We start from the raw sequence: 230,686 nt of genomic DNA, 5'->3' as shown, positions 1-230,686 counted from the left end.
CAAATCGCCGACACCCTGGCGGTGCTGGGATTCGGCCAGCCGCGCAAGGTCATCATCGATCAACTGGCGGTGGTATTGAGCCTCGCCCAGGGGCATCGCGCGCCCGATGACGCGATTCTCATGGACGTCGCCGGGGCCTTGCTCTATGTCGAAGCCACCCTGGCCGGCATGGTCGGCACCGTCGAGCCGGAGAGCCAGGAAGACAACTGTCTGCCGACCACCGACCTGACGCAGATCCATCAGATCGTGATCAAGGAAGCACGCATCTGCCTGCAACAGGCCAAGGACATGATCGTCGACTACATCGACGCCGACTGGGACCGTCAGCAATTGCAGGCGCTGCCGGCCTTGCTGACGCAGGTGCGTGGTGCGCTGGCGATGATTCCGTTGAGCCGTGCGGCGGTCCTGGTCGAAACCTGCAACCATTTCATCCGCGAACACTTGATGCTCGATCCTGGCCAGCCCGGCTGGCAGGAACTGGACAGTCTGGCCGACGTTATCGCCAGCCTCGAGTATTACCTGGAACGCCTCAACGACGACCCCGAAGCCCCCGGTGAGCAGTTGCTCGACATCGCGGAAAACAGCCTGGCAGCCCTCGGCTTCTTCCCTAACGAAAAGCCCAGCGAACAACAGGTGCCGGTGCTGGAGGATGTGCTGAGCCCCAGCGAAGCGCAGGCCATGCAGCAACTGCAGGAACTGGATGCCCCGGCCATCGTCCAGACCCTGGCGGATGTGCTGGCCAATCCGCTATCGGCCCTCAATCCGCCTGCGCTGACGACGCCGGGCAGCCTGTTGCCGCCGCCAGCCGGGGAAGAACCGGTGGACGACGAGTTGCGGGAAGTGTTCCTCGAAGAAACCGAAGAGGTGCTGGGCATCCTCCAGGAGTACTTGCCACGCTGGTCGGCAAACCCCGAAAACAAATCGGCCCTGGGTGAGATACGCCGCGCTTTCCACACCCTCAAGGGCAGTGGCCGGATGGTCCGCGCGCTGGTATTGGGTGAGTTGGCCTGGGCGGTGGAAAACCTGCTTAACCGCGTGCTGGAACACAGCATTGTGCCGGGCGCGGCAGTGCAACAGTTGCTGAGTGAGGTCCTGGCGCTGTTACCGGAACTGATCGCCGAATTTGCCGACAATACCCAGCGCCAGCGAAACGATGTCGACCAATTGGCCGCCCGCGCCCATGCTCTGGCCAAGGGCGAAGAGCCGGCATCCGACGAGGACACGCAAGACGTCGCGGCACTCGATCCGCTATTGCTGGAAATCTTCGGCAAAGAAGCGCAAACCCATCTGGGCAGCCTCAACCGCTTCCTCGACCAGGCCGCCGAACACGTGCCGTTGCAGGCCAGCGATGAGTTGCTGCGTGCCTTGCACACCCTCAAGGGCAGTGCGTCGATGGCCGGGGTGCTGCCGATTGTCGAACTGGCGGCGCCGCTGGATCAATTGACCCGGGAATACAAGGCCCACCAGATTGCTCTTGACCTGGACGAAGTCGAGGTGCTGCTGGAAGCCGAAGGCTTGTTCCGCCTTGGCTTGCGCCAGCTCAAGACCGACCCCCTGGCCGAGATACCCGGCGCCCGCGCCTTGATCGAACGGGCCAAGGCGTTGCTGGCCGAGCGTCTGCAAGGTCTCATGAATGCACCGAGCAGCGGCTTGCGGATCAACAACTTCCTGGCTCAGGGCATGGACATCCTGCTGGACGCCGAAAGCCTGTTGCAACGCTGGCAGCAACACCCCGGCGAGCGCCAGGAGCTCAGTGCGCTGCTGGACGAATTGACCACCCTCGGCGAGGGCGCACACCTGGCCGACCTGCATCCGGTGGATGAACTCTGCGAAGCCTTGCTCGACCTTTACGGCGCTGTGGAAGAAAGCAGCCTGGCCGTCAGCGAGGCGTTTTTCCACGAGGCGCAAAGTGCCCATGACGCGCTGATCAACATGCTCGACGAACTGGCCGCCGGCCAGGAAGTCAGCCCGCGCCCGGAACGAATTCGCGCCTTGCATGGCTTGCTTGATCAAAGCCTGGACCCATCGGCCATGGGCCTGATCCGCAGTGACGGCAGCCGCAGCCTGAGCATTCGCGAACTGGGCGATGCCACCGCCGAATTAGCGAGTACGCCGCCCCCTGTGGGAGCGAGCCTGCTCGCGATGGACGTTAACGATGACGCGCTGTCTCTGGATGAACGCGGTGCCGGTGAGTCCATCGCGAGCAGGCTCGCTCCTACAGAAGAGCGGGACCGTGAGCTGGATGAAGAGATCGTCTCGATCTTCCTCGAAGAAGCGGTAGATATCCTCGACAGCGCCAATCAGGCCTTGCAGCGTTGGTTGAACGAGCCGCTGAACGCCGCGCCGCTGTCGTCGCTGCAACGCGACTTGCACACCCTCAAGGGCGGCGCGCGAATGGCCGAGGTCGAGCCGGTCGGCGACCTGGCCCATGAGCTGGAAAGCCTGTACGAAGGTTTGGTGGACCGCCGCTACAACTACAACGAAATGCTGGCGCAATTGCTTCAGTCCAGCCATGACCGGTTGGCACAATTGCTTGAGCAATTGCAGCGCCACGAACCGATGGGCGATCCCGGCGAGTTGGTCGAAGCCATTCGCGCGTTCAGGCAGGGCCATGCGGGCCACGCCGAGGTGATCGAGCCGGCGGCCAGCAATGACGCTACTCATCATGACAGCGAATTACTGGATATCTTCCTTGAGGAAGGTTTCGACATCATCGAAAGCTCCGGCGCGGCGCTGGTACGCTGGCAGGCCGAGCCTACGAACCGCCAGGAAGTGGAAACCCTGCTGCGCGACCTGCACACCCTCAAGGGCGGTGCACGCATGGTGGAAATCACGCCGATCGGCGACCTGGCCCATGAGCTGGAATTTCTCTACGAAGGTTTATCCACCGGCGTCCTGAAACCCACGGCCACGTTGTTTGAGTTGCTGCAACGCAGTCATGACCGACTGGCGCAGATGCTCGACGCGGCCCGCGCCGGGGAACCGTTGCCGCCGGCCGACCGGTTGCTCGATGCGATCAGGAACTTCAGCCACCCGGTGGTTCCCGAGGTCCCGGCTCAGGTTGCGGTGCCTGCCACGGCAAAGCTCGATACGCCACTGCTGCAAGCCGATCCTGGCGCGGACATGGTCAAGGTCTCGGCGGAACTGCTCGACGACCTGGTCAACCTGGCGGGCGAAACTTCGATCTTCCGCGGCCGCATCGAACAGCAGGTCAGCGATGCGCAAGTGGCCTTGAACGAGATGGAAACCACCATCGAACGCATGCGTGATCAGTTGCGCCGCCTCGACACCGAAACCCAGGGGCGGATCCTCAGCCGTCAGCAAGTCGACGCCGAGCGCCTGGGTTACGAAGAGTTCGACCCGTTGGAGATGGACCGCCACTCACAGTTGCAGCAGCTGTCGCGGGCCTTGTTCGAGTCCGCCTCCGACCTGCTCGATCTCAAGGAAACCCTCGACCGGTGCAATCAGGATGCGGAAAACCTGTTGCAGCAGCAGGGGCGTATCAACACCGAATTGCAGGAAGGCCTGATGCGTACGCGCATGGTGCCGTTCGAACGGATGCTGCCGCGCTTGAAGCGCATCGTTCGTCAGGTGTCCGAGGAGCTGGGCAAAGACGTCGAGTTCATCGTCGGCAACGCTGAGGGCGAAATGGATCGCAACGTGCTCGAGCGCATGGCGGCGCCACTGGAGCACATGCTGCGCAATGCCGTGGACCATGGTCTTGAGTCCGCCCAGGCGCGTGTCGCGGCAGGCAAACCGGCGCAGGGGCGGATCACCCTCGACCTGCTGCGCGAAGGCGGCGATATCATTTTCGATATCCGCGACGACGGTGCCGGCGTGCCGCTGGACGCCGTGCGACGCAAGGCAATCAAACGCGGCCTGCTCGATTCGAGCGGCGATATCAGCGACCACGATGTATTGCAGTTCATCCTGCAACCGGGATTTTCCACCGCCGAGAAAATCACCCAAATCTCCGGGCGTGGCGTCGGGATGGACGTGGTCCACGAAGAGGTGCGGCAATTGGGCGGCACCATGAGCATCGACTCTGTACCTGGACAGGGCGTGCATTTTCGCATCCGCCTGCCGTTCACCGTGTCGGTCAACCGTGCGCTGATGGTGCAATGCGGGGAGGACCAGTACGCGATCCCGCTGAACACCATTGACGGCATCGTCCGCGTATTGCCCAACGAACTCGAAGGGCACTTCCGCCTCGATCCGCCGGCCTATGAATACGCCGGGCAACGCTATGAGCTGTGCTATCTGGGCGAATTGCTGAAAACCAGTCCCCGACCAAAACTCCTGGGCCAGAGCCTGCCGCTGCCGGTGCTGCTGGTGCAATGCAACGAGCGCCATATCGCGGTGCAGGTCGATGCCATGACCGGCACCCGCGAGATCGTGGTCAAGAGCCTCGGCCCACAGTTCGCGGCGGTGCAGGGCGTGTCCGGTGCCACCATCCTGGGGGATGGCCGGGTGGTGCTGATTCTCGATTTGCTGGCGCCGATCCGTGCCCTGCAAGCTCATGTGCCGCAGCGCCCGGCAAATCTCGAAGTCGAGGTCGAACCACAACGGCCGTTGCTGGTGATGGTGGTCGACGACTCGGTCACGGTGCGTAAGGTCACCAGCCGCTTGCTCGAACGTCATGGCATGAACGTGCTGACCGCCAAGGACGGTGTCGACGCCATGCTGCTGCTCGAAGAACACATGCCCGACATCATGCTGCTGGACATCGAAATGCCGCGCATGGATGGCTTCGAAGTGGCGAAGCAAGTGCGTGGCGATGAGCGTTTGCAGCATTTGCCGATCATCATGATCACCTCCCGCACCGGCCAGAAACACCGCGACCGGGCCATGGCCATCGGCGTCAACGATTACCTCGGCAAGCCGTACCAGGAATCGGTACTGCTCGAAAGCATTGCCCTATGGAGCAAAACCCATGCTTGAGCAGCGCATCAACCCGCGCAGCATCAGCCTCACCGGCCTGCTGCTGCCCCTGGCCGACCGCAACCTGATCCTGCCCAACGTCGCTGTTGCCGAACTGATCGGCTACCAGCCTGCGGCTTTCGATCTCGATACACCGCCCTGGTACCTCGGCCGGGTCAGCTGGCGCAACCGGCAGATTCCCTTGCTCAGCTTCGAATCAGCCTGCGGCAACAAAATCGTCATCGGCGAACGCGCACGGATCGTCATTCTCAATGCGTTGGGAGGGCGGCCTGAACTGAAATTCATCGCGATGCTGGTTCAGGGTATTCCGCGCTCGTACAAGCTCGACAGCCAGTTGAGCTACGTGGATGTGCCGTTGTGTTCGCTGGAGAAAGCGGCGGTGCAGGTGGCTGACCAAGTGGCCAAAGTGCCGGATTTGATGGCCCTTGAGGAGTTACTTGTCAATGCAGGGTTGACCTGACTGGCCCCTTCGCGAGCAGGCTCGCTCCCACAGGGGAATGCATTTCAAAATGTGGGAGCGAGCCTGCTCGCGAAGGCGGCCTTCAACTCAGCAAGGTCGTGCCTGCTAAACCTTGGCCTCAGCCATCGCCTCATGCTGATCCAGCGCCCGCTCCACCAATAAATGCACCCCATCGGCCATCTTGCTCAGTGCCAAGGCTACAGAGCGCCGCGAGCCATCCACATCGTCCGCCAGATCGGCCGCAATGGCACTGATGGAAAGCAGGTCTTCGGAGGCGTTGGCCAGAAGCGCTTCGGTACCGATATCGGGAGAGACAGTGAAGAGTGGGTACTTTCTGCGCTTGGCCGGTTTTTCGCGAGAAGGCGGGAAGTAATGGGAGAAGGCGCGTTCGGCGGCTTCCTTGAGCTTTTCGGTGTCGAGGGATGCCTGGGAATCGGGATCGGTTTCCGAGGGCATGGGAGTAGCTTTGAACATGGTGAAGCTCCAATTAATGAGTTTTAGCAGCTCCATTTTTCGGGGTTCCAGGCCCGGTCGCTGAATTGGCAGCGACCCACAAACAATAAAGATCACCGCCAAAGCCTGCCAGTCAGCGGGTTCCGGCATTCCTGTAGGTCGTGATGCAGGATTACGTAGCCGCTGACCATTCTTGGCGACAAGCTTTTAAACAAAAAAATCACATATGAAGATTCCCAAATTGGGCCTGATCGGTCCTCTTTTGGGACGTATCGCGTTCCGACTTTCAAACCTGCGGTGGTCGCTCTGACCCCATCGCTGGCAAGCCAGCTCCCACAGTAACTACGTTGGTCACAAATGTTGTGTACGACACAAACCCTGTGGGAGCTGGCTTGCCAGCGAAGCGTCAGTTCAGGCAACCATTAACCTGAGCGTAACAATCCACCCCTTTGCTTGATTGATGCCCCCACCCAACCCTCCTACTGTGACCCCCACGACAGCGAACCCGTGGAGTGGTCATGACAACAACAATATCCCCCGACTCGCGATGGACGCGGCGGCGTAGCGAAAAGCAGCGGCGTCTCGAGTTGGTCAAGGGCCTTGCCGACGGTGTGGTGTTGCCCACCGAGAATATCGTGGCGGCGCTGGAGGCGTTGATTCTGCCCGGCGACCGTGTGGTGCTCGAAGGCAACAACCAGAAACAGGCGGACTTTCTGTCCCGCTCCCTGGTCAAGGCTGATCCGGCCAAGCTCCACGACCTGCACATGATCATGCCCAGCGTCGGTCGCGCCGAGCATCTGGATCTGTTCGAGCGCGGCATCGCCCGCAAGCTCGATTTCTCCTTCGCCGGCACCCAGAGCCTGCGCATCAGCCAGTTGCTCGAAGACGGTCTGCTGGAAATCGGCGCGATCCACACCTACATCGAGCTCTACGCACGGCTGGTGGTCGATCTGATTCCCAACGTCGTGCTCTCGGCCGGTTTCATGGCCGACCGCGCCGGTAACATCTACACCGGACCCAGCACCGAGGACACCCCGGCGTTGATCGAACCGGCGGCCTTCAGCGATGGCATCGTTATCGTCCAGGTCAACCAGTTGGTAGACGACGTCAGCGACCTGCCTCGCGTTGATATCCCCGCGTCCTGGGTCGATTTCGTGGTGGTCGCCGACAAGCCGTTCTACATCGAACCGTTGTTCACCCGCGACCCCCGCCACATCAAGCCTGTGCATGTGCTGATGGCGATGATGGCGATTCGCGGGATCTACGAAAAACATAACGTCCAGTCCCTGAACCACGGCATCGGCTTCAACACCGCGGCCATCGAACTGATCCTGCCCACCTACGGCGAATCCCTGGGTCTCAAAGGCAAGATCTGCCGCAACTGGACGCTCAATCCCCATCCAACCCTGATTCCGGCCATCGAAAGCGGCTGGGTCGAAAGCGTGCACTGCTTCGGCACTGAACTGGGGATGGAAAACTACATCGCGGCGCGGCCGGACGTGTTCTTCACCGGGCGCGACGGCTCACTGCGCTCCAACCGGATGTTCAGCCAGCTCGCCGGGCAATACGCGGTGGACCTGTTCATCGGTGCCACCCTGCAAGTCGATGGCGATGGTCATTCCTCCACCGTGACCCGCGGTCGCCTGGCCGGCTTCGGCGGGGCGCCGAACATGGGCCACGACCCGCGCGGTCGTCGCCACGGCACACCGGCCTGGCTCGACATGCGCCACACCGACGTTGCCGAACCGATGCTCGAGCGCGGCAAGAAGCTCGTGGTGCAAATGGTCGAGACCTTCCAGGAGGGCGGCAAACCGACCTTCGTCGAGACGCTGGATGCCATCGACGTGGCGAAGAAAAGCGGCATGCCGCTGGCACCGATCATGGTTTACGGCGATGACGTCACCCACCTGCTGACCGAAGAAGGCATCGCTTACCTGTACAAGGCCCGTTCGCTGGAAGAACGCCAGGCGATGATCGCCGCTGTCGCCGGGGTGACCGCCATCGGCCTGCGCCATAACCCGAAAGACACCGCGCGCATGCGCCGCGAAGGCCTGATCGCCTTGCCCGAAGACCTCGGGATCCGCCGCACCGACGCCACCCGCGAACTGCTCGCCGCGAAAAGCGTGGCCGATCTGGTGGAGTGGTCCGGTGGTCTCTACAACCCGCCCGCCAAGTTCAGGAGTTGGTAATGCACGCATTCAACCTGCAACCGAAAACCCTGACCCTGGCCGAACGGCTGGCGGACCTGGCGGTGGACGCATTGATCGACGAAGCGGACCTGTCGCCGAAGCCGGCGCTGGTCGACCGTCGCGGTAGTGGCGCTCACACTGATTTGCACCTTGGACTGATGCACGCCTCGGCGCTGGCGCTGTGGCCGGCGTTCAAGGAAATGGCTGAAGCCGCTATCGAGATTGGCGAGATCGGCTTGCCGCTGCGTGAGGCCATTGGCCTGATTGGTCGTGAGGGTGAACAAGCGATGCTTGCCACTACCAATGGCGTAAACACTCATCGCGGCGCAATCTGGGCCCTAGGCTTGCTGGTCGCTGCAGTAGCCCTTGAACCTGAATCCAGCGCTGCCGGGGCCATCGCCTTGCGCGCCGCACGCCTGGCCTTGCTCGATGATCGCTACATGCCGCGTCCGCTCAGTCACGGCGCACAAGTCACCCAACGGTATGGCGTGCGTGGTGCTCGTGAGGAGGCGCAGCTCGGCTTCCCGGCGGTGATCCAGCGTGCGCTGCCGCAACTCAAACGCGGCCGCGCTGCCGGTCACGGTGAGCAGAACGCACGACTCGACGCACTGCTGGCGGTCATGACCGAACTGTCCGACACCTGCGTGCTGTACCGCGCCGGGGAAGAGGGCCTGCACACCATGCAACTCGGTGCCCAAGCGGTACTCGACGCGGGTGGCAGTGCGAGCCTTTCGGGCCGCCGTCGCCTGCATGAGCTGGACCAACAATTAATCGCATTGAATGCCTCGCCCGGTGGCGCTGCCGACCTTCTCGCAGCCTGCCTGTTCATCGACCGTATTGAGTCGGGCGATTGCCTCATCCAGGGAGTGATCTGATGGAAACCCTATCCTTTGAATTTCCCGCCGGGCAACCGCCACGCGGTCGCACGCTGGTGGGCTGCGTCGGCTCGGGCGATCTGGAAGTGTTGATCCAGCCGGGCCAACCCGGCAAGTTGACGATCACCGTACAGACCTCGGTCAACGGCAGCGAGCAACGCTGGCAGCATCTGTTTGCGCGGATGTTCGACGGTCAGATGCCGTCGGCGATGGACATCGATATCCATGATTTCGGCGCCACTCCCGGCGTGGTGCGCCTGCGTCTGGAACAGGGCTTCGAGGAGATCGGCCATGACTGACAGTGCCGCGCTCCTTAACAAGCACAGCTTCATCGAACTCGGCGCCCGGCAACGTGCGAAAGCCTTGCTCGATGCTGGCACCTTTCGCGAATTGCTCGACCCCTTCCAGCGCATCATGTCACCGTGGCTGGCCCGTCAGGGCGTGATGCCGCAAGCCGATGACGGCGTGGTGATCGCCAAGGGCTGCCTCGACGGTTTGCCGGTGGTGATCGCCGCCATCGAAGGTGCGTTCCAGGGTGGCAGCCTCGGTGAAGTCGGCGGGGCGAAGATTGCCGGCGCCCTGGAACTGGCCGCCGAAGATAACCGCAACGGTATTGCGACCCGCGCCGTGCTGCTGCTGGAAACCGGTGGCGTGCGGTTGCAGGAGGCCAACCTTGGCCTGGCCGCGATTGCCGACATCCATGCGGCCATTGTCGAACTGCGCCAATACCAACCGGTGGTGGGCGTGATCGCCGGCAGCGTCGGTTGCTTCGGCGGCATGTCGATTGCCGCCGGGTTGTGCAGCTACTTGCTGGTGACCCAGGAAGCGCGGCTCGGCTTGAACGGTCCACAGGTGATCGAGCAGGAAGCCGGGCTCGAAGAATACGACTCCCGCGACCGGCCCTTCATCTGGAGCCTGACCGGCGGCGAGCAGCGTTTTGCCACCGGACTGGTGGATCGTTACGCCGAAGATGACGTGGCGCAGATCCGCCAGCAGATCGGCGAGTTGCTCCAGCAAGGTTTGCCGGCGCAGCAGCGCAGCGCTCAGGCCGATCTGTACCTGCAGCGGCTGGCGCGCCTGGACGCCGAACCGCAAATCGAGCCGGCGACGGTTCGCGACCTGTATCAAGGAGAGCGCTCATGAGTTCGTATTCCCTCAGGGGCTTGCACTGGTTCAACGCCTTGAGTGGCGATGCCAAACCGGTCGATGGCTTGCCCGCTTCATTGAAAGTGGCCGATGGTTTTTTGGGTGGACAACCGGTGCGGTTTCTCGCCGTGGTGGCCGATCCCGACAACCGTTTCGTCCGTGCTCGTAACGGAGAGGTGGGTCTGCTGGAAGGGTGGGGCCTGGCCAAGGCGGTGGATGAAGTCATTACGGCTGACGAAGGCAAACCGCAAAAACGCGCACTGATCGCCATCGTCGACGTACCGAGCCAGGCCTATGGTCGTCGCGAAGAAGCGCTCGGGATTCATCAGGCATTGGCCGGGGCGGCGGACAGTTACGCTCGTGCTCGTCTGGCCGGGCATGCGGTCATCGGGTTGCTGGTGGGCAAGGCCATGTCCGGGGCGTTTCTGGCCCACGGCTATCAAGCCAACCGTTTGATTGCCCTGCGTGATCCAGGGGTGATGGTGCATGCCATGGGAAAGGCCTCGGCGGCGCGGGTGACGCTGCGTAGCGTCGAAGAACTGGAAACCCTGGCCGCCAGCGTGCCACCGATGGCCTATGACATCGACAGCTATGCCAGCCTGGGTTTGCTTTGGGAAACCTTGTCGGTGGACCGGATCGAGCAGCCAACCGCCACCGATGTGAGCCGTGTAACTGAATGCCTGACCCAGGCCATTGGCGATGTTGTCGAAAAAGGCCGGGATCTGAGCAGTCGCCTGGGCGCGAGCAACCGTGCGGCATCGAGCCATGTTCGCCAACTGTTGAGAGAGCAGTGGTGAACGCGTTAATGGCCCACGACCTGCTCTGGGGCATGGCCCCGGAGCAATTGCCTGTGGATGCGCCGGTGTGGGCGGTCGAATCGATCCGCGCCGGGCAGCCAGTAGTGGTGCGTCGTGCGGTCTCGGCGGCGGGGCAGGTGGCAGTCGGCGTGCGCGGGCGTTTGCGTGAGCAGCGTTATGCGGCGTCAATGGCAATCGAATCGGTGTCGCGCCGTGTGCAGCCGGAACAGCTGTGTCATGTCGAAAGCCAGCGCGAACTGCCGGTGTTGCAGGCGCTCAAGCAGTTGCGCCCGCTGCTCGACCGTTGTGGTTGGACATGGGGTATCAGCGGCAGCGCCGGTTTCGAATTGGCCAGTGGTTTTGAAGCGCTCCACGAAGGCAGCGATCTGGATCTGATTTTGCGTACTCCGCAGCCAATCACTCGTGTTCAGGCGCAGGCGCTGGTGGCACGGCTCGATACAGCGGTGTGCGTGGTAGACATGCAATTGCAAACTCCTTTCGGCGCCGTGGCCTTGCGCGAGTGGGCCGGTTCTTCGCATCGCGTTCTGCTGAAAAACGCCTGTGAAGCCTGTCTGGTACTCGATCCATGGAACGTGCAGGAGCAAGCAGCGTGAGCAGCTTGCTGGTGTTTCCGGGGCAGGGCGCGCAGCAGCCGGGCATGCTCCAGCGCGTGCCGCGCGAAACCCTCAACGAGGCCAGCGATGTGCTGGGCGAGGATGTCTCGCGGCTGGATTCTGCCGAGGCGTTGCAATCGACACGGGCGGTGCAACTTTGCCTGTTGATCGCGGGGGTGGCGGCGGCTCGGCAGTTGGCAATGCCGGCGGATTACGTCGCCGGATTATCCATCGGTGCTTATCCGGCAGCGGTGGTGGCCGGTGCCTTGAGTTTCAGTGATGCGCTGCATCTGGTGAGTCTGCGCGGTGAGTTGATGCAGCAGGCTTATCCACAGGGCTATGGCATGACCGCGATCACGGGGCTCGAACTGGCGACGGTGGAAGCGCTACTGGCGCAGGTTCACAGTGAGGACTCACCGGTTTATCTGGCGAACATCAACGCCGATAACCAGGTGGTGATCGCCGGCAGCGAAGGCGCGATGAAAACGCTGGCCGATCTGGCGAGAAGCCGGGGTGCAGGTCTGGCCAAGCGTCTGGCAGTGAGTGTGCCGTCGCACTGTCCGCTGCTGGAAACACCCGCCAAAACCCTGGCCGAAGCGTTCACCAGCGTTAAGCTGCAAACCCCGAAAATCGGCTACCTGAGCGGCAGTCGCGCACGGCCGATCATCAACACCGAAGCCTTGCGCGACGACCTGGCTTTCAACATGTGCCGCGTAGTGGATTGGCGCGGTACGGTACAAAGCGCCTACGAGCGCGGCGTACGTCTACAGATCGAACTGCCGCCCGGTGCGGTGCTGACCGGGCTGGCGCGCCGGGTGTTCGAGCAGGGCACCGTGATCGCTTTTGACGGTGCCCGCCTCGATACCCTGCAGGCGCTGTTGCGTGAGGAGGGAAGCCGCCAACCCTAGATCAGCGACTCAGGCCTTCGAACAACAAAAACAACATTCGACGATGCACTTTGAGGACGACAACAATGATTATTTACGGTGTGGCGCTGCTGGCGATCTGTACGCTGGCAGGGGTGATCATGGGTGACATGCTCGGCGTGTTGCTGGGCGTCAAATCCAACGTCGGCGGGGTCGGGATCGCGATGATCCTGCTGATCTGCGCGCGCTTGTGGATGCAAAAGCGCGGTGGCATGACCAAAGATTGTGAGATGGGCGTCGGCTTCTGGGGTGCGATGTACATTCCGGTGGTGGTCGCGATGGCGGCGCAGCAGAACGTGGTCACGGCCCTGCACGGTGGACCGGTGGCGGTGCTGGCGGCGATCGGTTCGGTGGTGGTGTGCGGTTGCACCATTGCCTTGATCAGCCGGACGCACAAAGGTGAACCCTTGCCCGATGAACCTGCGGAAACCTCTCCCGTCGGCACACCTGTAGGAGGCCGCTGATATGTGGGAGCTCATGGAAAAAGGCTTGGCCAATAACAGTCTGGTCACCGCATTCGCCTTCGTCGGCGTGATCATGTGGGTGTCGGTCATTCTGTCGAAACGCCTGACCTTCGGGCGGATTCACGGCTCGGCGATTGCCATCGTCATTGGCCTGGTCCTGGCCTGGGTCGGCGGCACGTTGACCGGTGGGCAAAAGGGCTTGGCGGATCTGACGCTGTTCTCCGGCATCGGCCTGATGGGTGGCGCCATGTTGCGCGACTTCGCCATCGTCGCCACGGCATTTGAAGTGCAGGCCACCGAAGCGAAAAAGGCCGGGTTGATCGGCGTGATCGCGCTGCTGCTGGGCACGATACTGCCGTTCATTGTCGGTGCGTGCATGGCCTGGGCGTTCGGTTATCGCGACGCGATCAGCATGACCACCATCGGCGCGGGTGCGGTGACTTACATCGTCGGTCCGGTGACCGGCGCGGCCATTGGCGCCAGTTCCGATGTGGTGGCGCTGTCGATTGCCACCGGCTTGATCAAGGCGATTCTGGTGATGGTCGGCACGCCCATGGCGGCACGCTGGATGGGCCTGGACAATCCGCGTTCGGCGATGGTGTTCGGCGGCCTGGCCGGGACGGTCAGCGGTGTGACGGCGGGGCTGGCGGCGACGGATCGGCGGTTGGTGCCTTATGGGGCGTTGACGGCGACTTTCCATACCGGGCTTGGGTGCTTGTTGGGGCCTTCGCTGTTGTACTTCATTGTTCGCGGGATTGTTGGTTAAGGCGGGTAGTTTCAGCGTCTGAGATGGCCTCATCGCGGGCAAGCCTTGCTCCCACAGGTGATTGGCTCGAAACCTGTGGGAGCAAAACCTGCTCGGGAAAGCCTTGCTCCTGTGGGAGCAAAGCTTGCTCGCGATTGCCGCGACTCGGTTTCAAGCCTGGCGATTGGCATACATCCGGCACTCCGCCAGCAACGCCAGCAGGTTCGGGTCGCGCTCCTTGGCCTTGAGGAACACCACGCCAATGTGCTGCTGCAATCGATACTTTTCCTGCAACGGAATCAGCTTCACCCGGTTCTCATACACCGCGGCAATCCGCCCCGGCAGCAACGCATAACCCACCCCTGAACTGACCATGCTCAGCAGGGTGAAGATGTCGTTGACCTGCATCGCCACCTTCGGCTCGAACCCCGCCTGGCTGAACACCCGATTGCCATCCTGATGCGTGGCGAAGCCCTGGGTCAGGGTGATAAAGGTTTCGTCGCGGACTTCGGCCAGATCGACTTCACTTCTTTGAGCGAACTTCGAGTCGGCCGGTGTGGCCAGGAAGATGTCGTCGGAAAACAGAGGGATGTGTTCCAGGTCCGGGTCGATGATGCTCTCGTCCAGGGACACCAGAATCGCATCGACTTCCATGTTTTTGAGCTTGTACAGCAGATCGAAATTCGAGCCGAGGATCAGGTCGATGTTCAGTTCGCTGCGGCGAATTTTCAGGCCCATGATCAATTGCGGAACGGTCTTCACCGTTAACGAATACAGTGACCCCAGCTTGAAACGCTCAGCGGAGAACCCGGCCGCCTCGCGGGTCAGGCGCACGCTTTCCAGCACGTCCTGAATCAGCTTCTGTGCCCGCTCTTCCAGTACATAGGCGCTTTCCAGCGGTGTCAGGTTGCGGCCTTCGTGCTTGAACAGCGGGCAGCGCAGGGCGCTTTCTAGGGAGTGGATCGCCCGATGCACGCTGACGTTGCTGGTCTGTAGCTCGGCGGCGGCCCGGGCCAGATTGCCGGTGCGCATGAAGGCCAGGAACACCTCGAGTTTTTTCAGGGTCAACTCTTCATCGATCAGCATCGGGCGAACTCTTTTTGGAATGTTCCGATTGTGCACGGTATTCGTAGGCCTTTGTAGGCGCTGGCTCGTCGGACCGCCGCACCGCAGCGAAGGCGGCCTCAAGTTTTGTATCGACAATCAGGACGCCTTCGCCGGCAAGCCGGCTCCTACAGGGGGATTGTGTTCTGAAACATTGCGCTTTTAGGCTTGAGGCCTGAGCCTTGCGATTTCGAGGGGGAGGCAACCGATGTATCACGGGGAAAGATTGAACGCTTGGACGCACTTGGTCGGAGCTGTGGCGGCCTTTGTCGGCGGTATATGGCTGATCGTTGTCGCCAGCCTCGACGGCAGTCCGTGGAAGATTGTCAGCATGGCGATCTATGCCTTTACCTTGCTGGTGCTGTACAGCGCATCGACCGTGTACCACAGCGTGCGCGGGCGCAAGAAAGCGATCATGCAGAAGGTCGATCATTTCTCGATCTACCTGTTGATCGCCGGCAGCTACACGCCGTTCTGCCTGGTGACCCTGCGTGGGCCGTGGGGCTGGACGCTGTTCGGGATTGTCTGGGGGCTGGCGCTGATCGGAATCCTGCAAGAGATCAAGCCGCGTTCGGAAGCGCGGATTCTGTCGATCGTGATTTACGCGGTAATGGGCTGGATCGTGCTGGTGGCGGTCAAGCCATTGCTCGCCGCACTGGGCGCTGCCGGTTTTACCTGGCTGGCATTGGGTGGCGTGTTCTACACCGTGGGCATCATCTTTTTTGCCCTTGATGATCGTCTGCGGCATGCCCACGGGATCTGGCATCTGTTCGTGATTGCCGGGAGTTTGCTGCACTTTGTGGCGATCTGGTTTTATGTCCTTTAGAGCACACTGTGGCTTTACCTGTGGGACTGGATTCAAGAGGGTGTCGGGATCAGATGATCCAGTTGTTCCTGGGCACGGCGGCTGAAGATCTGCAACAGGTCGTTCAAGGTGTGGGGCGGCGGTTCGGTGGCGCGGGTTACTGCGTACAGAGTGATGGGCAGCGGCGGTGCCAGTGGGCGAATTGTGGTCGTGGAGGACGAGGCGCCCAGCGCGGTGAACGGATCGATCACCGCCAGCCCTGCACCGGATTCCACCATTGCCCTGGCCAGTGAGTAGGTCTGCACGGCGATGCGCACCCGGGGCGGTGGCTCGACTGCTTCCAGGTAGCTGTCCAGTCGCGCGGCCAAGGGGTCGGCGCTCGATAATCCAATCAGTGGCGCCCCTGCCAACGCCATCAACGGCAGCGGTTGACCGAGCTCTTCGTCCGGCCAATAACCCTTGGGCGCCAACGCCACCAGCACGCCTGAAGCCAAAGCCTGCGCCTTCAATCCCGGATGATCCGGTCGCTGCAAGGTCAGGGCGACATCCACTTCGCGCATCAACAGGTTCTGCACCAGTTCACGGCTATGGGCGCTGGATAGCTCGCAGGCGATATCCGGGTAACACGCGCTCCACTCGTGAATGGCCGGCGGCAACAATGACAGGGCCAGCGCCGGGGTGGCGCCGATGCGCAGGCTGTGGCCCGGTTCGCGGCGCAGGCTCTGGGCCAGGCGTCGCACGCCTTGCAGGCTCTCGCTGACCTTATCCACTTCACGCTCCAGCTCCAGGGCTTCCGGGGTCGCCTGCAACTTGCCGCGAACCCGCAGGAACAACGGGAACCCCAACTGCTGCTCGGCATGCTGCAGCACCTTGGTTACCGCGGGTTGCGAGACGTGCAGCAATTGCGCGGCCGCGCTGATTGAACCGGTCTGGCGGATAGCCTGGAAAATCTCGATGTGACGAAGACGCATGGCAAGTCCATAACCTTAGCTTATGGGTTTGGCATCTTTATTCATTGTTCGCCGCCTGTCACCTGGCTCTAACCTCGACCTCGTCTTCACAACGGTTTTAAGGACGGACATGGCTCAGCGTGTGTGCATCATCGGCGGCGGCGTGATTGGCCTGGCAACGGCCTATGCGCTGGTGCGCGACGGCTTCGAGGTGACAGTGGTCGAAGCCCGGGATTCGCTGGGCAGCGAAACCAGTTTCGCCAACGGCGGCCAGTTGTCCTATCGCTACGTCGCGCCGCTGGCTGATGCCGGTGTTCCCCTGCAAGCCATCGGCTGGATGCTGCGCGGCGATTCGCCCTTGAAGCTGCGCCCGCGCCTGGACCCGGTGCAGTGGCGCTGGATGGCCGCATTCCTTGCCGCGTGCCGAAGCTCGATCAACCGCGAAAACGCCGCGCATCTGTTGCGTCTGGCGCTGTTCAGCCAAAGCACGCTAAAGGGCTGGCGCGAGGACGATGGACTGACCGGATTCCATTGGCGACGTAACGGCAAACTGGTGACGTTTCGCAATGCTGCAAGCTTCGGGCATGCGCGTAAAAAATTGGCCGATCCGCAACAGCAGCAAGTGTTGTCGGCCGTCGAATATGCAGATCTGGAGCCGGCGTTGGCCGATGCACCCTTTGTCGGCGCGATCTATACCCCGGACGAGGAAGTGGGCGACTGCCACGCTTTCTGCCAGCTACTGGCCGAGCGATTGAATGCGTCTGGCCGTTGCGAGTTCCGCCTCGGTAAGGCGGTGATCGGAATCCGCCACGGCAACGGTGCTGTCAGTGCCATTGAGCTGGGGGATGAAGTGCTGGCCGTCGATCAATTGGTCATCGCCGCCGGCCATCGCAGTCCGCTGCTGGCATTGCCTGGCCTGCATCTGCCGCTGTATCCGCTGAAGGGCTACAGCCTGACGGTGCCCATCGGCACCGGACACCGGGCGCCGGACGTGAGCATCACCGATTACGACCGCAAGATCGTTTACGCCCGTATCGGCGAACAGTTGCGGGTCGCCGCGATGGTCGACATCGTCGGTTTCGACCCGGCGATCGATCCAGAGCGTCTGGCCCTGATCAAGCGCCAGGCCTGCGATACATTCCCCAATGCCGGCGACTATGACTCAGCTGTCGAATGGGCCGGCATGCGCCCGGCCACCCCCAGCGGGGTGCCGTTGTTGGGGGCTACGGCCTATCGCAACCTGTGGCTCAATCTCGGCCATGGCGCGTTGGGTTTTACCCTGGCGTGCGGCAGTGGTCGGTTACTCAGCGAGCTGATCGGCCAGCGCCAGCCGTCCATCGATCTGCGCGGTTTCAATCACTGAACCGTGTCGCGGCCATTCGCGAGCAGGCTCGCTCCCACATTTGAAATGCGTTCCACTGTGGGAGCGAGCCTGCTCGCGAAGAGGCCCTAGAAATCACCCCAAAGTTGTTGGGCTACAGCAAGCGCCACAACCGGCGCGGTCTCTGTGCGCAATACCCGCGGCCCAAGGCGTGCCGCATGAAAACCTGCCCCTTTGGCCTGATCCACTTCTGCATCCGACAGCCCACCCTCCGGCCCAATCAGGAACGCCAGTGTCGAAGGCTTCGCATGGCTGACCAACGGCTCGGCCACCGGATGCAAAACCAGCTTCAATTCAGCCTCGGTCTGCTTCAGCCAGTCGGCCAACAGCACCGGCGGATGAATGACCGGCACCCGTGAACGGCCGCATTGTTCGCAGGCACTGATCGCCACCTGGCGCCAGTGCAGCAGGCGTTTGTCGGCGCGCTCGTCCTTGAGACGGACTTCACAGCGCTCGCTGAAAATCGGGGTGATTTCGCTGACACCCAATTCGGTGGCTTTCTGAATGGCCCAGTCCATGCGCTCGCCACGGGACAGGCCCTGGCCGAGATGGATCTGCAACGGTGACTCGACCTGGCCGGCGAAGCTTTCATCGATTTGCACCACGACGCGTTTCTTGCCGACTTCGACCAGCGTGGCCCGAAATTCGTGACCTGAGCCGTCGAACAGTTGCAACGTATCGCCCTCGGCCATGCGCAGCACTCGACCGATGTAATGGGCCTGGGCCTCGGGCAGTTCGTGCTCGCCGGTGCTCAGGGGGGCGTCGATAAAGAAGCGGGACAGTCTCATACGGGGTCTCTGTAATTCATGTGCAGGTCTTGGCGCCGCCATCGCTGGCAAGCCAGCTCCCACAGGGTTATGCGGTCACTGTGGGAGCTGGCTTGCCAGCGATGGCAGCAGTCCAGACACCACAGGACCTCAGGTGAAATCAATCAGCCCGGATCACGGAAGCCCGGGTGAAAGTCCTTCGGCACCGCCACGCTCACGCTGTCGCGGGTAGCAATGTCGATGCCTTCGCTGGCCACCTCAGCCAGAAAGTCGATCTGGTCGGGGGTAATCACATACGGCGGCAGGAAATACACCACGCTGCCCAATGGGCGCAGCAAAGCACCGCGCTCCAGGGCGTGCTGGAACACCTTCAGGCCGCGACGTTCCTGCCATGGCCAGGCCTCCTTGGTGGCCTTGTCCTTGACCATCTCGATGGCCAGCACCATGCCGGTCTGGCGTACTTCCGAGACATTCGGGTGATCGGCCAGGTGCGCGGTGGAGGAGGCCATGCGTTGCGCCAGGGCCTTGTTGTTCTCGATGACGTTGTCTTCTTCGAAGATATCCAGCGTCGCCAGTGCCGCCGCGCACGCCAGTGGGTTGCCGGTGTAGCTGTGGGAGTGCAGGAAGGCGCGCAGGGTCGGGTAATCGTCGTAGAAGGCGCTATAGACTTCGTCTGTGGTCATGCACGCGGCCAGTGGCAGGTAGCCGCCGGTCAGGGCCTTGGACAGGCAGAGGAAATCCGGGCGGATGCCGGCCTGCTCGCAGGCGAACATCGTCCCGGTACGGCCGAAGCCAACGGCGATTTCGTCGTGGATCAGGTGCACGCCATAGCGATCGCAAGCTTCGCGCAGCAGCTTGAGGTACACCGGGTGGTACATGCGCATACCGCCAGCGCCCTGGATCAGCGGCTCGACGATCACCGCCGCAACCGTGTCGTGGTTCTCGGCCAAGGTCTGCTCCATGGCGGCGAACAGGTTGCGCGAATGTTCTTCCCAGCTCATGCCTTCGGGACGCAGGTAGCAATCCGGGCTCGGCACCTTGATGGTGTCCATCAGCAAGGCTTTGTAGGTTTCAGTGAACAGCGGCACGTCGCCCACCGACATCGCCGCCATGGTTTCGCCGTGGTAGCTGTTGGTCAGGGTGACGAAGCGTTTCTTGTTCGGCTGGCCGCGGTTGAGCCAGTAGTGAAAGCTCATTTTCAGCGCGACTTCGATGCAGGACGAGCCGTTATCGGCGTAGAAGCACCGGGTCAGGCCTTCCGGCGTCATCTTCACCAGACGCTCGGACAGCTCGATCACCGGTTGATGGCTGAAACCGGCGAGGATCACGTGCTCCAGCTGATCGACCTGGTCCTTGATGCGCTGGTTGATCCGCGGGTTGGCGTGGCCGAAGACGTTGACCCACCAGGAGCTGACGGCGTCGAGGTAGCGCTTGCCTTCGAAATCTTCCAGCCAGACGCCTTCACCGCGCTTGATCGGGATCAGCGGCAGTTGCTCGTGGTCCTTCATCTGGGTGCAGGGATGCCACAACACCGCGAGATCGCGTTCCATCCACTGTTTATTCAGGCCCATTCTCACTCTCCTCGAGGCGGTCCGTGCCAGGCGCGGACATACAATCGCGCAAGCCTATGCAATGCATCGCACGGGGACAACCCATTGTGTCGAATGAGCTACTTTGTATAGGGCGAAAGACGCTGCTGGCGGGCGTCTGAAGGCTGACGTATCCTTCGCGGTTCTTGAGCCGACTGGCTCGCAAAACCGCTATTTTTTTCGTGTATTTCCGGAGTTCGCTGAATGTCTGTCGGTTGGCTGCGCGCCTGTGCGCTGGTGATGTTGGGGCTGTTCAGCGTGTCTGCGCTGGCCAAGGATAAAACCGCGATCGTGATCGGTGGCGGGGTCGCTGGCCTCACGGCTGCTTATGAACTGCAAAACAAGGGCTGGCAGGTCACGCTGCTGGAAGCCAAGCCGAGCCTGGGCGGTCGCTCCGGCATGTCCACCAGCGAGTGGATCGGCAACGACAAGACCCAACCGGTCCTGAACAAGTACGTATCGACCTTCAAGCTGAGCACCACGCCGGCGCCTGAATTCGTGCGTACGCCGGGCTACCTGATCGACGGCGAATATTTCAGTGCCGCCGATCTGTCCAGCAAGCAGCCGGCTACCGCCGACGCGCTCAAGCGTTACGAGAAAACCCTCGACGATCTCGCACGTTCGATTGATGACCCGCAGAATCCGGCAGCCACCAGTTCGCTGCACGCCCTGGACCAGATCAACGTGTCCAGCTGGCTTGACAAGCAGAACCTGCCGGCCACCGCGCGCCAGTTGATCAACCAGCAGATTCGTACCCATTACGATGAGCCTTCGCGTCTGTCGCTGCTGTATTACGCTCAGCAGAGCCGCGTTTACCGTGGTGTGGCCGACCGTGATCTGCGCGCTTCGCGTCTGGTCGGTGGCAGCCCGGTGCTGGCCCAGGCCTTCGTCAAGCAACTGAAGACCATCAAGACCAATTCCCCGGTCTCGTCCATCACTCAGGAAAAGGACGGTGTCACCGTCAAGGTCGGCAGCGTCGGCTATCAGGCTGACTATGTGGTCCTGGCCGTGCCGTTACGCGCCCTGAACAAGATCCAGATGATCCCCGCGCTCGACGATCAGCACCTGGCGGCGATCAAGGGCACCAACTACGGTTGGCGCGACCAGATCATGCTGAAGTTCAAGACGCCGGTGTGGGAAAGCAAGGCGCGGATGTCCGGCGAGATCTACAGCAACACCGGCCTGGGCATGTTGTGGGTCGAGCCGGCCCTGAAGGGCGGCGCCAATGTGGTGATCAACCTGTCCGGCGACAACGCCCGGGTGATGCAAGCCTTCGGCGACAAGCAGATGGTCGACCAGGTACTGATTCGCCTGCATGCGTTTTATCCACAGGCGCGCGGTTCCTTTACCGGCTATGAAATCCGTCGCTACAGCACCGACCCATCGATGGGTGGCGCTTACCTGGCCTTCGGCCCGGGCCAGATCAGCAAGTACTGGCGCCTGTGGGAGCGTCCGGTTCAGCGTGTAGCCTTTGCTGGCGAACACACTGACACCTTGTACCCAGGCACCCTGGAAGGCGCATTGCGCACTGGCCAGCGTGCAGCCGGTCAGGTTGAAGACCTGGCGGCCGGCAAGTCGTTTGAGCCGGCCAAAGCGGCTCCAGTGGCGGCGGCAGCGGCGGTAGGCGCTGGCGCGGTGGCTGCGAAGAAGGGCAACTTCTTCAGCAACCTGTTCGGCGGCTCGGATGACGAGAAGAAGCCGGAGCCGGTCAAGGCGCCAGAGCCGGTCGCTCCAGCGCCAGCCCCGGCTCCAACGCCGGCACCAGCACCTGCTCCGGTCGAGGCACCGAAGCCTGCTGCACCGGTAAAAGCCGAGCCTGCCAAAAAGGCATCGGCCAAAGCCCCGGCGAAGAAACCGGCAGCCAAGACCGAGGCGAAAAAAGCCCCGGCCAAGGCTCCGGCGAAAAAGGCTGAACCGGCGAAGAAGCCAGCGGCGACTACTGAGACCAAGGCTCAGTAACGTTCAGGTGTAAAAAAACGCGGCTTAAGAGCCGCGTTTTTTTTGCTCAGTACTTTCGAGTCGCATCACTTCAGGTCTCAAATTCCTACAGGCCTGAGCGATACATCAGATGCTTCCCACAAAATAATCAGAAAGCAACGATATATGACAGCTGACTAAAAACACTATGCTCTCCAAAAAAACTGGAGGGCATATGAAAACACTAGCAGCAATAATTATATTGATATCACTTTCTGGTTGCGTGATTGGCGACTGTAAGAAGCATGAGCTAATGATTCCAAAAAGGGATCCCGACTTAGCACACAGGTGTAGAATGGATCCTTATAAACCTGAGTGCTCAGTCAATTAACGGTCTTAATTGTCGGTCGCCCTTCGATGTGAAATTTATAAAGCATCGTTGTGAAGGGTTCATGAGAAATCCCATGTAAAAAGCGGTTCATGATGCGGTAGCTCTCTGATCCATTTTTGTGTTGGCTTTGGAATACGACCAGGGGCGAATCCAAATCGGGCCCAGCGCAGACTGCCCGTGCGCCTATCGTAAATGATCAAATTCCCATCATCTTGCATAACCATACAAGTATTGTACCAAAGCGATTTATCAAGGCTATGGGTGCTTTCGGCAATCCACATTCGCCTTCTGGCAGGATCGTAGAGTATCCCGTTATTGGCAATCACAAACCGCAGCGGCTCATTCATTTTTTTCTGATATAGGGTCCTGCTATAAGGTTGGTTCTCATCTGCAACCCAGATTACAACTTCACCATCTTTAATAACCAGGTTTCCGTCAGCCTGTAATAGCAAGCTGTATCGCCTGTTCTCGGACAAAAGAAACTGTCCCGGTGACATAGTTTGATTAGGAGGCAGCACCGAAGTACCACTTGCCTGGAATGGGGTAAACGTAGAAGTCATGTTTTCACCTTGATTAATAAACTGTTGAGCGCTTAGTTAATCAAGTTCGAATATGGAGGTGGCGATACATATTTATTGCATGCCTTAAAAACATTTATTGCTTGAAGGGTGCCGGCGAAGGCGGCCTGTTTGGCGATGCAAGACTCGAGGCCGTCTTCGCTGGCAAGCCAGCTCCTACACGGGCGGGGATGACAGAAAAGTCTGTGGCTGACGCAGCATCTGTAGGAGCCGGCTTGCCGGCGAAGGCGTCCTGCCTGGCGATGCAGGAATCGAGGCCGCCTTCGCTGGCGAGCCAGCTCCTACAAAGGCCATTGAAGGCCATGCGGCGGGCAATCGAATAAATTCTTTGCCAAGGTGTTCTTCAATTGGACACACTTTTTTTCACAATCTGGCCTTTAATCTTTCCTTAACTCAGCCATTTCAGACTCTTGATCGCATTTTTCGATATTTCAAAGCGAAATTTTCCGCTTTAATTCGATAGATAACTCGATAGTCTTGGGCCAGCACTCACAGGATCTAGGCAATGCAGCTACGTAACTCTACTTCCCGTTATGGTTTGGTCAGCATAGTCCTGCACTGGGGCGTGGCACTGGCGGTGTTCGGTCTGTTCGCGCTGGGCCTGTGGATGGTCGGTCTCGACTACTACAGCACCTGGCGTAAAGACGCACCGGACTTGCACAAGAGCATCGGCCTGGTGTTGCTGGCTGTAATGGTGCTGCGGGTGCTGTGGCGCTTCGTCAGTCCGCCGCCACCCACTTTGTCCAGCTACAGCCGCATGACACGCCTCGGCGCCCACTTCGGCCATGGCTTTCTGTATCTCACGCTGTTCGCTGTGATGATTGCCGGTTACCTGATTTCCACCGCGGAAGGTGTCGGGATCCCGGTGTTTGGATGGTTTGAAGTGCCTGCGCTGGTGTCCGGACTACCGGACCAGGCAGACACCGCTGGCGCGATTCATCTCTACCTGGCGTGGGTGCTGGTCATTTTTTCCGGCCTCCATGCGTTGGCAGCATTGAAGCACCACTTTATCGATCGCGATGTGACCCTCAAACGAATGCTGGGTCGCAAAGCCTGAAGCTCAACCTCGACTCCAAAGGAAAACAAAGTATGTTGAAAAAGACTCTGGCCGCTCTGGCAATCGGTTCTGCCCTGTTGTCCGCCGGTAACGTTATGGCCGCTGACTACGTGGTCGACAAAGAAGGCCAGCACGCCTTCGTTGACTTCAAGATCAGCCACCTGGGCTACAGCTACATCATCGGCACGTTCAAGGACATCGACGGCAAGTTCAGCTTTGACGCTGCCAAGCCTGAAGCCAGCAAGATCGAGTTCAATGTGAATACCGCCAGCGTGTTCACCAACAACGCCGAGCGCGACAAGCACATTTCCAGCAAAGACTTCCTGAACGGTACCAAGGCGACGTTCGTTTCCACCAGCGTCAAGCCAACCGGTAAAAACGCAGCGGGCAAAGACACCGCTGACGTGGCCGGTGACCTGACCATCCTGGGCGTGACCAAGCCAATCGTGGTCAAGGCTACCTTCCTGGGTGAAGGCAAGGATCCATGGGGCGGCTACCGTGCCGGTTTCGAAGGCACTTTCGGCCTCAAACGTTCCGATTTCGGCACGCAGAAGGACCTGGGCCCATCGTCCGATGCGGTTGAAATGTACGTCTCGTTTGAAGGTGTGAAAGCGAAGTAATTTTCGCGCCTGACAAAACAACGCCCGCTGCTCTCATGAGCGCGGGCGTTTTTTTATTGCCGTATACAAATCCCTGCTGGGATCAAAAAATCCCTGTGGGAGCGAGCCTGCTCGCGAAGGCGGTGGTTCATCCAACTTTGATGGCGACTGACACGCCCCCTTCGCGAGCAGGCTCGCTCCCACAGGTTTTCTCATTCGCCAAAAAAATGCCCCGGATCCTGCGATCCGGGGCATTTTTCATTTCAGCGACAAATCAGCGATTGCGAGTCAGCAATGCCGGTTTTTCGCCGCGAGGACGGCTTGGCAGTTGATCCAGCTGCTCAGGTGTCGGGAAGCGATCGGCCTTGGACTCCTTGTGCATGATCTTCGGTGCCGGACTGCGCGGGTTCTGCACGGCCGGTTCGGAACGGGACTGGTCGTCACGAGCCGGGCGGCGATTGCGCGACTCTTCGCGACGGGCCTGACCGTCACGTGGCGCACCGTTGCGTGGGCCGCTGCGCTTGGCCGGCGGCGTGCCAGTGCTGGCGCCATCGCTGTTGCGCGGACCGTTCTGGCGGCCCTGAGGCTTGCCACCCCGTGGAGCGCCCGAACCGGCGGCCGTGCCTTGTGCCGGAGCACCTGGACGGCGTCCACGGCCCTGGGCCGGTTTCTGTTGTGGCACGTAGTCGACGCGGTTACCGAAGTTATCGATATCGTCATCCAGGAACTCGTCTGGAGCGCGATCAGCGGCGGCACGTGGTGGTTGGCTTGGCTGACGCTGTTCACGTGCCGGGGTGCCTTCGCGAGGCTTCTGCTGACGGGCCGGACGCTCGCCGCGCTCACCTGTCGCAGGCTTCTCCTTGCCCTTGTCCTTGCCCTTGTCTTTACGACCGCCACCGCTGCCGTTCGGACCATCGCCGCGCGGGCCACGTGGATTGCGCGGGTTGCGCATGTCCGGACGTTCGCGGGCTTCCGGTTTTTCAGCTTCCACGGCGCTGGCATCGAAGCCCATCAGGTCGCCGTCGGCGATTTTCTGCTTGGTCATGCGTTCGATGCTTTTCAGCAGTTTTTCTTCGTCCGGGGCCACCAGCGAGATCGCTTCGCCCGAACGACCGGCACGGCCGGTACGGCCGATGCGGTGCACATAGTCTTCATCGACGTTAGGCAGTTCGAAGTTGACCACGTGTGGCAACTGGTCGATATCGAGGCCGCGTGCAGCGATGTCCGTGGCGACCAGGATGCGCACAGTCCCTGCCTTGAAATCGGCCAGGGCTTTGGTGCGGGCGTTCTGGCTCTTGTTGCCGTGGATTGCAACGGCGCTCAGGCCGTGTTTGTCCAGGTACTCGGCCAGGCGGTTGGCGCCGTGCTTGGTGCGGGTGAACACCAGCACCTGTTCCCAGGCGCCAGCGGTGATCAGGTGCGCCAGCAGCGCACGCTTGTGGCTGGCGTGCAGGCGGAACACGCGCTGCTCGATGCGCTCGACCGTGGTGTTCGGTGGCGTGACTTCGATGCGTTCCGGGTTGTGCAGCAGTTTGCCGGCGAGGTCGGTGATGTCCTTGGAGAACGTCGCCGAAAACAGCAGGTTCTGCCGTTTGGCCGGCAGGCGGGCCAGGACTTTCTTCACGTCATGGACGAAGCCCATGTCGAGCATGCGGTCGGCTTCGTCCAGCACGAGGATTTCCACGTGGGACAGGTCGACGCTGCCTTGGCCGGCGAGATCGAGCAGACGGCCAGGGCAGGCCACCAGCACGTCGACGCCACGGGACATGGCCTGAACCTGAGGGTTCATGCCGACGCCGCCGAAGATGCAGGCGCTGACGAATTTCAGGTCACGGGCATAGACCTTGAAGCTTTCATGCACTTGGGCAGCGAGTTCGCGCGTGGGGGTCAGGACCAGTACGCGCGGCTGGCGCGGGCCGTGACGCTGGGATTTGTCCGGGTGACCGTTGGGGAACAACCGCTCCAGGATCGGAAGGGCGAAACCGCCGGTTTTACCAGTACCTGTCTGTGCCGCGACCATCAGGTCGCGACCTTGCAACACGGCGGGAATGGCCCGCTGTTGCACCGGAGTAGGCTCGGTATAGCCCGCTGCCTCAATGGCGCGGACTAAAGCCTCGGAGAGACCGAGGGAAGCAAAGGACATGAGAAATCCTGTTTTAGTTAGGGCTTGGCCCAATGGGAGTCTTGCCTGGCGCGAATGGCGTTTAAGGAGACGCTATCCCGTCCGGTCCTGCTGGGTTTCGAAGGTTCGTCTGGAGTGCTCGCGCGGGCTGAAAAGCTGCGCTGTAGCGGGGTCGAGATGCCTTGAACGATTCCGAGCGTCCGGGCGTGAGCCTGGCGGGAAGGCCGGAGTATAACAGAGCAATCACTGCGCGCCGCTTTCCTGCTGCTCAACGGTTTTTGTACGGGTCGCGGTGGCACTCGCTGCGTTCGCCGCGGTTACCGGGGCAGCGCCGTAGCGGGCGCTGAGCTCCGCGTAGGCCTGTTCGCGCTTGAAGCGTTTGAGCTCGGCACCGAAGCGTTGTACCAACAAATCCATGCCGGCATTGCGACGCACCGCCAGAAACTGGCTCTGTTGGCTGATGACAGTCGGGTTTTCGGTAATCTTGTCACGGATATTCAGCTCGTCGAGCAAATGCTGGCCGACCCGGCGGTCGGTGATCAGCAGGTCGATCCGTCCGCGCACCAGCTTGCCGAAATTGGCTTCGTGGCTCGGTGCCGGTTCGCGGGTGAACAGCGTCGACTCCCTGAAATCCTGGCTGTATAGGTAACCAGGCGAGGTGCCGATGGTCAGCCCGCGCAGTTCGTCGAGGGTGCGAAACGGGTGCGGACGACCATTGGCGTAGAACATCACGAACTGGACTTCCGAGAGCGGTTCGCTGGGGTAGAGCAGGGTCGCGTCGCGCTCATCGCTGTGGAAAATGTCCAGCGCGCCATCGGCCTGACCCGTTTCGAGCATTGACAGGCAGCGCTTCCACGGCAGGAACTGCCATTCCACTTCGATGCCCAGGCGCTTGAACACAATGGCGGTGGTTTCGTAATCGAGCCCAAGGGATTTGCCGTTCTCCTCATAGACATAAGGGGCCCACGGTTCCGTGACAATGCGCAGTTTCTCGCCCCGGGCGGCGAAGCTCAGGCAAGTAAAAAGCACAACGGTAAGCAGCTGGGCAATGGCGGGCATGGCCTGAGGTTAGTACGCTGAACGCCTAATGAGAAGCTCTGGCGTGCATGTTTAGCGTTGTACCTGAGCAGATTGGGTGCGACGTCGCTATTTGCTCGACGTATTGAGCAAGTGTGCGTGGATAGCTGTGCACCGCTCACCAAGAATCATTTTGACCAGGGGCTTGGTGAACCAGTCCTCAAGCAGGTGTTGGCCAACCGGCGTACCAAGGCGTTCCTGCTGGTTCTGCAGTGCCTTTTCCCACCAGACCGGTCCGCAGGCCTGGTCGAACTCGTTGGGGTGTTCATAGCAGCCGTAAAGGACTTCGCGAATGAATTGGCGCAGATGTTGGGGCAGCGCCAGGGTAATGACCTTGTAGAGCATTCGCTGTGATCGTGGTGGCCGTGGAAGATGAGCCGACACGCGGCGGGTGTCATCCAGTGCTGCCGGGCTGGTCGGTTGTGCGGCGTGTTTGATGGCCCAGGCTTTGACCTTGGCCCTGAACAATTGCTTGCGACTCCAGTAGTGGTGAATCAGGTCCGGACACTTTTTGATCTCCAGCGTCCGATAGGCTGCTACCGACAGGCAGAACTCCTCGAGGGTGTACGCGCCCGGCGCAGACGGGAACAATTCGTCGATCAGCGCGATCGAGCGGTCGAGGACTTGAATGTCCTGCCGGTTCAAACCGATGACACCGGAATTGAGCAGCATCATCTGGTCGTCAGCCAGGCCCCTTTCCATGAGCGTTGCCGACAACGCGGTGTAGAGCAGGTTCTCTTTGTTGTTGCCGTAGTGGGTGTAGTAGTCGTTACACAGCAGCGTGCCCGGTTGCACGCGTTCGAACAACTTGAGTGGTGAGCAGTGGAAGAACGTATCGGTGTCGATCAGCAGCGCCGTGTCGAACTCTTCCAGCACCGTGCGCAGGGCGACATGCTTGGCGCGAAAGTGATAGCCGTGGGGTTCGTTCCAGCGTCGGCGTGTTGCTTCGTCGAGAGGGCGTACGTGCACGGGCAGTTTTTCGTAGGGTTGCGGGTTGTCGCTGAAGACCTGGATATCGAGCGCCGCGTCTGGCGTTTCACGCAGCCAGGCCAAGGCACTGGCAATGCTGAACACGGCTTCCTGATGGTAGGTTTCGGAGCCGAATACCAGGTAGACGAGTTGAGGGCGTGAGGTCGAGGGCGCAGTCATCATGGGGCTACAGCTTTCCGTAGGTTCTTCCGAATGTAAAAGGCCCTCCGAAGAGGGCCCCGTATACCAGCGTGGAAACGATCAGCGCGGTAGCTTCAAGTTGTTCCACACAGCCAGACTGGCTTCAGCCTGGTTCAGGGTATAGAAATGCAAGCCTGGCGCACCGCCTTGCAACAAACGCTCACACATTTCGGTAATCACCTGCTCGCCGAAACGCTGAATGCTTTGGGTGTCGTCACCATACGCTTCCAGTTGCTTGCGAATCCAGCGCGGGATTTCCGCACCGCAGGCGTCGGAAAAACGTGCCAGTTTGCTGTAGTTGGTGATCGGCATGATGCCCGGCACGATCGGGATATTCACGCCCAGTGCCCGCACACGTTCGACAAAATAGAAATAGCTGTCGGCGTTGAAGAAGTACTGGGTGATCGCGCTGTCGGCGCCGGCATTGGCCTTGCGCACGAAATTGGCAATATCGTCTTCGAAATTGCGCGCTTGCGGGTGCATTTCCGGATAGGCGGCAACTTCGATGTGGAAATGATCGCCGGTCTGTTCACGAATGAATTCGACCAGGTCATTGGCGTGGCGCAATTCGCCGCTGGCCATGCCCATGCCCGAAGGCAGGTCACCGCGCAGGGCAACGATTCGGGTAATACCGGCGGCCTTGTATTGGCTCAGCAGGCCGCGCAAGTCGTCCTTGCTGTCGCCCACGCAAGACAGGTGCGGCGCGGCAGGGATTTTGACTTCGCTTTCAAGCTGCAACACGGTGTTGAGGGTGCGATCACGCGTCGAACCGCCAGCGCCGTAGGTGCAGGAGAAGAAATCGGGGTTGTACGTGGCCAGCTGACGAGCAGTGGCGAGCAGTTTTTCATGCCCAGCGTCGGTCTTCGTAGGGAAGAACTCGAAGCTGTAGCGACGATCTTGGGACATGGTCATATCCTTGGAAACACAAGAACCAGCGAGGCAACACATGTTCCATGTGGGAGCGAGCCTGCTCGCGAAGAGGGTTCATCATTCAACATTGATGTCGACTGATACAACGCTTTCGCGAGCAGGCTCGCTCCCACAGGAAGAGCGAACTATTGCCGCCTGTTAGTAGCGGTAAGCGTGCGGCTTGAACGGACCTTCGACGGTCACGCCGATGTAGTCGGCCTGGGTCTTGGTCAGTTGAGTCACGACGCCGCCGAAACCGCGGACCATTTCCAGGGCCACTTCTTCGTCGAGTTTCTTCGGCAGTACTTCAACGGTCAGGCGCTCGGCTTTCTGGGCTGGCGACAGGTCGGCGTACTTCTGGCCGAACAGGAAGATCTGCGCCAGAACCTGGTTGGCGAACGAACCGTCCATGATGCGGCTCGGGTGACCAGTGGCGTTGCCCAGGTTCACCAGGCGGCCTTCGGCCAGCAGGATCAGGTAGTCGTCGTTCTGCGGATCGAAGCTGCCTGCACCGGTACGGTGGATCTTGTGAACCTGCGGCTTCACTTCTTCCCATGCCCAGTTCTTGCGCATGAAAGCGGTGTCGATTTCGTTGTCGAAGTGGCCGATGTTGCAGACGACAGCGCGCTTCTTCAGGGCCTTGAGCATGTTCGAATCGCAAACATTGACGTTGCCGGTGGTGGTCACGATCAGGTCGATCTTGCCCAGCAGTGCCTTGTCGATGCTCGCTTCGGTGCCGTTGTTGATGCCGTCTATGAACGGCGAAACCACTTCGAAACCGTCCATGCAGGCTTGCATGGCGCAGATCGGGTCAACTTCGGAGACCTTGACGATCATGCCTTCCTGACGCAGGGACTGGGCGGAACCCTTGCCCACGTCACCGTAGCCGATGACCAGCGCTTGCTTGCCGGACAGCAGGTGGTCGGTACCGCGCTTGATCGCATCGTTCAGGCTGTGACGGCAGCCGTACTTGTTGTCGTTCTTGCTCTTGGTCACCGAGTCGTTGACGTTGATGGCCGGGATTTTCAGCTCGCCCTTGGCCAGCATGTCCAGCAGGCGGTGAACGCCGGTGGTGGTTTCTTCGGTCACGCCGTGGACGCGATCCAGTACCTGTGGGTATTTCTTGTGCAGCAACTCGGTCAGGTCACCGCCGTCGTCGAGGATCATGTTGGCATCCCAAGGCGCGCCATCTTTCAGGATGGTTTGCTCCAGGCACCACTCGTACTCTTCTTCGGTTTCACCTTTCCAGGCGAAAACCGGAATGCCGGCAGCAGCGATGGACGCGGCAGCCTGGTCTTGAGTCGAGAAAATGTTGCAGGACGACCAGCGTACTTCGGCACCCAGGGCAACCAGGGTTTCGATCAGCACGGCAGTCTGGATGGTCATGTGGATGCAGCCGAGGATCTTCGCGCCCTTGAGCGGTTGCTCTTCGGAGTACTTGCGGCGCAGACCCATCAGGGCCGGCATTTCGGATTCGGCGATGATGGTTTCGCGACGGCCCCAGGCAGCCAGGGACATGTCGGCGACTTTGTAATCGTTAAAATCTGCAGGCGTGATAACAGCGCTCATGAAGAGCCTCCATTCGTAAAGTATGCGAATGGGCGCCGTTGTGCGTTTAGTGTCGGGCCGATCAAGGCCTGGCAACGCCCCATCCGAGCCTGACAGGTCTAGCCTGCTGCAGCGCCCCTCGGACAGGTGGCGGGAAAACGGTATCAAGTCATGATGACCGTTTTGAAACGGGGGCGATTATAGCGGGCTATGCTGATCTTCCAAAGGGTTTCTGTCGGTCAATGTTCGAACGGTAATAGTGGCTATAGAAGATGCCGAATAGAGCTCTGGTCCAGGCTCTGCCATGATCCTTGGCATCTATCGGCAAGACGGTCAGGAGTGAGCATGAATTTCCACACCCGCAAATGGGTCAAACCCGAAGACCTCAACCCCAACGGCACGCTGTTCGGCGGCAGCCTTCTGCGCTGGATCGACGAAGAAGCGGCAATTTACGCCATCGTCCAACTGGGCAACCAGCGCGTCGTCACCAAGTACATTTCCGAAATCAACTTCGTCAGCGCTTCGCGCCAGGGCGACATCATCGAACTGGGCATCACCGCCACCGAATTTGGCCGCACCTCGATCACCCTGACGTGTGAAGTGCGCAACAAGATCACCCGCAAAAGCATCCTGACGGTCGAGAAGATGGTCTTCGTCAACCTCGGCGAAGACGGTTTGCCCGCCCCCCACGGCCGGACCGAGATCAAGTACGTCAAAGACCAGTTCAAGGATGATGCCCCCGTCGAATAATGCGGGACCTGTAGGAGCTGGCTTGCCAGCGAAGCTTTTGGCTGCCTTGAGGGCCCCTATGCTGGCAAGCCAGCTCCTACAAGGGAAGGTTTCGTTTGATAGGGCGGTGAACAGCTCCAACCGGCGCGGGTCGTAACTAAATCGCATGCCAGCGGTTCAGGAGCGTTATGGACACTCACAAAGCCGGCAAGACCCCCGACCTCTCGGCCAAAGAGCAGCACGAAGTCGAAAAGAGCCAGCCACCACGGGCGGCGGTGTTGCACGAAATCATCCGTACCCAGGGCGATCAGGAACTTGAACGCAGCGTTGCCGCGCTGTGGTGGTCCGCGCTGGCCGCCGGCCTGAGCATGGGGCTGTCACTGATGGGCATGGGCTTGCTCAACTCCCGACTGCCGGATGGCGAAGGCTTCAAGGTGATTGCCAGTTTCGGCTACTGCGCGGGGTTTCTCGCGGTGATCCTCGCCCGCCAGCAACTGTTCACCGAAAACACCCTGACGGCGGTGCTGCCGATCATGAGCAAACCCACGCTGGGCAACGTCGGTCGATTACTGCGGCTGTGGACGGTGGTGCTGGTCGGCAACCTTTGCGGCACCTTGCTGGTGGCCTACGTGATGCTGGAGCTGCCGATTTTCGACAGCAAGACCGATATCGCCTTTCTCGACATCGGCCGCAAGGTCATGGAAAACCACACCGGCCAGATGTTCGCCAAGGGCATTGTTTCGGGCTGGATGATCGCCACCATGGTCTGGATGATTCCGTCCATGGAGAGCGCCAAGATGTGGATCATCATCCTCATCACCTACTTCATGGCACTGGGGGATTTCACTCATATCGTGGTCGGCTCGCTTGAGGTTTCGTACCTGGTGTTCGCCGGCGAATTGCCGTGGAAGGATTTCTGGCTGGTGTTCGCCGGTCCCACGCTGGCGGGGAATATCATCGGTGGCAGCTTTATTTTCGCGCTGATCAGCCATGCGCAGATTCGCAGTGAAAGCGGGCCGCCGAAAAACGCAGCGGATCAGGGCGAGGAGCCCGACCCGCAGAAGATCGAAAAATAGTCGATATCAGCTTGCTGCATTAACCGCCGCTACGCCGCGGCGTTGCAGATGGATAAAGAACAGCGCGGTCAGCACCGTCAGCCCGCTGACCAGCGCGCCCGTCCACGGCAAGTCCGCCAGGTCCGCGCCGCTGGCCACCACCAGCCCGCCAATCCACGCCCCGGCCGCGTTGCCGAGATTGAATGCGCTCTGGTTCAGGGTCGAGCCGAGGTTGGGGGCTTCGTGGGCCTGATCAATGATCAGCAATTGCAGGATCGGGCACAGGGCGAAGGCGAAGATCCCCCACAGCACCAGCGTGATCGCCGCCGGGATCACTGAGTGGCTGGTCTGACTGAATGCGGCCAGTACCAGCACCACGGCCAGCGCCATGCCGACCAGCGACGGCAGCAAGCGGCTGTCCGCCAGGCGACCACCCAGCATGCTGCCTGCCGTCAAACCCACCCCGAACAACAGCAACATGATCGTCACGCCGTGAGGGCTGACCCCCGTGATGTCCTGCAGGATCGGCGCGATATAGGTAAATACGCTGAACAGGCTGGTTGAAGCCAGCACGCTCATGCCCAGCGCCAACAGCACGTTGACCTTGCCCAGCACCTTGAACTCGCTGGCGAGGTTGGCCTTGTCCATCGCAATGTCTTTCGGCAACCAGAGCCATTGCGCAACGGCGGCGATCACACCAATCACCGACACCGCCCAGAACGTCGAGCGCCAGCCGGCGTATTGCCCAAGCGCAGTGCCCAGCGGCACGCCCAGCACGTTGGCCAGGGTCAGGCCGGTGAACATCATGGCAATCGCCTGGGCCCGTTTGTTCGGTGCCACCAACCCGGCGGCCACCACCGAGCCAATACCGAAAAACGCGCCGTGGCACAGTGCGGTGACGACTCGAGCGGCCATCAGCGTGGCGTAGTTCGGCGCCAGGGCGCAGAGCATGTTGCCGAGGATGAACATCAGCGTCATGCCCAGCAATGTGGCTTTGCGTGGCATGTTGGCGGTGCCGACTGCGAGGATCGGTGCGCCGAACACAACGCCCAGGGCGTAGCCGGTAATCAACAGCCCGGCATTGGGGATGCTCACCGCGAGGTCGCGGGCAACGTCGGGCAGCAGGCCCATGATGACGAATTCAGTGGTGCCGATGCCGAACGCGGCAACAGCGAGGGCAAGCAAAGCGAGTGGCATGCGCAAGGTCTCTGTCGGTAGTCTTGACGCTGTGATCAGGCATACGCATGCCAACGACCGGTCTCGACGAGAGCGGTCAGGGGCAGTTTTTATTGGATTTAGTCTGTGCGCAACTGAGTGCGGCGTGGTCGCTTGCAGTATAAACAGCTACTGACATATCGCGAATCAATTCTCCCCCCGAAACTTTGTGGGAGCACGGCTTGCCGGCGATGGCGATTTCAAGGGCGCCATCGCGGGCAAGCCTTGCTCCCACAGGGGACGGGGTGGACTGCAAAAGGAGTGTGCCGTGCTTGCGACGGCTCTGGTGTTGGTGGCGGCGCTGTTGCATGCGGCGTGGAATACCCTGATCAAATTCAGCGCCGAACGGCTGCTGGTGGTGGCCTGCATGGACAGCGTGGCGATGTTGTTTGTCGTTGTGATGCTGCCTTTCGTGGAACTGCCGCCCCTTGAAATCTGGCCGTGGATTCTGGCCTCGGCCGCGTTCGAATTGCTCTATCGCTATTTGCTGATTCAGGCCTATCGGGTCGGCGACCTCGGGCTGGTCTATCCGCTGATGCGCGGGTTATCGCCGCTGGTGGTGCTGGCGCTGACCCTGATCTTTGCCGGGGAGGCGCTGACCCATCAGCAGATCTTCGGGATCCTGCTGATCCCGCTGGGCATGTTGTGCCTGCTATGGCAGGGCGGAGGCGGTGCGCGCCTGCCCTGGTCGATGTTGCCGGTGGTGGCGCTGATTGGCCTGTGTATTGGTTGCTACACCTACATCGACGGCCAGGCGTTGCGGCGCTGGTCGCAGCCACTGGACTACCTGGTCTGGGTGACGCTGCTCAGTGCCTGGCCGTTCCCGTTGCTGGCCTGGGTGCGCAAGCGACCGGCGTTCAGGTTGTTCTGGCGCGAGCAGTGGCGTTTGGGGCTGGCGGTCGGGTTCTGCGTGCTGTTCAGCTACGCTCTGGTGCTGTGGGCCATGCAGATGGGCTCGATTGCCGAAGCGGCAGCGCTGCGCGAGATCAGCGTGATTCTGGTGGTGCTGTTCGGTATGCGTTATCTGAAAGAGCCTTTTGGCGGGCCCAGGCTCCTGGCCTGCGGCTTAGTGCTGATCGGCATGCTGGTGATGAAATTCTGACGGCTCTGACAATGTGAAGAAGGACTGCTCTATGACGGTTGCTCTGTGGTGCATTTTGATCGCGATTTTCCTGCCCTACCTCTGCACGGGCATCGCCAAGGCCAGCGGCGGCTATGGTTTGAAAGACAACCATGACCCCCGGGACTTTCTGGAATCACTGAATGGTTTTGCCAGGCGTGCCCATGCGGCGCAATTGAACAGCTTCGAAGTGACACCGGCGTTTGCCGCGGCGGTGATCGTGGCGCACCTGGTTGGCAATGCCGAGTTGGTGACGATCAATGTGCTGTCGGTCTTGTTCATTACCAGTCGGCTGCTTTACATCATTTGCTATCTGGCGGACTGGGCGATTGTGCGGTCGTTGGTGTGGTTTGTGGGGATGGGGTTGATAGCTGCATTCTTTGTTGTGTCAGTCTGAATCCTCATTGCCAATAAGGGCCTCATCGCGAGCAGGCTCGCTCCCACAGGTTATGCACAACCCCTGTAGGAGCGAGCCTGCTCGCGATGGCTATCTAACAGCCAACATTTGACTCAGGGTTTGGTCTTCTCCGCATCAGCCACCTGCGGCACTTGCGGCAACGCCGCGCCCTTGGGCCACAGCATCCAGATCTGCCCCTGTTGCTTCATGTCCCCGGCCAGTTGCCCGGCCGCATCGCCCGTGCCCCAGAACAAGTCCGCGCGAACCTCGCCGGCAATCGCGCCGCCGGTGTCCTGCGCCGCTACCGGTCGCACCAGTGCGCTGCCGTCCGGTTTGGTGGTGGATAGCCACAACAGGCTGCCCAACGGAATGACCTTGCGATCCACTGCGGCGCTGTAACCCGCCGTCAATGGCACGTTCAGCGAGCCGCGAGGCCCTTCATTGCTGTCTGGATTACGGGTAAAAAATACATAGCTGGGGTTGCTGCCAAGCAGTTCCGGAATGCGCGACGGATTGGCTTTGGCCCAGTTGCTGATTGCGCCCATGGTCACGTCTTCTTTCTTCAACTCGCCTTGCTCCACCAGCCAGCGTCCGATCGGCCGATACGGGTGGCCATTCTGGTCGGCGTAAGCGATGCGCAACTGACGGCCGCTGTCGAGCTGGATACGACCCGAACCCTGGATTTGCAGAAACTGCAGGTTCATCGGATCGGTCAGCCAGGCCACCACCGGCGCCTTGACCCCTTTGGTTTCAATCGTTGCCGCATCGTCGTATGGCTTGAGCACACGACCCTCGAGCCGGCCACGCAGGCGTTTGCCCTTGAGTTCCGGGTAGAGGCTGTCCAGGGCGACGATGATCATGTCTTCGGGCACGCCATACACCGGAATGTTCGCGGTCGCGGTCTGGGTCAGGCTGCCGGGGTAGACCGGCTCGTAGTAACCGGTGATCAGGCCGTTGGGGTTGTCGTTGGCGGCGCGCAGGCCGTAGACATCGAGGTTCTGCTTGAGAAAGCCGCGAATGTCGCCGGCAGTCTGCGGTACGTTGGCCGCCGCTGCGCAAGTGCCACCCCAGACCGGGTCGGCCTTGAGTCGCGTACAGGCGCTGCGCCATGAGCCGAAGCCGGCGACGAGGTCGTTGTCGGACACTGTCGGCAATGCTTCCCAGGTGGCGCTGGAATAGGTGGCCAGTGCATGGGTTTTCGGTTGCTTGTTGTCGCCACCGGTGCAACCTGCGAGCAGGGCGACCATCGGCAGGGTCCAGGCCAGGCTGCAACGCCACGCCTTGAAACGGCTGTTCATGGAGTAATTCCTTTGCCGGTTGCATGTGTGCTCCATGCGCGCATGCAACCCGTATTGATAATAGGGGTATTGGTGTTTGCCCGGGACGCGAGGATACTGGCCGCCGTCTCCCGTGACCTGAAGCCACCATGACTCTTAAAAGACTTTCCGTTGTATTGCTGGCCTGCCTGACATTGTCCGCTTGCGGCGGTGTCGATCCCAATTCGCCGCTTGGTCAGCGCAAGGCCATTTTCAAGCAAATGCTCAAGACAGGCGAAGACCTGGGCGGCATGTTGCGTGGCCGTATTCCGTTCGACGGCCCGAAATTCGCTGACGGCGCGGCGAAGCTCGACACGCTGTCCCATGAGCCATGGAAGCATTTTCCGCAAGTGCGCGAAGAAGACCACACCAGTGCCAAAAGCGATGTCTGGCAGCAGCAGGAGCGCTTTCAGGCAATGGCTCGCGAACTTGAAAGCGCCACCGGTGAATTGGTGATCGTCAGCCAGGTTCAACCCTACAAGGCCAGCAACCTGGGGCCGGCGGTGCAAAAGGTCGAAGACGCTTGTAGTGCGTGTCATAAAAGGTTTCGGGATCATTGATGGGCGGTGCCCGGTCTGACGCCTTCGCGAGCAGGCTCGCTCCCACAGGGGAGTGCGATTACCTGTGGGAGCAAGCCTGCTCGCGAAGACTGATTTGACAGCACCGAAGACCGCCCTTCGTTACCTGTTCTTATTTATCCAGTTCGTCGACGGCTTCCTGCAATTCTTTGCGGGATTCGGCCAGTTTGTCTTTGCGCTTGTTGATCTTCTCGGGATCGCCTTTTTTCATGGCCTTGTCGAGATCGGCCTGACGCTGGCTGACTTCGTGCTTGGCGGCGAGCACCTTGTTTTCCCGTTCTTTCTTCAGCGAGGCGTCTGTGCAGTTGGCAGTGACTTCGCTGAGGGCTTTCTCCAGGCCGGCTTGTTGATCGGCGTTGCCGTGGGACTTGGCCAGTTCGATCTGATTGATGATGCCTTGCTTCTTGGCGGCACAACCTGCCAGTCCCGGAGCTTCTTCGTCGGCCATCAGCGGGGTGGCCAACACACTGCAAAGGGTCAGCAGGGCGAGCGGTGAAAGAAATTTCATAAAAGCTCCATGTGAAAAGGCAATCGGGTCGATGCGGCGATGGTTGTTCGAGCCCATCGGTACCAGAGGGTTCCCGGACGCCAAGGCATTGCCGGTCGCTAAAAACCGTCTATCCCTGTCGCCCGTAATGTTTCACTCAAGGCCAGAACCTGCGGGTCGCGAAAAAATGCGCTCAATTGCGCTGCGCGTCCCGGGCCTATACCGGCTTCGGCCTGCCATTGCTCGGTGTTTCGTTGCGCCAGTGCCTGCCAAGAGTTCGCCAGGTGTGCCTGGCCTGTCGGCGGCATACCCAGGGCTTTGAGCCAGCGGGCGAAAGGGCGTTGCCGGGCACTGTCGAAACTGCTCGAAAGTCGCGCGGCGCTGCGTTCGCCGAAACCGTCAATGTTAGCAAGCTCTTGAGTATCGAGGGTTAACCAATCCAGCAGACTGTTCAGGCGACCTGCTCGAAGCAGTTTTTCCCAGGTGCCAGGGCCGACATGGGACAAGGCCAGACCCTGTTTGCCACTGAGCCAGGTCAGGCGGGCGAGAAACTGACCCTCGCATCCCGGTGTCGGCTGCCAACAGCTTAGCGAATGAAAGTCCTTTGCCAGCGGCACATTCAGTTCCGGGCGCTCGGTGCTGCGCAACACCACACCGTCCAGCCGGGGGATGGTGAGGCCCGCGAGGCTGATGGCGACCTGGTCGCCGGGTCGAATGTCCAGCGCTTGCCAACGTTGCAGGGAACTCACGCTGACGCGCTTGATTTGCCGGTCATCGAGCACCACCGGCGTCAGTTCCAGCACCGGAGTGATCCGCCCGGTCCGGCCGGTCTTGAAGTGAACCTTGCGCACCTCGGCCAGCGCTTGGGCGAAGGGATACTTCCAGGCAATGCTCCAATAGGACGGTTTGGCTTGCCAGCGCTCGGAGGGCGGCCGTTTATCCTGGCGAAGGACGATGCCATCGCTGGCAAACGGCAAGGGCGAGCGGTACCAGTGATCACGCCAGCGCTGCGCATCGGCCAGCGCGCTGATCGGCTGGCTGTAGGCCGCGGTGCCCGGAAATCCCAGTTCATCCAGCGCCGCCACACGCTCTGGCCAACTCGCCGGACCTTGGGGCCAGTCCCAGACAAACAGACCTATGCCGATTGCCTGCTGCGCACTCAATGTCTTGCGGGCCATCAAACCGGCAACCGTGGAACGGGCATTGAGGCTGCCATCCCGGGCCTGCACGTGCCCGGCCAGGCGCCAGTAAAGTTCACCTTGCACCACCAGATCCAGGGGGTGTGACAGGTGTGGGGGGATGGCCGCAATCTGGCGTGCCGAAGCCGTCCAGTCCTGACCCTGTGAGCCGTCGCCACGACTGATCGCCTGGGTCAGCAGGCCATTGCGGTAAATCAGGGTCACGGCAACGCCGTCGACCTTGGGTTGAACCCAGACATCCGTGCGATCGCGCAGCCAATGCTCGACGGCTTGGTCATCGTGCAGTTTGTCCAGGCCGGTGTGGGCGATGGGGTGGGCAATCGTGCCGCGTGCAGTGCGCAGCGGATCTGTGGGGGCAATCTGATTGAAGCATTGGCGCCATTGGGCAAGGCGCGCGCTGGACTGGTCGTAGAGTTCGTCGGCGACCAGGGATTTTCCCAGGCCGTGATAGCTGTCGTCCCAGAGGTCGATCTGCTTTTGCAGGGCGTTGATTTCGTTGGAGGCGCGTTGGGATGGCCAGTCGGGGCATTGGGTGGCGTTGGCGTTCAGGCAGGAAAAGGTCAGCAGGCAGGTGAGAAACAGGCGCAGGGTGAGGGGCATTTCGAGCGTCCTTGCTCAGTGGGGTGTTTGAAGGCTAGGTCAGTAACGGTTGGCGCAAGAGATGCGTGTTTTGCTGGATATTTTTGCCGGCTGGGCTGACCTCTTCGCGAGCAGGCTCGCTCCCACAATAGATCTTCGTTGCGCTGCAGATCGGTGTGGGAGCGAGCCTGCTCGCGATGCGGGCAACGCGGTCTCAAATACAGGGCAATAAAAAGCCCCGCGCGGCAAACCGTGCGGGGCTTTTGGTACAGCCGGGAAAGTCTTACAGGCCGGCAGCGGAACGCAGGGCGTCGGCGCGGTCGGTTTTTTCCCAGGTGAAGGTGGTGAAGGTATCGTCACCCACGGTCTTGGTCGCCGGGGTACGACCGAAGTGGCCGTATGCCGCGGTTTCCTGGTACATCGGGTGCAGCAGGTCGAGCATCTTGGTGATCGCGTACGGACGCAGGTCGAACACTTCGCGGACCAGTTTGACGATCTTGTCATCGCTGATCTTGCCGGTGCCGAAAGTGTTCAGCGAGATCGAAGTCGGCTGGGCGACGCCGATGGCGTAGGACACCTGAATCTCGCAACGCTCGGCCAGGCCGGCAGCGACGATGTTCTTGGCCACGTAACGACCGGCATAGGCCGCCGAACGGTCAACCTTCGATGGATCCTTGCCGGAGAACGCGCCACCGCCGTGACGGGCCATGCCGCCGTAGCTATCGACGATGATCTTGCGGCCGGTCAGGCCGCAGTCGCCCACCGGGCCACCGATGATGAATTGGCCAGTCGGGTTGATGTGGAACTGGGTGTCCTTGGTCAGCAGTTCGGCAGGCAGCACGTGCTTGACGATCAGCTCCATCACGCCTTCGCGCAGGTCGTTGTACGACACTTCTGGATTGTGCTGGGTCGACAGGACGACCGCGTCGATACCCACGACCTTGCCGTTTTCGTAGCGGCAGGTCACTTGCGACTTGGCGTCCGGACGCAGCCAAGGCAACAGGCCGGATTTACGGGCTTCGGCTTGCCTTTGCACAAGCTGGTGCGAGAACGTGATCGGTGCAGGCATCAGTACGTCGGTTTCGTTGCTGGCATAGCCGAACATCAGGCCCTGGTCGCCGGCACCCTGATCTTCAGGCTTGGCACGGTCGACACCCTGGTTGATGTCGGGGGACTGCTTGCCGATGATGTTCATCACGCCGCAGGTCGCGCCGTCGAAGCCGACGTTGGAGCTGGTGTAGCCGATGTCGGTGATCACGTCACGAACGATCTGCTCCAGGTCAACCCAGGCCGAGGTGGTGACTTCGCCGGCGATGATCGCAACGCCCGTTTTCACCAGAGTCTCGCACGCCACGCGGGCGAACTTGTCTTCAGCAATGATGGCGTCCAGCACCGCATCAGAAATCTGGTCGGCGATTTTGTCCGGATGCCCTTCAGACACGGACTCGGAGGTGAAAAGGGAGTATTCGCTCATCTCGATGTTTTCCTGAAATTACCGATGGTGAGTGTCGCCAGCCGGCCGCTGAAAATGGCGGACCTGGATCTGGAAACCATTACGTAAGCCTACATAGAGGCTTTCCCCGGGAACGAGTCCCGCAGCGGTGGCCCAACGGGCCAGATCGTCCTGTTCAAACCCCAACCAGAGATCACCGCAGGCTTCCCTGGCCCAACTCTGGTTGTGGCTACATAACTCTGTCACTAGCAGGCTACCGCCTGGTTGCAGCAAATTGGCCATGTGCCCAAGGGCATCGGCCGGCGCGGCGAAATGGTGAAGCACCATGTTCAGTACCACGCAATCGGCCTTGAGACTCACACCGTTCAAGGCATCGGCCAATTGCAGGCTGACGTTGCTCAGCATTTGGTGTTCGCACACCTGGCGTGCCAGTTCGAGCATCGCCTGGCTGTTGTCCAGCGCCGTGACCTGGGTGAAGCGGCGCGCCAGTTCCGGTAGAAACGCGCCGTCTCCGGGGCCGACCTCGATGGCTGTGGCGCCTTCGCTGAAACTCAGCTTGTCGAGCAAGGCCACCACGCTATCGCGATATTGTGGCAGGCCGGCGATCAAGTCTTGCTGGGCGCGGAATTTTTCCGCGACCCGTGAGAAAAAGTCCTGACTGGCCGCTGCCCGTTTGCCATGGACCTGAGCGATCCGCGACTGCACATCGGCAGGCAGGGTCAGGTCGTCCACCTCTTCGAGCAAGGCAGCGTGCAGCTTGCCGCCCAGCAGATCGGTGTGGGGCAGGGCGCGACGGTAAAAAATCGCATTGCCTTCACGGCGGGTCGCCACCAGGCCGGCCTGGGCCAATACCTTGAGGTGATGGCTCATGCCTGACTGACCGATACCGAAGATCTGCGCCAGTTCCAGCACGCCAAACGAATCGTTGGCCAGTGCGCGCAATACATTCAAGCGCAGAGGATCGCCGCCGGCCTTGCACAGGGCCGCCAGCTCATCGCAATCGTCATGGCGAATGGAAGGCACGCGTAAATTCATAAGGCCGGCAGTCTAGTCACGCGCCGGAAGCACCGCAAGAGCAATATCAAAAAGTTTTGATATTGCTCGATAGATGGCACTTCTTAACGTTACGTTCAGTCAACAAACGAATGGCGGAAAGGTTTCACCCGCCGAAACCGTCGTTATCCATTGGAAAAACGCCTTCAGATGACTATCTGTCATTGCCCCGAAGCGTCTCGGTGAGGGAAAATGCTCGCCTTTTTTCCGTTTCGTTTATTCACTCTTGTTTCAGAATCCCCAGGAGAACAGCGATGCCTAGCCGTCGTGAGCGTGCCAACGCCATTCGTGCCCTCAGCATGGATGCCGTGCAAAAAGCCAACAGCGGCCATCCCGGTGCCCCTATGGGTATGGCGGATATCGCCGAAGTGCTTTGGCGCGACTACCTCAAGCACAACCCGAGCAATCCATCGTTCGCCGACCGTGACCGCTTCGTGCTGTCCAACGGTCATGGCTCGATGCTCATCTACTCGCTGCTGCACCTGACCGGCTACGACCTGTCGATCGATGATCTGAAGCAGTTCCGCCAACTGCACAGCCGCACGCCAGGTCACCCGGAACTCGGCTACACCCCGGGTGTTGAAACCACCACCGGCCCACTGGGTCAGGGTCTGGCCAACGCCGTGGGTTTTGCCCTGGCTGAAAAAGTCATGGCGGCACAATTCAACCGTCCCGGCCACAATATCGTCGACCACCACACCTACGTGTTCCTGGGTGATGGCTGCATGATGGAAGGCATTTCCCACGAAGTCGCTTCCCTGGCCGGTACCCTGGGCCTGGGCAAGCTGATTGCCTTCTACGATGACAACGGCATCTCCATCGACGGCGAAGTCGAAGGCTGGTTCACCGATGACACGCCGAAGCGTTTCGAATCCTACAACTGGCAAGTGATCCGCAATGTCGACGGTCACGACCCGGAAGAAATCAAGATCGCCATCGAGACTGCGCGCAAAAGTTCGCAGCCAACCCTGATCTGCTGCAAGACCACCATTGGCTTCGGCTCGCCGAACAAGCAAGGCAAGGAAGACTGCCACGGCGCCCCGCTGGGTGACGCGGAAATCGCCCTGACCCGTGAAGCCTTGAAGTGGAATCACGGTCCATTCGAAATCCCGGCCGACATCTATGCCGAGTGGGATGCCAAGGAAGCCGGTCGCGCGGTCGAAGCCGAGTGGGATCAGCGTTTCGCAGCCTACTCCGCTGCCTTCCCTGCCGAAGCCAACGAGCTGGTTCGTCGTCTGAGCGGCGAGCTGCCGGCCGACTTCTCCGAGAAGGCCGACGCCTACATCGCCGAAGTGGCTGCCAAGGGCGAAACCATTGCCAGCCGCAAAGCCAGCCAGAACGCCCTGAACGCGTTTGGCCCGCTGCTGCCGGAGTTCCTCGGCGGTTCGGCCGACCTGGCCGGTTCCAACCTGACCCTGTGGAAAGGCTGCAAAGGCGTCACCGCTGAAGACGCCAGCGGCAACTACATGTACTACGGCGTGCGCGAGTTCGGCATGACCGCCATCATGAACGGCGTTGCCCTGCACGGCGGCCTGGTGCCTTACGGCGCGACCTTCCTGATGTTCATGGAATACGCCCGCAATGCCGTGCGCATGTCGGCCCTGATGAAGCAGCGTGTGATCCACGTCTACACCCACGACTCCATCGGTCTGGGCGAAGACGGCCCGACTCACCAGCCAATCGAGCAACTGGCCAGCCTGCGCTGCACGCCGAACCTCGATACCTGGCGTCCAGCCGATGCCGTTGAATCGGCCGTGTGCTGGAAATACGCGCTGGAGCGCAAGGACGGTCCTTCGGCCCTGATCTTCTCGCGTCAGAACCTGCAGCATCAAACCCGCAATGCCTTGCAGATCGGTGATATCAGCCGTGGCGGCTACGTGTTGAAGGACTGCGCTGGCGAGCCTGAGCTGATCCTGATTGCGACCGGTTCGGAAGTCGGCCTGGCCGTTCAAGCCTTCGACAAACTGACCGAGCAGGGCCGCAAGGTGCGCGTGGTTTCCATGCCTTGCACCAGCGTGTTCGACGCCCAGGATGCCGGCTACAAGCAATCGGTCCTGCCGTTGCAGGTCAGCGCCCGTATCGCCATCGAGGCTTCCCACGCCGACTACTGGTACAAGTACGTCGGCCTGGAAGGTCGCGTGATCGGCATGACCACCTACGGCGAGTCGGCGCCTGCGCCTGCCTTGTTCGAAGAGTTCGGCTTCACCCTGGAAAACATCCTGGGCCAGGCTGAAGAGCTGCTGGAAGACTGATCCAGAAGTTGCGTCGTCCGGACTGCCGCCTTCGCGAGCAGGCTCGCTCCCACAGGGATCTCCATCGACCCTGTGGGAGCGAGCCTGCTCGCGAAAGCGGTGGTTCGGTCAATGTGCAATGACAGATTCACCACGGTAATCGAGAACCCCCATGCCTCAACCGCGTCCCTACAAAGTTGCACTCAACGGCTACGGCCGGATTGGTCGTTGCGTCTTGCGTGCGTTGTTCGAGCGAGGCTCGACGGCAGGGTTTGAGATTCTCGCGATCAACGATCTGGCCGACATGGCCAGCATCGAATACCTGACACGTTTCGACTCCACCCACGGGCGCTTTCCCGGTGAGGTGAAGGTCGATGGCGATTGTCTGCATATTAATGGCAACTGCGTGAAGGTCCTGCGCAGTGCCACCCCCGAAGGCATCGATTGGGCGTCCCTGGGCGTCGATCTGGTGCTGGAATGCTCCGGCGCTTACCACACCCGTGCCGACGGCCAGCGTTTTCTCGAGGCCGGCGCGCCACGCGTGCTGTTTTCCCAGCCGATGGCCAGCGAGTCGGATGTCGACGCCACCATCGTCTACGGCGTGAACCAGGAGTGCCTGACCGGCGACGAGCTGTTGGTATCCAATGCCTCCTGCACCACCAACTGCGGCGTGCCGTTGTTGCGCCTGCTGGATCAAGCGATCGGCCTGGAGTACGTGTCGATCACCACGATTCACTCGGCGATGAACGATCAGCCGGTGATCGACGCCTATCACCACGAAGACCTGCGTCGCACCCGTTCGGCGTTCCAGTCGGTGATCCCGGTGTCCACCGGTCTGGCGCGCGGCATCGAACGCCTGTTGCCGGAACTTGCCGGGAGAATTCAGGCCAAAGCCGTACGTGTGCCGACGGTCAACGTGTCTTGCCTCGATATTACGATGCAGACCGTGAGCGATACCGACGCCACCGAGGTCAACCGGATCCTGCGCGAGGCTGCCACCAGCGGCCCGCTCAAGGGTCTGCTGGCCTATACCGAGCTACCCCATGCAAGTTGTGATTTTAATCACGACCCACATTCGGCGATCGTCGATGCCAGTCAGACCCGCGTTTCCGGCCCACGGCTGGTGAACATCCTGGCCTGGTTCGACAACGAATGGGGTTTTGCCAACCGAATGCTGGATGTTGCAGAGCACTATCTGCAAACAGCGAATCCACCCACTGCTCTCTAAATCAGTAACCCAGGAAATGCGACCCATGACCGTGTTGAAGATGACCGACCTCGATCTGCAAGGTAAGCGCGTACTGATCCGCGAAGACCTCAACGTCCCGGTGAAGGACGGTGTAGTCACCAGCGATGCGCGAATCCTGGCTTCGCTGCCGACCATCAAGCTGGCCCTGGAAAAAGGCGCGGCAGTGATGGTTTGCTCGCACCTTGGCCGTCCGACCGAAGGCGAGTTCTCCGCCGAAAACAGCCTCAAGCCAGTCGCCGACTACCTGAGTCGTGCCCTGGGCCGCGAAGTGCCGCTGGTGGCTGACTACCTGGGCGGCGTCGACGTGAAAGCCGGCGACATCGTGCTGTTCGAAAACGTGCGCTTCAACAAGGGCGAGAAAAAGAACGCCGACGAACTGGCCAAGCAATACGCCGCCCTGTGCGACGTGTTCGTGATGGACGCCTTCGGCACCGCGCACCGTGCCGAGGGTTCGACCCATGGCGTGGCCAAGTTCGCCAAAGTCGCTGCGGCAGGTCCGCTGCTGGCGGCGGAACTCGACGCACTGGGCAAGGCCCTGGGCGCACCGGCCCAGCCGATGGCTGCCATCGTTGCCGGTTCCAAGGTGTCGACCAAACTCGACGTACTGAACAGCCTGAGCCAGATCTGCGATCAGTTGATCGTCGGCGGCGGCATCGCCAACACCTTCCTGGCGGCTGCCGGTCATCCGGTCGGCAAATCCCTGTACGAGCCTGACCTGCTGGACACCGCCCGTGCCATCGCCGCCAAGGTCAGCGTTCCGCTGCCGGTGGACGTGGTGGTTGCCAAGGAATTCGCCGAAAGCGCCACGGCCACCGTGAAGCTGATCGCTGACGTGGCTGCCGACGACATGATCCTGGACATCGGCCCGCAGACCGCAGCGAACTTCGCCGAACTGCTGAAATCGTCGAAAACCATCCTGTGGAACGGTCCGGTCGGCGTGTTCGAATTCGACCAGTTCGGCAACGGTACCAAGGTGCTGGCCCAGGCCATCGCCGACAGCGCGGCGTTCTCCATCGCTGGCGGTGGCGACACCCTGGCCGCCATCGACAAATATGGCGTTGCCGAGCAAATCTCCTACATTTCTACCGGTGGCGGCGCGTTCCTCGAATTCGTCGAAGGCAAAGTGCTGCCAGCCGTTGAAGTCCTGGAAAGCCGGGCAAAGGCCTGAGGCTCGCCCGTTTGGCCAGGCAAGGGAGTGTTCACATGGTCAAGACGTTAGCGCTGTTGATCGTCGCGGGTTCGCTGGCGGCTTGCGGGAGTAACCCCAAAGCCCCCGAAGTACCTGAGACGCCGGCACAGGATAAAGGTTGCTACCAGGCCGACTGGCAGGCGGAGACCAATCCGGTGCTCAACAAGCGTTCCGGGCCTGAAGGCCTGGACAAATACGAGACACAGACACCCGCCAAGGAACATGGTTGCCCGTGACGGGTCTGACTCTTTACTCAGGGCCGGTAGCGTGCGCCGCCGGTCGAGGAACACGGATGAAAGGTTTTATCGCCATTACGGCATTGGTCCTGCTGGCCGGGTGCGCCAACCTGAACCCGTTCCAGTCGTCCGCCCCGGCTGACAACTGGACCACCTGGACCTGTGACAGCCAGGCCAAGGTGCTCTGGCGCTACACCGACGACAGCCGCAGGGAGGTCGACGTGCGACTGGGTGGGGCCGATCAGGTCTACCGCTTGAAACAGGAGCCGGGGGCCTCGGGATCGCTGTACAGCAACGACATGCTGGCGTTTCACGTAAAAGGTGAGGAAGGCCTGGTTTACTGGGTCGCCACCAATGATTTGATTGGCCGTGGCTGTAAAGCCGAATAACAACGCAGCCCTCTGTAGGAGCAAAGCTTGCTCGCGATGAGGCCGGCACATTCAATATAGGTGTTGGCAGTTACACCGCTATCGCGAGCAAGCTTTGCTCCTACAGGTTCTGCATCGATATTCAGATTTGTGCGTAACACCGAATTCGCAGGCCGGGCTGACCCCCGATCTGCAATAACTTGAATAGCCGCCGCCGCTCCGGCAGGCTGGCACGATTAACGACCCTCAACCGGGAGAGACACACACAATGGCACTTATCAGCATGCGCCAGATGCTGGACCACGCAGCCGAGTTCGGCTACGGCGTTCCAGCCTTCAACGTCAACAACCTTGAGCAGATGCGCGCCATCATGGAAGCCGCTGACAAGACTGACTCCCCGGTGATCGTCCAGGCTTCGGCCGGTGCTCGCAAATACGCCGGCGCGCCGTTCCTGCGTCACCTGATCCTGGCGGCCATCGAAGAATTCCCGCACATTCCGGTGTGCATGCACCAGGACCACGGCACCAGCCCTGACGTCTGCCAGCGTTCCATCCAACTGGGCTTCAGCTCGGTCATGATGGACGGTTCCCTGGGCGAAGACGGCAAGACCCCGACCGACTACGACTATAACGTGCGCGTTACCCAACAAACCGTGGCCATGGCTCACGCCTGCGGCGTATCGGTGGAAGGCGAGCTGGGCTGCCTGGGTTCGCTGGAAACCGGCATGGCCGGTGAAGAAGACGGTATCGGCGCCGAAGGCGTTCTGGACCATAGCCAGATGCTGACCGACCCGGAAGAAGCCGCTGACTTCGTAAAACGCACCCAGGTCGATGCCCTGGCCATCGCCATCGGCACCAGCCACGGTGCCTACAAGTTCACCAAGCCGCCTACCGGTGACGTGCTGGCAATCGACCGCATCAAGGAAATCCACAAACGCATTCCGAACACGCACCTGGTGATGCACGGTTCGTCTTCGGTTCCGCAAGAGTGGCTGGCGATCATCAACCAGTACGGCGGCGACATCAAAGAGACCTACGGCGTACCGGTTGAAGAAATCGTCGAAGGTATCAAGCACGGCGTGCGCAAGGTCAACATCGACACCGACCTGCGCCTGGCATCCACCGGCGCCATGCGTCGCCTGATGGCCACCAACCCGAGCGAGTTCGACCCGCGTAAATTCTTCGGCGCCACCGTGACCGCCATGCGCGACGTGTGCATCGCGCGTTACGAAGCCTTCGGCACCGCGGGCAACGCTTCGAAGATCAAGCCGATCTCCCTGGAAGCGATGTTCCAGCGTTACCTCAAAGGTGAGTTGAACGCCAAGGTCAACTAAGCCTCAGCGTTTGAGCCACACAAAAAACCCGCCGAGAGGCGGGTTTTTTTATTGTAGGAGCGAGCCTGCTCGCGAAAGCGTCAGGTCAGCCAACATCAATATTGAATGACATACCGCATTCGCGAGCAGGCTCGCTCCCACATTGATCATCACTTATCGTGATCGATATCCAGCTTGCTGAACGTCACTTTCCCGCCCTCACTGGTGTACCCGGTGTTGTCTTGCACATAGACCCCGGCCTTGAAGTACAGCGGCTTGTCGCGCCATGTCGCGCTGATCTGGGTATCCCACTGGTAGCCTGCGGCGCTGATGCCCAGTGCGCCGCCGGGGCTGAGGTGGATGAGGTAGGAGAACTCCTGATCCAGCTTTACGCCGGTAGCGACAATGATCACGCGGCCTTCATCGTCATCGGGGTGCATGCGCACTTTGGCGACAATGTTGCCGGTCGAGGTTTTGGTTTTGTATTGATACTCGACCTTCACCAGTGGCTTTTGGCTGTTGTAGGCATGAATTTGACCAATGACGAGCTTACCCGAGCTCGGCACCTGGTTGACCGCCAGGGTGGCCCGCAGGGTGTTGTCGGCGTCCGGGTAGTACCAGTTTTTCAGCGTGCCGTTGCTGTAGGTTTCCCGTAGTTCGGTGCGAGGGTAGATGGCGTTTTCGGTTTTGGAACCCGTCACCGGGGACCAGAAAACCACCGAGCCGGTGTCGGAACGGAAGTACTGATCCTTGAAGCCATTGACCAGTTTTGAGGTTTCAACGGTGTACGGCGGGCTGCCGACGGGAACGCTGAGGTTCCAGGTTGCAAGGTCGATCATGGGCAAAGCTTCCAGGTGTTTTTTGCAGTACGGACGTACCAGAAGCTCTAGCACGGGCCTTGAGGGCGCTCTTTATAAGCGTACAAGGTTTTTTTGTTAATGCTGGCCAGACAAAATGGGTGACGTCAAAATCCTGTTAAAAGGCCACCTCTCCCGGTTTCAGCGGCCCTCAGGCGTGACCGTTAGTCGGCAAATGAACACATTGTTGAATGATGGCGTACTGACACCTTCTGCTTTCCGGGATCCAGGTCTAGAGTGAATCATTAGAATTTGTCCGGCTTTCACGAGAAGCCGGCCTGCCGTCCCGAACATAGAGAAGCAGCATGGAATGCGCGCGCCCAACGCCAGCTGAAGGCCGTTCAACGTTATTAATCGTCGATGATTACCCTGAAAACCTGATCAGCATGCGCGCGTTGTTGCAGCGCCAGGACTGGCAGGTCATGACCGCTGCCTCGGGTTTCGAGGCACTCGGTCTGTTGCTTGAACACGAAATCGACCTGGTGCTGCTGGACGTGCAGATGCCGGGCATGGATGGTTTTGAAGTGGCGCGCCTGATGCGCGGCAGCCAGCGAACCCGCCTGACACCGATCATTTTCCTGACAGCCAACGAGCAGTCCCAGGCCGCGGTGATCAAGGGCTACGCCAGTGGCGCCGTGGATTACCTGTTCAAGCCGTTTGACCCGCAGATTCTCAAGCCCAAGGTCCAGGCGCTGCTGGAGCACCAGCGTAATCGCCGGGCCTTGCAGCGCCTGAGTCATGATCTGGAGGTGGCTCGCGCCTTCAATGCCTCGGTGCTGGACAACGCGGCCGAAGGCATTCTGGTGGTCGATGAGGGCGGTCTGATCCGCTTTGCCAACCCGGCGATGTCACGCCTGCTCAATGCCACAGTGCAAGAGCTGCAAGGCCGGGCCTTTTTGGACTTCCTGCAAAAACCGCATGTCCCGAACTGGGCCGATTCCGACCTGCTGGCCGGGTACAGGCGCGGTGAGACGTTGCGCCTGCACGATGCGTTGCTGCGCACTGCGCCTGGCCAGCAGGTGCCGGTGGCGCTGTCCTGTGCGCCTTTGCCTGCCGAGCAACATGCCATGGTAGTGACGGTGCTGGACATGTCGGTGGTGCGCCACCTGCATCAGCAGCTCGAATTTCAGGCCGTCACCGACCCGCTCACCGGGCTGCTCAACCGTCGGGGTTTTTACCAGACTGTGGAAAACCTGCTGCTGCGCGGTGAGCGCACCGACAGTGCCTGGGTCCTCTTGTACCTGGACCTCGACGGGTTCAAGCGGGTCAATGACTCACTCGGCCACGATGCCGGTGATCGGGTGCTGCGCTGGGTTTCCGAACAGTTGAAGGCTTGCCTGCGGCCGTTCGACATTCTGGCGCGCATGGGGGGCGATGAGTTCACCGCATTGCTCGACCTGGAGTTCCCGGAGCAAGCAGCCAAGATCGCCGAGAAACTGATTGAGCGAGTTTCGATCTGTCAGCAGATCGACGGCCTGGATATCGCTCTGGGTGCCAGCATTGGCATTGCCACCTACCCCGATTGCGGAGCCAATCTGGACGGTTTGCTGCGGGCCTCCGACATTGCCATGTACGAGGCCAAGCGCGCCGGTCGTCAGCAATATCGCTTCTACGATCACGAAATGAACGGTCGGGCACGCTCGCGGCTGATGCTCGAAGAAAGCGTGCGCACCGCCATTGAGAACCGTGATTTCAACCTGGTCTATCAACCGCAGGTGGCCATTGCCGACGGGCAGATTCGCGGATTTGAGGCGTTGTTGCGCTGGCAGCATCCGAGCGTCGGTGACGTTCCGCCTGGGCTGTTTCTACCCTTGCTGGAAGAGGCGCGTTTGATCAGTCGCCTGGGCAGCTGGATTTACCAGCGCGGTGCCGGGCAACGCAAGGCGTGGGAAACCCTGTTTGCCGAAGACCTGGTGCTGGGCGTCAGTTTGAGCGGCAGCCAGTTCGCCATGCCCCATCTGGCCACCGAGTTGCGCCAGGTGCTGGAGCGTCATGGCTTGCAGCCTCGTCATCTGGAAGTCGAGGTCACGGAAGAAGCCTTGATGCACAACCCGGAAGAAACCCGTAAACAGCTGCGTTTACTGCGTAGCCTGGGGGTCAGGGTGGCGCTGGATGATTTCGGTTCCGGGCCCTGTTCGCTGGCGCATTTGCGCGACCTGGAACTGGACACGCTCAAGCTCGACCGTCACTTGATCGCGCGGCTGCCGCAGTCTTCGCGGGACGCGGCGTTGGTGCGCAATGTGATCGAATTGTGCAAACACTACGGCATGGTGGTGATTGCCGAAGGGGTGGAAACCGTCGCGCAATATGACTGGCTGCAGGCCAACGGCTGCGGTTATGTGCAAGGCTTTCTGGTGGCGCGGCCGCTGATGGCCGAGGATACGGGGCACTTCGTGCAGCCTTTCGACTGGAGCGCGCTGCCCCGCTGAATTCGCTACACTGGCGATCTTTTCGTCTTTTGTGTTGCCACTGCGATGACCGCGTTGAAATACCTTCAGGCCTATCCCGCTTCATTGCAGGATCAGGTGCGCCAACTGATCGCCGAGGGTCGGCTGGGCGATTACTTGAGCAAGCGCTATCCGGAAAAGAACGCTGTGCAGAGCGACAAGGCGCTGTATACCTACGCGCTGGACCTCAAGCAGGAATACCTGCGTAACGCCCCGGCCATCGACAAGGTGTTGTTCGATAACCGTCTGGACCTGACCCACCGCGCGCTCGGCCTGCACACCACGATCTCGCGGGTGCAGGGCGGTAACCTCAAGGCCAAGAAAGAAATTCGCATCGCCTCGCTGTTCAAGGAAGCGCCCTCCGAGTTTCTGAAAATGATCGTGGTTCACGAGTTGGCGCATTTCAAAGAGTCCGATCACAACAAGGCGTTCTACAAACTGTGCGAACACATGTTGCCGGGGTATCACCAGGTGGAGTTCGATGTGCGGGTGTACTTGACCTGGCGGGATCTGCCGGCGCCCACAGGCGCGTAGGTGCTGCCGCAGGCTGCGGTCTTTTGATCTTCAAAAAAGGAGCAAATGTGACGGAAGTCAGTAAAACCAAGAGCAGCTTCTATCGCCGCTTGTATGTGGCGTACCTGATCGACAGCGGGCTGGCCAGCAGTGTTCCGGCATTGACCGACGTCACCGGGATGCCACGGCGCACGGCCCAGGACACCATTGCTGCGCTGGCGGATCTGGATATCGTTTGTGAGTTCGAGCAGGAAGAGGGCGCCCGCAATCATGCCGGGCGCTACCGGATTCGTGACTGGGGGGCGATTGATCGGGGATGGATCGAGCGCCATCTTCGGCAGATCAAGGCGGTGTTGGAATATCCCTGAAATTTGCATTGCCTGGGCTGGCGCCTTCGCTGGCAAGCCAGCTCCCACAGGTTCCGATGTGGATTGCAAATTTTTGATCCACTCTCGATCACTGTGGGAGCTGGCTTGCCAGCGATGGGGCCCTTACTGACGACGCATCCCTATATGGGGAATGCCATCCTCGACATACACCTCACCCGCCACTTCAAACCCGTACCGCCCGTAATACCCCTGCAGATGCGCCTGGGCCGAGAGATAGATCGGCATGTCGGGCCAGTGTTTTTCCGCCTGCTTCAGCGCCTGGGCCATCAATTCATGCCCAAGCCCCGTGCCTCGTGCCTGGGGGGCGATGATGACCCGTCCGATCACCACGTCGCCACCCTGTAATTCGGGATCGAGAAGGCGCAGGTACGCCACCAGTCGATCCCCGTCCCACGCCATCAAATGGCGGGTGTCACCCTCCAGATCCTGGCCGTCGATATCCTGATAGACGCATTTCTGCTCGACGACGAACACCTCGGCACGCAGCTGCAAAATGGCATACAGCTGCTCCTTGCCCAAGTCGCTGTGGTGTTTGCAGACCCATTCGATTGTCATGTCCTGATTCCCTGTAAACGTACCAGCGATACTAAGCGTCCCGGGGAAAGATGTCTTTATGGCGGAGAAATCTGTGATAAAGACCAAAATGCCATCATTCATTTCTCGCACCGCTGACTTCTTTGTGTAATCTGGAATCAAGCGATGTGCTGTGGCTTCAATGAGCTAACGTTTAGTGCCTGGGTGTGCCGGTACGGGGTCTTGGAGTTTTGGCTGAAAACACGTCGGGCAGCCCGCCCGCTAAGGATTTTCTAGCATGCCGCGATTGCATCGAGCCTTTGCTTTGATTGGATTGCTGTTGCTTGTTCATGACGCGGCAGCGGAAAAGTTGCGTCTGGTGGCTGATGCCTGGCCGCCGTTTACCGATGCCACGCTGGTTAACGGTGGCTTGGCCACGGATATTGTCAGCACCGCCCTGGCGCGGGCCGGCTATGCCAGTGACTTCGAGCAGGTGCCTTGGGCACGGGCCTTGCTGGGTGTGAGCGAAGGCCGATACGACGTGCTGGTCAATGCCTGGTACACCGAAGATCGCACCAAACTCGGTCAGTTTTCCAGCGAGTACCTGATCAACCGTGTGCGCTTTATCAAGCGCAAAGATGCACCGATCGAGTTCAATAACCTGCAGCAACTGCACACCTATCCGGTTGCGGTGGTGCGCGGTTATGCCTACTCGCCGGCGTTCGACGACGACGCATCACTGCAGAAAGTGCCGGTGCACAACTTCGCCATGGCCGTGCGCATGGTCGCCGCCGACCGGGTCAAACTGACCCTGGAAGACGAGTACGTCGCGCGCTACTACCTGGCCCGCGAATCCCCGAAAGTGCGCAATGCCGTGGAGTTCCTGCCCAAGCCGCTGAGCGAGAACAGTCTGCACATCCTGGTCAGCCTGAAAAATCCCGGGCATGAACAGATCGTTGCCGGTTTCGACCGGGAGATTGCCAAGATGAAGGCGGATGGGAGTTATGAGCGGTTGATGAGGCAGCATGGGATGTAGGGTGTGGCCGCTGGCCTAATCGCGGGCAAGCCTTGCTCCCACAGGTTTTATGTTGTGCATGTTTTTGCGAACGACGCGAAACCTGTGGGAGCAAGGCTTGCCCGCGATAAGGGCCGATCAGGCGCTACACATCCTCGCTCGTATCCTTGATCAAATGCGCCGCCAGCGTGCGCAACGGCCCCAACTGCCGACAGATCAGCGCCAGTTGCGTCTGCACCAGGCGCTGGCCTTCGTCGATTTCATCGGGCATTTGCTCAAGCTCGTTGGCCAGCGCTTCTTCCTCATCGCTGTGAATCGCAATGGCGGATTTGCTGGCCAGCCCTTGGGCGATTTCGTCGATGCTGACCGCCAGTTTCACGCCGGCCCCTTCGATCAGATGCTCGCGCCTATCGGACGGAAGCTGGGTTTCCCGGTGCGCGCCCAGGCCTGACAGGTAACTGAGCAGCGTGTGTGACAGCACCAGGAACCGGAAGCCCACATCGGCTTCCTTACGGAAATGCCCTGGCTCCATCAGCATGTTGGCCAGGGTGGTCGACAGCGCCGCATCGGCGTTGTGTGCGTTGCGCCGGGCCAGGCGATACGCCAGGTCGTCGCTTTTGCCGGCGGCGTATTGCTGCATGATCTGGCGCAGGTAAATGCTGTTGCAGGCCAGGGTGTTGGCCAGCACCTTGTTCAGGCGTCGTCCCTGCCAGTCCGGCAGGAACAGGAACACCGCCAGCCCCGCGATCAGGCTGCCGAGCAAGGTATCGAACAGCCTTGGCACGAAGAGTCCGTAACCGTCACCCACCTGATTGAAGCAGAACAGCACCATCAAAGTGATCGCCGCCGTCGCCAGGGTGTAGCGCGTGGTGCGGTTGGTGAAGAACACCACCCCGGCGGCAATGGCGAAACACGACTGGATCAGCGGGTTGGGGAACAGGTCGAACAGTGCCCAGGCCAGGGTCAGGCCGATGGCAGTGCCGATGATCCGCTGCCCGAGTTTGCGGCGGGTGGCGCCGTAATTCGGTTGGCAGACAAAGAGCGTGGTGAGGATGATCCAGTAACCCTGGGACGGGTGAATCAAATGCACCATTGCGTAGCCGATGCTCAAGGCCAGGGGCAGGCGCAGGGCATGGCGGAACAGCAGTGAAGTCGGTGTCAGCTGCGTGCGCAAGCGTACCCAGACGTCCTTGAGGTTGCGCGGCGAACGGTCGAGCAGGCTGCTGTCGGTGGCGTCGGCCAGGGCATCGGGGTTGCTGGCGTCGCTGAGCAAACGGTCGAGGGTGCCAAGGTTCGCCGCCAGGGCCCGCAACGAGCGCAGCAAGCCGCGCCAGGCAGGATTGCTCTGGATACGCAGGTGTTCCAGGGAGGCGTGCAGATCGCTCAGGGCTTCGGCGAAGCTGGCGTCGTAGATGAACGGCTGGCGCATCTGGATCGACTCGGCCAGTGCCCGGCATGCCTTGCCTTGCTGGCGCAGCAGGCGCTGACAGCGGAACAGCACGTCGCTGTGGAAAAACGCCTCGGCCAGGGCGTTGTAGGGGTAGTGCGAGGAACTGGCGCGCTCGTGGATGTCCTGGGCGAGGAAGTACAGTTTCAGGTAACGGCTGACTTTCGAGCCCGGGCGGCCATTGCCGACCCGGTGCAGGATGATTTCCTTGGCAGCGTTGAGGGCGGCGACCACGCGACCGTTCTGTTGGGCCAGTTCCAACCGCCGCGCCTCAACGTCCATCTGCCGGATCGGCTCGAACAGCGACGATTTCAACTTCAGGTAAAACCCCAGCTCCCGAAACAACCGCGCCAGGCTTTGCTGCACCGGCTGATTGGAAAACAGCGCTTGCCACACCACCGAGAGCAGACCGTACCAGGCCGCACCGGCCACCAGCAGCACGGGCTCATGCCAGAAGTCGGTCACCGCGCCACCGCGCTGGTCCACGCCGATCATGGTGTAGACCGACAGAATCAGCGTCGCCGAGGCAATCGCGCCATAGCGTTCGCCCAAGGCGCCGAGCATGGTCAGGCAGAAGGCGGCCAGGGCAAAGGCGATGATGAAAAAGATGGGGTAGGGGAACAGCAGTTCGACCGACAGCGCCGCGACCAGGAAACACACCAGCGTCACGGCCAGTGCATTGAGGCGGCCTTGCCAGCTGTCGTCGGTCTCGGCCAGGGCGCTGGCAATGATTCCCAGGAACAACGGGATCAATAGTCCCATTTCATCCTGATACCAACACAACGCCATGGTGCCGGTCAGGGCGATGAATACCCGCACGCTGTAGCTGAATTTATCCAGCGCCCAAAGGCGACGCAGAGACTGACGGAGCGAAGTCGATGACATGAAATGCGAAGGCCTTCCGAGGCGATGACGCTAAATTGAGCCAGTAATGACGCCGACGCAATGGCGGCGATCACATCTGACAGCAAAATCTGTTCCTTTACCGAACAATGCATAACAACTGTGGGAGCTGGCTTGCCAGCGATGGCGGTCTGACAGTCAACAAAGATGTTGGATGTACTGACCTCATCGCTGGCAAGCCAGCTCCCACAGAGATTTCATTTCACATTAGAGAAATGTGCGGTCAGACGTATTGCGCAGCCGCGTAGCCCGAAGCCCAGGCCCACTGGAAGTTGAAGCCGCCCAGATGCCCGGTCACGTCCAGTACTTCGCCGATGAAGTACAGGCCGGGGCTTTTCAGCGATTCCATGGTCTTGGACGACACCTCATTGGTGTCCACGCCACCCAGGGTCACTTCGGCGGTGCGGTAGCCTTCGGTGCCGGCCGGCACGACTTTCCAGCTCGCCAGTTTTTCGGCGATGTCCGCCAGTTCGGCGTGGGTGTACTGCTTCATCGGTTTGGAGACGAACCAGTTGTCCGCCAACAGGTTGGCCATCTTCTTGGTGAAGATTTCACCGAGCAGGGTTTTGAGTTCGCTGTTGGGGCGTTCGGCCTGTTGCTGTTGCAGCCAGCTCGGCGCGTCGTGGTCGGGTAGCAGGTTGATCTCGACGGTATCGCCCGATTCCCAGAAAGAGGAAATCTGCAGAATCGCCGGGCCACTGAGGCCCCGGTGGGTGAACAGGATGTTCTCGCGAAAACTCTGGTCGTTGCAGCTCACCAGGCAATCCACCGACGTACCGGACAGCTCCGTGCAGAGTTCCTTGAGCTGATCGGTGATGGTGAACGGCACCAGCCCGGCGCGGGTCGGCAGCAGTTCGTGACCGAATTGTCTGGCCACTTGATAGCCGAAACCGGTGGCACCCAAGGTCGGGATCGACAGCCCGCCGGTGGCGATCACCAGGGATTCGCAGGTGATCTGGCCCATGGTGGTGTCCAGCAGATAGCCTTTCTCAAGTTTCTCGATGGTCTGGATCGACGTGTCCAGGTGCAGGCTGACGCCGACCTGATCGCATTCGTTCAAGAGCATTTCGAGGATGTCGCTGGATTTGTTATCGCAGAACAACTGACCGAGTTTTTTCTCGTGGTACGGCACGCCATGCTTGGCGACCATGCCGATAAAATCCCATTGGGTGTAGCGGGCCAGGGCGGATTTGCAGAAATGCGCATTCTGCGAGAGGAAATTGCCCGGTTCGGTGTACATGTTGGTGAAATTGCAGCGGCCACCGCCCGACATCAGGATTTTCTTGCCGGCCTTGTTGGCATGGTCGAGCAACAGCACCTTGCGCCCGCGCCCGGCGGCGGTCAGCGCACACATCAACCCTGCGGCGCCAGCGCCAATGATCACGACTTCGGTAGAGCGCAAAACGGTGTCCTCTCTGTGTTACACCACAAAACAAACTGTGGGAGCGAGCCTGCTCGCGAAAGCGGTGTGTCAGTCAACCATGGGCCAACTGACAGATTGCATTCGCGAGCAGGCTCGCTCCCACAGGGATCCTCTTTGGTTAGAAGATCGTTTACAAAATACGCACGCGCAACGAACGGCCCTTGATCTTGCCGTCGTTCAGGCGTTGCAAGGCCTGCTTGGCAACGCCGCGCTCCACGGCCACATAGGCCTGGAAGTCGAAAATCGCGATCTTGCCGACCTGGGCACCCGGAATGCCGGCATCACCGGTCAGTGCGCCAAGAATGTCGCCCGGACGAACCTTGTCCTTGCGGCCGGCGGCGATGCACAGGGTGCTCATCTGCGGCAGCAGTGGGCCACCGCCCTTGGAGGTGAGGTTGTCCACCTGGTCCCAGGTCAACGGCGTCTTCTGCAATTGCTCGATGGCTTGCGCACGTTGCGCCTCGGACGGCGCAACCAGGCTGATCGCCAGGCCTTTCTCACCAGCGCGACCGGTACGGCCGACGCGGTGAATGTGGATTTCCGAATCACGGGCCAGCTCGACGTTGATCACCATGTCCAGCGAATCAATGTCCAGGCCACGGGCGGCGACATCGGTGGCCACCAGCACGGAGGTGCTGCGGTTGGCGAACATCGCCAGTACCTGGTCGCGGTCACGCTGCTCCAGATCACCGTGCAAGCCGACGGCGGAGATGCCCTTGGCAGTCAGGTGATCGACGGTTTCCTGAACCTGCTGTTTGGTGAAGCAGAACGCCACGGTGGACGCCGGGCGGAAGTGGCCAAGCACCTTGGTCACCGCACTCATGCGTTCTTCCGGGGAGATTTCGTAGAAGCGCTGCTCGATCTGCGTGTCGTCGTGGAACGCCTCGGCCTTCACTTGCTGCGGATTGCGCATGAACTTCGAGGCCAACTGCTTGATGCCCACCGGGTACGTGGCGGAGAACAGCAGGGTCTGGCGACGCTCCGGGGCCTGCATGATGATTTCTTCGATGGAATCGTAGAAACCCATGTCGAGCATGCGGTCGGCTTCGTCGAGGATCAGGGTGTTGAGGCCATGGAGCACCAGCGAACCTTTGCGCAGGTGCTGCTGGATACGTCCCGGCGTGCCGACGATGATGTGCGCGCCGTGCTCCAGCGAAGCGATCTGCGGGCCGAGGGACACGCCGCCACACAGGGTCAGGACCTTGATGTTGTCTTCGGCACGGGCCAGGCGACGGATTTCCTTGGCGACCTGATCGGCCAGTTCGCGGGTCGGGCAGAGGATCAGCGCCTGGCAACCGAAGTAGCGCGGATTGATAGGGTTCAGCAGGCCGATTCCGAAGGCGGCGGTCTTGCCGCTGCCTGTCTTGGCCTGGGCAATCAGGTCCATCCCCTTGAGGATCACCGGCAAGCTTTGCGCCTGGATCGGCGTCATCTGGGCATAACCGAGGGAGTCGAGGTTAGCCAGCATGGCGGCGGACAGCGGCAAAGTATTAAATTCGGTGGCGATGGTGGTCACGGGACTGGCCTGCAAAACAAAATGTCGCGCAGTGTACCAGTCCGATGGCCATTCGCCCTAAGGCTCTATGTGTTCTTCCGGACGTTTGACTCGCCGTCCGTCATTCTTTGACAGTTGCGAGAAGATGGTCGCGGCCAGCATCGCCATGATGCCAACGGTCACGAAGGTGAGTTGAAACGCACCCAATACGGTCTCGACGCCATCGTTTCCGATCTCCGCCGTGAACCCGCCCAGCAGCGCGCCGGCGCAGGCCACGCCAAGGCTCAACGACAATTGCGCCACCACCGACAGCAAACTGTTGCCGCTGCTGGCGCTGGCATCGTCGAGATCGATCAGGGTCACGGTGTTCATCGCGGTGAACTGCAGGGAGTTGATTGCCCCGAGGATCGCCAGCAGACACAACAAGAGCCAGTACGGCGTCTGCTCGCTGACCAGGCCCATGGCCGCCAACATGATCCCCAGCGCCAGGGTGTTGCCGGTCAGCACGATGCGGTAGCCCAGGCGCTCGATTAACGGGCGTGCCACCCACTTGGCAATCATCGCCGCCGCCGCCAGCGGCAGCATGCTCATCCCGGCCTGTGACGGCGAATAGCCCAGCGCCACTTGCAGCAGCAACGGCACCAGAAAGGGCAGGGCGCCGCTGCCGAGGCGGGCGAACAGGTTGCCGAGAATACCGACGGCAAAGGTCCGGGTCTTGAACAGCGACGGCGCGAACAATGGGTTGTCGATATGGCCTGCGCGCAACCAGTAAGCCGCCAGGCAAGCCATGCCGCCGAACAGCAGCAACATCACCCGCAGGTGCGGCAGGTGCAATTCGCCCAGGCCTTCCATGGCGATGGTGATCAGAATCATCGCTGCGCCGAACAGTACAAAGCCGAGGCTATCGAATTTCGTGCGTTCCGAACCGCGAAGGTCGGGAATGAATTTCCACACGGCGTAGCAACCGACCACGCCTACCGGCAGATTGATCAGGAAGATCCAGTGCCAGGTCAGGTATTGCACCATCCAGCCGCCCATGGTCGGCCCGATCAGCGGGCCGAGCAGGCCGGGGATGGTAATGAAACCCATGATCCGCACCAACTCCGAGCGCGGGTAAGCGCGCAGCACCACCAGTCGCCCGACCGGCAGCATCAACGCGCCGCCGAGGCCCTGGATCACCCGGGCACCAATCAGCAGGGTCAGGCTGTTAGACATCGCGCAGAGCAGTGAGCCGAGGCTGAACAGCAAAATGGCGCCGAAGAAGATTTTCCGGGTGCCGAAACGATCGGCGATCCAGCCTGAGGCGGGGATCAGCAACGCGACCGTGAGCATGTAGGCGATGATCACACCCTGCATGCGCAATGGATCTTCCGCCAGGTCCGCGGCCATGGCCGGCAGGGCTGTATTGAGGATGGTCCCGTCGAGGGATTGCATGAAAAAGGCAATGGCGACGACCCACGGCACCCAGCGGGCGGTGACAGGGTCGAGAGGTGGGCGGTTGGGCATGGGACCTCAGGTTTTGAGTCAGAGGAAATCTTGGTGTTTCCACAACCCCTGTGGGAGCTGGCTTGCCAGCGAAGGGGCCGTCAGGTTCAACGAAATTGTCGTCTGGCAGTCCGCCTTCGCTGGCAAGCCAGCTCCCACAGGGGATTTGTGTTTACAGCGTCAATGTGAGTCGGCTGACCAGCGCCCCCGGCAACAACGCCGAAGCCGTCGCGCGCTGGCTGTAGGTACTGGCCGACAACAGCAATTCCCGTTCCCGGGTCAACGCTTCCAGCTGCGAACCCAGCAGGCTGAAGGCGCTGTCATCGAACCGCATGGTGCTGACCGGCGCCTGAATCTCGCCGTTCTCGACCCAGAATGTCGCAAACCGGGTCATGCCGGTCAGGCGTGCCGCCGGTTGATCCGAGAAGTTCAGGTACCACAGGTTGCTGATGTACAAACCCGTGCCCAGTTGCTTGAGGATGTCCGCCTCCGGTAGCGCGCCGGCCTGCATGTTCAAGGCGCTTGGCGATTCCCCTCCGCTGGCGCCGTTGGCGGTCAGGCCGTATTCGGCGGCACTGCGTGAGCCAACCAGTTGCGCACCGGCCTTGCCCCCGACAATCAACCCCAGGTCGCTGCGCGGATAGCCTTCGTCGGAGAACGCCGGGCTCAATGAACCACTGACCTTTTCATCCAGCGACACCAACGGGCTAAAGGATTGATCGCCCCCATAAAGCTTCTGCAACGGACTGCTTTTGCTGGCAATCGACTGCGCCGAAAAGCCGCCCCAGCACAGCATGCCCATGATTTCTTCCAGTGCGGCCGGTGCCAGGTAAGCGCGGTATTGACCCGGCGCCAGGGTGCGCAGCGGCCGCCCCAGATACTCAAGTTGCTCACGGGCCTGCTGGAAGCGCCTGGCAAAACCTTCGCTGTTCCAGTCGTGCCCCGCATAGCTGGCCTTCACGGCCTGGCCGTTTTCGTGGAACAGGCTGAAGTCGAAGTTGAAGCTGTTGGCCTGGTGCCAACCGAACGCCCCGGCGGAACTGGCGAAGCCCCGGCTGATGGGACCGGCCGCGTAGAAACCGACCAGGTCCAGGCCTTCGGCGGCACGGGTGATTTCGGCGACCACTTGCTCGGTATCCGGTAGCGGATGCTCCTGCACATTCTTGCTTTGCCAGCCGTTGTAGTTGAGCAGCAGGTACGGATCCTGTGGCAGCAGCGGCAGGGTTTCGCGCAGTTGTTGCAGGCCTTCGGCCAACCGCTGCTGATCCACCTGCGGATCGCCGGAAAGGGTGATGTCGAGGTCGGCATGACGGCCATCGTTGATCAGTTTCAGGCCGATGCTTGCCTGCTGCACCTGCCCGGCCTGACGTACCTTGGCGTGGTTGAACCGCACGAAGGCCGACGACTCGGCGGCATAGCTGAGGGTGAATTGTTCCGGTTCGCGCAGCGAGTCACGCAAGCCGCTGACCAATGCCTTGAATGACTCGGCCTGAGTTTTCGACGTACTCATCAGGCGTCTCCCCCAAATACATCTACATTGCTGAACACACAGGCCGGCGACGCATGGCCGACGCGGATCACCTGATTCGGTTCGCCCTTGCCACAGTTCGGCGTGCCCAGGACCTTGAAGGTACCGGCATCGCCGACCGCGCTGAGGCTCTTCCAGAACTGCGCGGAAATCGCCCGGTAATTCGGGTTCTTCACCACGCCCTTGAGTTCGCCGTTCTCGATCAACTGGCCCCATTCGCAACCGAACTGGAACTTGTTGCGCGCGTCATCGATGGACCAGGAGCGATTGGTGCTCATCAGGATGCCATGCTCGATGTTGCCGATCAGTTGTTCCAGCGGCTGATCGCCCGGCTCGATGTTCAGGTTGGCCATGCGATCGATCGGCGGCCGGTTCCAGCCGCAGGCGCGGCTGTTGGCGACACCGTCCAGGCCGGCGCGAAATTGCGACAGCGCACCGCCCAACGGACGCAGCAACAGGCCTTCGCGGATCAGGAATTGTTTGCTGGCGGCGGTGCCATCGTCGTCATGACCGTAGCTGGCGAGTTGCTCGGGAATGTCCGGATCGAAGGTCACGTTAAGCAGTTTCGAGCCGTATTGCAGGCGGCCGAAATCTTCGGCTTTGACGAAACTGGTGCCGGCGTAATTGCGCTCGTCACCGAGGATGCGGTCCAGTTCCAGCGGGTGGCCGATGGATTCGTGGATCTGCAGCATCATCTGGTCAGGCATCAGCAGCAGGTCGCGGGCACCTTGCGGGGTGTTCGGCGCCAGCAGCAGTTGCAGCGCCTGATCGGCGATTTTCGGGCCGGCACCGATCAGGCCGCAGCGGCTGATCACATCGAAGCCGCCCTGTTGGCCGAAGTTCTCGCGGCCCAGGGTACGGGTCTGGCTGTCATTGCCGTCGTAGGCGGTGACGTCCAGGCCGGGGTAGACGAAGCGCTGTGCCTGGCGCAGTTCGGCGCCCGCGCTGTTGAGGTAGATCTGTTCGACGTGGGTGATGCCAATGCTCACCTGCCAGTTCACCAGGCGCTCGTCCTTGGGCACGGCGGCGGATTCGGCGCCGAGCAGTTGGTAGCAATCGCTCAGGGACGGGAACGGCTGGTCCAGGTTCGGCGAGAAGTAATCGGCGCGATCACTGGACACGGCTTGTTCGCGCAGGTCCAGCAGGGCATGGGGCTTGAGTCGGCGGGCCTGCTGTTCGGCCCGCTCGAGGGCCGCTTGCAGGCCTTGCTGCGACAGGTCATTGGTGGCGGCATAGGCCTCGACGCCATTGACCCGCACGGTCAGCATCGCGCCTTCGTCACGGCGCAGGCTTGGCGGTTCCGCCACGTTCTTGCGCACCGACAGGTATTGGCCGGACTCGCGCACATAACGCAGGGAAAAGAATTCAGCGCCCGTGCGCAAGGCAGCGAAGCGCAGCTTGAGCTGGGGGTGGAAATCGAACATTCGGGGGACCTCCTTGGTGTGGAGCATCGATGTTGCGAGGGGAGGGTGAAACGTTTGCGTGGCGCTAGAGTAGGCCTGCGAGGGGGAGTGGATCAAGGGAGGGAGTGATGTGTCGTTTGATGGGGCCTCTTCGCGAGCAGGCTCGCTCCCACATTTGATTTTCGGTGTTCACAAAATTTGTGTTCACTGAAGATCCACTGTGGGAGCGAGCCTGCTCGCGAATAGCCGTGACGCGGTGTTATGCCTTACGCGGTCTGAGGCACTTCCCGCACCGGCTTGCCCTTCACTGGCGCACCACCGGCCACGTAGTAGCTGGCCTTGCTGCGCGGCAGTGGCTGGCGGCCACGGATCTTGTCGGCGATTTTCTCGGCCATCATGATCGTCGGCGCGTTCAGGTTGCCGGTGGTGATGATCGGCATGATCGAGGCATCGACCACGCGCAGGCCTTGCATGCCATGCACACGACCTTCGCCATCGACCACGGCCATCTCGTCGGTGCCCATCTTGCACGAGCAGGACGGGTGGAACGCGGTTTCGGCGTGCTCGCGGATGAACTTGTCCAGCTCTTCGTCGGTTTGCACTTCAATGCCCGGGCTGATTTCGCGGCCACGGAAAGCGTCCAGCGCGGGTTGTTGCATGATTTCACGGGTCAGGCGGATGCCGTCGCGGAATTCCTGCCAATCCTGCTCGGTGGCCATGTAGTTGAACAGAATGCTCGGGTGCTGGCGCGGGTCTTTGGACTTGACCTGGATGCGGCCGCGGCTCGGAGAGCGCATGGAACCCATGTGCGCCTGGAAACCGTGCTCTTTCACACCGTTGCTGCCGTTGTAGTTAATCGCCACCGGCAGGAAGTGGTACTGGATGTTCGGCCATTCGAATTCCGGACGGGTACGAATGAAACCGCCGGCTTCGAACTGGTTGCTGGCGCCGATGCCGGTGCCGTTGAACAGCCACTCGGCACCGATGGCCGGCTGGTTGTGCAACAGCAGCGACGGGTACAGCGACACCGGTTGGGTGCAAGCGTATTGCAGGTACAACTCAAGGTGGTCCTGCAGGTTTTCGCCGACGCCCGGCAGGTCGTGAACCACTGGAATGTCGAGGCTTTGCAGCAGTTTCGCCGGGCCCACGCCGGAGCGTTGCAGGATCTGCGGCGAAGCGATGGCGCCGGAGCACACCAGCACTTCCTTGCGTGCCTTGACTTCGACGCGCTCTTCGGCAGCGCCCACGAGGTAACGCACGCCGACCGCACGCTTGCCTTCGAACAGGATCTTGTCCGTCAGGGCGTGGGTGACGATGGTCAGGGTCGAACGCTTCTTGGCCACGTCCAGGTAACCGCGAGCGGTGGAAGCACGACGGCCTTTGGGCGTCACGGTGCGGTCCATCGGGCCGAAACCTTCCTGCTGGTAACCGTTGAGGTCTTCGGTGCGCGGGTAACCGGCCTGCACGCCCGCTTCAACCATGGCGTGGAACAGCGGGTTGTTGCCGGCTTTGGGCGTGGTCACGCTGACCGGACCTTCGCCACCGTGGTAGTCGTTCGGGCCGATGTCGCGGGTTTCCGCCTTGCGGAAATACGGCAGGCAATCGAGGTAGGTCCAGTCTTCCAGGCCCGGCAGTTTCGCCCAGCCGTCGTAGTCCATGGCGTTGCCGCGGATGTAGCACATGCCGTTGATCAGCGAGGAGCCGCCCAGGCCCTTGCCGCGACCGCATTCCATCCGGCGACCGTCCATGTGTGGCTCCGGATCGGTTTCATACGCCCAGTTGTAGCGACGGCCTTGCAGCGGAAACGCCAAAGCGGCCGGCATCTGCGTGCGGAAATCCATGCGGTAGTCCGGGCCGCCCGCTTCGAGCAGCAGGACGGTGACGCCAGCGTCTTCGGTCAGACGGGTCGCCAGGGTGTTACCGGCCGAGCCGGCACCGATGATGATGTAATCGAATTCTTGGGACATTGAATGCACCCTCTTTGAAGTTGATCCAGGTCAGGCCATGGCGAGTGCTGCGCACTCGATTCGCGAGCAGGCTCGCTCCCACAGTGGAACGCGTACTCCTGTGGGAGCGAGCCTGCTCGCGAAGACGGCCTCGCAGGCGAAGCGGATATCGCCTTAGAACACCGAGGCGTAATCGCCCAGCTCGACCTGTACCGATTTGATGCGGGTGAAGTTGTTCAGCGAGCTGATCCCGTTTTCACGACCAACACCCGACTGCTTGTAGCCACCGACCGGCATCTTGGCGTCGGACTCGCCCCAGGCGTTGATCCAGCAGATACCGGCTTCCAGTTGATGAATCACACGGTGGGCGCGGTTCAGGTCCTTGGTAACGATACCGGCGGCCAGGCCGAAGTCGGTGTCGTTGGCGCGACGGATCACTTCTTCTTCGGTTTCGTAGGTGAGGATCGCCATCACCGGGCCAAAGATTTCCTCACGGACGATGGTCATGTCGTCGGTGCAGTCGGTGAACACGGTCGGGGCCACGAAAGCACCTTTGGCGAATTCGCCGTCGGTCAGACGCTCACCGCCGCACAGTACGCGGGCGCCTTCTTCCTTGCCCTTGGCGATGTACCCCAGCACGTTTTCCATGTGGGCGAAGCTGACCAGCGGACCGAAGTTGGTGTTTTCGTCTTCCGGGTTGCCGATGCGGATGCGCGCAACACGCTCGACGATCTTGGCTTCGAACGCCGCTTTCAGGTGTGCCGGTACGAACACGCGGGTGCCGTTGGTGCAGACCTGGCCGGAGCTGTAGAAGTTGGCCATCATCGCGGTATCGGCGGCGCGATCGAGGTCGGCGTCGTCGCAGATGATCAGCGGGGACTTGCCACCCAGTTCCATGGTCACGTCTTTCAGCGAGGAAGCCGAAGCGCTGGCCATGACTTTCTTGCCGGTGTCAGTACCGCCGGTGAAGGAGACTTTCTCGATGCGCGGGTGCTCGGTCAGCCAGGTGCCGACTTCGCGGCCGCTGCCGGTCAGGACGTTGAACACGCCATTTGGCAGGCCGGCTTCGGTGTAGATTTCAGCCAGTTTCAGGGTGGTCAGCGAGGTGACTTCACTTGGCTTGAAGATCATTGCGTTACCGGCGGCCAGGGCCGGTGCGGATTTCCACAGGGCGATCTGGATTGGGTAGTTCCACGCGCCGATGCCGGCCACGACGCCCAGCGGCTCGCGACGGGTGTAGACGAACGAGGTGGTGCGCAGCGGAATCTGCTCGCCTTCGATGGCCGGAACCAGGCCAGCGTAGTACTCCAGCACGTCAGCACCGGTGACGATGTCGACATAGCGGGTTTCGGAGTAGGCCTTGCCGGTGTCCAGGGTTTCCAGGGCAGCCAGTTCGTCGTTGCGCTCACGCAGGATGTCCACGGCGCGACGCAGGATGCGCGAACGCTCCATGGCGGTCATGGCAGCCCAGATTTTCTGGCCCTTTTCGGCGCTGACAACAGCGCGCTCGACGTCATCGAAGGTGGCACGTTGTACTTTTGCGAGGACTTCACCGTTAGCCGGGTTGATGGCTTCGAACGTGGCGTCGCTGCCAGCGTCGGAGTAAGCGCCATCGATGTAGAGTTTTTGCAGTTCGAAACGGGCCATAAAGTCCTCGCAAGTGCATCAGTTGATTGGCTCGAATCAGGGGTTGAGCGTTCTATGTGCTCTAACTCACCTGCTTGGCCAGTTGGAAATCCATGTATTCGTAAGCGATCCGGTGCGCCTGTCCGGTGTCGAAAGCGTCTCCCGACAGCGCGCCGCGCAACCACAAACCGTCAATGAGGGCTGCCAGGCCACGGGCCGCACTGCGCGCATCTTCGAGCGACAGTACGCGGCGGAACTGGCAGCACAGGTTGGAATACAGGCGGTGATCGTTGATCCGCTGCAACCTGTGCAAAGACGGGTGATGCATGCTGGTGGCCCAGAAGGCCAGCCAGGTTTTCATTGCCGGGCCATTGACCTGGCTGGCGTCGAAGTTGCCTTCGATGATCACCTGAAGGTGGGCCCGCGGGCTGTTGTCCTTCAGCGCCTGACGGCGCGCGGTGACGTTCTCGCTGAGGACGCTCATCAGATACTGCGCCGTGGCAGCAATCAGGCCGTTCTTGTCCTGAAAGTAGTGGCTGATGATGCCATTCGAGACACCGGCCAAACGGGCGATCAGCGCAATGCTGGCGTCCCCCATTCCGACCTGATCGACGGCCAGCAAAGTGGCTTCGATCAATTGCTGGCGGCGAATGGGTTGCATACCGACCTTGGGCATCTTGCACATCTCCTTAGGCCTTCCGGCAGACGTCAAACGGCTACCGGCTTGTGGGCCAGTCTATTTTGTTTTGATTGAACGTTCAATCAACAAAGAATAAGATCTGCGACAAATCGTCGCTGCTTACAGATTTTTCCTACTTGTAAATGGCGACAAACCGACATCCGAAACAGCTCGAAGCCTATACGCCACGGCGTCTCAAGGGCTTCGGGCTTTTTTCGGGCTGTCTTTATATCACCCACTGGTCGGCTGCCCACTAACCGATTAGTCGGGTAACCCATTGCCTTGCGTTCTTCTCTCGCACTGCCCGGAGCATCTGTGCCATGAGTTCTGCCTCGCTTATAAAGACCCCACCCGAGAAGGTGACGGTCAACGGTTGGGTGTTCTACACCTCTACCGCGTTGATTTTGTTGTTGACCGCCATTCTGATCATCGCCCCGCAAGAGGCCGGCAGAATGCTGGGTACGGCGCAAGCCTGGTTGTCCCGCAGCTTCGGCTGGTACTACATGGTGGTGATCGCCGCCTACCTGATCTTCGTCGTCGGCCTGGCGTTTTCGTCCTACGGCAAACTGAAACTGGGCAGCAAGGACGACACCCCGGATTTCAGCTATGGCGCCTGGGCGGGGATGCTGTTCTCGTCGGGTATCGGCATCTCGTTGCTGTACTTCGGTGCGTCCGAGCCGCTGGATCACTATTTCAATCCGCCTGAAGGCGTATCCGCCAGCAATCTGGCGGCCCGTCAGGCGGTGCAGCTGACATTCCTGCACTGGGGCCTGCACGGCTGGGCAATCTACGCGCTGGTCGGCCTGGCCGTGGCGTACTTTGCCTACCGTCACAACCAGCCGCTGGCGTTGCGTTCGGCGTTGTATCCGCTGGTGGGCGAGCGTTGGGTCAAAGGGGCGGCCGGTCATGCGGTGGACGGCTTCGGCATGTTCGTGACCCTGCTGGGCCTGGTGACCAACCTGGGAATCGGCTCGCTGCAAGTGTCGTCGGGCCTGGAAAACCTGTTCGGCATGGAACACAGCAACACCAACCTGCTGATCGTGATCATCGTGATGAGTACCGTGGCGACCATCGCTGCGGTGTCGGGTGTGGAAAACGGCATTCGTCGTCTGTCCAACCTGAACATCGTGCTGTTCAGCGGCCTGCTGATTTTCGTGCTGCTGTTCGGTCCGACCCTGCACTTGCTCAACGGCTTTGTGCAGAACATCGGTGACTACCTCAACGGCGTGGTGCTGAAGACCTTCGACCTCTATGTGTACGAAGGCGACACTGAGAAGTCCGACCGCTGGCTGGGCCTGTGGACTCTGTTCTACTGGGCCTGGTGGATTTCCTGGGCGCCATTCGTGGGCATGTTCGTCGCGCGTATTTCCCGTGGTCGCACGGTGCGTGAAATGGTCGCCGGCGTGCTGCTGATTCCGCTGGGTTTCACCCTGGCGTGGCTGTCGATCTTCGGTAACTCGGCCCTGGACCTGGTGATGAACCACGGGGCAGTGGAGCTCGGCAAGACGGCGCTGGAACAGCCGTCCATGGCGATCTACCAGTTGCTTGAGCATTACCCGGCGTCCAAGGTTGTGATCGGTGTATCGATTTTCGTGGGCTTCGTGCTGTTCCTGACGCCGGCGGACTCCGGCGCGGTGATGATGGCCAACCTGTCTTGCAAGGGCGGTAACGTCGACGAAGACGCCCCGCACTGGCTGCGGATTTTCTGGTCGGCGGTGATCACGCTGGTGACCATCGGCCTGCTGTTCGCCGGTAACTTCGAAGCCATGCAAACCATGGTGGTGCTGGCCGGCCTGCCGTTCTCGGTGGTGCTGGTGTTCTTCATGTTCGGCTTGCACAAGGCCATGCGCCAGGACGTGCAGATCGAGCAGGAACAGGCGGAGCTGGCGGCGCGTAGTCGTCGTGGTTTCACTGAGCTGCTGACTGAGCTGGACCTGCAACCGAGCCAGTTGCAAGAGCGTGCCAGCCCAATGGCAGACCGGATTACGAGCTGATAAGGCTTCACCCAGGATCAGATCACCCGTGACGTGCTCGATCAGTTTGAAAGCCATCGGCAGCTCCTTGGCCGGGTGTATAGCTAAGGTTTGAAGTGATGCGGTGTTTCTGTCTGAAGCACCGCGGCGCCTTCATCGCGGGCAAGCCCGCTCCCACAGGTCCAGTGGTGTTCACATTATTTGTGTTCGACATAGATCCTTGTGGGAGCGGGCTTGCCCGCGATGAGGCCATCAGCCGCAAAGCTGTATTACCCGATATCCGTATAAACAAAAACGCCGCGATCTCTCGCGGCGTTTTTGTTTCTGTTGCCTACCCCAGGTTCTTGCCGAGCAGTGCGTGGTACAGCTCGCTGTCGCCGAGGATCCCGACCACATGGTTGTTGTCGTGCAGCACAAGCTTGTTGCCGGTCTGGTAGCGAATCTGCAGCGCGTCGCGCATGCCGATGTTCGAGTCCACCAGTGTCGGCCTGCGTCCCAGGCCTTCTACCGATTGCCCTGGAACCCAGTTCTGCAGGTCCAGTACTGAACCGTTCTGGCGTGCACCCTTGATCGTGTTGCCTTCCGCCAGGTCGAGCCATGAATCGCCGCCCGGATCCAGGCACACCGAACCGTTGATGCGTTTGCAGTTGTCCAGGGTGCGCATCAGGCTGCGACCGCACAGTACGTTCAGCGGATTGGTGTGGGCGACGAAGGTCCGCACATAGTCGTCCGCCGGGTTGAGGACAATTTCTTCAGGCTTGCTGTATTGGATGATCCGGCCGTCTTTCATGATTGCGATACGGCTGCCGAGCTTCAGGGCTTCATCGAGGTCGTGGCTCACGAACACGATGGTTTTGCTCAACTTGCGTTGCAGTTCCAGCAGTTCGTCCTGCAGGCCCTGGCGGATCAGCGGGTCGAGGGCCGAGAACGGTTCGTCCATCAGCAGAATGTCGGCGTCCATCGCCAGCGCACGGGCCAGGCCCACACGCTGTTGCATGCCGCCGGACAGCTCATCGGGTTTCTTGTTGCGCCATTGGGTGAGGCCCACCAGTTCGAGTTTTTCATCGACCAGTTTGCGGCGTTCCTTCTCTGGGCGGCCCTGCATTTCGAGGCCGAAGCTGATGTTCTCGCGCACCGTCAGCCAAGGCATCAGGGCGAACTTCTGGAACACCATCGCGATGCGCTTGGTGCGCATCATTTTCAGTTCGGCGGCCGTGCAGGAGGCAATGTTGATCTGCTTGCCTTCGTGCTCGACGAACAGCTTGCCGCGGCTGACGGTGTTGAGCCCGTTGATGCAACGCAGCAGGCTGGACTTGCCGGAACCGGACAGGCCCATCAGCACGCAGATTTCACCCTTTTCGATGTCCAGGCTGGCCTTTTCGACGCCAACGATCTGCCCGGTCTTTTTCAGGATCTCGCTGCGGGTCAAGCCTTGATCGAGAAGTTTCAGTGCCTCGCGTGGATCTTTGGTGAAGATCACGTCGACGTCTTCGAAGCGAATTATGCTCATGCGTCACCCCCTACTTTGGCTTCGGGTTGTTTGCAGATACGGTCGAGCATGATCGCCAGCAGTACGATCGCCAGGCCCGCTTCGAAGCCCAGGGCGATATCAGCAGTGTTCAGTGCGTTGACCACCGGTTTACCCAGTCCGTCGGCGCCCACCAGTGCCGCGATCACCACCATCGACAGCGACAGCATGATGCACTGGGTGATGCCGGCTGCGATGCTCGGCATGGCGTGGGGCAGTTCGATCCTTGTAAGCAGTTGGCGACGCGAACAGCCGAAGGCTTTGCCGGCGTCCATCAATTCTGCGGGCACATCGCGGATGCCCAGGTAGGTCAGGCGGATTGGCGCGGCAATGGCGAACACGACCGTGGAGATCAGGCCTGGCACCACACCCAGCCCGAAGAGGGTCAGGGTAGGAATGAGGTAAACGAAGGTCGGTACGGTCTGCATCAGATCGAGTACCGGACGCATTAAAGTGTAGAACATTGGCTTGTGCGCCGCGACGATGCCCAACGGCACGCCGATGACCACGCAGACCAGGGTCGCGAATAACACTTGGGCGAGGGTCTCCATGGTTTCCTGCCAGTACCCCAGGTTGAGGATCAGCAGGAAGGAGGCGATGACAAAAACGGTCAGCCCCCATTTGCGCTGGATGAAGTGGGCCAGGAGGGCGATTAGGCCGATCAGTGCCAGCGGGTTGAACCAGGTCAGCGCGAAAGTCACGCCGTGGATCATCGTTTCCAGCGTCACGGCAATGGCGTCGAAGGTGCTGGCGCCGTGTTGCGTCAACCACTCGACAAAGCTCGCGATGTGCTGGCCTAAAGGGATTTTCTGATCAATCAGCATGGTAGTGAACGTCCGCATGCAAGGAAATAAACAGCCCGGACGGCCGGAGCCGTCCGGCATAAGCGATTACTGGTTAAGCTTGGCTTTCACGGCTTCCAGGCCAGGTTTACCGTCAGTGGTGGTCACGCCAGCGAGCCAGGTATCGAGCACCTGTGGATTCTTTTTCAGCCAGGCCTTGGCGGCCGCGTCAGGCTTCATCTTGTCGTCCAGGATGTTGCCCATGAGTTCGCTTTCCATGTCGACGGTGAACTCCAGGTTTTTCAGCAGTTGGCCCACGTTGTTGCATTCCTCGGTGTAACCCTTGCGGGTGTTGGTCGCCACGGTGGCGGCACCGAAATCCGGGCCAAAGAAATCGTCGCCGCCGGTCAGGTATTGAATCTTGAAGCGCTTGTTCATCGGGTGCGGCGCCCAACCGAGGAAGACCACGGCGGTGTCGCGTTTCTGTGCACGGTCGACCTGGGACAGCATGCCCGCTTCGCTGGATTCGACAACCTTGAAACCGGCGTCTTTCAGGCCGAAAGCGTTCTTGTCGATCATGGTCTGGATCAGACGGTTGCCGTCGTTGCCGGGCTCGATCCCGTAGATCTTGCCGTCGAGCTCTTTCTTGAACTTGGCGATGTCGGCGAAGTCATGCAAACCCTTGTCGTACAGGGCTTGAGGAACGGCGAGGGTGTACTTGGCGCCCTTGAGGTTGGTGCGCACGATATCCACGGTGCCGGCGTCGCGGTAGGCCTTGATGTCGTTCTCCATGGTCGGCATCCAGTTGCCGAGGAACACGTCCATGTTCTTGCCGTCGGCCAGGGACTTGTAGGTCACTGGCACGGAAATCATGGTGGTCTTGGTCTTGTAGCCCAGGGCATCGAGCACGACGCTGGTGGTGGCGGTTGTCGCAGTGATGTCGGTCCAGCCGACATCGGAGAAGTTTACGGTTTTGCATTGCGCCGGTTCGGCGGCTTGCGCCAGAAGCGGCAGACTAAGCATGGCGGCCAACAACAACGACGGGGAACCTTTCATGGATGGACTCCTTGGTGTTTTTTTTGGCAGTGTTCCGACTGGACCACCGCACTTATAGGTTGCGGTTGGATGGCGTTCTGGAGACAGCTCTACCGCAGCGCCTTGCAATCGAGTCGATACGATCATGTACCAGTGAAAATCTGACGCCTACAGGGTGCGTCGTAACCAGTACAGGGATGGTCGCTTCCAGTGTCAGTGACGTCGCTTACAGATTTTTTCAGCCCCTTTTTCCCCTCTGCATCGCAAAAAAATGCCGAAAACATGGCGCAAAACGCACGCGGCGTTTGTGGACATGAGTGCGTCGGTTAGAGACGTCGAACGACATGACAAAAGCCTGATGATGCGGTCATCTCGGCGGATTGCAGCTTGAGCGTAGCAGCTCCGCCACCGGGCGCTTTCGCGCCTGGAGTTGGCTCATCCAGGAGTTCGGCAGTAATGGCTATCAGTGTTTTCGACCTGTTCAAAATCGGCATTGGCCCTTCCAGTTCGCACACCGTGGGGCCTATGCGGGCCGCGGCGTTGTTCGTGCAGGATTTGCGCGAGCGGGGGTTGCTGGAACACGTGCGGCGCGTCGAAGTTCAGCTCTTTGGTTCATTGTCGGCCACAGGCATCGGCCACGGCAGCGACAACGCGGTGATCATGGGCCTGATGGGCGAGTGGCCGGATGCGATCGATCCGTCGCAAATCGGCATCCGCATCGCCACCCTGCGTGAAACCCACACGCTGTTGCTGGACGGTCGCTTGTCAGTGCCGTTCATCTGGGCCCGGGACATGCGCCTGATCGACGAAAACCTGCCGTTCCACCCCAATGCCATGACCCTGATTGTCGAAGGCGATGACGGCGAGTTGCATCGCGATACCTACTATTCGGTCGGTGGTGGTTTTGTCGTCGACGAGGCGCAGGCCTCCAGCGGTGTCGTCGATCTCGATCGCACCGTGTTGCCCTACGATTTTTCCAGTGCCGCCGAGCTGTTGGAGCTGTGCAAAAAGCACAACCTGCGCGTGGCTGAATTGATGATGGCCAACGAGAAGGTCTGGCGCAGTGAAGAGGAAATCCGCAGCGGCCTGATGACGCTCTGGCGGGCCATGCAGGATTGCGTGGAGCAAGGCCTCAAGCACGAAGGCATCCTGCCTGGTGGCTTGAATGTGCGCCGGCGTGCGGCCAAGCTGCATCGCAGCTTGCAGGAGTTGAACAAGCCCAACGTGATCGGCTCGACCCTCAGTGCCATGGAGTGGGTCAACCTGTTCGCCCTGGCGGTCAATGAAGAAAACGCCGCCGGCGGGCGCATGGTCACGGCACCGACCAATGGCGCGGCGGGGATCATTCCCGCGGTGCTGCACTACTTCATGAAGTTCAGCGAGGACGTGACTGACGCGAATGTCGTCGACTACTTCCTCAGCGCGGCGGCTGTCGGGATTTTGTGCAAGAAGAACGCTTCGATCTCCGGTGCCGAAGTCGGTTGCCAGGGTGAAGTCGGCTCGGCCTGCGCCATGGCGGCGGCAGGGTTGGCGGAAATCCTCGGCGCCACGCCGGAGCAATTGTGCAACGCGGCGGAAATCGGTCTGGAACATAACCTGGGTCTGACGTGCGACCCGGTGGGTGGTCTGGTGCAGGTGCCCTGCATCGAGCGCAACGCGATTGCGGCGGTAAAGGCGATCAACGCGGCGCAGATGGCGTTGCGCGGCGATGGCCAGCACTTTATCTCGCTGGATCGGGTGATTCGTACCATGCGCGATACCGGTGCCGATATGCATGACAAATATAAGGAGACATCGCGGGGTGGGTTGGCGGTCAGCGCCGTCGAGTGCTGAGACCGCGTCGTCTGCATCGCGGGCAAGCCTTGCTCCCACAGATTGGTGGTATCTGTGGGAGCAAAGCTTGCTCGCGATAGCGTCGGACCAATCAAAACTGCGCGTAAAGTGAACACCCGTAACAAATCACGCCACCTTTTGGCGCGTCGCAAACAGGTAAAACCCTGACGCAAGGGTAGGGCTCCAAAACGCCGCTGACCACTCATCACCCCGTGCCTGCGGTGACACTCTTTCCCGGCTGCTCGCAGCCCTGTTCCCACAAGTGCTACCGAATTGCTCACAGCTTGCGGGCCGGGGCACTTGCCAGCCCTGATGGCCATTTAAATCCCCACTCCCTGCGCGTCATATATAGACACATTCCGACGTCGTTTTTAGGAGTTATTGAACGCACATTCAAATTTAGGCATGGCAATTGCTCTGTCATTACAAAGCCCGTCTCCCACGCGAGAACGATGGCAATAACAAGAGCCTCCGCCTGAGGCCATCACCCGCTTTGTGTGAGGAGATACCGCGATGACGTCGTTCAACTCCGGGGCCCAACCCCAGAACCGTGCGCCTCAATCCATCGGCTTTCTGCTGCTGGACAATTTCACGCTGATTTCCCTGGCTTCCGCAGTCGAACCGCTGCGCATGGCCAACCAGTTGTCCGGCCGCGAGCTGTATCGCTGGACCACACTCACCGTCGATGGCGGTCAAGTCTGGGCAAGTGACGGTTTGCAGATCACGCCCGACGCCTCCATGCACAAAGCGCCCCCAATGGACACCGTCATCGTTTGTGGCGGTATCGGTATCCAGCGCACTGTTACCCGCGAACACGTGTCATGGCTGCAAAGCCAGGCGCGTCAGTCCCGGCGCCTCGGCGCGGTCTGCACCGGCAGCTGGGCCCTGGCCTGCGCCGGCCTGCTGGACGGATTCGATTGCAGCGTGCACTGGGAATGCCTGGCAGCGATGCAGGAAGCCTTCCCGCGGGTGGCGATGAGTACCCGTCTGTTCACCCTCGACCGTAACCGTTTCACCAGTTCCGGCGGCACCGCGCCGCTGGACATGATGCTGCACCTGATCAGCCGCGACCACGGTCGTGAACTGTCGGCGGCCATTTCGGAAATGTTCGTCTACGAGCGCATCCGCAACGAACAGGATCACCAGCGCGTGCCACTCAAGCACATGCTGGGCACCAACCAGCCGAAGTTGCAGGAAATCGTCGCGCTGATGGAAGCCAACCTCGAAGAACCGATCGATCTCGACGAACTGGCGGTGTATGTCGCCGTGTCCCGTCGTCAGCTCGAGCGGTTGTTCCAGAAGTACCTGCATTGCTCGCCGTCGCGTTACTACCTGAAACTGCGCCTGATTCGCGCGCGGCAGTTGCTCAAGCAAACGCCGATGTCGATCATCGAAGTGGCGTCGGTGTGTGGTTTCGTGTCTACGCCGCACTTCTCCAAGTGCTACCGCGAATACTTCGGCATTCCACCACGTGACGAGCGCGTAGGGTCCAACACCACGCAGCAAGTGGCGATGATGCCGCTGCCGCAAGCCCTGGTGCTGTCGCCGCTGTCCGGGCCGTTGTCGGCGCTGAGCCAGGCGCGTAATGAATCTACCTTTGCCAGTGTAAGGCTCTAAAACCGAGTCGCACCCTTCGCGAGCAGGCTCGCTCCCACAGTTGACCGAGTTCCAACAGAGGAATGCGGTCGAATGTGGGAGCGAGCCTGCTCGCGAAGGCGTTTTATCGGGTGGTGTGGCTCTGTTGGTATTCCGCCAATGCTGGCAGCAACTGCTTGTCGATGGCCTGGCGCACGGCCGGCAGGATGGTCGCGCTGCTGGTGTACATCTGCTTGACCATGGTGCGCAGCACGATGGCCCGTTCGTTGTTCAAACCTCGTACCGCACACTCGCATGCCTGCTCGGCGGTGGCGCCGTTCGGCACTTGAAAGCCCAATGCCTTGAGCTGGCCCAACAGGTCTTCCTGGTCAATCAAATCGGCGTGCATCATGACGCAAATCCTTCTTCTGGGAACGGTGTCGTGGTTCGATTCTGGTAGGGGGGCGAAGTGGCGGCAAGGGCGATTTGTCGCAATGGCTGCATTGGCTATGAAAGCGTCGTTTTCGGGCTATTTCCCTGCGAAGGGAGTCGGCACACTGGACTCAGCTCGCTTCACGAAGGTTTGGTCACCCTAGCGCGGCAGCTCCTCAACAGTACCCTCTGCCTCGATCCTGTCACGGCTTGATCGGGGCTTTTTTTTGCCTGTGAATCCTGGATGGTTGTGTAGTTTGTTCGGACGCCATCGCGGGCAAGCCACGCTCCCACAGGATCGAGTGACCCTCTATTTTGTGGGCGACAACAAACCTGTGGGAGCGTGGCTTGCCCGCGATGAACGATAACGCGGTCTAGCGTTGCAACACCAAAATGCGTGACAACAACTCATCCCGGTCCACATAACACCCCTGCAAATGCCGCGCCCCGGTGGCAGGGTCGAAGGCGTTGCGGGCATGCAGGGTGCGGCGGTTGTCGAAGCACCAGAGCTCGCCCGGATTGAGTCTTTGCATCACGCGGAAACGGTCCTCGCGGGTCATCGCGATAAAGCGACGATAGGCTCGGTAAAGCCTCGGCATCTGTTCCACCGACGCGTCGAATGGGCCGCGCAGAAAGTTCGCCATGCGGATCTCCGACACTTGCCCCGAGGCATCCAGGGCGATGATCGGCGCGAGGCAGCGATAGTCGCTGTGGCGGTCCTTGTTGCGAAACTCCACTGGGATCTCGCACAGGCTTTTGAACGACTCGGGATCTTCCCGGCGCAGGGCGTCGGCGATGGCAAAACCGTCGACAAAAATACTCTCGCCACCTTCGGCATCGTTGACCAGGCAATGCAGAAATTGCAGCCCCGGTTGCAGCTCCCGAGTCGGCAAATCGCTGTGCAGCGGCAGGTTGAAAGCGGTGTAGGCGTTGCTGTCGGCATCGGCCTTGGATTGCACGTTGAACAGCACGCCGAAATTGCTCTCGCGGATGAAGGAAATGCGCTGCGCGATCAACTTCAGCGAGCCCGGTTCGGTGGGCACGCCACAGACCTGTGTCAGGCCGATATCCCGTACGGCCAGCAGCCACTGCAACAACGCGTCGTTGTCGTGCATCAATGCCTGATACTCGAACACCGGCAGCTTCAGATCGTTATGCCAGAGCCTGGCTTTCGGCTTGCCGGCCTGGCGCTCGGCGCGGGATTCGTCGTCGTAGGCATGGGCACGCAGCCACCCAGGGTCGAAGCGGCTGCGGTGGCCGTCCTGCCATTGGACGCTCAGACAGCCTTCGACATCGACGCTGGTTTGGGCAGGCAGCAGGTCTTCGGGGACATCGACAATTTCCAGCACTTGTTCACGTGTCACCGTGTAGACGCATTGCGGGCACGGGCAGTTGTCCCGCAGCCATTGATGATGGAAAGGGCTGACGCGGTTGTCGGCCCACTTCACCAGAACACGATCCGCCATGGCCTGCACGCCTGTCAGCGCGCTGATCAACGGATAAGTACGGAAGTCAGCAAAAGCGGCGGCGGTGTTCATGCAATCTCCTTGTTATTTTTTTGGGGGTAATGCGATCACTCGGCCAATGTACTTGGGGGCTGGCAGGTCAGTCTGTTCGGCGACGATGGCTTGCAGTTTGCCGAGGGTCAATTCGCTGAACGGTGTCGCGCTTGGCCCGGCGAGGTCGACGTGCAGCAGCATCTGCTCGTTACCCGCCAGCTCCTTGGCGTCGCCCGCCAAATGCAGGCTGTGATAGAGGTGCAGGCGTTTGCTGTCGTGGGCAATGATCTGGGTGTGCACTTCGACGTCGGCGTCGAGTTTCACTTCGTGCAGGTAGTTGAGGTGCAGCTCCAGGGTGAACAGCGAGTTGCCGCTGGCTTCGCGGTTGTTGCTGTCCATGCCGAGGCGGTCCATCAGTGCGTCGGTGGCATAGCTGAAAATCAGCAGGTAGAACGCGTCGCGCAGGTGGCCGTTGTAGTCGACCCAGTCGGGGATGATGCGGGTTTGGTAGGTGGTCAGTGCGGGCATGATGAGTGATCCAAGAAGTATGGTGACTGGACTGCCGCTATCGCGGGCAGCCTTGCTCCCACAGGTTGGTCACAAGTCCTGTGGGAGCAAGGCTTGCCCGCGATGAGGCCAGACCTGCTGGCCTCAAAGCATAGGGGTTACTCGCTGAAGGCCATCCCATGCTTCTCTTTAGTGGTCTTCACCGCCTCCAGCACCGCCAGCAGGCAGTCATCACGATAGCGCTCCAGCGCAGAAATGCTGTGTTTGCCCAGTTGATCGCTGGTGCCATCCACCACATCGTCGATCAGCTTGTCGGTCAGTTCAGGCGCAGGCAGATACGTCCATGGCAACTGCAACGCCGGGCCGAACTGTGCCATGAAGTGGCGCATGCCGGCATCGCCGCCGGCCAGGGTGTAGGTCAGGAAGGTGCCCATGAACGACCAGCGCAGACCGGCGCCAAAACGGATGGCATCGTCGATTTCGCCGGTAGTCGCCACACCGTCGTTGACCAGGTGCAGCGCCTCGCGCCATAGGGCTTCGAGCAGGCGGTCGGCGATGAAGCCGGGCACTTCCTTGCGCACATGCAGCGGGCGCATGCCCAGGGATTCATAGACTTTCATCGCCGCTTGCACCGCTTCAGGCGCGGTGTTTTTGCCGCCAACCACTTCCACCAATGGCAGCAGATAAACCGGGTTGAACGGGTGGCCGACCACGCAGCGTTCCGGGTGCGTGGCGCTCTCGTAGAACTCGCTTGGCAACAGGCCTGAGGTGCTGGAGCCAATCAAGGCATTGGGCTTGGCGGCGGCGCTGATCTTGCTGTGCAGTTCGAGTTTCAGCTCAAGGCGTTCAGGGGCGCTTTCCTGGATGAAATCGGCGTCGCGAACACATTCCTCGATGGTGGCGACGAAGCGCAGGCGGTCCTGCGAGGCACCGGGTGCCAGGCCTTTTTTCTCCAGCGCACCCCAGGCGTTGGCGACGCGTTTGCGCAGCGCCGCTTCAGCGCCGGGCGCCGGGTCCCAGGCCACTACATCAAGGCCGTGGGCGAGGGCGCGGGCTACCCAGCCGCTGCCGATGACACCGCTGCCCAGGGCGGCGAAGGTTTTGATTTCGGTGATAAAGCTCATGGCAATTTCCTGAATTTGGCTCAAAAAACTGTGGGAGCGAGCCTGCTCGCGATAGCGATGTTCCTGTCGACGCAAATGCATCGAATGTACCGACGTCATCGCGAGCAGGCTCGCTCCCACAGGGGGAAATGGGTGGTGGGATTAACCGCGCTGTTTCAGGCCCATTTTCTTGCGGCCTTCAGCCGGGGTCAGAACCCGGGCGCCAAGGCGGCTGAGGATTTCGCCGGCGCGCTCGACCAGTTGGCCGTTGGTCGCCAGCACGCCCTTGTCCAGCCACAGGTTGTCTTCCAGGCCGACTCGCACGTTGCCGCCGAGCAGTACGGCTTGTGCCGCCATCGGCATCTGCATGCGACCGATCCCGAAGCCGGCCCAGACCGCATCGGCCGGCAGGTTATCGACCATGGCTTTCATGGTGGTGGTGTCCGCCGGGGCGCCCCATGGGATGCCCAGGCACAGCTGGAACAGCGGGTTGTCGAGCAAGCCTTCCTTGATCATCTGCTTGGCGAACCACAGGTGACCGGTGTCGAAGATTTCCAGTTCGGCTTTCACGCCCAGTTCCTGGATGCGCTTGGCGCCGGCACGCAATTGCGCCGGGGTGGAGACGTAAATGGTGTCGCCATCGCCGAAGTTCAGGGTGCCGCAATCGAGTGTGCAGATTTCCGGCAGCAGTTCTTCGACGTGGGCCAGACGGGTCAGCGGGCCGACCAGGTCAGTGTTAGGGCCAAACTCCATCGGGTTCTCGCCCGCGCCGATTTCCAGGTCGCCACCCATGCCGGCAGTGAGGTTGACGATGATGTCGACGTCGGCCTCGCGGATGCGCTCCATCACTTCACGGTACAGCGCCACGTCACGGCTGAACTTGCCGGTTTGTGGGTCGCGAACGTGGCAGTGAACCACAGTGGCACCGGCCTTGGCGGCTTCCACGGCGGCAGCGGCGATTTGTTTCGGGGTGACCGGCACGTGTGGGCTCTTGGCGGTCGTGTCGCCAGCACCGGTGAGTGCGCAGGTGATGATGACGTCGTGGTTCATGGGGCGGTTTCCTTCAGGCTTGATTTTTTGGCGTAGTGATCCCGTTCGCAGCCCGGTCGGGCTGCGAGTCGGTAGTTCTATCGGGTTTATTTACTGGTCAGCTTCAGGTTTTCAGCTGCAGGCTTGCCATCGAAGGTGGTCACGCCTGCGAGCCAGCGCTGCTTGTCTTGCGGGTGATCCTTGAGCCACTGCCTGGCCGATTCGAAGGCGTCCTTGTGTTCCAGCAGCGGCTGCATCATCCGGCTCTCGTCTTCGGCGGTGAAGGTCAGGTTGCTCAGCAGTTTGCCGATGTTCGGGCATTGTTCGGCGTAGGTCGGCGCGGTGACGGTCCAGACCGTGGCCATGCCTTCATTCGGGCCCAGGGCGTCTTCACTGCCGGTGAGGTAGGTCATTTTCACGTTGACGTTCATCGGGTGCGGCGCCCAGCCGAAGAACACCACGGCCTCGTTGCGGCGCACGGCACGGTCCACTGCGGCGAGCATGCCGGCTTCGCTGGATTCGACCAGCTGGAACTTGCCCAGGCCGAATTGGTTCTTGGTGATCATCGCCTTGATCTGGGTGTTGGCGCCCGAGCCTGGCTCGATACCGTAGATCTTGCCGCCCAGCTCTTTTTCGAACTTGGCGATGTCGGCGAAGGTTTTCAGGCCCTTGTCGTAGAGGTAGGTCGGCACGGCGAGGGTGGCGCGAGCGTCCTTCAGGCTTGGGGCTTGCAGCACCTTGACCTGGTTGGCATCGACGAACGGGGTGATGGTCTGGGTCATCAGCGGGTTCCAGTACCCCAGGAACAGGTCCAGGCGCTGATCGCGGATGCCGGCGAAGATGATCTGCTGGGAGGCGCTGGTTTGTTTGGTGTTGTAGCCGAGGCCGTCGAGCAATACCTGGGTCATGGCGCTGGTGGCGATCACGTCGGTCCAGTTCACTACACCCATGCGCACGTTCTGGCACGCGGCGGGTTCGGCGGCCATGACACTGGCGCTCAGCAAAGCGGTACCACTGAGTGCAAGAACACAGCTGCTGATCAGTCGTTTCATCTCAGGTTCCTCGGCAGTTCGTTATTGTGGGTCCGGTCGTCTTTGTGCGCCGGTGATGACAAGTTACGCAGCTAAACGGCCATGAAAGCGCACTGCGGCGACCGACTCTTGCACTGCAGCGACCTGTCCACTTGTATGCCTGTTGCAAGTGGCGTATCAACGTCCTCACGCTCCCCGTCCTCTCGTTACTTGCCTGTCGAGTGCGCTCCATGTCCCAGGATTTCTATTTCTTGTTGATGCCGGGTTTCTCGGCCATTGGATTTATCTCGGCCATCGAGCCGCTGCGGGTCGCCAATCGTTTTCGTGGCGAGCTCTATCGCTGGCATGTATTGAGTGCCGATGGCGGGGCGGTATTGGCCAGTAACGGCATGTCGGTCAACGCCGATGCGGCGCTGGAGCCGCTGAAGAAAGGCGCGACGTTACTGGTGGTCGCCGGCTTCGAGCCGTTGAAATTCGCCACCCCGGCCCTGGAACACTGGCTGCGTCGCCTGGACAACGAAGGCGTGACCCTCGGCGCCATCGACACCGGCAGTTTCATCCTCGCCGAAGCCGGCCTGCTCGACGGCCATCGCCTGACCCTGCACTGGGAAGCCATTGATGCCTTCAAGGAGTCCTATCCGCAGCTCAGCGTCACCCAGGAGCTGTTCGAGATCGACCGTCGGCGCATCACATCCGCCGGTGGCACCGCATCCATCGATTTGATGCTGGATCTGATCGCCCAGGCCCATGGCCCGGAACTGGCGATCCAGGTCAGCGAACAGTTCGTGCTCGGCCGCATCCGCCCGCGCAAAGACCACCAACGCATGGAAGTCGCCACGCGCTACGGCATCAGCAACAAGAAGCTCGTTCACGTTATTGGAGAGATGGAGCAGCACAGCGAGCCGCCCTTGAGCACACTGGAACTGGCGGAATCGATCAAGGTGACGCGCAGGCAACTTGAACGGTTGTTTCGCCTGCACCTGAACGATACGCCGAGTAATTTCTACCTGCGTTTGCGGCTGGAGAAAGCCAGGCAGTTGCTGCGTCAGACCGATATGAGTGTGCTGGAAGTGAGTATTGCGTGCGGGTTTGAATCGCCGTCGTATTTCACCCGCAGTTATCGCGCGAAGTATGAGCGGTGTCCAAGGGAAGATCGGCGTACCGCCAAGGCGTGATGCGCAAGAACCACTGTGGGAGCGAGCCTGCTCGCGAAGGGGTCGGCACATTCAGCATATATGTTGACTGAACGCCGCCTTCGCGAGCAGGCTCGCTCCCACAATGGGCAACTTATTTCTTCAGGAGTGCCGAGCAGGCCGCTTTGTAAGCCTCATGCTGATACTTGTTCAACGTCGCCGGCAGCTCAAAGTTGTGTTTCTTGGCCTGCGCATTGATGGTCTGCGGCGACAGCAACGTCACCTCGCAATTTTCCAGCAACTGGAAAACGCCCTCGATCTTGAATGTGGTCGGCCCACCGGCGAATTCACCCTTCTTGCTGCGCTTCTTGATCGCGATTCGATCTATCGAATTTTCTCGAACAAAGGAAGCAACCTGAGCGGCAAAGACTTTGACGTTGGCGGCTTCGTCGTCATCGTCCAGGGCGATTTTCTTGGTGGTCAGCGCGACATGGCTCAATGTCGAACCCTCAAGGGTGGCCACGGCGATGATCGCTTCGCTGCCTTTTATTTCGATGCCGCAGATTTTCATGGTGAATCCTTTTCGTTGAAGGCGTGCAGCCTACAGCTCAATTGACTGAAGTTTGCATTTACTCCTGCCCAATCGATTCCAAAAACTCCGACCGCTCGTCACTGGTGCGCGCCACGCAATCATTTTGCGCAATGGTGAACGCCTTGCTGCCGGCCGTGGCCGGGAAGGCTTCGACGGCGCAGTCGGCTTCGCGGGTTTTCAGCCATTGTTGTTGTGCTGCCTTGAGCTTGGCGGTGATGTCGGCCAATTGCGTCGGGTTCTTGCCATACAGCGACTGCAGGCGCTCGTTCAGGTTTTTGTAGTTTTCGCTCAACAGGTCTTCGGCCGTGGTCTTGCTGAAGGCGGAGCATTCCAGGGTCTGGACGTCGTTTTCGACTTTGTCGCAGGGGTTGTCGTCGGCTTCTTCCGCTGCGTGTACGCCGGTCGCAATCAGTGCCAGTGCCAGGATGATCGATTTCATGTATGTCGCCGCCCCTTTTCCAATAAAGCGTCCAGTGAAGCATTCTGAGTTGCGGCGAATTCTGGCCCATGCCGGCGCCCTTGAACAGGTCGCCAATCGTGCCTGGCGACGACCCTTTGTCGCAGATTGACGCTTTCGGCAATTCCCCTGTCGTTTTTGCACCCGGTCGCCCCGGCCCTCAGGCATATGCTGGCCCCAAAGCGCCGGCAGACGATTCGGCGCATGAATCGCTAAGAAGGGGACAGCCTGATGAGCCCAGCCGAACTGCACGCCGACAGCATCGTTATCGACGGGCTGATTATTGCCAAGTGGAACCGTGAGCTGTTCGAAGACATGCGCAAGGGCGGTCTGACCGCAGCCAACTGCACCGTGTCGGTGTGGGAGGGCTTCCAGGCCACCGTCAACAACATCGCCGCCAGCCAGAAACTGATCCGCGAAAACAGCGACCTGGTGATTCCGGTGCGCACCACGGCTGACATCCGCAAAGCCAAGGAGCAGGGTAAGACCGGCATCCTCTTCGGCTTCCAGAATGCCCACGCCTATGAAGACCAGATCGGTTACGTCGAGGTGTTCAAGCAGCTCGGCGTCGGTATCGTGCAGATGTGCTACAACACCCAGAACCTGGTGGGCACTGGCTGCTACGAGCGCGATGGCGGCCTGTCGGGCTTCGGTCGTGAGATCGTTGCCGAGATGAACCGTGTTGGCGTGATGTGCGACCTGTCCCACGTCGGCTCCAAGACTTCCGAAGAAGTCATCCTCGAATCGAAGAAACCGGTCTGCTACTCCCACTGCCTGCCGTCGGGTCTCAAAGAGCACCCGCGCAACAAGTCCGATGAAGAGCTGAAATTCATCGCCGATCACGGCGGTTTCGTCGGTGTGACCATGTTCGCACCGTTCCTGGCCAAAGGCATCGATTCGACCATCGACGACTACGCCGAAGCCATCGAATACACCCTGAACATCGTCGGCGAAGACGCCATCGGTATCGGCACCGACTTCACCCAGGGTCACGGCCAGGACTTCTTCGAATACCTGACCCACGACAAGGGCTACGCCCGCCGCCTGACCAGCTTCGGCAAGATCATCAACCCACTGGGCATCCGTACCGTGGGCGAGTTCCCGAACCTGACCGAGACTCTGCTCAAGCGCGGCCACTCCGAACGGGTAGTGCGCAAGATCATGGGCGAGAACTGGGTCAATGTTCTCAAGGATGTCTGGGGCGAGTAAGCCACAGCACTTCTGATTCTTTTCCCCCCGGCCATCCGCGCCGGGGGCAATACCAAAATTCTTCTGGAGTTAAGTTTCCATGGCCAAGATCGCCCCGCAATTGCCTATCGAAGTCGACAGCGAGACCGGTGTCTGGACCTCCGACGCCCTGCCGATGCTGTACGTGCCGCGCCATTTCTTCGTCAACAACCACATGGGTATCGAGGAAGTACTGGGCGCCGAAGCCTATGCCGAAATCCTCTACAAGGCCGGCTACAAGTCCGCCTGGCACTGGTGTGAAAAAGAAGCCGAATGCCATGGCCTGGAAGGTGTCGCAGTGTTCGAGCACTACATGAAGCGCCTGTCGCAGCGCGGCTGGGGCCTGTTCAAGATTCAGGACATCGACCTCGACAAAGGCACCTGCAGCGTCAAGCTCGAACACTCGGCGTTCGTCTATGTGTACGGCAAGGTCGGGCGCAAGGTCGACTACATGTTCACCGGCTGGTTTGCCGGCGCGATGGATCAGATCCTCGCCGCTCGCGGCAGCAAGATCCGCACCGTGGCCGAGCAAGTCTACGGTGGCTCCGAAGAGGGCCACGAAGACGGCTTGTTCATCGTCAAGCCGTTGTAAGTCGAGGATCCCGCCATGGCTTTCGAAGCAATGTTCCAGCCGATCCAGATCGGCAAGCTGACTATCCGCAACCGCGTGCTCAGCACCGCGCACGCCGAGGTCTACGCGACCGACGGCGGCATGACCACCGACCGGTACGTCAAGTATTACGAAGAGAAGGCCAAGGGCGGGATCGGCCTGGCGATCTGCGGCGGTTCGTCCGTGGTCGCCATCGACAGCCCGCAGGAATGGTGGAGTTCGGTGAACCTGTCCACCGACCGCATCATTCCGCACTTCCAGAATCTGGCCGACGCCATGCACAAGCACGGCGCCAAGATCATGATCCAGATTACCCACATGGGCCGTCGTTCCCGTTGGGACGGCTTCAACTGGCCGACGCTGATGTCGCCGTCGGGCATTCGTGAACCGGTGCACCGCGCCACCTGCAAAACCATCGAGCCGGAAGAAATCTGGCGGGTGATCGGCAACTACGCACAAGCGGCACGTCGCGCCAAGGCCGGTGGCCTGGACGGTGTCGAGCTGTCGGCCGTGCACCAGCACATGATCGACCAGTTCTGGAGCCCGCGGGTCAACAAGCGTACCGACGAATGGGGCGGTACCTTCGAAGGCCGCATGAAATTCGGTCTGGAAGTGCTCAAGGCCGTGCGCGCCGAGGTCGGTGACGATTTCTGCGTGGGCATGCGTATCTGCGGTGACGAGTTCCACCCGGATGGTCTGTCCCATGAAGACATGAAGCAGATCGCCAAGTATTACGACGACACCGGCATGCTCGATTTCATCGGCGTCGTGGGGTCGGGTTGCGACACCCACAACACCCTGGCCAACGTGATTCCGAACATGAGTTATCCACCGGAGCCGTTCCTGCACCTGGCCGCCGGCATCAAGGAAGTGGTCAAGGTTCCGGTGCTGCACGCGCAGAACATCAAGGACCCGAACCAGGCGACCCGTATCCTGGAGGGCGGTTACGTCGACATGGTCGGCATGACCCGCGCCCACATTGCCGACCCGCATCTGATCGCCAAGATCAAGATGGGCCAGGTCGACCAGATCAAACAGTGCGTCGGTGCCAACTACTGCATCGACCGTCAGTATCAGGGGCTGGATGTGCTGTGCATCCAGAACGCGGCAACCTCCCGTGAATACATGGGCGTGCCGCACATCATCGAAAAAACCACCGGTAAAAAACGCAAGGTGGTGGTGGTCGGTGCCGGTCCTGCGGGGATGGAAGCCGCCCGTGTGGCCGCCGAGCGTGGCCACGATGTGACCCTGTTCGAGAAAAAGGAATTCATCGGCGGGCAGATCACCACGGCGTCGAAAGCGCCGCAGCGCGACCAGATCGCCGGTATCACCCGCTGGTATCAGCTGGAACTGGCACGCTTGAAAGTCGACCTGCGCCTGGGCACCGCGGCGGATGCGCCGACCATCATGGACCTGCGTCCGGATGTGGTTGTACTGGCGGTCGGCGGTCACCCGTACCTGGAGCAGAACGAACACTGGGGCGCGGCTGAAGGCCTGGTGGTCAGCAGCTGGGACGTGCTCGATGGCAAGGTGGCGCCAGGCAAGAACGTGCTGGTCTACGACACCATTTGCGAATTCACCGGCATGTCCACCGCCGACTTCCTCGCCGACAAGGGCAGCCAGGTCGAGATCGTCACCGACGACATCAAGCCCGGCGTGGCGATTGGCGGTACGTCGTTCCCGACTTACTACCGCAGCATGTACCCGAAAGAAGTGATCATGACCGGGGACATGATGCTGGAGAAGGTCTACCGCGAAGGCGACAAGCTGGTGGCGGTGCTGGAAAACGAATACACCGGCGCCAAAGAGGAGCGGGTGGTGGACCAGGTGGTCGTGGAAAACGGCGTGCGCCCGGACGAAGAAATCTACTACGCGCTGAAGGAAGGCTCACGCAACAAAGGCCAGATCGACGTCGAAGCCTTGTTCGCGATCAAGCCACAGCCATGCCTGGAACAGAACGGCGACGGCTACCTGCTGTTCCGCATCGGCGACTGCGTGGCCCAGCGTAACGTGCACGCGGCGATCTACGACGCGTTGCGGCTGTGTAAGGATTTCTAAGAGCTTGCACATAACCCTGTGGGAGCAAGGCTTGCCCGCGATTTCGTCGGAACATTCGACGAATCTTTGTCGGTAGAAATACCGCCATCGCGAGCAAGCTTTGCTCCCACAGGAAATCGGGCAAGGCATCCAGGTAGTTTGGCCTGCAAGACCCTGCGGTCTTTGGGAGCTCCACCATGTTGAACACCCTTCTTCCAATCCTGTTGTTCGCTGCCCTGGGCCTCGCGGTTCTGGGCGCGTTGCGGCGGGTAGCCATGTGGCGCCGGGGCCGGGCCTCGAAGGTCGACCTGATCGGCGGCCTGTTTGCCATGCCCAAACGCTACATGGTCGACCTGCACCACGTGGTGGCGCGGGACAAATACATCGCCAATACCCACGTGGCCACAGCCGGCGGCGCGGTGGCGTCCATCGTGCTGGCGATTCTGGTGCATGGTTTCGGTTTGCATAACCGCTTGCTCGGTTATGCGCTGCTGTTGATGACGGCGGTAATGTTCGTCGGCGCAATCTTTGTGTACCTGCGTCGGCGCAACCCGCCTTCGCGCCTGTCGAAAGGCCCGTGGATGCGCCTGCCGAAAAGCCTGTTGGCGTTCTCGGCGTCGTTCTTCCTGGTGACCCTGCCGGTGGCAGGCATCCTGCCGGAAAACTTCGGTGGCTGGCTGCTGGCGGTGATTCTCGGCGTCGGTGTGTTGTGGGGCGTGTCGGAACTGTTCTTCGGCATGACCTGGGGCGGGCCGATGAAACACGCCTTCGCTGGTGCGTTGCACCTGGCTTGGCACCGTCGCGCCGAACGTTTTGGGGGAGGGCGTTCCACGGGATTGAAGCCACTGGATCTGGAAGACCCGACTGCACCGCTGGGCGTGGAAAAACCCAAGGATTTCACCTGGAACCAGTTGCTCGGCTTCGATGCCTGCGTGCAGTGCGGTAAATGTGAAGCGGCGTGCCCGGCGTTCGCCGCCGGTCAGCCATTGAACCCGAAAAAGCTGATTCAGGACATGGTCGTGGGCCTGGCGGGCGGCACCGATGCGAAATTCGCCGGCAGTCCGTATCCGGGCAAAGCCATCGGTGAGCACGCGGGCAATCCGCATCAACCGATCGTCAACGGTCTGGTGGATGCCGAAACCCTGTGGTCCTGCACCACTTGCCGCGCTTGCGTCGAGGAATGCCCGATGATGATCGAACACGTCGATGCCATCGTCGACATGCGCCGTCATCTGACCCTGGAAAAAGGCGCAACCCCGAACAAGGGCGCCGAAGTCCTGGAAAACCTGATCGCCACCGACAACCCGGGCGGCTTCGCCCCGGGCGGACGGATGAACTGGGCGGCGGACTTGAACCTCAATCTGCTCAGCGAGAAGAAATCCACCGACGTGCTGTTCTGGGTCGGCGACGGTGCCTTCGACATGCGCAACCAGCGCACCCTGCGCGCCTTCGTCAAAGTGCTGAAAGCGGCAAAAATCGATTTCGCGGTGCTGGGCCTCGAAGAGCGCGACAGCGGTGACGTGGCCCGACGCCTGGGCGACGAAGCCACCTTCCAGTTGCTGGCCAAGCGCAACATCCAGACCCTGGCCAAGTACAGCTTCAACCGCATCGTGACCTGCGATCCGCACAGCTTCCACGTGCTGAAAAACGAGTACGGCGCCTTCGACGGCAATTACCTGGTGCAGCACCACAGCACCTACATGGCTGAAATCATCGGCGCCGGCGCGCTCAATCTCGGCCAGCACAAAGGCAACAGCGTGACCTATCACGATCCGTGCTATCTGGGCCGCTACAACGGCGAGTACGAGGCACCGCGCGAGGTACTGCGTGCCCTCGGCATCGAGATCAAGGAAATGCAACGTTCCGGCTTCCGTTCGCGCTGCTGTGGCGGTGGTGGCGGCGCGCCGATCACCGACATTCCGGGTAAACAACGTATTCCCGACATGCGCATGGAAGACATCCGCGAGACGGGCGCCGAGCTGGTGGCCGTGGGTTGTCCACAGTGCACCGCGATGCTCGAAGGCGTGGTCGAACCCCGGCCGTTGATCAAGGACATCGCCGAACTGGTGGCTGACGCACTGCTGGAAGACGAAGCCCCAAAGTCGGCCACGCCGGCCAAACGTGAACCTGCGGAGGTGCACTGATGAGCGACATTATCCGCCGCGACCCCCGCGCCGAATGGATCGCCCGTAACCGCCTGCACCCGCTGCACGCGGCCATGCAACCGGCGCAACACAGCTGGATGGGGCCCAATGGCATCATCCGCAAGAACCTGCATGGCATGGGCTTTATCGGTCCCAACGGGATCAAACGCATCGACCGCAGCGGCGCGCAACAGGGCGGGTCGGCCAAGCGCTCGGCCGCCGTTGAAGTGCAACTGCCATTGCATCAGGTGCTTGCACCGGCGTTCTACATCAGCGTGGTGCCGGACATGGTCGGTGGCCGCTTGAGCAGTCACGACAAGGATTTGCTGGGCCTGGCCCATCAACTGGCCGGCAAGGACGGCGCGGTACTGGCTGTGGTTTTCGGCGAACACAAGGAAAGCGCCTTTGCCACGGCGGGCGTCGACCGCCTGCTGGTGCTCGAAGGCGACGAATTCAGCGGTTATGCACCGGAGCAACGAGTCCAGGGCCTGCGGGCTGTGGATAACCAGTTCAACCCGCGTCACTGGTTGCTGCCCGACAGTCGCAGCGGTGGCGGCGAATTGGGTCGGCGCTTCGCCGCGGCGTTGGGCGAGCGCCCGGCCACGCGGGTCTGGCAGGTCAAGGATCAGGAGTGCATCGGCCGCGCCGGTGCGGGCTTGCAAGACTTGGCCCGTCCGGTCGCGCGCCTGATTCTGGCTGCCGTCGAATGTGCCGAGCCAGTCAGCGAAACCCGTCACGAAGCCTTGCCGGTGGAGTTATCCACAACCGTCGCGCGCAGTCTCTCGCGCATCGAGGATCTGGGCGCGGTGGCGGTGGACCCGGCAGCGATTCCCATGGCCGAAGCCGAGTTTATTTTCTCCGGCGGCAACGGCGTCAAGGATTGGGACTTGTTCCACCAGACGGCGGCCGCGCTCGGCGCCACCGAAGGGGCATCCCGGGTGGCGGTGGACGATGGTTTCATGGCCCGGGACCGCCAGGTCGGTGCGTCCGGTACCTGGGTCACTGCGCGGGTCTACGTGGCGGTGGGGATTTCCGGGGCGATCCAGCACCTGCAAGGCATCGGTGCCTGCGACAAGGTGGTGGCAATCAACCTCGACCCTGGCTGCGACATGATCAAACGGGCCGACCTGTCGGTGATCGGCGAGAGCGCCGAGATTCTTCGAGCCTTGATCGCGGCGGTAGAGGCTTACCGCAACGACGCCAAGCGCGATGCGGCTTAAGAGAAGGAAAGGGTTATGAGCACGAAAATCATCAGCCTGGTGTCCATCGGCGCCCACCCGACTTCCGGCCGGCCACGTCGCGCGGAACAGGATGCGCGGGCGGTGGAACTGGGTCTGCAATTGGCTGGGGATAACTTGCAGGTGCTGCATGCCGGCGATGTGGCCGAGCCGGCGCTGCGGGCTTATCTGGGCATGGGCCTGGAACAACTGCATGTGCTGGAACAGCCGCAAGGCGCGGACGCGCTGCCAGCGTTGACCAGCTATCTGCGCGATGCCGGGGCCCAGGTGGTGCTGACCGGCAGCCAGGCGGAAACCGGCGAAGGCTCGGGCATGTTGCCGTTCCTGCTGGCCGAAAACCTCGGCTGGCCGCTGGTGGTGGGGCTGGCTCAGGTCGAATCCATCGACGGCGGTTCGGCGTTGGTGCTGCAAGCCTTGCCCCGTGGCCAGCGCCGGCGCTTGAAGGTGCGGCTGCCGTTTCTGGCGACTGTGGATAACGCCGCGCCCAAGCCACGGCAGAGTGCCTACGGCCCGGCTCGGCGCGGGGTGTTACAGGCCGATGAGGTGGAGGTTGTCGATGATGAATTGCTGGCAGTCGCCACCTTGCAACCGGCCAAGCCTCGTCCCAAACGCTTGAAAGTCATCAAGGCCAAGAGCGGTGCCGACCGGATGAAAGCCGCAACGGCGAAAGCCAGTGGCGGAGGCGGACAAGTGCTTAAAGGCGTTACGGCGCAAGCTGGGGCTGAAGCGATCCTCAAACTTCTGATCGAGGAAGGCGTGGTTCGCTGACCCGGTTTCAGCCCGGATCTTCTGTAGGAGCGAGCCTGCTCGCGATGGTGGTCAACGATGACGCGGGCTGCCTGAATGAACCTGGTGTCCTCAAGTTTTTCGCGAGCAGGCTCGCTCCTACAATTTTTGATCTTCGGTGAACGTTAAGCCCTGCGGCTAACACCCATCCCACCGGTTGCCCGCATTACCAGAATTCATGGGGAAACAATGGCAGTTGAATTTCGTTCGGCAGTCCGCGCCGATGCGCGGGAGATTGCGCGCTTGTTCCAGATTTCATCAGAGGGCGCTTCGGATTACATCTGGAGCCAGATCGCAGAGCCCGGCCAGGATCTGCTGGACGTCGGCGCCCTGCGCTACGCCCGTGACGACGTGGATTTTTCCTGGCAAAACTGCCTGATCGCCGAGGCGCAAGGGCAGGTCGTGGGCATGATGCACAGCTATGTGATGCGTCACGATCCATTCGCGGCGCCGGTGACCGATCCTGTGCTGGCACCCTATGCCACGATGGAAATCCCCGACACCCTCTACATTTCCAGCCTGGCGCTGCATGAAGGCTGGCGCAATCAGGGCCTGGGCAAAGTGTTCCTCGCCTACGCCTACGATCGCGCCAATCAGTTGGGGCTCAACGGCCTGAGCCTGATCGACTACGCCGCCAATACCGGCGCCCGGCGATTCTATGAACGTCATGGTTTCCGTATCGTTGATCGATGCCGGATCACGCCGCATCCAATGATTCGGGTGACAGGTGAGGCTTACCTGATGTATCGGCCTTAGCGTCAAATCTTCTGTAGGAGCGAGGCTTGCCCGCGAAGAGGCCATCACATCCAACAAGGATGTCGCCTGACACACCGCTTTCGCCAGCAAGCCGGCTCCTACAGGAAGCCTTTCCCCTTCACGTTGAACTACATTTTACTGTGCGCTGGTAAGGGTGCAGCACGCGGTGACGGAGCTTTCAGAGATTCAGCGCTGATCATAAAACCTGGTTTTTATGAGCGGGTTGGCGATGAAGCCTCTAACGCTGTTTCTGTCTGTATGGGTTGCCATTTTTTCGCCAGGAACGTTGGCCGATACACGGCTGAACAAGCCTGTACCGCTTTATGAGCCCGAGCAGGACTTCAATCAATGGTTGGCGTCTGACCAGGGACAAAAAGCCTCCCTGACGCAAATGCGCGAGCGTTGCGACCGTGTGCTGGATGCGGCGAAGAACCTGGATTGCTCCGTGACGGTGATCGCCCGCATGTTCGAGCTCAAGGCCGCCAATCAACTGGCCGATTACTATCTGGCGATCAAGCGCAAACATGCGCCGGCCATAGAGGCCGATCAAGAGCTGAACATGTTGTTCTCGATGTTCGGGGAGCAGTCTCTGTCGACCCTGGGGACGACTGGCGATTTCACGGTGAAAAAAACATCACAGCGTGAAGTCCTCAGGATTCATCCGTATGCCAGTGACTATTTCATTGCCGGAGAGCAGCTGCCCTTCATCGATGTCGCTGCGGCCAATGGTCATTCGGCCCGTTTCGTCCTCGACACCGGGGCCCCGCAAACCCGGGTCAATGTCGACACCGCCCGGCAGATGGGGATCAAGTTGCTGACCGACTCCCACTACGCCTACAGCACGTTCTACGGCGAGGGCAACCTGTCCGCCCGGCTCGGCATTCTCGACTCGTTGAAGGTGGGCACCAGTGAATTTCGCAACGTGCTGGTGTTTGTCAGCGATCGGGACAACCTGCTGGGACTGGATCTGATCAGCAAGCTGGGGCGGCTGAAGTTGACCCGTAAAACCCTGGAGCTCAACCCCACACTATCCCCGCGCTGCGACTCGCCAATCAACTACTCCCGTAACGACCTCAACCAGCGGCTGGCCATCGCCGCAAACCTGGACAACCGGGCGACACAGGCCATCGTCGATACCGGCAATGTCGACTACCTGACGTCGGCTATGCCGGGTGAGCAGATCAATGTCGTGCAGGCCATGACCCCTGGCAATTCCCCACCCGAAACCTCCGATAGACATCGCTACCAACGCTTCAAAGGCGTGCTGAACCTGCCCGGTCAAAGCCTGCCGATCACTTACAAATACTACCCGGGCTTCACCATTCCGCCGTCGTGGGTGCAGGGGCGGTATGTGCCGTCCGTTTTGCTGGGGTGGCGGGCATTCGATGATTTTGAGTTGAATCTGGATATCGAAGCGGGACGGTCGTGTTTTAACAAGGTTTGATGAGTGCCTGGCTATGTTTACCCACAATCCCTGTTGGCGGTTCTGTGGATAACGTGTTCGCCCCTTGCTAAATCCCTTGTAAACCGTGGCCTGTAGCCCTTCGTTCAAAAAACAACCAGCCTAAGCTGCGGTTTTTCATGGGTTTTTTCAGAGGATAAGTACAGGACTTGCCCCCAATCTCTGTTGGCGCTTCTGTGGATAAGATGTTCGCTGACCGCTACAGGCCATACAAGACGTGGCTTTCGTGCTTCTGGTTAAAAATTGATCAATCCATCGCTTTTAACGGTTCAATCGTGCCGGAAGCCATTAATTTCGCGGCTTACAGCGGTTTTCCACAGCGGTGGAGAAGTTGCCCCCAAAGTCTGTTGGCGCTTCTGTGGATAAGGTGTTCGCTATACGCTGCAAGCCAGGTATTGCAGGGCTTTCAAGGGCTTGATCAAAAATTGATCAGTCGTTGAGGAAAACCCTGATTCTGAATAAGTCACGGATTTTCTTCGGTTTCTGTGGAGAAAGTTTTCAATATGTCCACAGTTGTCCCCATTTGCTGTGGGTGGAGATGTGGATAACTTGTTTGCGGAAGGCTGGGAGCCGCACAGAGCTTAGCGCTGAACGGAATAGATCATATTTCGTACAGTTCTAAACCATTTAAGGTGAATCAGGAGGGATGTGTTGTCAGAGAGGGCGCTTTCGCGAGCAGGCTCGCTCCCACATTTGATCTATGTCGTACATAGAACCACTGTGGGAGCGAGCCTGCTCGCGAAGCTTTTGACTTTAGCCTTGAACCGGGACGCCTTTGAGGTAAGGCGCAGGCTCGGCCCCCAGGTTGCTCAGCAGACGCTCGCTGTACCAGTCCACGAAGTTCACCACACCGAATTCATAGGTCTTGGAGTAAGGCCCTGGCTGGTAGGCTGTGGAGTTGATGCCGCGCTGGTTCTCTTCGGCCAGGCGACGGTCCTGGTCGTTGGTGGCGTCCCAGACCTGGCGCATGCGCTCCACGTCGTAGTCCACGCCTTCGACCGCGTCCTTGTGGACGAGCCACTTGGTGGTGACCATGGTTTCCTGGGCGCTGATTGGCCACACGGTGAACACAATGATGTGGTCGCCCATGCAGTGGTTCCAGGAGTGCGGCAGGTGCAGGATGCGCATCGAGCCCAGGTCAGGGTTCTTGATGCGGCCCATGAGTTTGGCGCAGCCTTGTTTGCCGTCGATGGTCATCGACACGGTGCCCTTGAGCAGCGGCATGCGCACGATGCGGTTGCGCAGGCCGAAACTGGCATGGGCGTAAGGGATCTTCTCGGCTTCCCAAGACGCGGCGGAGGCGGCGACGTGGTCCTTGAACGCCTGGTCGGCGCGCGGGTCGGTGACGTCGTCCCACTCCAGCAGGGTTTTCAGCAGTTCCGGGTGCGACGCGTTGCAGTGGTAGCACTCGCGGTTGTTTTCCAGCACAAGCTTCCAGTTGGCCTTTTCCATCAAGGTGGTGGTGATTGCCACCTTGGTGTTCTCCATGTCGTACGGTTCCATGTAATGGTTGAGCGTCGACAGGAAGTCATCGATGGCCGGCGGGTTTTCCGCGAGGCTGACGAAGATGTAGCCGCCAGCGGTCTTCACGTTCACCGGTTTGAGGCCGTACTGCTTCATGTCGAAGTCGTCGCCCATCTCGGTGCCGGCGAACAGCAGGCGACCGTCTAGTTCGTAGGTCCACTGGTGGTAGTGGCAGACCAGTTTGGCGACCTTGCCCTTGTCGCTGGTGCACAGGCGCGAACCACGGTGGCGGCAGACGTTATGGAACGCGTGCACCACGCCTTCGGCGCCGCGGATCACAATGATCGGGTTCTTGCCGATTTGCAGGGTCAGGTAGTTGCCCTTGGCGGGAATCTCGCAGGTCATGCCGGCGATCAACCACTCTTTCTGGAAAATCTCCTGCATGTCGATATCAAACAGGCGCTCGTCGGAGTAAAACGGCTGCGGCAGCGAGAACGTGCGCTCGCGCTCTTGCAGCATCTGGGCAGTGGCCTTGCGTGCGGGTTCCAGCGGATCGCCCAGGCTCAGGGTAGTAGTGACGTCCATCGTTTAATCCTCAAGGCCATCTGCGTGGCCGGCGAAAGTGGCTAATCAGGTTGGGTCAGGGTTGCTACGCAAGGTGTAAAGATTATGTCTTGGTATGGGGCGAGTGTGGGGCCGACGCTGTCCAGAACCTTATCCATGGGCGACATGGTGCAATCTGTTCCCGACGCGCAAGCCCCGGTCGTTGGGGGCTGGTCGCGATAAGCATGTGAATGTCGCAGATAGGTAAATGGGTGATCTGCGCTATACGCAGAATCGCCAACATGAAGGCCGACAGTCGGCCGTGGAGATCAGCATGTCCAATAACTTCCTGAACCCGGTAACCACCCAGACCTGGGCCAATGGTCGGCACATCGTCCGTTGCGTCAAAGTCATCCAGGAAACCTGGGATGTGCGCACCTTTTGCTTCATGGCCGATCAGCCGATCATGTTCTTCTTCAAGCCGGGGCAGTTCGTCACCCTGGAGCTGGAGATCGAAGGCCAGCCGATCATGCGCTCGTACACCATTTCCAGCTCGCCGTCGGTGCCGTACAGCTTTTCGGTGACCATCAAGCGCGTGCCGGGCGGCAAGGTTTCGAACTGGCTGCATGACACCTTGCATGAAGGCTACGAACTGGCGGTGCACGGGCCGGTCGGGCTGTTCAACGCCATCGACTTCCCGAACCCCAAGGTGCTGTACCTCAGCGGTGGCGTGGGCATCACGCCGTGCATGTCCATGGCGCGCTGGTTCTTCGATACCAACGGCAATGTCGATATGGCGTTTATCCACAGTGCCCGCTCGCCGAAAGACATCATTTATCACCGCGAGCTGGAACACATGGCGGCGCGGATCGAAAACTTCAGCCTGCACCTGATCTGTGAAAAGCATGGTTTCGGTGAACCCTGGGCCGGCTATCGCGGTTATCTGAACCACAAGATGCTCGAACTGATGGTCCCTGACTTCCTTGAGCGCGAAGTGTTCTGCTGCGGTCCGACGCCATACATGAATGCCGTCAAGCGCCTGCTGGAAAACGCTGGCTTCAACATGAAGCGCTACCACGAGGAGTCATTCGGTGCCACGCCGCCAGAGGCCATCGCCGATGCCGTGGAGAATGCCGAACAGGCCGCCGATGCGCCGCAAGTCGATGCGGCGGACCTGCATCAAGTGGAGTTCACCGCGTCCGGCAAGAGCATTCGCGTGGCGCCGGGCGAGACCGTGCATGCGGCGGCGGCCAAGGCCGGTTTGCTGATACCGAAAGCATGCGGCATGGGCATCTGCGGCACCTGCAAGGTATTGAAGCTGGGCGGCGAAGTGGAGATGGAACACAACGGCGGGATCACCGAAGAGGACGAAGCCGAAGGGTACATCCTGTCGTGCTGCAGTGTGCCGAAGGGGGATGTGCGGATCGAGTACTGATCCACACCGATGATCCTATGTGGGAGCGAGCCTGCTCGCGAAGGCGTACTGACATTCAACATTGATGTTGACTGACCCGGTGCTTTCGCGAGCAGGCTCGCTCCCACAGGTTTTTGTGTTTCTTCAATCAATGAACAGATCCGGCATCAGCTTGTCGCTGGTGCCTGGCGCAAACCGATAGTGTTCGAACTCGGTTACGCCGTTTTCCCGCAGTATTTCCTCATCAATCAGCAAGCGCCCCGTCAGGCTGCGGTTTGTGCGGCTCAGAATCACGTGGGCGGCATCCGCCATGATCGCCGGCGTGCGCGCATGCTTGAACGATTCCCGTGACCCCAGCTGAAACTCGATCGCCGCCGTGGCAATCATGGTCTGCGGCCACAGCGAGTTGACGCTGATGCCGTAGTTCCTGAATTCCTCGCTCATGCCCAGCGTCAGCATGCTCATGCCGTATTTGGTCACGGTGTAGGGGCTGTATTGGGCGAACCACTGGGTAGCCAGGTTCAACGGTGGCGACAGGTTGAGGATGTGGCCGGCGGATTTTTTCAGGTAAGGCAACGCCGCCTGACTGCACAGCAGTACGGCGCGGGTGTTGATCTGGTGCATCAGGTCGAAGCGCTTGAGTTCGAGGTGCTGAACTCCGGTCAGCTTGATCGCCCCGGCGTTGTTGACCAGCGCATCGATGCCGCCGAAATGTTCATTGGCCCGGGCCAGGGCTTGATGCACGGCCACTTCATCGCGCACATCCACCTGCAATGCCAGCGCCTTGCCGCCAGCCGCTTCGACTTCCTCGGCCACGCTGTAGATCGTGCCCGGCAGTTTGGGGTGCGGTTCGGCACTTTTGGCGGCGATCACGATGTTGGCACCGTCGCGTGCGGCGCGCAGTGCGATCTCGCGACCGATGCCACGGCTGGCGCCGGTGATGAACAGGGTTTTGCCTTGCAGTGACATGCGTACGCTCCTGATTGTTATTGTCTGTACGGCTCGACAGACAATGTAGACCAAGACTTCAGGTGCGAACGGTCAGGGGAAATTCGGCGGGGGATTTACTTGTGGGAGCGAGCCTGCTCGCGAAAGCGCCGGGTCAGACAACATCAATGTTGAATGTCAGGACGCCTTCGCGAGCAGGCTCGCTCCCACAGGGGTTGCATTAGCTCTGGATGTTTAGTGCGACATGACTTGGCGGATATCGCGGGCCAACTCGCGTACGCGCTCTTCCTCGGTATCCCACGAGCACATGAAGCGTGCGCCACCGTTGCCGATGAAGGTGTAGAAACGCCAGCCCTTGGCCGTCAGCGCGGCGATGGCCGGTTCCGACAGTTGCAGGAACACGCCGTTGGCCTGGACTGGGAACATCAGTTCCACACCCGGTATGTCGCTGACCAGTTCGGCCAGCAGTTGCGCGCAATGGTTGGCGTGGCGGGCGTATTTGAGCCAGGCGCCGTTTTCCAGAATCCCGACCCAGGGCGCAGACAGGAAGCGCATTTTCGACGCCAATTGACCGGCCTGTTTGCAGCGGTAATCGAAGTCTTCAGCCAGTTTGTGGTTGAAGAACAGAATCGCCTCACCCACGGCCATGCCGTTTTTCGTGCCGCCGAAGCACAGCACATCGACACCGGCTTTCCAGGTCAGGTCGGCCGGTGAGCAGCCGAGGAAAGCGCAGGCATTGGAGAAACGCGCGCCGTCCATGTGCAGGTTCAGGCCCAGTTCCTTGCAGGTGGCGCTGATGGCGCGGATTTCGTCCGGGGTGTAGACGCTGCCGACTTCGGTGGCCTGGGTCAGGGTCACCACGCGAGGTTTCGGGTAGTGGATGTCCTGGCGCTTGAGGGCGATTTCGCGGATCGACTCCGGGGTCAGCTTGCCGTTTTCGGTGCGGGCGATCAGCAGTTTGGAACCGTTGGAGAAAAATTCCGGCGCGCCGCATTCGTCGGTTTCGACGTGGGCGGTTTCCGAGCAGATCACGCTGTGGTAACTCTGGCACAGCGACGACAGGGCCAGGGAGTTGGCGGCGGTACCGTTGAAGGCGAAGAACACTTCGCAGTCGGTTTCGAACAGCTTGCGGAAATCGTCGGACGCGCGGGCGGTCCACTCGTCGTCGCCGTAGGCGCGCTGGTGGCCATGGTTGGCCTGTTCCATGGCAGCCCAGGCTTCAGGGCAAATGCCGGAATAGTTGTCGCTGGCGAATTGTTGGCTCTTATCGGTCATGGCCTGCTTCCGTGGTCGAGGCGCCTATGGTGAGGCGCCTCGTGGTCAATGATGGTGCGCACTTTACCGAAGATCGTCCGGGGGGCGCACGGGATGTCACTGTCAGAAATTTACTGGGATGCCGGGCAATTATGCACGTGTCTATTGACTTAAAGCAGCGCGACCGTGCACTGGATTTGCTCAAGTGGCTGGCGCTGCTGAGCATGGTGCTCGATCACCTGCGATATGTCGGTTACTCCGCCGATTGGCTGTATGTGCCGGGGCGTCTGGCGTTCCCGTGGTTCTGCCTGGCGATGGCGGCGAATCTGGCGCGGACCGAGGTGGTCCCGGCCAGCGGGCAGTGGCGATACTTGGGCTGGTTGCTGCTGTTTAGCGCCGTGAGTGAAATTCCCTACCGAATCTACATTCCCGATCCCGACACCTTGAACGTGTTGCCCACCCTTGCCTTGGGCTTGCTGGTGGCGCGGGGCTGGCGAGACCGCACGTTGCAGGCGCGATTGTTGGCTGGCGCAGCGCTGGTTCTGGCGGCGCTGTTTTGGGGGCGACTGATGTTCGGTTTTTTCGGTGTTCTGTTGCCGTTGGCGATGCTGCTGGTGATTCGGCGTCCCTGGTATTTCGCGTTGCTGCCGGGGCTGGTCTGCCTGGCGGCCAATCAGTGGCAGGTGCTGTATTACGCCATTCGATTGGGTAATCACGTGGCGATGGCGGCCATTGCCACTTGTCTGATTGCGCCATGGCTGGGGCTGTTCCTGTTGCGACACGCCCACGCCGTAAAACCACCGCCGATGCGGCGCTGGGCGTATGCCTTGTATCCCGCGCATTTCCTCGTTTTGCTGGCATTGCGACAGGTTCTCGCTTAACCCCTGGAACTGGATGCAAACCCTGTGGGAGCGAGCCTGCTCGCGAAGAGGGAGTGTCAGGCGACATCAACGTTGCTGACCCATCGCCTTCGCGAGCAGGCTCGCTCCCACAGGGGATTTCGGCTGGTTCGCGGACTGTACCCGGCCTGCCATTTCCCGCCATGTCGTAAACGCACCTTTACGTGGCGCCCATAGGCATTTGACCTGTCTGCCTCGGTCATACCATCGCTATCAAAGGGCACTGCCGAAACGCCAGTGCCTTACCGAGACGAATGGCGCACAGATGCCGCTGGGAGAGACGCGATGTTCAGCAAGCAAGACCAGATCCAGGGTTACGACGATGCACTGCTGGCGGCGATGAATGCCGAGGAGCAACGTCAGGAAGATCACATCGAGCTGATCGCGTCCGAGAACTACACCAGCAAGCGCGTGATGGAAGCGCAAGGCAGCGGCCTGACCAACAAATACGCCGAAGGTTATCCGGGCAAGCGCTACTACGGTGGCTGCGAACACGTCGACAAGGTTGAAGCCCTGGCCATCGAACGCGCCAAGCAACTGTTCGGCGCCGATTACGCCAACGTGCAGCCGCACTCCGGTTCCTCGGCCAACAGCGCCGTGTACCTGGCCCTGCTGCAAGCCGGCGACACCATCCTGGGCATGAGCCTGGCCCACGGTGGTCACCTGACCCACGGTGCCAAGGTGTCGTCCTCGGGCAAGCTGTACAACGCCGTTCAATACGGTATCGACACCAAGACCGGCCTGATCGATTACGACGAAGTCGAGCGCCTGGCCGTCGAGCACAAGCCGAAGATGATCGTTGCCGGTTTCTCCGCTTACTCCAAGACCCTGGACTTCCCGCGCTTCCGTCAGATCGCCGACAAGGTGGGCGCGCTGCTGTTCGTCGACATGGCCCACGTGGCCGGTCTGGTCGCTGCCGGCCTGTACCCGAACCCGCTGCCTTACGCCGACGTGGTGACCACCACCACCCACAAGACCCTGCGTGGTCCACGTGGCGGCCTGATCCTGGCCAAGTCCAACGAAGAAATCGAGAAGAAGCTCAACGCGGCGGTATTCCCCGGTGCCCAGGGTGGCCCGCTGATGCACGTGATCGCCGGTAAGGCGGTGTGCTTCAAGGAAGCGCTGGAGCCAGGCTTCAAGGCCTATCAGCAGCAAGTGATCGACAACGCCCAGGCGATGGCCGGCGTGTTTATCAAACGCGGCTACGATGTAGTGTCCGGCGGTACCGATAACCACCTGTTCCTGGTCAGCCTGATCCGTCAGGGCCTCACCGGTAAAGAAGCAGACGCAGCCCTCGGTCGCGCCCACATCACTGTGAACAAGAACGCTGTCCCGAACGATCCGCAGTCGCCGTTCGTGACGTCCGGCCTGCGTATCGGCACCCCGGCGGTGACCACGCGCGGCTTCAAGGTGACCCAGTGCGTCACGCTGGCCGGCTGGATCTGCGACATCCTCGACAACCTCGGCGACGCCGATGTCGAGGCCAATGTCGCCCAGCAGGTTTCGGCCCTGTGCGCGGACTTCCCGGTTTATCGCTGAGTGCGGTTTTGGAGTAAATGACTATGCAACGCTACTCAGGCTTCGGCCTCTTCAAACACTCCCTCAGCCACCACGAAAACTGGCAGCGGATGTGGCGTACACCGACCCCGAAAAAGGTCTACGACGTGGTCATCGTCGGCGGCGGCGGGCATGGTCTGGCGACCGCCTACTACCTGGCCAAGGAACACGGCATCACCAACGTGGCCGTGGTCGAAAAGGGCTGGTTGGGCGGCGGTAACACCGCGCGCAACACCACCATCGTTCGCTCCAACTACCTGTGGGACGAGTCGGCGCACCTGTACGAACATGCGATGAAACTGTGGGAAGGCCTGTCCCAGGACCTGAACTACAACGTGATGTTCTCCCAGCGCGGCGTCTACAACCTGTGCCACACCCTGCAGGACATCCGTGATTCCGAGCGTCGGGTCAGCGCCAACCGCCTCAACGGCGTGGACGGCGAGCTGCTCAACGCAAAACAGGTCGCGGACGAGATTCCGTACCTGGACTGCTCGAAGAACACCCGCTACCCGGTGATGGGCGCCACCGTCCAGCGTCGCGGCGGCGTGGCCCGTCACGATGCCGTGGCCTGGGGCTTTGCCCGTGCCGCCGACGCCCTCGGCGTGGACCTGATCCAGCAGACCGAAGTGATCGGTTTCCGCAAGGAAAACGGCGTGTGCATCGGCGTGGAAACCAACAAGGGCTTCATCGGCGCCAAGCGCGTCGGTGTAGTGACCGCCGGTAACTCCGGGCACATGGCCAAACTGGCCGGTTTCCGCCTGCCGATCGAATCGCACCCGCTGCAAGCGCTGGTGTCCGAGCCGATCAAGCCGATCATCGACAGCGTGATCATGTCCAACGCCGTACACGGTTACATCAGCCAGTCCGACAAGGGCGACCTGGTGATCGGCGCCGGTATCGACGGCTACAACGGCTACGGCCAGCGTGGTTCGTACCCGGTGATCGAGCACACCATCCAGGCCATCGTCGAAATGTTCCCGGTGCTGTCCCGTGTCCGCATGAACCGTCAGTGGGGCGGCATCGTCGATACGACGCCTGATGCCTGCCCGATCATCTCGAAAACCCCGGTACCGAACATGTTCTTCAACTGCGGTTGGGGCACCGGCGGCTTCAAGGCAACACCTGGCTCGGGCAACGTATTTGCCGCGAGCCTGGCCAAGGGTGAAATGCACCCATTGGCCGCACCTTTCTCCATCGACCGTTTCCACAACGGTGCGTTGATCGATGAACACGGCGCTGCTGCGGTTGCCCACTAACAGGAGAAATCCCCATGTTGCATATCTTCTGTCCTCACTGCGGCGAACTGCGCTCCGAAGAGGAATTCCATGCATCCGGCCAGGCGCACATTCCGCGTCCACTGGATCCGAACAGCTGCACCGACGAGGAGTGGGGCGACTATATGTTCTTCCGCGATAACCCTCGCGGCCTGCACCACGAGCTGTGGGATCACGTCGCCGGTTGCCGCCAGTACTTCAACGTCACCCGCGACACCGTGACCTACGAGATTCTCGAAACCTACAAGATCGGCACCAAGCCACAATTCACCGACAAGACCGATAGCCCGAAAGCGGCCAGCACGGCTCTGGGAGAGAAGGTATGAGCCAGATCAATCGCCTGTCCAACGGCGGACGGATCGACCGCAACAAAGTCCTGAGCTTCACCTTCAACGGCCAGAGCTACAAAGGCTTCGAAGGCGACTCCCTGGCCGCTGCACTGCTGGCCAACGGCGTCGACATCATCGGTCGCAGCTTCAAGTACTCCCGTCCGCGCGGCATCTTCGCCGCCGGTGCTGAAGAGCCGAACGCGGTGCTGCAGATCGGCGCCACCGAAGCCACGCAGATTCCGAACGTACGGGCCACGCAACAAGCGCTGTACCAAGGCCTGGTCGCCACCAGCACCAACGGCTGGCCGAGCGTGAACAACGACATGATGGGGATTCTCGGCAAGGTCGGCGGCAAGCTGATGCCGCCGGGCTTCTACTACAAAACCTTCATGTACCCACAATCGTTCTGGATGACCTACGAGAAGTACATTCGTAAGGCTGCCGGTCTTGGTCGTTCGCCGACCGAGAACGATCCGGACACCTACGACTACATGAACCAGCACTGCGACGTACTGATCGTCGGCGCCGGCCCTGCTGGCCTGGCGGCAGCACTGGCGGCTGCACGCAGCGGTGCGCGTGTGATCCTCGCCGATGAGCAGGAAGAGTTCGGCGGCAGCCTGCTCGACTCCCGCGAAAGCCTGGACGGCAAGCCTGCCGTGGAGTGGGTCGCCAGCGTCATCGCCGAGCTGAAGAACACCCCGGACGTGCTGCTGTTGCCGCGCGCCACGGTCAACGGCTACCACGACCATAACTTCCTGACCATTCACGAACGCCTCACCGATCACCTCGGCGACCGCGCACCGATTGGCCAGGTACGTCAGCGCATCCACCGGGTTCGTGCCAAGCGTGTAGTGCTGGCGACCGGCGCCCACGAGCGTCCATTGGTCTACGGCAACAACGACGTGCCGGGCAACATGCTGGCCGGCGCTGTGTCGACTTACGTGCGCCGTTACGGCGTGGCACCGGGCAAAAAACTGGTGCTGTCCACCAACAACGATCACGCCTATCGCGTGGCCCTGGATTGGCTCGATGCCAGCCTGCAAGTGGTGGCCATCGCCGACGCCCGCAGCAACCCACGGGGGGCGCTGGTGGAAGAGGCACGCGCCAAAGGTATTCGCATCCTCACCGGCAGCGCCGTGATCGAGGCCCGTGGCAGCAAGCGCGTCACCGCTGCACGCGTCGCGGCCATCGATGTGAAAGGCCACAAAGTCACCAGCCCTGGCGAGTGGCTCGACTGTGACATCGTCGCCAGCTCCGGCGGCTACAGCCCGGTGGTTCACTTGGCTTCGCACCTGGGCGGCAAGCCGATCTGGCGTGAAGACATCCTCGGTTTCGTACCGGGCGAAGCACCGCAGAAACGCGTGTGCGTGGGTGGCATCAACGGCGTCTATGGCCTTGGCGATTCCCTGGCCGATGGTTTTGAAGGGGGCGTGCGCGCTGCCAGCGAAGCCGGTTTCGGTGCGGTCGAAGCGACGCTGCCGAAGGCTCTGGCCCGCCTGGAAGAGCCAACCCTGGCGCTGTTCCAGGTGCCTCATGAAAAGAACACCGCACGGGCGCCGAAGCAATTCGTCGACCTGCAAAACGACGTCACCGCCGCTGCCATCGAACTGGCGACCCGCGAAGGCTTCGAGTCGGTCGAACACGTCAAGCGCTACACCGCGCTGGGCTTCGGCACCGATCAGGGCAAGCTGGGTAACGTCAATGGTCTGGCCATTGCCGCCCGTTCGCTGAACGTGACCATCCCGCAGATGGGCACCACCATGTTCCGTCCGAACTACACGCCGGTGACTTTCGGCGCCGTGGCCGGCCGTCACTGCGGGCACATCTTCGAGCCAGTGCGCTACACCGCGCTGCATCAATGGCACCTGAAAAACGGCGCCGAGTTTGAAGACGTTGGTCAGTGGAAACGTCCGTGGTACTTCCCGAAATCCGGTGAAGACATGCACGCGGCAGTGAAGCGCGAATGCAAAGCCGTGCGCGACAGCGTCGGCCTGCTGGACGCTTCGACCCTGGGCAAGATCGACATCCAGGGTCCGGATGCCCGCGAGTTCCTCAACCGCGTGTACACCAACGCCTGGACCAAGCTCGACGTGGGCAAGGCCCGTTACGGCCTGATGTGCAAAGAAGACGGCATGGTGTTCGACGACGGCGTGACGGCTTGCCTGGCGGACAACCACTTCGTGATGACCACCACCACCGGTGGCGCTGCACGCGTACTGCAATGGCTGGAGCTGTACCACCAGACCGAATGGCCTGACCTGAAGGTGTACTTCACCTCCGTGACCGATCACTGGGCGACCATGACCCTGTCCGGGCCGAACAGCCGCAAGCTGCTCAGCGAAGTCACCGACATCGACCTGAGCAACGAAGCCTTCCCGTTCATGACCTGGAAAGAAGGTGAGGTGGGCGGTGTGCCGGCGCGGGTGTTCCGGATTTCGTTTACCGGTGAGCTGTCGTACGAAGTCAACGTGCAAGCCGACTACGCCATGGGCGTGCTCGAGAAAATCGTCGACGCCGGCAAGAAGTACAACCTGACGCCGTACGGCACCGAAACCATGCACGTACTGCGGGCCGAGAAGGGCTTCATCATCGTCGGTCAGGACACTGACAGCTCGATGACCCCGGATGACCTGAACATGGGCTGGTGTGTCGGCCGTACCAAACCGTTCTCGTGGATCGGCTGGCGTGGCATGAACCGTGAAGACTGCGTGCGTGACCAGCGCAAACAGCTGGTTGGCCTGAAGCCGATCGATCCGAATGTATGGCTGCCGGAAGGTGCGCAACTGGTGTTCAACACCAAGCAGGCGATCCCGATGACCATGGTCGGTCACGTGACCTCCAGTTACCTGCACAACTCCCTGGGCTATTCGTTTGCCATGGGCGTGGTCAAGGGCGGCCTGAACCGCATGGGTGAGCGCGTGTTCGCGCCATTGGCGGACGGCAGCGTGATCGAGGCGGAAATCGTGTCTTCGGTGTTCTTCGATCCGAAAGGCGAACGCCAGAACGTGTAATGGCCTTGGGTCCTGTGGGGCGGCTGCTGACGCTTTCGCGAGCAGGCTCGCTCCCACAGGAGACCGCGTAACCCTTGTGGGAACGAGCCTGCTCGCGAAGACGGCAGAACAGTCACCACAAGGCCAACAGAATTCAGGAACAGGTGCTTTATGACCGCAGCCAATGTTTACCAACAACGCCCAACCTCCGGGGCCAAGGCCGAGTCGTCGCTGCATCATGCCGACCTCGCCAGCCTGGTGGGCAAGGGTCGCAAGAGCGCCGGCGTGACCGTGCGCGAGAAAAAACTCCTCGGCCACCTGACCATCCGTGGCGATGGCCACGATGCCGCGTTCGCCGCCGGCGTGCACAAGGCGCTCGGCATCGAGTTGCCGGGTGCTCTGACCGTCATCGTCAAAGGCGAAACCAGCCTGCAATGGATGGGGCCGGATGAATGGCTTCTGATCGTGCCAACCGGTGAAGAATTCGCCGCCGAGCAAAAGCTGCGCAAAGCGCTGGGCGACCTGCACATCCAGATCGTCAACGTCAGCGGCGGCCAGCAGATCCTCGAACTGAGCGGCCCGAACGTGCGCCAGGTGCTGATGAAATCCACCAGCTATGACGTGCACCCCAACAACTTCCCGGTGGGCAAGGCTGTGGGCACGGTGTTCGCCAAGTCGCAACTGATGATTCGCCACACTGCCGAAGACACCTGGGAACTGCTGATCCGTCGCAGCTTCTCGGATTACTGGTGGTTGTGGTTGCAGGATGCTTCGGCCGAGTACGGCTTGAGCGTTCAGGCCTGATCACAACCCGCCATGGAGGCGATCACCTGTGGGAGCGAGCCTGCTCGCGAAGGCGGTGTATCAACAACATTGATGTCGTCTGACACGCCCTCTTCGCGAGCAGGCTCGCTCCCACAGGAAGAGGTGTTTTCATCACCGATTTTTCAGGAGTCACCGCACTATGAGCCGCGCCCCAGACACATGGATTCTGACTGCCGACTGCCCCAGCGTGCTCGGCACGGTGGACGCGGTGACCCGCTTTCTGTTCGAGCAGAGCTGCTACGTCACCGAACACCACTCCTTCGATGATCGCCTTTCGGGGCGTTTCTTCATTCGTGTGGAGTTTCGCCAGCCTGACGGCTTCGACGAGCAGTCATTCCGTGCGGGCCTTGCCGAGCGTGGCGAAGCATTCGGCATGATCTTCGAACTGACCCCGCCTCATCACCGCCCGAAAGTGGTGATCATGGTGTCCAAGGCCGATCACTGCCTCAACGATTTGCTCTACCGCCAGCGCATCGGCCAATTGGCGATGGACGTGGCGGCCGTGGTTTCCAACCACCCGGACCTCAAGCCGCTGGCCGACTGGCACCAGATTCCGTACTACCACTTCCCGCTGGACCCCAACGACAAACCGTCCCAGGAGCGTCAGGTGTTGCAGGTGATCGAAGAGTCCGGCGCCGAACTGGTGATCCTTGCCCGCTACATGCAGGTCCTGTCGCCGGAGTTGTGCCGCAAACTCGACGGCAAGGCAATCAACATCCACCACTCCTTGCTGCCGGGTTTCAAGGGCGCCAAGCCTTACCACCAGGCCTACAACAAGGGCGTGAAACTGGTTGGCGCCACGGCGCATTACATCAACAACGACCTCGACGAAGGGCCGATCATCGCCCAGGGCGTCGAAGTGGTGGATCACAGTCATTATCCCGAAGACCTGATCGCCAAGGGGCGGGATATCGAAGGGCTGACCCTGGCGCGGGCTGTGGGTTATCACATTGAGAGAAGGGTGTTTTTGAACGCCAACAGAACCGTCGTTCTTTAGATCGCCATCGCTGGCAAGCCAGCTCCCACAGGTTTTTGTGTCGTTCACAAAGTCTGTGGTTATCCCGGCCCACTGTGGGAGCTGACTTGCCAGCGATGAGGCCCTTAAAGGCAACACAAGAAACAGCATCTGTACCCGAGCACTTAACGCGCTGCCTGCCTGGGCAACGCGGATCCATAAAAACAAAACAGCGAGGTGAAAGCATGTCTGGCAATCGTGGTGTGGTGTATCTCGGCGCTGGCAAGGTCGAAGTACAGAAAATCGACTATCCGAAAATGCAGGACCCGCGCGGCAGGAAGATCGAACACGCCGTCATCCTGCGTGTGGTTTCCACCAACATCTGTGGTTCCGACCAGCACATGGTGCGCGGTCGTACCACCGCTCAAACCGGCTTGGTGCTGGGTCACGAGATCACCGGTGAAGTGATCGAGAAGGGCCGCGACGTCGAAAACCTGCAAATCGGCGACCTGGTGTCCGTACCGTTCAACGTGGCTTGCGGGCGCTGCCGTTCCTGCAAGGAAATGCACACCGGCGTGTGCCTGAGCGTTAACCCGGCGCGTCCGGGCGGTGCTTATGGCTATGTGGACATGGGCGACTGGACCGGTGGTCAGGCGGAATACGCCATGGTGCCGTACGCCGACTTCAACCTGCTGAAACTGCCTGATCGCGATCGCGCGATGGCAAAAATCCGCGACCTGACCTGCCTCTCCGACATCCTGCCAACCGGCTACCACGGTGCCGTGACGGCCGGCGTTGGCCCTGGCAGCACCGTCTACATCGCGGGTGCAGGTCCCGTCGGCCTCGCGGCTGCCGCTTCCGCTCGCCTGCTGGGTGCAGCAGTGGTCATCGTCGGTGACGTCAACACCGTGCGCCTGGCCCACGCCAAGGCCCAGGGTTTCGAAATCGCCGACCTGTCCCTCGACACCCCGCTGCACGAGCAAATCGCCGCGCTGCTGGGCGAACCGGAAGTGGATTGCGCCATCGACGCCGTAGGCTTCGAAGCCCGCGGTCACGGCCACGACGGCGTGAAACACGAAGCTCCGGCTACTGTACTTAACTCGTTGATGGGCGTGGTCCGTGTTGCCGGCAAAATCGGCATCCCTGGCCTCTACGTCACCGAAGATCCGGGTGCCGTGGACGCTGCCGCGAAAATGGGCAGCCTGAGCATCCGCTTCGGCCTCGGCTGGGCCAAATCCCACAGCTTCCACACCGGCCAGACCCCGGTGATGAAGTACAACCGCCAGCTGATGCAGGCGATCATGTGGGATCGCATCAACATTGCCGAAGTGGTGGGTGTGCAGGTGATCAGCCTGGATCAGGCGCCGGAAGGGTATGGCGAGTTTGATGCGGGTGTGCCGAAGAAGTTTGTGATTGATCCGCATAAGTTGTTTAGTGCGGCGTAAGGCTTCACGCAAACTAAAACGGCGACCTTCGGGTCGCCGTTTTTTTTGAGCCTATATTTTCACAACGCCGCTAAAGCCCCTTGATAGAGAACCGGCCCCGTCGGCTGTCCGGTCGGTGAGCCACCCTTGGGTTCAAGGCTGACCGCCAGCGCAATCGGTTTGCCAATCAGTGCTTTCTGCGCGTCGTTCAACTCAACTTTTCCCTTGCCCCCCGCTGGAATCACCCCGAGAGAAATCGGCTTGCCATCTGCCGGAATTGCCCACAACTCCAGACTGTGTTCTGGCTCTACCGCTGCCAGTGTCACCGGTTCGACTTGCAGGAAATTCTCATGAGCCCGAACCCGCAACGCCGGCTGCGCATCGGCGCTGACCAGCGTGGCGCTGTAGCGGGCGTCGTCACGGTTGTAGATCACGCCAAGGGTCACGGCGATCACCAGTGAGCACGCTGCGACTGTTACTCGCAGCCAATTCCAGAACGGACGTTTCTGCGGCACATGCAGTTCTTGTGGTTCGATGCGCGCCGTAATGCCTTGCCAGACCCGCTCCGGCACCGGCTGCTCGGGGAGTGCATCGGTCAAGCTGGCGAGGCTCTCTTGCCATTGCGCCAGTTCCACCCGCAGCGCCGCGTCTTCCAGTAGCAACTGTTCGAAACGTCGGCGCGCGGCGGGGGGCATCAGGCCGATGGCGTAGTCGGCGGCGAGGGCGCGGCGTAGGGTCGGGGTCTGATAGTTCATGATTCAAGGCACCTGCGCAGGCGCTCCATGCCACGGCGGATCCAGGACTTGACCGAGCCGAGTGGGGCCGCCAGGTGTTCGGCCAGTTCGGCGCATGACAGGCCCTGAAAGTACGCAACGGTGATCGATTGGCGCTGCATGCCGTCGAGGCTGTCCAGGCAGCGGTTCAGGGCGCTGGCTTCGCGGGCGCTGTTCAGCTGTTCGTCGACCGAGGGACTTTCATCCACCAGCGTTTGTTCTTCAGCATCGCTCAACGGCCGGTCGCGGTGTTTGCGCAACTGGTCGATGGCTTGATTTCGCGTGATGTTGATCATCCAGGTCAACGGCGCCGACAGATGGGCTTCATAGCGCGAAGCGTTGTTCCAGATGCGCACGAAGCTTTCCTGCAGCACTTCCTCCGCGAGGTCCTGGCGGCCCATGAAGCGCAGGGCCACACCGTGCAGCCGAGGACCGACGCTGCGGTAGAGCGTCTCGAAGGCGCGGCGGTCCCCCAGTGAACACTGGGCCAGGAGCTGCCGGAGCTGATCGGCGTCGGCGATGGGAGTCACAGTTCTCCAGGCACACGGGTTGGGTGGTGTGAGGGCTGAGGTTAGATCACGCCGTGCAGTTGTTCCATTCACGGTCGGACACCTCGGCAAACCCGCCGACCCCGATGCGCGGGGTCGGCGGCAGGGCTCAGCTTTTCGGCATCAGCACTTTGTCGATGACCTGTATCACGCCATTGGACTGGTACACGTCATAGGTGGTGATGTCGGCGACGTCACCTTTTTCATCCTTGATGGTGATGTTGTGCGGGCCGTTCATCATTGCCCACAGCTTGCCGCCAGCAACCGTGGTGAGCTCGGTTTTACCGCCACCGGCCTTGATCTTGTCGGCCAGGGTGGCCATGTCGAGTTTGCCGGCGACCACGTGGTAGGTGAGGATTTTGCTCAGGGTGGCCTTGTTTTCCGGTTTGAGCAGCGTATCGACGGTGCCGGCGGGAAGGGCGGTGAAAGCTGAGTTGACCGGTGCGAACACCGTGAATGGACCTTTGCCTTTCAGGGTATCGACCAGACCGGCGGCTTTCACGGCGGCGACCAGGGTGGTGTGGTCGGCGGAGTTCACCGCGTTATCGACGATGTCTTTGCTCGGCAACATGGCTTGGCCACCGACCGTCACGTTGTCGTGGCTCATGGTTGCCGCTTGCACAGTGTTCAGGGCGAATGCGCCGCCAAGGGCCAGGGTCAGCAGGGTGGCAATGAACGGCGTTTTGATCGAAGTGCGTTTCATGGTGATGATCCTCTGGTGGGGAATCGGCCAGGAATGTCTGTCCGTGCTTGATATACGTGCGACGGGCCAGACTGGATGCAGCGTCGAATGTTTTTTTGTGGGAGCGAGCAAGCCCGCTCCCACAGGAGGCTGGGAACAATGTTGGGGCTTGTCAGTCCAACGCACAGTTTTTCGCCGCCCATTTCCGGGCGGTTTTCATTGAGGGTGTCTGGATGAAGATTTCACGCGGTTTTGCACTGGCATCGCTCATGACACTGGCGGCCAGCCCGGTCTTTGCCCAGTTCAGCCTGAGCGATGCGGCCAATGCCATTTCCGGGATGAATGGCGGCAACGCGGCCACGCAAGCGGCGCCGACTTCAGAGACAGCCGATTTGCTGGGTGCGCTGAGCGAATTGAACGTGACGCCGGAACAAGCCATCGGCGGCGCCGGGGCGATGCTCGGTCTGGCGAAGAATCAGTTGAGTTCGACCGACTACTCGGAACTGGCCAAAAGCGTGCCGGGGATCGACATTCTCTCGGGTGGCGGTGAACTGGGGGCGATAGCCGGCTTGCTCGGTTCGACCGGCAAGGCGGCCGGGCTGGATAACGCCTTGGGCAACGTCAAGAATACTAATGACCTGAACAATGCCTTCACCACGCTGGGCATGGACAGCGGCATGATCGGCCTGTTCACCCCGGTGATCCTGCAATACCTCGGTCAGCAAGGCGTCGCGGGTCCGCTGCTGCAAAGCCTGGGCGGGATCTGGGGCGCCGGAACTGGTAGCTGATCAGCGACTTTCGGCGCGCAACGCGTCGATGCGTTGGTCTTTCTCGGTCCAGAGCTGGTTGACCCAGTTCTGGACCTGTTCACGAAACAGCGGATCGTTTTCGTAATCGCCTTGCCACAGCGCCGGGTCAAGTTCGCGGGTCTTGATGTCGATGATGACCCTCGGCACGTTGCCGCTGATCAAATCCCAGAAGCCCGGAATCTCTTGCTGCGGATACACGACCGTCACGTCGAGGATGGCATCGAGCTGTTCGCCCATTGCCGCCAGGACGAACGCCACGCCGCCCGCCTTGGGTTTGAGCAGGTGGGTGAACGGCGATTGTTGCTGGGTGCTCTTGGCGCTGGTGTAGCGCGTGCCTTCCAGGTAATTGACCACGGTCACGGGCTGGCGCTTGAACAGCTCGCAGGCTTGTTTGGTGATCTCCAGGTCCTTGCCGGCCAGCTCCGGGTTTTTCGCCAGAAACGCCTTGGTGTAGCGCTTCATGAATGGATAATCCAGCGCCCACCATGCCAGGCCCAGGAACGGCACCCAGATCAGCTCTTTCTTGAGGAAGAATTTGAAGAAAGGCGTGCGCCGGTTCAGCGTCTGGATCAGCGCCGGGATGTCGACCCAGGATTGATGGTTGCTGATCACCAGGTACGACGTGTCGCCGCGGAGATCGTCACCGCCACGAATGTCCCATTGGGTAGGGATGCACAGGCGGAAGATCAGCTTGTCGATCTCGGCCCAGGTCTCGGCGATCCACATCACCGCCCATGAGGCGTAATCACGAAAACGGCCGGGCAGGACCAGTTTGAGCAGGGCAAACACCATCAACGGCCCGAACAGGACCAGAGTGTTGAGCAACAGCAGCAGGGTGACGAAACAGCCGGTGAGCAGGCGGCGCATGGGCAACTCTTGGAAACGTTTGGGCGCGCCATGATAAGTGGCTTCGGGCGGCAGGCCAAATCGGCTGATGACGAATGTTTCACTTTAGTGGCGGTAGGCTGGAGTGAAGATGCCATGTCCAGATACTCGGGTGAATGTACAGGCCTCTTCGCGAGCAGGCTCGCTCCCACAATGGAATGCATACCCCTGTGGGAGCGAGCCTGCTCGCGAAGCGATCTGAAGAGCGAACGATTTTCTGGCTGACTGTCTAAAATCCCGCTGCCCATCTCTCAAGGACAACGATCAAGTGAAATCCATCCTCGCCCTGCTGTCCCTCATTGCCCTGCCTGTCCTGGCCGCCGAACCGACACTCTACGGACGCTACGAATACATCGCCTTGCCGGAAATCGGCGGCGAAGTGCTCAAGGCCAAGATGGACACCGGCGCTTTGACTGCATCGCTGTCGGCCAAGGACATCGAAACCTTCACCCGCGATGGCGAGGACTGGGTGCGTTTCCGCCTGGCCACCAAGGATGCGAGCAATAAGGTGTACGAGCACAAGATCGCGCGGATCAGCAAGATCAAGACCCGCTCCGAAGAAGACGAGGATGAAACGGCAGCGCCCACCAAGCGGCCGGTGGTTGATCTGGAATTGTGCCTGGGTAACGTCAAGCGCACGGTTGAGGTGAACCTGACGGACCGCAGCAGCTTCAATTATCCGTTGCTGATTGGGGCCAAGGCGTTGCGTGAGTTTGGAGCGGCGGTGAATCCGGCTCGGCGGTTTACGGCGGATAAGCCGGATTGTTAAAAGCCACTCATTTTCGGCCTCCTGTTCTAATTATTCTTTGTATTTCTGGAGTAGGAGGCGCAACAAATTCTGAGGCCATTGCCGCATATAGCCTTGCATGCGTACTTCTTGGATTCGCAGCAAATTGAGTGGTGAAAAAGCCCCCATCCGGGCCAACCCTCTTTGAAAAATAGAATCCATCCAAGTAGTCGTTGAAGTCCTCTGAGATGTTCCCCAGTGATTTTGTTCGGCGATTCAGCAAACGGTCTCTCGTGATATCGGAAGCAATAAGGTTGCTAGCGCTTTTTTGCTGACTCGTTGAAATGGTCTGTAGTACATGTGTCGTGGGCGTGGGATCTGGCTCGGGGTACAGCATGCTATCTGACAAACTAATGGGATGTAGTTCGGCTCTGGGCTTGTGGGAGGACGACGATGGCCGCGCAGGGACACCCGCTGATCTCGACGCATTGGTGCTGCTACTGACAACATTTTTTGATGCAGCCTTTGGGGGCTTGGCTGCGCCGACCCTGATATTTTCACGAAGAAAAGATCTTAGATTCTTCAATACATGGCCCGTTGGATCTGACCGATTCACCGGATCTCCCCCGCAATACGTATACACATTCCAGCCACCCTCCCCAAACGGACTCCAGCTATCCGGACTGTTAAACCGCATCAACACGGGATTGAACTGCCGATACCCTTTTCCCAAATGATAATGGCCCGTCATCGGGTCCGGCAGTTCACCGTTAAACCCGAGCAGGCCGTTTGCCCGGGGGCGATGACCGTAAGGTGTGTAGACGATGGGTTGAGGTTGATTCGCCTCCAAAGCATTCAACACCGAGTTCTGTAAATCAATTGCCAACAGAATTGTTTTGCTTGTATGCGTAGGCATTAACTGAACTCCAAGCAAGGTCCACGAAGCCGGAGCCTTAGCATCGGAGCTTTTTCAGGCATTGCCTACTATCAGAACTGCTAGTCTTGCGCCCTTGCAGGCTTCAAACCTTCGGCATCGTCGCAATCATCGAAGGCCGCTGACTCACCTCGAAATACCAGGCCGCCAACTGCGGATTCGCCGTGCGCCAGTCCAGATCCGGGTGGCGCAAATCCAGGTACCCCAACGCACAGGCCACGCTGATCGCCGCCACGTCGAAATGGCTGGTCAGCTCGGCAATCGCGTCTTTTTCCAGCAGCGCCAGGGTGCGGCGGATTTTGTCGCGCTGGCCGTCGAGCCAGGCGTCCCAGTGTTTTTCCGGGGCGCGCAGGGCGACTTCGTAGCGCACCAGTACGGCGGCATCCATGATGCCGTCGGCCATTGACGCCAGTGTCATGCGCCGCCAGCGGGCGGAGCCTTCGCGGGGGATCAGCGGGTTGCCGACGTGTTGGTGGTCGAGGTAGTCGAGGATCACCCGGCTGTCGTGGATGACATGGCCGTCGGCCAGGCGCAGGGCGGGAATTTTGCTCAGGGGGTTGTCGTCGATCAGCGCCTTGTCGGGATCGACCGGCGTGAGCACGCAGTTCTGCAGGGCCACGCGGTCCTGTTGACCGGTTTCGTGTAGCAGCACCATGACCTTGCGGACGAAGGGGGAAAGGGAGTTGTGGTACAGGGTCATGCTCGGGGCGGACATGGCAGGGTCTCGATCGGTGGCGGAGTCGAGGCAGCATAGCGTGTTGAGGCGATTGCTCAATATCCCTTGTGGGAGCGAGCCTGCTCGCGAAGAGGCATCATATTCAACATCACTGTTGACTGATGCACCGCATTCGCGAGCAGGCTCGCTCCCACAGGTTTCCACAGATTTATCCGGGTTTAGTGGCGTTGGAGGAGGCCGCGCAGGGCGAGGGCGGCGGGGATGCCCAGGCCGAGCCAGCTCAGGGCGTCCCATATGCCATCGCCGAGCAGAGCGGCAAACAACCCCGCCGTGCTGAACAGGGCGATGACGGTGGGCGTGCCGAAGACCTTCCAGAAATTCGACTGCCGGGGTTTCATGCCACGCTCTCCGTTTTTTCCAGCACGGGCCTGGCGGCCTTGCGCCGCACCACCCACAGGTAAACGCCACTGCCGAGCACGATGATGGTCAGCACATCCAGGGTGGCCCAGAGGATTTTCATCGGCATGCCGCCGTAGTCACCGAAATGCAGTGGCTGCGACATGCCCATGGCGTCCATGTACCACGGGCGCTCGGCCACGGCGGTGACTTGCAGGGTGCTGGCGTCGATCAAGACTGGCGTCAGCAGGTGTGACGTCAGGTGTGTGCTGCCCTTCATGAATACCGCGTAATGGTGCTCACTGGAGAATCGCGTGCCGGGGAAGGCGATGAAGTCGGGTTGCATGTCTGGCGCAACCTCCCTGGCGATGTCGAGCAAACGCGTGGCCGGTGCCAGTTGCGTCAGCGGCGGCACGTCGCGGTAGGGCGCGACCATGGCGCTGAGGCTGTCGTTGCGCCACGCGGCGATCAGCAGGTCGGCGCAGGCACTGATGACGCCGGTCACGCCGACCACCAAGGCCCAGGTCAACGTCACCACGCCGATCAGGTTGTGCAGGTCGAGCCAGCGCAGGCGGCTGGATTTGTCCTGGCGCACGGTGGCGAAATTCAAGCGGCGCATGAACGGCAGGTACAACACGGTGCCGGAGATAATCGCGACGACAAACAGTAAACCCATGAACGCCAACCACAACTTGCCCGGCAGTTCGGCGAACATGTCCACGTGCAAGCGCAACATGACCATCATGAAGCCGCCATTGGCCGAGGGCATCTCCAGCGCTTCGCCGGTACGGGCGTCGAGCATGAAGGTGTGGGACGAGTTCGGCTCCGTACCGGCCGTGGGCGCCATGATCGCGATGGCGCCAGTGGGCTCGTCTTCGTCGAAGCTGAAGTACTGCATGACTTCGCCGGAACGATGCTTTTCAGCCGCCTGCACAAGCTGCTGCAAATTCAGATGCGGAGTGTCCGCCGGCATTGGCTGCAACTCGGCGGCATCGCCCAGCAGGTGATCGATCTCGTGGTGGAAGATCAGCGGCAGACCGGTCACCGCCAGCAGCAGCAGGAACACCGTGCAGATCAGGCTGGTCCAGGTGTGGACGAAGGACCAGCGGCGAATTGTTTTACTTTTCATTTAATAGCCTCCAGAAATACCAAAGCCGTCCTCGAAGGACGGCCTGGGTACCGGGCGTGTCAGATCAAGCCGTTACCACTTGTAAGTGGCACTGGCGACGACACTGCGTTGGTCGCCGTAGTAGCAGTAGAAACTGTCACAAGTCGAGATGTAGTCCTTGTCGAACACGTTGGTCGCGTTCAGCGCCAGCGAGGCGCCTTTGAGGCTGTTGTCCAGGCGACCGAGGTCGTAATGGACCGCCGCATCGAACACGGTGTAGGCATTAGCCTTGCCTAGCTCGGTGTTGGCCTGGTCGCCGTAGGTGTTGCCGGTGTAGCGGGCGCCGGCACCGAGGCCGAAACCGTCCAGCACGCCGTTGTGCCAGGTGTAATCGGCCCACACCGAGGCCAGTTGGTTTGGCATCAGTTGCAAGCGATTGCCTTTGAAGGTGCCATCCTGGACTTCGGACTTGGCCAGGGTGTAAGCCGCGATGAGCTTGAGGTTTTCGTTCACGTCGGACACCGCTTCCAGCTCCAGGCCTTTGACTTTCACTTCACCGGTCTGGCTGGTGATCGAGACGCCGTCGGCGTTGGTGGTGGTGACGGAGACGTTTTTCTGGGTCAGGTCGTACACCGCCGCGGTCAGCAAGGTATTGCTGCCAGGTGGCTGGTACTTGATGCCCAGTTCCCACTGTTTGCCTTCGGTCGGCTTGAACGAGTCGGTCGGCGAGGCCGTGGCATTGCTGGTTGGCTGGAACGACTCGGCGTAGGACAGATAAGGCACGACACCGTTGTCGAACACATAGCTGATGGCGGCGTTACCGCTGAAGTTCTTGTCGCGCTCGGTGTTGGTGGCGTCGGCGTGGTTGAAGAACTTGGTGCCGGTGTGGACCCAGTCCTCGCGGCCACCCAGGGTCAGGCGCCATTGGTCGAGGGCCATCTGGTCCTGGACGTACAGGCCGGTCTGATGGGTTTTCTGATCGTAGTCATAGAACGCCGAAGAGCGTGGCGGACGAACGATCGGCTGCCCGTAGATCGGGTTGAGCACGTTGGTGGTCAGGCCATCACCGAAGATCGACGTGAAGTTGGTGTTGTTGCGCTGGTGATCGAGGCCGATCAACAGGGTGTGCAGGATGTCGCCGGTAGCGAAGTCGCCCTGGAAGTTGTTGTCCACGGCGAACTGGCTGATGTCCTCGTCGACACTGGTGCTCGTGCGGCCAACGTTGCCATTGGCGTCGACCTGGGTGAACGGATAGGCGCCGGGCGTGAGGGCCTGGAAGGACAGGTCCGTTTTGGTGTAACGCAGGTTCTGCCGGAACTGCCAGACATCGTTCAAGCGATGCTCGAAGGCGTAACCCAGGGCGTAGTAAGTGCGGTCGTAGAATTCCCAGTCCGGGTCGCCCAGGTTTTTGTGGTGGGAAATTTCACCCAGTGGCGAATGGATACGGGTGCCCTGGATCGGCAGGAACTGGCTGGTGATGCCGGTATCGTCGCGAGTGAACTGCGTCAGCAGGGTGAACCGGGTGTCTTCGTCGATGTTCCAGGTCAGGCTGGGTGCAATGTTGTAGCGTTTATTGTCGATGTGGTCGATCTGGGTGTCGCTGTCGCGTACCACGCCGCTCACGCCATAGAGGAATTGACCATCCTCGTCGATCTTGCCGGTGCTGGCGAAGTTGATCTGGCGGTAATTGTCGCTGCCGTATTGGAGCTGGATTTCATTGCTCGATTCAGCACTGGGACGGCGGCTGACCATGTCCAGCAGGCCGCCCGGAGGGGTCTGGCCGTAGACCGACGAGGCGGGGCCGCGCAGCAGGGCGAGGCGGTCCAGGTTCCAGGTTTCCTGTTTCGGGTTGGCGTACACGCCTTTTGGCAGTGGCAGGCCATCAAGGAACTGGGTCGGTTCGAAACCGCGTACGCGCAACCAGTCGGCGCGGGTGTCGCTGCCGAAGCTGCTGGCGGTGATGCCGGGCATGTAGCGCACCGCGTCGTCGAGGTTGTGCACACTGCGGTCGTCCATCTGCTCGCGGGTCGCGACCGAAATCGAACGGGGTACTTCGACCAGTGCCGTGTCGGTCTTGGTGCCGGTGGCGGTGCGTTTGGCCACATAACCTTCCACCGGGCCCCAGGCGCTTTCAGTGCTTTCCACGCCGATCACGCTGGTCGCCGGCAGGGCCATCACGCCCTCGGGCACGGCCACCAGGGTGTAGGTGCTGCCGCTCTGTTCCAGCTGCAGACCGGTGCCGCGCAAGGCTTCGCGCAGGGCGCCGGGCGCATCGAACTGGCCTTTAACCGGGGCGGACGTCTTGCCTGCGGCCAGGGAAGGGTTCAGCGACAGCGCCAGGCCGGCCTGGCTGGCGATCTGGTTCAGGGTGCTGGCCAATGGCGCGGCGGGCAGGTTATACGCACGAACGCTGGACGCCTGTTCAGCGGCGATCAGTTGACTGCTGGCCAAAGGGGTGCAAAAGGCAATGGCAACCGCCAGCAAACTGGGGCGCAACAAGGTGTCTAGCGAACGGGACATACAGCGGCTCCTGAAAGGGAATACTTCTCAATTGCCTGTGTGCCGGACGAGAATCAAAAAGTGATAGGGGTGGATGAAAATAATTTCGATTCAGTATTTTTAATAAGGCTGATGGCCCCATCGCGGGCAAGCCTTGCTCCCACAGATTTTGTATTGACCAGTCATTGTGTGCACGACCCAACATCCTGTGGGAGCAAGGCTTGCCCGCGATGGCGTCAGTCCAGACACCATCAAATCAAGGCTTGACCTCGGTCTTCGCCGCCACTGTCACCCACCACGGCGTGTGCTGTTCGATCTGCACCGGCAGGGTCGGCAGCAGGGCATTGAGGGCCAGGTTGGTGTCTTTGAGCGGGAAGCTGCCGGTGATCCGCAGGTCGGCCACTTCCGGTGCAACACCCAGGTGCCCACGGCGATAGCGACCGATTTCGCGGACCAGATCTTCCAGGCGCGCGTTGTCCACCACCAGCATGCCGCGGGTCCAGGCATCGGCGCCCTGGCTGAGCGCCACAATCGGCCCCAGGCCATCGTTGCCGATCAGCACTTGCTGGCCCTCGCGCAGGATCTGTTCGTCAGGGCTCGATTGCGGATGGGCGGCCACCGCCGACTGCAACACGCTCAGGCGCGTGCCTTGTTCTTCGCGCTTGACCAGGAACTGCGTACCCAATGCGCGCATGCTGCCTTCGCGGGTTTCGACGATAAACGGCCGGGCATCGCCATGACCGGTCTCGACGAGGATTTCCCCTTCCTGCAGGACGATCAGTCGCTGCTTCTCATCGAAACGCACGTCCACGGCACTGTGGGTGTTGAGGTTGATCAGCGTGCCGTCGGCCAGGCGAATGGCGCGTTGTTCGCCGGTGGCGGTGCGCTGGTCGGCCAGCCAATAGTCGACCGGCAGGTAACGCTCAGCGGCAAATAGCGCCAGGCCAATCACCGCGACGACACTGGCCAGGCCGCTGCCGAGCTTGCGCACCCGGCGGCGAATGCCTTCACGCGATTGCAGCAGGGCGGTGCGGGCCGGGCCGCTGGCGACACTGAAGCGCTGGTCGAGCATGCCCAACTGGCGCCAGGCCCGCGCGTGTTCTTCGTGGGCGGCGTGCCATCTGGTGAACTCTTCGCGCTCCACCGGGTTACCGGAGTCCAGGGACAATTGCCAGGCAATCGCCGCATCCAGTACTTGCGTTGACACCGGTTTGGAACTGATCGGGTTCATGTCGGCTCACCGTACAGCGCGATATAGCACTGACGGATGCCCTGGGCCAGGTACTGGCGCACGCGCGGCACCGATACGCCGAGGCGTTCGGCGATTTCTGCATGGCCGAGGCCATCGAGCCGGTTGTAGAGAAACGCCGCCCGGGCCTTGCTCGACAGTGTGCCGAGCAGGCGATCGATATTTTTCAGGTCGTCGAGGATCATTTGCTGCTCCTCCACCGACGGTTGCTCGGCTTCGGGAATCAGCATCAGTTCGGTGAGGTAAGCCTGTTCCAGCGCGGCGCGACGGAAATAGTCAAACAGCAGGCCCTTGGCAATCGCCACCAGAAACGCCCGTGGTTCGCGCGGTTCCTTCAGTTCTTCACGGCCCAGCAAACGCACGAAAGTGTCCTGGCTCAGGTCTTCGGCCCGCTGCGGGCAGGCGACATTGCGACGAAGCCAGGCCAGTAGCCAACTGCGATGGTCGCGATACAACGCACCGACGAGCTCACTTTGAGGGCTTGGGATTGACGACACGCAGCATCACCGATTGGGAAATTTTAACTAACGAGAATTGTTCGCGATTGTGGCAGAGGCAGGGGAGGTAAAGCAATTGGCGCTGGTCGGGTGGTTTCGGGGGACTTCAGTTAGTCCGTGTCATCGTTCATCGCGGGCAAGCCTTGCTCCCACAAGGTTTGCGCGATTCCTGTGGGAGCAAGGCTTGCCCGCGATGAGGCCAGAACGGGCGCTGGAGATTCAGAAAGACGGCGATTGCTGCCGCCGCTTCCACTGATTCAACCGCTGCTGCAAATTCAACGGGCTATGCACCTGCTGCTGCCGCGCGCGGCTGAACAGGATCAGTGCCAGTTCGGCGGTGGCCAGGGCGTCGGCACTGGCGTTGTGGCGCTCGAAGACTTCCAGCTTGAACCAGTCAATCCACTCGTCCAGCCCCGCCTCGCGGATATTGGCCTGCGGGCACAGCAACGGTGCGATGTCCGCCACGTCCAGAAAGGCATGCTGCAACTTGTAGCCCAGATGGTCTTTCAGCGCGCGTCCGAGCATGTGCTGGTCGAACGGCGCATGAAAGGCCAGCAGCGGGCTGTCGCCGACGAACTCCATGAACTCGAGCAGTGCCTGCGCCGGATCACTGCCGGCGGCAATCGCGCTGGGCCCCAGGCCGTGAATCAGAACACTGGGGCCGAGTTTGAGTTCGGCACATTGCAGGGTGCGTTCGAACTGCTGACGGAAATCGATCGCACCATCCTCGATCACCACCGCGCCGATGGACAGCACCCGATCCTTGTGCAGGTTCAGCCCGGTGGTTTCCAGATCGAGTACGACCCAGCGTTGTTCACGCAGGCTGCATTCACTCAACGCGGTGGCCGCCGGCAAGCGTTGCAGACGTTCTTGCAGTTCAGCGGACAGACTCGGGGTGGCCGGGCGTAGCCATGAAAACAGGCTCATAGCGGGTAGCTCATAGTTGATACCGCAGGGCCAGGCTGCTTTGCAGGCGCTGTGCCTGGCGCAGGGACTCACGCAGGATTCGCCGGTCCAGATGATTGAGGCTGTCCGGATCGACCCGGTTGGAGTAGGGCAGGTTCTCTCGGGTCTGTAGCTGATGTTGCTGCATGCGGGTTTGCTGGATGAAGTGATACGCCTCTTCGTACGCCGCACCATCCAGCGGCTCGATGACCTCTTTATCCACCAGTTGGCGGAAACGCTCCAGGGTATTGTTGGCCACGATGCCATGGGCCAGGGCCAGCAAGCGGGCGCCATCGACAAAAGGTGTCAGGCCCTGAATCTTCAGGTCCAGGGTGGCTTTTTCGCCATTTTTGCGCGCTAGCACGAACTCGCGGAAGCGTCCTACCGGCGGGCGATTGCGCAACGCGTTCTCGGCCATCATGCGCTGGAACAGGCGATTGTCGCCCACCTGGCCGAGAATCCCGCGGCGCAACTGTTCGCAGCCCTGTTCGCTGCCCCAGACCACGCGCAAATCGAAATAGATACTCGATCCCAGCAGGTTTTCCGGCGTGGCCTCGCGAATGAACGCGGCAAAGCGCCGTGCCCATTCGACCCGGGACAGGCACAGCTCGGGGTTGCCGGCCATGATATTGCCCTTGCATAGCGTGAAACCGCACAGAGCCAGGCTGTGGTTGATCTGGTGGGCGATGGGCAGCAGTTTGCCGCGAATCTCGGCTGCGTGGGCCGCGTCCCGGGCCTCGAACAGAATGCCGTTGTCCTGATCGGTGTGCAGCGTCTGTTCACGGCGACCTTCGCTGCCGAAACACAGCCAACTGAACGGCACGCCGGGGTCGCCTTTCTCGGCCAGGGTCAGTTCGATCACCCGGCACACGGTGTGGTCGTTGAGCAGGGTGATGATATGAGTAATCTGAGTTGAAGACGCACCGTGGGCCAGCATGCGCTCCACCAGTTGGCCGATCTCGCCACGCAGCGCCACCAGGTTTTCCACGCGCTGGGCGCTGCGGATGGTGCGGGCCAAATGCACCAGATCGACCCGTTGCAGGGAAAACAGATCCCGCTCGGACACCACACCGCACAGGCGCTGATCCTTGACCAGGCAGACGTGGGCGATGTGTCGCTCGGTCATGGCGATCGCAGCATCGAAAGCGCTGTGGTCCGGGCTCAGGTAAAACGGCGCCTGGGTCATGTGCCGCTCGATGGCTTCATTGAAATCACCAGTGCCGTTGGCCACCACCTGGCGCAAATCGCGCAGGGTAAAAATCCCCAGCGGCGCTTTATGTTCATCGACCACCACAATGCTGCCGACCTGCTGCTCATGCATCAGGGTCACGGCCTCGCGCAGTGGCGTGGCCGGGTTGCACGTCACCGGATGGCGCATGGCCAATTCACCCAGGCGAGTATTGAGCGAGTACTGGGTGCCGAGGGTCTCCACCGCTTTTTGCTGGACCTGCTGGTTGACCTGATCCAGCAGGCTGCTCACGCCGCGTAGGGCAAAATCACGAAAGGTGTGGGAAATGGCGAATAACTTGATGAACGCCAGCTTATTCAGTTGTAGGCAAAAGGTGTCTTCAGCAGCCAGGTGTTCGGTGCGAGTCGCACGCTCGCCCAGCAGCGCGGCGAGAGGGAAGCATTCGCCGGTGGTGATTTCGAACGTGGTTTCGGTGCCACCCTTGGCCGAATGCGGACGCTCGCCCACCACCCGACCCTGCTTGACGATGTAAAAGTGCTCAACCGGACCATCGGCGGGCTTGATGATGCTCTCGCCGGGGGCATAAAAACGCAGCTGGCATTGCTCGACCAGGTACGCCAGGTGAGCGTGTTCCATCTGGTTGAAGGGCGGGAAGCGCTGAAGGAATTGCAAAGTGCCCTGGATGTTCTGCAACACCGCGGTTTTCCCTGCCTGTGTGAAGGCGTCCGCTTTACTCATAACCATTACCGCAGTCTTTTTTGGAGTTGTTGTTGTCGGATGACTCACCCATGGTCGACCCCTGCGGTCAGGGTGCCCATTGGACGTAAGTCTAGGTAGGCAATCAGTGTGATGGAATGTCGGAAAAACCCTACGCAATTGAGAGAAAAATCGCTCTATCCTGCTATTGGAAAAGTATCCGACGAAGTGCACATTGAAGCTCTGCTTAGCGATGTCTCACCACTGTGCTAGGGAATTGAACTGAACATGTAGAGAGCGCCATGTCCGACCACGATATTTTGAGTGACGCCGAGCGCGAGGCGCTCAGTGCCGTCATGCTGGAACCCGACCTGCCGCCGCAACGGGTGCTGATCGTTGACGACGACAAGGACGCCCGAGAGTTGCTGTCAGAAATTCTGGCGCTGGATGGTATTCATTGCATGACGGCGGCCAGCGGTGAAACCGCACTCAAGATGCTGGAAGAAAGACCCTCGATCGGCCTGGTGATTACCGATCTGCGCATGGGGCATGTCGATGGCCTGGATCTGATTCGTCAGGTGCGCGAATCGGTGCGGGCGGCGATGCCGTTCATCATCGTTTCCGGCGACGCCGACGTAAAAGACGCCATTGCCGCGATGCATTTGAGTGTGGTCGATTTCCTGCTCAAGCCTATCGATAGCGGCAAATTGCTGGGGTTGGTCAAGCATGAGCTTGGCATGGATCCTTAAGGGCGTTGACCTGTAGGAGCCGGCTTGCTGGCGATAGCGGTGTATCAGGCGTCATCAGTGTTGATTGATGCGCCGCCTTCGCCAGCAAGCCGGCTCCTACAGGTCGAGACACGCAAACAAAAAAAGCCCTGATCGAAAGATCAGGGCTTTTTCGTGTCCGACATCAGCGCTTACTTACAGGCCATTGGCAGCCTTGAACTCGCGACGACGACGGTGCAGAACCGGCTCGGTGTAGCCGTTCGGCTGTTTGGTGCCTTCGATCACCAGTTCGACCGCTGCCTGGAAGGCAATGTTGCTGTCGAAGTTCGGTGCCAGCGGGCGATAGAGCGGGTCGTTGGCATTCTGGCGGTCAACCACCGGGGCCATGCGCTTGAGGCTTTCCATCACCTGATCTTCGGTGACGATGCCATGACGCAGCCAGTTGGCGATGTGCTGGCTGGAAATACGCAGCGTGGCACGGTCTTCCATCAGGCCGACGTCGTTGATGTCCGGCACTTTCGAACAGCCGACGCCCTGGTCGATCCAGCGCACTACATAACCCAGGATGCCCTGGGCGTTGTTGTCCAGTTCGTTCTTGATCTGCTCGGCAGTCCACTGCGGGTTCACCGCCAACGGAATGGTCAGGATATCGTCCACCGACGCGTGGGCACGTTTGGCCAGTTCGGCCTGACGGGCGAACACGTCAACCTTGTGGTAGTGCAGCGCGTGCAGCGCCGCGGCGGTTGGCGAAGGGACCCAGGCAGTGTTGGCGCCGGCCATCGGGTGAGCGATTTTCTGTTCCAGCATCGCCGCCATCAGGTCAGGCATGGCCCACATGCCCTTGCCGATCTGCGCACGGCCTTGCAGGCCGGTGCTCAAACCGATATCGACGTTGGAGTTCTCGTAGGCGCCGATCCATTTTTCCGCCTTCATGTCCGCCTTGCGCACCATCGGGCCGGCTTCCATGGAGGTGTGGATTTCATCGCCCGTACGGTCGAGGAAACCGGTGTTGATGAACACTACACGCTCGCTCGCCGCCTTGATGCAGGCCTTGAGGTTGATCGTGGTGCGGCGTTCCTCGTCCATGATCCCGACTTTGAGGGTGTTGCGCGGCAGGCCCAGCACCTCTTCGATGCGCCCGAACAGTTCATTGGTGAACGCGGCTTCTTCAGGGCCGTGCATCTTCGGCTTCACGATGTAGATCGAGCCGGTGCGGGTGTTTTTGCGCGACGTGTTGCCATTGAGGTTGTGCAAGGCCGCCAGGCAAGTCACCAGACCGTCGAGAATGCCTTCCGGTACTTCGTTGCCGTCCTTGTCGAGGATCGCGTCGATGGTCATCAGGTGACCGACGTTGCGCACGAACAGCAACGAGCGGCCGTGCAGGCTCAATTCGCTGCCATCGATGGCGGTGTAGGTGCGGTCGGCGTTCATGGTGCGGGTGAAAGTCTTGCCGCCCTTGGCGACTTCTTCCGACAGGTCGCCCTTCATCAGGCCGAGCCAGTTGCGGTAAATCACCACTTTGTCATCGGCATCGACGGCGGCGACGGAGTCTTCGCAGTCCATGATGGTGGTCAGCGCGGCTTCCATCAGGATGTCTTTGACGCCGGCCGCGTCGGTCTGGCCGACCGGGGTGCTGGCATCGATCTGGATTTCGAAATGCAGGCCGTTGTTTTTCAGCAGGATCGCGGTCGGTGCCGCCACATCGCCCTGGTAGCCGATCAGTTGCGCATCGTTGCGCAGACCGGTGTTGCTGCCACCTTTGAGGGCGACCACCAGTTTGCCGCCGACGATGGAGTAGCGGGTGGAGTCGACGTGGGAGCCGGCTGCCAAAGGCGCCGCTTCGTCGAGGAAGGCACGGGCGAAGGCGATGACCTTGTCACCGCGAACCTTGTTGTAGCCTTTGCCTTTTTCCGCACCATCGGCTTCGCTGATGGCGTCGGTGCCGTACAGCGCGTCATACAGCGAACCCCAGCGGGCGTTCGAAGCATTGAGGGCGAAGCGGGCGTTCATCACCGGTACCACCAATTGTGGACCGGCCATGCGGGCGATTTCTTCATCGACGTTTTGCGTCGTCGCCTGGAAATCGGCCGCTTCTGGCAGCAGATATCCGATGTCTTGCAGGAAGGCTTTATAAGCCACGGCGTCGTGCGCCTGACCGGCGCGTTCCTGGTGCCAGGAATCGATACGAGCCTGGAAATCATCGCGTTTGGCGAGTAGGGCTTTGTTCTTCGGCGCCAGGTCATGAATGACCTTGTCGGCACCGGCCCAGAACTGATCGGCGGTGAGGCCGGTTCCGGGAATGGCTTCGTTGTTCACGAAGTCGAACAGGACTTTGGCGACCTGCAGGCCACCGACTTGAACGTGTTCAGTCATTGCTTGCCTCACTCTGCTCAGCTATTTCGCTTTTCAGCTCTTCAATTTAACAATGAAGCCTCTGGCATTTAAACCACAAACCCTGCGACCAGTGCATGCCATTTCTGACGGCTGGGTTGGGACCAATCAACGGCTTTGAGGCCTTGCTGACGGGGCTTTCAGGGATGCGACTGCGCCGGTGGCAGACATCGATCCAACGTTATGTAGTGCGCGCTGCGGCATACTACATGATGAATTGCGCTTGTGAAAATTAGACTATTAACGTCGTTCTGCGACCCCATGACGCATTGCGGTCACGACGGGGATCGGGATGTTCTCAAAAAAGTATGAGATTGTTCCAGCTAAATATAAGAAGTTGTACACGATTTGTTGTTCGCCCACGGATTGGCGGTGCCTTCATTCGCTGGCAAGCCAGCTCCTACAAGGCCTGCGCAATCCTTGTAGGAACTGATTCACCGCAGAAATTTCCCTTGCCTATACTTGGTTTTCCATAACAAAAGTCATGACCAGAGGGCTGCGCCATGGACCACCTCGTACTCACTGTTTTCGCTCCGGACAAGCCAGGGCAGGTCGAGCGCATTGCCCAATGCATTGCCGAACATGGCGGCAACTGGCTGGAAAGCCGCATGTCGCGCATGGCCGGGCAATTCGCCGGGATTCTTCGGGTGGGTGTACCGGCCGAAGCCTACGATGCGCTGGTCGACGCCTTGAAAGGGTTATCCAGCCAAGGCATTCGAGTGTTGATTGCCGAAAGCAGCATCGAGCAATCCTGCACCTGGAAACCGATTGCCATGGAGTTGGTGGGCAATGACCGGCCGGGGATCGTGCGCGATATCACCCGATTGCTGAGTGAACAGGGGGTCAATCTGGAGCGGTTGGTGACGGAAGTGCGGCCGGCGCCGATGAGCAGCGAGCCGCTGTTTCACGCCGAAGCGATTCTCGCAGTGCCATTGACGCTGTCACTGGAGGTGCTGCAATCACGCCTGGAAACCCTGGCCGACGACCTTATGGTGGAGTTGGTGCTGCGCAGCGAACCCTGATCGGGTTATCCAAGTTAAACGTGCACCTGCCTGTGGATAACCTGTAGAGACAGCCGGCCAGGCCACGTCAACCGTGGCTTGGCGAGTGCTGATCAAAAAAACGCCAACATTCAGTGACTTGCGCACAAACGCCGGGGATCACGCTGTGGATAACCTTGGGAAGGAACTCTGCAGGCCATGTCGGCTGTGGCCTGCAGAGTTTTGTGCGTTTTTTGATCAGCTGCGACGGCGCAGACTTATCCACGCATCGACGCTGTAAACCGCCAGACCGGCCCAGATAAAGATGAACGCCGTCAATGTGCTGGAAGACAAGTGCTCACCAAACAACAGGACGGCTTGCAGCAGTACTAGCGTCGGCGCCAGGTACTGGAGAAATCCCAACGTGGTGTAAGGCAAATGCCGCGCGGCGGCGTTGAAACTGACCAGCGGCACCAGTGTGACCGGCCCGGCAGCCACCAGCCACCAGGCTTCGGACGTGGTCCAGAACTCGGCCTGGGCACTGTGGGCAGTCGGATTGAGTAGCAACCAACCCAGGGCGATCGGCACCAGCATCCAGGTTTCCACCACCAGGCCCGGCAACGCCTTGACCGGTGCCTGCTTGCGAATGAGTCCGTAGAAGCCGAAGGTCAGCGCCAATACCAGCGACACCCACGGCAAACTGCCGACCTGCCACACCTGTTGCGCCACACCGATGGTCGCCAGGCCCACGGCAATCCATTGCATGCGCCGTAGCCGTTCGCCGAGGATCAGCATGCCCAGCAGCACGTTCACCAGCGGGTTGATGTAGTAGCCGAGACTGGCTTCGAGCATGCGCCCGTTATTCACCGACCACACATAAGTCAGCCAGTTGGCTGCGATCAGCGTGCCGCTCAAGGCCAGGATTGCCAACCGCCGCGGATTTTCCCGCAGCTCGCGCCACCAGCCAGGATGCTTCCAGACCATCAGCAACAAGGCACCGAACAGCGCCGACCACAGTACGCGATGGATGATGATCTCCACGGCGGGCACGCTGGCGATGGCTTTGAAATAGAGCGGGAAAAGTCCCCAGATGATGTAGGCGGTCAGGCCCAGAATGTACCCGCGACGCGGGTTGGCGGCTTGCATGCAGAATCCTTGCTTAGGCAGCTAACAAAGAAGGGATTGTAAGGAGATTTGTCTACGAATGTCCTGCCGTAATAGGTTGGCCAATTGTGAACACGGACAACCTGTGGGAGCGAGCCTGCTCGCGAAAGCGGTGTGTCAGCCGCAGATGTGCTGAATGTGCCGCCCCATTCGCGAGCAGGCTCGCTCCCACAGTGGTTTTGTGTGGGTTAGAAGAGTTTGAGGGGCTCTTCATTGAGCGCCGCCAACTGTTCACGCAACGCCAATACCTGATCGCCCCAATATCGTTCGGTGCCGAACCACGGAAAGCTGCGCGGGAACGCCGGGTCGTCCCAGCGGCGGGCGAGCCAGGCGCTGTAGTGCATCAGGCGCAGGGCGCGCAGCGGTTCGATCAACGCCAGTTCCCGTGGGTCGAAGTCGTGGAATTCGTTGTAGCCGTCCATCAGTTCCGACAACTGCCCCAGGCATTCCTGGCGGTCACCGGCCAGCATCATCCAGATGTCCTGCACCGCCGGGCCCATGCGACAGTCGTCGAGGTCGACGATGTGGAACATCTCGTCGCGGCACATCATGTTGCCGGGGTGACAATCGCCGTGCATGCGGATGTTCTGGTGCGGCGTTGCGTCGTAGACCTCTTGGACCCGCTTGAGCAGGTCGCGGGCCACGGACTCGTAGGCCGGCAGCAAACTGCGGGGGATGAAATTGCCTTCGAGCAGGGTCGTCAGCGAGTCATGGCCGAAGTTTTTTACCGCCAGGGCTTCGCGGTGCTCGAACGGTTTGGTTGCACCGACCGCATGCAGGCGACCGAGCAGTTGCCCCAGGCGATACAGCTGATCGAGGTTGCCAGGCTCCGGCGCGCGGCCGCCGCGGCGGGGGAACAGGGTGAAACGGAAGCCGTTGTGTTCGTGCAGGGTTTCACCGTTGTGGATCATCGGCGCAACCACCGGCACCTCGACTTCGGTGAGCTCGAAGGTGAACTGGTGTTCTTCCAGAATCGCTTCGTTGGTCCAGCGCTGCGGGCGGTAAAACTTGGCAATCAGCGGCTCGGAGTCTTCGATGCCGACTTGATAGACACGATTCTCGTAACTGTTGAGCGCCAGGACACGGGCATCGCTCAAGAAGCCGATGCTTTCGACGGCATCGAGCACGAGGTCTGGGGTGAGGGTTTCAAACGGGTGGGCCATGCTGACTCCTGCGCGCAGCAGGCTGCTGCGTCCGGCCAGGCATGGTAGCGCAGACGGGGCTGCTTTAGGGGGTTGAGAGGTGAGGTGTCTGCATTGGCGTCATCGTGAGCAAGCTTTACTCCCACAGGTCAAATACGCTTCCTTGTGGGAGCAATGCTTGCTCGCGATGGGGCCGGATCAGGCGCCGACGATCCCGCCATCTTCCCGGGTAATGACCATCACCGACGACCGTGGCTTGCCATTGGGCAAGTGCTCGGGGAAGGTCGAGCCACCGTTTTCGCCCGGATGCTGAATCCCGACAAACAAGGTCTTCTGATCTGGCGAGAAGCTGATGCCCGTCACTTCGCAGCCGATCGGCCCGACCATGAAGCGGCGAATTTCGCCGGTCATCGGGTCGGCGCAGAGCATTTGGTTGTTGCCCATACCGGCAAAGTCACCGGTATTGCTGACATCGCCGTCGGTGAGAATCCACAAGCGTCCGGCGTTGTCGAAGCCCAGGCCATCGGGGCTGTTGAACATGTTCTGCGGCGTGATGTTCGACGAACCGCCTTTCGGGGTGCCGGTATGCACTTGCGGGTTGCCGGCGACCACGAACAGATCCCAGGCAAAAGTGTTCGAGGCGTGATCGTCGCGGTCGGTGCGCCAGCGCAGGATTTGCCCGTAGACGTTTTTCTCCCGCGGATTCGGCCCGCCCACCGGTTGCCCGTCTTCGCCGCGTTTGGCGTTGTTGGTCAGCGTGCAGTAAACCTGGCCGTCCTTGGGGCTGACCACGATCCATTCCGGGCGGTCCATGCGCGTGGCCTTCACCACGCTGGCCGCCAGGCGCGCGTGAATCAGCACTTCAGCCTGGTCGGCGAAACCGCTGCTGGCATCGATGCCGTTTTTGCCGTGGGTCAGTTCGACCCATTCGCCCTGGCCTTTGGGGTGATCGGCGTTGCCGTCGCCGGCGTCGAAACGCGCCACATACAAGGTGCCGTGGTCCAGCAGGTCGCGATTGGCCTTGGGGTTCTTGTGGTTGATCTTGTCGCGGCTGACGAACTTGTAGATGAACTCGCCGCGCTCATCGTCGCCCATGTACACCACGGCATGACCGTCACCGGTTTCGGCCAGTGCGGCGTTTTCATGTTTGAAACGACCCAGCGCGGTGCGCTTGACCGGGGTGGATTGCGGATCGAAGGGGTCGATCTCCACGATCCAGCCGTGACGGTTGAGTTCGTTGGGATTCTTCGCCAGGTCGAAGCGCGCATCGTGTGGATGCCAGTTGATCTCTTTGCTGGCTGCCACCGCGCCATAGCGTTTCTGTGCGGCGTCGAACTTCTGCTCGGCATTGCTGCTGCCGAAGCAGTCGGTGAAGTTCTCTTCGCAGGTCAGATAGGTGCCCCACGGGGTCTTGCCATTGGCGCAATTCTGGAAGGTGCCCAGGACCGCCTTGCCGTGCGGATCGGCACTGGTTTTCAGTAGCTCGTGACCGGCGGCCGGACCGCTCAGGCTGATCGGCGAATTGCCGTGGATGCGCCGGTTGTAGCGCGAACCCTGGACGAATTGCCAATGACCGTTGTTGCGCTGCACTTCGATGACCGTCACGCCTTCGGCAGCCAGAGCCTTGCGCACCTCTTCGGCCGACTGCGGCATGCCGCCATGGGGGTAGAGGTAGCGGTAATTGGTGTACTCGTTGTTGATCGCCATCAGCGCCCGGTTGGGGTTGTCGGGAAAGGCGAACAGGCTCATGCCGTCGTTGTGGTCGCCGAACTGCACCTCTTGATGCTCGGCGCTGCCATTGCCGCTTGGGTCGAAGGCCGGGCCGTCTTTGTGCAGGGGCTGGCCCCAACTGATCAGCACCGAAGATCGGTAGCCAGGCGGCAGGCTGATGCTGTCGGCGGTGGCGGCGGGAATGCTGTCGAAACCCAGCAACTGGCTGGTGCCGGCGCTGACACTGGCGGCCAGCACGCTGCGGCTCAGCAGATTGCCACCCAGGAACATCGCGGCGCCGCACAGGGCGCCGGCGCTGATGAATCCACGGCGGCTGAGACCGACCATCTGTTCGAGGTCGGTGGGTTGGTTATCTTTCAATAGGCTCACATCAGGCTCCCTGCGGTTTTTGCAGTCACCTTAATGATGGGTGATGAAGGTTTTGTTGCAGTGCGTTTACAGCGGCGTGCCGAGCAGTACGTTGGACGGCGAAAACTGCACGCTCACCGGTTTTCCGACGCTCAATCCCCGGGATCGCAGATGCGCGGGCTCGGCCAGGGCGCAGAGTGTCTGGCCATTGGGCAGGCCGATGCGTACTTCGCTGGGACCGCCTTGCGCGTCGAGTACTTCTTCGACAGTGCCTTTGAGGCAACTGTAACCGGGTGTTGCACTGTCCCCGGCGCCCAACACCTCCAGCCAACCGGCCTTGATCAGGGCCACGACTTCGGTGCCGGGTTGCAGCTCCAGGCGCAGGGTGCTGTCGTGGGTGATTTGCGCATCGATGCTCAAGCCTTCGGCCAGTTCCAGGCGAATCCGGTCATTGTGGCCCTGGGTTTCGATGGCCGCGATCTTGCCGTGCAACTGATTGCGCGCGCTGGTCCGAAGCATCAAGCGGCTGAGCAGGTCGAGGTCGCTGGCCTCCTCGGCGGCTTCCAGCACCTGGGCCTGCAAGGCTTGCAGCTTTTGATAGAGGCGCAACACCCGTTCGCCTTCGCTGGACAGCCTGGCGCCGCCACCGCCCTTGCCGCCGACGCTGCGTTCCACCAGCGGCTTCTGCGCGAGGTTGTTGAGTTCATCGATGGCATCCCAGGCGGCTTTGTAGCTCAGGCCTGCGCTTTTCGCCGCGCGGGTGATCGAGCCCTGTTCGGCAATGTGTTGCAGCAGTGCGATTCGTTGCGGGCGGCGGACAATGTGCTGGGACAACAGCGTAGGCAAGGACATGGCAGGACGCTTCGGGCTGTGACGATGGTGAGGACGTTGGCTGCTGGAGGCCCGGGAGTCAAGTCAAGCCACTGCCCCTTTGTAGGAGCGAGCCTGCTCGCGAAGGCGTCATCTCAGTCGACATCTCTGTTGAATGATAATCCGTCTTCGCGAGCAGGCTCGCTCCTACAGGGGGGTTGTATGTTCAGGTCAAATTGTGTCGCCGGGTTTGGGGGTGCGGGCCAGGCAATACACATCGACCCGAGCGGCGCCCGCATCCATCAACAGGCGGGCCAGTGCTTGCGCCGTGGCACCGGTGGTGAGCACGTCGTCCACCAGTGCCAAGTGGAGTCCTTTGACCGATGCATCGGGTGCCAGCGCGAAAGCATTGCGCAAGTTCTTGCGCCGTTCGTTGGCGTTCAGCGCTTGCTGCGCGTCGGTGTCCTGAATCCGCAGGAGCAACCGTTCATCGCCAAGTATGTTCAACCGGCTGCCGAGCCAGCGCGCCAGCATCGCGGCCTGATTGAAACCCCGCTGGCGCAGTCGCCGGGTGGCCAGCGGCACTGGCAGCATTAAATCGGGGCGCGGCAGATCATTCTCGAAGCGATGTTGCAGGGCCTGAGCGAGCAGTTCGGCAAGCAGGTGGCCAAACGGCCACTTCGCACTGTGTTTGAAGCGGGTGATCAGGCTGTCTATCGGAAAGCTGTAGGTCCACGGCGCGATGACCCGTTCGAAAGCCGGCGGTTGTTTCAGGCATTGGCCGCAGGTCAGGCCCGCCGCAGGTAATGGCAGTGCGCAGGTCTGACAGTGGTCGCCGAGCCAGGGCAACTCGGTTTCGCAGGCCATGCAGAGGGGCGTATCGCCATCGGCGGCTTCATCGCAGAGCAAGCAGGATTGTTTGTTTTTTAACCAGATGTAAACCGGTCCTTTGTATCGTGGTTGACAGTGCATCGCTCTTCCTTAAATATGCCGAACATCCGTGTCGCGGCTGTGGGTATTCCATCCCGCAGTCGTTTGCCCAGCATAAAACCTTGCCCTGGTTAAAATAAAGGTAACGCCCATGAGCGCCAGCACCTCTGCAACCCTGCGTCATGACTGGTCTTTGGCCGAAGTCAAAGCACTCTTCGTTCAACCATTCAATGACCTGCTGTTCCAGGCGCAGACCGTGCACCGCGCGCATTTCGATGCCAACCGCGTCCAGGTGTCGACCCTGTTGTCGATCAAGACCGGCGCCTGCCCGGAAGATTGCAAATATTGTCCGCAGTCCGGTCACTACAACACCGGTCTGGAAAAAGAAAAATTGATGGAAGTGCAGAAGGTCCTCGAAGAGGCCGCTCGCGCCAAAGCCATCGGTTCGACCCGTTTCTGCATGGGTGCGGCGTGGAAGCATCCATCGGCCAAGGACATGCCCTATGTGCTGAAGATGGTCGAAGGCGTGAAGGCTCTGGGCCTGGAAACCTGCATGACCCTCGGTCGCCTCGATCAGGAACAGACCGAAGCGCTGGCCAAGGCCGGTCTTGATTACTACAACCACAACCTCGACACCTCGCCTGAGTTCTACGGCAGCATCATCACCACCCGCACCTACGGCGAGCGCCTGCAAACCCTGGCCTACGTGCGTGACTCGGGGATGAAGATCTGCTCCGGCGGCATCCTCGGCATGGGCGAGTCCCTCGACGATCGCGCCAACCTGCTGATCCAGCTGGCCAATCTGCCGGAACATCCAGAGTCGGTGCCCATCAACATGTTGGTGAAAGTGGCCGGCACGCCACTGGAAAATGCCGACGACGTCGACCCGTTCGATTTCATCCGCATGCTCGCCGTCGCCCGGATCCTGATGCCAAAATCCCACGTGCGCCTGTCCGCCGGCCGCGAGGCCATGAACGAACAGATGCAGGCCCTGGCGTTTTTCGCCGGCGCCAACTCGATTTTCTACGGCGAAAAACTGCTGACCACCGCCAACCCGCAGGCCGACAAGGACATGCAGCTGTTCGGACGCCTTGGCATCCTGCCGGAAGCCCGCGAAGAGCACGCCGATGAAGTGCATCAGGCGGCCATCGAACAGGCGCTGGTGGAGCAGAAGAGCAGCGAGCAGTTCTATAACGCCGCCGTCTAATCGCTTACCACCTGTTCTGATTTGAATGCAAAACCCTGTGGGAGCGAGCCTGCTCGCGAAGGTGGCGTGTCAGACGACATCAATGTTGAATGTCAGTCCGCATTCGCGAGCAGGCTCGCTCCCACAGTGGATTCATGTCACCGGATAGACGAGGCCTGCATGTCTTTCGATCTCGCCGCACGCCTGGCTGCCCGTCGTGCCGAAAATCTTTACCGCCATCGCCCGCTGCTCGAAAGCCCCCAAGGCCCGCAAGTGGTGGTCGATGGCCAGCCGTTGCTGGCGTTCTGTAACAACGACTACCTGGGCCTGGCCAACCATCCGCAAGTGATCGAAGCCTGGCGTGCCGGCGCCGAGCGCTGGGGCGTCGGTGGCGGGGCTTCGCATCTGGTGATTGGCCACAGTGGACCGCATCACGCCCTGGAAGAAGCCCTGGCCGACCTGACCGGTCGCCCGCGCGCCTTGCTGTTTACCACCGGCTACATGGCCAACCTCGGCGCGGTCACAGCGCTGGTGGGGCAGGGCGATACGGTGCTGGAAGACCGGCTCAACCATGCGTCGCTACTGGATGCGGGACTGCTGTCCGGCGCGCGTTTCAATCGCTACCTGCACAACGATGCGGCGAGCCTGGCGACACGCCTTGAGAAAGCCACCGGCAATACGCTGGTGGTCACCGACGGCGTGTTCAGCATGGACGGCGACATCGCCAACCTGCCGGCACTGGCCCGGGAAGCCAAGGCCAAGGGGGCATGGCTGATGGTTGACGATGCTCACGGTTTCGGCCCGCTGGGCGCCAACGGTGGCGGCATCGTCGAGCACTTTGGCCTGAGCATGGAAGACGTGCCGGTATTGGTTGGCACCCTTGGCAAGGCGTTCGGTACGGCCGGGGCTTTTGTCGCCGGCAGCGAAGAGCTGATCGAGAGCCTGATCCAGTTTGCCCGGCCTTATATCTACACCACCAGCCAGCCGCCGGCCCTGGCCTGCGCCACGCTGAAAAGCCTGGAACTGTTGCGCAGCGAGCATTGGCGTCGTGAGCATCTGCAAACGCTGATCCGCCAATTCCGCCAGGGCGCCGAGCAGATTGGCCTGGAGCTGATGGACAGTTTCACGCCGATCCAGCCGATCATGATCGGCGACGCCGCACGCGCCGTGCGCTTGTCGCAGTTGCTGCGCGAACGCGGGTTGATGGTGACCGCGATCCGCCCGCCAACCGTGCCCGCCGGCAGCGCCAGACTGCGCGTGACCCTGACCGCCGCCCACAGCGAAGCGCAGGTACAGCTATTGTTAGAAGGATTGGCCGATTGTTTCGGACAACTGGGAGCGGAGCCAAGCCATGCGTGATCGACTGATTCTGCTGCCCGGTTGGGGCCTCGGAATTTCGCCGCTGGAACCCTTGGCGGCGGCCTTGCAGGGCCTGGACGAACACCTTCGGGTGGAAATCGAACCATTGCCGGAGCTGGAGTCGAGCGATCTTGACGAGTGGCTGGATGAGCTTGATTCGGCGCTCCCCCAGGACGCCTGGCTCGGCGGATGGTCCTTGGGTGGCATGCTCGCGTCGGCATTGGCAGCGCGTCGCGGCGATCGTTGCTGCGGCTTGTTGACCCTGGCGAGCAATCCTTCTTTTGTCAGCCATGAACAGTGGCCGAGCGCGATGCCCGGCGAAACCTTCGATGCGTTTCTGGCGGGCTGTGCAGCTGATCCGCGCATGACCTTGAAACGCTTTTCGTTGCTGTGCGCACAAGGTGCCGAAGACCCGCGCGGATTGTCGCGATTGCTGCTCGGCGGTGCGCCACATACGGCGGCACCGGTATTGATGAGCGGTCTGGAAGTGCTCGCGCAACTGGATACCCGACACGCCTTGCAGACGTTTCGCGGTCCGCAACTGCATCTGTTCGCCGGCCTCGACGGGTTGGTCCCGGCCGAAGCGGCGGGGGACTTGCTGAGGTTGCTGCCGGATGTCGAAATCGGCCTGATTGAACGGGCCAGCCACGCATTTCTTCTGGAAGACCCCCACGGTGTGGCGGGGGCGATCCAGGCCTTTTTGCATGAGTCCGGTGATGACTGATTTATCTCTTGCGCTTCCCTTTCCAAAGCAGCCCGGCGGATTGCCCGACAAACGCCAGGTCGCGGCGTCCTTCTCCCGGGCGGCGGCGAGCTACGACAGCGTGGCCGAGTTGCAACGTGATGTGGGCAGTCAACTGCTGAGCCGTTTGCCGGGTGATTTCATTCCGGGGCGCTGGCTCGACCTGGGCTGCGGCACCGGGCATTTCAGTCGCTCATTGGCTGAGCGGTTTCCCGCCGGCCAGGGTGTGGCGCTGGACATCGCCGAAGGCATGCTCAATCACGCGCGGCCATTGGGTGGCGCCACGCACTTCATTGCCGGCGATGCCGAGCGATTGCCGCTGCGCGACGCGACCTGCGACCTGATCTTCTCCAGCCTGGCGGTGCAGTGGTGTGCGGACTTCGCCTCGGTGCTCAGCGAAGCCCATCGCGTGCTGAAACCGGGCGGAATCTTCGCGTTTGCTAGTCTGTGCGTGGGCACGTTGTTTGAACTGCGTGACAGCTGGCGGCAAGTGGATGGCATGGTGCACGTCAACCGTTTCCGCGAGTTCGCGGTTTATCAGCAGTTATGCGCGGCCAGCGGCTTGCAGGCGCTCAGTCTGCAGACCCGCCCCCACGTGCTGCATTACCCGGATGTGCGCAGTCTGACCCATGAACTCAAGGCACTGGGCGCACACAACATCAACCCAGGTCGGCCGGGCGGATTGACTGGCCGGGCGCGGATTCTGGGGTTGGTCGAGGCTTATGAGCAGTTTCGTCAGGCACAGGGCCTGCCGGCGACTTATCAAGTGGTGTACGCCGTTATGGAGAAACCCTTATGAGTGCAGCCTATTTCATCACCGGCACGGACACCGATGTCGGCAAAACCACGGTGGCCGCCGGTTTGCTGCACGCGGCGCGGTCGGCCGGCTTGAGCACGGCGGCGGGTAAACCGGTCGCTTCCGGTTGCGATGTAACGCCTAAAGGCTTGCGCAACGCCGATGCGTTGGCACTGTTGGCGGAATGCTCGCTGCCGCTGACTTATCAGCAGGTCAACCCGGTGGCCTTTGAACCGCCCATTGCACCGCACCTGGCTGCACGGGAGGCGGGTGTGGCGCTGACGGTGCAGTCGCTGTTGGAGCCCATGCGGCAGATTCTCGACCTGCAGGCCGATTTCACCTTGATCGAAGGCGCCGGTGGCTGGCGTGTGCCCCTGGCGGATCAGGACAATCTGTCGGACCTGGCGATGGCACTGGATCTTCCGGTGATTCTTGTCGTCGGCGTGCGCCTGGGCTGTATCAACCATGCGTTGCTGACGGCCGAGGCGATCGCCCAAGACGGTTTGCAACTGGCGGGGTGGGTGGCCAACATCATCGATGCGAAGACGTCGCGGCTGGAAGAAAACCTGGCGACGCTTGCCGAGCGAATCCCTGCGCCGTGCCTGGGGCGGGTGCCGAAACTCAAGGTGGTGACGGCAGAAGCAGTGGCCGAGCATCTGCAACTGGATTTGCTCGACTAAATTTTACCTATGACAAGGCACTGTGCCATTAGTGTTTTTGTCGGGTGTTTTGCCCACGCGTCTGCTTCAATGGCCGCTGTTGATCCTTTGCAAGGACGAGTTCTCCCATGGAAATCTCAGGAAACACCGCTTTTTATGCCGGTCTGAGCACTATTCAGACAGGGCAGAACCGTGTCGATCAAGCCGCCGGGCAGATCGCCAACACTACGATCGAGCGTTCGGTCACCAGCCAGTCTTCCGAGGCTCAAGCCGATCGCTTGCGTTCGGTCGATCGCAGCCAGCAATCAGACCTGACCAGCAACCTGGTGGAAATGGACCAGGGTAAATTTCAGGTAGAGCTGGGCGCCAAGGTCGCCAAAGCCTCCGATGAAATGCTCGGTACGTTGATCGATACCTTTGCCTGATTCTTCGCTGAACCCGCACCGCTGACGCCGCGATCATTCGCGGCGTTTTTCTGCGTAAGTCCTTCTACGCAAACTATTCTTTCCTACACTGCGTGTTGCTTCGAGCAACGGCGCCGAGCCTTCGCGCGTCCTGAATCGAGCCAGGCGATGACGAGCGGCAAAAGATCGACGCTTGACAAGATTTAGGCGTAAACGTATGTTTCAAACAACTGTTTGACCGCCACAACAAATCCACGCGGTCGTTCATTCACGGTTACATCAGCAGAGGTTTATCGCTATGCCTGACTACAAGGCCCCCTTGCGTGATATTCGCTTCGTTCGTGACGAACTGCTTGGTTACGAAGCGCACTATCAGAGCCTTCCGGCTTGCGCGGACGCCACTCCGGACATGGTTGACGCCATTCTCGAAGAAGGCGCCAAGTTTTGTGAGCAGGTGCTGGCTCCGCTGAACCGCGTGGGCGACCTCGAAGGCTGCACCTGGAGCGAGTCCGGCGTTAAAACCCCGACTGGCTTCAAAGAGGCCTACAAGCAATTCGTCGAAGGCGGCTGGCCAAGCCTGGCTCACGACGTTGAGCACGGCGGTCAAGGCCTGCCGGAATCCCTGGGCCTGGCCATCAGCGAAATGGTCGGTGAATCCAACTGGTCGTGGGGCATGTACCCGGGCCTGTCGCACGGCGCGATGAACACCATCTCCGAGCACGGTACGCCTGAGCAGCAAGAGGCTTACCTGACCAAACTGGTGTCCGGCGAATGGACCGGCACCATGTGCCTGACCGAACCTCACTGCGGTACCGACCTGGGCATGCTGCGCACCAAGGCCGAGCCTCAGGCTGACGGTTCCTACAAAGTCTCCGGCACCAAGATCTTCATCTCGGCCGGTGAACACGACATGGCCGACAACATCGTTCACATCGTGCTGGCCCGCCTGCCGGATGCACCGGCCGGTACCAAAGGCATTTCGCTGTTCATCGTGCCGAAGTTCCTGCCGAACGCAGACGGTTCGGTGGGTACGCGTAACGCGGTGGCCTGTGGTTCCCTGGAACACAAGATGGGTATCCACGGCAACGCCACCTGCGTGATGAACTTCGACGGCGCGACCGGTTTCCTGATCGGCCCGGCGAACAAAGGCCTGAACTGCATGTTCACCTTCATGAACACCGCACGTCTGGGGACTGCGCTGCAAGGCCTGGCCCACGCCGAAATCGGCTTCCAGGGCGGCCTGAAATACGCTCGCGATCGCCTGCAAATGCGCTCGCTGACTGGCCCGAAAGCGCCGGACAAAGCCGCTGACCCGATCATCGTGCATCCGGATGTTCGCCGCATGCTGTTGACCATGAAAGCGTTCGCCGAAGGCAACCGCGCAATGGTTTACTTCACCGCCAAGCAGGTCGACATCGTCAAGTACGGCGTGGACGAAGAAGAGAAGAAGAAAGCCGACGCACTGCTGGCTTTCATGACCCCAATCGCCAAAGCCTTCATGACCGAAGTCGGTTTCGAATCGGCTAACCACGGCGTGCAGATCTATGGTGGCCACGGTTTCATCGCCGAGTGGGGCATGGAGCAGAACGTTCGCGACAGCCGCATTTCCATGCTGTACGAAGGCACCACTGGTATCCAGGCACTCGACCTGCTGGGCCGTAAAGTGCTGATGACTCAAGGCGAGGCTCTGAAAGGCTTCACCAAGATCGTGCACAAGTTCTGCCAGACCAACGAAGGCAACGAAGCGGTCAAGGAATTCGTTGCACCGCTGGCTGCACTGAACAAGGAATGGGGCGAACTGACCATGAAGGTCGGTATGGCCGCCATGAAGGATCGCGAAGAAGTCGGCGCGGCCTCGGTGGACTACCTGATGTATTCCGGTTATGCCTGCCTGGCCTACTTCTGGGCCGACATGGCGCGTCTGGCTGCCGAGAAACTGGCTGCCGGCACATCCGAAGAGGCGTTCTACACCGCCAAGCTGCAGACAGCGCGCTTCTACTTCCAGCGCATCCTGCCGCGTACCCGCACTCACGTTGCAACCATGCTGTCGGGCGCCAATAACCTGATGGACATGAAAGAAGAAGACTTCGCGCTGGGCTACTAAGGCTTAACGCAGTTCTTCAAAAAAACCGCCGCTCCTTTGGGAGCGGCGGTTTTTTTTGCGCCATCGTCAGGCATTGCTCACCATGGGGTGGGGGCCAGTGGTCCAGCACCCGCCGGGGTGGCGGAACCTTCGCCATTGCGAATGAACGGAAGGTGCCAGAAGTCATTAGGAACGACAGGGTCGCCCGGCTTGACGTTCTCCGGAAAGATGAATTCGAACACCGGGGCTACGTATTGCCCCGCGATCAGCCCATTGGCCACTGCAGGCTGACTTTTGAGGCAGTTGTCTACAAGGGCCTGCGAGAGACTCGACGGGTCCGGAGGGCACATTGAGCGCGCCATCACCCGCAGCGTCCGGGTCGGCTGGCTGAGAAGTCCGGTTGGCGCCTTGCTTGCCCGCAACCTGGCACGCTGTGGTTGAGCACCGGTGTTCTGGGTGGTAATGCCGCCCGAAACACCACGGCAAGTCGGTGCCAGGGTCAGTGCAGGATTGCATTCACCGGTCATCTCATAGGGTGTTACCCAACGGTTATGTTCCACGCCGTTGTTGTCCACATCGATAAGGTAAATATCCACCGGCGTCAGGATGTCGGTTGTCGATGTCTCAAGGAACAACCGGTCCTGGGTTTCCTGCGCCACGCCGCTGACGGCTGTTGGGTTCGGATCGGCGCTGCCGATGCCGAATTCGCCGATGGACAGGTAGCTGGGCTGCGTACCGGGCTGCGTGTAGATACCGACGTTGGCTTCGATGGTGTGGGCAGAGATGAAGTCCGGATTTCCGGATGTTGGCGACTTGAACAGGGTGCCGGAATAACTGATGAAATCGCCGACTTCGAAAGGTGCTTGCTGGCGCGGATCAGGATCCGTCGGGAGCCTTGTCGCGTCGGTTGGTCCTTTCATGATGAACTGGCTGCAATACACCTGGCCCAGCGCAGGTGGGCTCAATTCGCCGCTGGCCGGCAGCGGACTGACACCGGCCTGGCTGAAATTGCGGCAGTTATTGGTCGTGGTCGGTGTCTTGGCCAGTGGCCGGTTTTTCTGCGGGCACAATGCGTCATCGGCGCCACGTGGCACACACATGGGAAAGCCGGTGGCTGCGTGAATGGTCGGGTTGGCATCATCCACGGAGAAGCGCGGGTCTGCGGTCCGGACTCGGCCGAAGCGTCCATTCGGGTCGTTGATTTGCAGTATCGTGGGCTGCGGCGAGTTGGTGCTGGTCACTTCGATATTGCCAGTGTCCAGGTCGATCCGGCTGATGTAGCCGCTGCCTGTCTGGGTTGTCTGTTGAGAGACATCGATCAACCCGGCGATTTGTTTGCCATTGACGGTATTGCCCACCACGTGGATCTCGAACGATGGGTAGGCACGGGTACTGTTGAGCCCCAATGCTCCACCGTTGACGAAATCGCGCCAACTCAGGGTATTGGCCGGCATCTGGATGATCATGTTGCAAGGGACGGTAATGGTCGTGCCATTGACCATAATTTTGCCGCCACTGCGCTCCACTGGGACAGTAGCCCCTGGGCAGGTTTCGGCGGGGGAATCTACCGTCATGTTCTGGATAAAGCCCGTGATGTCGAAGCCGTGAATCGCAGTAGCATCAGCGAAGACGGGATCAGGCAGTGTGGGGGTGGCGAATGGCGCCACCGCCCCCTTGGTGGGTGGCTTGGCGGTCCCGCCGCCACCGCCACCAACCCCATTTTTGGCCCATGCCGCGCCGGTTACGCCGAGGGCCAGTGCAAGGGCGATCGCACTGGCGATCAGTGCAGTACGGCCGATGACACCCTGGGTTCGCATGTGGAGCGGCGGTTCAACATGTGCTTTTGTTTTGGCGCATAGTCTCATGATTGTCTCCGAGGTTTTGCCAGGCCGATTTCTGATCTAGCGACCCACCGACTCGCTGATGCACTAAGGTCGGTGCAAAAAAAGAGCGGAACAACGGTCGTTGGGCTCGAGCCGGAGAGATGAACAAATGTGAGCTGGTACCTTGGCCCCTGATCACATTTACCTTCCAGGCATATTCAAGCTGCGTTGTGCTGGCCTGCCCAAGACACAAACGTCAGAGAAATTTCCCTGAGCCTGAAGGGTGCAAAGCAGTAGTCGTGCCCGATTTGGCACAGACAATCGGCAGCCCGCGGAAAATGCGGGCTGCGCGGGTATTAGTCGTTTTCTATGTAACTATATCGATGTGCATAACACCAAAGTAGGGGGGGATATATACCCTTTTTTGGGCGTGTTTTTTAGTCGGACAGTTCTTCGGTGAAATGTCTCAGGGTTAAATGAATGAGAAGGGTTGCTTATTAGTACTCGAAAGTCGGACTTATGACAATCGGTGTTTTTGCGGGATGGAAGAAATAGAAGTTTGAATTGTTAATATATAAAGTCACGACAATAGCTCACGCAGTGCAACTTGTGCACGAGTGAGTTTTTAGATTTGGTGGGTGTTTATATTTTCTGTTTTATTAATAGGCTAATAGAGCTGCTTGTTGCTAGTTTAGCTCTTGTTGATGAAATAGCAATTACTCTGCCAGTTTGGCGGAAGCGCAGATTTTCCCTGTCTGGTCCAATGAATGCTGGGGTATTTTGATTTTTATTGGGAGGGCGATTCTGACGACTGGGGAGAATTCCCCAGTATTGGGGGAAAGCTGCACCAATATTGAGGACAGCACCGTAGTGTCTTTTTGCCGTGTTTTAGAGTGTGCAGAGAGAGATAAAAAAATATTGAATTTTTGCTGTTGAAATCTTTTGTTACAGCTAAAGTGGGATCAAGCGCTCTTCGCAGTGCGATAGAAAATTGTTGAAGATAAGCCTGAGCCAAGAGAGTACTTTGCCAGCCTTGCCTTGTCCCGCGTCGGTCAACTTAAAGTTGGCGTGAATACGCGTGCGGGCAGAAAAGTTCATGGCGATGAGTTCATCTCGCAACAGGTCAACCCCGGAGCCTGGCTACTCCGTACTGAATCGAGAATGTCATCATGGTTAAGTGCTTGAGCATCTTTCGAAGCCATCACATGGTTAGTGTGGTGGCGGGCGGTTTACTTGCCATCAGCCTGCCGGTCATGAGCGCTTTTGCCGCTGATGCGCCCGTAGCCAATCCGCCGGTGGTACCCGATGTACCCAGCCTGCAACCGCTGCGCGGTATGGTGCCACCTGATCCTTCGGGTACCGAGGGCGGGCGCAAGGTCGACCTGATGACCGACTATGTGGTCAATCGCTCGGCGGCGGTGCTCCTGGGCAAGGCACTGTTCTGGGATATGGAGATCGGCAGCGACGGTTCCACCGCTTGTGCGTCCTGCCACTTCCACGCGGGTGTGGATCACCGCACCACCAACCAGATCAACCCAGGGCAGGCCAACACCAACGCGAACGTCTCGTCGATCTTCAACAAGCCGTTCATCGCCTCGGGCATTCCAGGCGACGTGCCGAGCTACACCACCAAATCGGGAGGCAAGGGCGGTCCGAATTACCTGCTGAAGAAAAACGACTTCCCGACCCATGTGCTGGCTAATCCGCTGGATCGCAATTCGGCGATTGTCTATTCGACTGACGATGTGATCGGGTCACAAGGCGTGTTCGACGCCAACTTCGTCAAGCCCCGTCAGGCGCGTTTCGACAAGTGCATTCAGCAACCCGATGGTATCTTCCAGGTGGGCGGCATCAACGTGCGCCGCGCCACCGGGCGCAACGCGCCCACGGTGATCAACGCCGCGTTCAACGTGCGCAATTTCTGGGATGGCCGGGCGAATAACATCTTCAACGGCTTCTCTCCATTCGGCAATCGCGACCCGGATGCCGGGATCTTCGTGACCAGCGATCGCAGTGGCGTGGCGACCAAAGTCAGGCTGGCGCTCAAAGATGCCTCCGCCGCCTCGCAGGCGGTAGGCCCGCCCGGCAGCCCGGTGGAAATGTCCTGCGGCGGACGTACCTTCGCCGACATTGGCCGGCGCATGCTTGACACCTTGATGCTCAAAGGGCAACGGATCGCGTCCACCGATTCGGTATTGGGGCCAGTGTCCGGCGCCCGCCGGCCGACCTACCGCGAGCTGATCAAGAACGCCTTCCAGCCACGCCTGTGGAATGCCACGCAGCAGGTCTCGCTGGGCGGTGCGCCGTACACCCAGATGGAAGCGAACTTCCCGCTGTTCTTCGGACTGGCGATTCAGATGTATGAGTCCACGCTGATCTCGGATCAAGCGCCGCTGGATGCCTACTTGCTGGGCGATCATACGGCCATGAACGACCAGCAGGTCCAGGGCATGAACCTGTTCCTGGGCAAGGGCAAGTGCATCAGTTGCCACGGCGGTGCGGAATTGACCAACGCCGGCAGCCGGTTGCTGTTCCATCCTCGGGAACGTATCGAACGCATGGTCATGGCCGACAACCTGACCACGCTCTATGACAACGGCTTCTACAACACCGGGGTGCGTCCAACCTCGGAAGACCTGGCAGTCGGTGGCTCGGATGCCTGGGGCAATCCGTTGTCCTTCACTCGCGAGTACAACACCGTGCTCCAGGGCGGCCAGATCCCTGACCCGCTGGAAGTCGATGTGTGCACCTTCGAAGCGCCTTTGAGCCCGGCGATTCCTTGTGATCCGACGCTCAAGCCCAGTGTCGGTTTCCGCGACGCGGTCGATGGTGCCTTCAAGACGCCAACCTTGCGCAACATCGCGTTGACCGGGCCGTACTTCCACAACGGCAGTCGCGCAACGCTGCAACAAGTGATGGAGTTCTACAACCGCGGCGGCGACCGGCGTGGCGAAGATGCCAGCAACACCAGCGGCTTCGAGCATCCGGCGGTCAATCAGCACAACGGCTCAAACCTCGATCCGGACATGACCCCGCTGAACCTGACCCCGGATGAAGTGGATGCATTGGTCAAATTCATGGAAGTCGGCCTGACCGATCCTCGGGTTGCGTGGGAACGGGCGCCGTTTGACCATCCTTCGCTGGTACTGCCTCAGGGCGAAAAAGGTGATGAAAACTCGGTCGGGCAAAAACCGGCCAGTCCGAAGATCACTACCCGGCAGGCGCAGGACGCCGAATTCCAGCTCAGACCGGTCGGTGCCGAAGGTCGCACACGTATGGAAGGGCCATTGCAACCGTTCAACAACGACCTGTAACAGGTTTTCCCCTTGCGTCACTGGTGGCTGATGGACGCCAGTGACGCCCTTTTACAAATACCTCAGTATTTCACTCAGCAAATCGAGGGGGCTGCCGTTAAAGTGGTGGGCACAGTGCCATCAATCGCTATGACGGTCGGAGCTTTTACCCTTGCCGCGTTCTTCCGCTGTACGTTTCAGTCATTTCCTGCCGTCATTGCTGCTGTTACTGGCGGGGCTTGCGGCTGCGTACGTCAAGGATCTGAACGTCTTCTTCACCTCGCTATTTAACGTGCTGCCGACCCTGGTGCTGCTGCTCGGTGGAGCTTACTGCGCGGTTTACCGACGTCAGCGTGAGCTGTTTCTGATGGTCACGGTGTACATCGCTTACTTCCTGCTCGACACCCAGACCGACTACTACCGCGACAACGGCAAGGTGCGTGAGGACGCTGCCGTGGTCTTCCATTTGTGTTGCCTTCTATTGCCGTTGCTGTTTGGCGTGTTCGCCGCGTGGCAGGAGCGAACGCATCTGTTCCAGGACATGGTGGCGCGTTTCGCCGTGTTGCTGGCGGTAGGCAGCGTGGCGCTGGGGCTGGAACAAAGTTATCCGCAGGCGTTGTTGATTTGGCTGTCGGAGATCCGCTGGCCAGCCTTGCATGGCGCCTGGATGAGCCTGATCCAGCTGTCGTACCCGGTGTTCATCGGCTCATTCCTGTTGTTGGCCTGGCAGTACTGGCGTAACCCCAGACCGCTGCATGCCGCGCAACTGGTGGGTTTGCTCGGGTTGTTCTGGATGTTGCCGAAAACCTTCATTCTGCCGTTCACCCTGAACATCATGTGCAGTCAGGTGATGTTGATGATCGCTGCCGCCGTTGCCCATGAGGCTTATCAAATGGCCTTCCGCGACGAGTTGACCGGGCTGCCGGGCCGTCGCGCCTTGAACGAGCGCATGCAGCGTCTGGGGCGCAACTACGTGTTGGCCATGAGCGACGTCGACCACTTCAAGAAATTCAACGATACCCACGGCCACGATGTTGGTGACCAGGTGTTGCGACTGGTGGCCAGCAAACTGTCGAAAATCAGTGGCGGCGGTAAGGCGTATCGCTACGGCGGCGAGGAATTCGCCCTGGTGTTTGCAGGCAAGACGCTCGAAGAGTGCCTGCCGCACCTGGAAGTGATCCGCGAATCCATCGCCAGCTACAACATTCATCTTCGCAATCAGGACAGCCGTCCGCAGGATGATAGCCAGGGGCGTCAGCGTCGTTCCGGTTCCAGCGCTTCGAGTGTGTCGGTCACCGTCAGCATCGGCGTCGCCGAAAGGGTTGAGCAACGCACTCCCGAAGAAGTGCTCAAGTCCGCCGACCAGGCGCTCTACAGCGCCAAGGGCGCCGGGCGTAACTGCGTCGTGGCCTTCGGGCAGAACCGCCGTGGCGCCGTGCGCAGGGAAGCCGCTACGGTTGAGTGATGATGACGCATTCAGCGTCTGGACTGTGATTGTGAGGCGTGGTTGCCGGCAGTAGGTTGATGAAATCTGCCGCCGGAGAATGACCATGCCCAAGTACAAAGCTCCTCTGCGCGATATGCGCTTTCTGATCGACCACGTCTTCGATTTTCACAGCAACTACGCGACGCTGGGAGCCCATGACGCCAGCCCGGACATGATCAACGCGATCCTCGAAGAAGGCGCGAAATTCTGTGAGAACGTGCTGGCACCCCTCAATCGCAGCGGTGACGAAGAAGGCTGCCATTTCGACAATGGCGTGGTGACGACGCCTACAGGCTTCAAGCAGGCGTTCGCACAATACGTGGAAGGCGGCTGGCACGGACTGGCAGCCGATCCGGCGTATGGCGGGCAGGGTTTGCCCAGTTCCCTGGGGCTGGTCATCAGCGAAATGGTAGCCTCCAGCAACACTTCCTGGGGCATGTACCCGGGCCTGACCCACGGCGCCATGTCGGCGATCCATGCCCATGGCACCGAAGAACAGAAACAGACCTACCTGAGCAAACTCACCGCGGGCCAGTGGACTGGCACCATGTGCCTCACGGAAGCCCACTGCGGCACTGATCTGGGCCTCATCAAGACCCGTGCCGTCCCCGAATCCGACGGCAGTTATGCAATCACCGGCAGCAAGATCTTCATCTCTGCCGGTGAACACGATATGAGCGACAACATCATTCACCTGGTGCTGGCCAAGCTGCCGGATGCACCGTCCGGCACCAAAGGGATTTCACTGTTCATCGTACCCAAGTTCCTGCCCGATACCGCGGGCGAGGCAGGGGAGCGCAATGGCGTGTCCTGTGGCGCCATCGAACACAAAATGGGCATCAAGGCTTCGGCCACCTGCGTGTTGAACTTCGACGGGGCCAAGGGCTATTTGATCGGTGAAGCGAACAAGGGCCTGAACTGCATGTTCACCATGATGAACCACGCACGCCTGGGCACCGGCATGCAGGGGTTGTGTCTGGGCGAGGCCAGTTTCCAGGGTGCGATCAAGTACGCCAACGAGCGCTTGCAGATGCGCGCGCTGACCGGCCCGAAAGCGCCGGAACAGGCGGCCGACCCGATCATCGTTCATCCCGACGTTCGGCGGATGTTGCTGACCATGAAGGCCTTCAACGAAGGCAATCGCGCATTGACCTATTTCACTGCGCAATTGCTGGATGTTGCGCACTTGAGCACGGATGAAGCGGCGCGTCAGGAGGCCGAAGACTTGCTGGCGTTCCTGACGCCGATCTGCAAGGCGTTCATGACCGAAACCGGCCTGGAAGTAACTAACCATGGCATGCAGGTGTTCGGTGGCCATGGTTTCATTCGTGAATGGGGCATGGAGCAGCTGGTTCGTGACTGCCGGATTGCACCGATTTATGAAGGCACCAACGGCATTCAGGCCCTGGACCTGCTCGGACGAAAAGTCCTTGGCAGCCAGGGCAAACTGCTGCGTGGCTTTACCAAAATCGTCCACAAATTCTGCATGGCGAACGCCGGGCATCCGCAGTTGGCCGTCTATGTGGCCCAACTCAATGAGCTGAATCGGCAATGGGGCGAGTTGACGGCCCGGGTCGGCATGGCAGCGATGAAAAATCCGGATGAGGTTGGGGCCGCATCGGTGGATTACCTGATGTACAGCGGCTACATCATTCTCGGTTATTTGTGGTTGCGCATGGCGTTGGTGGCGCAGGCACGGTTGGAGGACGGAAGCGGTGATGCCGATTTCTGCCGGGGCAAACTGGCAACCAGCGAGTTTTACTTCAAACGGTTGTTGCCGCGTACGGCCGCGCATCGGGCGGCGATCGAGGCAGGGAGTGATTGCCTGATGCAATTGCCGGCGGAATTGTTTTCGCTCTGACGCCTCCCCCTGTAGGAGCGAGCTCTGCTCGCGATGGTCGTGAACGAAAACGCGTAAAATCAGGTGCCCAGCGGCGCCATCGGGTTTTTCGCGAGCGAGCTCGCTCCTACAGTTTCATCCTTTCACCCTCGCACATGTCGATGACTAAAAATTACAAAACGGTCATGTGTCGACCCTATGTGTCGCAAAAGTTGTTGGGGTACACTCCGACCCATTGAATACACTATCCCTGTGAATCACCTGCTTAAGATCTTGCGAGGTTTGCCATGGCTGACTACAAAGCGCCCCTGCGCGATATGCGCTTCGTCCTCAATGAAGTGTTCGAGGTCGCCAAACTCTGGGCCGAGCTGCCGGCGCTGGCCGATACCGTCGATGCTGAAACGGTCGAAGCCATTCTTGAAGAAGCCGGCAAGGTCACCAGCAAAAGTATTGCACCCCTGAGCCGCGCGGCTGACGAGGAAGGTTGCCATTGGGCGGACGGTGCCGTCACCACCCCAGCGGGTTTCCCACAGGCTTATCAGACCTACGCTGAAGGCGGTTGGGTCGGCGTCGGTGGCGATCCGGCCTACGGTGGCATGGGCATGCCCAAGGCGGTTTCGGCCCAGGTCGAAGAGATGGTCAACTCCGCGAGCCTGTCGTTCGGCCTGTACCCAATGCTGACCGCCGGTGCCTGTCTGTCGATCAACGCCCATGCCAGCGAAGAACTGAAAGCGGCGTACCTGCCGAACATGTACGCCGGTGTCTGGGCCGGCTCCATGTGCCTGACCGAGCCGCACGCCGGCACCGACCTGGGCATCATCCGCACCAAGGCCGAGCCTCAGGCCGATGGTTCCTACAAGGTCAGCGGCACCAAGATCTTCATCACCGGCGGCGAACACGACCTGACCGAAAACATCATTCACCTGGTGCTGGCCAAGCTGCCGGACGCCCCGGCGGGGCCGAAAGGCATTTCGCTGTTCCTGGTGCCGAAGTTCCTGGTCAATGCCGATGGCAGCCTGGGTGCACGTAATCCGGCGAACTGTGGTTCGATCGAACACAAGATGGGCATCCAGGCCTCCGCCACCTGTGTGATGAACTTCGACGAAGCCGTGGGCTATCTGGTCGGCGAGCCGAACAAGGGCCTGGCGGCGATGTTCACCATGATGAACTACGAGCGTCTGGGCGTCGGTATCCAGGGCCTGGCCAGTGGCGAGCGCTCTTACCAGAACGCCGTCGAATACGCCCGTGATCGTCTGCAAAGCCGTTCGCCGACCGGCGCGCAGAACAAGGACAAAGTGGCCGACCCGATCATCGTCCATCCGGACGTGCGCCGCATGCTGCTGACCATGAAGGCCTCGAACGAAGGCGGCCGGGCGTTCTCGACGTACGTTGCCATGCAACTGGACACCGCCAAGTTCAGCGAAGACACCGCGACGCGCAAGCGCGCCGAAGACCTGGTGGCGCTGTTGACCCCGGTGGCCAAGGCCTTCCTGACCGACCTCGGCCTGGAAACCACGATTCACGGCCAACAGGTATTCGGCGGTCACGGCTACATCCGTGAATGGGGCCAGGAACAACTGGTGCGCGACGTGCGCATCACCCAGATCTACGAAGGCACCAACGGCATTCAGGCGCTGGACTTGGTGGGGCGCAAGATCGTCGGCAGCGGCGGGGCGTTCTACAAGCTGTTCGCCGACGAGATTCGACACTTCACCGCAACCGCCAGCGCTGAACTGGCGGAGTTCACCAAGCCGCTCAACGATGCCGTGACCACCCTTGACGAACTGACGGCCTGGTTGCTGGACCGGGCGAAGACCAACCCGAACGAAATCGGTGCGGCGTCGGTCGAGTACCTGCAAACCTTCGGTTACGTGGCCTACGCCTACATGTGGGCGCTGATGTCCAAGGCGGCTTTGGGCAAGGAAGCGCAGGACGATTTCTACGCCAGCAAACTGGGCACGGCGCGGTTCTATTTCGCCCGCCTGTTGCCGCGGATTCACTCGCTGAGCGCATCGGTCAAAGCCGGAAGCGAGTCGCTGTTCCTGCTCGACGCAGCGCAGTTCTGACCCTGTCACGTCATGTAAGCATTCTCTTACATGACGTGCTGCTGTTCTCCCATAGATGCAGATTGGATCCACGGCTAATCTACTTCACATGGACGTCGCGCAGGAAGCGCAAAGCAACAACACGGACACGTAGGATTCTGCCAGGACGGCGGAGTGAAATGGATGTCAGGGAAACAGTCTGCAAAGCCCCGCTTCGGCGGGGTTTTCTTATGCCTGCGAAAAAGTATTCAACTCAGGCCATCTATTTCCGGCGCGCTGTTCAAGCGTTCATCCGGCCGGTTCATCACCTCCTCAAGCAAGGTGCGCAGCAACGCCAGCGAGGCCTGTTGCCGTTGCACATCCCGGCACACCAACCCGACTTTCAGTGGCACCCGTGGTTCGCTCAGGGGTTTCCACAGCAGATCCTTATTGCCGTGGGCCTTTTGTGAGCGCCCCGGCAGTACGGTCGCCAGCCGCGTGTGTGGCAGGCTGCCGAGAATCCCGGCCATATTGTTCAGTTCGGCTTGCACCTGTGGCCGGCGTCCCAGGTTTGCCAGTTGCGCTTGCCAGATCTGCCGCACTTGAAACTCTTCGCCCAGTAATAGCATGGGCAATTCGGCGGCCTGGCTCATGGAGACTTTCTTGAATTCCCGCAAGGGGTGCTCCGCCGGGATCACAAGGGTCAGTTCATCTTCATACAACATCACGCCATGCAGTCCCGGTTGCCGGGGCGGCAGGTAGCTGATGCCGATATCCAGGGAACCATTGAGCAGTCGTCGCTCGATCTCCAGACCCGTCAGTTCATAGATCTGCACCACCAGATGCGGTTGCTCTTTACGCACCCGTTCGAGCATCTGCGGCACCAGGCTGGTATGTACGGTCTGCAAGACCCCGATGGCCAGCGTACGCAGTGCCTGCCCCTTGAAATTGCCCAGCGCTTCGCGTGCCCGTTGCAGGCCATCGAGCAATGGCAGGGCGTGGTTGTACAGCGTGTGGGCCGCCAGGGTCGGCAACAGACGTTTGCTGCTGCGTTCGAACAGGCTGACATCGAGGGCTTGTTCGAGGTGGCGGATCTGTTGGGACAGCGCTGGTTGCGAGATGGACAGTCGTTCGGCGGCGCGGCCGACATGGCCTTCTTCATAGACCGCGACGAAATAACGCAGTTGTTTGAAATCCATAAGTAATGCTTATTGAAAATGCTCGGAAATCGAAATGGCTCGGCGCCTTGTCTGAGCCTAGTCTAACCGCATTCACAAGGCTTACAGGGCCACAGAGCGCGATGAATACCGTTTGTTTCAATGGTGTTTGCATAGGCAACGCAAAAAATCTCAAGCGGAAGCTGAACCCATGAACCTGTTCAGCCTGCGTCGTTCTTCACCGAGCCTCGATGATCTGGTGGCGGACGCTGCTTTCCCTACCGGGCACGACAACCTTTCCAGTGAGTGCCTGATGCCCAGTGTCGAGCGTCCGCAACAGGTTTTTGTTCGCGGCCAGGGGTCATGGTTGTGGGACAGCGATGACCGCGCGTATCTGGATTTTTCACAGGGCGGCGGGACCAACAGCCTCGGCCATAGCCCCAAGGCACTGGCTGACGCAATAACGTCGCAGGCTCAGTCGCTGATCAATTCAGGCTTTGATCTGCATAACCGCGGCATGCTCAACCTCGCCGAGCGACTGTGTATCAGTACCGGCAGCGACCAGGCGTATCTGCTCAACACGGGTAGCGAAGCCTGTGAAGCAGCGATCAAGCTGGCGCGCAAATGGGGTCAACAGCATCGCGGTGGCGCCTCGCGGATCATCGTTGCCAACAAGGGTTGTCATGGGCGTAGCCTGGGGACGATTTCGGCGTCGGACAGTTCGTCATTGATCAACCGATTCGAGCCGCAGCTTCCGGGCTTCAGCCATGTGCCGTTCAACGATCTTCCGGCGTTGCACGCCGCCGTGGATGAGCGGACGGTGGCGATCATGCTCGAACCTATCCAGAGCGAGGCCGGGGTGGTTCCGGCTACCGCGCATTACCTCAAGGGCGTTGAGCGCCTGTGTCGAGAACTCGGCATCCTGCTGATCTTCGATGAAGTGCAAACCGGCATCGGTCGGTGTGGCACCTTGCTCGCGGAACAGTCCTACGGCGTGCGGGCCGATATCCTGGTGCTCGGCAAAGGACTGGGTGGCGGTTTGCCCCTGGCGGCGTTGCTGGCACGGGGCAAGGCTTGCTGTTTCGACGTCGGCGAAATCAGCGGCAGCCATCATGGCAATGCACTGATGACCGCCGCGGGGCTGGCCGTGCTCGACAGTGTGCAGGACAAAGGATTTCTCGAGCATATCGGGGAATCCGCCCAGCACCTGCGCGAAGGTCTACAGCGTTTGTCCCATCGATATGGCCACGGCGAATTGCGCGGGCAAGGGCTGCTCTGGGGACTGACCCTGTCCGACGATTGCGCCGACGCCGTGGTCAAGGCCGCGTTGTACGAAGGCCTGCTGCTCAATGCCTCGCAACCCGGCTGTCTGCGCTTTACCCCGGCGCTGACTGTCACCAAGGCCAACATCGACGAAATGCTACTGCGCCTGACGCGCGCTTTCTCCCGTGTGCGTACTGCGCAAGTGCAGTGCCGCAAAGGGATCGCCGTCTGACCGGACGCGCCCTGAACGAATTCCCGAACCGTCTCGCGGTATAACGCGCGCCCCACACCTGATTCTTTTGGTGTGGGGCGTTTTTTTGCCTGCGAAATTGACTGCGATGGTTTGGGGGAGTGAAGAGATCTGTCTGAACCCTGAGCAACGGCACAGGTCGATTGTTTGTAAGGCTCGCATGAGCCGATTTCAATCAGGAGCTGCCCCATGGATTTTATTCGCATCATCATCGCCATTCTGTTGCCGCCGTTGGGCGTGTTTCTGCAAGTAGGATTTGGCGGGGCGTTCTGGCTGAATATTCTGTTGACGCTGTGCGGTTACATCCCTGGGATCGTTCATGCGGTGTATATCATCGCCAAGCGTTGAGTCTTGCGTTGCCGGGTAGATTGCTTTCGCGAACAGGCTCGCTCCCACAGGGTTTTGCGTGCACTGCAGATCCTGTGGGAGCGAGCCTGCTCGCGAACGGAACGACTCAATTTCTGTTTAGTTCGCGAAATCCATCACCCGCCGATAAAACAACCACTCCTGCTCCAGCGCATGGGCCTGATTGCCTGCCTTGCGGAACCCATGTCGTTCGTCCGCGTAGAAATGGGCCTCAACCAGAATGCCCTTGTTTTGCAGCGCCTCGACCATGCCACGGGTCTGCTGCGGCACGACCACGGCGTCCAGTTCCCCTTGGAAGAAAATCACGGGTACACGGATGTTGCCCGCATGCAGCAATGGCGTTCGTGCGGCGTAGCGCTCGGCGTCCTGTACGGGATCGCCGATCAGCCAATCGAGGTAGTCACCCTCGAATTTGTGGGTGGCCCGCCCCAATGCGACGGGATCGCTGACGCCATATAGGCTGGCGCCGGCCCGAAACACGTCGTGAAAGGCCAGTGCGCAAAGTGTGGTGTAGCCACCGGCGCTACCGCCGCGAATGAACGCCTTGTCACCGTCGATCAATTCTCGTTCAGCGAGATGGCTGACCACCGCGCAAGCATCTTCGACATCGACATCCCCCCAGCTCAAATGCAGGGCCTGTCGGTAAGCCCGGCCGTAGCCACTGCTGCCACGGTAGTTGAGGTCGGCCACGGCGAATCCCCGTTGCGCCCAGTACTGGATGCGCGGGTCGAGGATCGGGTAGCACGCGGAAGTCGGGCCACCGTGGATGAATACGACCAGGGGCGGTTTTGCGTCGCCGGTCATCGCCGGATAGAAGAAACCGTGCGCCTCGTTGGATCCGCTTGGATAGCGCAAGGTTTGCGGACGGCTGATCTGTTCGGCGGGCAAGGGCGCAATGCCGCCTGCCAGCACCTTGACCTGTCGGGTCTGACGGTCGATGGCGATCACCGCCGAGGAGCTGACCGGCGAGGCCGCAATGCAGTAAATGAATTGCTCATCCAGGGCGAGACTGCGGAAGCGGCTGTAGTCGCCGGTGAAATCTTCACAACTTTCCCCGTAAATACCCAAACGACCGAAACCGCCTTCGGTCCAACTCGCCAGATAGCGATTTTCGCTCAGCGGCAACCAGGTGCAGCCGCCGAGCTGCCAGGGGGCAGGGCCATGATCGGCCGCCGTGCTCGGCAAAGGGATCAGGCCGTTTGCCGACTCCACCCAGGGCTGCCAAAAACCGCCACGATCGGTCAGACAAAGCAACCGGCCACTGCTATCGAAACGGGGTTGTTGCAGGGATTCTTGAGCGCCGTCACCGGCCACGCAACGGGACGGGCCAAAGCCTCCGCTGTCCTGGCGCTCGGCAACCATTAAACGGGTCGCGGTCCAGGGTTGATCCGGGCGACTCCATTCGATCCAGGCCAGGCGTCGTGCATCAGGGCTGAGGGTCGGAGCCGCATAGAAATCGGCGCCTTCGGCCAGCAAATGGCGCTTGCCATCTGCCAGATCGATCGCCACCAGGCGATGTCGGTCGCGATTCTCTTCAACCGCCAGCACCTGACCGTTGGCGAACTGCAAGTCGCCGTAACGGCATATCCCGGAGGTCAGCACCTGGGGTACCTCGCCTTGCAGCGATTGGCGATACAACTGCTGGTCGGCCTCGTTGACGAAAACCACGCCGTCGTCTGTCAGACAAAACGCGCCACCGCCATATTCGTACACCCGACTGCGCGCGCTGAACCCCGGCGGTGTCAGGCAGTTCGCTGCGCCGTCGCGCCAATGCCAGAGGCGGCAAGCAGCATCCTCCGGGCGGTATTCGTTCCAGAACAGGCCCTGTTGGCCGACCTGCAGTTCGGCAAAATCGATGCCGGCCGCAACGGCTTTGGCGGCGCTGAAAGGTTCAGCTCTTGGCGATGAGGCGTGAGTTTCGTTCATTGCGAAAGGCCAGTTGGTCGATGGTCTGGGTCGCGTGCTCAGCCTCTTCGCGAGCCTTGAGGATCACGCCGTGATGGGGCGACTTGCTGCACACCGGGTCGGCGTGGCTCGCATCGCCGGTGAGCATGAACGCCTGGCAGCGGCAGCCGCCGAAGTCTTTTTCCTTCTCGTCGCAGGAGCGGCACGGCTCGGGCATCCAGTCATAACCGCGAAAACGGTTGAAGCCGAACGAGTCGTACCAGATGTGCTGCAGGCTGTGGTCGCGCACGTTGGGAAACTGCACCGGCAGTTGTCGGGCACCGTGACAGGGCAGCGCGGTGCCGTCCGGCGTGACGGTCAGAAAAATACTGCCCCAGCCGTTCATGCAGGCTTTGGGGCGTTCTTCATAATAGTCCGGGGTGACAAAAATCAGCTTGCACGGATGCCCGGCGGCTTCCAGTTTGGCGCGGTATTCGTTGGTGATGCGTTCGGCGCGCACCAGTTGCTCGCGGGTCGGCAACAGCCCGACGCGATTGAGCTGCGCCCAACCGTAGAACTGGCAGGTGGCGAGTTCGACGAAGTCCGCCTCCAGGGCGATGCACAGCTCGATGATGCGGTCGATCTGGTCGATGTTGTGCCGATGGGTGACGAAATTCAGCACCATCGGATAGCCGTGGGCCTTTACCGCGCGGGCCATGGCCAGCTTCTGCGCGAAGGCCTTTTTCGAGCCGGCCAGGAGGTTGTTCACCTGTTCGTCGCTGGCCTGGAAACTGATCTGGATATGATCGAGGCCGGCCTGCTTGAAGTCGCTGATTTTCTGCTCGGTCAGGCCGATGCCGGACGTGATCAGGTTGGTGTAGAAACCCAGCTGGCGCGCCTCGGCAATCAGCTCGGCGAGGTCCTGGCGCACCAGCGGTTCGCCGCCGGAAAAGCCCAGTTGCGCCGCGCCCATTTCCCGCGCTTGGCGAAACACCTTGAGCCACTGCTCGGTGCTCAGCTCCTGGCCTTGCCCGGCGAAGTCCAGCGGGTTGGAACAGTACGGGCATTGCAGCGGGCAGCGATAGGTCAGCTCGGCCAGCAGCCACAGCGGCAGGCCGATGTCCGGTGTGGGCGGTAACGTGTCCGACGCGTTATCAGGCCAGTTCGATCCAGTGCTGCGCACGGGCCACCTCCATGAATTGCTCGATGTCGTCACCGAGCTCGGGCACGCCGGGGAACTGCTGGTCGAGTTCGGCGATGATCGCCGCGACATCCCGCTGGCCATCGATCAGGCCGCCGATCAACGCCGCGCTTTCATTGAGCTTGATCATGCCTTCCGGGTACAGCAGCACGTGGCCTTTCTGGGCCGGTTCGTACTGGAAGCGGTAGCCGGGACGCCAGGTCGGGGTCCGGCTGCGGTCGAAACTCATAAGCTGATTCCTTTGTGCCAGACCCGCTGGTCGGTCACGCTGTGATAGGGCGGGCGTTTCAGTTCGTAAGCCATGCTCATGGCATCGAGCATGCTCCAAAGTATGTCCAGTTTGAACTGGAGAATGTCCAGCATGCGTTCCTGGCCTTCCCGCGTGGTGTAGTGCTGCAAGGTGATCGCCAACCCGTGTTCCACATCGCGACGCGCCTGGCCCAGGCGCGTGCGGAAATACGCGTAGCCGGCCGGGTCGATCCACGGGTAATGCTGCGGCCAACTGTCCAGGCGCGACTGATGGATCTGCGGCGCAAACAGTTCGGTCAGCGAGCTGCTGGCGGCTTCCTGCCAACGGGCACGGCGGGCGAAGTTGACGTAGGCGTCCACCGCGAAACGTACGCCGGGCAGCACCAGTTCCTGCGAGCGCAGCTGCTCCGGGTCCAGACCGACCGCCTGGCCCAGGCGCAACCAGGCTTCGATGCCGCCGTCTTCGCCGGGGGCGCCGTCGTGGTCGAGCAGGCGCTGAATCCATTCGCGGCGGATTTCGCGGTCCGGGCAGTTGGCCAGGATGGCGGCGTCCTTGAGCGGGATGTTCACCTGATAATAGAAGCGGTTGGCGACCCAGCCCTGGATCTGCTCGCGGTTGGCCCGGCCTTCGTACATCGCCACGTGGTAGGGGTGGTGGATGTGGTAGTAGGCGCCCTTGGCGCGCAGGGCGGCTTCGAATTCGGTGGGGGACAGCGGGGTGTCGGTCATTGCGGGTCTCCGGTGTACAACCGTTGGAATCCTGGGTGTCTGCTCGGGCCTCTTCGCTGGCAAGCCAGCTCCCACAAGGATCTGTGGCGTACACAAAACCTGTGGGAGCTGGCTTGCCAGCGATGGGGCCATTCGCTACAGCACAATGCTCATGCCGTCATACGCCACTTCCACACCGCGCCGCTCCAGTTCCGCGCGCTGCGGCGAGTCCTCATCGAGAATCGGGTTGGTGTTGTTGATGTGGATCAGCACCTTGCGCGGCCCGGGCAGTTGCTCGAGCACCTCGAGCATGCCGCCGGGGCCGTTTTGCGCCAGGTGGCCCATTTCCCGGCCGGTGCGGGTGCCGACGCCACGGCGCTGCATTTCGTCGTCGTCCCACAGCGTGCCGTCCACCAGCAGGCAATCGCTGTCGGCCATGATCGCCAGCAGCGGTGCATCGACCTTGCCCAGGCCCGGTGCGTAAAACAGTTTACCGCCGGTGCTCAGGTCCTCGACGACCAAGCCGATGTTGTCGCCCGGGTGCGGGTCGAAGCGGTGCGGCGAGTAGGGCGGCGCGGCGCTGCGCAGTGGCAGCGGGGTGAAGCGCAGGTTCGGGCAGGCCGGGACGCTGAAACTCTGATCGAGTTCGATGCGGTTCCAGGTCAGGCCGCCATTCCAGTGGGTCAGCATGTTGAACAGCGGGAAGCCGCTGCTCAGGTCTTCGTGGACCATGTCGGTGCACCAGACCTGATGTGGGCAACCTTCGCGCAACATGAGCAGACCGGTGGTGTGGTCGATCTGGCTGTCCATCAGGATGATCGCGCCGATGCCGGTATCGCGCAGGGCGCGGCCCGGCTGCATCGGGGCGAAGCTCTGCAGTTGCGCGCGGATGTCCGGCGAGGTGTTGCACAGCACCCAGTTCACGCCGTCATCGGAAATCGCGATGGACGACTGGGTCCGCGCCTGGGCCCGCAGGCTGCCGTCGCGAAAGCCGGCGCAGTTCACGCAGTTGCAGTTCCACTGGGGGAAACCGCCGCCGGCGGCGGAACCTAGAATCTGGACAAACATGGGTGCTCCATCATTGCAACGCGGAAAATAAAAGCAACGTTGAAAATAAAACGCCTCGGATGACCGAGGCGTTGAACTGCGATTCTGCCAGGGCAGAGATTAGCGGCTGGCGAAGTACATGGTGACTTCAAAGCCGATACGCAGGTCGGTGTAAGCAGGTTTGGACCAAGTCATGGGAGCGCTCCTTCAGGTGATGGGACAGTTGAGACCTATACATATAGTCCACCTCCGGCGGGAGATGTTCAGATAGTTAGGTAGCTATGTTACTCAAAATTTCAGAATAATTGGCTGCAAATGTTCGAGAAAGTTAATTGCAGCCTTGGTAATGATCATTTTGCCACTTGCCAGGGCGAGCCAGGGCAAGTGCCGCTGGACAGACAGCGCCAACCGCCCTCGGCTTGAATCAAGCGCTGGGCGGCGGCGATGAGTGCGGGCCGATCAATCATCAGGATTGCCTCGGGCAATTGCGTCAGATAATCCGACGAGCGGCCGGCGAGTTTGCCCTGCCAGAGCAGTTCGGCAGCCTGGGCACTGGGCAATACGGCGCTGGTGAACTGATCGGCCAAGGCCTGGCGCAGGGCGATGAAATCCGCGTCATCGATGTCGCGAATCCTGTCCGGCAATCCGTTGAGGAACTGCTCGATATGTTGCAGCAGATCCACCGGCGTCACGTTCGGCGATTGCACGCCAAACAGCTGCCCGGTTTGCCCGTGCATTTGGCGCAGGGCGCTGAACACCGCGTAGCCGAGTTGCAACTCCACCCGCAGACGCTGGTAAAACGGCGTCTGACAGAGGTGTGCCAATAAGCGCCACGCGGCTTCGTCAGCGATATCCGTGGATGCGGTCGGGCAGAACAGCAATAACGCATGTTCGTTTGAGCCGGTATCCAGGGTGCTCCAAAGGTGTTGCCCGTGGATCGACGGCGGTGGCGTCGGTTGATTGTCCGGTGTGCCGGGTATGCGGCTCAAGGCCAGACCCATTGCTGCCTGGGTCTGAGCCGACAGGCCAATCGCCAGTCCGTCCCAGCGCGCGCTCGACCAGAGTTGCTGCGCGTCATTCGAATCCGCAGTGGGCTCCAGAAGGTGAGCGGACAATGCCTTGAGCAGCTGCCGGATCGGCATCAAGGCTGGCTCATCCTGTGTGAATTCGACAACAGGACTTGCCAGCGTTTTCAGCACGTACTCCAGAACGGTGGGCATCGGCTCCTGAAGCCCGGTCATCTTCAGCAGCCATTCGTTGCCCGAGGCGCTGAAGGAAAACTCCACGCCGGCCTGCCGGGCTTCATCGCGTAACGGTTGCAGGGTGTTTTCCAGTCGCCACTGGAGGCTGCTGCAGGGGGCGCAGTCCAGACGCCAGCGCAGATACAGCGCACCTTCTGCGCTGGTGTCCGGTAAGGCCTGGCTGAACTGCATCGGCGAGCGTTCGCGACGGCTGCGTGAGCGATCCTGGGCAAAGGTGCGCAAACCACGGTGGGCGCTGGTCTGGCCGCGAATCAAACCAGCGTTGGCCGCGGGCGCTTCGGACCGCAAAAACGGATTGGGCGTCGGCAGTAGCCATTGGCCGGTGAAGTTATCCACAGCGCCGATTTGTTGCAGGATAGCCTTGAGGGCGGCCACTCCGTGTTCGGATAACCCGGTTTCCCGTTGTTCACTGTCCAGTCGTGCCAGTTGCAAGGCGCCGCTGACTTGCTGCTGGCGCTGGAGCAGGGTGGAGTATTCATTGCGCAACTCACTCCAGCCTTGTCTGGCGAAGAAGCTCAGCCAATCCATGAGCTGTTCGCGAATCGCCATTGGCTGAGCATTGGCGCTCAGTGTGAATTCGATGTGCAGCAGGGCTTGCCCGGCGAAGTGATACAACGGCGCTGCTTTCAGCTGTTGGGCCAGCCCATGTTTTTGCAGTTCAGCCAGCAGCCCTCCGGGTTTCGCCGCGTTCAGCCAATGACACAGGAACGCCAAGGCTTCCGGGGATGACGCGGGCAGCGCTTCGAGCGCGAATACCAGATCCAGCCGACAGTCGTTCACCTGTTGATAACTTCTCTCCAACGCGTCCATCAGTGGTGCAGTCGGTTGTTGCGGGACCTTTTTGCCCCCGGGGATGGCATCCGCGAACACTTGGGCCAGCGCCTTCAATTCTTCGGGGGATTGAGGGCCCACCAGGCTCAACGTCATCTGTCCGGCCTGATAAAACCGCTGATGGAAATCCTGCAACGCTTGCTGAAAATCAGGTTGCGACACCGGCAGACTGTCGCGGTTGCCTGCGTGAAAACCGCGTAGCGGATGAGTTTTTGACAGGCCACCCAACAGCGAAAATTGCTGTTGGGCCGTCTCATCTTGCGACCACGCGACAAATTCCGCCTGAAGAACTTCCCGTTCCCGCTGCTGATCGTCCGGATTCATACGCGGATGGGCGAGCATGTCTGACAGGCGCTCCAGACCGCCGCTTAAAAACTGAGGCGGTAACTCGAAAAAATAGTCGGTGGTGCGCTCGCTGGTCTGCGCGTTCACCTGTCCGGCGTGACTCTGGACGTAGGCCATCAGCCCTTGGCTGGCGGGAAAACGCTCGGTTTTCAGAAACAGCAGATGCTCAAGAAAGTGCGCCAGGCCCGGCCATTCCAGCGGCACATCATGGCTGCCGGCGGCGACCCGCAACGCCGCAGCGGCGCGCTTCAGATCGGGCGCAGAACGCAACGTTACCTGCAGACCATTGGCCAGGGTTTCAGTGTGGGGGCGAGGGTGATTCAGCGCAGGCATGGGCACTTCCAGAACAGTGAAGTGCCAATGCTAGCGGATTAGCGCTTGTTCAGCGCGCCGTAAAGCTCTGGGCGGCGATCGAGCAAATAGCGATTGGCGGCGCGGGACTCGACCATCAATTGACGATCCAGCTCACCGACGATCAGCGCTTCATCGAGGCCGGCCTGGGCGATGCGGCTGCCATCCGGCGCGGCAATACTGCTCTGGCCGCAATAGTGGATATCGCCTTCCTGCCCACAGTAGTTGGCGTAGGCCACATAACACTGGTTTTCGAAGGCGCGGGAGCGGACGGTGACGTCGGCGACGAAATCGAAGGGAATCATGTTCGCCGTCGGCGCCAGAATCAGCTCGGCACCGTCGAGGGCCAGACGCCGCGCGTTCTCCGGAAATTCCAGGTCGTAACAGATCAGGAAACCAAGCTTCCAGCCGTTGAGTTCAACCACGGGAAATTCGTTGGTGCCGGGGCTGAACATCGAGCGGTCAAGATCACCAAACAAATGGGTCTTGCGGTAATTGCAGACGCGCTCGCCCTGGGCGTCGATCAGCTGCACAGCGTTGTAGATCTGCCCGTCCTCGGTACGTTCGGGATAGCCATACAAGATGGCGATCCCGGCGGTCCGGGCGATGCGCGCGATCTGCTGCGCCGACTCACCGTTGTGCACCTCCGCCAGCACGCTGACGGCATCGAAGCCGATGTTGTATCCGGTCAGGAACATCTCCGGCAGCACCAGCAAATCGGCGCCTTTGGCTTCCTGTGCCAGCTGCCGCAGACGTTGCAGGTTGCCGGCGACGTCCAGAGGCAGCGGTGGACATTGGTAAAGGGCTACGCGCATCAGGGATTCCTCTTACTCGGGCAGGGCGATAGGGCCTATGTCTTTGAACACGTCACCCGGGCCCGGGTTCTCTTTATGTGTCGCGCCGCCGAAATGCTTCATGATGCCCCACACCGCGTTGAGGGATGTTTGCACCGCGCCTTCGACCCAGGCCGGCGTCCATGAAACGTCGTCGCCGGCGATGAAAATCCCACGCTGTTCAGCAGGCATGTCGTCCTGCATGAAATGCGCATACATGCGCTGGTTGTAGCGGTAGTGGCCGGGCAGGGCGCCTTTGAAAGCCCCGAGGAAGTGCGGGTCGGCTTCCCAGGACACAGTGATCGGGTCGCCGATGATTCGTGCGGCAATGTCGACTTTCGGGTAGATCTTCTTCAACGCATCCAGCGCCAGTTTCACGCGCTTTTCCACTGGGTGCGGCAGCATTTTCAGCGCATCGCTCATCCACGAGTACGACAGGCAGATCACCCCCGGCTTGTCGTCGCCGTTGTCGAACAGGTAGGTGCCGCGGGTCAAACGGTCGGTGAGGGTCATGCTCATCAGGTCGCGGCCGGTTTCCGGGTCCTTGTCCTTCCAGAATGGGCGGTCGACCATCACGAAGGTTTTTGACGATTGCATGTAGCGGGTACGGTCCAGGGCCATCCACATCTTTTGCGAAAACAGGCTTTCGTCGCATTCGATCTGGGTGGTCAGCAGCCAGCTTTGGCAGGTGGTCAGCACCGCGGCGTACTCGCGGGTGTCGCCGTTGTTGTCGGTGACTGCAAAACGGCCGCCCGGTGCGTGGGCGATTTTCTTCACCCCGGAGCGTGGAGCGCCCCGGTGCAACGATTTGAGGCTGGTGCCTTGTGGCCAGTGCACGCAGCGTTCCGGCTCATGGCGCCAGATGCCTTGCGGCACTTGTTCCACGCCGCCGACCACCAGGTGCTGGTGATCGTCGCAGTTGGTCATCACCACCCGGAAGATTTCCAGCATCGAGTTAGGGAAGTCCGAGTCCCAGCCACCGGTGCCGAAGCCGACCTGGCCGAACACTTCGCGGTGATGGAACGACAGTTTGGCGAAGGCTTTGGAGGTGGCGACGAAATCGTAGAAGGTGCGGTCATCCCACAGCGGCACGAGGGTGTTCCACAGCTCCTTGAGGCGCGGTACGTCGCGGTCGCGGATGGCTTGCTGGATGTCGGAGAACTGCGAACCGGCTTCCAGGGCATCGGCCCAGGCGTCAGCCACTTCCTGGAACAGCGCAGGAAGATCCGCCAGTTTCTGTGCGTAATGGGTCTTGCCTTCCAGATCGATGACGGTGCTGCCGGAGGCAGGAGTCAGCGGGTTAGGGAAGGGTTTGGTCTCAAGGCCCAGCTTGTCGACGTAGTGATAGAAGGCGGTGGACGACACCGGAAAACGCATGCCGCCCAACTCGGCGACGATGCCATCGGTGCCGTTGAACGCCTGGGAGCGCAGACGACCGCCCATCTTCGAGGCTTCGTAGACGACGGGCTTGAGGCCGAGTTTCATCAGTTCGTAAGCGGCCACCAGCCCCGCGATGCCGGCGCCGACAATCGCCACTTCGGCACCGTGATTGTGCTCGGGAATGCTGCCCAGGCCGGCCGGGTGTTCGATCCAGTCGTCGAAGGCGAAAGGAAAGTCCGGACCGAAAATGGTGACTGGTTTTTTACCGTCTGCAGGATGGCGATTGTTCTTGTTCATGGCTGACCTTGCTGGCGACTCGACGGGGAACGCGCGTCTGAGTATAGGAAAAGATGTCAGCCATTCTAGAGAGCGTACAGCACGTTAATAAGACGCAAAGTGTCGTCGTTTTGCTAATTAACCAGTCAATATGACGATTAAATTAATCGAATTGACAATGAGTGCCCTTGTGGGAGCGAGCCTGCTCGCGAAAACGCCAGTCCAGACACCACCCATTCAGGGCTGAAAACTCAAACCGGCTGCCCCCGATCAATCTTGCTACTCAAGATGATCGAAGTCGTGGTCTTCTCCACCCCATCCACACTGCCGATCTGATCCAGCAACTGATCCAGTTGCTCCGGCGAGTCCGTGCGCAGCCACGCCACATAATCAAATTCGCCACTGACCGCACATAACTGCTGCACTTGAGCCATGGCGCTCAACCTGCGCAATACCTCCTTGCCGGAACGCGGTTGGACCGTGATCCCCACATACGCCTGCAACCCGCCATCCACCACCCGCTGGCCAAGACGCACGCCGTAACCGGTAATCACCTTGGCCTTTTCCAGCCGCGCCAGGCGCGAAGTCACGGTGGTGCGCGCGATACCCAGTTGCCGGGCAAGCATGGCCACGCTTTCGCGGGCGTTGATCTGCAGGGCGGCAATCAACTGGCGGTCGATTTCGTCGAGAACGGGTGGGCGAGTGTCAGGCAAAGGGGGCATCTCCAGCGGTACAGATCGGTGGATGAACATGTTACAGGCACATCCCCCCGCAACGGATCCTTGATCTGAATTCACGACCGTTCATGCCATTCCTGACTGCGACAATTTGCCATAAGTAACTAGGTAGTACATTATTCCGCGCTTGTCACAAATGGGGATAATTACCGACATGAATAATTCTGGGGCTGCCGCCGGCAGCAAATGGGTGCTGGCGGGGCTGGGTGTGCTGATCGCACTGATCGGTCTGGGCCTTGCAGGAGGCGGTGGTTACTTGATCGCACTGGGCGGCAGTTGGTACTTCCTGCTGATGGGCCTGGCGATGATGGCTTCCGGGTTAATGATCGCTCGCCGCAAGCCGAAGGGGGCGTGGCTGTATGGCCTGGCGTTGATCCTGACGGCGATCTGGGCGGTGTGGGATGCCGGTTTCGAGTATTGGCCGCTGGTCTCGCGCGTGCTGACTTTCGCCGTGATCGGCCTGGTCATCGCGTTGATCTACCCAACGCTGGTGCGCGCTTCGGGCGCGACCGCTGGGCGTGGCGCTTATGGCCTGGCCGGCATCCTGGGCGCTTGTGTCGTCGCAACGATGGCCTACATGTTCGTGCCGACCCACGTGGTCAAGGCCAGCAGCGAACCCGCGGTAACGCCGGTCGCACCGGGCACCGAACAGAAAGACTGGGCGCACTGGGGCAACACCACCGCCGGTAATCGCTTTGCCGCGCTGGACCAGATCAACAAAGGCAACATCGACAAATTGCAGGTGGCCTGGACCTTCCGCACCGGCGACATCCCGCAAAGCACCGGCGCCGGCGCCGAAGACCAGAACACCCCGCTGCAAATCGGTGACACGGTCTATACCTGCACCGCCTACGGCAAGGTTTTCGCCCTGGATGCCGACACGGGTGCCCAGCGCTGGAAGTTCGACCCGCAAGGCACCGCGCCCAACTGGCAGCGTTGCCGTGGCCTGGGTTATTCCGAAACCCCTGCCTCTTCGGACAACCAAACTACAGCCTGTACGAAACGTCTTTTCCTGCCGACCGGCGATGCGCGCCTGATCGCCATCAATGCCGAAACCGGCAAGCCCTGCGAAGAGTTCGGCAACCGGGGTACCGTCGATCTGACCACCGACATGGGCGAAGTGAAGCCCGGTTACTACCAGCAAACCTCGACGCCATTGGTCGCTGGGGATGTAGTAATCGTCGGCGGTCGCGTGGCCGATAACTATTCCACCGGCGAGCCGCCAGGCGTGGTGCGTGCCTACGACGTGCGCAGCGGTGAACTGGTATGGGCGTGGGATCCGGGCAATCCGAACACCACCAAACGCCCTCCGGCCGGTCAGACGTATACCCGTGGCACGCCGAACGTGTGGTCGGCCATGTCCTACGACGCCAAACTCGGCCTGGTTTACCTGCCGACCGGTAACGCCACCCCGGACTTCTTCGGGGGACAGCGCACCGAGTTCGATGACAAGTGGAACTCGTCCATCGTCGCCATCGACGTGAAGACCGGACAAGTGCGCTGGCACTTCCAGACCACTCACCACGACCTGTGGGACTTCGACCTGCCGGCGCAACCGCTGTTGTACGACGTGCCTGACGACAAGGGCGGTATTCAGCCAGCCCTGGCGCAAGTCACCAAGCAGGGCGAGATCTTCCTGCTCAACCGTGAAACCGGCGTGCCGATAGCGCGGGTCGAGGAGCGCCCGGTGCCGCAAGGCCATGTGCCCGGCGAACGCTACTCGCCGACCCAGCCGTTCTCGGTGGACATGCCGTCAATCGGCAATAAAACCCTGACCGAAGCCGACATGTGGGGCGCCACGCCGTTCGACCAGTTGATGTGCCGCATCCAGTTCAAAGGCATGCGCCACGAAGGCGTCTACACCCCGCCGGGCATGGACCGCGCCCTGCAATTCCCGGGCTCGCTGGGTGGCATGAACTGGGGCAGCGTCTCGGTCGATCCGAACACGAATTACATGTTCGTCAACGACATGCGCCTGGGCCTGGCCAACTACATGATCCCGCGCGACAAAATCGGCGCCGGGGCCAGCGGTATCGAAATGGGCGTGGTACCGCAGGAAGGCACCCCCTTCGGCGCGATGCGCGAGCGCTTCCTTTCGGCGGTCGGCATTCCGTGCCAGAAACCGCCGTTCGGCACTATGTCCGCCATCGACCTCAAGACCCACAAGTTGATGTGGCAAGTCCCGGTGGGCACCGTGCAAGACACCGGCCCGCTGGGCATTCGCATGCACTTGCCGATCCCGATCGGCATGCCGACCCTCGGCGCGTCCCTGGCCACCCAGTCGGGCCTGCTGTTCTTCGCTGGCACCCAGGACTTCTACCTGCGCGCCTTCGATACCGGCAACGGTAACGAGATATGGAAATCGCGCTTGCCGGTGGGCAGCCAGTCCGGGCCGATGACTTACGTTTCACCAAAAACCGGCAAGCAGTACATCCTGCTGACGGTGGGCGGTGCGCGTCAGTCGACGGATCGTGGGGACTACGTGATTGCCTATGCGTTGCCCAAGTAAGGGCTGATCCCAGGTACGAAAAAGCCGCGCCACTGCGCGGCTTTTTTCTGTGTGAAATTTCAGTAAAGCTACAGTCACTCGTAGTTGAACGGGAGATCCAGCGTGATGGACGTGAAGAAAATGCCTCCTGCTGTGCGGGACCATGCCTTGCAGATCGCTAATCATGAAATGGGGCATTACGTCGTGGCTCGGGCGCTGGGGTTTGAAACGGGGGGCGTGACCCTGACAGTGGCCATGGACCTGAGGCATAAGGGGGGCGCCTGTATCACCCTGTCGCGATCGATTTCGTCGTTGCAAGCGATGAAGGCGTACCTGGAAGACCGGATCATGGTCCTCTATGCCGGCGCCATGGCGCAGACATTACCTTGCGTCCAGGCACGGGAAAAACGCGTCGATCCATCGAGCGCGGCCGCCATCCTCAATGGCGCGTTTGGCGCGGAAAAGGATGACGCAAAAATCAGGGAACTGCGGCAGCTGCTGCGCAACATCACATTCCCCGATACGGATCCTGCGTCGTCGGACAGCGTCACCACCGAACTGAAGTCGATCCATGACCGTCTATGGTTGCGCACTCAAGAAATCGTCGAGGCATTGGCCGGGACCATTACTGAACTCGGACAGGCGTTGGTAGAACGCATGGTCCTTGTGGAGCAGTGGGGCAGGTCGGCGGATACCTACGAGGTAGTGTTGACGGGGGAAGTACTGAATCGGTTGACACCTGTAGGAGCGAGCTCGCTCGCGAAAATCGTGAACGATAACGCGTAAAACCAGATACCCAACGGTGCTCTCAGGTTTTTCGCGAGCAAGCTCGCTCCTACACGCATTAACCGATTGGCCGTCGCGTCAGCACCTTCACCACATCGTCGATCACCGCTTTGCTCATCGTCGTCAGATAGTGCGCGGCGCAGGCGTGTCGGTCGGAGTCTTGGGCGTAGGCGGCATCCACGGTCAGGGATTTGGCGAGGAACAGAAAGTCGGAGGCTTGGGCCAGGGCGTCGGCGATGGGGACGTCGCGGCAGACGTGGAACAAAGGCTGGTCAGAGAGATACAGGAAAGGGGTGAAGCCGACGGTTTTGAGTTCTGAAATTGCGGATGTATCTATTTTAGTCATGGTGGCGCTCCAAGGTTCGAGGAGCTGTCACGTTCGTTTCCAAGCGAATAGGTGGCAGCTGTACGCAGGTTGGAAAACCGGGAACCGAGGAACCGGCACGCCCTAAGGCGTCCCACGCACAGCTGCCATGACACAAGGTTGCAGTCGTAAATACGTCTGCTCTCATGATCGAGCGCTGTTGCGTTACGGTTCGGCGGGTTTCCAAGCCCGTTCGCTGAATGCTCAGCGACGTCCGGAGACTATCCCGTCGAAGAAAAGCGCAACAAGGCGGCAAAGTGCCCAAAAGCAAGATTCGGAGTTTGCCTACAAGGCCTTACGGCGTCATCCGATATTGCTACGCAGGAAGTAAACAAAACCAAACGCCAGACACGAAAAAGCCGCGCATTGCGCGGCTTTCTTGTTTGGTGGGCCCACACGGACTTGAACCGTGGACCAAAGGATTATGAGTCCTCTGCTCTAACCAACTGAGCTATAGGCCCTCAGTAGGCCGCGGATTATAGCGACGGTTTCGCGGCTGTGCTATCCGAAAAATCCAATACGGCTGTACGAAGAAACGTCGCGGCGAATTCGTCGGGGGGCAGGGGCAGGCTGACGATGTAGCCCTGGATCTGCTCACAACCCTCATAGGCCAGGAATTGCTGCTGCGCCTGGGTTTCGACGCCTTCGGCAATCACGGTGAATTGCATGCTGCGGCCGAGTGCGATGATGGCGCGCACGATGGCGACATCGTGGGGATCGTCCGGCAAACCGCGAACGAATGACTGGTCGATCTTGAGGATGTCCAGTGGCAGGCGTTTGAGGTAGCTCAAGGACGAGTAGCCCGTACCGAAGTCGTCGATTGCCAGTTGCACGCCCAGCTGTTTGAGTTGATGCAGCACGGCCAGCGCTTCTTCCGCCTGGCTCATGATGAAGTTTTCGGTGATTTCCAGTTGCAGGAACCCGGGTTTGAGGCGGTAGTCCTTGAGCAATTGCTCGATGCGGCTGAGCAGGTTCGGCTGGCGTAACTGAGCGCCTGCGAGATTGACCGACAGCGGGCCAAGGTCCATGTAGGTTTTGTTCCACTCGTGCATTTGCCGGCAGGCGGTCTCGAGCACCCAGTCGCCGATTTGCAGGATCATGCCATTTTCTTCGGCCAGGGAAATGAAGTGCTCCGGCGGCACGTCGCCAAAGGTCGGGTGGCGCCAGCGAATCAGTGCTTCGGCCCCGACCAGGCGATAGTCGTCGAGGCTGATCTTCGGTTGATAGTAGAGGTGCAGCTCATTGCGCTCGATGGCGCGTCTCAGTTCGTGTTCCAGCGCTACGCGTTCGCTGGCTTGCGCTGTGAGGTCGCAGGTATAACTTTCGACCCGGTTACGGCCCTTGGCTTTGGAGCGGTACATCGCCGCGTCGGCGTTCTTGATCAGTGTGGCGACATCGCAACCGTCCTGTGGATAAAGACTGGTGCCGATGCTGGAACTGATGAAGAACTCGTGCTCACCGGCCTGGAACGGTGCGGTGAAGCAATTGAGCAGTTTGGTGGCGATGTTGTCGGCATCGCTGGGTTGCTGCAAGCCAGGCAGCAGAATGATGAACTCATCGCCGCCCAGGCGCGCCACGGTGTCGATGTCGCGCAACTGTTCCTTGAGGCGCACGGCAATGCCCTTGAGCAACAGATCGCCAACCGGGTGACCGAGGCTATCGTTGATGTGTTTGAAACGGTCCAGATCGAGGAACAGCACCGCACCTTGACCACCGTTTTCTCGCTGGGTATTGAGTGCGGTCAACAAACGGCTTTCGAACAGCGTGCGGTTGGGCAGGCCGGTCAGCGGGTCGTGGTGGGCCTGATAGTCAAGTTTGGCCTGGGCGTGCTTGAGGCTGGAAATGTCGGCGAACACCGCCACGAAGTGGGTGATGAATTTGTCCCGATTGCGCACCGCGCTGATGGTGAGCCAGCTCGGGTAGAGCTCGCCGTTCTTGCGCCGGTTGGAGATTTCGCCTTGCCAGTGCCCTTCGGCAGTCAGCTGGTGCCACATGGCGGCATAGAACGCGCTGTCATGCAGGCCCGAGGCAAGCAGGCGCGGGGTATGGCCCAGTGCTTCGCTTTCGCTGTAGCCGGTGATCTCGGTGAAGGCGCGGTTGACGGCGCTGATGTGCTGCTGGGTATCGGTGATCAATACGCCTTCGGCGGTGCTCTCGAACACCGTGGCGGCCTGTTGCAGCTTTTCCTGCATCAGGTGGCGCTCGGTGATGTCCCGGGCGATGGTCAGCATGCAGTCTTCGTCGCCAATGGGTAGTGGCCGACTGGACACTTCGCAGAGGCGGATCTGCCCGTCGCTGCGGCGGATATGGCAACTGAAATCACGGACGAAGCCATCGCGGTGCAGCAGGTCGAGCATCTGTTTGCGTTCGTTGAGGTTGACCCAGATCCCCAGATCCAGGGCCGAGCGATCCACCGACATTGCGCTGTTGAACCCGGTGATACGGCTGAAGCCTTCGTTGACTTCCAGCAGCAACCCATCACTCTGCCGAGACAGCAGCAAGCCGTCCGGGGATGCATGGAAGGCCTTGGCAAATTTCTCTTCGGAAGTTTGCAGTTGTTGCTGGGTTTCCTTGAGCTGGGTGATGTCGCGCACGACCACCACCAGTGCCGGGGTTGTGTCGAGGTCGAAGGGTTCGGCGGAGATCAGGCCGGTAAACACCTGGCCATTGCTGCGGCGAAAGGGCATCTCCAGGTTGCGGATGCTGCCGGCCTGCAGGCGCTGCAATAATCCCGGCCCCACACCGGGAACCCCCCAGATATTGAGGTCGGTGGCGGTCTGGCCGATGACGTCTTCGGCCCTGAGGCCGATCTGTTCTTCGAACGCTTCGTTGACCTCCAGCAGGCAGCCGTCGGAGAGCCGCGCGATGACCAGAATGTCCGGGCATTGCTGGAACACCGAAGCAAACTTCTGTTCCGACAGACGCAGCGCTTCTTCGGTGCGCTTGGTCTCGCTGATGTCGATCATCAGCCCGCGCATCACCGGTTCATGGCCGTGTTCGATCAGGCTGACGATATCGCGGACCCACAGGCAGCGCCCGTCAGCGGTGATAACCCGATAATCCAGGCTGTGATCACGTCCGGCCAGCACTTCGTGATCGCAGAAATTCTGCGCGCGGGTGAGGTCGGCGGGGTGAATGATGTTGCGCCAGAAACCCGGAATCAGCCAGTGGGACAGGGGATAACCCAGCAGATCCTCGGCGTGGGGCGATACATAGCTGTAGGTGAAGTCGCTCATCCGCGCTTCCCAGGCGATGGCCGAGAGGCTCTCCACCAGCCCGCGGTAGTGATATTCGCTGCTGCGCAGTTCCTGCTCCAGATCGATCCGGCGGGCAATTTCCGAACTCAGGCGGCGGTTTATGCGGATGACCGTCGCCAGCACGGTGACCAGCAGTAGCAGCCCGGGCAAACCGTAAACCAGCAGATCTGACCAGAAAGTCCGGTGATCGAGGACGTTGCCGACCCAATGCTCCTGGATGGCGCTGATTTCTGCCGGGGTCATGTCCGCCAGGACTTTATCCAGGATGCTGACCAGCATCTTGTTGTTCGGGGGGACGCCCATGGCCAGTTGATAGCGATAGGGGGTTTCGCCGCTGACATACAAACCGTCCAGCCTGAGCTGGCGCAGGCTCCAGACGCTGGAAGCGAGATCGCCTACGACCGCATCCACTTCATCGGTGGCCAACGCCTGCAAAGCCGAACTGACGTTGGGCATGGCCACCAGATTCAGGTCGGGGTTGTGGGTGCGTAGCAACTCATGGGGCGCGTAGTTTTCCACCACGGCGATTTTCAGCCCGTACAGGTCCTCGATCTTGCGCGGTTGGGGGCCCCCGACATGGGCCAGGATGACAATCGGGAAATCCAGATAAGGACGGGTGAACGACAGATAAGCCTGGCGTTCCGGGGTCGACATGATACCCGGCAAGAGGTCGAGCTTGCCTTGCCTGGCCTGCTCCAGCACAACCGTCCAGCTGACTGGCTCGATAGGCGTGAGTTTGACGGCCAATCGCTGACGGATCAGGTTGATATAGTCTGCCGCAAGACCCTGGTAACGCCCCTGATCGTCGCGAAATTCAAAGGGTGGCCAGGAGGCATCGACACCCAGTCGCAAGTCCGGGTGGGCCGCAAGCCAGCTACGTTCTTCGTCGGTTAGAGTCAGCGCGCCAGCCGTTGCGGTCCAGGTCATTAGCGACAGCAAAAAAAGCACGGTCGGCAGTCTGGGCATAACGGTCTCGTTATGGCTCGGGGGAATGTTTCGAGTGTAGACGGGCAAATCGGCGGGAGGGGCGTAGCAGGGGGATTTTATCGCCATAAAGCAAAACCCCCGGCCTGGGCCGGGGGTTTTGTGATCACTCGTCGAGGAAGGAGCGCAAATGCTCGCTTCTCGTCGGGTGGCGCAGCTTGCGCAACGCCTTGGCTTCGATCTGACGAATCCGTTCACGGGTCACGTCGAACTGCTTACCAACCTCTTCAAGCGTGTGGTCGGTATTCATGTCGATACCGAAGCGCATGCGCAGCACCTTGGCTTCACGGGCAGTGAGGCCGGACAGTACTTCGCGAGTCGCTTCCTTAAGGCTCTCTACGGTAGCGACATCGATTGGCGACTGCATGGTCGAGTCTTCGATGAAGTCGCCCAGATGGGAGTCTTCGTCATCACCGATCGGGGTTTCCATGGAGATCGGCTCTTTTGCGATCTTCAATACCTTGCGGATCTTGTCCTCAGGCATTTCCATGCGTTCGCCCAGCTCTTCCGGCGTCGGTTCGCGACCCATTTCCTGCAACATCTGCCGGGAAATACGGTTGAGCTTGTTGATCGTCTCGATCATGTGCACCGGAATACGGATGGTGCGGGCCTGGTCGGCGATCGAGCGAGTGATCGCCTGACGGATCCACCAGGTGGCATAAGTCGAGAACTTGTAGCCGCGGCGGTATTCGAACTTGTCTACCGCTTTCATCAAACCGATGTTGCCTTCCTGGATCAGATCGAGGAATTGCAGGCCACGGTTGGTGTACTTCTTGGCGATGGAGATCACCAGACGCAAGTTCGCTTCAACCATCTCTTTCTTCGCGCGGCGGGCCTTGGCCTCACCGATCGACATGCGACGGTTGATGTCCTTGATCTCGGCGATGGTCAAACCGGTTTCGGTTTCCAGCGCGGTCAGCTTTTGCTGGCAACGAATGATGTCCGGTTGCAGGCGACCAATGGCTTCCGCGTATTTGGCTTTGCCTTTGGCCAGAGCATCGGTCCAGCTTTCGTCGATTTCATTGCCCGGGAACTGGCGCAGGAAATCGGCACGCGGCATGCGTGCATCACGAACGCAGAGCTGCATGATTGCGCGCTCTTGCTGACGCAGGCGATCCAGGGCACTGCGAACACGCTCGACCAGGCCTTCGAATTGCTTCGGCACCAGTTTGATCGGCATGAACAGCTCGGCCAGGGCCAACAGTTCGGCAAGCGCCGCCTTGTTGTGGCGACCGTGCTTTTTCAGGGCCTTGCGGGTGATTTCCATCTGATCGGCCACAGCGCCAAAACGCTGCGCAGCGATGATCGGATCCGGACCGCTTTCGGCTTCTTCTTCGTCATCCGAGGCTTCGGCGTCTTCGTCGTCCGAGTCGTCGTCCGCTTTCGCGGCCTTCGCATCGATCGGCGGTGGCACTTCTGCAGCAGGTGGCGCAATACCGTCGTCCGGGTCGATATAACCGCTCAGGACGTCGGACAGGCGGCCACCTTCGGTGGTGACGCGAGTGTACTCGGAGAGAATATGCTCGACCGTGCCAGGAAAGTGCGCAATGGCGCTCATCACTTCACGGATGCCTTCCTCGATACGCTTGGCGATTTCGATTTCGCCTTCACGAGTCAGAAGCTCGACCGTACCCATTTCGCGCATGTACATGCGCACCGGGTCAGTGGTGCGACCGATATCGGTCTCCACCGCTGCCAACGCGGCGGCTGCTTCTTCCGCAGCGGCCTCGTCGGTATCGGCGTCGGCCAACATAAGGGCGTCCGCATCCGGAGCACTCTCGTGTACGGGGATCCCCATGTCGTTAATCATGCGGATGATGTCTTCCACCTGCTCCGGATCTGAAATATCCTCGGGCAGGTGGTCGTTGACCTCGGCGTAAGTCAGATATTTCTGCTCACGACCCAGTTTGATCAACTCAATAATACGAGACTGCTGTTGCGCTTTTCCGGACATAACACCCTATCCACTGAAGGTCTTGGCGGGCAAAAAACAAGCCGAGGATTATACCTGAGCTATGACCTCACGCGCCAGTTGAGGTCGGGTTTGATGCGGAAACATTCTGTTTTAAGAGGTCGCGCATCTGTTTTGCTATCTGAATTTGCTCTTCAGCCGATAAACCCGGCTGCCTGGCTTTCTTGATGAGTTCGTCGAGGGTCTGCGTATGCTGACCCGCGGATAATCTAGTAATGGTGTCTAAAAACTGTTGTTCAAGGTTGTCGCCGTCAATTAGCCACTCCTTTTCGGCGAGTGCTTTCAAGAGGCGCCCTTGCTCTGTGCCGTGCCAACGGGCCATCAACTGAATAGAGTTTAGCTTAGGATTTTTCTGCACAGCCTCGATCAAGGCGATTAGTACCTGAGCGTACGTATTGCTCTCGTTGGCAAAATGATCGGCACTCTCAACCTTGCCGGCCAATTGTGGATGGTGGATTAGCGTGCGCAACGCGATCAGCGTCGGCGCTTCTACCGCCACTGGCGTGCGCGGGGCATAGGATTCATCACGATCGCCGCGCTTGCCGTTTTTGCTCCAGGGTTTCTTGTCCCATTTCTTGCCGCCGGCCCCCGGTTTTTTCGGCGTCCACTCCTGCTGGGGCGCGTAGGCTTCCTGGGGTTGGTGAAAGTCGGCGTAGTCCGGCATGGCGTCGTAGTCCATGCCCGGGTCATAGGCCGGCGGCATGTCCTGAGGTGCGCTGTGCACCAGCTGGCTGACCGCTTCACCGCTCAAGCCTGTGATTTCCAGCAAGCGCTGGCGCATCAGGGTGCGCAGGTTGGCGCCCGGAACCTTGTCGATCAGCGGTGCCGCCAGGGTGGCCATATGGGCCTTGCCTTCGAGGGAGCGGGGATCGGCTTCTTCGGTCAATTGCTGGAAGAAATAGTCCGCCAATGGCTGGGCGTGCTGGTTGATGCGCGCGCGAAAGGCATCGGTGCCTTCGGAGCGGATCAAGGTGTCCGGGTCTTCGCCTTCGGGCAGAAACAGAAACCGTGCGCGACGGCCGTCCTGCAGGCTTGATAGCGTTGCTTCGAGGGCGCGCCACGCGGCGTTTCGGCCGGCCTGGTCGCCATCGAAGCAGAACAAAACGCTGGGCACCACACGGAACAGGCGCTTCAAGTGTTCTTCGCTGGTGGCTGTGCCGAGGGTTGCCACGGCGTTGCGCAGGCCCTGTTGGGCGAGGGCGATCACATCCATATAGCCCTCAACCACAATGATTTCATCGAGGTTGCGGTTGTTTTTACGGGCTTCGAACAGTCCGTAGAGTTCTTGACCCTTGTGAAACACCGGGGTTTCCGGGGAGTTCAGGTATTTGGGCTTATCGTCCCCCAATACCCGGCCACCGAAGGCGATGATCCGGCCGCGACTGTCGCGGATCGGGAACATCACGCGGTCGCGAAAGCGGTCGTAGCGCTTGCCTGTCTCGGCATTCTCCACCAACAGACCGGCGTCAATCATGGCTTTCTGTTGAAGGGTGTCGCTGCTCAAGTGCTTGTACAGATTGTCCCAGCCTGGCGGGGCGAAGCCGAGGCCAAAGTCGCGGGCGATTTCGCCGGTGAGGCCGCGGCCCTTGAGGTAATCGACGGCAGCCTTGCGCTGGGGATGGCTTTTGAGTGCCTGGCGATAAAAATCGGCGGCAGCGGTCAACAGAGGGTACAGCGGAGAATCGGTCGGTTGGCGCGGTTTGTGCGGACGGCCACTTTCTTCGCGGGGGATTTCCATGCCGGCGGCTTTGGCCAGTTCCTCCACAGCCTGGGGGAAGTCCAGGTTGTCGTGGTCCATGATGAAGCCGAGGGCATTGCCGCCAGCGCCGCAGCCGAAACAGTAATAGAACTGTTTGTCGGGGCTGACGCTGAATGACGGAGTTTTCTCTTTGTGAAACGGGCAGCAGGCGGTGTGGTTCTTGCCGGCTTTTTTCAGTTGCAGGCGCGAGCTGACCACATCGACGATGTCGGTGCGGTTCAGAAGGTCGTCAATGAAGCTCTGGGGAATTAGCCCGGCCATGGCGTTCTCGTCATCTGCGCTGAATGGGGTCCGAAACGAATGGCGGCGAGCGCGGGTCGTTGGGTGAAGCACGCAAGGTGCGCGGCTCGACCGGTGTCGTCTGCATATTCGCTGTCGGGAAGTGTATCTGCCGAAAATTCACCGACGTTAATGCTTGTCAGTATTCGACTATTTGAAAGTGTTGCGCTGAATCCGGCTGCGACCAGTCAATGGTCTCGGATAGCTCATAGTTTGGCACGCAATAGATGCCTGGGCTGATCGTCGTGAGAGGAATCAGTGGGTGTGCTCGTCAGTAGCCTTGAAAGGCTCGTCAGAAAAGACGTGCACCGCTGGCAAAAAGCCAGGTCTGACGCGGTGAAGCAGATTTGTCTCGGTCGCATCTGCGGCTTCGACGGTGAAGCATCAAGCGTTTTACGCAAATGCCATAAGCCCGGCTGAGGGCCGGGCTTGGCAGAAGCTTGCTACGATCGTCTGTGTATTAGTACAGACGAACGGCGCGGCGCTGTTCGCGCTGAACTTTCTTGGCGTGACGCTTAACAGCGGCTGCTGCTTTGCGCTTACGCTCAGAAGTTGGCTTCTCGTAAAATTCGCGGCTACGAACTTCAGCCAGTACACCGGCTTTTTCGCAGGAGCGCTTGAAACGACGCAGAGCTACGTCGAAGGGTTCGTTCTCTTTTACTTTGACGGCTGGCATCCAGAGCTACCTTCATTCATTACCGGGGTCAACATCCTCGCGGCAAAAGAGCACTTGAAGACGTCGGTTTTTAAGGGTTGCGGATGTTAACCCCTCATCGCTCGGAATGCAAAGCCTCTGATCGAAAACCGCTGGTCGGGGCATCACGCGACGACTATTATGCGCGCCTTCGAATTCAGCCTAAACAAGGCGCAAACCCATGCTAGTACTGGGATTAGAAACCTCCTGCGACGAAACCGGTGTCGCACTTTACGACAGTGAACGTGGCCTGCTGGCCGACGCACTGTTCAGTCAAATCGACCTGCACCGTGCTTACGGAGGCGTGGTGCCGGAACTGGCTTCGCGCGATCACGTAAAGCGCATGCTGCCCTTGATTCGTCAGGTGTTGGCCGAAGCCGGCTGTGTGCCGACCGAGATCGACGCCATTGCCTACACTGCCGGTCCTGGCCTCGTGGGCGCGTTGTTGGTGGGGGCTTCCTGCGCTCAGGCGCTGGCCTTTGCCTGGGGCATTCCGGCACTGGGCGTGCACCACATGGAAGGCCATTTGCTGGCGCCTATGCTGGAGTCGCAGCCACCGGAATTTCCGTTCGTCGCTTTGTTGGTTTCCGGCGGTCATACGCAGCTGGTTCAGGTCGACGGAATCGGTCAATACACGCTGCTGGGCGAGACTCTGGACGACGCCGCGGGCGAAGCTTTCGACAAGACTGCGAAGATGATGGGCCTCAATTATCCGGGTGGCCCGGAAATCGCGCGTCTGGCGGAGCAAGGCGTTGCAGGACGTTTTGTGTTTCCGCGCCCGATGTGCGATCGCCCTGGCCTGGATTTCAGCTTCAGCGGCTTGAAAACCTTCGCGTTGAACACCTGGCAGCAGTGCGTGAGCGCCGGGGACGACGGTGAGCAAGCCCGTTGCGACATCTCGCTGGCGTTCCAGCAGGCCGTGGTAGAGACTTTGACCATCAAGTGCAAGCGTGCCCTGAAGGCGGCTGGCATGAAGCGACTGGTGATCGCAGGAGGCGTGAGCGCCAACAAGGCGTTGCGTGCTTCTTTGGAGAAGATGCTCGGCGACATGAGGGGCGATGTTTTTTATGCCCGCCCGCAGTTCTGTACCGATAACGGCGCAATGATCGCGTTCGCCGGCTGCCAGCGTTTGCAGGCCGGCCAGCAGGAAAGCCTGGCGATCAGCGTGCAGGCGCGCTGGCCGATGGAGCAGTTGTCGGCCTTGCGATGAGCTGCTTTCATGGCCGGCGCCTAAAAATGCCGTTCGCGCCCGGCAAACAGGTCGCGTAGATTGCCGCGATGACGCCAGACGATCAGTCCCGTGAGCGTGCTCATGGGCAGCAATGCCGCCGGTTCTTGCCAGGCCAGCAGTGGCAGGGTCAAAGGCGTGGCAATCAGGGCGGCCAGCGAGCTGGTGCGGGTCAGGTAGAACGTCAGCAGCCAGGCGCAGACCGCCATCAGCGCCGCGGGTGGATACAAGCCCAGCAACATCCCGGCAGCGGTGGCGACACCCTTGCCCCCGCGAAAGCGGAAATACAGCGGGAACAGGTGTCCGATGACGGCGCAGACGCCGATCCAGGCCTGATCCTGCAATGAAAGGCCTGCAACACCGGCGATCAGCACAGGCAGCAGTCCTTTGCAGAGATCGCCGAGCAACGTCAGGATGGCGAGTTTTTTACCGGCCAGGCGCAACATGTTGGTGGCACCGGCATTGCCCGAGCCACTCGAGCGTGGATCGGGGTTACCGGTCAGGCGGCTGAGCAAAATGGCAAAGGACAGAGAGCCGAGCAGGTAGGCGAGGATCGCCAATAACCAAAACATGCTAACTATTCCGGGCGAGGACGCCCTGATTCTAACGGCGCAATGCGCCCTTGTCGTGTAGCGGAGAAAAGTGCTTGGACAGAGTGTTTATCGAGGGCCTGGAAGTCGACACCGTGATCGGTGCCTACGACTGGGAGCGAGGCATCCGACAGTGCTTGCGTCTTGATCTGAGTTTCGCCTGGGATAATCGTCCGGCTGCCGCCGGCGACGACCTGACCCTGGCGCTCGATTACGCCAGTGTTTCGTCGCGGATCCAGGCCTTTGCCGAGCAGGCGCAGTTCCAGCTGGTCGAGACCTTTGCCGAGCGCCTGGTTGAAGTGCTGATGAGCGAATTCAAGATCACCTGGATGCGCCTCAAGCTGACCAAGCCAGGCGCGGTTCCTGCCGCTACCGGTGGCGTGGGCGTGGAGATCGAGCGCGGATGTCGCTGACTCAGGTGTATCTTGGGCTCGGTAGCAATATCGAGCGCGAATCCCATTTGCGGGCCGGACTGGATGCCTTGGCAGGTTTTCTGGTGGACATCCATTGTTCGCCGGTCTTCGAAAGCCAGCCGGTAGGGATCAAGAGCGGGCCATTCTTCAATTTCGTGGTGTCGGCCTACACCGATCTGCCGCTGATGGAGCTCGATCGCCGGCTGAAATTCATCGAAGCCGACAATGGGCGCTATGCGCCGGATCGCAAGGGTTTGCCGCTGGATATCGATGTGCTGTTGTTCGGCGATCTGGTGGGTAACTTCGATGGCTTGATTCTGCCGCGGGCAGAAATTCTGAAAAATGCCTTTGTGTTGTGGCCGCTGTCGTTGATTGCGCCAGATCGAGTGCATTTGGGTGTAGGAAAAAGCTTTGCGACGCTTTGGGGTGAGGCACAGATCGATCAGGTACTGGCGCCGGTGGCGTTTGAATGGCGCGGGGAGCAGTTAACGCCTGCGAATTTGCTGTGACCTGACTGACGTCTTCGCGGGCAAGCCTCGCTCCTACAGGTTTGTGTCGCACGCGCAATGGGTGAGCGCGGGAGCTTGTAGGAGCGAGGCTTGCCCGCGAAGCTTTTCAGGCCGACGCCGCTTCTTTGTAAGCCTTTAACGCCTTGAGTCGTTCACGCTTGATTGCCTCGCCCAGTTCTGGCCCCTTGAATCCTTTCTCCAGCAACGGCTGAACCGCCACCCCACGCGCCGCATTGGCCGCCCCGCGCAAATAATCCGCTTGTGGATAACTTCGCTGCTCCAGGCCTTCGCGTCCACGAGCGTCCATCTCGCACGCCGCGATGAATTCCTCGAACCGTTGCGGTCGTCGGTAAATGTCGAAACTTTGCAGCAATTCCAGCAAAGTCGAGGGCTTCAATTCCAGGGCACGATGGCCGTGGGTGTGATACTCGCCCACCAGCAGCGCCAATTCCTGACAATCTCTGGGCGCCTTGAAGCGTTCGTTGACCGCCTTGATTAGTTTGAGTCCCTTGAACTCGTGGGCAATGTGCCGTGGCCATTCTTCCTGTGGCGTCAGCCCTTTGCCCAGGTCATGCAGCAGGCAGGCCCAGCGCACCGTCAGCGGTTGTTTATGTCGAGCCGCTTGTGCAAGTACGCTCAGGGTGTGCGCGCCGGTGTCGATTTCCGGGTGATGAGCCTCTGGTTGTGGCACCCCGAACAGTGCATCGATTTCAGGCATCAATTCCTTGAGTGCGCCACACGCGCGCAGCACTTCAATGAACACCTGTGGCTGGTTTTCCATCAGCGCACGAGAAATCTCTTTCCAGCTCCGTTCCGCCGTCAGTGCTTGAAGCTCGCCGGACTCGCTGAGTTGACGCATCAGCGCCAGCGTTTCCAGGGCAACGGTGAAACCCAATTCGGCATAACGCGCCGCAAAGCGGGCAACACGCAGAACTCTGAGGGGATCTTCAGCAAACGCGGGGGAAACGTGACGAAGAATGCGCGCTTCAAGGTCACGTTGGCCGTGGTAGGGGTCGGTCAGGTTCTGTTGATCGTCCTCGGCCATGGCGTTGATTGTCAGGTCACGACGAATCAGGTCTTCTTCGAGTGTCACATCAGGGCTGGCGTGAAAAGTGAAGCCGCCATAACCGCGTCCGCTTTTGCGTTCGGTCCTGGCGAGGGCGTACTCCTCACCGGTTTTGGGGTGAAGGAACACCGGGAAATCCGCGCCTACCGGGCGAAAGCCCTGGGCAAGCATCTCTTCGGTAGTGGCGCCGACCACGACCCGGTCGATGTCCGTGACAGGTATGCCCAGCAGGCGATCGCGTACCGCGCCGCCGACTTTATAAATCTGCATAAAAAACCTCCGTTAGCTCGACAGGATAACCGTTGCGTCGAGCTTTCGGAGGCACTGAAGGTATCAAAGATGGATGACGGCCAAATCCAGCCGGCCGTAATCGCCTTCGCTGTGCTCGCTTCTGGGCGGAACGTGGTGGGTTTTCATCACCTGGTCCCCTTGCAGGGTCTCCAGGTGTATGTCGAAGCCCCAGAGGCGGTGCAGGTGCTTGAGCACTTCCTCGGTGGAGTCCCCCAGCGGCTTTCGGTCGTGTTGCTGATGGCGCAGCGTCAGGGAACGGTCGCCGCGGCGATCGATGCTGTAGATCTGAATGTTGGGCTCGCGATTGCCCAGGTTGTACTGCGCGGCCAGCGTTTCACGGATGATCCGGTAGCCCCCCTCATCGTGAATGGCCGGGACCAGCAAATCATCCTTCTGGTCGTCATCGAGAATGCTGAAGAGTTTCAGGTCGCGGATCACTTTGGGTGACAGGTACTGCAGGATGAAGCTCTCGTCCTTGAAGCTGCTCATGGCGAATTTAATGGTCGACAGCCAGTCAGTACCGGCAATTTCCGGGAACCAGCGGCGATCTTCTTCGGTGGGTTCTTCGCACATGCGACGGATATCGCGGTACATGGCGAATCCCAAGGTGTAAGGGTTGATACCACTGTAATAGGGGCTGTCGAACCCCGGCTGAAAGACAACGCTCGTATGGGAGGTCAGGAACTCCATCATGAAGCCATCGGTGACGAGGCCTTCGTCATACAGGTCATTCATCAATGTGTAGTGCCAGAAGGTGGCCCAGCCTTCGTTCATGACCTGAGTCTGGCGCTGTGGATAAAAATACTGCGCGATCTTGCGCACGATGCGCACGATTTCCCGCTGCCACGGTTCCAGCAGCGGCGCGTGTTTTTCGATGAAATAGAGGATGTTTTCCTGCGGTTCGGCGGGGAAGCGCGCATTGTCCTTGTCGCTGTACTTGTCTGCGCCCTTTGGAATGGTCCGCCACAAATCGTTGATCTGTTTCTGCAGATGTTCCTCCCGGTCCTTCTGCCGGCGACGCTCTTCTTCGGCGGAAATCGGATAGGGGCGTTTGTAACGGTCGACCCCGTAGTTCATCAGCGCATGGCAAGAATCGAGCAGATCCTCGACCGCGTCGATGCCATGGCGCTCTTCACACTGCATGATGTACTGCTTGGCGAACACCAGGTAGTCGATGATCGAGCTGGCGTCGGTCCAGGTTCGGAACAGGTAATTGCCCTTGAAAAAGCTGTTGTGTCCGTAGCAGGCATGCGCCACGACCAGTGCCTGCATGCAGATGGTGTTTTCTTCCATCAGATAGGCGATGCACGGGTCCGAGTTGATTACGATCTCGTAGGCCAGCCCCATCTGGCCACGTGAATAGGATTTTTCCGTGCTGAGGAAGTGTTTGCCATAGGACCAATGGTGATAACCCAGCGGCATGCCGACGGAGGCGTAAGCATCCATCATCTGTTCGGCGGTAATCACTTCAATCTGGTTGGGATACGTGTCGAGCGCGTAGCGAGCCGCCAGACGACTGATTTCGCGGTCGTAGGCCTGAATCAGCTCGAACGTCCACTCGGAGCCGGTGGAAATGGGTTGGCGCTTCAGCTCTTTGGCGGTCATGTCACTAACCTGCGCTGGAAGAGTTCACGGAAGACCGGGTAGATATCTCCGGCCGAGACCAGTTGTTGCTGGGCAAAAGTGTCAGAAAAGGCTTCGGCGATGCGCTCGTATTCGAACCATAGGGCCTGATGTTCGCGTGGGGTTATCTCAACGTAAGTGTAGTACTGGACGAATGGCATGATCTGGTTGATCAGGATGTCGCGGCAAATCGGCGAGTCGTCGTTCCAGTTATCACCGTCGGAGGCTTGGGCGGCGTAGATGTTCCATTCATTGGCCGGATAGCGCTCGGCCATTATTTCCTGCATCAATTTCAAGGCGCTGGACACGATGGTCCCACCGGTTTCGCGGGAATAGAAGAACTCCTCTTCGTCCACCTCGCGGGCGCTGGTGTGGTGGCGGATGAACACGACGTCGATCTTGTCGTAGTTACGCTTGAGAAACAGGTACAGCAAGATGAAAAAGCGCTTGGCGATATCCTTGGTAGCCTGGGTCATGGAACCGGACACGTCCATCAGGCAGAACATCACCGCCTTCGAGCTGGGGTTGGGTTGCTTGATGAGCAGGTTGTACTTGAGGTCGAACGTATCGAGAAACGGCACGCGGTGAATGCGCGCGCTGAGTTTTTCGATTTCTGCTTCGAGTTTTTGAATATCGCCGAAGTTGTCCGGTTCTTCCTGCTTCAATCGCAGAAGTTCTTCCTTCGCTTCGCGCAGCTTCGCCCGGCTGCTGCCCGACAGGGCGATTCGCCGTGCATGGGCCGAACGCAGGGTACGGATGATGTTGATCCGTGACGGATTGCCCTCGTTGCTGATCCCGGCTCGAACAGTCTTGAACGTGTCGGTACCGGTCAGGTTGCGCTTGACCAGGTTTGGCAGTTCAAGGTCCTCGAACATGAACTCCAGGAATTCTTCCTGGGTGATCTGGAAGACGAACTCGTCCATCCCTTCACCCGAGTTACCAGCCTTGCCAGGCCCTCTGCCGCCACCACCTCCCGGCGGGCGGGCAATGTGTTCGCCAGCGGTGAATTCCTTGTTGCCGGGGTGAACCACCGTCTGTTTACCACCGCGACCGTGGTGAAGCACCGGCTCGTCGATGTCGCGGCCGGGAATGCTGATTTGCTCGCCGTGTTCCATATCGGTAATGGAGCGCCGGCTGACCGCCTCTTCGACAGCCTTCTTGATGTGGTCACGGTAACGCCGCAGGAACCGCTGACGGTTCACCGTGCTCTTGTTTTTGCCATTGAGACGTCGGTCGATCACATAGCTCATGACTGCTCCTTAGAAGCTGTCCTGAAAGGGGCGAGCGGTTATGCAGCATCGGATCGGTGCCAAGGGATGTTCACGCTCCCCCAAGCGCTTTTGGATGCTGCCTGTACCTCGCTACCGACTTTCGAACACCTTCCAGAGGTCTGTGTAACAGAAAATGCGTACACAGGCCTCTGGCTGACGACAACCGGTCTGACCGGCAACGGGTTACTGTGATTTTCTGACTCGCAGATACCACTCGGACAGCAGTCGTACCTGTTTGTCGGTGTAGCCCCGCTCGACCATCCGTGTGACGAAGTCGTTGTGCTTCTGCTGGTCTTCTTTGCTGGCCTTGGCGTTGAAGCTGATGACCGGCAGCAGGTCTTCGGTGTTGGAGAACATTTTCTTCTCGATGACCACCCGCAGTTTTTCGTAGCTGAGCCAGGTCGGGTTCTTGCCGTTGTTGTTGGCACGGGCGCGCAATACGAAGTTGACGATCTCGTTGCGGAAGTCCTTCGGATTACTGATACCCGCCGGTTTTTCGATTTTCTCCAGTTCTTCGTTCAGAGCCACGCGGTTGAGAATTTCTCCGGTTTCCGGATCGCGGTATTCCTGGTCCTGAATCCAGAAGTCGGCGTACAGCACATAGCGATCGAAGATGTTCTGGCCATATTCGCTGTAAGACTCGAGATAGGCGGTCTGGATTTCCTTGCCGATGAATTCGATATAACGCGGCGCCAGGTACTCCTTGAGGAAGCGCAGGTAGCGTTCACGGGTTTCTGCCTGGAACTGTTCCTGTTCGATCTGTTGTTCCAGCACGTAGAGCAGGTGCACCGGGTTCGCGGCGATTTCGTGCGGATCGAAGTTGAAGACCTTCGACAGGATCTTGAATGCGAAGCGGGTCGACAGGCCGTTCATGCCTTCATCGACACCTGCATTGTCGCGGTATTCCTGGATCGACTTGGCCTTCGGATCGGTGTCCTTGAGGTTTTCGCCGTCATACACGCGCATCTTGGAGTAGATGTTGGAGTTTTCCGGCTCCTTCAGGCGGGAAAGCACAGTGAACTGGGCGAGCATCTTCAGCGTATCGGGTGCGCAATGGGCTTTTGCCAGCGAACTGTTGAACAGCAACTTGTCGTAGATCTTCACTTCGTCGCTGACCCGCAGGCAGTACGGTACCTTGACGATGTAGATCCGGTCGATGAACGCTTCGTTGTTCTTGTTATTGCGGAAGGTATGCCATTCCGATTCGTTGGAGTGGGCCAGCAGGATCCCGGTGAACGGAATTGCGCCCAGGCCTTCGGTACTGTTGTAGTTGCCTTCCTGGGTGGCGGTCAGTAATGGGTGCAGCACCTTGATTGGCGCCTTGAACATTTCGACGAACTCCATGAGGCCCTGGTTGGCCCGGCACAGTGCCCCCGAGTAGCTATAGGCGTCGGCGTCGTTTTGCGGGAATTCCTCCAGTTTGCGGATATCGACCTTGCCCACCAGTGCCGAGATGTCCTGGTTGTTTTCATCTCCCGGCTCGGTTTTGGCCACGGCGATCTGGTTGAGGATCGACGGGTACAGTTTGACCACGCGGAACTGGCTGATGTCGCCGCCGAATTCGGCCAGGCGCTTGGTTGCCCAAGGCGACATGATGGTATTGAGGTAGCGCCGTGGAATGCCGAAGTCTTCCTCGAGGATCGCGCCATCTTCAGTGGCGTTGAACAGACCCAGAGGTGATTCGAAAACCGGCGAGCCCTTGATTGCGTAGAAGGGCACTTTTTCCATCAGTTGCTTGAGCTTTTCGGCCAGGGACGATTTACCACCACCGACGGGGCCAAGCAGGTAGAGGATCTGTTTCTTCTCTTCCAGGCCCTGAGCGGCATGGCGGAAATACGAAACGATCTGGTCAATGCATTCTTCCATCCCGTGGAAGTCTTCAAAGGCCGGATAGCGACGGATCACCTTGTTGGAAAAGATTCGCGACAGTCTCGAGTTGGTCGAGGTGTCGAGCAGCTCCGGTTCACCGATGGCCAGGAGCAGACGCTCTGCGGCGGAAACGTAGGCGCTACGGTCCTTTTTGCACAGTTCCAGATACTCTTGCAGCGTGAGTTCTTCCTGGCGTGTGGACTCGAAACGTTGTTGGAAGTGGCTAAAGATACTCATGACGTCACCTCGCTCGATACGTGGAGCCGACGCCGGATCACTCAGTCGATGCTGGCAGCAACCGAACAGGCGGTCGCTGTTTACCCCCCAGAACTCTTTCGGAACTGACGACTCCGAAAGCTACTCCCGATGATCCGTGCGCCGGTGTACCGGCTCTCCCCTGTTTTGGATGGCCTGCGCTTAAGGATAGTTGCTTTATCGGGAGGTAAAGGCGAGATACGTAATTATGTGTGGCAGACCGTTCGTCTGCCACCGCGCTAGCCCGCGCAAGCCGCGGGCTTACGTGTTACAAAAAAATTATTCGGAGGTGCCTTGCGCAGTTTCCGAAGGATAAGTCGTACGCCACAGCTCAAAACCGCCATCCATGCTGTAGACATCCGAGAAGCCCTGGCTGATCAGGTAGGCGGCTGCGCTCTGGCTGGAGTTGCCGTGGTAGCAGACCACCACGGTGGGAGCGTCGAGGTCGGCGGCGCGGATGAAGTCCGAGATCGAATGGTTATCCAGGTGCTTTGAGCCGCTGATGTGCAGCGTGGCATAGGTGGCCGGATCGCGGATATCGACCACCACGGCACCTTGCTCGCGCAGGGCCTGGGCCTGTTCCGGGGGGATACGTTTGAATTCGCTCATGGCGGGCTCCTGTGGCTCGGCTGAAAGCGCAGTCTAGCGCGGGGCGCTGGCTGACGATGGTACGGAGGGTGGTGGGATGACCGGCGGCTCGGCGGCATGGCCGTTTTCGTCGCATTTGCAGGACAGACGCTCACCGCTGTCGACATTCATCAACGTCAGGGCGCCGCCCCACACGCAGCCGGTGTCGAGGGCAGAAATACCCGGCTCAAGTACTTTGCCTTCCAGTGCGGCCCAGTGACCAAAGATGATCTTCACATCCTTGGTCTTGCGTTCCTTGTGTTGGAACCAGGGCTTATAACCCGGTGGCGCGCTGTCGAGACCTTCCTTGCTCTTGAGGTCAAGCTTGCCTTCGGCCGTACAGAAACGCATCCGGGTGAAATAGTTGGTGATCACCCGCAGGCGTGTGATGCCTTTGAGGTCGTTGTCCCATTTGGCCGGATCGTTGCCGTACATGCCGTCAAGGTAGGGCGGAAACAGATTGTCGTCACGCAGGGCGGTCTCGACTTCGGCTGCGCACTTCAGGGCTTTGCGCAGCGACCATTGAGGCGGAATGCCGGCATGCACCAGCGCCACGTTACGTTGTTCGTCGTAGTGCATGAGTTTTTGCTGGCGCAGCCAGTCCAGCAGCTCGGCGCAATCCGGTGCTTCGATGATTTCGCGCAGGGTGTCGGCTTTCTTCAGTCGTTCGATGTTCTGCCCGGCGGCCAGCAAGTGCAGGTCGTGGTTACCGAGTACGCAAACCAGCGATTCGCGGATGCTATAGAGGAAGCGCAAGGTATCGAGCGATTGCGGGCCACGGTTGACCAGGTCGCCGACCAGCCATAGGCGATCTTTTGCGGGATCGAATGCAACTTGTTTAAGCAGGCATTGCAGGGCCTCCAGGCAGCCCTGCAGATCGCCGACGGCATACGTCGCCATCAGTGCAAGGCTCCAGGCACTGCGAGGCGGAATGGCGCAATGATGGCGTCGAATTGCTTGCCGTCGTCGGCGATCATCTGATAGCTGCCTTGCATGGTGCCCACCTTGGTGGTCATGACCGTGCCACTGCTGTAGGTGTGACTCTCGCCTGCTTCGATCAGCGGTTGCTGGCCAACCACGCCCGCACCGCGAACCTCTTCGACATGCCCGTCGCCATCGGTGATTACCCAGTGCCGTGACAAGAGTTTGGCCGGTATCAGGCCATTGTTGTGCACGGTGATGGTGTAGGCGAAGGCAAAGCGGTCGTGTTCGGGTTGCGATTGTTCTGCCAGATAGCGGGTGACGACGCTGACGTCGACCTGATAACGAGGATCGGACATGCAAGAGGCCTTAAAAACGAATCGGGACGCGGGGCATAGCTGATTGAGTTCAGTCTAGGCCAAGTATCGGGTAGTAAACCAGACATGGGCGCTGGTGTCCTACCCGATAACGCTTCGGCCTTGTCAGGCCTGTGCAGGCGTCTGCAGGGATTGTTCGCTGAGTTTGTCAGCCAGGCGCACGAAGGCGGCCAGATCGAGTTGCTCGGGACGCAAACTGCCATCGACACCGGCGGCTTCGATTTCGGCATTGCTCAGTAGCAACTTGAGGGTATTGCGCAGGGTCTTGCGACGCTGGTTGAAGGCTTCGCGCACGACGCGCTCCAGCAGCCGGTGGTCCTTGGCCGGGTGCGGCAGCACGGCGTGAGGCACCAGGCGCACGATAGCCGAGTCGACTTTCGGCGGCGGGTTGAACGCGCCCGGACCGACATTGAACAGATGCTCAACCCGGCAGTGGTATTGGACCATGATCGATAACCGGCCCCAGTCACCGCCGCCAGGTCCTGCCGCCAGACGCTCAACCACTTCCTTTTGCAGCATGAAGTGCATGTCGCGAATCAGGTGGGCGTTGTGCAGCAGGTGAAAAATCAGCGGTGTCGAGATGTTGTAAGGCAGGTTGCCGACCACGCGCAGGCTGTTCGGCGCGGCGTTCAGGCTGTTGAAGTCGAACTTCAACGCATCACCCTGGTGCAGGTTGAAGTTGCTCTTGCCGGCGAACTGCTGGTTGAGGATCGGGATCAGGTCTTTATCCAGTTCGACCACGTCGAGCTGGGCGCCGCTGTTGAGCAAGCCCTTGGTGAGCGCACCTTGGCCCGGACCGATTTCCAGCATCCGGTCGTCGGGTTTGGCGTGAATGGAGCGCAGGATGCGGTCGATAACGCCGGCATCGTGCAGAAAGTTCTGGCCGAAACGCTTGCGCGCCCGGTGTTGGTATTGCTCGGTCATAAACGGGTCTCGGCCATCTGGTAGGCGGTTTCCAGGGCGACTTGCAGGCTGCCGGTATCGATCTTGCCGCTGCCGGCCAGATCCAGGGCGGTGCCGTGGTCGACCGACGTGCGGATGATCGGCAAGCCGAGCGTCACGTTGACTGCCGCGCCGAAGCCTTTGTACTTCAGCACAGGCAGGCCCTGGTCGTGGTACATCGCCAGCACTGCATCACAGTGCTCCAGATATTTTGGGGTAAACAGAGTGTCGGCGGGCAGGGGGCCACGCAGGTCCATGCCTTCGCCGCGCAGGCGCTCCAATGTGGGTTCGATGATATCGATTTCTTCGTGGCCCAGGTGTCCGCCTTCACCGGCATGGGGGTTGAGCCCACAGACCAGAATGCGTGGCTGGGCAATGCCGAATTTTTCCTGCAGGTCGGCATGCAGGATTCGAGTGACCCGCTCCAGGCGCTCCGGCGTGATCGCATCGGCAATCTCACGCAGGGGCAGGTGGGTGGTGACCAATGCCACGCGCAAGCCGCGAGTGGCGAGCATCATCACCACTTGTGCGGTATGGGTCAGGTCGGCAAGAAATTCCGTGTGCCCGGAAAAGGCAATCCCGGATTCATTGATCACACCCTTGTGCACGGGGGCGGTGATCATCCCGGCAAAATGCCCGTCCAGACAGCCTTGGCCGGCGCGGGTCAGGGTTTCCAGAACGAAGGCAGCGTTAGCCTTGTCCAGTTGCCCGGCGACGACTTTGGAATTGAGCGGTGTATCCCAGACATACAGGCTGTTTGCGGGTGCGGGAAGGTCCGGCCAGTTGTCCGGTGCAACCGGCAGCAAGTCGACAACCACACCCAACTGCGCGGCCCGCTCAAGGAGCAGGCTGCGGCTGGTAATGGCTATCAGGGGATGTGGCTGGGCTTGCGCGGCGAGCAGCAGGCACAGGTCGGGACCTATGCCGGCCGGTTCGCCGGGTGTCAGCGCGAAACGTTTAGGTTTCACTGCGCTGCCTGGTCGGCGCCAGGGAGTTTGATTTCTACGTACGCTTCGTCACGGATCTGACGCAGCCAGGTTTGCAGCTCTTCATCGTACTTGCGGTTGCGCAATACAGTCATGGCTTGCTGCTCACGAGCCTGAGTGGTGCTGTCAGTGGCGCGACGACCAAGGACTTCCAGTACGTGCCAGCCATATTGCGTCTGGAACGGCTTGGACAGCTGACCTTGTGGCGTTTTGGCCATCACTTCGCGGAACTCGGGAACCAGGGCGTTCGGGTCGATCCAGTTCAGGTCGCCGCCGTTGAGGGCAGAACCCGGATCTTCCGAGTAGCTTTTCGCCAGTTCGCCGAAGTCTTCGCCGGCTTCGATACGAGTATAGAGCGATTGAGCCAATGCCTTGGTTTTTGCTTCGTCGCGGATCGGGCTCGGTTTGACCAGGATGTGCCGCACATGCACTTCGTCGCGTACCTGAGTCCCACCGCCACGCTTGTCGGTGATTTTCAGGATGATAAAACCGCCTGGTGTACGCATTGGCTGGGTGACATCACCAACGGCCATGGTGCTCAGCAGGCGATCGAACGGCGGTGGCAGTTGAGCGGCTTTACGCCAGCCCATGTCGCCACCTTCCAGTGCGGTTTCGCTGGCGGATTTGGCAATGGCCAACTGACCGAAGTCCGCACCTTGCTTGATCTGCTGGTAAATCGCGTCAGCCTGCTTGGCGGCGTTCTGAATCGCTTCGGAGTTGGCGCTTTCCGGCGTAGGAATCAGGATGTTGGCCAGGCGGAACTCTTCGGACAACTGCATCTTGCCAAGGTCGGAAGCCAGGAAGTTTTTCACTTCCTGCTCCGACACCTGGATGCGCTCGGCCACACGACGCTGGCGTACACGGCTGATAACCATTTCGCGACGGATCTGGTCACGGGCGTCGTCGTAAGACAGGCCGTCGTGAGTCAGGGCGGCACGGAATTGTTCAACCGACATGTTGTTGCGCTGGGCGATGGTGCCAACAGCCTGGTTCAGTTCTTCATCGGTAATGCGGATGCCGGAACGTTCACCGATCTGCAGTTGCAGGTTCTCGACGATCAGGCGCTCCAGCACCTGTTGCTCCAGCACACTGGCCGGCGGCACGGCAGAGCCGCGCTTGGCGATGGTTTGCTGAACTTCATGAACGCGCTGGTCCAGTTGGCTCTGCATGACCACGTCGTTGTCGACAATGGCCACCACCTTATCGATGGACTGTACCGCGGCGTTGGCCGCGGTACCCAGGAACAGCGCGCCCAGCAACAGCGGGCGCAGACAATCAGAAAGCTTGGTCTTCACGTTCACGATAACCTTGAATGCCTTTGTCGAGGAAACTCTCTACCTTGGCGCCGGTGAGGCCGCCGAGTCCCTTCAGAACAATTTGGAGGAAGACGCCATGGTCGCCTTTTTCGTTTTGCGGTGCTTCCTGGCTGAATTCGTCATAGGAAACCCAGTAACGGTTGATCAGGCGCAGTTTCCAGCAGCAGTTGTCGTACTCGAAACCACCGAAGGCTTCCAGGGTACGGTTGCGGTTGTAATCGTACTGCCAGCGGCTGATGGCATTCCATTGCGGCACGACCGGCCAGATCACCGAGAAGTCGTGCTGTTCGATCTTGTAGTAATCCTTCACGAAGCCAGGAGTGCCAGGGGTGCCATAGTCACCGCCGCCCACGGTCCATTTACCGGTGGTCTGGTCATAGCGGATCTGGTCATTGCGATAGCGATAGCCGGCGTTGATGACCTTGTTCGGATTGTCTTCAGGCTGGTAGTGGAACATCGCGCTGCCCGAGCGTGGGCTGCGGCTGTCCGGATCCCAGTTGTAGTCGGCGGTGGTACGCCAGTCGCGGTTCCAGCGATATTCGTATTCCAGCGCATAAGGGGACACGTTGGAGTGCGCGTCTTGTCGGGTTGAGGCATCGATGCCCGGCAACTGGACTTCACGATCCTTGAAGTACAAGGCCTGGCCGACACTGATGCGTTGACGCTCGAACCCGTTGTCTTCAATCCAGCGGTTGGTCACGCCCAGCGACAGTTTGTTCTCGTCGCCGACACGGTCGGAGCCCGAGAAACGGTTGTCGCGGAACAACGATGCATAGTTGAAGGTGTATTCGCCGGTGTCGAAAACCGGAATGTCCGTCTGGTCTTTCTCGGGAACATAGAGATAGTACAGGCGTGGCTCAAGCGTCTGGCGATAGTTCTTGCCGAACCATTGGGTATTGCGATCGAAGTACAGGCCGCTGTCGATGCTCGCGATCGGCACGCCACGGTTCTGGTTGCTGCCGAAAGTACCGTTGAGATTGTCCTGCTCCGGGGTTTGCGCGGCAATCTGAGCCTTACCGATGCTGTCCAGATCCAATTGATATTGGGTGTACTGGTACTTGAGCGTTGGTTTCAGGAAGCCATAAGTCCAGTTCAGCGGCAGGCTGACGGCGGGTGCAAGGTTCAGACGATCACCGGTGGCGCGCGCCAGGCCCGTAACGTTGGTGTCGAGGCGCGGCGAAACGTTGCCATCTTCATCGGTGAAGTTGCCGTTTTGCAGATCCCGGTCGAACCGCACGACTTCGGTGTTGTAGGTGAAGTCCAGGCCGCTTGGATGATACGGCAGAGCACCATCAAAGGTGATCTGCGGCAAGCGGTCATACGGCGTGATGTTCGACACGGTTGCCAGCTGGTATGCCTGCGCGTTCACACGGGCGGTATAGCTGTCGCCGCGATAGGTCACAGAGCCTTGCTGGTTCACGTAGTCGGCGCTTTTGACGCCGATCTGGTCAGTCTGCAGATCCTGGAAGTAGTAAGGGTCACTGAGCTTGGTGTAGTCGACTTGCGTGAATACGCGCGAATCCAGGCCACCCTTGTGCTGCCAGTTATACATGTAGCGGTTTTTTTCGTAGTCGGACTGTAGCTTGCGTTGAGTGTCTTCGTCGTTGAGGTACGCGGCACCGAACTGACCTTCGCTGGACTTGGTCAGGTAACGGAACTCACCTTCCATCAACAAGCCGTGCTTGTCCATGTAGCGCGGATACAACGTGGCATCGTAGTTCGGTGCCAGGTTGAAGTAATACGGAGTCACCAGCATGAAGCCGGTATCGCTGCCGGTGCCGATGGTCGGCGGCAGGAAGCCGGACTGACGACGGTCGTCGATCGGGAAATAAATGTACGGCGTGTACAGGACCGGGATGTCCTTGACCCGCAGAGTCACGTTGGTCGCGGTACCGAAGCCGGTAGCCGGGTTCAGGGTGATGTTGTTGCCCTTGAGCTGCCAGGCGTTGCTGTTCGGTTCGCACGTGGTGTACGTACCATCCTTGAGGCGGATGATCGCGTTCTCTGCACGTTTGGCATACAGCGCGTTGCCACGGATGCGGGATTTGTGCATCACGTATTCGGCGTTGTCGACCTTGGCTTCACCGGTATCGAGCTGCACGTCGGCATGGTCGCCCACGATCAGCGCGCCGTTGTCGCGAATACGCACGTTGCCGGCCAGTTCGCCCCGGCTCTCGGCCTGGTACAGGTTGGCTTCGTCGGCTTCGACCTGCATGCTGCCCTGGCGCATGACCACGTCACCGGCCAAGGTTGCGATTTGTTCATCCTGCTTATAGCGAGAGGCTTTCGCGCCGATAAAGGTTGGCGCGTCACTTTTGCTCGTCTTGTCATTCATGCCAGGACGAATAGGCTCGATATAGGAACCGGAGCAGTAAGGACCGGTTTCAGCCAGTTGTGCCGCAGTGAGTTGATCGCGGGGAACCCAGTCGAGGTGGCTGTAGTCTTCGCTACGCGACTTCAGGCCGCGACCCTCGGACTCGGTAACCAGTGCGGTCTTGGTGCCGGTGGCTTCGCTGGAACCGCTCTCGGCCGGGACCTCGCCGGTTGCGGAGACTGCGCTGCCTTCATGGACGGGACGCGGAGGCAAGGCAGTGGCCGGCGATTTTGGCGCACAGTCCCAGGCACCCGAAGCAGAGACTGAGCAGTCATACTGTTCCGCGGCAACCACGAAGGAAGTGGCCAAGGGTTGCAAGGCCAGCAGACTGCCGGTTACCAACAACGGAAATTTTTTACGAAACGCGGGGGATTTCAATGCCATCTTATTAGTCCGGGCTTCCTGCGTGCCATCTGCCCGCGGTGTGGGCCGCACGCCTCTCGATGGTCTGAAAAAGATGCTGGATAATAAAGCATGACCCGCTTGACGGCTAGCGCCGTCGGAGACCCTAGCAATGCCTGAACAAGATGTACGTTTGCAACACCTGAAAGTTTGGCTCGATGAACAGTTGGCGGTTCTTTTTGCAGAACAGGGTTGGGGTGCCATACCTCCGGCCACGTTGACTGCGGCCAGTAGCGACGCGAGTTTTCGGCGTTATTTCCGTTGGGAGGGCGCGGGTAAAAGTTTCATCGTAATGGATGCGCCGCCGCCCCAGGAAAACTGCAAACCATTCGTGGATATCGCTTTTCTGCTGGCGAAATCCGGAATTAATGTGCCGAAAATTTATGCCGAAGACCTCGAGCGCGGTTTTCTTTTGCTTAATGACTTGGGCAACAAGACGTATCTTGACGTAATCGACAGCGAAAACGCCGACGATTTATTCAAGGATGCCCTGCAAGCGCTGTTGGCTTTTCAGCAATTACCGATGGTTGCTCCGCTGCCAAGTTATGACGTGGCGTTACTGCGTCGGGAACTGGAATTGTTCCCCGAGTGGTATGTGAAGCGTGAGCTGGGCGTCGAGTTCGACGCGGCGCAACAAGTGCTCTGGCAGCAAGTCAGCGACTTGTTGATCGACAGCGCTTTGGCCCAGCCGAAGGTCCTGGTGCATCGCGATTACATGCCGCGCAATCTGATGCTCAGCGAGCCGAATCCCGGTGTGCTGGATTTCCAGGATGCGGTTTACGGTCCGGTGACCTACGACGTGACGTGCCTGTTCAAGGATGCCTTCCTCAGTTGGCCCGAAGAGCGCGTGCGCGGATGGCTGGAAAGCTATTGGCAGCAAGCCGTTGCGTTGAATATTCCGGTGCAGCCGGACTTTGAAGACTTCCTGCGTGCCAGTGACTTGATGGGTGTGCAGCGTCACCTGAAAGTGATCGGGATCTTCGCCCGCATCTGTCATCGCGACGGCAAGCCGCGTTACCTGGGCGACGTGCCGCGGTTCTTTTCATATATAGAAGCCGTGATCGCTCGCCGTCCTGAACTGGCCGGACTGGATGTGTTGCTCGCCAGTCTGCGTGCCGGAGTGACAGCATGAAGGCAATGATTCTGGCGGCAGGCAAAGGCGAGCGCATGCGCCCGTTGACCCTGACCACGCCAAAACCGCTGGTACGTGCAGGCGGGGTGCCACTGATCGAGTATCACCTGCGCGCGCTGGCCACTGCGGGTTTTACCGAGATTGTGATCAACCATGCCTGGCTCGGTCAGCAGATCGAAGACTATCTGGGCGATGGATCGCGCTATGGCGTGAGCATCCAGTACTCGCCGGAAGGGGAGCCGCTGGAGACCGGTGGCGGGATTTTCCGTGCATTGCCGTTGCTGGGCGATGAGGCCTTTGTCGTGGTCAATGGCGACATCTGGACCGATTACGACTTCAGTGTGCTGCATCAGCCGATTGTCGGTCTTGCCCATCTGGTGTTGGCCAGCAACCCGGCCCATCATCCGGCCGGGGATTTTCAACTGATCGACGGGCAGGTTCGCGATGGTCATCCTGGCGCCACCACCCTGACGTACAGCGGCATCGCGGTGCTGCATCCGCGGCTCTTCGAAGGTTGCTCTGGCGGGGCGTTCAAGCTGGCACCGTTGCTGCGTGCCGCGATGGCGAAAGGACAAGTGTCCGGCGAACGCCTGAGCGGGCATTGGGTGGATGTCGGCACCCATGAGCGCCTGGCTGAAGCTGACGCCCTGATTGAAGCGAGACGCTGACATGTTATGGCCAGGGACTCTGATTGGAGCCGGGGTGGGGTTTGCCATTGCAAGCATTCCGGGGGCCATGCTTGGTGCTTTGTTGGGGCAGGCCCTGGATCGGCGCCTGCACTTGCAGAGTTGGGCGCATCTGCGTGAAAAACTTGGCGGCCGTTCGGTGCTGCGCAACGATGAATTGCTGTTCGTCCTGCTGGGACGACTGGCCAAGTGCGACGGACGGGTTGTGGATGGTCACATTCAGCAGGCGCGACAAGAAATGCGCTCGCTGGACATGAACGAATCTGCCCGGCGTCGGGCGATTGCGGCGTTCAATCGCGGCAAGTCGGGAAACGACCGGTTGCGTAGTTATCTGCGTCGCCTGAGTGCTCAGCCCCATGCGGCAGAAGGGGTGTTGCGCGCCTGTTGGCGGATGGTCTGGGCCGATGGGCGCGCGGGCCCCGGTGAGCGAGCGCTGATCGCTCAATGGGGCAAATGGCTGGGCTGGACGTCGCATCAAGTGCAGGCTTTGGCGATTGACTACGAACCGCAAAAACGTGCTCAGGTCAGCAGTGCCGTGACTTATCAGGATGCCTTGCGACTGTTGGGCGTGTCCGCCACCAGTGAACCGGCGCAGATCAAGCGCGCATATCGGCGCCTGCTCAGCCGTCATCATCCTGACAAGATTGCCGGCAGCGGGGCGACGGCGTCGCAAGTGCGCGAGGCGACCGAGAAGACGCGGGAATTGCACAATGCTTATACGTTGATTCGTCAGCGGCGGGATTTTCGTTAGCAGGAAACATTTGTTTCGCCCGTGCTTCCGTCATCGCGGGCAAGCCACGCTCCCACAGGATTTGAGTCGTACGCAACCTTTGTGATCGACATAAAACCTGTGGGAGCGTGCGATGCGGCGACCCGACTTGCCCGCGATGACGGCGACTCGGTCTATCAGTCCGCCGCATTCTGAGGATTCAACCAACCCCGCACCCGCCGAACCAACTGCTCCTGTTGTGCATTGGCATCACCCGGCAACGCCTTGAGTGATACCTGGCTGAATGCCGAAGTCTTCAAGCGTTTGCTGGCTTGCAATCGGGCCAGCGCCGCGTTGCGGTCCAGCGGTTTGTCCACATAGAAGATATCTGCAGTCGGCAGCTTCAAGGTCGGCGTGAGTTCGTCCAGCGCCGGTTTTGCCTGAGCGGGTGTCTGCGCGGCAACCATGACGAACCGCTCGACTTGCGATGGCTGTTTCTCGCTCAAATAGCGTGCAGCCCAGTAAGCGCCTGTGCCATGCCCCAGCACGACGATGCTGCGAGCACTTTGCTGCTCCGCGAAAGCGATGGCTGCATCGATGCGGGCGTAAATCCGCTCGGCATCCGCCTTGCCTTGTTCTTCACTGGTTTCGGCGACAGGCTTGTCAGCCACTTCGGCTTCACCGCCGGCTGCCTGTTCGATGGGGGCTGCGGTGGTCGAGTCCTTGCTGCCGGCGTCCGGTGTCTTGGGCGCTGGCGGCACTTCGATAACGCGTGGCGCAATGGCATCGCTTTGCAAATCTGGCAAGGTGATACTCAGGCTGCTCCACTTTACGTTCGGCAAATTGCGCCGCAACGGGCCAATTGCTTGCGGCCAGTCAGCGGTTTCGCCAGCGCCCGGGATGATAATCACCGCACCTTTCGGGTCGGCGGCATTGGCTGGCTTCCACAAGGCCAGGAAGGTATCGCTGCCCGCTTGCAGTTGCTGCTGTTCCTGGGCCGGGATTTTTCGCTCCAGTGCTGCCGCTTCTTCCTGGCTACGCTCAGGCAGCGGCTGACGTTCCACCGGTTTTTCTTCGGCAGCCTTTTGCGTGACATTAGCCGTGGCGGCAGGTGTCGCGTCGGCGGCCTCGACGGAAAAAGCGCATGGCAGGATCAGCGACAGGCACAATGCTGGCAGTGCCAGGCGGTAGTCAGGGGGCATCGGATATTCCAGGCCAGAAATTATTCCGGCAGCCTAATGGGTTGGTCAGTATTTGTCAGTGTGTGAGAGTTCGATGATGCGTTTTCGCTGCCTGTGGGTTATCGGCTGTTTGTGGTTTCCCTTGATGGGATGGGCGGCGGCCGCGCCTGCGGTGCACGCGGCCGTCTTGTCGCCCCGGCAACAGCAATGGCTGGCGCAGCAGGACGAACTACGGGTGGGGCTGGTGTTGCAAGCGCCCTATGCGCAATACGATCGACGGTTGCAACGCCTGTCCGGGGCCAACGTCGAGCTGATGAAATGGCTCGCCAAGGCACTCAATGTCGAACTGAGCTGGCGTAACTTTCCCGACCTTGAGCAACTGGAGGCCGCGGCACGCGCGGGTGAAATCGACATCGCTCCAGGGTTGACCCAAACCCCCGCAGGTCTGCGCCTCTGGCAGTTTTCCGATCCTTACATGCGAGTGCCGCAACTGGTCGTCAGCGACCAGAAAAGCACGGGTGCGGTGGAGCTGGAAAAACTCGACAGCCAGACCCGCGTCGCCGTGCGCATGCCCAGTGCCACCGCCGATTATTTGCGCGGCAACTATCCGCACCTGAATCTCCAGGGGGTTCCGATCGAGCGTCAGGCGTTGCAGTTGTTGTTGAGCCAGCAGGCCGGTTACGCGGTGGTCGATGAAGCGCAATTGGGGCGTCTGTCCATCGAGCCGGAGTTTGCCGAGCTGGTGGTGGTGGGTGACATCGGCTTGCCGCAGTTGCTGCGGGTGGCCACCCGGCGCGACAAACCGGAGCTGGCGGGCATTGTCGAAAGCGCACTGCGAGCGATCCCCGCCAAGGATCTGGAAAGTCTGCACAATCAATGGCTGCAACCCAAGTATCCAAGACTCACCGAATCGCCGGGTTTCTGGAAAAACCTCTGCCTGCTTTTGCTGGTGCTGGCTCTGAGCTGCATGGCCATCGTGTTTTGGCAGCGCCGCCAGCAGCACAGTCTGGAGCAGCGATTGGCGGCGGCACAGGACGACATTGCCTTGCGCGCTGCCAGCGAAGAGGCCCTGCGGCTGACGCAGTTCTCCATCGATCAGAGCACCGTCGGCATTCTTTGGGTCAATTGGGACAGTCATGTGCGTTATGCCAACCGCGCGGCTGAAACCATGCTGGGCTATTCGTCGGGTGGAATCATCGATCGGCCATTGATCGACTTCGAACCCGGCCTGCATATGGACCGCTGGTTGAACCTGTGGAAACGCGCCAGGGCCAGCGATGATGCACCGCAAAGTTTCGAAACCAATTGTCTGCGGGCGGATGGCAGCATCCTGCCAGCCGATGTTTCGCTGAGCTTCCTGCGCTTTCGCGACGGCGAGTATCTGGTGGTCTACCTCACTGACGTCACCGAACGCCGTCGCGCCCTTGCCGCGTTGCAGGAGAGCGAGGCGCGGCTGCAAGGGATCGCGGCGAATGTGCCTGGTCTTGTCTTTCGCCTGGAACGGGCGCCGGTGACAGGGCAGATCGACTTTGCCTACATCAGTGAGGGGAGTGAGAGCCTTGTGGGTTACTCGCCGGTCACCCTGGCCCATCGGGACAAAGGCCTTCGCAGCCTGGTGCATCCGGACGACAAGGCCAGCTACCACCAGACCCAGGACCTTGCCCTGGACACCGACAGCGACTGGTCGTGGCAAGGGCGAATTCTCACGCGCCAGGGCGAACAGCGCTGGGCGGAAATCAAGGCCATTACCCGTCGCCTTGAAGACGGTGCCTACGTCTGGGACGGCATTGTCTGGGACATCAGCGAAAGCAAGCGCATCGAGCTGGAGCTGGCCAGCTCACGGGAGCAGTTGCGGGAATTGTCCGCGCACCTTGAGAGTGTGCGTGAAGAGGAAAAGGCCCGCATTGCCCGGGAAGTTCACGACGAGCTGGGTCAGATGCTGACCGTGCTCAAGCTGGAAACGTCCATGTGCGAACTGGCCTATGCGCAACTCGATCCCGGGCTGCACGAGCGCTTGAACAGCATGAAACGCTTGATTGCCCAACTGTTCCAGTTAGTGCGCGATGTGGCGACGGCGTTGCGTCCACCGATTCTCGATGCGGGGATCGCGTCCGCTATCGAGTGGCAGGCCCGCCGCTTCGAGGCGCGTACGCAGATCCCGTGTCTGGTGCAAGTGCCGGATAACTTGCCGGTACTCAGCGACGCCAAGGCAATTGGTCTGTTTCGAATCCTTCAGGAAGCGCTGACCAATGTCATGCGTCACGCCCAGGCGCATACTGTCGAACTGACACTGGTCCTTGAAGGCGACGAGCTGTGTCTGACCGTCAGCGATGACGGTGTAGGATTTGTCCCAACTACGGGTAGACCGTCATCCTTTGGGATTGTGGGCATGCGTGAGCGGGTGTTGATCATGGGCGGTGAATTATCGCTTGAGAGTGAGCCCGGAGAGGGCACGACTTTGATCGTGCGAGTGCCGTTGGATGAGGATAAGTAAGTGATCCGTGTACTGGTAGCCGAAGACCACACCATCGTCCGCGAAGGCATCAAGCAATTGATCGGCCTGGCCAAGGATTTGTTGGTGGTGGGGGAGGCGAGCAATGGTGAGCAATTGCTTGAGACCTTGCGGCATGTGCCCTGTGAAGTGGTATTGCTCGATATTTCCATGCCGGGCGTGAATGGCCTTGAGGCGATTCCGCGAATTCGCGCACTGAACAACCCGCCGGTGATCCTGGTGTTGTCGATGCACGACGAGGCGCAGATGGCGGCCCGCGCGCTGAAGATTGGCGCTGCCGGCTACGCGACCAAGGACAGCGATCCGGCGCTGTTGCTGACGGCCATCCGCCGGGTCGCGGCGGGTGGTCGCTATATCGACCCGGACCTGGCCGACCGCATGGTCTTCGAGGTCGGCTTGACCGATTCGCGGCCGCTGCACTCATTGCTCTCGGAGCGTGAGTTTTCTGTGTTCGAGCGCCTGGCACAGGGCGCCAACGTCAACGACATCGCCCAGCAATTGGCGTTGAGCAGCAAGACCATCAGCACCCATAAGGCGCGGTTGATGCAGAAGCTCAACATCACCTCACTGGCTGAACTGGTGAAATACGCGATGGAGCACAAGCTTCTCTGAAAGATCACCGATCTACTATTGTGGGAGCGAGCCTGCTCGCGAAGGCGGTGCGTCAGTCGATGGGCCTTCGCCTGATCCACCGCCTTCGCGAGCAGGCTCGCTCCCACAAGGGTTCGCCACATCGCTTGCGATAGCGGACTTATCCAATAGCGACAGCACTTTTCGGCCGCTTTTGCTTGTTCTTGCCGCTTGCAGCTAGCTACTCGCCACCGCGCTTGCCAAATCCCGCCATTCTTGTAGGGCAATCCCTACCCCCAACCTTCCATCCGGCTGAGGCGATTCTCTCCTGCGTCCCGATTTGCGCGGTCCCCAGCGTCCACTAGGCTTAGTCCACAGCAGTCAACAACAACAAAGGTGTGGGTATGAGCCAGGTCGATTCAAGCGCAGGGGCCAATGATGTTCTGGTCAGCTTTCGTGGAGTGCAGAAGAGCTACGACGGCGAGAACCTGATCGTCAAAGACCTCAACCTGGACATTCGCAAAGGTGAATTCCTCACCTTGCTCGGGCCGTCCGGTTCGGGCAAAACCACGAGTCTGATGATGCTCGCCGGTTTTGAAACCCCGACCGCAGGCGAAATCCTGCTGGCCGGTCGCTCCATCAACAACGTGCCGCCGCACAAGCGTGACATCGGCATGGTGTTCCAGAACTATGCGTTGTTTCCGCACATGACGGTCGCCGAGAACCTGGCGTTCCCGCTCACCGTGCGCGGCTTGAACAAGAGCGACGTCAGCGACAAGGTCAAGCGCGTGCTGAGTATGGTGCAGCTCGATGCGTTTGCTCAGCGTTATCCGGCGCAACTGTCCGGTGGTCAGCAGCAGCGTGTGGCCCTGGCCCGCGCATTGGTGTTCGAACCGCAACTGGTGCTGATGGACGAACCCCTCGGCGCACTCGACAAGCAACTGCGTGAACACATGCAGATGGAAATCAAACACCTGCACCAGCGTCTGGGCGTGACCGTGGTGTACGTGACCCACGACCAGGGCGAAGCCCTGACCATGTCTGATCGTGTGGCGGTATTCCATCAAGGCGAGATCCAGCAGATCGCGCCACCGCGCACGCTCTATGAGGAGCCGAAAAACACCTTCGTCGCCAACTTCATCGGCGAGAACAACCGCCTTAATGGCCGCCTGCACAGCCAGACCGGCGACCGCTGCATTGTCGAACTGGGTCGCGGTGAAAAAGTTGAAGCGCTGGCGGTGAATGTCGGCAAGACCGGTGAGCCGGTGACCTTGTCCATTCGCCCGGAACGCGTGAGCCTCAATGGTTCCAGCGAGTCTTGCAGCAACCGTTTCTCGGGACGGGTGGAGGAATTCATCTATCTGGGCGACCACGTCCGGGTTCGCCTGGAAGTCTGTGGCAAGACCGACTTCTTCGTGAAGCAACCGATTGCCGAGCTCGATCCCGGCCTCGCAGTCGGTGACGTGGTTCCGCTTGGCTGGCAGGTCGAGCACGTACGTGCGCTCGACCCAATTCTAGAGGCGAACTGATCGCCCTGGCTTCAACAACACCAACCCTGCACGTGGAGAGAACAATAAATGTTGAGATCCCTGAAATTCACCGCTCTGGCACTGGGCATGATGGGGGCTGCGGGCGCAATGGCCGCTGGCCCGGACCTGACCGTGGTGTCCTTTGGCGGGGCGAACAAGGCGGCGCAGGTCAAAGCCTTCTACGCACCGTGGGAAGCGGCAGGCAACGGCAAGATCGTGGCGGGCGAGTACAACGGTGAAATGGCCAAGGTCAAGGCCATGGTCGACACCAAGAGCGTGTCCTGGGATCTGGTAGAGGTTGAATCGCCAGAACTGTCCCGTGGTTGCGACGAAGACATGTTCGAGCAACTCGATCCGGCGCTGTTCGGCAAGAACGAAGACTACGTCAAGGGCGCCATTCAGCCATGCGGCGTGGGCTTCTTCGTGTGGTCGACCGTGTTGGCCTACAACGCCGACAAGCTGAAAACCGCACCGACCAGCTGGGCGGATTTCTGGGACACCAAGCAGTTCCCGGGCAAGCGCGGCCTGCGTAAAGGTGCCAAGTACACCCTGGAATTCGCCCTGATGGCTGACGGCGTGGCGCCGAAAGACGTCTACAAAGTGCTGGCCGGCAAAGATGGTCAGGACCGCGCGTTCAAGAAGCTCGATGAGCTCAAGCCGAACATTCAGTGGTGGGAAGCCGGTGCACAACCGCCTCAATACCTCGCTTCCGGTGACGTGGTCATGAGCTCGGCCTACAACGGCCGTATCGCTGCCGTGCAGAAAGAAAGCAACCTGAAAGTGGTGTGGAACGGCGGCATCTACGATTTCGATGCATGGGCCATTCCGAAAGGTCTGGATAAGGCTCGCGCTGAAGCGGCGAAGAAATTCATTGCGTTCTCGGTACAGCCTCAGCAGCAGAAGACTTACTCGGAAAACATCGCTTACGGTCCGGCCAACACCCAGGCCGTACCGTTGCTGGCCAAGGATGTCCTGAAAGACATGCCGACCACTCCGGAAAACATCGCCAACCAGGTGCAGATCGACGTCAGCTTCTGGGCTGACAACGGCGAACAACTGGAACAGCGCTTCAATTCCTGGGCTGCCAAGTAAGACCGCACCGCGGGCTTACGCTGTAGGAGCGAGCCTGCTCGCGAAGACGTCAGCACATTCAGCATCATTGTTGACTGACACTCCGCTTTCGCGAGCAAGCCCGCTCCCACATTAGGGTTGTGTGCATTAAACGATCGAGGTGGTTTCCCGCCTCTGCAATGATCAAAGATTTCCGGAGTACGCCATGGCTATCGCCGTTCCCCTGAACGCGGGCACTGACCCCACCTTGAAGCAGCGGCTCAAGCACGCCGAGCGGGTCAACCGCTGGAAGGCCCAGGCGTTGATCGCGCCGCTGGTGCTGTTTCTGTTGCTGGTGTTCCTGGTGCCGATCGCGGCGCTACTCTACAAAAGCGTCGGTAACCCGGAAGTGGTCGGTGGCATGCCGCGCACCGTGACGGCTATCGCCAGCTGGGACGGTCGTGGATTGCCCGCCGAACCGGTTTACAAGGCTGCCAGCGAAGACCTCGCCGAAGCCCGCAAGAACCAGACCTTGGGCGACCTGTCCAAGCGCTTGAACATGGAGTTGGCCGGCTACCGCAGCCTGCTGACCAAAACTGCACGCGCCTTGCCGTTCGCCACCGAGCCGGCCTCCTATAAAGAAGCACTGGAAGGTCTCGACGAGCGCTGGGGCGATCCGGCCTACTGGCAAGCCGTACGCCGCAACACCAGCAGCATCACGCCGTACTACCTGCTGGCCGCTGTCGATCACCGCATTGACGATCTCGGTGAACTGGCTCCGGCCACGCCTGACCAGGCGATCTACCTCGACATTTTCACCCGCACCTTCTGGATGGGGTTGATCATCACCGTGATCTGCCTGGTGCTGGCCTATCCACTGGCTTATCTGCTGGCGAACCTGCCGTCGCGGCAAAGCAACCTGCTGATGATTCTGGTGCTGTTGCCGTTCTGGACCTCGATCCTGGTGCGAGTCGCGGCGTGGATCGTCTTGCTGCAATCGGGTGGGTTGATCAACAGCGGCTTGATGGCCCTGGGCATCATCGATAAACCGGTGGAGCTGGTGTTCAACCGCATCGGTGTCTACATCTCCATGGTGCACATCCTGCTGCCGTTCATGATCCTGCCGATCTACAGCGTGATGAAAGGCATTTCGCCGACCTACATGCGGGCGGCCATTTCCCTGGGCTGCCATCCATTCGCCAGCTTCTGGCGGGTGTACTTCCCGCAAACCTATGCCGGTGTCGGCGCCGGTTGCCTGTTGGTGTTCATCCTCGCCATCGGCTACTACATCACCCCGGCGTTGCTGGGCAGTCCGAACGATCAGATGGTCAGCTACTTCGTCGCCTTCTACACCAACACCAGCATCAACTGGGGCATGGCGACCGCTCTCGGCGGGCTGCTGCTCCTGGCGACCGTGGTGCTTTATCTGATTTACAGCTGGCTGGTGGGCGCGAGCCGCCTGCGCTTGAGCTAAGGGGAGAATGAAATGCTGAGTCCTTATATGTCGCCCATCGAGCGGGTGTGGTTCTACAGCTTGCGGATTCTCTGCGGCCTGATTCTGTTGTTCCTGATCCTGCCGGTGCTGGTGATCATTCCGCTGTCGTTCAACTCGGGGAGTTTTCTGGTCTATCCGCTGCAAGGCTTTTCGCTGCACTGGTACCAGGACTTCTTCGCCTCGGCGGAATGGATGCGTTCGTTGAAGAACAGCATCATCGTGGCCCCGGCAGCGACGGTACTGGCGATGATCTTCGGCACGCTGGCGGCGATCGGCCTGACCCGGGGTGATTTTCCGGGCAAGCCACTGGTGATGGCGCTGGTGATTTCGCCGATGGTGGTCCCGGTAGTCATCATTGGTGTGGCCAGCTACCTGACCTTCGCTCCATTGGGATTTGGCAACAGCTATACCTCGCTGATCGTCGTGCATGCCGTGCTCGGTGTGCCGTTTGTGATCATCACCGTGTCGGCGACCTTGCAGGGGTTCAACCAGAATCTGGTGCGGGCTGCGGCAAGCCTTGGTGCCTCGCCGCTGGTGGCGTTCCGTCGGGTGACCTTGCCATTGATTGCGCCCGGCGTGATCTCCGGTGCGTTGTTCGCCTTCGCCACTTCGTTCGATGAGGTGGTGGTGACGCTGTTCCTCGCCGGCCCAGAGCAAGCGACGCTGCCTCGACAGATGTTCAGTGGCATCCGCGAAAACCTCAGCCCGACCATCGCCGCCGCCGCGACGCTGCTGATTGCCTTCTCGGTGATTCTGCTACTGACCCTGGAATGGCTGCGTGGTCGTAGCGAGAAACTGCGTACTGCACAGGTCTAAGGCGTCACATCGATCAACTGTGGGAGCGAGCCTGCTCGCGAATGCTGAGTGTCAGTCGACTCAAATGTCGAATGTTCAACCGTCTTCGCGAGCAGGCTCGCTCCCACAGGGGGCTCCGGTGGACATTCAGTTCATTCACAGCCTGAATACCAGCCAACCCCAAATCCCCAGCTACTCTTGTGCCCAGCTCCCCTATCTATAAGAGGCTGCGCACATGAGTCTTTCCTCCTTCAAAATTGCTCACAAACTGATCACCGGCGCGGGGGCCATTGAGCAACTCGCGGCGGAACTGACCCGGCTGGACATCGACAATCCGCTGATCGTTACCGACGCCGCCCTGGTGAAATCCGGCACCGTAGAGCTGGCGCTGGCGCAGCTCGGGGGCCGCAGCTACGAGATTTTCGACCGGGTGCTGCCCGACCCGGAAATCGCCATCGTCGAAGACTGCATGCGCGTTTACCGCGAGGGTGGGCACGACGGGTTGATTGGTCTGGGTGGCGGCAGTGCCATCGATATCGCCAAGAGCGTTGCCGCCTATGCCGGATACCACGGCGCGCTGGAGGATTTGTTCGGCATCGAACAGGTGCCGCGCAAAGGCCCGCCGCTGATCGCGATTCCAACCACCGCTGGCACCGGCTCGGAAGTGACCAATGTGGCGATCCTCTCCGACAAGGTCGCGCAATTGAAGAAAGGCATCGTCAGCGACTACCTGTTGCCGGATGTGGCGCTGGTCAGCCCGCAAATGACTCTGACCTGCCCGCGCAGTGTCACGGCCGCCAGTGGTGTCGATGCGCTGGTGCATGCCATCGAATCCTATCTGTCGGTCAATGCATCGCCGATTACCGACGCCCTGGCCATCGGCGCGATCAAATTGATCGCCAAGGCGCTGCCCAAGGCCTACGCCAATCCGTCCAACCTGCAAGCCCGAGAAGACATGGCCACCGCCAGCCTGATGGCCGGCATGGCGTTCGGCAATGCCGGGGTCGGCGCGGTGCATGCGCTGGCGTATCCGCTGGGTGGGCGCTTCAACATTGCCCATGGCGTGAGCAATGCCTTGCTGCTGCCCTATGTCATGACCTGGAACAAGATGGCCTGCGTCGAACGCATGCAGGATATTGCAGAAGCCATGGGGGTGAAGACCGCTCATCTGAGTGCCAGTGAAGCGGCCGATAAAGCCGTGGAAGCCATGAGTGCGTTGTGCGCAGCGGTAGAAATCCCCCCAGGACTACACAGCTTCGGCGTTCCCGAGGAGGCTATCCCGGCCATGGCCGTGGAAGCCGCGGGGATCGAACGCCTGATGCGCAATAATCCGCGCAAACTGAATGCTGTCGATATCGAGAAAATCTACCGCGCGGCGTACTAGAGCCTCTGCCGTTGATGACTGATGGCAAAGCCCAATCATCGCGCCCACGGTGCGCGCGCCAAAGCATGAGGTATACAATGCGCGCCATCGTGATTTAGCTCAGAAAAGGTGCGTCATGCAGCCCTTCGTAATTGCTCCATCGATTCTCTCCGCCGACTTCGCCCGCCTGGGCGAGGAAGTGGACAATGTCCTGGCCGCTGGCGCCGATTTCGTGCACTTCGATGTCATGGACAACCACTACGTACCCAACCTGACCATCGGCCCGATGGTGTGCGCGGCACTGCGCAAGTACGGTGTGACTGCGCCAATCGACGCACACCTGATGGTCAGTCCGGTGGACCGCATCGTCGGTGACTTCATCGAAGCCGGCGCGACCTACATCACCTTCCACCCGGAAGCCACCCAGCACGTCGACCGCTCCCTGCAACTGATCCGCGAAGGCGGCTGCAAATCCGGCCTGGTGTTCAACCCGGCGACCCCGCTGGACGTGCTCAAGTACGTGATGGACAAGGTCGACATGATCCTGCTGATGAGCGTGAACCCGGGGTTCGGCGGGCAGAAATTCATTCCCGGCACCCTCGACAAATTGCGCGAAGCGCGTGCCTTGATCGATGCCTCTGGTCGTGACATACGCCTGGAAATCGACGGCGGCGTGAATGTGAACAACATTCGTGAAATCGCAGCGGCGGGCGCCGACACCTTCGTCGCCGGTTCGGCGATCTTCAATGCACCGAACTACCAGGAAGTGATCGAGAAGATGCGTTCCGAACTGGCGCTGGCCCGTCCATGAGTGGTTTTGAGCAGCTGTTCCCGGGGCGTCTGCCACGGCTGGTGATGTTCGATCTGGATGGCACGCTGGTCGATTCGGTCCCCGATCTCGCCGCGGCTATCGACAACATGCTGCTCAAACTCGGGCGTCAACCTGCTGGCATCGAGTCGGTACGTGACTGGGTAGGCAATGGCGTGCACATGTTGGTACGCCGCGCATTGGCCAACGACATCGATGCCGAGGGTGTCGACGAGGCCGAAGCGGAGCATGCCCTGACGTTGTTCAACGGCTTTTATGAGGACGGTCACGCGCTGACGGTGGTTTACCCCGGTGTGCGTGACACCCTCAAGTGGCTGAACAAACAAGGCGTGGAAATGGCGCTGATTACCAATAAGCCGGAGCGGTTTGTCGCACCACTGCTGGATCAGATGAAAATCGGCCGCTATTTCAAATGGATCATCGGCGGTGACACCCTGCCACAGAAAAAACCCGATCCGGCCGCGCTGTTTTTCGTGATGAAAATGGCCAACATCCCGGCCTCGCAATCCTTGTTCGTCGGCGATTCGCGCAGCGATGTGCTGGCGGCTAAAGCGGCGGGGGTCAAGTGCGTGGCGTTGAGCTATGGCTACAACCATGGCCGGCCGATTGCCGAAGAGTCGCCGTCACTGGTCATCGACGATCTGCGCAAGCTAATTCCCGGTTGCCTGGATCTTGCCGCTGAGATAACGTTGCCTGACGCTGTTCAATCCCCTCCTGGAAACTCCATCGTGGTGGTCACTCGCAAACTCTGGATGAAAGTCATCAAGGCCCTGGCCCGCTGGCGTTGGCGCGCCTGACTTGTTCCTGGCCGGTTATCCGGCGCGTTTGCTTACCTGACTGTTAGACCCTCAAGCCACGAGGCACATCATGATCCGCGAAGAATTCCTGCGTTTGGCCGCTGCCGGCTACAACCGCATCCCGCTTGCCTGCGAAACCCTGGCCGACTTCGACACGCCGCTGTCGATCTACCTGAAGCTGGCCGACGAGCCCAACTCTTACCTGCTGGAGTCGGTGCAGGGCGGCGAAAAATGGGGCCGTTACTCGATCATCGGCCTGCCGTGCCGCACCGTGATGCGGGTTCACGATCACCACGTCAGCGTGACCGTCGATGGCGTCGAAACCGAGAGCCATGACGTTGAAGATCCGCTGGCTTTCGTCGAAGCCTTCAAGGCCCGTTACAACGTGCCGACCATCGCCGGCCTGCCGCGCTTCAACGGCGGCCTGGTGGGTTACTTCGGTTACGACTGCGTGCGTTATGTGGAAAAGCGCCTGGGCAAGTGCCCGAACCCGGATCCACTGGGCGTGCCGGACATTTTGCTGATGGTGTCCGATGCGGTCGTGGTGTTCGACAACCTCGCCGGCAAGATGCATGCAATCGTCCTGGCCGACCCGGCGCAGGAAGACGCCTTCGAACAAGGTCGCGCACGTCTGGAGGAGCTTTTGGAAAAGCTCCGCCAGCCGATCACCCCGCGCCGTGGCCTGGATTTCAGCCGGCAGCAATCGGCTGATCCGGTGTTCCGCTCCAGTTTTACCCAGGACGATTACGAAAAAGCCGTCGACACCATCAAGGAGTACATCCTGGCCGGTGACTGCATGCAGGTCGTGCCGTCCCAGCGCATGTCGATCGACTTCAAGGCTGCGCCCATCGATCTGTACCGTGCGCTGCGCTGCTTCAACCCGACGCCCTATATGTACTTCTTCAACTTCGGTGACTTCCACGTCGTCGGCAGCTCGCCGGAAGTGCTGGTGCGGGTCGAAGACAACCTGATCACCGTACGCCCGATCGCCGGCACCCGCCCACGCGGGGCCAACGAAGAGGCTGACCTGGAACTGGAAAAAGACCTGCTGTCGGACGACAAGGAAATCGCCGAACACCTGATGCTGATCGACCTGGGCCGCAACGATACCGGTCGAGTGTCGGAAGTCGGTTCGGTGAAGCTCACCGAAAAAATGGTCATCGAGCGCTATTCAAACGTGATGCACATCGTCTCCAACGTCACCGGCCAATTGAAGGCCGGCCTGACCGCGATGGATGCACTGCGGGCGATCCTGCCGGCGGGCACCTTGTCTGGCGCACCAAAGATTCGCGCGATGGAAATCATCGACGAGCTTGAACCGGTCAAGCGGGGTGTCTACGGCGGCGCCGTCGGTTACTTCGCCTGGAACGGCAACATGGACACCGCCATTGCGATCCGTACGGCGGTGATCAAGAACGGCGAACTGCACGTACAAGCCGGTGGCGGTATCGTCGCCGACTCGGTGCCGGCGCTGGAATGGGAAGAAACCCTGAACAAACGCCGCGCGATGTTCCGCGCCGTTGCCCTGGCTGAACAAACTCCACAAGGCTGAACCATGAACTGACCCGCCTGCAGGCCGCCTTGATCGATCAAGTGCAGGCCGCGGCGGGATGTTCGTTCGAAGGCTGCATTAGAAGTCAGTGAATTCAAGAGGTTCTTAACGCCATGTTGCTGATGATCGATAACTACGACTCTTTTACCTACAACGTTGTGCAGTACCTTGGTGAGCTGGGCTCCCAGGTCAAAGTCGTGCGCAACGATGAATTGACCGTTGCCGAAATCGAAGCCCTCAACCCTGCTCGCATCGTCGTTTCTCCCGGTCCTTGCACCCCGACCGAAGCCGGTGTCTCGATTGATGTCATCAAGCACTTTGCCGGAAAACTGCCGATTCTCGGCGTGTGCCTTGGCCACCAGTCCATCGGCCAGGCCTTCGGCGGCGATGTAGTCCGCGCTCGCCAGGTCATGCACGGCAAGACCAGCCCGGTTTTCCATGAGGACAAGGGTGTTTTTGAAGGTCTGAATAATCCGCTGACAGTTACTCGCTATCATTCATTGATCGTCAAGCGTGAAACTCTGCCCGATTGCCTCGAGCTGACCGCCTGGACACAGCTCGAAGATGGCTCGGTCGACGAGATCATGGGCCTTCGCCACAAGACCCTGAACATCGAAGGCGTGCAGTTCCACCCCGAGTCGATCCTGACCGAACAGGGGCACGAACTGTTCGCGAACTTCCTCAAACAAACCGGCGGCACGCGCTAAGGACCTTTCATGAATATCAAGACAGCCCTGAGCCGTATCGTCGACCAGCTCGACCTCAGCACCGATGAAATGCGTGATGTGATGCGCGAAATCATGACCGGGCAATGCACGGACGCGCAGATCGGCGCGTTCATGATGGCCATGCGCATGAAAAGCGAAAGCATCGATGAAATCGTCGGCGCCGTCTCGGTCATGCGCGAGCTGGCGGACAAGGTCGAACTCAAGACCCTCGACGGCGTGGTCGATGTGGTGGGTACCGGTGGTGACGGTGCCAATATTTTCAACGTGTCGACCGCTTCGGCCTTCGTGGTTTCGGCGGCCGGTTGCACTGTGGCCAAGCACGGCAACCGCGCGGTCTCGGGCAAGAGCGGCAGTGCCGACTTGCTGGAGGCGGCCGGTATCTATCTGAACCTGACCCCGGTTCAAGTGGCGCGTTGCATCGACAACGTCGGCATCGGATTCATGTTCGCCCAGACCCATCACAGCGCCATGAAGTACGCCGCCGGCCCACGCAAGGATCTTGGCTTGCGTACCTTGTTCAACATGCTCGGCCCGCTTACGAATCCGGCTGGCGTGAAACATCAGGTGGTGGGCGTGTTCACCCAGGCATTGTGCCGGCCGTTGGCCGAGGTTCTGCAGCGCCTGGGCAGCAAGCATGTGTTGGTGGTGCATTCGAAGGATGGCCTGGACGAGTTCAGCCTGGCCGCGCCAACTTTTGTGGCGGAACTGAAGAACGACCAGATCACCGAGTACTGGGTCGAGCCGGAAGACCTGGGCATGAAGAGCCAGAGCCTGCATGGCCTGGCGGTGGAAAGCCCGGCGGCGTCCCTCGAATTGATTCGCGATGCCTTGGGCAAGCGCAAGACTGAAAACGGTCAGAAAGCTGCCGAAATGATTATGCTCAATGCCGGCGCCGCACTGTACGCCGCTGACCATGCCAGCAGCCTCAAAGAAGGCGTTGCCCTGGCACATGATGCGCTGCACACCGGCCTGGCTCGGGAAAAGCTCGAAGAACTGGGTGCCTTTACCGCGGTATTCAAAGTGGAGAATGAGGGATGAGTGTACCGACGGTTCTGGAAAAAATTCTGGCGCGCAAGGTCGAGGAAGTTGCCGAGCGTAGCGCTCGCGTAAGCCTTGCCGAGCTGGAAAGCCTGGCCAAGGCGGCCGATGCGCCCCGTGGTTTTGCCAAGGCCTTGCTGGCTCAGGCCAAACTGAAACAGCCGGCAGTCATTGCCGAGATCAAGAAAGCTTCGCCGAGCAAAGGCGTGATCCGCGAGAACTTCATTCCCGCCGACATCGCCAAAAGCTACGAGAAGGGCGGCGCGACCTGCCTGTCGGTACTGACCGATGTCGATTACTTTCAGGGTGCCGACGCGTACCTGCAACAGGCCCGCGCAGCGTGCAAACTGCCGGTGATCCGCAAGGACTTCATGATCGATCCGTACCAGATCGTCGAAGCTCGCGCCCTGGGAGCCGACTGTGTGCTGTTGATCGTCTCCGCCCTGGACGACGCGAAAATGGCCGAGCTGGCGTCGGTGGCCAAAGGCGTCGGCCTCGATGTGCTGGTGGAGGTCCATGATGGCGACGAGCTCGAGCGGGCCTTGAAAACCCTCGACACGCCATTGGTCGGTGTGAACAACCGCAACCTGCATACCTTCGATGTCAGCCTGGAAACCACCCTCGACCTGTTGCCGCGCATTCCTCGTGATCGCCTGGTGATCACTGAAAGCGGCATTCTCAATCGTGCCGATGTCGAGCTGATGGAAATCAGCGACGTTTATGCGTTCCTGGTTGGCGAAGCGTTCATGCGCGCTGAAAGCCCGGGTACCGAATTGCAGCGTCTGTTCTTCCCTGAACGTGGTGTTCCGGTCAGCGGTTCGACCCTGGACTGATTATTCGCAAGATGAGTCGACCCCTTCGCGAGCAGGCTCGCTCCCACATTAGATTGGCGATACACGAACTACTGTAGGAGCGAGCCTGCTCGCGAAGGCGGCATAAGTTTCACCACAGGCTTCAAGCGTTACGGAGCACCTTATGACCTCTCCCATCTCCCTGACCATCGAAGCCGGCCTGCAAGCCGAACAGGATTTGTTGGCATCGGTATGCACCGGTGGTGCGGAGTTCGGCCTGCTGTTCTGGCAACCGAGTGACCGCGCATTGGTCATGCCACGGCGCTTGAATCGGTTGCCGGGCTTCGAGGCCGCATGTGAAGTGTCGGCCGCCGCCGGTTGGCCCGTGCTTCTACGCGAAACCGGTGGTGAGCCGGTGCCGCAATCGGCTTCGACGATCAATATCGCACTGGTCTACGCACCGCCGCGCAGCGAGGGTGATCTGAACCGCATCGAGTCCGGTTACCGGCGTTTGTGCGATCCGATCTGTCAGTTGCTGGATGAGTTGGGCGGCACTTCGTCGCTTGGCGAAATTGACGGTGCGTTCTGCGATGGACGTTTCAACGTCAACCTTGACGGGCGCAAAATGGTTGGCACCGCCCAGCGCTGGCGCCAGAGTCAGGGCGGTCAGCGCCCGGTGGGGCTGGTGCACGGTGCAATGCTGCTGGATAACGAGCGCGATTCGATGGTTGCCGCGGTCAATCGCTTCAACGAGGCTTGCGGCCTGGAGCAACGGGTGCGTGCCGAAAGCCACATCGCCCTGCATGAGAAGTTCACGGCGCCAGACGCATTGGCACGTCTCGACGAACTCTACCGGCAAATGCTCGCGCTGATGTTCGACGCATGAGCTTTCGAACCTAGCGCGTACCGAAGACCACCATGGTCTTGCCTTTGACGTTAACCAGGTTGCGTTCCTCCAGATCCTTGAGCACGCGACCGACCATCTCCCGTGAACACCCGACAATCCGCCCGATTTCCTGACGGGTAACCTTGATCTGCATGCCGTCGGGGTGGGTCATCGCATCGGGTTGCTTGCACAGTTCCAGAAGACAGCGGGCAACGCGACCGGTCACGTCGAAAAACGCCAGGTCACCGACCTTACGGGTTGTGTTGCGCAGGCGTTGTGCGATTTGTCCGCTTAGCACGTAAAGAATGTCTGGATCCTGCTGCGACAGTTCGCGGAACTTCGCGTAGCTGATTTCCGCGACTTCGCATTCGACCTTGGCGCGCACCCAGGCGCTGCGCTCCTGTTCCAGACCTGCTTGCTCAAACAGACCCAGCTCGCCGAAAAAATCCCCGGCGTTCAGGTAGGCGATGATCATTTCCCGGCCGTCGTCATCCTCGATCAGGATCGTGACCGAACCTTTGATGATAAAGAACAGCGTTTCCGAGCGGTCGCCGGCACAAATGATGTTGCTCTTGGCCTGATAGCGACGGCGTTGGCAATGCATCAGCAGCTTGTCGAGGTTCTTGATTTTGGGTGTGGGGGCAATAGCAACCATGGTTGTATCCCGAAAAGACTGCACGGTATGTTTGGTTTTTTTATGAATTGCGGTAGCGGCGGCAAAGCTGGCTATGCGCCAGCGAATTGGCGTCAGCTTAACAGACACTTCCTGCAATATTCGAGCATTTACCTACAAGGCGGATGGTTAAGTCCCAGGAAGGCGAGCGCTGTCAATCAAGGGGCCTGTGCTAAGCTGGCGACCCTTTTTTAGACAGTGGAGTCTTGGCGATGAAGGCACGCATCCAATGGGCTGGCGAAGCCATGTTCCTCGGCGAATCCGGCAGCGGTCATGTCGTGGTCATGGACGGTCCGCCCGATGCTGGTGGTCGTAACCTGGGTGTCCGGCCGATGGAAATGCTCCTGCTGGGTGTAGGCGGTTGCAGCAATTTCGATGTGGTCAGCATCCTCAAGAAATCCCGGCAGGCGGTCGAGAGCTGCGAAGCCTTCCTCGAAGCCGAACGTGCAACCGAAGATCCGAAGGTATTCACCAAGATCCACATGCACTTCGTGGTCAAGGGACGTGGGCTGAAAGAAGCCCAGGTCAAGCGCGCAATCGAGCTGTCCGCCGAAAAGTATTGCTCGGCGTCGATCATGCTTGGCGCCGCCGGTGTCGAGATCACCCACGACTACGAAATCATCGAACTCGGTTGAATCGACATTCAACTATCATAAAAGCAGTGCAGACTCTGGCGATCCCCTGCTGACGTCTGCATAATGCGCCACTTTTTTCAGGGTAGTGGCCCGTCAGCCGACAGGCCGCGTACCCGAACAGACAACCAAAATCGCCATCGCGAAGAGGTGTTAACCGTCCTACGCAGGTGCGTCGTTCGCATCTGACGGGCATGCTTGATCACGCGGCCGGGCCGCAATACATAGAGAGTTTTTAACGGTGAAAAGCAAACTCAAGCTCCACGGGTTCAATAACCTGACAAAGACCTTGAGCTTCAACATCTATGACATCTGCTACGCGGAAACCCCGCAAGACCAACAGGCTTACGTCGAGTACATCAATAAAGAGTACAACGCCAAGCGCCTGACGCAGATCCTCACAGAAGTTGTCGATATCATTGGTGCCAACATCCTGAACATCGCCAGTCAGGACTACGAGCCGCAGGGCGCCAGCGTCACGATTCTGATCTCGGAAGAGCCGGTGACCCCGACCGACAGCCAGATCGAAGAGTCCCCGGGTCCATTGCCCGAAATCATCCTGGCCCACCTCGACAAGAGCCACATCACGGTGCACACCTACCCGGAAATCCATCCGGATGACGGTATTGCCACCTTCCGTGTGGATATCGACGTGTCGACGTGCGGGGTCATTTCACCGCTCAAAGCGCTCAACTTCCTGATTCACCAGTTCGATTCGGACATCGTGACCGTGGATTACCGTGTGCGCGGCTTTACCCGTGACGTCGAAGGCAAGAAGCACTTCATCGACCACGAGATCAACTCGATTCAGAACTACCTCTCCGAAGACACTTACGACGCGTACCAGATGACCGACGTGAACGTGTACCAGGAAAACCTGTTCCACACCAAAATGCTGCTGAAGAACTTCGAACTGGATAACTACCTGTTCGGTGATGCCACCAGCAACCTGTCTGCCGAGCAACGTGCTCAGGTGACCGAGCGTGTGAAACACGAAATGCTCGAAATCTTCTACGCGCGCAACATGTCGAACTAAGATTTCAGGGCACAAAAAAGGCGACTACCTCACGGCAGTCGCCTTTTTTATTGCTGACACAGAACCCTGTAGGAGCGAGCCTGCTCGCGAAAGCGATGTGCTGAGCAACGCTGATATCAGATCCGATAAGTACTCTTGGTCATCACCTTGGCCATCAAGCTCATCCCGAACTTCACTGGCGCAGGAAAACGGAAGCCGCCAGCCTCCAGTGCACTTTCGGCATGTTGCTCTTCATCAATACGCATCTGCTCAAGAATCGCCCGGGACTTTTCATCCTCCGCCGGCAGTTGCTCAAGGTGTTCGTTCAGGTGCTTGCACACTTGATCTTCAGTCGCCGCGACGAAGCCCAGGCTGACTTTGTCGCTGATCAGCCCCGCAACCGCGCCAATCCCGAACGACATGCCGTAGAACAGCGGATTGAGAATGCTGGTGTGGCTGCCCAACTGATGGATGCGTTGCTCGCACCAGACCAGATGGTCGATTTCTTCTTCGGCGGCATGTTCCATGGCGGCGCGGACCTGGGGCAACTTTGCGGTCAGGGCCTGGCCCTGGTATAGCGCCTGGGCGCAGACTTCACCGGTATGGTTGATGCGCATCAGGCCGGCAACGTGGCGGGTGTCTTCGTCGCTCATTTTTGCATCCGGCTGCACGATGGCCGGCGACGGACGGTATGGCTGGCCGCTGAAGGGCAACAAGGTACGCATCGCCGCATCGGCTTGCAGCAGAAGGCGGTCAATCGGCGAGTAGTGACGTTGGGTAGTCATGTTGACCTCCGGAGGAATCTCGGCGGCCAGTTTAACCCAATCGGCCGGGGAAGGTTTGCGCTGGGTCATTGTGCAGCAGTTGCCATGACAATGCCGTGATGCCTTTGTGGGAGCGGCGTTGCGCCACTCCCACGGGGTTTGTTGAAATCAGCCCGGCGGCCAGTGCATCTGACGTTGCCCAAGTACGTGCATATGAATGTGATAGACGGTTTGTCCGCCTTCTTCATTGCAGTTCATGACGACGCGGAAGCCTTTTTCACAACCCAGTTCCAGGGCCAGGCGCTGGGCGGTGAACAGAATATGCCCGGCCAATGCCTTGTCGTCCTCAGTGAGGTCGTTGAGGGTGCGCACCGGCTTTTTCGGTACTACCAGAAAATGCACAGGTGCCTGTGGGGCGATGTCGTGGAAGGCCAGTACCTGGTCGTCCTCGTAGATGATCTTCGCCGGGATTTCCCGGTTGATGATCTTGGTGAACAGAGTATCCACAGCTGTTTTCTCCGTTGTTTGGGCTGGCCTGAGTGTACTCAGGGCTTATGCCCGAGCCCAGCTTTTTACCAGGCCGGTCAGCGTGGGCAGTAAGCCTTGTTGACCATGCCGGTGATGGTCCGGATCAGCCAGCGCGAGCCGAACCGGGGCAGGGCGGCGAACCAGCGGTTGCGCCGCCCGGGAATAATGATTGCGCGATTTTTCTCCAGAGCCCGAACGGTATAGAGCGCGACTTCCTCCGGGCTCATCAGCAGTTTACTGTTGGCCAGTTTGTCTGCGTTCAACTGCGCGGTGCGGAAAAAAGCGGTGCGGGTCGGGCCGGGGCAGAGCACCGAAACCTTGACCGCACATTTTTTCAGCTCGACGCGCAAACCTTCCGAAAAGTGCAGCACATAGGCCTTGCTCGCGTAATAAGTGCTCATCCATGGACCAGGATGGAAGGCTGCTACGGACGCGACGTTCAGAATCTGCCCGCCGCCTTGCAATGCCATGCTGTTGCCGATGGCGTGGCACAGACGGGTGAGCGCCAGAATATTTACTTCAATCAGGTCCTGCTCGGTCATCCAGTCCTGCGCCAGGAACGGTCCGCATGTACCTATGCCGGCACAATTGACCAGCAGGTCGATCTGCCGGTCGCCTTCTTCCAGCTCCAGCAAAAAACCTGAAAGCCGAAGCGGTTCACCCAGGTCGCAGGCACGGAACAACACTTCCACGCCAAAACGTTGAGTCAGTTCAATCGCAATACTTTCCAGCTGATCACGCTGTCGGGCCACCAGTATCAGGCTGCGGCCACGCCGGGCCAGCGCTTCGGCCATCGCCAGGCCAATGCCGCTGGAAGCGCCGGTGATCAGAGCGTAACGGGTCATGCAGTTCTCCATCGCAACAGCTCCGCGCCGCGACGCAGGTGTCGCGCGCAGGGAGCGCTGTTCATTCTTGCGCAGAGTCTACAGGGGGCTGGGCTTCTTCGGCTGCATCGTCGGTTGAATTTGCAGGTGATTGGGTCTCAACGTCGATTTCATCGGTGATCCCCGAACTACTTTCGTAGCTGCTTTCCAGGCTGCTTTCGTATTCCTGCTGGATCGCAGAGATCCCTCCGAGCATTGCACCGACAAAAACCAGACCAATAAATACGATCCACAATGAGCACAGCACTTTGACCGCCGTGCTGTTGGGTGGGGGAGGCGGGCCATAACGGTTGGCACCTGCGTTGCCTGGCATGACCATGATTACCAGCGGGAAGAAACTGCCCACGAAGGGGACGAAGTTCAGCAACCAGAGCCACCCAGACCAGCCAATATCGTGCAGGCGCTGCACGCTGAACAGAGCGCTGACAATCACGAACGCGAGGAACAGGAAGAACGCAAAAATGCCGCCGATGATCAGGCCTGCGGTGGAGTCACCACTGACAAGCCCGAGGCCGATGAGCGCGAACACGCCGACAATCGGCAGGGTCACCAGGCTCAGCACCATGGTCCAGGCGAGAAAGCGCAGGCGGCCGATCCGCCCATCGACACTGAACGGCTTGAGGTCTGCGAACTCGGGTACGCGTTCGCCAACACTGGCTCGCGGAGGGGCGTAAGGGGATTCGGGTTCTGCTGGAGTGTCCACCGGGGTGTGAGGGTGAATGTCTGACAGGTGCATTTCGATCGAAGGCTCGGGCTCGATTCGGGCATTGATGCCGGTGTTCTTCAGGGCTTGCAGATAGGCCTGCGCCTCGGCCTGTGACAGTTCGCGCTTGAGCGTGACCGGTTGGCCGTTGAACAGGCGCTCGATGGCGGCTACTTCGCTTTTGTACAGTGCGGCGAGATTGTGCTTCGCAGTGGTGATATCAACACCCGGCAGTAGCGTGCCGTCGAATACGATCTTGTACCGGTTCTCGCTCATTGCCGAGGCATCCTTGTCGCGCGTGTTTGAGTAGATTCAGTGTAAGGCCGGCCAAGGATGGCCGGCCCTGATTTTTCAGCGTGGCCAGCGCTGCCGCAGTTGCCCGGACTGTTCCAGTGCCTTGCGGTATTCGGCGTCGAGGCGTGCTACCAGTTGATCGACGCTCGGCAAATCATCGATTTCACCCACACCCTGGCCCGCAGACCAAACGGTTTTCCAGGCTTTGGCTTCGTCGCTCAACGGCTTGAGTTTCGAACCGAAATTGACTTCACCCTTGTTTTGCAGCGCGGCCATATCGAAACCAGCGGCCTCAAGGCTCTGGCGCATGAAGCTCGCCGGTACGCCCGATACAGCAGGAGTATGGATGATGTCTGCCGCTCTGGACGTCAGTAGCATATTTTTGTAGGCCTCAGGCGCGTGACTTTCGGTGGTGCCGATAAATCGCGTGCCGAAGTAGGCCAGATCCGCACCGAGCAGTTGCGCTGCGAGTATTTCGTGACCATGGTTCAGGCACCCGGCCAGCAGCAGCGTCTTGTCGAAGAACTGGCGGATCTCGGCGATTAGCGAGAATGGGCTCCAGGTGCCGGCATGCCCGCCGGCACCTGCAGCGACCGCGATCAAACCATCCACACCGGCTTCGGCGGCTTTCTCGGCATGGCGGCGTGTCGTCACGTCATGAAACACCAGGCCGCCATAGCTGTGGACGGCATCGACCACTTCTTTCACGGCGCCAAGGCTGGTGATCACGATCGGCACTTTGTGCTCGATGCAGATTTCCAGGTCCGCCTGCAATCGTGGATTGCTTTTGTGGACAATCAGGTTGACCGCGTACGGCGCGGGATTTTCCAGTGTCGCCAGTCCGGCTTCGATTTCTTCCAGCCATGCCTTGAAACCGCTGCTTTCGCGCTGGTTCAGCGCAGGAAAGCTGCCCACCACGCCGTTACGGCAGCAGGCAAGCACCAGTTGCGGATTGGAAATCAGGAACATTGGCGCTGCCACCACAGGCAGACGTAAACGTTGTTCAAGCAAAGCGGGCAGTGACATTGGATGACCCCCGGTGAGTTATTCCTGTTGGATTTAGAACGGCCGAACGACGACCAGAATGACGATTGCCAGCAATATCAGAACCGGCACTTCATTGAACCAGCGATAAAAGACATGGCTGCGGGTGTTTTCGCCACGGGCAAAACGCTTCACCTGAGCACCGCACATGTGGTGGTAGCCGATCAGCAACACCACCAGGGTCAGCTTGGCGTGCATCCAGCCACCCTGGCTGAAGTAGGCTCCCGGATTAAGACTGATCAGCCAGCCACCGAAAATCAGCGTAGCGATCATCGCCGGGCCCATGATGCCGCGATACAACTTGCGCTCCATGATGCTGAAGCGTTCCTTGCTGACGGTGTCCTCGCTTTGGGCGTGATAAACGAACAGGCGCGGCAGGTAAAACAGGCCGGCAAACCAGCACACGACGCTGATGATGTGAAAAGCTTTGAGCCAGAGATAGAGCATTTTGGTTATTCCAGGATTCACGGTAGCCGGAATAGTAGGGGCTTGAGCCTCCGATCGTCACCTTGCCGGTTGTCGCAGGGGCGCGCGGCCCCTATTATCGACGGCTTTCCAGTGGGTTCGTTGAGGGCAGGTTTATGGTCAAGGTCGGTATCGTCGGCGGCACGGGTTACACCGGTGTCGAACTGCTGCGTCTGTTGGCACAGCATCCGCAGGCAGAAGTGGTCGTCATCACTTCCCGATCCGAGGCCGGCCTCGCCGTGGCCGATATGTATCCGAACCTGCGAGGCCACTACGACGGCCTGGCGTTCAGCGTTCCGGACATCAAAACCCTGGGTGCTTGCGACGTGGTGTTTTTTGCAACACCTCACGGCGTTGCGCACGCTCTGGCGGGTGAACTGCTCGCGGCCGGAACCAAGGTCATCGACCTGTCTGCCGACTTCCGTCTGCAGGATGCTGATGAATGGGCCAAATGGTACGGCCAGCCGCATGGTGCGCCGCAGTTGCTGGAGGAGGCTGTCTACGGCCTCCCGGAAGTCAACCGCGAGCAGATCAAACAGGCGCGCCTGATTGCTGTGCCGGGTTGCTACCCGACCGCAACGCAGTTAGGTTTCCTGCCGCTGCTTGAGGCAGGTCTGGCCGATGCTTCGCGCCTGATCGCTGACTGCAAATCCGGCGTCAGCGGTGCCGGTCGCGGCGCATCTGTAGGGTCGTTGTACTCTGAAACGTCGGAAAGCATGAAGGCCTACGCCGTCAAAGGGCACCGTCACTTGCCGGAAATCCGCCAGGGTCTGCGTCGTGCCGCAGGTAAGGACGTTGGCCTTACCTTCGTTCCACACCTGACACCGATGATCCGTGGCATTCACTCGACGCTCTACGCGACCGTTGTGGATCGCTCGGTCGATCTTCAAGCGCTGTTTGAAAAGCGTTATGCCATTGAGCCGTTCGTCGACGTCATGCCGGCCGGCAGCCATCCGGAAACCCGTAGCGTACGGGGCGCCAACGTGTGCCGTATCGCGGTCCATCGTCCACAGGACGGTGATCTGGTGGTTGTGTTGTCGGTGATCGACAATCTGGTCAAAGGTGCGTCGGGCCAGGCGGTACAGAACATGAACATCCTGTTCGGGCTGGATGAGCGTCTGGGCCTGTCCCACGCTGGCATGTTGCCGTAAGGCTTCACTGCACACAGTGAAAAGGCCCGTTGAACGGGCCTTTTTGCATTCCGGGCTGACGATTGGGATGGTTGATATACCATAACAATAGTTGACCGATTTTCTAGGACAAGCGGATAATGCGCGTCATCACGCATTATGGCGGCGTAACGCCGGGAGATAGTCAGCATGAGCGTCGAATCCTTCACCCCCACGGCTTTGCAATTCACACACGGTGCCGCGCACAAGGTGAAGAGCCTGGTCGATGAAGAGGGGAATGATCGCTTGAAGCTGCGCGTATTCGTTACGGGCGGCGGTTGTTCAGGTTTTCAGTACGGCTTTACCTTCGATGAAGAAGTGGCCGATGACGACACCATCGTCGAGCGCGAAGGTGTGAGTCTGGTTGTCGATCCGATGAGCTTCCAGTATCTGGCAGGTGCGGAGGTGGATTACCAGGAAGGTCTGGAGGGTTCGCGTTTCGTCATCAAGAACCCGAACGCGACCACTACCTGTGGCTGTGGTTCGTCGTTCTCGATCTGATCAGCGCGCCTGTATCATCAAAACGCCGCATGGCTTCAAGGCCCTGCGGCGTTTTGCTGTCTGGAGCAATCAAGCGGGGTAGATGGCGCCGAGTACACGCAAGCCACGGGCGCCAGTGACGCTTGGGCGATTGGCTGCAATGCCCTCGAGGCAACAGTGGGCCAGCCAGGCGAAGGCCATGGCTTCGACCCAGTCCGGGTCGACACCGTACGCGGATGTGCTGGTGACGTTTGCCTTCGGCAGCAGGCTGGCCAGGCGATTCATTAATGTTGTGTTGTGCGCGCCACCACCACAGACCAGCACTTCCTGAGTATTCGACTGAGCACTTTGCAGTGATTCGACGATGGTCAGTGCGGTCAATTCAAGCAGCGTTGCCTGTACGTTTTCGGCGGCAAAGGTCGGTAGCCGGGTCAGGTGCTGCATCAGCCACGGCAGGTTGAATACTTCGCGACCGGTACTTTTCGGGCCTTGGGTCATGAAAAACGGATCGCTGAGCAGTGCTTTCAGCAGTACCGGTTCAACCTTGCCACTGGCAGCCCATTGGCCATCGCGGTCAAAGTTGTCGCCGCGTTGCTGGTGAATCCACGCGTCGAGCAATACATTTCCCGGGCCGCAGTCAAAGCCGGCGACAGGCTTGCCGGGTTCGATCAGGCTCAGATTGCTGAAGCCGCCGACGTTCAGTACGGCGCGATTGCCGGCCTGTTCTTCGAACAAGGCTTCGTGAAAGGCCGGAACCAGAGGCGCGCCTTGTCCGCCAGCAGCAACGTCGCGACTGCGGAAGTCGCTGACGACCGAGATGCCAGTCAACTCGGTCAGCAGCGCCGGATTGCCGATTTGCACCGTAAAACCGCGCGCCGGTTCGTGGCGAATAGTCTGCCCATGGCTGCCAATCGCGCGAATGTCATCAGGTGTGAGTTGCTGTTTTGCGAGGAGGGCGTGAATGCCCTGTGCGGCCAGTTTCACCCAGTTCTGCTGGGCGATGGCGGAGCGGGCTATCTCATCCGGACCGCTGGCGCACAAGCCAAGCAGCTCGGCGCGCAGGGATTCGGGCATAGGGATGTAGTGCGTAGCGACCAGCCTGATCGCCGGGGCCAGCTCGATCAGCGCAATGTCCAGGCCATCGAGGCTGGTTCCGGACATCACACCTATATAGAGCGTCATGGCTTAGCGCTTCGAAGCCAGCATGGTGGCTTTCTCTTGGTCCATGCGCGCCATCAGTGGCTGGCTTTGCGCGAGGAAGCGCGAGCGTTCTGCCTTGGAGATCGGATCGGCCATTGCCACTTTCTGGCCCAGCGGGTCGACGTGCACGCCGTTGACCTGGAACTCATAGTGCAAGTGCGGGCCGGTAGACAGGCCGGTGGTGCCAATGTAGCCAATCACCTGGCCCTGTTTGACATTACTGCCTGTCTGGACACCTTTGGCAAAGCCCTGCATGTGCCCGTACAGCGTGCGATATGTATTGCCGTGCTGGATGATGACGGTGTTGCCGTAACCGCCGCGACGGCCAGCCAGCAATACTTTGCCGTCACCGGCCGCCTTGATGGGAGTGCCGCGTGGAGCTGCGTAGTCGACGCCTTTGTGGGCGCGGATCTTGTTCAGGATCGGGTGTTTGCGGCCCATGGAGAACTTCGAACTGATACGGGCGAAGTCTACCGGAGTACGGATGAACGCCTTGCGCATGCTATTGCCGTCAGCCGTGTAGTAACTGCTGTTGCCTTGTTTGTTGGTGTAGCGCACGGCGGTATAAGTCTTGCCGCGGTTGGTGAAGCGCGCGGACAGGATCGGGCCGTTGCCGACCGCTTTGCCATTGACCACTTTCTGCTCGTAGATCACGTCGAATTCGTCACCCTGGCGAATGTCCTGGGCGAAGTCGACGTCATAACCAAACACGCTGGCCATGTCCATGGTCAGGCTGTGGGACAGGCCGGCACGAGCGGCAGACTGCGACAGCGAGCTGTTGATCACACCATGAACATACGCGGAGCGCACGGTCGGCTTGGCGGTAACGCGGTTGAACGTGTAGCCCTTGTCGTTCTTGGTCAGCGTGATGGTTTCAAGGTCGCTGACCTTGCTGTGCAGGTTTGTCAGCTGTCCATCCGGGTTCAGTTCGAATTCGAGTTTCTGTCCATGCTTGAGCTGGCTGAACTGCTTGGCCTGCTTGTCGCTGGCCAGCACTTCATGCACCGAAGTGGCCGGAAGACCAACCTTCGCGAACAGCGTGGAGAGCGTATCACCCTTGCCGACGATCACTTCCCTGTGGTTTGGTGCCTTCTTTTGTTCGACAACCGGCGCGGGTGCGGCTTGGGCGGTTTCCTGAGTGGCTTCTGCACTGTCTTCGATCTGTGCGAAAGGAGAAGCTGCTGGCTCATTTGTGGCTTGGACGGCCTCGGCAGCGTCTTGATCTTGTGTCAGTTGTTCAACAGGACTTTCCAGTTCGAGACTCAGGGTCGTCTTCTTGGCTTCTACATCACTGGAAGGAAATACCAGAAGCGCCAGGCTCAGAAGAGCGGCGATGCCACTTGCGGCGAGCAGGTGGGTCTTCGGGTAAAGCGGTGGCGCTTTAGACGATTCTTTGGTCATAAGTAATTTTTGACTTTGAAAAAGATGAATTGGAAAAGATGAATGACATGATGAATATGAAATAACTGTATAAAATATAACCAAATCATCTCTGAAGCAAGTCCGTGGACACTCTGTTCATGGATAGGCATCCGTGCGCCGGGCAAACCTTGTATTTGACGCGCGATCTTGTATGGTTGTTTCCCTTTGAATTCGAGCCTTGCGGGTCTGTTATGAAGTCGGTTGAAGAGCAGCTAGCGCTGATCAAACGTGGTGCGGAAGAACTGTTGGTCGAGTCCGAGCTGATTGAGAAGCTCAAGCGCGGCCAACCGCTGCGTATTAAGGCGGGCTTCGATCCGACTGCGCCGGATTTGCACCTGGGCCATACCGTGCTTATTAACAAGCTGCGTCAGTTCCAGGAGCTGGGTCATCAGGTGATCTTCCTGATTGGCGACTTCACCGGGATGATCGGTGATCCGAGTGGCAAGAGTGCGACGCGTCCTCCATTGACTCGCGAGCAGGTTCTTGAGAATGCCGAGACCTACAAGACTCAGGTTTTCAAGATTCTTGATCCAGCTAAAACCGAAGTGGCTTTCAACTCCACCTGGATGGATCAGATGGGGCCGGCCGACTTCATTCGGCTGACCTCGCAGTACACGGTCGCACGCATGCTCGAGCGCGATGACTTCGACAAGCGCTACACGACCAATCAGCCAATCGCCATTCACGAGTTCCTCTATCCGCTGGTTCAGGGGTATGACTCGGTCGCCTTGCGTGCTGATGTCGAGTTGGGCGGTACCGATCAGAAGTTCAACCTGCTGATGGGGCGCGAGCTGCAGCGCAGTTATGGTCAGGAAGCTCAATGCATTCTGACGATGCCATTGCTTGAAGGTCTGGATGGCGTGAAGAAGATGTCCAAGTCCTTGGGCAACTACGTAGGTATCCAGGAAGCGCCGGGCGTGATGTACAGCAAACTGGTTTCCATCCCTGATGCGCTGATGTGGCGTTACTTCGAATTGCTCAGCTTCCGTTCCATGGATGAAATCAACGCCTTGCGTGCTGATGTCGAGGCGGGTGCCAATCCGCGTGACGTCAAGATCAAGCTGGCTGAAGAGATTGTTGCGCGCTTCCATGGTGAAGAGGCTGCTGCCAATGCTCATCGTGCGGCAGGTAATCGTATGAAGGATGGCGAGCTGCCGGATGATCTGCCTGAGATTGAATTGACCGCTACCGAAGATATGCCAATCGCTGCCGTTCTTAATAAAGCGGGGTTGGTGAAGAACTCGGCCGTTGCGCGAGATCTTCTCGGTTCCGGTGGTGTGCGTATAGATGGTGAGGTCGTTGACCGCTCTTTTATGTACGTACTGGGTGCGACCCATGTTTGCCAGGCGGGGAAGAAGGCATTTGCGCGCATTACGCTCAAATCCGAATAAACCTGTAATAAAGGGTTGACGGCGAATTTTAGAGGCCTATAATTCGCCCCACTTCCGGCGCAGTCGAAACGGAAAACTCCTTGGTAAACAATGAGTTACGCAGTTTCGACAGCGGGTCGCTTCAGGTCATCGAAGTCGAAAGGAAGTTGAAAAAGAGGTGTTGACAGCAGCGAGTAACGCTGTAGAATTCGCCTCCCGCTGACGAGAGATCGACGGCGCAAGTGGTTGAAGTTGCAGAGGAAACTTTGAAAGCTTCGGAAAATAACCGCTTGACAGCAAATGAGGCTGCTGTAGAATGCGCGCCTCGGTTGAGACGAAAGATCTTAACCAACCGCTCTTTAACAACTGAATCAAGCAATTCGTGTGGGTGCTTGTGGTATCAGACTGCTAGTCAACAGATTATCAGCATC

The 230,686-nt window shown here is 60.1% G+C and carries 195 protein-coding genes, 1 tRNA gene, 2 pseudogenes and 1 riboswitch (1 of these 199 cut by a window edge); of the genes and pseudogenes, 97 read left to right on the top strand and 101 right to left on the bottom strand.

The features are described 5' to 3' along the window. Nucleotides 1-4,941, top strand: the 3' portion of a protein-coding gene (locus tag BJ917_RS19400) for an Hpt domain-containing protein (protein ID WP_121104139.1). Its footprint begins 1,068 nt before the window's first position; 4,941 of the gene's 6,009 nt are visible here — the last part of the coding sequence; its start codon lies beyond the left edge, outside the window; the stop codon is at nucleotides 4,939-4,941. After that, on the top strand, nucleotides 4,934-5,401 hold the full coding sequence (locus BJ917_RS19395) for a chemotaxis protein CheW (RefSeq protein ID WP_096514422.1): 468 nt from the start codon (nucleotides 4,934-4,936) through the stop codon (nucleotides 5,399-5,401). The genes BJ917_RS19400 and BJ917_RS19395 overlap by 8 nt, the downstream gene beginning before the upstream one ends. Nucleotides 5,402-5,506: 105 nt before the next feature. Here BJ917_RS19395 and BJ917_RS19390 read toward each other — a convergent pair whose 3' ends face one another. After that, nucleotides 5,507-5,875 carry a DUF6124 family protein gene (locus BJ917_RS19390; RefSeq protein ID WP_096515630.1) on the bottom strand — a complete coding sequence of 123 codons (369 nt, stop codon included), beginning with the start codon at nucleotides 5,873-5,875 and terminating at the stop codon, nucleotides 5,507-5,509. A gap of 497 nt (nucleotides 5,876-6,372) precedes the next feature. Between BJ917_RS19390 and mdcA the strand changes: the two genes are divergently transcribed. The 9 genes from mdcA to madM all read left to right on the top strand — a co-directional run bounded on the left by mdcA (nucleotide 6,373) and on the right by madM (nucleotide 13,631). Further along, the gene (mdcA, locus tag BJ917_RS19385; RefSeq protein WP_096514423.1) at nucleotides 6,373-8,043 is read left to right on the top strand and encodes a malonate decarboxylase subunit alpha; all 1,671 of its coding nucleotides are present in this window, start codon (nucleotides 6,373-6,375) and stop codon (nucleotides 8,041-8,043) included. Then, complete coding sequence (locus BJ917_RS19380) at nucleotides 8,043-8,918, top strand: triphosphoribosyl-dephospho-CoA synthase (protein WP_121104137.1); 876 nt, start codon at nucleotides 8,043-8,045, stop codon at nucleotides 8,916-8,918. Before mdcA ends, BJ917_RS19380 begins: the two co-directional genes overlap by 1 nt. After that, the gene (locus BJ917_RS19375) at nucleotides 8,918-9,217 is read left to right on the top strand and encodes a malonate decarboxylase subunit delta (RefSeq protein WP_096514425.1); all 300 of its coding nucleotides are present in this window, start codon (nucleotides 8,918-8,920) and stop codon (nucleotides 9,215-9,217) included. Before BJ917_RS19380 ends, BJ917_RS19375 begins: the two co-directional genes overlap by 1 nt. Continuing rightward, nucleotides 9,210-10,061 (top strand): biotin-independent malonate decarboxylase subunit beta, encoded by an 852-nt coding sequence (locus tag BJ917_RS19370; protein WP_121104135.1) that lies wholly within the window; start codon nucleotides 9,210-9,212, stop codon nucleotides 10,059-10,061. The genes BJ917_RS19375 and BJ917_RS19370 overlap by 8 nt, the downstream gene beginning before the upstream one ends. Next, the gene (gene mdcE, locus BJ917_RS19365; protein ID WP_096514427.1) at nucleotides 10,058-10,861 is read left to right on the top strand and encodes a biotin-independent malonate decarboxylase subunit gamma; all 804 of its coding nucleotides are present in this window, start codon (nucleotides 10,058-10,060) and stop codon (nucleotides 10,859-10,861) included. The genes BJ917_RS19370 and mdcE overlap by 4 nt, the downstream gene beginning before the upstream one ends. Continuing rightward, entirely contained in the window at nucleotides 10,855-11,475 is a 621-nt protein-coding gene (locus BJ917_RS19360; RefSeq protein WP_121104133.1) for a malonate decarboxylase holo-ACP synthase, read from the top strand. Before mdcE ends, BJ917_RS19360 begins: the two co-directional genes overlap by 7 nt. Then, nucleotides 11,472-12,383: a malonate decarboxylase subunit epsilon gene (mdcH, locus tag BJ917_RS19355; RefSeq protein ID WP_121104131.1), complete on the top strand. Its 912-nt coding sequence runs from the start codon at nucleotides 11,472-11,474 to the stop codon at nucleotides 12,381-12,383. Before BJ917_RS19360 ends, mdcH begins: the two co-directional genes overlap by 4 nt. Before the next feature lie 65 nt (nucleotides 12,384-12,448). Then, entirely contained in the window at nucleotides 12,449-12,865 is a 417-nt protein-coding gene (madL, locus tag BJ917_RS19350; protein ID WP_096514430.1) for a malonate transporter subunit MadL, read from the top strand. Nucleotide 12,866: 1 nt separating this feature from the next. Beyond that, on the top strand, nucleotides 12,867-13,631 hold the full coding sequence (gene madM, locus BJ917_RS19345; RefSeq protein WP_096514431.1) for a malonate transporter subunit MadM: 765 nt from the start codon (nucleotides 12,867-12,869) through the stop codon (nucleotides 13,629-13,631). 150 nt (nucleotides 13,632-13,781) lie between these two features. On the opposite strand, the gene BJ917_RS19340 is transcribed toward madM, so the two are convergent. Next, the gene (locus BJ917_RS19340) at nucleotides 13,782-14,696 is read right to left on the bottom strand and encodes a LysR substrate-binding domain-containing protein (protein WP_096514432.1); all 915 of its coding nucleotides are present in this window, start codon (nucleotides 14,694-14,696) and stop codon (nucleotides 13,782-13,784) included. A gap of 226 nt (nucleotides 14,697-14,922) precedes the next feature. On the opposite strand from BJ917_RS19340, the gene BJ917_RS19335 reads away from it, so the two are divergent. Next, the gene (locus tag BJ917_RS19335) at nucleotides 14,923-15,540 is read left to right on the top strand and encodes a hemolysin III family protein (protein WP_096514434.1); all 618 of its coding nucleotides are present in this window, start codon (nucleotides 14,923-14,925) and stop codon (nucleotides 15,538-15,540) included. Between the two features lie 32 nt (nucleotides 15,541-15,572). On the opposite strand, the gene BJ917_RS19330 is transcribed toward BJ917_RS19335, so the two are convergent. Next, a complete protein-coding gene (locus BJ917_RS19330; RefSeq protein ID WP_121104129.1) occupies nucleotides 15,573-16,490 on the bottom strand; it encodes a LysR family transcriptional regulator in 918 nt (305 codons plus the stop codon). A 109-nt stretch (nucleotides 16,491-16,599) separates the two neighbouring features. On the opposite strand from BJ917_RS19330, the gene BJ917_RS19325 reads away from it, so the two are divergent. Further along, a complete protein-coding gene (locus BJ917_RS19325) occupies nucleotides 16,600-17,832 on the top strand; it encodes a D-amino acid dehydrogenase (protein WP_121104127.1) in 1,233 nt (410 codons plus the stop codon). 86 nt (nucleotides 17,833-17,918) lie between these two features. On the opposite strand, the gene BJ917_RS19320 is transcribed toward BJ917_RS19325, so the two are convergent. Both BJ917_RS19320 and BJ917_RS19315 read right to left on the bottom strand, forming a co-directional pair. Further along, on the bottom strand, nucleotides 17,919-18,638 hold the full coding sequence (locus BJ917_RS19320; RefSeq protein WP_096514440.1) for a 16S rRNA (uracil(1498)-N(3))-methyltransferase: 720 nt from the start codon (nucleotides 18,636-18,638) through the stop codon (nucleotides 17,919-17,921). A 143-nt stretch (nucleotides 18,639-18,781) separates the two neighbouring features. Further along, nucleotides 18,782-20,188 (bottom strand): adenosylmethionine--8-amino-7-oxononanoate transaminase, encoded by a 1,407-nt coding sequence (locus BJ917_RS19315; RefSeq protein ID WP_121104125.1) that lies wholly within the window; start codon nucleotides 20,186-20,188, stop codon nucleotides 18,782-18,784. Nucleotides 20,189-20,410: 222 nt separating this feature from the next. Between BJ917_RS19315 and BJ917_RS19310 the strand changes: the two genes are divergently transcribed. Then, nucleotides 20,411-22,165 carry a flavin monoamine oxidase family protein gene (locus BJ917_RS19310; protein WP_121104123.1) on the top strand — a complete coding sequence of 585 codons (1,755 nt, stop codon included), beginning with the start codon at nucleotides 20,411-20,413 and terminating at the stop codon, nucleotides 22,163-22,165. Between the two features lie 408 nt (nucleotides 22,166-22,573). Here the strand turns inward: BJ917_RS19310 and BJ917_RS19305 are convergent, their stop codons facing one another. Beyond that, the gene (locus tag BJ917_RS19305) at nucleotides 22,574-23,074 is read right to left on the bottom strand and encodes a hypothetical protein (RefSeq protein WP_121104121.1); all 501 of its coding nucleotides are present in this window, start codon (nucleotides 23,072-23,074) and stop codon (nucleotides 22,574-22,576) included. 523 nt (nucleotides 23,075-23,597) lie between these two features. Here BJ917_RS19305 and BJ917_RS19300 point away from each other — a divergent pair. Next, a complete protein-coding gene (locus BJ917_RS19300) occupies nucleotides 23,598-24,149 on the top strand; it encodes a cytochrome b (protein WP_096514446.1) in 552 nt (183 codons plus the stop codon). Nucleotides 24,150-24,181: 32 nt separating this feature from the next. Then, nucleotides 24,182-24,769, top strand: a complete 588-nt coding sequence (locus BJ917_RS19295; RefSeq protein WP_096514448.1) for a YceI family protein — start codon at nucleotides 24,182-24,184, stop codon at nucleotides 24,767-24,769. Between the two features lie 253 nt (nucleotides 24,770-25,022). On the opposite strand, the gene BJ917_RS19285 is transcribed toward BJ917_RS19295, so the two are convergent. From BJ917_RS19285 to ahcY, 5 genes are all read right to left on the bottom strand, one after another. Continuing rightward, nucleotides 25,023-26,891, bottom strand: coding sequence for a DEAD/DEAH box helicase (locus BJ917_RS19285; protein WP_121104119.1), 1,869 nt, complete (start codon nucleotides 26,889-26,891; stop codon nucleotides 25,023-25,025). 222 nt (nucleotides 26,892-27,113) lie between these two features. Then, on the bottom strand, nucleotides 27,114-27,929 hold the full coding sequence (locus tag BJ917_RS19280) for an ABC transporter substrate-binding protein (protein WP_096514454.1): 816 nt from the start codon (nucleotides 27,927-27,929) through the stop codon (nucleotides 27,114-27,116). 87 nt (nucleotides 27,930-28,016) lie between these two features. After that, nucleotides 28,017-29,099 (bottom strand): hypothetical protein, encoded by a 1,083-nt coding sequence (locus tag BJ917_RS19275; protein ID WP_096514456.1) that lies wholly within the window; start codon nucleotides 29,097-29,099, stop codon nucleotides 28,017-28,019. A gap of 78 nt (nucleotides 29,100-29,177) precedes the next feature. After that, complete coding sequence (gene metF, locus BJ917_RS19270; RefSeq protein ID WP_096514458.1) at nucleotides 29,178-30,023, bottom strand: methylenetetrahydrofolate reductase [NAD(P)H]; 846 nt, start codon at nucleotides 30,021-30,023, stop codon at nucleotides 29,178-29,180. Nucleotides 30,024-30,185: 162 nt separating this feature from the next. Continuing rightward, a complete protein-coding gene (gene ahcY, locus BJ917_RS19265) occupies nucleotides 30,186-31,595 on the bottom strand; it encodes an adenosylhomocysteinase (RefSeq protein ID WP_121104118.1) in 1,410 nt (469 codons plus the stop codon). Between the two features lie 23 nt (nucleotides 31,596-31,618). Continuing rightward, a riboswitch (S-adenosyl-L-homocysteine riboswitch) is annotated at nucleotides 31,619-31,721 on the bottom strand. A gap of 198 nt (nucleotides 31,722-31,919) precedes the next feature. Here ahcY and BJ917_RS19260 point away from each other — a divergent pair. Together BJ917_RS19260 and BJ917_RS19255 are read left to right on the top strand one after the other, a co-directional pair. After that, on the top strand, nucleotides 31,920-32,324 hold the full coding sequence (locus BJ917_RS19260; RefSeq protein ID WP_096514462.1) for an acyl-CoA thioesterase: 405 nt from the start codon (nucleotides 31,920-31,922) through the stop codon (nucleotides 32,322-32,324). 167 nt (nucleotides 32,325-32,491) lie between these two features. After that, nucleotides 32,492-33,379, top strand: a complete 888-nt coding sequence (locus BJ917_RS19255) for a formate/nitrite transporter family protein (RefSeq protein WP_096514464.1) — start codon at nucleotides 32,492-32,494, stop codon at nucleotides 33,377-33,379. A gap of 6 nt (nucleotides 33,380-33,385) precedes the next feature. Here BJ917_RS19255 and BJ917_RS19250 read toward each other — a convergent pair whose 3' ends face one another. Then, on the bottom strand, nucleotides 33,386-34,555 hold the full coding sequence (locus tag BJ917_RS19250) for an MFS transporter (protein WP_121104116.1): 1,170 nt from the start codon (nucleotides 34,553-34,555) through the stop codon (nucleotides 33,386-33,388). 286 nt (nucleotides 34,556-34,841) lie between these two features. On the opposite strand from BJ917_RS19250, the gene BJ917_RS19245 reads away from it, so the two are divergent. Both BJ917_RS19245 and BJ917_RS19240 read left to right on the top strand, forming a co-directional pair. Beyond that, complete coding sequence (locus tag BJ917_RS19245; RefSeq protein WP_121104114.1) at nucleotides 34,842-35,675, top strand: EamA family transporter; 834 nt, start codon at nucleotides 34,842-34,844, stop codon at nucleotides 35,673-35,675. A gap of 31 nt (nucleotides 35,676-35,706) precedes the next feature. After that, the gene (locus BJ917_RS19240) at nucleotides 35,707-36,090 is read left to right on the top strand and encodes an MAPEG family protein (RefSeq protein ID WP_096514470.1); all 384 of its coding nucleotides are present in this window, start codon (nucleotides 35,707-35,709) and stop codon (nucleotides 36,088-36,090) included. Between the two features lie 113 nt (nucleotides 36,091-36,203). On the opposite strand, the gene BJ917_RS19235 is transcribed toward BJ917_RS19240, so the two are convergent. Next, nucleotides 36,204-37,388, bottom strand: a complete 1,185-nt coding sequence (locus BJ917_RS19235; RefSeq protein WP_121104112.1) for a murein transglycosylase A — start codon at nucleotides 37,386-37,388, stop codon at nucleotides 36,204-36,206. Nucleotides 37,389-37,516: 128 nt separating this feature from the next. On the opposite strand from BJ917_RS19235, the gene BJ917_RS19230 reads away from it, so the two are divergent. Next, entirely contained in the window at nucleotides 37,517-37,966 is a 450-nt protein-coding gene (locus tag BJ917_RS19230) for a cytochrome c (protein WP_096514474.1), read from the top strand. Nucleotides 37,967-38,096: 130 nt separating this feature from the next. Here the strand turns inward: BJ917_RS19230 and BJ917_RS19225 are convergent, their stop codons facing one another. From BJ917_RS19225 to BJ917_RS19210, 4 genes are all read right to left on the bottom strand, one after another. Then, a complete protein-coding gene (locus BJ917_RS19225; RefSeq protein WP_121104110.1) occupies nucleotides 38,097-38,492 on the bottom strand; it encodes a DUF1090 domain-containing protein in 396 nt (131 codons plus the stop codon). 98 nt (nucleotides 38,493-38,590) lie between these two features. Beyond that, a complete protein-coding gene (ligB, locus tag BJ917_RS19220) occupies nucleotides 38,591-40,270 on the bottom strand; it encodes an NAD-dependent DNA ligase LigB (protein ID WP_121104108.1) in 1,680 nt (559 codons plus the stop codon). Between the two features lie 262 nt (nucleotides 40,271-40,532). Beyond that, the gene (metK, locus tag BJ917_RS19215; protein WP_095195981.1) at nucleotides 40,533-41,723 is read right to left on the bottom strand and encodes a methionine adenosyltransferase; all 1,191 of its coding nucleotides are present in this window, start codon (nucleotides 41,721-41,723) and stop codon (nucleotides 40,533-40,535) included. 18 nt (nucleotides 41,724-41,741) lie between these two features. Then, nucleotides 41,742-42,737: a metalloregulator ArsR/SmtB family transcription factor gene (locus tag BJ917_RS19210; RefSeq protein ID WP_121104106.1), complete on the bottom strand. Its 996-nt coding sequence runs from the start codon at nucleotides 42,735-42,737 to the stop codon at nucleotides 41,742-41,744. Between the two features lie 272 nt (nucleotides 42,738-43,009). Here BJ917_RS19210 and tkt point away from each other — a divergent pair, with 272 nt between their 5' ends. The 7 genes and pseudogenes from tkt to BJ917_RS32350 form a co-directional block, all read left to right on the top strand. Beyond that, complete coding sequence (gene tkt / locus BJ917_RS19205) at nucleotides 43,010-45,007, top strand: transketolase (protein WP_096514482.1); 1,998 nt, start codon at nucleotides 43,010-43,012, stop codon at nucleotides 45,005-45,007. 151 nt (nucleotides 45,008-45,158) lie between these two features. Beyond that, nucleotides 45,159-46,214, top strand: a complete 1,056-nt coding sequence (epd, locus tag BJ917_RS19200) for an erythrose-4-phosphate dehydrogenase (protein ID WP_121104104.1) — start codon at nucleotides 45,159-45,161, stop codon at nucleotides 46,212-46,214. Between the two features lie 25 nt (nucleotides 46,215-46,239). Continuing rightward, nucleotides 46,240-47,403 carry a phosphoglycerate kinase gene (locus tag BJ917_RS19195; protein WP_096514486.1) on the top strand — a complete coding sequence of 388 codons (1,164 nt, stop codon included), beginning with the start codon at nucleotides 46,240-46,242 and terminating at the stop codon, nucleotides 47,401-47,403. Nucleotides 47,404-47,438: 35 nt separating this feature from the next. Beyond that, nucleotides 47,439-47,660: a hypothetical protein gene (locus tag BJ917_RS19190; RefSeq protein ID WP_096514488.1), complete on the top strand. Its 222-nt coding sequence runs from the start codon at nucleotides 47,439-47,441 to the stop codon at nucleotides 47,658-47,660. A 56-nt stretch (nucleotides 47,661-47,716) separates the two neighbouring features. After that, nucleotides 47,717-48,049, top strand: a complete 333-nt coding sequence (locus tag BJ917_RS19185; RefSeq protein ID WP_096514490.1) for an MliC family protein — start codon at nucleotides 47,717-47,719, stop codon at nucleotides 48,047-48,049. 247 nt (nucleotides 48,050-48,296) lie between these two features. Then, a complete protein-coding gene (fba, locus tag BJ917_RS19180; protein ID WP_019694035.1) occupies nucleotides 48,297-49,361 on the top strand; it encodes a class II fructose-bisphosphate aldolase in 1,065 nt (354 codons plus the stop codon). Between the two features lie 50 nt (nucleotides 49,362-49,411). Further along, nucleotides 49,412-49,501: pseudogene (locus tag BJ917_RS32350) on the top strand (metal ABC transporter ATP-binding protein); the annotation flags it as partial. Nucleotides 49,502-49,510: 9 nt separating this feature from the next. On the opposite strand, the gene BJ917_RS19175 reads toward BJ917_RS32350, so the two are convergent. Beyond that, a complete protein-coding gene (locus BJ917_RS19175) occupies nucleotides 49,511-50,179 on the bottom strand; it encodes a polysaccharide lyase family 7 protein (protein ID WP_096514492.1) in 669 nt (222 codons plus the stop codon). Between the two features lie 323 nt (nucleotides 50,180-50,502). On the opposite strand from BJ917_RS19175, the gene BJ917_RS19170 reads away from it, so the two are divergent. From BJ917_RS19170 to BJ917_RS19160, 3 genes are read left to right on the top strand one after another with little or no spacing between them, the layout of a single operon-like run. After that, nucleotides 50,503-52,626, top strand: coding sequence for a bifunctional diguanylate cyclase/phosphodiesterase (locus BJ917_RS19170; RefSeq protein WP_121104102.1), 2,124 nt, complete (start codon nucleotides 50,503-50,505; stop codon nucleotides 52,624-52,626). A 45-nt stretch (nucleotides 52,627-52,671) separates the two neighbouring features. Continuing rightward, complete coding sequence (locus tag BJ917_RS19165; RefSeq protein WP_121104100.1) at nucleotides 52,672-53,178, top strand: M48 family metallopeptidase; 507 nt, start codon at nucleotides 52,672-52,674, stop codon at nucleotides 53,176-53,178. Between the two features lie 47 nt (nucleotides 53,179-53,225). Next, the gene (locus BJ917_RS19160) at nucleotides 53,226-53,525 is read left to right on the top strand and encodes a helix-turn-helix domain-containing protein (protein WP_096514498.1); all 300 of its coding nucleotides are present in this window, start codon (nucleotides 53,226-53,228) and stop codon (nucleotides 53,523-53,525) included. 123 nt (nucleotides 53,526-53,648) lie between these two features. On the opposite strand, the gene BJ917_RS19155 is transcribed toward BJ917_RS19160, so the two are convergent. Further along, the gene (locus tag BJ917_RS19155) at nucleotides 53,649-54,101 is read right to left on the bottom strand and encodes a GNAT family N-acetyltransferase (RefSeq protein ID WP_096515632.1); all 453 of its coding nucleotides are present in this window, start codon (nucleotides 54,099-54,101) and stop codon (nucleotides 53,649-53,651) included. Nucleotides 54,102-54,357: 256 nt separating this feature from the next. Between BJ917_RS19155 and BJ917_RS19150 the strand changes: the two genes are divergently transcribed. Beyond that, on the top strand, nucleotides 54,358-55,095 hold the full coding sequence (locus tag BJ917_RS19150; protein ID WP_096514500.1) for an ABC transporter substrate-binding protein: 738 nt from the start codon (nucleotides 54,358-54,360) through the stop codon (nucleotides 55,093-55,095). Between the two features lie 124 nt (nucleotides 55,096-55,219). On the opposite strand, the gene yccS is transcribed toward BJ917_RS19150, so the two are convergent. The 9 genes from yccS to betI all read right to left on the bottom strand — a co-directional run bounded on the left by yccS (nucleotide 55,220) and on the right by betI (nucleotide 69,006). Further along, nucleotides 55,220-57,406: a YccS family putative transporter gene (gene yccS / locus BJ917_RS19145; protein WP_121104098.1), complete on the bottom strand. Its 2,187-nt coding sequence runs from the start codon at nucleotides 57,404-57,406 to the stop codon at nucleotides 55,220-55,222. A 241-nt stretch (nucleotides 57,407-57,647) separates the two neighbouring features. Next, nucleotides 57,648-58,826, bottom strand: coding sequence for an NAD(P)/FAD-dependent oxidoreductase (locus BJ917_RS19140; RefSeq protein ID WP_096514504.1), 1,179 nt, complete (start codon nucleotides 58,824-58,826; stop codon nucleotides 57,648-57,650). A gap of 151 nt (nucleotides 58,827-58,977) precedes the next feature. Next, on the bottom strand, nucleotides 58,978-60,315 hold the full coding sequence (dbpA, locus tag BJ917_RS19135; protein ID WP_254007554.1) for an ATP-dependent RNA helicase DbpA: 1,338 nt from the start codon (nucleotides 60,313-60,315) through the stop codon (nucleotides 58,978-58,980). 105 nt (nucleotides 60,316-60,420) lie between these two features. Further along, nucleotides 60,421-61,848: a multidrug transporter subunit MdtD gene (gene mdtD / locus BJ917_RS19130; RefSeq protein WP_096514508.1), complete on the bottom strand. Its 1,428-nt coding sequence runs from the start codon at nucleotides 61,846-61,848 to the stop codon at nucleotides 60,421-60,423. Between the two features lie 151 nt (nucleotides 61,849-61,999). Beyond that, on the bottom strand, nucleotides 62,000-63,337 hold the full coding sequence (locus BJ917_RS19125) for a TldD/PmbA family protein (protein WP_121104097.1): 1,338 nt from the start codon (nucleotides 63,335-63,337) through the stop codon (nucleotides 62,000-62,002). Then, nucleotides 63,337-64,779 (bottom strand): TldD/PmbA family protein, encoded by a 1,443-nt coding sequence (locus BJ917_RS19120; RefSeq protein WP_096514512.1) that lies wholly within the window; start codon nucleotides 64,777-64,779, stop codon nucleotides 63,337-63,339. Before BJ917_RS19120 ends, BJ917_RS19125 begins: the two co-directional genes overlap by 1 nt. A 245-nt stretch (nucleotides 64,780-65,024) precedes the next feature. Continuing rightward, on the bottom strand, nucleotides 65,025-66,725 hold the full coding sequence (gene betA, locus BJ917_RS19115; protein WP_121104094.1) for a choline dehydrogenase: 1,701 nt from the start codon (nucleotides 66,723-66,725) through the stop codon (nucleotides 65,025-65,027). A 153-nt stretch (nucleotides 66,726-66,878) separates the two neighbouring features. Continuing rightward, nucleotides 66,879-68,351 carry a betaine-aldehyde dehydrogenase gene (gene betB / locus BJ917_RS19110; protein ID WP_096514516.1) on the bottom strand — a complete coding sequence of 491 codons (1,473 nt, stop codon included), beginning with the start codon at nucleotides 68,349-68,351 and terminating at the stop codon, nucleotides 66,879-66,881. A 61-nt stretch (nucleotides 68,352-68,412) separates the two neighbouring features. After that, entirely contained in the window at nucleotides 68,413-69,006 is a 594-nt protein-coding gene (gene betI, locus BJ917_RS19105; protein ID WP_096514518.1) for a transcriptional regulator BetI, read from the bottom strand. 380 nt (nucleotides 69,007-69,386) lie between these two features. Here betI and BJ917_RS19100 point away from each other — a divergent pair. Then, a pseudogene (locus BJ917_RS19100) lies at nucleotides 69,387-71,090 on the top strand (BCCT family transporter). A gap of 223 nt (nucleotides 71,091-71,313) precedes the next feature. Here the strand turns inward: BJ917_RS19100 and choV are convergent. The 3 genes from choV to BJ917_RS19085 form a co-directional block, all read right to left on the bottom strand. After that, complete coding sequence (gene choV, locus BJ917_RS19095; RefSeq protein WP_096514520.1) at nucleotides 71,314-72,492, bottom strand: choline ABC transporter ATP-binding protein; 1,179 nt, start codon at nucleotides 72,490-72,492, stop codon at nucleotides 71,314-71,316. Then, nucleotides 72,489-73,334, bottom strand: a complete 846-nt coding sequence (gene choW / locus BJ917_RS19090) for a choline ABC transporter permease subunit (RefSeq protein WP_096514522.1) — start codon at nucleotides 73,332-73,334, stop codon at nucleotides 72,489-72,491. Before choW ends, choV begins: the two co-directional genes overlap by 4 nt. Nucleotides 73,335-73,400: 66 nt before the next feature. Then, nucleotides 73,401-74,348, bottom strand: a complete 948-nt coding sequence (locus tag BJ917_RS19085) for a choline ABC transporter substrate-binding protein (RefSeq protein WP_096514524.1) — start codon at nucleotides 74,346-74,348, stop codon at nucleotides 73,401-73,403. Nucleotides 74,349-74,783: 435 nt separating this feature from the next. On the opposite strand from BJ917_RS19085, the gene BJ917_RS19080 reads away from it, so the two are divergent. Further along, complete coding sequence (locus BJ917_RS19080) at nucleotides 74,784-76,160, top strand: L-serine ammonia-lyase (protein WP_096514526.1); 1,377 nt, start codon at nucleotides 74,784-74,786, stop codon at nucleotides 76,158-76,160. Nucleotides 76,161-76,673: 513 nt separating this feature from the next. Then, nucleotides 76,674-77,777, top strand: a complete 1,104-nt coding sequence (locus BJ917_RS19075; protein WP_090325880.1) for a GlxA family transcriptional regulator — start codon at nucleotides 76,674-76,676, stop codon at nucleotides 77,775-77,777. Between the two features lie 103 nt (nucleotides 77,778-77,880). Here the strand turns inward: BJ917_RS19075 and BJ917_RS19070 are convergent, their stop codons facing one another. The 6 genes from BJ917_RS19070 to BJ917_RS19045 all read right to left on the bottom strand — a co-directional run bounded on the left by BJ917_RS19070 (nucleotide 77,881) and on the right by BJ917_RS19045 (nucleotide 83,357). Next, complete coding sequence (locus BJ917_RS19070) at nucleotides 77,881-78,147, bottom strand: hypothetical protein (RefSeq protein WP_096514528.1); 267 nt, start codon at nucleotides 78,145-78,147, stop codon at nucleotides 77,881-77,883. A gap of 394 nt (nucleotides 78,148-78,541) precedes the next feature. After that, nucleotides 78,542-79,705: a gamma-butyrobetaine dioxygenase gene (locus BJ917_RS19065; RefSeq protein WP_096514530.1), complete on the bottom strand. Its 1,164-nt coding sequence runs from the start codon at nucleotides 79,703-79,705 to the stop codon at nucleotides 78,542-78,544. Nucleotides 79,706-79,717: 12 nt separating this feature from the next. After that, nucleotides 79,718-80,194, bottom strand: coding sequence for a thioesterase family protein (locus tag BJ917_RS19060; protein WP_096514531.1), 477 nt, complete (start codon nucleotides 80,192-80,194; stop codon nucleotides 79,718-79,720). Between the two features lie 137 nt (nucleotides 80,195-80,331). Then, complete coding sequence (locus BJ917_RS19055; RefSeq protein WP_096515634.1) at nucleotides 80,332-81,297, bottom strand: L-carnitine dehydrogenase; 966 nt, start codon at nucleotides 81,295-81,297, stop codon at nucleotides 80,332-80,334. A gap of 141 nt (nucleotides 81,298-81,438) precedes the next feature. Next, entirely contained in the window at nucleotides 81,439-82,326 is an 888-nt protein-coding gene (locus BJ917_RS19050) for a 3-keto-5-aminohexanoate cleavage protein (RefSeq protein ID WP_095195952.1), read from the bottom strand. An 86-nt stretch (nucleotides 82,327-82,412) separates the two neighbouring features. Next, nucleotides 82,413-83,357 carry a choline ABC transporter substrate-binding protein gene (locus tag BJ917_RS19045; RefSeq protein ID WP_096514534.1) on the bottom strand — a complete coding sequence of 315 codons (945 nt, stop codon included), beginning with the start codon at nucleotides 83,355-83,357 and terminating at the stop codon, nucleotides 82,413-82,415. A gap of 209 nt (nucleotides 83,358-83,566) precedes the next feature. Between BJ917_RS19045 and BJ917_RS19040 the strand changes: the two genes are divergently transcribed. Next, nucleotides 83,567-84,511 carry a GlxA family transcriptional regulator gene (locus BJ917_RS19040; RefSeq protein ID WP_085716447.1) on the top strand — a complete coding sequence of 315 codons (945 nt, stop codon included), beginning with the start codon at nucleotides 83,567-83,569 and terminating at the stop codon, nucleotides 84,509-84,511. A gap of 112 nt (nucleotides 84,512-84,623) precedes the next feature. Here the strand turns inward: BJ917_RS19040 and BJ917_RS19035 are convergent, their stop codons facing one another. Beyond that, nucleotides 84,624-85,040, bottom strand: coding sequence for a DUF3010 family protein (locus BJ917_RS19035; protein ID WP_096514536.1), 417 nt, complete (start codon nucleotides 85,038-85,040; stop codon nucleotides 84,624-84,626). Between the two features lie 58 nt (nucleotides 85,041-85,098). Further along, the gene (locus BJ917_RS19030) at nucleotides 85,099-85,500 is read right to left on the bottom strand and encodes a lysozyme inhibitor LprI family protein (protein WP_096514537.1); all 402 of its coding nucleotides are present in this window, start codon (nucleotides 85,498-85,500) and stop codon (nucleotides 85,099-85,101) included. 249 nt (nucleotides 85,501-85,749) lie between these two features. Here BJ917_RS19030 and BJ917_RS19020 point away from each other — a divergent pair, with 249 nt between their 5' ends. From BJ917_RS19020 to BJ917_RS18980, 8 genes are all read left to right on the top strand, one after another. Beyond that, nucleotides 85,750-86,727 (top strand): dipeptidase, encoded by a 978-nt coding sequence (locus BJ917_RS19020; protein ID WP_096514542.1) that lies wholly within the window; start codon nucleotides 85,750-85,752, stop codon nucleotides 86,725-86,727. 79 nt (nucleotides 86,728-86,806) lie between these two features. Beyond that, on the top strand, nucleotides 86,807-87,337 hold the full coding sequence (locus BJ917_RS19015; RefSeq protein WP_008019495.1) for a DUF5943 domain-containing protein: 531 nt from the start codon (nucleotides 86,807-86,809) through the stop codon (nucleotides 87,335-87,337). A 15-nt stretch (nucleotides 87,338-87,352) separates the two neighbouring features. Further along, nucleotides 87,353-89,413: a dimethylglycine demethylation protein DgcA gene (dgcA, locus tag BJ917_RS19010; protein ID WP_096514544.1), complete on the top strand. Its 2,061-nt coding sequence runs from the start codon at nucleotides 87,353-87,355 to the stop codon at nucleotides 89,411-89,413. 176 nt (nucleotides 89,414-89,589) lie between these two features. Then, the gene (gene dgcB / locus BJ917_RS19005) at nucleotides 89,590-91,536 is read left to right on the top strand and encodes a dimethylglycine demethylation protein DgcB (RefSeq protein WP_121104092.1); all 1,947 of its coding nucleotides are present in this window, start codon (nucleotides 89,590-89,592) and stop codon (nucleotides 91,534-91,536) included. Further along, entirely contained in the window at nucleotides 91,536-92,756 is a 1,221-nt protein-coding gene (locus BJ917_RS19000; protein ID WP_121104090.1) for an electron transfer flavoprotein subunit alpha/FixB family protein, read from the top strand. The genes dgcB and BJ917_RS19000 overlap by 1 nt, the downstream gene beginning before the upstream one ends. 15 nt (nucleotides 92,757-92,771) lie before the next feature. Beyond that, nucleotides 92,772-93,542 (top strand): electron transfer flavoprotein subunit beta, encoded by a 771-nt coding sequence (locus BJ917_RS18995; RefSeq protein WP_096514550.1) that lies wholly within the window; start codon nucleotides 92,772-92,774, stop codon nucleotides 93,540-93,542. 207 nt (nucleotides 93,543-93,749) lie between these two features. Then, nucleotides 93,750-94,316, top strand: a complete 567-nt coding sequence (locus tag BJ917_RS18990) for a GNAT family N-acetyltransferase (protein ID WP_121104089.1) — start codon at nucleotides 93,750-93,752, stop codon at nucleotides 94,314-94,316. Nucleotides 94,317-94,530: 214 nt separating this feature from the next. Next, the gene (locus BJ917_RS18980) at nucleotides 94,531-95,760 is read left to right on the top strand and encodes a retropepsin-like aspartic protease (protein WP_372237740.1); all 1,230 of its coding nucleotides are present in this window, start codon (nucleotides 94,531-94,533) and stop codon (nucleotides 95,758-95,760) included. A 771-nt stretch (nucleotides 95,761-96,531) separates the two neighbouring features. Here the strand turns inward: BJ917_RS18980 and gbcA are convergent. After that, complete coding sequence (gene gbcA, locus BJ917_RS18975) at nucleotides 96,532-97,827, bottom strand: glycine-betaine demethylase subunit GbcA (protein ID WP_096514556.1); 1,296 nt, start codon at nucleotides 97,825-97,827, stop codon at nucleotides 96,532-96,534. A 292-nt stretch (nucleotides 97,828-98,119) separates the two neighbouring features. On the opposite strand from gbcA, the gene gbcB reads away from it, so the two are divergent. After that, the gene (gene gbcB / locus BJ917_RS18965; protein ID WP_096514560.1) at nucleotides 98,120-99,220 is read left to right on the top strand and encodes a glycine-betaine demethylase subunit GbcB; all 1,101 of its coding nucleotides are present in this window, start codon (nucleotides 98,120-98,122) and stop codon (nucleotides 99,218-99,220) included. Nucleotides 99,221-99,343: 123 nt separating this feature from the next. On the opposite strand, the gene BJ917_RS18960 is transcribed toward gbcB, so the two are convergent. Both BJ917_RS18960 and BJ917_RS18955 read right to left on the bottom strand, forming a co-directional pair. Next, entirely contained in the window at nucleotides 99,344-100,168 is an 825-nt protein-coding gene (locus tag BJ917_RS18960) for an NAD(P)-dependent oxidoreductase (protein WP_121104085.1), read from the bottom strand. Nucleotides 100,169-100,381: 213 nt separating this feature from the next. Then, nucleotides 100,382-101,422, bottom strand: a complete 1,041-nt coding sequence (locus tag BJ917_RS18955) for a low specificity L-threonine aldolase (protein WP_096514564.1) — start codon at nucleotides 101,420-101,422, stop codon at nucleotides 100,382-100,384. A gap of 131 nt (nucleotides 101,423-101,553) precedes the next feature. Between BJ917_RS18955 and BJ917_RS18950 the strand changes: the two genes are divergently transcribed. The 8 genes from BJ917_RS18950 to fdhA all read left to right on the top strand — a co-directional run bounded on the left by BJ917_RS18950 (nucleotide 101,554) and on the right by fdhA (nucleotide 111,675). Further along, the gene (locus tag BJ917_RS18950; RefSeq protein ID WP_256658558.1) at nucleotides 101,554-102,282 is read left to right on the top strand and encodes a TraX family protein; all 729 of its coding nucleotides are present in this window, start codon (nucleotides 101,554-101,556) and stop codon (nucleotides 102,280-102,282) included. Nucleotides 102,283-102,585: 303 nt separating this feature from the next. Next, entirely contained in the window at nucleotides 102,586-103,839 is a 1,254-nt protein-coding gene (glyA, locus tag BJ917_RS18945) for a serine hydroxymethyltransferase (protein ID WP_096514568.1), read from the top strand. Between the two features lie 23 nt (nucleotides 103,840-103,862). Continuing rightward, nucleotides 103,863-105,113, top strand: coding sequence for a sarcosine oxidase subunit beta (locus tag BJ917_RS18940; protein WP_003206307.1), 1,251 nt, complete (start codon nucleotides 103,863-103,865; stop codon nucleotides 105,111-105,113). A 14-nt stretch (nucleotides 105,114-105,127) separates the two neighbouring features. Continuing rightward, on the top strand, nucleotides 105,128-105,457 hold the full coding sequence (locus BJ917_RS18935) for a sarcosine oxidase subunit delta (RefSeq protein WP_007980417.1): 330 nt from the start codon (nucleotides 105,128-105,130) through the stop codon (nucleotides 105,455-105,457). Further along, nucleotides 105,454-108,471 carry a sarcosine oxidase subunit alpha gene (locus BJ917_RS18930; RefSeq protein ID WP_121104080.1) on the top strand — a complete coding sequence of 1,006 codons (3,018 nt, stop codon included), beginning with the start codon at nucleotides 105,454-105,456 and terminating at the stop codon, nucleotides 108,469-108,471. Before BJ917_RS18935 ends, BJ917_RS18930 begins: the two co-directional genes overlap by 4 nt. A gap of 150 nt (nucleotides 108,472-108,621) precedes the next feature. Beyond that, on the top strand, nucleotides 108,622-109,254 hold the full coding sequence (locus tag BJ917_RS18925; RefSeq protein WP_096514572.1) for a sarcosine oxidase subunit gamma: 633 nt from the start codon (nucleotides 108,622-108,624) through the stop codon (nucleotides 109,252-109,254). A 160-nt stretch (nucleotides 109,255-109,414) separates the two neighbouring features. Further along, the gene (purU, locus tag BJ917_RS18920; protein WP_096514574.1) at nucleotides 109,415-110,272 is read left to right on the top strand and encodes a formyltetrahydrofolate deformylase; all 858 of its coding nucleotides are present in this window, start codon (nucleotides 109,415-109,417) and stop codon (nucleotides 110,270-110,272) included. 203 nt (nucleotides 110,273-110,475) lie between these two features. Then, nucleotides 110,476-111,675, top strand: a complete 1,200-nt coding sequence (gene fdhA, locus BJ917_RS18915; protein ID WP_008057129.1) for a formaldehyde dehydrogenase, glutathione-independent — start codon at nucleotides 110,476-110,478, stop codon at nucleotides 111,673-111,675. Nucleotides 111,676-111,734: 59 nt separating this feature from the next. On the opposite strand, the gene BJ917_RS18910 is transcribed toward fdhA, so the two are convergent. From BJ917_RS18910 to BJ917_RS18900, 3 genes are read right to left on the bottom strand one after another with little or no spacing between them, the layout of a single operon-like run. Then, nucleotides 111,735-112,409: an anti-sigma factor domain-containing protein gene (locus tag BJ917_RS18910; protein WP_096514576.1), complete on the bottom strand. Its 675-nt coding sequence runs from the start codon at nucleotides 112,407-112,409 to the stop codon at nucleotides 111,735-111,737. Continuing rightward, the gene (locus tag BJ917_RS18905) at nucleotides 112,406-113,029 is read right to left on the bottom strand and encodes an RNA polymerase sigma factor (RefSeq protein WP_121104078.1); all 624 of its coding nucleotides are present in this window, start codon (nucleotides 113,027-113,029) and stop codon (nucleotides 112,406-112,408) included. The genes BJ917_RS18910 and BJ917_RS18905 overlap by 4 nt, the downstream gene beginning before the upstream one ends. Before the next feature lie 55 nt (nucleotides 113,030-113,084). After that, complete coding sequence (locus BJ917_RS18900) at nucleotides 113,085-113,678, bottom strand: fasciclin domain-containing protein (protein WP_096514580.1); 594 nt, start codon at nucleotides 113,676-113,678, stop codon at nucleotides 113,085-113,087. Between the two features lie 212 nt (nucleotides 113,679-113,890). Here BJ917_RS18900 and BJ917_RS18895 point away from each other — a divergent pair, with 212 nt between their 5' ends. After that, nucleotides 113,891-114,445 (top strand): DUF2780 domain-containing protein, encoded by a 555-nt coding sequence (locus tag BJ917_RS18895; RefSeq protein WP_096514582.1) that lies wholly within the window; start codon nucleotides 113,891-113,893, stop codon nucleotides 114,443-114,445. Here the strand turns inward: BJ917_RS18895 and BJ917_RS18890 are convergent, their stop codons facing one another. After that, nucleotides 114,446-115,333 carry an acyltransferase gene (locus BJ917_RS18890; protein ID WP_096514584.1) on the bottom strand — a complete coding sequence of 296 codons (888 nt, stop codon included), beginning with the start codon at nucleotides 115,331-115,333 and terminating at the stop codon, nucleotides 114,446-114,448. A 286-nt stretch (nucleotides 115,334-115,619) separates the two neighbouring features. Between BJ917_RS18890 and BJ917_RS18885 the strand changes: the two genes are divergently transcribed. After that, nucleotides 115,620-116,120, top strand: coding sequence for an ATP-dependent zinc protease (locus BJ917_RS18885; protein ID WP_121104076.1), 501 nt, complete (start codon nucleotides 115,620-115,622; stop codon nucleotides 116,118-116,120). Nucleotides 116,121-116,127: 7 nt separating this feature from the next. On the opposite strand, the gene BJ917_RS18880 is transcribed toward BJ917_RS18885, so the two are convergent. The 9 genes from BJ917_RS18880 to BJ917_RS18840 all read right to left on the bottom strand — a co-directional run bounded on the left by BJ917_RS18880 (nucleotide 116,128) and on the right by BJ917_RS18840 (nucleotide 126,309). Beyond that, the gene (locus BJ917_RS18880) at nucleotides 116,128-116,994 is read right to left on the bottom strand and encodes an RHS repeat-associated core domain-containing protein (protein WP_121104074.1); all 867 of its coding nucleotides are present in this window, start codon (nucleotides 116,992-116,994) and stop codon (nucleotides 116,128-116,130) included. Between the two features lie 103 nt (nucleotides 116,995-117,097). After that, a complete protein-coding gene (locus BJ917_RS18875) occupies nucleotides 117,098-117,727 on the bottom strand; it encodes a glutathione S-transferase (protein WP_121104073.1) in 630 nt (209 codons plus the stop codon). A gap of 179 nt (nucleotides 117,728-117,906) precedes the next feature. Continuing rightward, nucleotides 117,907-118,086 (bottom strand): hypothetical protein, encoded by a 180-nt coding sequence (locus BJ917_RS18870; RefSeq protein WP_121104071.1) that lies wholly within the window; start codon nucleotides 118,084-118,086, stop codon nucleotides 117,907-117,909. Then, nucleotides 118,083-119,213 (bottom strand): PepSY domain-containing protein, encoded by a 1,131-nt coding sequence (locus tag BJ917_RS18865; protein WP_121104069.1) that lies wholly within the window; start codon nucleotides 119,211-119,213, stop codon nucleotides 118,083-118,085. The genes BJ917_RS18870 and BJ917_RS18865 overlap by 4 nt, the downstream gene beginning before the upstream one ends. Nucleotides 119,214-119,285: 72 nt before the next feature. Beyond that, a complete protein-coding gene (locus BJ917_RS18860; RefSeq protein WP_121104068.1) occupies nucleotides 119,286-121,712 on the bottom strand; it encodes a TonB-dependent siderophore receptor in 2,427 nt (808 codons plus the stop codon). Nucleotides 121,713-121,947: 235 nt separating this feature from the next. Beyond that, complete coding sequence (locus BJ917_RS18855) at nucleotides 121,948-122,922, bottom strand: FecR domain-containing protein (RefSeq protein WP_121104067.1); 975 nt, start codon at nucleotides 122,920-122,922, stop codon at nucleotides 121,948-121,950. Further along, complete coding sequence (locus tag BJ917_RS18850) at nucleotides 122,919-123,437, bottom strand: RNA polymerase sigma factor (RefSeq protein ID WP_121104066.1); 519 nt, start codon at nucleotides 123,435-123,437, stop codon at nucleotides 122,919-122,921. Before BJ917_RS18850 ends, BJ917_RS18855 begins: the two co-directional genes overlap by 4 nt. 219 nt (nucleotides 123,438-123,656) lie before the next feature. Next, entirely contained in the window at nucleotides 123,657-124,364 is a 708-nt protein-coding gene (locus tag BJ917_RS18845; protein WP_096514602.1) for a PolC-type DNA polymerase III, read from the bottom strand. 10 nt (nucleotides 124,365-124,374) lie between these two features. Further along, nucleotides 124,375-126,309, bottom strand: coding sequence for a putative nucleotidyltransferase substrate binding domain-containing protein (locus BJ917_RS18840; RefSeq protein ID WP_305955488.1), 1,935 nt, complete (start codon nucleotides 126,307-126,309; stop codon nucleotides 124,375-124,377). A gap of 260 nt (nucleotides 126,310-126,569) precedes the next feature. Between BJ917_RS18840 and BJ917_RS18835 the strand changes: the two genes are divergently transcribed. Continuing rightward, nucleotides 126,570-127,016, top strand: coding sequence for a response regulator (locus BJ917_RS18835; RefSeq protein WP_096514606.1), 447 nt, complete (start codon nucleotides 126,570-126,572; stop codon nucleotides 127,014-127,016). Between the two features lie 174 nt (nucleotides 127,017-127,190). Here the strand turns inward: BJ917_RS18835 and BJ917_RS18830 are convergent, their stop codons facing one another. Next, complete coding sequence (locus tag BJ917_RS18830; RefSeq protein WP_096514607.1) at nucleotides 127,191-129,368, bottom strand: malate synthase G; 2,178 nt, start codon at nucleotides 129,366-129,368, stop codon at nucleotides 127,191-127,193. A 521-nt stretch (nucleotides 129,369-129,889) separates the two neighbouring features. Here BJ917_RS18830 and BJ917_RS18825 point away from each other — a divergent pair. Next, nucleotides 129,890-130,408 (top strand): glycine cleavage system protein R, encoded by a 519-nt coding sequence (locus BJ917_RS18825; protein WP_096514609.1) that lies wholly within the window; start codon nucleotides 129,890-129,892, stop codon nucleotides 130,406-130,408. 216 nt (nucleotides 130,409-130,624) lie between these two features. On the opposite strand, the gene rarD is transcribed toward BJ917_RS18825, so the two are convergent. The 5 genes from rarD to BJ917_RS18800 all read right to left on the bottom strand — a co-directional run bounded on the left by rarD (nucleotide 130,625) and on the right by BJ917_RS18800 (nucleotide 136,533). Continuing rightward, nucleotides 130,625-131,512 carry an EamA family transporter RarD gene (gene rarD / locus BJ917_RS18820; protein WP_096514611.1) on the bottom strand — a complete coding sequence of 296 codons (888 nt, stop codon included), beginning with the start codon at nucleotides 131,510-131,512 and terminating at the stop codon, nucleotides 130,625-130,627. Nucleotides 131,513-131,718: 206 nt separating this feature from the next. Continuing rightward, nucleotides 131,719-132,693, bottom strand: a complete 975-nt coding sequence (locus BJ917_RS18815; protein WP_121104064.1) for a serine/threonine protein kinase — start codon at nucleotides 132,691-132,693, stop codon at nucleotides 131,719-131,721. A 177-nt stretch (nucleotides 132,694-132,870) separates the two neighbouring features. Next, entirely contained in the window at nucleotides 132,871-134,772 is a 1,902-nt protein-coding gene (locus BJ917_RS18810) for a PhoX family phosphatase (RefSeq protein WP_096514615.1), read from the bottom strand. Nucleotides 134,773-134,838: 66 nt separating this feature from the next. After that, on the bottom strand, nucleotides 134,839-135,603 hold the full coding sequence (locus BJ917_RS18805) for a TOBE domain-containing protein (RefSeq protein WP_096514617.1): 765 nt from the start codon (nucleotides 135,601-135,603) through the stop codon (nucleotides 134,839-134,841). Between the two features lie 189 nt (nucleotides 135,604-135,792). Next, entirely contained in the window at nucleotides 135,793-136,533 is a 741-nt protein-coding gene (locus tag BJ917_RS18800) for a ComF family protein (RefSeq protein ID WP_096514619.1), read from the bottom strand. A gap of 109 nt (nucleotides 136,534-136,642) precedes the next feature. Between BJ917_RS18800 and bioB the strand changes: the two genes are divergently transcribed. The 7 genes from bioB (at nucleotide 136,643) to BJ917_RS18765 (ending at nucleotide 143,741) form a co-directional block, all read left to right on the top strand. Next, entirely contained in the window at nucleotides 136,643-137,698 is a 1,056-nt protein-coding gene (bioB, locus tag BJ917_RS18795; protein WP_096514620.1) for a biotin synthase BioB, read from the top strand. Nucleotides 137,699-137,857: 159 nt separating this feature from the next. Continuing rightward, entirely contained in the window at nucleotides 137,858-139,036 is a 1,179-nt protein-coding gene (bioF, locus tag BJ917_RS18790; RefSeq protein ID WP_121104063.1) for an 8-amino-7-oxononanoate synthase, read from the top strand. Further along, entirely contained in the window at nucleotides 139,029-139,760 is a 732-nt protein-coding gene (locus BJ917_RS18785) for an alpha/beta fold hydrolase (protein WP_121104062.1), read from the top strand. The genes bioF and BJ917_RS18785 overlap by 8 nt, the downstream gene beginning before the upstream one ends. After that, nucleotides 139,753-140,577 carry a malonyl-ACP O-methyltransferase BioC gene (gene bioC, locus BJ917_RS18780; protein ID WP_121104061.1) on the top strand — a complete coding sequence of 275 codons (825 nt, stop codon included), beginning with the start codon at nucleotides 139,753-139,755 and terminating at the stop codon, nucleotides 140,575-140,577. Before BJ917_RS18785 ends, bioC begins: the two co-directional genes overlap by 8 nt. Then, on the top strand, nucleotides 140,574-141,254 hold the full coding sequence (gene bioD, locus BJ917_RS18775; RefSeq protein WP_096514627.1) for a dethiobiotin synthase: 681 nt from the start codon (nucleotides 140,574-140,576) through the stop codon (nucleotides 141,252-141,254). The genes bioC and bioD overlap by 4 nt, the downstream gene beginning before the upstream one ends. A gap of 107 nt (nucleotides 141,255-141,361) precedes the next feature. Then, nucleotides 141,362-141,658 (top strand): pyrroloquinoline quinone biosynthesis protein PqqE, encoded by a 297-nt coding sequence (locus BJ917_RS18770; protein ID WP_096514629.1) that lies wholly within the window; start codon nucleotides 141,362-141,364, stop codon nucleotides 141,656-141,658. A gap of 277 nt (nucleotides 141,659-141,935) precedes the next feature. Next, entirely contained in the window at nucleotides 141,936-143,741 is a 1,806-nt protein-coding gene (locus BJ917_RS18765; protein WP_096514631.1) for a phenylacyl-CoA dehydrogenase, read from the top strand. Between the two features lie 77 nt (nucleotides 143,742-143,818). Here BJ917_RS18765 and BJ917_RS18760 read toward each other — a convergent pair whose 3' ends face one another. Beyond that, nucleotides 143,819-145,537: a hypothetical protein gene (locus BJ917_RS18760; RefSeq protein ID WP_121104060.1), complete on the bottom strand. Its 1,719-nt coding sequence runs from the start codon at nucleotides 145,535-145,537 to the stop codon at nucleotides 143,819-143,821. Nucleotides 145,538-146,712: 1,175 nt separating this feature from the next. On the opposite strand from BJ917_RS18760, the gene BJ917_RS18755 reads away from it, so the two are divergent. From BJ917_RS18755 to BJ917_RS18740, 4 genes are all read left to right on the top strand, one after another. Then, nucleotides 146,713-148,857, top strand: a complete 2,145-nt coding sequence (locus tag BJ917_RS18755) for a cytochrome-c peroxidase (RefSeq protein WP_177435600.1) — start codon at nucleotides 146,713-146,715, stop codon at nucleotides 148,855-148,857. Between the two features lie 151 nt (nucleotides 148,858-149,008). Beyond that, entirely contained in the window at nucleotides 149,009-150,301 is a 1,293-nt protein-coding gene (locus tag BJ917_RS18750) for a GGDEF domain-containing protein (RefSeq protein WP_121104058.1), read from the top strand. A gap of 85 nt (nucleotides 150,302-150,386) precedes the next feature. Then, the gene (locus tag BJ917_RS18745) at nucleotides 150,387-152,183 is read left to right on the top strand and encodes an acyl-CoA dehydrogenase C-terminal domain-containing protein (RefSeq protein WP_121104057.1); all 1,797 of its coding nucleotides are present in this window, start codon (nucleotides 150,387-150,389) and stop codon (nucleotides 152,181-152,183) included. 266 nt (nucleotides 152,184-152,449) lie between these two features. Continuing rightward, nucleotides 152,450-154,228 carry an acyl-CoA dehydrogenase C-terminal domain-containing protein gene (locus BJ917_RS18740; RefSeq protein ID WP_121104056.1) on the top strand — a complete coding sequence of 593 codons (1,779 nt, stop codon included), beginning with the start codon at nucleotides 152,450-152,452 and terminating at the stop codon, nucleotides 154,226-154,228. 227 nt (nucleotides 154,229-154,455) lie between these two features. Here the strand turns inward: BJ917_RS18740 and BJ917_RS18735 are convergent, their stop codons facing one another. After that, a complete protein-coding gene (locus BJ917_RS18735; protein WP_096514641.1) occupies nucleotides 154,456-155,385 on the bottom strand; it encodes a LysR family transcriptional regulator in 930 nt (309 codons plus the stop codon). Between the two features lie 169 nt (nucleotides 155,386-155,554). On the opposite strand from BJ917_RS18735, the gene BJ917_RS18730 reads away from it, so the two are divergent. Continuing rightward, complete coding sequence (locus BJ917_RS18730; protein ID WP_121104055.1) at nucleotides 155,555-156,838, top strand: aspartate aminotransferase family protein; 1,284 nt, start codon at nucleotides 155,555-155,557, stop codon at nucleotides 156,836-156,838. 207 nt (nucleotides 156,839-157,045) lie between these two features. Continuing rightward, entirely contained in the window at nucleotides 157,046-157,204 is a 159-nt protein-coding gene (locus tag BJ917_RS18725) for a YqaE/Pmp3 family membrane protein (RefSeq protein ID WP_003228885.1), read from the top strand. Between the two features lie 117 nt (nucleotides 157,205-157,321). Here BJ917_RS18725 and BJ917_RS18720 read toward each other — a convergent pair whose 3' ends face one another. From BJ917_RS18720 to BJ917_RS18675, 10 genes are all read right to left on the bottom strand, one after another. After that, nucleotides 157,322-159,148, bottom strand: a complete 1,827-nt coding sequence (locus tag BJ917_RS18720; RefSeq protein ID WP_121104054.1) for a S9 family peptidase — start codon at nucleotides 159,146-159,148, stop codon at nucleotides 157,322-157,324. Next, nucleotides 159,114-160,226 carry a pyrroloquinoline quinone biosynthesis protein PqqE gene (pqqE, locus tag BJ917_RS18715; RefSeq protein ID WP_177435601.1) on the bottom strand — a complete coding sequence of 371 codons (1,113 nt, stop codon included), beginning with the start codon at nucleotides 160,224-160,226 and terminating at the stop codon, nucleotides 159,114-159,116. Before pqqE ends, BJ917_RS18720 begins: the two co-directional genes overlap by 35 nt. A gap of 34 nt (nucleotides 160,227-160,260) precedes the next feature. Then, nucleotides 160,261-160,536, bottom strand: coding sequence for a pyrroloquinoline quinone biosynthesis peptide chaperone PqqD (gene pqqD, locus BJ917_RS18710; RefSeq protein ID WP_121104052.1), 276 nt, complete (start codon nucleotides 160,534-160,536; stop codon nucleotides 160,261-160,263). Further along, on the bottom strand, nucleotides 160,533-161,285 hold the full coding sequence (pqqC, locus tag BJ917_RS18705; RefSeq protein WP_121104051.1) for a pyrroloquinoline-quinone synthase PqqC: 753 nt from the start codon (nucleotides 161,283-161,285) through the stop codon (nucleotides 160,533-160,535). The genes pqqD and pqqC overlap by 4 nt, the downstream gene beginning before the upstream one ends. A gap of 135 nt (nucleotides 161,286-161,420) precedes the next feature. Further along, entirely contained in the window at nucleotides 161,421-162,332 is a 912-nt protein-coding gene (gene pqqB / locus BJ917_RS18700; RefSeq protein ID WP_121104050.1) for a pyrroloquinoline quinone biosynthesis protein PqqB, read from the bottom strand. A 99-nt stretch (nucleotides 162,333-162,431) separates the two neighbouring features. After that, nucleotides 162,432-162,506, bottom strand: a complete 75-nt coding sequence (gene pqqA / locus BJ917_RS18695; protein WP_003194766.1) for a pyrroloquinoline quinone precursor peptide PqqA — start codon at nucleotides 162,504-162,506, stop codon at nucleotides 162,432-162,434. Nucleotides 162,507-162,661: 155 nt separating this feature from the next. Then, the gene (gene pqqF, locus BJ917_RS18690; RefSeq protein WP_121104049.1) at nucleotides 162,662-165,082 is read right to left on the bottom strand and encodes a pyrroloquinoline quinone biosynthesis protein PqqF; all 2,421 of its coding nucleotides are present in this window, start codon (nucleotides 165,080-165,082) and stop codon (nucleotides 162,662-162,664) included. A 38-nt stretch (nucleotides 165,083-165,120) separates the two neighbouring features. Continuing rightward, nucleotides 165,121-165,915 (bottom strand): carbon-nitrogen hydrolase family protein, encoded by a 795-nt coding sequence (locus BJ917_RS18685; protein ID WP_096514654.1) that lies wholly within the window; start codon nucleotides 165,913-165,915, stop codon nucleotides 165,121-165,123. Between the two features lie 12 nt (nucleotides 165,916-165,927). Then, entirely contained in the window at nucleotides 165,928-167,610 is a 1,683-nt protein-coding gene (locus BJ917_RS18680) for an NAD(P)/FAD-dependent oxidoreductase (RefSeq protein ID WP_096514656.1), read from the bottom strand. Between the two features lie 230 nt (nucleotides 167,611-167,840). Then, entirely contained in the window at nucleotides 167,841-168,302 is a 462-nt protein-coding gene (locus BJ917_RS18675) for an Lrp/AsnC family transcriptional regulator (protein ID WP_007980298.1), read from the bottom strand. Nucleotides 168,303-168,480: 178 nt separating this feature from the next. Between BJ917_RS18675 and BJ917_RS18670 the strand changes: the two genes are divergently transcribed. Together BJ917_RS18670 and BJ917_RS18665 are read left to right on the top strand one after the other, a co-directional pair. Beyond that, nucleotides 168,481-170,835: a glucose/quinate/shikimate family membrane-bound PQQ-dependent dehydrogenase gene (locus tag BJ917_RS18670; protein WP_121104048.1), complete on the top strand. Its 2,355-nt coding sequence runs from the start codon at nucleotides 168,481-168,483 to the stop codon at nucleotides 170,833-170,835. A 105-nt stretch (nucleotides 170,836-170,940) separates the two neighbouring features. Further along, nucleotides 170,941-171,600 (top strand): peptidase M41, encoded by a 660-nt coding sequence (locus BJ917_RS18665; RefSeq protein ID WP_172901643.1) that lies wholly within the window; start codon nucleotides 170,941-170,943, stop codon nucleotides 171,598-171,600. Between the two features lie 58 nt (nucleotides 171,601-171,658). Here the strand turns inward: BJ917_RS18665 and BJ917_RS18660 are convergent, their stop codons facing one another. The 6 genes from BJ917_RS18660 to rpsU all read right to left on the bottom strand — a co-directional run bounded on the left by BJ917_RS18660 (nucleotide 171,659) and on the right by rpsU (nucleotide 180,891). Beyond that, nucleotides 171,659-171,946 (bottom strand): DUF3077 domain-containing protein, encoded by a 288-nt coding sequence (locus tag BJ917_RS18660; protein WP_121104047.1) that lies wholly within the window; start codon nucleotides 171,944-171,946, stop codon nucleotides 171,659-171,661. Between the two features lie 402 nt (nucleotides 171,947-172,348). Further along, nucleotides 172,349-172,425 (bottom strand) — tRNA-Ile (locus BJ917_RS18655). A gap of 15 nt (nucleotides 172,426-172,440) precedes the next feature. Continuing rightward, nucleotides 172,441-176,187 (bottom strand): bifunctional diguanylate cyclase/phosphodiesterase, encoded by a 3,747-nt coding sequence (locus tag BJ917_RS18650; protein ID WP_121104046.1) that lies wholly within the window; start codon nucleotides 176,185-176,187, stop codon nucleotides 172,441-172,443. Nucleotides 176,188-176,311: 124 nt separating this feature from the next. Next, nucleotides 176,312-178,159 (bottom strand): RNA polymerase sigma factor RpoD, encoded by a 1,848-nt coding sequence (gene rpoD, locus BJ917_RS18645; RefSeq protein WP_096514664.1) that lies wholly within the window; start codon nucleotides 178,157-178,159, stop codon nucleotides 176,312-176,314. A gap of 67 nt (nucleotides 178,160-178,226) precedes the next feature. Further along, nucleotides 178,227-180,197 carry a DNA primase gene (gene dnaG / locus BJ917_RS18640; protein WP_096514666.1) on the bottom strand — a complete coding sequence of 657 codons (1,971 nt, stop codon included), beginning with the start codon at nucleotides 180,195-180,197 and terminating at the stop codon, nucleotides 178,227-178,229. A gap of 478 nt (nucleotides 180,198-180,675) precedes the next feature. Next, nucleotides 180,676-180,891, bottom strand: a complete 216-nt coding sequence (gene rpsU, locus BJ917_RS18635; protein ID WP_002551877.1) for a 30S ribosomal protein S21 — start codon at nucleotides 180,889-180,891, stop codon at nucleotides 180,676-180,678. Between the two features lie 199 nt (nucleotides 180,892-181,090). Between rpsU and tsaD the strand changes: the two genes are divergently transcribed. Continuing rightward, nucleotides 181,091-182,119 carry a tRNA (adenosine(37)-N6)-threonylcarbamoyltransferase complex transferase subunit TsaD gene (gene tsaD / locus BJ917_RS18630; RefSeq protein WP_121104045.1) on the top strand — a complete coding sequence of 343 codons (1,029 nt, stop codon included), beginning with the start codon at nucleotides 181,091-181,093 and terminating at the stop codon, nucleotides 182,117-182,119. A gap of 20 nt (nucleotides 182,120-182,139) precedes the next feature. On the opposite strand, the gene plsY is transcribed toward tsaD, so the two are convergent. Next, on the bottom strand, nucleotides 182,140-182,709 hold the full coding sequence (plsY, locus tag BJ917_RS18625; protein ID WP_096514670.1) for a glycerol-3-phosphate 1-O-acyltransferase PlsY: 570 nt from the start codon (nucleotides 182,707-182,709) through the stop codon (nucleotides 182,140-182,142). 74 nt (nucleotides 182,710-182,783) lie between these two features. Here plsY and folB point away from each other — a divergent pair, with 74 nt between their 5' ends. Next, on the top strand, nucleotides 182,784-183,140 hold the full coding sequence (gene folB / locus BJ917_RS18620; RefSeq protein ID WP_008051601.1) for a dihydroneopterin aldolase: 357 nt from the start codon (nucleotides 182,784-182,786) through the stop codon (nucleotides 183,138-183,140). Further along, the gene (gene folK / locus BJ917_RS18615) at nucleotides 183,131-183,649 is read left to right on the top strand and encodes a 2-amino-4-hydroxy-6-hydroxymethyldihydropteridine diphosphokinase (protein WP_121104044.1); all 519 of its coding nucleotides are present in this window, start codon (nucleotides 183,131-183,133) and stop codon (nucleotides 183,647-183,649) included. Before folB ends, folK begins: the two co-directional genes overlap by 10 nt. A gap of 106 nt (nucleotides 183,650-183,755) precedes the next feature. On the opposite strand, the gene BJ917_RS18610 is transcribed toward folK, so the two are convergent. From BJ917_RS18610 to BJ917_RS18560, 11 genes are all read right to left on the bottom strand, one after another. Then, nucleotides 183,756-184,985 (bottom strand): multifunctional CCA addition/repair protein, encoded by a 1,230-nt coding sequence (locus BJ917_RS18610; RefSeq protein ID WP_121104043.1) that lies wholly within the window; start codon nucleotides 184,983-184,985, stop codon nucleotides 183,756-183,758. A 63-nt stretch (nucleotides 184,986-185,048) separates the two neighbouring features. Beyond that, nucleotides 185,049-186,611 (bottom strand): SpoVR family protein, encoded by a 1,563-nt coding sequence (locus tag BJ917_RS18605; protein WP_096514676.1) that lies wholly within the window; start codon nucleotides 186,609-186,611, stop codon nucleotides 185,049-185,051. Then, nucleotides 186,608-187,879 (bottom strand): YeaH/YhbH family protein, encoded by a 1,272-nt coding sequence (locus BJ917_RS18600; protein WP_096514678.1) that lies wholly within the window; start codon nucleotides 187,877-187,879, stop codon nucleotides 186,608-186,610. Before BJ917_RS18600 ends, BJ917_RS18605 begins: the two co-directional genes overlap by 4 nt. A gap of 204 nt (nucleotides 187,880-188,083) precedes the next feature. Further along, nucleotides 188,084-190,006 carry a PrkA family serine protein kinase gene (locus tag BJ917_RS18595; RefSeq protein ID WP_096514680.1) on the bottom strand — a complete coding sequence of 641 codons (1,923 nt, stop codon included), beginning with the start codon at nucleotides 190,004-190,006 and terminating at the stop codon, nucleotides 188,084-188,086. A 297-nt stretch (nucleotides 190,007-190,303) separates the two neighbouring features. Continuing rightward, nucleotides 190,304-190,633 carry a thiosulfate sulfurtransferase GlpE gene (gene glpE / locus BJ917_RS18590; protein WP_096514682.1) on the bottom strand — a complete coding sequence of 110 codons (330 nt, stop codon included), beginning with the start codon at nucleotides 190,631-190,633 and terminating at the stop codon, nucleotides 190,304-190,306. A 33-nt stretch (nucleotides 190,634-190,666) separates the two neighbouring features. Then, nucleotides 190,667-191,551, bottom strand: coding sequence for a symmetrical bis(5'-nucleosyl)-tetraphosphatase (locus tag BJ917_RS18585; RefSeq protein ID WP_121104042.1), 885 nt, complete (start codon nucleotides 191,549-191,551; stop codon nucleotides 190,667-190,669). Continuing rightward, on the bottom strand, nucleotides 191,551-191,931 hold the full coding sequence (apaG, locus tag BJ917_RS18580; RefSeq protein ID WP_096514686.1) for a Co2+/Mg2+ efflux protein ApaG: 381 nt from the start codon (nucleotides 191,929-191,931) through the stop codon (nucleotides 191,551-191,553). Before apaG ends, BJ917_RS18585 begins: the two co-directional genes overlap by 1 nt. 123 nt (nucleotides 191,932-192,054) lie before the next feature. Continuing rightward, complete coding sequence (rsmA, locus tag BJ917_RS18575; protein WP_096514688.1) at nucleotides 192,055-192,873, bottom strand: 16S rRNA (adenine(1518)-N(6)/adenine(1519)-N(6))-dimethyltransferase RsmA; 819 nt, start codon at nucleotides 192,871-192,873, stop codon at nucleotides 192,055-192,057. Next, nucleotides 192,870-193,859: a 4-hydroxythreonine-4-phosphate dehydrogenase PdxA gene (gene pdxA / locus BJ917_RS18570; RefSeq protein WP_121104041.1), complete on the bottom strand. Its 990-nt coding sequence runs from the start codon at nucleotides 193,857-193,859 to the stop codon at nucleotides 192,870-192,872. The genes rsmA and pdxA overlap by 4 nt, the downstream gene beginning before the upstream one ends. After that, entirely contained in the window at nucleotides 193,856-195,172 is a 1,317-nt protein-coding gene (surA, locus tag BJ917_RS18565) for a peptidylprolyl isomerase SurA (RefSeq protein ID WP_096514692.1), read from the bottom strand. Before surA ends, pdxA begins: the two co-directional genes overlap by 4 nt. Further along, nucleotides 195,153-197,951: an LPS-assembly protein LptD gene (locus BJ917_RS18560; RefSeq protein WP_121104040.1), complete on the bottom strand. Its 2,799-nt coding sequence runs from the start codon at nucleotides 197,949-197,951 to the stop codon at nucleotides 195,153-195,155. The genes surA and BJ917_RS18560 overlap by 20 nt, the downstream gene beginning before the upstream one ends. A gap of 130 nt (nucleotides 197,952-198,081) precedes the next feature. Here BJ917_RS18560 and BJ917_RS18555 point away from each other — a divergent pair, with 130 nt between their 5' ends. From BJ917_RS18555 to BJ917_RS18545, 3 genes are read left to right on the top strand one after another with little or no spacing between them, the layout of a single operon-like run. Next, nucleotides 198,082-199,101 carry an aminoglycoside phosphotransferase family protein gene (locus tag BJ917_RS18555; RefSeq protein WP_121104039.1) on the top strand — a complete coding sequence of 340 codons (1,020 nt, stop codon included), beginning with the start codon at nucleotides 198,082-198,084 and terminating at the stop codon, nucleotides 199,099-199,101. Next, entirely contained in the window at nucleotides 199,098-199,769 is a 672-nt protein-coding gene (gene murU, locus BJ917_RS18550; protein WP_121104038.1) for an N-acetylmuramate alpha-1-phosphate uridylyltransferase MurU, read from the top strand. The genes BJ917_RS18555 and murU overlap by 4 nt, the downstream gene beginning before the upstream one ends. 1 nt (nucleotide 199,770) lies before the next feature. Continuing rightward, nucleotides 199,771-200,538 (top strand): TerB family tellurite resistance protein, encoded by a 768-nt coding sequence (locus BJ917_RS18545; RefSeq protein WP_096514700.1) that lies wholly within the window; start codon nucleotides 199,771-199,773, stop codon nucleotides 200,536-200,538. Between the two features lie 155 nt (nucleotides 200,539-200,693). On the opposite strand, the gene BJ917_RS18540 is transcribed toward BJ917_RS18545, so the two are convergent. Continuing rightward, nucleotides 200,694-201,698, bottom strand: coding sequence for an alpha/beta hydrolase family protein (locus BJ917_RS18540; protein WP_096514702.1), 1,005 nt, complete (start codon nucleotides 201,696-201,698; stop codon nucleotides 200,694-200,696). Between the two features lie 73 nt (nucleotides 201,699-201,771). Between BJ917_RS18540 and BJ917_RS18535 the strand changes: the two genes are divergently transcribed. The 14 genes from BJ917_RS18535 (at nucleotide 201,772) to BJ917_RS18465 (ending at nucleotide 217,612) form a co-directional block, all read left to right on the top strand. Then, nucleotides 201,772-204,171: a PAS domain S-box protein gene (locus tag BJ917_RS18535; RefSeq protein ID WP_096514704.1), complete on the top strand. Its 2,400-nt coding sequence runs from the start codon at nucleotides 201,772-201,774 to the stop codon at nucleotides 204,169-204,171. After that, complete coding sequence (locus tag BJ917_RS18530; protein WP_096514706.1) at nucleotides 204,172-204,801, top strand: response regulator transcription factor; 630 nt, start codon at nucleotides 204,172-204,174, stop codon at nucleotides 204,799-204,801. 362 nt (nucleotides 204,802-205,163) lie between these two features. Next, the gene (locus tag BJ917_RS18525) at nucleotides 205,164-206,288 is read left to right on the top strand and encodes an ABC transporter ATP-binding protein (protein ID WP_096514708.1); all 1,125 of its coding nucleotides are present in this window, start codon (nucleotides 205,164-205,166) and stop codon (nucleotides 206,286-206,288) included. Nucleotides 206,289-206,336: 48 nt separating this feature from the next. Further along, a complete protein-coding gene (locus tag BJ917_RS18520) occupies nucleotides 206,337-207,380 on the top strand; it encodes an ABC transporter substrate-binding protein (RefSeq protein ID WP_096514710.1) in 1,044 nt (347 codons plus the stop codon). Between the two features lie 184 nt (nucleotides 207,381-207,564). Then, entirely contained in the window at nucleotides 207,565-208,812 is a 1,248-nt protein-coding gene (locus tag BJ917_RS18515; protein WP_096514712.1) for an ABC transporter permease, read from the top strand. A gap of 12 nt (nucleotides 208,813-208,824) precedes the next feature. Next, nucleotides 208,825-209,649, top strand: coding sequence for an ABC transporter permease (locus BJ917_RS18510; protein ID WP_096514714.1), 825 nt, complete (start codon nucleotides 208,825-208,827; stop codon nucleotides 209,647-209,649). 214 nt (nucleotides 209,650-209,863) lie between these two features. Continuing rightward, on the top strand, nucleotides 209,864-211,012 hold the full coding sequence (locus tag BJ917_RS18500; protein ID WP_121104036.1) for an iron-containing alcohol dehydrogenase: 1,149 nt from the start codon (nucleotides 209,864-209,866) through the stop codon (nucleotides 211,010-211,012). Between the two features lie 115 nt (nucleotides 211,013-211,127). Beyond that, the gene (rpe, locus tag BJ917_RS18495) at nucleotides 211,128-211,802 is read left to right on the top strand and encodes a ribulose-phosphate 3-epimerase (RefSeq protein WP_008035979.1); all 675 of its coding nucleotides are present in this window, start codon (nucleotides 211,128-211,130) and stop codon (nucleotides 211,800-211,802) included. Beyond that, complete coding sequence (locus tag BJ917_RS18490; protein WP_121104035.1) at nucleotides 211,799-212,617, top strand: phosphoglycolate phosphatase; 819 nt, start codon at nucleotides 211,799-211,801, stop codon at nucleotides 212,615-212,617. Before rpe ends, BJ917_RS18490 begins: the two co-directional genes overlap by 4 nt. 70 nt (nucleotides 212,618-212,687) lie before the next feature. After that, complete coding sequence (trpE, locus tag BJ917_RS18485) at nucleotides 212,688-214,169, top strand: anthranilate synthase component I (RefSeq protein ID WP_096514720.1); 1,482 nt, start codon at nucleotides 212,688-212,690, stop codon at nucleotides 214,167-214,169. Between the two features lie 113 nt (nucleotides 214,170-214,282). Beyond that, nucleotides 214,283-214,876: an aminodeoxychorismate/anthranilate synthase component II gene (locus BJ917_RS18480; protein ID WP_121104034.1), complete on the top strand. Its 594-nt coding sequence runs from the start codon at nucleotides 214,283-214,285 to the stop codon at nucleotides 214,874-214,876. Between the two features lie 9 nt (nucleotides 214,877-214,885). Continuing rightward, on the top strand, nucleotides 214,886-215,935 hold the full coding sequence (trpD, locus tag BJ917_RS18475) for an anthranilate phosphoribosyltransferase (protein ID WP_096514724.1): 1,050 nt from the start codon (nucleotides 214,886-214,888) through the stop codon (nucleotides 215,933-215,935). Next, the gene (gene trpC / locus BJ917_RS18470; RefSeq protein ID WP_121104033.1) at nucleotides 215,932-216,768 is read left to right on the top strand and encodes an indole-3-glycerol phosphate synthase TrpC; all 837 of its coding nucleotides are present in this window, start codon (nucleotides 215,932-215,934) and stop codon (nucleotides 216,766-216,768) included. The genes trpD and trpC overlap by 4 nt, the downstream gene beginning before the upstream one ends. A gap of 142 nt (nucleotides 216,769-216,910) precedes the next feature. Next, nucleotides 216,911-217,612, top strand: coding sequence for a lipoate--protein ligase family protein (locus BJ917_RS18465; RefSeq protein WP_096514728.1), 702 nt, complete (start codon nucleotides 216,911-216,913; stop codon nucleotides 217,610-217,612). 10 nt (nucleotides 217,613-217,622) lie between these two features. Here BJ917_RS18465 and crp read toward each other — a convergent pair whose 3' ends face one another. Beyond that, the gene (crp, locus tag BJ917_RS18460; protein ID WP_096514730.1) at nucleotides 217,623-218,267 is read right to left on the bottom strand and encodes a cAMP-activated global transcriptional regulator CRP; all 645 of its coding nucleotides are present in this window, start codon (nucleotides 218,265-218,267) and stop codon (nucleotides 217,623-217,625) included. A 230-nt stretch (nucleotides 218,268-218,497) separates the two neighbouring features. On the opposite strand from crp, the gene BJ917_RS18455 reads away from it, so the two are divergent. Beyond that, nucleotides 218,498-218,920 carry an OsmC family protein gene (locus BJ917_RS18455; protein ID WP_008061600.1) on the top strand — a complete coding sequence of 141 codons (423 nt, stop codon included), beginning with the start codon at nucleotides 218,498-218,500 and terminating at the stop codon, nucleotides 218,918-218,920. Between the two features lie 238 nt (nucleotides 218,921-219,158). After that, entirely contained in the window at nucleotides 219,159-219,953 is a 795-nt protein-coding gene (gene speD / locus BJ917_RS18450; protein WP_096514732.1) for an adenosylmethionine decarboxylase, read from the top strand. A 116-nt stretch (nucleotides 219,954-220,069) separates the two neighbouring features. On the opposite strand, the gene coq7 is transcribed toward speD, so the two are convergent. The 6 genes from coq7 to hemJ all read right to left on the bottom strand — a co-directional run bounded on the left by coq7 (nucleotide 220,070) and on the right by hemJ (nucleotide 224,596). After that, nucleotides 220,070-220,717, bottom strand: coding sequence for a 2-polyprenyl-3-methyl-6-methoxy-1,4-benzoquinone monooxygenase (gene coq7 / locus BJ917_RS18445; RefSeq protein WP_096515638.1), 648 nt, complete (start codon nucleotides 220,715-220,717; stop codon nucleotides 220,070-220,072). Between the two features lie 147 nt (nucleotides 220,718-220,864). Next, nucleotides 220,865-221,203, bottom strand: coding sequence for a histidine triad nucleotide-binding protein (locus BJ917_RS18440; RefSeq protein ID WP_007986008.1), 339 nt, complete (start codon nucleotides 221,201-221,203; stop codon nucleotides 220,865-220,867). Nucleotides 221,204-221,280: 77 nt separating this feature from the next. Next, a complete protein-coding gene (locus BJ917_RS18435; RefSeq protein WP_096514734.1) occupies nucleotides 221,281-222,069 on the bottom strand; it encodes an SDR family oxidoreductase in 789 nt (262 codons plus the stop codon). 61 nt (nucleotides 222,070-222,130) lie between these two features. Beyond that, nucleotides 222,131-223,087 (bottom strand): DUF805 domain-containing protein, encoded by a 957-nt coding sequence (locus tag BJ917_RS18430; protein ID WP_121104032.1) that lies wholly within the window; start codon nucleotides 223,085-223,087, stop codon nucleotides 222,131-222,133. 75 nt (nucleotides 223,088-223,162) lie between these two features. After that, on the bottom strand, nucleotides 223,163-224,131 hold the full coding sequence (locus tag BJ917_RS18425) for a nitronate monooxygenase family protein (protein ID WP_096514738.1): 969 nt from the start codon (nucleotides 224,129-224,131) through the stop codon (nucleotides 223,163-223,165). Nucleotides 224,132-224,164: 33 nt separating this feature from the next. Continuing rightward, nucleotides 224,165-224,596 carry a protoporphyrinogen oxidase HemJ gene (gene hemJ / locus BJ917_RS18420; protein WP_096514740.1) on the bottom strand — a complete coding sequence of 144 codons (432 nt, stop codon included), beginning with the start codon at nucleotides 224,594-224,596 and terminating at the stop codon, nucleotides 224,165-224,167. Nucleotides 224,597-224,730: 134 nt separating this feature from the next. Between hemJ and argC the strand changes: the two genes are divergently transcribed. Together argC and erpA are read left to right on the top strand one after the other, a co-directional pair. Continuing rightward, nucleotides 224,731-225,765, top strand: coding sequence for an N-acetyl-gamma-glutamyl-phosphate reductase (gene argC, locus BJ917_RS18415; protein ID WP_121104031.1), 1,035 nt, complete (start codon nucleotides 224,731-224,733; stop codon nucleotides 225,763-225,765). A gap of 168 nt (nucleotides 225,766-225,933) precedes the next feature. Further along, the gene (gene erpA / locus BJ917_RS18410) at nucleotides 225,934-226,284 is read left to right on the top strand and encodes an iron-sulfur cluster insertion protein ErpA (RefSeq protein ID WP_007906865.1); all 351 of its coding nucleotides are present in this window, start codon (nucleotides 225,934-225,936) and stop codon (nucleotides 226,282-226,284) included. Nucleotides 226,285-226,353: 69 nt separating this feature from the next. On the opposite strand, the gene BJ917_RS18405 is transcribed toward erpA, so the two are convergent. Both BJ917_RS18405 and BJ917_RS18400 read right to left on the bottom strand, forming a co-directional pair. After that, nucleotides 226,354-227,445 (bottom strand): anhydro-N-acetylmuramic acid kinase, encoded by a 1,092-nt coding sequence (locus tag BJ917_RS18405; protein WP_121104030.1) that lies wholly within the window; start codon nucleotides 227,443-227,445, stop codon nucleotides 226,354-226,356. A gap of 3 nt (nucleotides 227,446-227,448) precedes the next feature. Then, nucleotides 227,449-228,864: a peptidoglycan DD-metalloendopeptidase family protein gene (locus BJ917_RS18400; RefSeq protein ID WP_121104029.1), complete on the bottom strand. Its 1,416-nt coding sequence runs from the start codon at nucleotides 228,862-228,864 to the stop codon at nucleotides 227,449-227,451. 212 nt (nucleotides 228,865-229,076) lie between these two features. On the opposite strand from BJ917_RS18400, the gene tyrS reads away from it, so the two are divergent. Then, the gene (gene tyrS, locus BJ917_RS18390) at nucleotides 229,077-230,276 is read left to right on the top strand and encodes a tyrosine--tRNA ligase (RefSeq protein WP_121104028.1); all 1,200 of its coding nucleotides are present in this window, start codon (nucleotides 229,077-229,079) and stop codon (nucleotides 230,274-230,276) included. Nucleotides 230,277-230,686 lie beyond the last annotated feature (410 nt).

Origin of the sequence: Pseudomonas sp. WPR_5_2 (assembly GCF_003634475.1) — a bacterium.
Taxonomy (GTDB): Bacteria; Pseudomonadota; Gammaproteobacteria; order Pseudomonadales; family Pseudomonadaceae; genus Aquipseudomonas; species Aquipseudomonas izuensis.
This window is presented reverse-complemented; position numbering and strand designations above follow the sequence as displayed.

Bases quoted from the DNA above. Each gene is read 5' to 3' on its own strand.
- dnaG (WP_096514666.1), bottom strand. From the start codon at position 180,197: ATGGCCGGGCTAATTCCCCAGAGCTTCATTGACGACCTTCTGAACCGC.
- BJ917_RS18520 (WP_096514710.1), top strand. From the start codon at position 206,337: ATGTTGAGATCCCTGAAATTCACCGCTCTGGCACTGGGCATGATGGGG.
- rpsU (WP_002551877.1), bottom strand. From the start codon at position 180,891: ATGCCAGCCGTCAAAGTAAAAGAGAACGAACCCTTCGACGTAGCTCTG.
- BJ917_RS18755 (WP_177435600.1), top strand. From the start codon at position 146,713: ATGGTTAAGTGCTTGAGCATCTTTCGAAGCCATCACATGGTTAGTGTG.
- purU (WP_096514574.1), top strand. From the start codon at position 109,415: ATGAGCCGCGCCCCAGACACATGGATTCTGACTGCCGACTGCCCCAGC.
- BJ917_RS18545 (WP_096514700.1), top strand. From the start codon at position 199,771: ATGTTATGGCCAGGGACTCTGATTGGAGCCGGGGTGGGGTTTGCCATT.
- BJ917_RS18990 (WP_121104089.1), top strand. From the start codon at position 93,750: ATGGCAGTTGAATTTCGTTCGGCAGTCCGCGCCGATGCGCGGGAGATT.
- BJ917_RS19185 (WP_096514490.1), top strand. From the start codon at position 47,717: ATGAAAGGTTTTATCGCCATTACGGCATTGGTCCTGCTGGCCGGGTGC.
- BJ917_RS18585 (WP_121104042.1), bottom strand. From the start codon at position 191,551: ATGGCGACGTATGCCGTCGGCGATCTGCAGGGCTGCCTGGAGGCCCTG.
- BJ917_RS18745 (WP_121104057.1), top strand. From the start codon at position 150,387: ATGCCCAAGTACAAAGCTCCTCTGCGCGATATGCGCTTTCTGATCGAC.
- BJ917_RS18760 (WP_121104060.1), bottom strand. From the start codon at position 145,537: ATGCGAACCCAGGGTGTCATCGGCCGTACTGCACTGATCGCCAGTGCG.
- BJ917_RS18845 (WP_096514602.1), bottom strand. From the start codon at position 124,364: ATGAGCCTGTTTTCATGGCTACGCCCGGCCACCCCGAGTCTGTCCGCT.
- BJ917_RS18840 (WP_305955488.1), bottom strand. From the start codon at position 126,309: ATGAGTAAAGCGGACGCCTTCACACAGGCAGGGAAAACCGCGGTGTTG.
- BJ917_RS19015 (WP_008019495.1), top strand. From the start codon at position 86,807: ATGGCCAAGATCGCCCCGCAATTGCCTATCGAAGTCGACAGCGAGACC.
- BJ917_RS19250 (WP_121104116.1), bottom strand. From the start codon at position 34,555: ATGCCACTCGCTTTGCTTGCCCTCGCTGTTGCCGCGTTCGGCATCGGC.
- BJ917_RS19170 (WP_121104102.1), top strand. From the start codon at position 50,503: ATGGAATGCGCGCGCCCAACGCCAGCTGAAGGCCGTTCAACGTTATTA.
- BJ917_RS19260 (WP_096514462.1), top strand. From the start codon at position 31,920: ATGAATTTCCACACCCGCAAATGGGTCAAACCCGAAGACCTCAACCCC.
- BJ917_RS19175 (WP_096514492.1), bottom strand. From the start codon at position 50,179: ATGATCGACCTTGCAACCTGGAACCTCAGCGTTCCCGTCGGCAGCCCG.
- rarD (WP_096514611.1), bottom strand. From the start codon at position 131,512: ATGCAAGCCGCCAACCCGCGTCGCGGGTACATTCTGGGCCTGACCGCC.
- BJ917_RS19070 (WP_096514528.1), bottom strand. From the start codon at position 78,147: ATGATGCACGCCGATTTGATTGACCAGGAAGACCTGTTGGGCCAGCTC.
- bioD (WP_096514627.1), top strand. From the start codon at position 140,574: ATGAGTGCAGCCTATTTCATCACCGGCACGGACACCGATGTCGGCAAA.
- BJ917_RS18405 (WP_121104030.1), bottom strand. From the start codon at position 227,445: ATGACGCTCTATATAGGTGTGATGTCCGGAACCAGCCTCGATGGCCTG.
- BJ917_RS19275 (WP_096514456.1), bottom strand. From the start codon at position 29,099: ATGATGACTGCGCCCTCGACCTCACGCCCTCAACTCGTCTACCTGGTA.
- tsaD (WP_121104045.1), top strand. From the start codon at position 181,091: ATGCTAGTACTGGGATTAGAAACCTCCTGCGACGAAACCGGTGTCGCA.
- glyA (WP_096514568.1), top strand. From the start codon at position 102,586: ATGTTCAGCAAGCAAGACCAGATCCAGGGTTACGACGATGCACTGCTG.
- BJ917_RS18825 (WP_096514609.1), top strand. From the start codon at position 129,890: ATGGACCACCTCGTACTCACTGTTTTCGCTCCGGACAAGCCAGGGCAG.
- BJ917_RS18515 (WP_096514712.1), top strand. From the start codon at position 207,565: ATGGCTATCGCCGTTCCCCTGAACGCGGGCACTGACCCCACCTTGAAG.
- BJ917_RS18735 (WP_096514641.1), bottom strand. From the start codon at position 155,385: ATGGATTTCAAACAACTGCGTTATTTCGTCGCGGTCTATGAAGAAGGC.
- BJ917_RS19155 (WP_096515632.1), bottom strand. From the start codon at position 54,101: ATGACAATCGAATGGGTCTGCAAACACCACAGCGACTTGGGCAAGGAG.
- madM (WP_096514431.1), top strand. From the start codon at position 12,867: ATGTGGGAGCTCATGGAAAAAGGCTTGGCCAATAACAGTCTGGTCACC.
- madL (WP_096514430.1), top strand. From the start codon at position 12,449: ATGATTATTTACGGTGTGGCGCTGCTGGCGATCTGTACGCTGGCAGGG.
- choW (WP_096514522.1), bottom strand. From the start codon at position 73,334: ATGCTGATTGATCAGAAAATCCCTTTAGGCCAGCACATCGCGAGCTTT.
- BJ917_RS18680 (WP_096514656.1), bottom strand. From the start codon at position 167,610: ATGAACAAGAACAATCGCCATCCTGCAGACGGTAAAAAACCAGTCACC.
- BJ917_RS18870 (WP_121104071.1), bottom strand. From the start codon at position 118,086: ATGAAACCCCGGCAGTCGAATTTCTGGAAGGTCTTCGGCACGCCCACC.
- BJ917_RS19330 (WP_121104129.1), bottom strand. From the start codon at position 16,490: ATGCGTCTTCGTCACATCGAGATTTTCCAGGCTATCCGCCAGACCGGT.
- BJ917_RS19190 (WP_096514488.1), top strand. From the start codon at position 47,439: ATGGTCAAGACGTTAGCGCTGTTGATCGTCGCGGGTTCGCTGGCGGCT.
- BJ917_RS18960 (WP_121104085.1), bottom strand. From the start codon at position 100,168: ATGTCACTGCAAGGCAAAACCCTGTTCATCACCGGCGCCAGCCGTGGC.
- BJ917_RS19305 (WP_121104121.1), bottom strand. From the start codon at position 23,074: ATGACTTCTACGTTTACCCCATTCCAGGCAAGTGGTACTTCGGTGCTG.
- BJ917_RS18540 (WP_096514702.1), bottom strand. From the start codon at position 201,698: ATGCCCCCTGACTACCGCCTGGCACTGCCAGCATTGTGCCTGTCGCTG.
- yccS (WP_121104098.1), bottom strand. From the start codon at position 57,406: ATGTCATCGACTTCGCTCCGTCAGTCTCTGCGTCGCCTTTGGGCGCTG.
- BJ917_RS18455 (WP_008061600.1), top strand. From the start codon at position 218,498: ATGAAGGCACGCATCCAATGGGCTGGCGAAGCCATGTTCCTCGGCGAA.
- BJ917_RS19060 (WP_096514531.1), bottom strand. From the start codon at position 80,194: ATGCCCGCACTGACCACCTACCAAACCCGCATCATCCCCGACTGGGTC.
- plsY (WP_096514670.1), bottom strand. From the start codon at position 182,709: ATGTTTTGGTTATTGGCGATCCTCGCCTACCTGCTCGGCTCTCTGTCC.
- BJ917_RS19120 (WP_096514512.1), bottom strand. From the start codon at position 64,779: ATGTTCGATTTCCACCCCCAGCTCAAGCTGCGCTTCGCTGCCTTGCGC.
- BJ917_RS19045 (WP_096514534.1), bottom strand. From the start codon at position 83,357: ATGAAACGACTGATCAGCAGCTGTGTTCTTGCACTCAGTGGTACCGCT.
- apaG (WP_096514686.1), bottom strand. From the start codon at position 191,931: ATGTCCGATCCTCGTTATCAGGTCGACGTCAGCGTCGTCACCCGCTAT.
- gbcB (WP_096514560.1), top strand. From the start codon at position 98,120: ATGTCCAATAACTTCCTGAACCCGGTAACCACCCAGACCTGGGCCAAT.
- betB (WP_096514516.1), bottom strand. From the start codon at position 68,351: ATGGCCCGTTTCGAACTGCAAAAACTCTACATCGATGGCGCTTACTCC.
- mdcA (WP_096514423.1), top strand. From the start codon at position 6,373: ATGACAACAACAATATCCCCCGACTCGCGATGGACGCGGCGGCGTAGC.
- BJ917_RS18880 (WP_121104074.1), bottom strand. From the start codon at position 116,994: ATGCCTACGCATACAAGCAAAACAATTCTGTTGGCAATTGATTTACAG.
- BJ917_RS18605 (WP_096514676.1), bottom strand. From the start codon at position 186,611: ATGACCGCCAAAGAGCTGAAGCGCCAACCCATTTCCACCGGCTCCGAG.
- trpE (WP_096514720.1), top strand. From the start codon at position 212,688: ATGATCCGCGAAGAATTCCTGCGTTTGGCCGCTGCCGGCTACAACCGC.
- BJ917_RS18855 (WP_121104067.1), bottom strand. From the start codon at position 122,922: ATGAACCCGATCAGTTCCAAACCGGTGTCAACGCAAGTACTGGATGCG.
- BJ917_RS18610 (WP_121104043.1), bottom strand. From the start codon at position 184,985: ATGCAGATTTATAAAGTCGGCGGCGCGGTACGCGATCGCCTGCTGGGC.
- BJ917_RS18930 (WP_121104080.1), top strand. From the start codon at position 105,454: ATGAGCCAGATCAATCGCCTGTCCAACGGCGGACGGATCGACCGCAAC.
- BJ917_RS18935 (WP_007980417.1), top strand. From the start codon at position 105,128: ATGTTGCATATCTTCTGTCCTCACTGCGGCGAACTGCGCTCCGAAGAG.
- BJ917_RS19040 (WP_085716447.1), top strand. From the start codon at position 83,567: ATGTCCCAGGATTTCTATTTCTTGTTGATGCCGGGTTTCTCGGCCATT.
- BJ917_RS18785 (WP_121104062.1), top strand. From the start codon at position 139,029: ATGCGTGATCGACTGATTCTGCTGCCCGGTTGGGGCCTCGGAATTTCG.
- BJ917_RS18560 (WP_121104040.1), bottom strand. From the start codon at position 197,951: ATGGCATTGAAATCCCCCGCGTTTCGTAAAAAATTTCCGTTGTTGGTA.
- rpe (WP_008035979.1), top strand. From the start codon at position 211,128: ATGCAGCCCTTCGTAATTGCTCCATCGATTCTCTCCGCCGACTTCGCC.
- BJ917_RS18805 (WP_096514617.1), bottom strand. From the start codon at position 135,603: ATGTCCTTGCCTACGCTGTTGTCCCAGCACATTGTCCGCCGCCCGCAA.
- BJ917_RS18720 (WP_121104054.1), bottom strand. From the start codon at position 159,148: ATGAACGAAACTCACGCCTCATCGCCAAGAGCTGAACCTTTCAGCGCC.
- BJ917_RS19065 (WP_096514530.1), bottom strand. From the start codon at position 79,705: ATGAACACCGCCGCCGCTTTTGCTGACTTCCGTACTTATCCGTTGATC.
- BJ917_RS18800 (WP_096514619.1), bottom strand. From the start codon at position 136,533: ATGCACTGTCAACCACGATACAAAGGACCGGTTTACATCTGGTTAAAA.
- trpD (WP_096514724.1), top strand. From the start codon at position 214,886: ATGAATATCAAGACAGCCCTGAGCCGTATCGTCGACCAGCTCGACCTC.
- BJ917_RS18555 (WP_121104039.1), top strand. From the start codon at position 198,082: ATGCCTGAACAAGATGTACGTTTGCAACACCTGAAAGTTTGGCTCGAT.
- BJ917_RS18980 (WP_372237740.1), top strand. From the start codon at position 94,531: ATGAGCGGGTTGGCGATGAAGCCTCTAACGCTGTTTCTGTCTGTATGG.
- BJ917_RS19000 (WP_121104090.1), top strand. From the start codon at position 91,536: ATGAGCGACATTATCCGCCGCGACCCCCGCGCCGAATGGATCGCCCGT.
- fdhA (WP_008057129.1), top strand. From the start codon at position 110,476: ATGTCTGGCAATCGTGGTGTGGTGTATCTCGGCGCTGGCAAGGTCGAA.
- BJ917_RS18600 (WP_096514678.1), bottom strand. From the start codon at position 187,879: ATGAGCTATGTGATCGACCGACGTCTCAATGGCAAAAACAAGAGCACG.
- BJ917_RS19030 (WP_096514537.1), bottom strand. From the start codon at position 85,500: ATGAAATCGATCATCCTGGCACTGGCACTGATTGCGACCGGCGTACAC.
- BJ917_RS18740 (WP_121104056.1), top strand. From the start codon at position 152,450: ATGGCTGACTACAAAGCGCCCCTGCGCGATATGCGCTTCGTCCTCAAT.
- BJ917_RS18480 (WP_121104034.1), top strand. From the start codon at position 214,283: ATGTTGCTGATGATCGATAACTACGACTCTTTTACCTACAACGTTGTG.
- folK (WP_121104044.1), top strand. From the start codon at position 183,131: ATGTCGCTGACTCAGGTGTATCTTGGGCTCGGTAGCAATATCGAGCGC.
- bioF (WP_121104063.1), top strand. From the start codon at position 137,858: ATGTCTTTCGATCTCGCCGCACGCCTGGCTGCCCGTCGTGCCGAAAAT.
- epd (WP_121104104.1), top strand. From the start codon at position 45,159: ATGCCTCAACCGCGTCCCTACAAAGTTGCACTCAACGGCTACGGCCGG.
- BJ917_RS19165 (WP_121104100.1), top strand. From the start codon at position 52,672: ATGACCGCGTTGAAATACCTTCAGGCCTATCCCGCTTCATTGCAGGAT.
- murU (WP_121104038.1), top strand. From the start codon at position 199,098: ATGAAGGCAATGATTCTGGCGGCAGGCAAAGGCGAGCGCATGCGCCCG.
- glpE (WP_096514682.1), bottom strand. From the start codon at position 190,633: ATGAGCGAATTCAAACGTATCCCCCCGGAACAGGCCCAGGCCCTGCGC.
- BJ917_RS18435 (WP_096514734.1), bottom strand. From the start codon at position 222,069: ATGACCCGTTACGCTCTGATCACCGGCGCTTCCAGCGGCATTGGCCTG.
- BJ917_RS18950 (WP_256658558.1), top strand. From the start codon at position 101,554: ATGCACGTGTCTATTGACTTAAAGCAGCGCGACCGTGCACTGGATTTG.
- mdcE (WP_096514427.1), top strand. From the start codon at position 10,058: ATGAGTTCGTATTCCCTCAGGGGCTTGCACTGGTTCAACGCCTTGAGT.
- BJ917_RS19255 (WP_096514464.1), top strand. From the start codon at position 32,492: ATGGACACTCACAAAGCCGGCAAGACCCCCGACCTCTCGGCCAAAGAG.
- BJ917_RS19375 (WP_096514425.1), top strand. From the start codon at position 8,918: ATGGAAACCCTATCCTTTGAATTTCCCGCCGGGCAACCGCCACGCGGT.
- BJ917_RS18465 (WP_096514728.1), top strand. From the start codon at position 216,911: ATGACCTCTCCCATCTCCCTGACCATCGAAGCCGGCCTGCAAGCCGAA.
- BJ917_RS18500 (WP_121104036.1), top strand. From the start codon at position 209,864: ATGAGTCTTTCCTCCTTCAAAATTGCTCACAAACTGATCACCGGCGCG.
- BJ917_RS19280 (WP_096514454.1), bottom strand. From the start codon at position 27,929: ATGCCCGCCATTGCCCAGCTGCTTACCGTTGTGCTTTTTACTTGCCTG.
- BJ917_RS18860 (WP_121104068.1), bottom strand. From the start codon at position 121,712: ATGTCCCGTTCGCTAGACACCTTGTTGCGCCCCAGTTTGCTGGCGGTT.
- BJ917_RS18940 (WP_003206307.1), top strand. From the start codon at position 103,863: ATGCAACGCTACTCAGGCTTCGGCCTCTTCAAACACTCCCTCAGCCAC.
- BJ917_RS19195 (WP_096514486.1), top strand. From the start codon at position 46,240: ATGACCGTGTTGAAGATGACCGACCTCGATCTGCAAGGTAAGCGCGTA.
- BJ917_RS18670 (WP_121104048.1), top strand. From the start codon at position 168,481: ATGAATAATTCTGGGGCTGCCGCCGGCAGCAAATGGGTGCTGGCGGGG.
- BJ917_RS19310 (WP_121104123.1), top strand. From the start codon at position 20,411: ATGTCTGTCGGTTGGCTGCGCGCCTGTGCGCTGGTGATGTTGGGGCTG.
- pqqF (WP_121104049.1), bottom strand. From the start codon at position 165,082: ATGCCTGCGCTGAATCACCCTCGCCCCCACACTGAAACCCTGGCCAAT.
- trpC (WP_121104033.1), top strand. From the start codon at position 215,932: ATGAGTGTACCGACGGTTCTGGAAAAAATTCTGGCGCGCAAGGTCGAG.
- BJ917_RS18425 (WP_096514738.1), bottom strand. From the start codon at position 224,131: ATGTCACTGCCCGCTTTGCTTGAACAACGTTTACGTCTGCCTGTGGTG.
- BJ917_RS18765 (WP_096514631.1), top strand. From the start codon at position 141,936: ATGCCTGACTACAAGGCCCCCTTGCGTGATATTCGCTTCGTTCGTGAC.
- BJ917_RS19050 (WP_095195952.1), bottom strand. From the start codon at position 82,326: ATGAACCACGACGTCATCATCACCTGCGCACTCACCGGTGCTGGCGAC.
- BJ917_RS19080 (WP_096514526.1), top strand. From the start codon at position 74,784: ATGGCTATCAGTGTTTTCGACCTGTTCAAAATCGGCATTGGCCCTTCC.
- BJ917_RS19380 (WP_121104137.1), top strand. From the start codon at position 8,043: ATGCACGCATTCAACCTGCAACCGAAAACCCTGACCCTGGCCGAACGG.
- BJ917_RS19125 (WP_121104097.1), bottom strand. From the start codon at position 63,337: ATGAGTACGTCGAAAACTCAGGCCGAGTCATTCAAGGCATTGGTCAGC.
- argC (WP_121104031.1), top strand. From the start codon at position 224,731: ATGGTCAAGGTCGGTATCGTCGGCGGCACGGGTTACACCGGTGTCGAA.
- BJ917_RS18650 (WP_121104046.1), bottom strand. From the start codon at position 176,187: ATGCCCAGACTGCCGACCGTGCTTTTTTTGCTGTCGCTAATGACCTGG.
- BJ917_RS19320 (WP_096514440.1), bottom strand. From the start codon at position 18,638: ATGAGACTGTCCCGCTTCTTTATCGACGCCCCCCTGAGCACCGGCGAG.
- fba (WP_019694035.1), top strand. From the start codon at position 48,297: ATGGCACTTATCAGCATGCGCCAGATGCTGGACCACGCAGCCGAGTTC.
- BJ917_RS18595 (WP_096514680.1), bottom strand. From the start codon at position 190,006: ATGAGTATCTTTAGCCACTTCCAACAACGTTTCGAGTCCACACGCCAG.
- BJ917_RS18665 (WP_172901643.1), top strand. From the start codon at position 170,941: ATGGACGTGAAGAAAATGCCTCCTGCTGTGCGGGACCATGCCTTGCAG.
- mdtD (WP_096514508.1), bottom strand. From the start codon at position 61,848: ATGCCCAACCGCCCACCTCTCGACCCTGTCACCGCCCGCTGGGTGCCG.
- rsmA (WP_096514688.1), bottom strand. From the start codon at position 192,873: ATGACCGAGCAATACCAACACCGGGCGCGCAAGCGTTTCGGCCAGAAC.
- BJ917_RS19370 (WP_121104135.1), top strand. From the start codon at position 9,210: ATGACTGACAGTGCCGCGCTCCTTAACAAGCACAGCTTCATCGAACTC.
- BJ917_RS18900 (WP_096514580.1), bottom strand. From the start codon at position 113,678: ATGAAACGCACTTCGATCAAAACGCCGTTCATTGCCACCCTGCTGACC.
- BJ917_RS19395 (WP_096514422.1), top strand. From the start codon at position 4,934: ATGCTTGAGCAGCGCATCAACCCGCGCAGCATCAGCCTCACCGGCCTG.
- erpA (WP_007906865.1), top strand. From the start codon at position 225,934: ATGAGCGTCGAATCCTTCACCCCCACGGCTTTGCAATTCACACACGGT.
- hemJ (WP_096514740.1), bottom strand. From the start codon at position 224,596: ATGCTCTATCTCTGGCTCAAAGCTTTTCACATCATCAGCGTCGTGTGC.
- betA (WP_121104094.1), bottom strand. From the start codon at position 66,725: ATGTCCCAAGAATTCGATTACATCATCATCGGTGCCGGCTCGGCCGGT.
- BJ917_RS18910 (WP_096514576.1), bottom strand. From the start codon at position 112,409: ATGAACTATCAGACCCCGACCCTACGCCGCGCCCTCGCCGCCGACTAC.
- BJ917_RS18830 (WP_096514607.1), bottom strand. From the start codon at position 129,368: ATGACTGAACACGTTCAAGTCGGTGGCCTGCAGGTCGCCAAAGTCCTG.
- BJ917_RS19390 (WP_096515630.1), bottom strand. From the start codon at position 5,875: ATGTTCAAAGCTACTCCCATGCCCTCGGAAACCGATCCCGATTCCCAG.
- BJ917_RS18685 (WP_096514654.1), bottom strand. From the start codon at position 165,915: ATGCGCGTAGCCCTTTACCAATGTCCACCGCTGCCTCTGGACGTCGCC.
- bioC (WP_121104061.1), top strand. From the start codon at position 139,753: ATGACTGATTTATCTCTTGCGCTTCCCTTTCCAAAGCAGCCCGGCGGA.
- BJ917_RS18835 (WP_096514606.1), top strand. From the start codon at position 126,570: ATGTCCGACCACGATATTTTGAGTGACGCCGAGCGCGAGGCGCTCAGT.
- BJ917_RS19285 (WP_121104119.1), bottom strand. From the start codon at position 26,891: ATGTCCTTTGCTTCCCTCGGTCTCTCCGAGGCTTTAGTCCGCGCCATT.
- pqqD (WP_121104052.1), bottom strand. From the start codon at position 160,536: ATGAGTTTCGACCGCAGCCGGACCCCGACCTGGCGTCCCGGCTACCGC.
- pqqB (WP_121104050.1), bottom strand. From the start codon at position 162,332: ATGTTTGTCCAGATTCTAGGTTCCGCCGCCGGCGGCGGTTTCCCCCAG.
- coq7 (WP_096515638.1), bottom strand. From the start codon at position 220,717: ATGACTACCCAACGTCACTACTCGCCGATTGACCGCCTTCTGCTGCAA.
- ligB (WP_121104108.1), bottom strand. From the start codon at position 40,270: ATGCCCCTCACCCTGCGCCTGTTTCTCACCTGCCTGCTGACCTTTTCC.
- BJ917_RS19085 (WP_096514524.1), bottom strand. From the start codon at position 74,348: ATGAAAGGTTCCCCGTCGTTGTTGTTGGCCGCCATGCTTAGTCTGCCG.
- BJ917_RS18535 (WP_096514704.1), top strand. From the start codon at position 201,772: ATGATGCGTTTTCGCTGCCTGTGGGTTATCGGCTGTTTGTGGTTTCCC.
- dbpA (WP_254007554.1), bottom strand. From the start codon at position 60,315: ATGCTGGCTAACCTCGACTCCCTCGGTTATGCCCAGATGACGCCGATC.
- BJ917_RS19225 (WP_121104110.1), bottom strand. From the start codon at position 38,492: ATGAAATTTCTTTCACCGCTCGCCCTGCTGACCCTTTGCAGTGTGTTG.
- BJ917_RS19235 (WP_121104112.1), bottom strand. From the start codon at position 37,388: ATGAACAGCCGTTTCAAGGCGTGGCGTTGCAGCCTGGCCTGGACCCTG.
- BJ917_RS19300 (WP_096514446.1), top strand. From the start codon at position 23,598: ATGCAGCTACGTAACTCTACTTCCCGTTATGGTTTGGTCAGCATAGTC.
- BJ917_RS18925 (WP_096514572.1), top strand. From the start codon at position 108,622: ATGACCGCAGCCAATGTTTACCAACAACGCCCAACCTCCGGGGCCAAG.
- BJ917_RS19230 (WP_096514474.1), top strand. From the start codon at position 37,517: ATGACTCTTAAAAGACTTTCCGTTGTATTGCTGGCCTGCCTGACATTG.
- BJ917_RS19335 (WP_096514434.1), top strand. From the start codon at position 14,923: ATGTATCACGGGGAAAGATTGAACGCTTGGACGCACTTGGTCGGAGCT.
- BJ917_RS18400 (WP_121104029.1), bottom strand. From the start codon at position 228,864: ATGACCAAAGAATCGTCTAAAGCGCCACCGCTTTACCCGAAGACCCAC.
- crp (WP_096514730.1), bottom strand. From the start codon at position 218,267: ATGGTTGCTATTGCCCCCACACCCAAAATCAAGAACCTCGACAAGCTG.
- metK (WP_095195981.1), bottom strand. From the start codon at position 41,723: ATGAGCGAATACTCCCTTTTCACCTCCGAGTCCGTGTCTGAAGGGCAT.
- betI (WP_096514518.1), bottom strand. From the start codon at position 69,006: ATGCCCAAGGTCGGTATGCAACCCATTCGCCGCCAGCAATTGATCGAA.
- rpoD (WP_096514664.1), bottom strand. From the start codon at position 178,159: ATGTCCGGAAAAGCGCAACAGCAGTCTCGTATTATTGAGTTGATCAAA.
- BJ917_RS19150 (WP_096514500.1), top strand. From the start codon at position 54,358: ATGCCGCGATTGCATCGAGCCTTTGCTTTGATTGGATTGCTGTTGCTT.
- choV (WP_096514520.1), bottom strand. From the start codon at position 72,492: ATGAGCATAATTCGCTTCGAAGACGTCGACGTGATCTTCACCAAAGAT.
- BJ917_RS18865 (WP_121104069.1), bottom strand. From the start codon at position 119,213: ATGAAAAGTAAAACAATTCGCCGCTGGTCCTTCGTCCACACCTGGACC.
- BJ917_RS19035 (WP_096514536.1), bottom strand. From the start codon at position 85,040: ATGAAAATCTGCGGCATCGAAATAAAAGGCAGCGAAGCGATCATCGCC.
- BJ917_RS19295 (WP_096514448.1), top strand. From the start codon at position 24,182: ATGTTGAAAAAGACTCTGGCCGCTCTGGCAATCGGTTCTGCCCTGTTG.
- BJ917_RS18875 (WP_121104073.1), bottom strand. From the start codon at position 117,727: ATGTCCGCCCCGAGCATGACCCTGTACCACAACTCCCTTTCCCCCTTC.
- BJ917_RS18490 (WP_121104035.1), top strand. From the start codon at position 211,799: ATGAGTGGTTTTGAGCAGCTGTTCCCGGGGCGTCTGCCACGGCTGGTG.
- BJ917_RS19240 (WP_096514470.1), top strand. From the start codon at position 35,707: ATGACGGTTGCTCTGTGGTGCATTTTGATCGCGATTTTCCTGCCCTAC.
- pqqC (WP_121104051.1), bottom strand. From the start codon at position 161,285: ATGACCGACACCCCGCTGTCCCCCACCGAATTCGAAGCCGCCCTGCGC.
- BJ917_RS18660 (WP_121104047.1), bottom strand. From the start codon at position 171,946: ATGACTAAAATAGATACATCCGCAATTTCAGAACTCAAAACCGTCGGC.
- BJ917_RS18955 (WP_096514564.1), bottom strand. From the start codon at position 101,422: ATGACCGATAAGAGCCAACAATTCGCCAGCGACAACTATTCCGGCATT.
- BJ917_RS19315 (WP_121104125.1), bottom strand. From the start codon at position 20,188: ATGGGCCTGAATAAACAGTGGATGGAACGCGATCTCGCGGTGTTGTGG.
- BJ917_RS18995 (WP_096514550.1), top strand. From the start codon at position 92,772: ATGAGCACGAAAATCATCAGCCTGGTGTCCATCGGCGCCCACCCGACT.
- BJ917_RS18510 (WP_096514714.1), top strand. From the start codon at position 208,825: ATGCTGAGTCCTTATATGTCGCCCATCGAGCGGGTGTGGTTCTACAGC.
- BJ917_RS18770 (WP_096514629.1), top strand. From the start codon at position 141,362: ATGGAAATCTCAGGAAACACCGCTTTTTATGCCGGTCTGAGCACTATT.
- tyrS (WP_121104028.1), top strand. From the start codon at position 229,077: ATGAAGTCGGTTGAAGAGCAGCTAGCGCTGATCAAACGTGGTGCGGAA.
- BJ917_RS19340 (WP_096514432.1), bottom strand. From the start codon at position 14,696: ATGCTGATCGATGAAGAGTTGACCCTGAAAAAACTCGAGGTGTTCCTG.
- dgcA (WP_096514544.1), top strand. From the start codon at position 87,353: ATGGCTTTCGAAGCAATGTTCCAGCCGATCCAGATCGGCAAGCTGACT.
- BJ917_RS19075 (WP_090325880.1), top strand. From the start codon at position 76,674: ATGACGTCGTTCAACTCCGGGGCCCAACCCCAGAACCGTGCGCCTCAA.
- gbcA (WP_096514556.1), bottom strand. From the start codon at position 97,827: ATGGACGTCACTACTACCCTGAGCCTGGGCGATCCGCTGGAACCCGCA.
- BJ917_RS18895 (WP_096514582.1), top strand. From the start codon at position 113,891: ATGAAGATTTCACGCGGTTTTGCACTGGCATCGCTCATGACACTGGCG.
- BJ917_RS18890 (WP_096514584.1), bottom strand. From the start codon at position 115,333: ATGCGCCGCCTGCTCACCGGCTGTTTCGTCACCCTGCTGCTGTTGCTC.
- BJ917_RS19020 (WP_096514542.1), top strand. From the start codon at position 85,750: ATGAGCCCAGCCGAACTGCACGCCGACAGCATCGTTATCGACGGGCTG.
- BJ917_RS19055 (WP_096515634.1), bottom strand. From the start codon at position 81,297: ATGAGCTTTATCACCGAAATCAAAACCTTCGCCGCCCTGGGCAGCGGT.
- BJ917_RS18725 (WP_003228885.1), top strand. From the start codon at position 157,046: ATGGATTTTATTCGCATCATCATCGCCATTCTGTTGCCGCCGTTGGGC.
- dgcB (WP_121104092.1), top strand. From the start codon at position 89,590: ATGTTGAACACCCTTCTTCCAATCCTGTTGTTCGCTGCCCTGGGCCTC.
- BJ917_RS19325 (WP_121104127.1), top strand. From the start codon at position 16,600: ATGGCTCAGCGTGTGTGCATCATCGGCGGCGGCGTGATTGGCCTGGCA.
- BJ917_RS18730 (WP_121104055.1), top strand. From the start codon at position 155,555: ATGAACCTGTTCAGCCTGCGTCGTTCTTCACCGAGCCTCGATGATCTG.
- tkt (WP_096514482.1), top strand. From the start codon at position 43,010: ATGCCTAGCCGTCGTGAGCGTGCCAACGCCATTCGTGCCCTCAGCATG.
- bioB (WP_096514620.1), top strand. From the start codon at position 136,643: ATGAGCGCCAGCACCTCTGCAACCCTGCGTCATGACTGGTCTTTGGCC.
- BJ917_RS18815 (WP_121104064.1), bottom strand. From the start codon at position 132,693: ATGGCCCACCCGTTTGAAACCCTCACCCCAGACCTCGTGCTCGATGCC.
- BJ917_RS18430 (WP_121104032.1), bottom strand. From the start codon at position 223,087: ATGAGCGAGAACCGGTACAAGATCGTATTCGACGGCACGCTACTGCCG.
- BJ917_RS18525 (WP_096514708.1), top strand. From the start codon at position 205,164: ATGAGCCAGGTCGATTCAAGCGCAGGGGCCAATGATGTTCTGGTCAGC.
- BJ917_RS19210 (WP_121104106.1), bottom strand. From the start codon at position 42,737: ATGAATTTACGCGTGCCTTCCATTCGCCATGACGATTGCGATGAGCTG.
- metF (WP_096514458.1), bottom strand. From the start codon at position 30,023: ATGTCCCAAGATCGTCGCTACAGCTTCGAGTTCTTCCCTACGAAGACC.
- ahcY (WP_121104118.1), bottom strand. From the start codon at position 31,595: ATGAGCGCTGTTATCACGCCTGCAGATTTTAACGATTACAAAGTCGCC.